Origin of the sequence: Streptomyces sp. NRRL S-646 (assembly GCF_000720765.1) — a bacterium.
In the GTDB taxonomy this organism is placed as follows: Bacteria; Actinomycetota; Actinomycetes; order Streptomycetales; family Streptomycetaceae; genus Streptomyces.
The window spans coordinates 227786-448993 of the sequence record NZ_JODC01000011.1; the positions used below are offsets into that span (position 1 = coordinate 227786).

Annotated in this window: 221 protein-coding genes, 1 tRNA gene, 1 pseudogene and 1 riboswitch (2 of these 224 only partly in view); of the genes and pseudogenes, 88 read left to right on the forward strand and 135 right to left on the reverse strand. The window is 70.0% G+C overall.

The window, feature by feature from the left end; translation table 11 throughout:
• A protein-coding gene (locus IH68_RS0129695) for a TIGR03084 family metal-binding protein (protein ID WP_030941047.1) crosses the window boundary here: on the reverse strand, positions 1-76 show its beginning. Its footprint begins 719 nt before the window's first position; only the first 76 of its 795 coding nucleotides appear in the window; its start codon is at positions 74-76; its stop codon lies off the left edge, out of view.
• 103 nt (positions 77-179) lie between these two features.
• On the opposite strand from IH68_RS0129695, the gene IH68_RS0129700 reads away from it, so the two are divergent.
• The 3 genes from IH68_RS0129700 to IH68_RS0129705 are packed head-to-tail and all read left to right on the forward strand — an operon-like array spanning position 180 to position 1733.
• A complete protein-coding gene (locus IH68_RS0129700) occupies positions 180-1040 on the forward strand; it encodes a helix-turn-helix domain-containing protein (RefSeq protein ID WP_234341668.1) in 861 nt (286 codons plus the stop codon).
• Positions 1000-1287 carry a DUF397 domain-containing protein gene (locus tag IH68_RS53665; RefSeq protein WP_078912684.1) on the forward strand — a complete coding sequence of 96 codons (288 nt, stop codon included), beginning with the start codon at positions 1000-1002 and terminating at the stop codon, positions 1285-1287. Before IH68_RS0129700 ends, IH68_RS53665 begins: the two co-directional genes overlap by 41 nt.
• Before the next feature lie 47 nt (positions 1288-1334).
• Positions 1335-1733 carry a DUF6234 family protein gene (locus tag IH68_RS0129705; RefSeq protein WP_030941053.1) on the forward strand — a complete coding sequence of 133 codons (399 nt, stop codon included), beginning with the start codon at positions 1335-1337 and terminating at the stop codon, positions 1731-1733.
• 256 nt (positions 1734-1989) lie between these two features.
• Here the strand turns inward: IH68_RS0129705 and IH68_RS0129710 are convergent, their stop codons facing one another.
• The 5 genes from IH68_RS0129710 to IH68_RS0129730 form a co-directional block, all read right to left on the reverse strand.
• Entirely contained in the window at positions 1990-2352 is a 363-nt protein-coding gene (locus tag IH68_RS0129710; protein WP_030941055.1) for a DUF6247 family protein, read from the reverse strand.
• Between the two features lie 87 nt (positions 2353-2439).
• Complete coding sequence (locus IH68_RS0129715) at positions 2440-3369, reverse strand: EamA family transporter (RefSeq protein WP_030941057.1); 930 nt, start codon at positions 3367-3369, stop codon at positions 2440-2442.
• 130 nt (positions 3370-3499) lie between these two features.
• Positions 3500-5542: an ABC transporter ATP-binding protein gene (locus tag IH68_RS0129720; RefSeq protein ID WP_037885437.1), complete on the reverse strand. Its 2043-nt coding sequence runs from the start codon at positions 5540-5542 to the stop codon at positions 3500-3502.
• 94 nt (positions 5543-5636) lie between these two features.
• Positions 5637-5771, reverse strand: a complete 135-nt coding sequence (locus IH68_RS59200; protein WP_267883743.1) for a hypothetical protein — start codon at positions 5769-5771, stop codon at positions 5637-5639.
• Between the two features lie 233 nt (positions 5772-6004).
• Entirely contained in the window at positions 6005-9046 is a 3042-nt protein-coding gene (locus tag IH68_RS0129730; protein ID WP_030941074.1) for an FAD-binding and (Fe-S)-binding domain-containing protein, read from the reverse strand.
• A 197-nt stretch (positions 9047-9243) separates the two neighbouring features.
• Between IH68_RS0129730 and serC the strand changes: the two genes are divergently transcribed.
• Positions 9244-10362, forward strand: coding sequence for a phosphoserine transaminase (serC, locus tag IH68_RS0129735; protein ID WP_030941077.1), 1119 nt, complete (start codon positions 9244-9246; stop codon positions 10360-10362).
• A 74-nt stretch (positions 10363-10436) separates the two neighbouring features.
• Here serC and IH68_RS0129740 read toward each other — a convergent pair whose 3' ends face one another.
• From IH68_RS0129740 to IH68_RS0129750, 3 genes are all read right to left on the reverse strand, one after another.
• Complete coding sequence (locus IH68_RS0129740; protein ID WP_030941079.1) at positions 10437-12035, reverse strand: alpha/beta hydrolase; 1599 nt, start codon at positions 12033-12035, stop codon at positions 10437-10439.
• A 167-nt stretch (positions 12036-12202) separates the two neighbouring features.
• Positions 12203-13717 (reverse strand): cellulase family glycosylhydrolase, encoded by a 1515-nt coding sequence (locus IH68_RS0129745; RefSeq protein ID WP_030941082.1) that lies wholly within the window; start codon positions 13715-13717, stop codon positions 12203-12205.
• A 112-nt stretch (positions 13718-13829) separates the two neighbouring features.
• On the reverse strand, positions 13830-14810 hold the full coding sequence (locus IH68_RS0129750) for a hypothetical protein (protein WP_030941085.1): 981 nt from the start codon (positions 14808-14810) through the stop codon (positions 13830-13832).
• A 129-nt stretch (positions 14811-14939) separates the two neighbouring features.
• Between IH68_RS0129750 and IH68_RS0129755 the strand changes: the two genes are divergently transcribed.
• From IH68_RS0129755 to IH68_RS0129765, 3 genes are all read left to right on the forward strand, one after another.
• The gene (locus IH68_RS0129755; RefSeq protein WP_030941089.1) at positions 14940-15614 is read left to right on the forward strand and encodes an SGNH/GDSL hydrolase family protein; all 675 of its coding nucleotides are present in this window, start codon (positions 14940-14942) and stop codon (positions 15612-15614) included.
• A gap of 116 nt (positions 15615-15730) precedes the next feature.
• A complete protein-coding gene (locus IH68_RS0129760) occupies positions 15731-16324 on the forward strand; it encodes a Uma2 family endonuclease (protein WP_030941091.1) in 594 nt (197 codons plus the stop codon).
• Positions 16325-16405: 81 nt separating this feature from the next.
• Positions 16406-17011, forward strand: coding sequence for a DinB family protein (locus tag IH68_RS0129765; RefSeq protein WP_030941093.1), 606 nt, complete (start codon positions 16406-16408; stop codon positions 17009-17011).
• A gap of 7 nt (positions 17012-17018) precedes the next feature.
• On the opposite strand, the gene IH68_RS0129770 is transcribed toward IH68_RS0129765, so the two are convergent.
• Positions 17019-17885 carry a DUF2637 domain-containing protein gene (locus tag IH68_RS0129770; protein WP_051833792.1) on the reverse strand — a complete coding sequence of 289 codons (867 nt, stop codon included), beginning with the start codon at positions 17883-17885 and terminating at the stop codon, positions 17019-17021.
• 530 nt (positions 17886-18415) lie between these two features.
• Between IH68_RS0129770 and IH68_RS0129780 the strand changes: the two genes are divergently transcribed.
• Positions 18416-19408, forward strand: a complete 993-nt coding sequence (locus IH68_RS0129780) for an aldo/keto reductase (protein WP_030941101.1) — start codon at positions 18416-18418, stop codon at positions 19406-19408.
• 221 nt (positions 19409-19629) lie between these two features.
• Here the strand turns inward: IH68_RS0129780 and thpR are convergent, their stop codons facing one another.
• Positions 19630-20202, reverse strand: a complete 573-nt coding sequence (thpR, locus tag IH68_RS0129790) for an RNA 2',3'-cyclic phosphodiesterase (RefSeq protein ID WP_030941103.1) — start codon at positions 20200-20202, stop codon at positions 19630-19632.
• Between the two features lie 110 nt (positions 20203-20312).
• Here thpR and IH68_RS0129795 point away from each other — a divergent pair, with 110 nt between their 5' ends.
• Entirely contained in the window at positions 20313-20900 is a 588-nt protein-coding gene (locus IH68_RS0129795) for a Uma2 family endonuclease (protein WP_030941106.1), read from the forward strand.
• A 15-nt stretch (positions 20901-20915) separates the two neighbouring features.
• Here the strand turns inward: IH68_RS0129795 and IH68_RS0129800 are convergent, their stop codons facing one another.
• Together IH68_RS0129800 and IH68_RS0129805 are read right to left on the reverse strand one after the other, a co-directional pair.
• A complete protein-coding gene (locus IH68_RS0129800) occupies positions 20916-22274 on the reverse strand; it encodes an MFS transporter (protein WP_107057545.1) in 1359 nt (452 codons plus the stop codon).
• A 24-nt stretch (positions 22275-22298) separates the two neighbouring features.
• Positions 22299-22736 (reverse strand): MarR family winged helix-turn-helix transcriptional regulator, encoded by a 438-nt coding sequence (locus IH68_RS0129805; RefSeq protein ID WP_030941110.1) that lies wholly within the window; start codon positions 22734-22736, stop codon positions 22299-22301.
• 207 nt (positions 22737-22943) lie between these two features.
• On the opposite strand from IH68_RS0129805, the gene IH68_RS0129810 reads away from it, so the two are divergent.
• On the forward strand, positions 22944-23132 hold the full coding sequence (locus IH68_RS0129810) for a hypothetical protein (protein ID WP_030941111.1): 189 nt from the start codon (positions 22944-22946) through the stop codon (positions 23130-23132).
• Between the two features lie 10 nt (positions 23133-23142).
• Here the strand turns inward: IH68_RS0129810 and IH68_RS0129815 are convergent, their stop codons facing one another.
• Positions 23143-24594: an NCS2 family permease gene (locus tag IH68_RS0129815; protein WP_030941113.1), complete on the reverse strand. Its 1452-nt coding sequence runs from the start codon at positions 24592-24594 to the stop codon at positions 23143-23145.
• A 112-nt stretch (positions 24595-24706) separates the two neighbouring features.
• Between IH68_RS0129815 and IH68_RS0129820 the strand changes: the two genes are divergently transcribed.
• Positions 24707-24991 carry a DUF2530 domain-containing protein gene (locus IH68_RS0129820; protein WP_030941115.1) on the forward strand — a complete coding sequence of 95 codons (285 nt, stop codon included), beginning with the start codon at positions 24707-24709 and terminating at the stop codon, positions 24989-24991.
• 202 nt (positions 24992-25193) lie between these two features.
• On the forward strand, positions 25194-27587 hold the full coding sequence (locus tag IH68_RS0129825; RefSeq protein WP_030941118.1) for an HAD-IC family P-type ATPase: 2394 nt from the start codon (positions 25194-25196) through the stop codon (positions 27585-27587).
• Positions 27588-27599: 12 nt separating this feature from the next.
• Here the strand turns inward: IH68_RS0129825 and IH68_RS0129830 are convergent, their stop codons facing one another.
• From IH68_RS0129830 to IH68_RS0129840, 3 genes are all read right to left on the reverse strand, one after another.
• Positions 27600-28484, reverse strand: coding sequence for a hypothetical protein (locus tag IH68_RS0129830; RefSeq protein WP_030941120.1), 885 nt, complete (start codon positions 28482-28484; stop codon positions 27600-27602).
• Between the two features lie 187 nt (positions 28485-28671).
• On the reverse strand, positions 28672-31800 hold the full coding sequence (locus IH68_RS0129835) for a sacsin N-terminal ATP-binding-like domain-containing protein (RefSeq protein WP_030941122.1): 3129 nt from the start codon (positions 31798-31800) through the stop codon (positions 28672-28674).
• A 233-nt stretch (positions 31801-32033) separates the two neighbouring features.
• Entirely contained in the window at positions 32034-32960 is a 927-nt protein-coding gene (locus IH68_RS0129840; protein WP_030941125.1) for a DUF3027 domain-containing protein, read from the reverse strand.
• Between the two features lie 367 nt (positions 32961-33327).
• On the opposite strand from IH68_RS0129840, the gene IH68_RS0129845 reads away from it, so the two are divergent.
• The 4 genes from IH68_RS0129845 to IH68_RS0129860 all read left to right on the forward strand — a co-directional run bounded on the left by IH68_RS0129845 (position 33328) and on the right by IH68_RS0129860 (position 36904).
• Positions 33328-34752 carry an MFS transporter gene (locus tag IH68_RS0129845; RefSeq protein WP_030941127.1) on the forward strand — a complete coding sequence of 475 codons (1425 nt, stop codon included), beginning with the start codon at positions 33328-33330 and terminating at the stop codon, positions 34750-34752.
• Positions 34753-34813: 61 nt separating this feature from the next.
• Positions 34814-35326 carry a hypothetical protein gene (locus tag IH68_RS0129850; RefSeq protein ID WP_051833793.1) on the forward strand — a complete coding sequence of 171 codons (513 nt, stop codon included), beginning with the start codon at positions 34814-34816 and terminating at the stop codon, positions 35324-35326.
• A gap of 29 nt (positions 35327-35355) precedes the next feature.
• A complete protein-coding gene (locus IH68_RS0129855; protein WP_030941132.1) occupies positions 35356-36042 on the forward strand; it encodes a futalosine hydrolase in 687 nt (228 codons plus the stop codon).
• A complete protein-coding gene (locus tag IH68_RS0129860) occupies positions 36032-36904 on the forward strand; it encodes a 1,4-dihydroxy-6-naphthoate synthase (protein ID WP_030941136.1) in 873 nt (290 codons plus the stop codon). The genes IH68_RS0129855 and IH68_RS0129860 overlap by 11 nt, the downstream gene beginning before the upstream one ends.
• Before the next feature lie 83 nt (positions 36905-36987).
• Here IH68_RS0129860 and IH68_RS59505 read toward each other — a convergent pair whose 3' ends face one another.
• Positions 36988-37371, reverse strand: a complete 384-nt coding sequence (locus IH68_RS59505) for a cold-shock protein (RefSeq protein ID WP_030941138.1) — start codon at positions 37369-37371, stop codon at positions 36988-36990.
• A 164-nt stretch (positions 37372-37535) separates the two neighbouring features.
• On the opposite strand from IH68_RS59505, the gene IH68_RS0129870 reads away from it, so the two are divergent.
• A complete protein-coding gene (locus IH68_RS0129870) occupies positions 37536-37784 on the forward strand; it encodes a hypothetical protein (RefSeq protein ID WP_030941140.1) in 249 nt (82 codons plus the stop codon).
• Here the strand turns inward: IH68_RS0129870 and IH68_RS0129875 are convergent.
• The 3 genes from IH68_RS0129875 to IH68_RS0129885 form a co-directional block, all read right to left on the reverse strand.
• Complete coding sequence (locus tag IH68_RS0129875; protein WP_030941142.1) at positions 37763-38404, reverse strand: HAD family hydrolase; 642 nt, start codon at positions 38402-38404, stop codon at positions 37763-37765. The two genes, IH68_RS0129870 and IH68_RS0129875, sit on opposite strands and share 22 nt — an antisense overlap.
• A 105-nt stretch (positions 38405-38509) precedes the next feature.
• Entirely contained in the window at positions 38510-39487 is a 978-nt protein-coding gene (locus IH68_RS0129880) for a hypothetical protein (RefSeq protein ID WP_030941143.1), read from the reverse strand.
• Between the two features lie 73 nt (positions 39488-39560).
• Entirely contained in the window at positions 39561-41165 is a 1605-nt protein-coding gene (locus IH68_RS0129885) for a PstS family phosphate ABC transporter substrate-binding protein (RefSeq protein ID WP_030941144.1), read from the reverse strand.
• A 265-nt stretch (positions 41166-41430) separates the two neighbouring features.
• Here IH68_RS0129885 and IH68_RS0129890 point away from each other — a divergent pair, with 265 nt between their 5' ends.
• Together IH68_RS0129890 and IH68_RS0129895 are read left to right on the forward strand one after the other, a co-directional pair.
• A complete protein-coding gene (locus IH68_RS0129890) occupies positions 41431-43962 on the forward strand; it encodes a helicase C-terminal domain-containing protein (protein WP_030941145.1) in 2532 nt (843 codons plus the stop codon).
• Between the two features lie 146 nt (positions 43963-44108).
• Positions 44109-45752: a DNA repair helicase XPB gene (locus tag IH68_RS0129895; RefSeq protein WP_030941146.1), complete on the forward strand. Its 1644-nt coding sequence runs from the start codon at positions 44109-44111 to the stop codon at positions 45750-45752.
• 10 nt (positions 45753-45762) lie between these two features.
• Here the strand turns inward: IH68_RS0129895 and IH68_RS0129900 are convergent, their stop codons facing one another.
• Entirely contained in the window at positions 45763-46143 is a 381-nt protein-coding gene (locus tag IH68_RS0129900) for a hypothetical protein (RefSeq protein WP_051833832.1), read from the reverse strand.
• A gap of 98 nt (positions 46144-46241) precedes the next feature.
• Entirely contained in the window at positions 46242-46427 is a 186-nt protein-coding gene (locus IH68_RS0129905; protein WP_030941152.1) for a hypothetical protein, read from the reverse strand.
• A 329-nt stretch (positions 46428-46756) separates the two neighbouring features.
• On the opposite strand from IH68_RS0129905, the gene IH68_RS0129910 reads away from it, so the two are divergent.
• On the forward strand, positions 46757-48820 hold the full coding sequence (locus IH68_RS0129910) for a HelD family protein (protein WP_030941154.1): 2064 nt from the start codon (positions 46757-46759) through the stop codon (positions 48818-48820).
• 309 nt (positions 48821-49129) lie between these two features.
• The gene (locus tag IH68_RS50285; RefSeq protein ID WP_037885443.1) at positions 49130-49762 is read left to right on the forward strand and encodes an LppU/SCO3897 family protein; all 633 of its coding nucleotides are present in this window, start codon (positions 49130-49132) and stop codon (positions 49760-49762) included.
• A 19-nt stretch (positions 49763-49781) separates the two neighbouring features.
• On the opposite strand, the gene IH68_RS0129920 is transcribed toward IH68_RS50285, so the two are convergent.
• Both IH68_RS0129920 and IH68_RS50290 read right to left on the reverse strand, forming a co-directional pair.
• Positions 49782-50483: a copper homeostasis protein CutC gene (locus IH68_RS0129920; protein ID WP_030941158.1), complete on the reverse strand. Its 702-nt coding sequence runs from the start codon at positions 50481-50483 to the stop codon at positions 49782-49784.
• A 118-nt stretch (positions 50484-50601) separates the two neighbouring features.
• Positions 50602-51332: pseudogene (locus tag IH68_RS50290) on the reverse strand (maleylpyruvate isomerase family mycothiol-dependent enzyme).
• Between IH68_RS50290 and IH68_RS0129930 the strand changes: the two are divergent.
• Together IH68_RS0129930 and IH68_RS0129935 are read left to right on the forward strand one after the other, a co-directional pair.
• Positions 51331-52008 carry a hypothetical protein gene (locus tag IH68_RS0129930; protein WP_030941160.1) on the forward strand — a complete coding sequence of 226 codons (678 nt, stop codon included), beginning with the start codon at positions 51331-51333 and terminating at the stop codon, positions 52006-52008. The pseudogene IH68_RS50290 and the gene IH68_RS0129930 sit on opposite strands and share 2 nt — an antisense overlap.
• A 10-nt stretch (positions 52009-52018) precedes the next feature.
• Complete coding sequence (locus tag IH68_RS0129935) at positions 52019-53086, forward strand: GNAT family N-acetyltransferase (RefSeq protein ID WP_030941162.1); 1068 nt, start codon at positions 52019-52021, stop codon at positions 53084-53086.
• A gap of 13 nt (positions 53087-53099) precedes the next feature.
• On the opposite strand, the gene IH68_RS0129940 is transcribed toward IH68_RS0129935, so the two are convergent.
• Together IH68_RS0129940 and IH68_RS0129945 are read right to left on the reverse strand one after the other, a co-directional pair.
• The gene (locus IH68_RS0129940; protein WP_030941164.1) at positions 53100-53375 is read right to left on the reverse strand and encodes a DUF4031 domain-containing protein; all 276 of its coding nucleotides are present in this window, start codon (positions 53373-53375) and stop codon (positions 53100-53102) included.
• Positions 53372-53755 (reverse strand): hypothetical protein, encoded by a 384-nt coding sequence (locus tag IH68_RS0129945; protein WP_030941166.1) that lies wholly within the window; start codon positions 53753-53755, stop codon positions 53372-53374. The genes IH68_RS0129940 and IH68_RS0129945 overlap by 4 nt, the downstream gene beginning before the upstream one ends.
• A gap of 55 nt (positions 53756-53810) precedes the next feature.
• Between IH68_RS0129945 and IH68_RS0129950 the strand changes: the two genes are divergently transcribed.
• Together IH68_RS0129950 and murQ are read left to right on the forward strand one after the other, a co-directional pair.
• Entirely contained in the window at positions 53811-54614 is an 804-nt protein-coding gene (locus IH68_RS0129950; RefSeq protein WP_030941169.1) for a MurR/RpiR family transcriptional regulator, read from the forward strand.
• Positions 54615-54750: 136 nt separating this feature from the next.
• On the forward strand, positions 54751-55683 hold the full coding sequence (gene murQ / locus IH68_RS0129955) for an N-acetylmuramic acid 6-phosphate etherase (RefSeq protein ID WP_030941171.1): 933 nt from the start codon (positions 54751-54753) through the stop codon (positions 55681-55683).
• A 24-nt stretch (positions 55684-55707) separates the two neighbouring features.
• Here the strand turns inward: murQ and IH68_RS0129960 are convergent, their stop codons facing one another.
• The 3 genes from IH68_RS0129960 to IH68_RS0129970 form a co-directional block, all read right to left on the reverse strand.
• Positions 55708-56631: a zinc-binding dehydrogenase gene (locus IH68_RS0129960; RefSeq protein WP_030941173.1), complete on the reverse strand. Its 924-nt coding sequence runs from the start codon at positions 56629-56631 to the stop codon at positions 55708-55710.
• A 164-nt stretch (positions 56632-56795) separates the two neighbouring features.
• Positions 56796-57029: an acyl-CoA carboxylase epsilon subunit gene (locus IH68_RS0129965; RefSeq protein WP_037885445.1), complete on the reverse strand. Its 234-nt coding sequence runs from the start codon at positions 57027-57029 to the stop codon at positions 56796-56798.
• On the reverse strand, positions 57026-58570 hold the full coding sequence (locus tag IH68_RS0129970; RefSeq protein ID WP_030941177.1) for an acyl-CoA carboxylase subunit beta: 1545 nt from the start codon (positions 58568-58570) through the stop codon (positions 57026-57028). Before IH68_RS0129970 ends, IH68_RS0129965 begins: the two co-directional genes overlap by 4 nt.
• A 251-nt stretch (positions 58571-58821) precedes the next feature.
• On the opposite strand from IH68_RS0129970, the gene IH68_RS0129975 reads away from it, so the two are divergent.
• Positions 58822-59475, forward strand: coding sequence for a response regulator transcription factor (locus IH68_RS0129975; protein ID WP_078912658.1), 654 nt, complete (start codon positions 58822-58824; stop codon positions 59473-59475).
• 74 nt (positions 59476-59549) lie between these two features.
• Here IH68_RS0129975 and fabG read toward each other — a convergent pair whose 3' ends face one another.
• Positions 59550-60314, reverse strand: coding sequence for a 3-oxoacyl-ACP reductase FabG (fabG, locus tag IH68_RS0129980; protein WP_030941183.1), 765 nt, complete (start codon positions 60312-60314; stop codon positions 59550-59552).
• Between the two features lie 208 nt (positions 60315-60522).
• Here fabG and dmpI point away from each other — a divergent pair, with 208 nt between their 5' ends.
• From dmpI to IH68_RS0130035, 11 genes are all read left to right on the forward strand, one after another.
• Complete coding sequence (gene dmpI / locus IH68_RS0129985) at positions 60523-60705, forward strand: 4-oxalocrotonate tautomerase DmpI (protein ID WP_030941186.1); 183 nt, start codon at positions 60523-60525, stop codon at positions 60703-60705.
• A 125-nt stretch (positions 60706-60830) separates the two neighbouring features.
• Entirely contained in the window at positions 60831-61883 is a 1053-nt protein-coding gene (locus IH68_RS0129990) for a phosphotransferase family protein (protein WP_051833795.1), read from the forward strand.
• Positions 61884-61928: 45 nt separating this feature from the next.
• A complete protein-coding gene (locus IH68_RS0129995; protein WP_030941190.1) occupies positions 61929-63143 on the forward strand; it encodes an acyl-CoA dehydrogenase family protein in 1215 nt (404 codons plus the stop codon).
• A gap of 155 nt (positions 63144-63298) precedes the next feature.
• Positions 63299-64582: a beta-ketoacyl-[acyl-carrier-protein] synthase family protein gene (locus tag IH68_RS0130000; protein WP_030941192.1), complete on the forward strand. Its 1284-nt coding sequence runs from the start codon at positions 63299-63301 to the stop codon at positions 64580-64582.
• The gene (locus IH68_RS58380; RefSeq protein ID WP_030941194.1) at positions 64579-66405 is read left to right on the forward strand and encodes a CoA-transferase; all 1827 of its coding nucleotides are present in this window, start codon (positions 64579-64581) and stop codon (positions 66403-66405) included. Before IH68_RS0130000 ends, IH68_RS58380 begins: the two co-directional genes overlap by 4 nt.
• Before the next feature lie 125 nt (positions 66406-66530).
• Positions 66531-67508 (forward strand): ketoacyl-ACP synthase III, encoded by a 978-nt coding sequence (locus tag IH68_RS0130010; protein ID WP_030941196.1) that lies wholly within the window; start codon positions 66531-66533, stop codon positions 67506-67508.
• Between the two features lie 49 nt (positions 67509-67557).
• On the forward strand, positions 67558-68235 hold the full coding sequence (locus IH68_RS0130015; protein ID WP_030941198.1) for an HAD-IA family hydrolase: 678 nt from the start codon (positions 67558-67560) through the stop codon (positions 68233-68235).
• Positions 68236-68276: 41 nt separating this feature from the next.
• The gene (locus IH68_RS0130020) at positions 68277-69299 is read left to right on the forward strand and encodes an AfsA-related hotdog domain-containing protein (RefSeq protein ID WP_051833796.1); all 1023 of its coding nucleotides are present in this window, start codon (positions 68277-68279) and stop codon (positions 69297-69299) included.
• Positions 69289-70320, forward strand: coding sequence for a ketoacyl-ACP synthase III family protein (locus IH68_RS0130025; protein ID WP_030941203.1), 1032 nt, complete (start codon positions 69289-69291; stop codon positions 70318-70320). The genes IH68_RS0130020 and IH68_RS0130025 overlap by 11 nt, the downstream gene beginning before the upstream one ends.
• Positions 70317-71165, forward strand: a complete 849-nt coding sequence (locus IH68_RS0130030; RefSeq protein WP_234341670.1) for an SDR family NAD(P)-dependent oxidoreductase — start codon at positions 70317-70319, stop codon at positions 71163-71165. The genes IH68_RS0130025 and IH68_RS0130030 overlap by 4 nt, the downstream gene beginning before the upstream one ends.
• A gap of 303 nt (positions 71166-71468) precedes the next feature.
• A complete protein-coding gene (locus IH68_RS0130035; protein WP_051833797.1) occupies positions 71469-72269 on the forward strand; it encodes an SDR family oxidoreductase in 801 nt (266 codons plus the stop codon).
• 72 nt (positions 72270-72341) lie between these two features.
• On the opposite strand, the gene IH68_RS0130040 is transcribed toward IH68_RS0130035, so the two are convergent.
• Both IH68_RS0130040 and IH68_RS0130045 read right to left on the reverse strand, forming a co-directional pair.
• Positions 72342-72803 (reverse strand): nuclear transport factor 2 family protein, encoded by a 462-nt coding sequence (locus tag IH68_RS0130040; RefSeq protein ID WP_030941207.1) that lies wholly within the window; start codon positions 72801-72803, stop codon positions 72342-72344.
• Between the two features lie 99 nt (positions 72804-72902).
• Positions 72903-74477 carry an MFS transporter gene (locus IH68_RS0130045; protein ID WP_030941209.1) on the reverse strand — a complete coding sequence of 525 codons (1575 nt, stop codon included), beginning with the start codon at positions 74475-74477 and terminating at the stop codon, positions 72903-72905.
• 275 nt (positions 74478-74752) lie between these two features.
• Between IH68_RS0130045 and IH68_RS0130050 the strand changes: the two genes are divergently transcribed.
• Entirely contained in the window at positions 74753-76324 is a 1572-nt protein-coding gene (locus IH68_RS0130050) for an FAD-dependent monooxygenase (RefSeq protein WP_051833799.1), read from the forward strand.
• 390 nt (positions 76325-76714) lie between these two features.
• On the opposite strand, the gene IH68_RS0130055 is transcribed toward IH68_RS0130050, so the two are convergent.
• The 5 genes from IH68_RS0130055 to IH68_RS0130075 all read right to left on the reverse strand — a co-directional run bounded on the left by IH68_RS0130055 (position 76715) and on the right by IH68_RS0130075 (position 80589).
• A complete protein-coding gene (locus IH68_RS0130055; RefSeq protein WP_030941213.1) occupies positions 76715-77386 on the reverse strand; it encodes a response regulator transcription factor in 672 nt (223 codons plus the stop codon).
• Positions 77379-77996, reverse strand: coding sequence for a sensor histidine kinase (locus IH68_RS0130060; protein WP_030941216.1), 618 nt, complete (start codon positions 77994-77996; stop codon positions 77379-77381). Before IH68_RS0130060 ends, IH68_RS0130055 begins: the two co-directional genes overlap by 8 nt.
• A gap of 199 nt (positions 77997-78195) precedes the next feature.
• Positions 78196-78789, reverse strand: a complete 594-nt coding sequence (locus tag IH68_RS0130065; RefSeq protein ID WP_051833800.1) for a TetR family transcriptional regulator — start codon at positions 78787-78789, stop codon at positions 78196-78198.
• Between the two features lie 235 nt (positions 78790-79024).
• On the reverse strand, positions 79025-79966 hold the full coding sequence (locus IH68_RS0130070) for an NAD-dependent epimerase/dehydratase family protein (RefSeq protein ID WP_030941221.1): 942 nt from the start codon (positions 79964-79966) through the stop codon (positions 79025-79027).
• Entirely contained in the window at positions 79963-80589 is a 627-nt protein-coding gene (locus tag IH68_RS0130075; RefSeq protein WP_030941224.1) for a ScbR family autoregulator-binding transcription factor, read from the reverse strand. The genes IH68_RS0130070 and IH68_RS0130075 overlap by 4 nt, the downstream gene beginning before the upstream one ends.
• Before the next feature lie 269 nt (positions 80590-80858).
• Between IH68_RS0130075 and IH68_RS0130080 the strand changes: the two genes are divergently transcribed.
• Positions 80859-81794 carry a ScbA/BarX family gamma-butyrolactone biosynthesis protein gene (locus IH68_RS0130080; RefSeq protein ID WP_234341671.1) on the forward strand — a complete coding sequence of 312 codons (936 nt, stop codon included), beginning with the start codon at positions 80859-80861 and terminating at the stop codon, positions 81792-81794.
• On the opposite strand, the gene IH68_RS0130085 is transcribed toward IH68_RS0130080, so the two are convergent.
• A complete protein-coding gene (locus IH68_RS0130085) occupies positions 81766-82494 on the reverse strand; it encodes a class I SAM-dependent methyltransferase (protein ID WP_063763556.1) in 729 nt (242 codons plus the stop codon). The two genes, IH68_RS0130080 and IH68_RS0130085, sit on opposite strands and share 29 nt — an antisense overlap.
• Before the next feature lie 86 nt (positions 82495-82580).
• On the opposite strand from IH68_RS0130085, the gene IH68_RS0130090 reads away from it, so the two are divergent.
• A complete protein-coding gene (locus IH68_RS0130090) occupies positions 82581-82997 on the forward strand; it encodes a DUF3592 domain-containing protein (RefSeq protein WP_078912660.1) in 417 nt (138 codons plus the stop codon).
• Positions 82998-83017: 20 nt separating this feature from the next.
• On the opposite strand, the gene IH68_RS0130095 is transcribed toward IH68_RS0130090, so the two are convergent.
• Complete coding sequence (locus IH68_RS0130095; RefSeq protein WP_030941233.1) at positions 83018-83407, reverse strand: hypothetical protein; 390 nt, start codon at positions 83405-83407, stop codon at positions 83018-83020.
• Positions 83408-83522: 115 nt separating this feature from the next.
• Here IH68_RS0130095 and IH68_RS0130100 point away from each other — a divergent pair, with 115 nt between their 5' ends.
• Together IH68_RS0130100 and IH68_RS0130105 are read left to right on the forward strand one after the other, a co-directional pair.
• Positions 83523-84362, forward strand: coding sequence for a helix-turn-helix domain-containing protein (locus IH68_RS0130100; RefSeq protein WP_030941235.1), 840 nt, complete (start codon positions 83523-83525; stop codon positions 84360-84362).
• Complete coding sequence (locus IH68_RS0130105; RefSeq protein ID WP_030941237.1) at positions 84346-84606, forward strand: DUF397 domain-containing protein; 261 nt, start codon at positions 84346-84348, stop codon at positions 84604-84606. Before IH68_RS0130100 ends, IH68_RS0130105 begins: the two co-directional genes overlap by 17 nt.
• Here IH68_RS0130105 and IH68_RS0130110 read toward each other — a convergent pair.
• Positions 84603-85106, reverse strand: coding sequence for a DUF1269 domain-containing protein (locus IH68_RS0130110; RefSeq protein WP_030941240.1), 504 nt, complete (start codon positions 85104-85106; stop codon positions 84603-84605). The genes IH68_RS0130105 and IH68_RS0130110 overlap by 4 nt on opposite strands.
• A gap of 209 nt (positions 85107-85315) precedes the next feature.
• Here IH68_RS0130110 and IH68_RS0130115 point away from each other — a divergent pair, with 209 nt between their 5' ends.
• The 4 genes from IH68_RS0130115 (at position 85316) to IH68_RS0130130 (ending at position 88703) form a co-directional block, all read left to right on the forward strand.
• Entirely contained in the window at positions 85316-86290 is a 975-nt protein-coding gene (locus IH68_RS0130115; protein ID WP_030941242.1) for an ankyrin repeat domain-containing protein, read from the forward strand.
• A 222-nt stretch (positions 86291-86512) separates the two neighbouring features.
• A complete protein-coding gene (locus IH68_RS0130120) occupies positions 86513-87397 on the forward strand; it encodes a hypothetical protein (protein WP_199931942.1) in 885 nt (294 codons plus the stop codon).
• Positions 87398-87456: 59 nt separating this feature from the next.
• On the forward strand, positions 87457-88128 hold the full coding sequence (locus tag IH68_RS0130125) for a Uma2 family endonuclease (RefSeq protein WP_234341672.1): 672 nt from the start codon (positions 87457-87459) through the stop codon (positions 88126-88128).
• Positions 88129-88133: 5 nt separating this feature from the next.
• Positions 88134-88703, forward strand: a complete 570-nt coding sequence (locus IH68_RS0130130) for a hypothetical protein (protein WP_030941248.1) — start codon at positions 88134-88136, stop codon at positions 88701-88703.
• Positions 88704-88716: 13 nt separating this feature from the next.
• Here IH68_RS0130130 and IH68_RS0130135 read toward each other — a convergent pair whose 3' ends face one another.
• The 8 genes from IH68_RS0130135 to thrC all read right to left on the reverse strand — a co-directional run bounded on the left by IH68_RS0130135 (position 88717) and on the right by thrC (position 97566).
• Positions 88717-90237, reverse strand: coding sequence for a carboxylesterase/lipase family protein (locus tag IH68_RS0130135; protein ID WP_051833801.1), 1521 nt, complete (start codon positions 90235-90237; stop codon positions 88717-88719).
• Between the two features lie 53 nt (positions 90238-90290).
• Positions 90291-91169: a metallophosphoesterase gene (locus tag IH68_RS0130140; RefSeq protein ID WP_030941253.1), complete on the reverse strand. Its 879-nt coding sequence runs from the start codon at positions 91167-91169 to the stop codon at positions 90291-90293.
• Between the two features lie 41 nt (positions 91170-91210).
• On the reverse strand, positions 91211-91807 hold the full coding sequence (locus tag IH68_RS0130145; protein ID WP_030941256.1) for a GNAT family N-acetyltransferase: 597 nt from the start codon (positions 91805-91807) through the stop codon (positions 91211-91213).
• A gap of 164 nt (positions 91808-91971) precedes the next feature.
• Positions 91972-93087, reverse strand: a complete 1116-nt coding sequence (locus IH68_RS0130150; RefSeq protein WP_030941258.1) for an NADH:flavin oxidoreductase — start codon at positions 93085-93087, stop codon at positions 91972-91974.
• Between the two features lie 167 nt (positions 93088-93254).
• Complete coding sequence (gene groL / locus IH68_RS0130155; protein ID WP_030941260.1) at positions 93255-94877, reverse strand: chaperonin GroEL; 1623 nt, start codon at positions 94875-94877, stop codon at positions 93255-93257.
• Positions 94878-95226: 349 nt separating this feature from the next.
• On the reverse strand, positions 95227-95433 hold the full coding sequence (locus IH68_RS0130160; RefSeq protein WP_016436693.1) for a cold-shock protein: 207 nt from the start codon (positions 95431-95433) through the stop codon (positions 95227-95229).
• A gap of 451 nt (positions 95434-95884) precedes the next feature.
• The gene (locus IH68_RS0130165; RefSeq protein WP_030941262.1) at positions 95885-96160 is read right to left on the reverse strand and encodes a MoaD/ThiS family protein; all 276 of its coding nucleotides are present in this window, start codon (positions 96158-96160) and stop codon (positions 95885-95887) included.
• Between the two features lie 116 nt (positions 96161-96276).
• Positions 96277-97566 carry a threonine synthase gene (gene thrC, locus IH68_RS0130170; RefSeq protein ID WP_030941265.1) on the reverse strand — a complete coding sequence of 430 codons (1290 nt, stop codon included), beginning with the start codon at positions 97564-97566 and terminating at the stop codon, positions 96277-96279.
• An 18-nt stretch (positions 97567-97584) separates the two neighbouring features.
• Positions 97585-97739, reverse strand: a riboswitch (SAM riboswitch).
• Positions 97740-97910: 171 nt separating this feature from the next.
• Between thrC and IH68_RS0130175 the strand changes: the two genes are divergently transcribed.
• Positions 97911-98855: a glucosyl-3-phosphoglycerate synthase gene (locus IH68_RS0130175; protein WP_030941268.1), complete on the forward strand. Its 945-nt coding sequence runs from the start codon at positions 97911-97913 to the stop codon at positions 98853-98855.
• A gap of 95 nt (positions 98856-98950) precedes the next feature.
• The gene (locus IH68_RS0130180) at positions 98951-100342 is read left to right on the forward strand and encodes an alpha,alpha-trehalose-phosphate synthase (UDP-forming) (protein ID WP_030941270.1); all 1392 of its coding nucleotides are present in this window, start codon (positions 98951-98953) and stop codon (positions 100340-100342) included.
• Between the two features lie 41 nt (positions 100343-100383).
• Here IH68_RS0130180 and otsB read toward each other — a convergent pair whose 3' ends face one another.
• The 3 genes from otsB to IH68_RS0130195 are packed head-to-tail and all read right to left on the reverse strand — an operon-like array spanning position 100384 to position 102872.
• Positions 100384-101301, reverse strand: a complete 918-nt coding sequence (otsB, locus tag IH68_RS0130185; RefSeq protein WP_051833802.1) for a trehalose-phosphatase — start codon at positions 101299-101301, stop codon at positions 100384-100386.
• A 58-nt stretch (positions 101302-101359) separates the two neighbouring features.
• On the reverse strand, positions 101360-101611 hold the full coding sequence (locus IH68_RS0130190) for a DUF3263 domain-containing protein (protein WP_030941276.1): 252 nt from the start codon (positions 101609-101611) through the stop codon (positions 101360-101362).
• Positions 101612-101651: 40 nt separating this feature from the next.
• A complete protein-coding gene (locus IH68_RS0130195; RefSeq protein WP_030941277.1) occupies positions 101652-102872 on the reverse strand; it encodes an extracellular solute-binding protein in 1221 nt (406 codons plus the stop codon).
• 161 nt (positions 102873-103033) lie between these two features.
• Here IH68_RS0130195 and IH68_RS0130200 point away from each other — a divergent pair, with 161 nt between their 5' ends.
• From IH68_RS0130200 to IH68_RS0130210, 3 genes are all read left to right on the forward strand, one after another.
• A complete protein-coding gene (locus tag IH68_RS0130200; RefSeq protein WP_030941279.1) occupies positions 103034-103975 on the forward strand; it encodes an ROK family protein in 942 nt (313 codons plus the stop codon).
• Between the two features lie 56 nt (positions 103976-104031).
• A complete protein-coding gene (gene nagA, locus IH68_RS0130205; protein WP_030941282.1) occupies positions 104032-105162 on the forward strand; it encodes an N-acetylglucosamine-6-phosphate deacetylase in 1131 nt (376 codons plus the stop codon).
• 102 nt (positions 105163-105264) lie between these two features.
• Positions 105265-106182, forward strand: a complete 918-nt coding sequence (locus tag IH68_RS0130210; RefSeq protein WP_030941284.1) for a 1-phosphofructokinase family hexose kinase — start codon at positions 105265-105267, stop codon at positions 106180-106182.
• A 15-nt stretch (positions 106183-106197) separates the two neighbouring features.
• On the opposite strand, the gene IH68_RS0130215 is transcribed toward IH68_RS0130210, so the two are convergent.
• Together IH68_RS0130215 and cdgB are read right to left on the reverse strand one after the other, a co-directional pair.
• Positions 106198-107136: a CBM35 domain-containing protein gene (locus IH68_RS0130215; RefSeq protein WP_030941287.1), complete on the reverse strand. Its 939-nt coding sequence runs from the start codon at positions 107134-107136 to the stop codon at positions 106198-106200.
• A 133-nt stretch (positions 107137-107269) separates the two neighbouring features.
• Positions 107270-108928, reverse strand: a complete 1659-nt coding sequence (cdgB, locus tag IH68_RS0130220; protein ID WP_030941289.1) for a diguanylate cyclase CdgB — start codon at positions 108926-108928, stop codon at positions 107270-107272.
• A gap of 304 nt (positions 108929-109232) precedes the next feature.
• On the opposite strand from cdgB, the gene IH68_RS0130225 reads away from it, so the two are divergent.
• Entirely contained in the window at positions 109233-109817 is a 585-nt protein-coding gene (locus tag IH68_RS0130225) for a flavin reductase family protein (RefSeq protein WP_078912662.1), read from the forward strand.
• Between the two features lie 50 nt (positions 109818-109867).
• Positions 109868-110338 (forward strand): GNAT family N-acetyltransferase, encoded by a 471-nt coding sequence (locus tag IH68_RS0130230; protein ID WP_030941294.1) that lies wholly within the window; start codon positions 109868-109870, stop codon positions 110336-110338.
• Here IH68_RS0130230 and IH68_RS0130235 read toward each other — a convergent pair.
• Positions 110335-111231, reverse strand: coding sequence for a sigma-70 family RNA polymerase sigma factor (locus IH68_RS0130235; protein WP_030941296.1), 897 nt, complete (start codon positions 111229-111231; stop codon positions 110335-110337). The genes IH68_RS0130230 and IH68_RS0130235 overlap by 4 nt on opposite strands.
• A gap of 144 nt (positions 111232-111375) precedes the next feature.
• Positions 111376-111813 carry an alternative ribosome rescue aminoacyl-tRNA hydrolase ArfB gene (gene arfB, locus IH68_RS0130240; protein ID WP_030941299.1) on the reverse strand — a complete coding sequence of 146 codons (438 nt, stop codon included), beginning with the start codon at positions 111811-111813 and terminating at the stop codon, positions 111376-111378.
• Between the two features lie 173 nt (positions 111814-111986).
• Between arfB and IH68_RS0130245 the strand changes: the two genes are divergently transcribed.
• Entirely contained in the window at positions 111987-112562 is a 576-nt protein-coding gene (locus tag IH68_RS0130245; protein WP_030941300.1) for a TerD family protein, read from the forward strand.
• On the opposite strand, the gene IH68_RS59880 is transcribed toward IH68_RS0130245, so the two are convergent.
• The 3 genes from IH68_RS59880 to IH68_RS0130255 all read right to left on the reverse strand — a co-directional run bounded on the left by IH68_RS59880 (position 112511) and on the right by IH68_RS0130255 (position 113809).
• Positions 112511-112903: a DUF397 domain-containing protein gene (locus IH68_RS59880; RefSeq protein ID WP_078912663.1), complete on the reverse strand. Its 393-nt coding sequence runs from the start codon at positions 112901-112903 to the stop codon at positions 112511-112513. The genes IH68_RS0130245 and IH68_RS59880 overlap by 52 nt on opposite strands.
• Positions 112904-113122: 219 nt before the next feature.
• Positions 113123-113275 carry a hypothetical protein gene (locus IH68_RS56550; RefSeq protein ID WP_159403739.1) on the reverse strand — a complete coding sequence of 51 codons (153 nt, stop codon included), beginning with the start codon at positions 113273-113275 and terminating at the stop codon, positions 113123-113125.
• Positions 113276-113344: 69 nt separating this feature from the next.
• The gene (locus IH68_RS0130255) at positions 113345-113809 is read right to left on the reverse strand and encodes a hypothetical protein (RefSeq protein WP_030941304.1); all 465 of its coding nucleotides are present in this window, start codon (positions 113807-113809) and stop codon (positions 113345-113347) included.
• 422 nt (positions 113810-114231) lie between these two features.
• Between IH68_RS0130255 and IH68_RS0130260 the strand changes: the two genes are divergently transcribed.
• The gene (locus IH68_RS0130260; protein WP_078912686.1) at positions 114232-115779 is read left to right on the forward strand and encodes a M4 family metallopeptidase; all 1548 of its coding nucleotides are present in this window, start codon (positions 114232-114234) and stop codon (positions 115777-115779) included.
• Between the two features lie 63 nt (positions 115780-115842).
• On the opposite strand, the gene IH68_RS0130265 is transcribed toward IH68_RS0130260, so the two are convergent.
• Positions 115843-117237, reverse strand: a complete 1395-nt coding sequence (locus IH68_RS0130265; protein ID WP_030941308.1) for a M1 family metallopeptidase — start codon at positions 117235-117237, stop codon at positions 115843-115845.
• An 82-nt stretch (positions 117238-117319) separates the two neighbouring features.
• Between IH68_RS0130265 and IH68_RS0130270 the strand changes: the two genes are divergently transcribed.
• Positions 117320-117820, forward strand: coding sequence for a hypothetical protein (locus IH68_RS0130270; protein WP_030941309.1), 501 nt, complete (start codon positions 117320-117322; stop codon positions 117818-117820).
• 157 nt (positions 117821-117977) lie between these two features.
• On the opposite strand, the gene IH68_RS0130275 is transcribed toward IH68_RS0130270, so the two are convergent.
• Positions 117978-118673, reverse strand: a complete 696-nt coding sequence (locus IH68_RS0130275; protein ID WP_078912664.1) for a pentapeptide repeat-containing protein — start codon at positions 118671-118673, stop codon at positions 117978-117980.
• A 128-nt stretch (positions 118674-118801) separates the two neighbouring features.
• Here IH68_RS0130275 and IH68_RS0130280 point away from each other — a divergent pair, with 128 nt between their 5' ends.
• The 3 genes from IH68_RS0130280 to IH68_RS0130290 all read left to right on the forward strand — a co-directional run bounded on the left by IH68_RS0130280 (position 118802) and on the right by IH68_RS0130290 (position 122591).
• Complete coding sequence (locus tag IH68_RS0130280) at positions 118802-119983, forward strand: NAD(P)-binding protein (RefSeq protein WP_030941311.1); 1182 nt, start codon at positions 118802-118804, stop codon at positions 119981-119983.
• Positions 119984-120051: 68 nt separating this feature from the next.
• Positions 120052-121032, forward strand: coding sequence for a zinc-binding dehydrogenase (locus IH68_RS0130285; RefSeq protein ID WP_030941313.1), 981 nt, complete (start codon positions 120052-120054; stop codon positions 121030-121032).
• Between the two features lie 56 nt (positions 121033-121088).
• Positions 121089-122591, forward strand: coding sequence for an MFS transporter (locus IH68_RS0130290; protein ID WP_030941314.1), 1503 nt, complete (start codon positions 121089-121091; stop codon positions 122589-122591).
• A gap of 185 nt (positions 122592-122776) precedes the next feature.
• On the opposite strand, the gene IH68_RS0130295 is transcribed toward IH68_RS0130290, so the two are convergent.
• The 3 genes from IH68_RS0130295 to IH68_RS0130305 form a co-directional block, all read right to left on the reverse strand.
• The gene (locus tag IH68_RS0130295; protein WP_030941317.1) at positions 122777-125413 is read right to left on the reverse strand and encodes a hypothetical protein; all 2637 of its coding nucleotides are present in this window, start codon (positions 125411-125413) and stop codon (positions 122777-122779) included.
• 112 nt (positions 125414-125525) lie between these two features.
• The gene (locus IH68_RS0130300; RefSeq protein WP_030941319.1) at positions 125526-126932 is read right to left on the reverse strand and encodes an NAD(P)/FAD-dependent oxidoreductase; all 1407 of its coding nucleotides are present in this window, start codon (positions 126930-126932) and stop codon (positions 125526-125528) included.
• 10 nt (positions 126933-126942) lie between these two features.
• Positions 126943-127614 (reverse strand): rhomboid-like protein, encoded by a 672-nt coding sequence (locus tag IH68_RS0130305; protein WP_030941321.1) that lies wholly within the window; start codon positions 127612-127614, stop codon positions 126943-126945.
• 22 nt (positions 127615-127636) lie between these two features.
• Between IH68_RS0130305 and IH68_RS0130310 the strand changes: the two genes are divergently transcribed.
• From IH68_RS0130310 to IH68_RS50295, 3 genes are all read left to right on the forward strand, one after another.
• Positions 127637-128524, forward strand: coding sequence for an aminoglycoside phosphotransferase family protein (locus IH68_RS0130310; protein ID WP_030941324.1), 888 nt, complete (start codon positions 127637-127639; stop codon positions 128522-128524).
• A gap of 96 nt (positions 128525-128620) precedes the next feature.
• Positions 128621-129103 carry a GNAT family N-acetyltransferase gene (locus IH68_RS0130315; RefSeq protein ID WP_030941326.1) on the forward strand — a complete coding sequence of 161 codons (483 nt, stop codon included), beginning with the start codon at positions 128621-128623 and terminating at the stop codon, positions 129101-129103.
• A 95-nt stretch (positions 129104-129198) separates the two neighbouring features.
• Complete coding sequence (locus IH68_RS50295; protein ID WP_234341674.1) at positions 129199-129798, forward strand: DUF4037 domain-containing protein; 600 nt, start codon at positions 129199-129201, stop codon at positions 129796-129798.
• A gap of 229 nt (positions 129799-130027) precedes the next feature.
• Here the strand turns inward: IH68_RS50295 and IH68_RS0130325 are convergent, their stop codons facing one another.
• Together IH68_RS0130325 and IH68_RS0130330 are read right to left on the reverse strand one after the other, a co-directional pair.
• On the reverse strand, positions 130028-130309 hold the full coding sequence (locus IH68_RS0130325; protein ID WP_030941328.1) for a hypothetical protein: 282 nt from the start codon (positions 130307-130309) through the stop codon (positions 130028-130030).
• 74 nt (positions 130310-130383) lie between these two features.
• Entirely contained in the window at positions 130384-131148 is a 765-nt protein-coding gene (locus IH68_RS0130330; protein WP_030941331.1) for a hypothetical protein, read from the reverse strand.
• A gap of 417 nt (positions 131149-131565) precedes the next feature.
• On the opposite strand from IH68_RS0130330, the gene IH68_RS0130335 reads away from it, so the two are divergent.
• From IH68_RS0130335 to IH68_RS0130345, 3 genes are all read left to right on the forward strand, one after another.
• The gene (locus tag IH68_RS0130335; protein WP_030941332.1) at positions 131566-132030 is read left to right on the forward strand and encodes a hypothetical protein; all 465 of its coding nucleotides are present in this window, start codon (positions 131566-131568) and stop codon (positions 132028-132030) included.
• Between the two features lie 169 nt (positions 132031-132199).
• Complete coding sequence (locus tag IH68_RS0130340) at positions 132200-132493, forward strand: hypothetical protein (RefSeq protein WP_030941334.1); 294 nt, start codon at positions 132200-132202, stop codon at positions 132491-132493.
• Between the two features lie 245 nt (positions 132494-132738).
• The gene (locus IH68_RS0130345) at positions 132739-133044 is read left to right on the forward strand and encodes a hypothetical protein (RefSeq protein ID WP_030941336.1); all 306 of its coding nucleotides are present in this window, start codon (positions 132739-132741) and stop codon (positions 133042-133044) included.
• A gap of 125 nt (positions 133045-133169) precedes the next feature.
• Here IH68_RS0130345 and IH68_RS0130350 read toward each other — a convergent pair whose 3' ends face one another.
• From IH68_RS0130350 to IH68_RS0130365, 4 genes are all read right to left on the reverse strand, one after another.
• Complete coding sequence (locus IH68_RS0130350; protein ID WP_063763558.1) at positions 133170-133577, reverse strand: hypothetical protein; 408 nt, start codon at positions 133575-133577, stop codon at positions 133170-133172.
• A gap of 123 nt (positions 133578-133700) precedes the next feature.
• Positions 133701-134123: a hypothetical protein gene (locus IH68_RS50300; protein ID WP_051833804.1), complete on the reverse strand. Its 423-nt coding sequence runs from the start codon at positions 134121-134123 to the stop codon at positions 133701-133703.
• A gap of 378 nt (positions 134124-134501) precedes the next feature.
• On the reverse strand, positions 134502-134855 hold the full coding sequence (locus tag IH68_RS0130360) for a hypothetical protein (RefSeq protein WP_030941343.1): 354 nt from the start codon (positions 134853-134855) through the stop codon (positions 134502-134504).
• Between the two features lie 216 nt (positions 134856-135071).
• Positions 135072-135335: a hypothetical protein gene (locus IH68_RS0130365; protein ID WP_030941344.1), complete on the reverse strand. Its 264-nt coding sequence runs from the start codon at positions 135333-135335 to the stop codon at positions 135072-135074.
• 421 nt (positions 135336-135756) lie between these two features.
• On the opposite strand from IH68_RS0130365, the gene IH68_RS0130370 reads away from it, so the two are divergent.
• A complete protein-coding gene (locus IH68_RS0130370) occupies positions 135757-137181 on the forward strand; it encodes a condensation domain-containing protein (RefSeq protein WP_051833805.1) in 1425 nt (474 codons plus the stop codon).
• Positions 137182-137631: 450 nt separating this feature from the next.
• On the opposite strand, the gene IH68_RS0130375 is transcribed toward IH68_RS0130370, so the two are convergent.
• From IH68_RS0130375 to IH68_RS56560, 25 genes are all read right to left on the reverse strand, one after another.
• On the reverse strand, positions 137632-138954 hold the full coding sequence (locus IH68_RS0130375; protein WP_030941348.1) for a sulfate adenylyltransferase subunit 1: 1323 nt from the start codon (positions 138952-138954) through the stop codon (positions 137632-137634).
• Entirely contained in the window at positions 138954-139886 is a 933-nt protein-coding gene (cysD, locus tag IH68_RS0130380; protein WP_030941350.1) for a sulfate adenylyltransferase subunit CysD, read from the reverse strand. Before cysD ends, IH68_RS0130375 begins: the two co-directional genes overlap by 1 nt.
• Positions 139883-140434, reverse strand: coding sequence for an adenylyl-sulfate kinase (gene cysC, locus IH68_RS0130385; protein ID WP_030941352.1), 552 nt, complete (start codon positions 140432-140434; stop codon positions 139883-139885). The genes cysD and cysC overlap by 4 nt, the downstream gene beginning before the upstream one ends.
• Before the next feature lie 125 nt (positions 140435-140559).
• The gene (locus IH68_RS0130390; RefSeq protein WP_030941354.1) at positions 140560-141858 is read right to left on the reverse strand and encodes a condensation domain-containing protein; all 1299 of its coding nucleotides are present in this window, start codon (positions 141856-141858) and stop codon (positions 140560-140562) included.
• Entirely contained in the window at positions 141858-143381 is a 1524-nt protein-coding gene (locus tag IH68_RS0130395; RefSeq protein WP_078912666.1) for an amino acid adenylation domain-containing protein, read from the reverse strand. The genes IH68_RS0130390 and IH68_RS0130395 overlap by 1 nt, the downstream gene beginning before the upstream one ends.
• Complete coding sequence (locus IH68_RS0130400; protein ID WP_030941357.1) at positions 143378-143650, reverse strand: phosphopantetheine-binding protein; 273 nt, start codon at positions 143648-143650, stop codon at positions 143378-143380. The genes IH68_RS0130395 and IH68_RS0130400 overlap by 4 nt, the downstream gene beginning before the upstream one ends.
• A gap of 56 nt (positions 143651-143706) precedes the next feature.
• On the reverse strand, positions 143707-144063 hold the full coding sequence (locus tag IH68_RS0130405) for a VOC family protein (RefSeq protein ID WP_030941359.1): 357 nt from the start codon (positions 144061-144063) through the stop codon (positions 143707-143709).
• A gap of 62 nt (positions 144064-144125) precedes the next feature.
• A complete protein-coding gene (locus tag IH68_RS0130410; protein WP_030941361.1) occupies positions 144126-145376 on the reverse strand; it encodes an MFS transporter in 1251 nt (416 codons plus the stop codon).
• A 132-nt stretch (positions 145377-145508) separates the two neighbouring features.
• Complete coding sequence (locus IH68_RS0130415; protein ID WP_030941363.1) at positions 145509-146237, reverse strand: sulfotransferase family protein; 729 nt, start codon at positions 146235-146237, stop codon at positions 145509-145511.
• The gene (locus tag IH68_RS0130420) at positions 146234-147322 is read right to left on the reverse strand and encodes a M20/M25/M40 family metallo-hydrolase (RefSeq protein WP_051833808.1); all 1089 of its coding nucleotides are present in this window, start codon (positions 147320-147322) and stop codon (positions 146234-146236) included. Before IH68_RS0130420 ends, IH68_RS0130415 begins: the two co-directional genes overlap by 4 nt.
• On the reverse strand, positions 147319-148143 hold the full coding sequence (locus tag IH68_RS0130425; protein WP_051833809.1) for a [LysW]-aminoadipate kinase: 825 nt from the start codon (positions 148141-148143) through the stop codon (positions 147319-147321). Before IH68_RS0130425 ends, IH68_RS0130420 begins: the two co-directional genes overlap by 4 nt.
• 2 nt (positions 148144-148145) lie before the next feature.
• The gene (gene argC, locus IH68_RS0130430; RefSeq protein ID WP_030941370.1) at positions 148146-149156 is read right to left on the reverse strand and encodes an N-acetyl-gamma-glutamyl-phosphate reductase; all 1011 of its coding nucleotides are present in this window, start codon (positions 149154-149156) and stop codon (positions 148146-148148) included.
• Positions 149153-150013 (reverse strand): ATP-grasp domain-containing protein, encoded by an 861-nt coding sequence (locus IH68_RS0130435; RefSeq protein WP_030941372.1) that lies wholly within the window; start codon positions 150011-150013, stop codon positions 149153-149155. Before IH68_RS0130435 ends, argC begins: the two co-directional genes overlap by 4 nt.
• 25 nt (positions 150014-150038) lie before the next feature.
• A complete protein-coding gene (locus IH68_RS0130440) occupies positions 150039-150206 on the reverse strand; it encodes a lysine biosynthesis protein LysW (RefSeq protein WP_030941376.1) in 168 nt (55 codons plus the stop codon).
• Positions 150207-150225: 19 nt separating this feature from the next.
• Positions 150226-151155, reverse strand: coding sequence for a transketolase family protein (locus IH68_RS0130445; RefSeq protein ID WP_030941377.1), 930 nt, complete (start codon positions 151153-151155; stop codon positions 150226-150228).
• Positions 151148-151984, reverse strand: a complete 837-nt coding sequence (locus IH68_RS0130450) for a transketolase (protein ID WP_051833834.1) — start codon at positions 151982-151984, stop codon at positions 151148-151150. The genes IH68_RS0130445 and IH68_RS0130450 overlap by 8 nt, the downstream gene beginning before the upstream one ends.
• Before the next feature lie 32 nt (positions 151985-152016).
• Positions 152017-153282 carry a DegT/DnrJ/EryC1/StrS family aminotransferase gene (locus IH68_RS0130455; RefSeq protein ID WP_030941381.1) on the reverse strand — a complete coding sequence of 422 codons (1266 nt, stop codon included), beginning with the start codon at positions 153280-153282 and terminating at the stop codon, positions 152017-152019.
• Positions 153279-154355 (reverse strand): BtrH N-terminal domain-containing protein, encoded by a 1077-nt coding sequence (locus IH68_RS0130460; protein ID WP_051833811.1) that lies wholly within the window; start codon positions 154353-154355, stop codon positions 153279-153281. The genes IH68_RS0130455 and IH68_RS0130460 overlap by 4 nt, the downstream gene beginning before the upstream one ends.
• Positions 154352-154948 carry a hypothetical protein gene (locus IH68_RS56555; protein WP_051833812.1) on the reverse strand — a complete coding sequence of 199 codons (597 nt, stop codon included), beginning with the start codon at positions 154946-154948 and terminating at the stop codon, positions 154352-154354. Before IH68_RS56555 ends, IH68_RS0130460 begins: the two co-directional genes overlap by 4 nt.
• Positions 154945-155523, reverse strand: a complete 579-nt coding sequence (locus IH68_RS50310) for a GNAT family N-acetyltransferase (protein WP_051833813.1) — start codon at positions 155521-155523, stop codon at positions 154945-154947. Before IH68_RS50310 ends, IH68_RS56555 begins: the two co-directional genes overlap by 4 nt.
• A 47-nt stretch (positions 155524-155570) precedes the next feature.
• The gene (locus tag IH68_RS51910) at positions 155571-156761 is read right to left on the reverse strand and encodes a cytochrome P450 (RefSeq protein ID WP_051833814.1); all 1191 of its coding nucleotides are present in this window, start codon (positions 156759-156761) and stop codon (positions 155571-155573) included.
• Positions 156762-156858: 97 nt separating this feature from the next.
• Positions 156859-159393, reverse strand: coding sequence for an acyl-CoA dehydrogenase family protein (locus tag IH68_RS51915; protein WP_159403740.1), 2535 nt, complete (start codon positions 159391-159393; stop codon positions 156859-156861).
• A 142-nt stretch (positions 159394-159535) separates the two neighbouring features.
• Entirely contained in the window at positions 159536-162763 is a 3228-nt protein-coding gene (locus tag IH68_RS0130485; RefSeq protein WP_030941396.1) for a non-ribosomal peptide synthetase, read from the reverse strand.
• 65 nt (positions 162764-162828) lie between these two features.
• Positions 162829-163182, reverse strand: a complete 354-nt coding sequence (locus IH68_RS58390) for a hypothetical protein (protein WP_030941399.1) — start codon at positions 163180-163182, stop codon at positions 162829-162831.
• Between the two features lie 9 nt (positions 163183-163191).
• Positions 163192-163338 carry a hypothetical protein gene (locus IH68_RS56560; RefSeq protein ID WP_159403742.1) on the reverse strand — a complete coding sequence of 49 codons (147 nt, stop codon included), beginning with the start codon at positions 163336-163338 and terminating at the stop codon, positions 163192-163194.
• Positions 163339-163728: 390 nt separating this feature from the next.
• On the opposite strand from IH68_RS56560, the gene IH68_RS0130500 reads away from it, so the two are divergent.
• Both IH68_RS0130500 and IH68_RS0130505 read left to right on the forward strand, forming a co-directional pair.
• On the forward strand, positions 163729-164700 hold the full coding sequence (locus IH68_RS0130500) for a helix-turn-helix domain-containing protein (protein WP_030941401.1): 972 nt from the start codon (positions 163729-163731) through the stop codon (positions 164698-164700).
• Between the two features lie 192 nt (positions 164701-164892).
• Positions 164893-165459, forward strand: a complete 567-nt coding sequence (locus IH68_RS0130505; protein ID WP_030941403.1) for a flavoprotein — start codon at positions 164893-164895, stop codon at positions 165457-165459.
• Positions 165460-165900: 441 nt separating this feature from the next.
• Here the strand turns inward: IH68_RS0130505 and IH68_RS0130510 are convergent.
• Positions 165901-165974, reverse strand: a tRNA-Thr gene (locus IH68_RS0130510).
• Between the two features lie 213 nt (positions 165975-166187).
• On the opposite strand from IH68_RS0130510, the gene IH68_RS0130515 reads away from it, so the two are divergent.
• The 3 genes from IH68_RS0130515 to IH68_RS0130525 all read left to right on the forward strand — a co-directional run bounded on the left by IH68_RS0130515 (position 166188) and on the right by IH68_RS0130525 (position 168866).
• Complete coding sequence (locus tag IH68_RS0130515; RefSeq protein WP_030941404.1) at positions 166188-167324, forward strand: ABC transporter ATP-binding protein; 1137 nt, start codon at positions 166188-166190, stop codon at positions 167322-167324.
• Positions 167325-167560: 236 nt separating this feature from the next.
• Complete coding sequence (locus tag IH68_RS0130520; protein ID WP_030941405.1) at positions 167561-168016, forward strand: hypothetical protein; 456 nt, start codon at positions 167561-167563, stop codon at positions 168014-168016.
• A 118-nt stretch (positions 168017-168134) separates the two neighbouring features.
• Positions 168135-168866 (forward strand): nucleotidyltransferase family protein, encoded by a 732-nt coding sequence (locus IH68_RS0130525; RefSeq protein WP_030941406.1) that lies wholly within the window; start codon positions 168135-168137, stop codon positions 168864-168866.
• Between the two features lie 191 nt (positions 168867-169057).
• Here the strand turns inward: IH68_RS0130525 and IH68_RS0130530 are convergent, their stop codons facing one another.
• The 6 genes from IH68_RS0130530 to IH68_RS0130555 form a co-directional block, all read right to left on the reverse strand.
• On the reverse strand, positions 169058-170728 hold the full coding sequence (locus IH68_RS0130530; RefSeq protein WP_030941408.1) for a DoxX family membrane protein: 1671 nt from the start codon (positions 170726-170728) through the stop codon (positions 169058-169060).
• Between the two features lie 237 nt (positions 170729-170965).
• Positions 170966-171907 (reverse strand): 23S rRNA (guanosine(2251)-2'-O)-methyltransferase RlmB, encoded by a 942-nt coding sequence (gene rlmB, locus IH68_RS0130535; protein ID WP_030941409.1) that lies wholly within the window; start codon positions 171905-171907, stop codon positions 170966-170968.
• 108 nt (positions 171908-172015) lie between these two features.
• A complete protein-coding gene (cysS, locus tag IH68_RS0130540; RefSeq protein WP_030941411.1) occupies positions 172016-173413 on the reverse strand; it encodes a cysteine--tRNA ligase in 1398 nt (465 codons plus the stop codon).
• Between the two features lie 70 nt (positions 173414-173483).
• Complete coding sequence (gene ispF / locus IH68_RS0130545) at positions 173484-173990, reverse strand: 2-C-methyl-D-erythritol 2,4-cyclodiphosphate synthase (protein WP_030941412.1); 507 nt, start codon at positions 173988-173990, stop codon at positions 173484-173486.
• The gene (ispD, locus tag IH68_RS0130550; protein WP_030941414.1) at positions 173980-174732 is read right to left on the reverse strand and encodes a 2-C-methyl-D-erythritol 4-phosphate cytidylyltransferase; all 753 of its coding nucleotides are present in this window, start codon (positions 174730-174732) and stop codon (positions 173980-173982) included. Before ispD ends, ispF begins: the two co-directional genes overlap by 11 nt.
• Positions 174733-175009: 277 nt before the next feature.
• Positions 175010-175492, reverse strand: a complete 483-nt coding sequence (locus IH68_RS0130555; RefSeq protein WP_003953493.1) for a CarD family transcriptional regulator — start codon at positions 175490-175492, stop codon at positions 175010-175012.
• A 614-nt stretch (positions 175493-176106) separates the two neighbouring features.
• On the opposite strand from IH68_RS0130555, the gene IH68_RS0130560 reads away from it, so the two are divergent.
• The gene (locus IH68_RS0130560; protein ID WP_030941416.1) at positions 176107-176772 is read left to right on the forward strand and encodes a hypothetical protein; all 666 of its coding nucleotides are present in this window, start codon (positions 176107-176109) and stop codon (positions 176770-176772) included.
• Positions 176773-176843: 71 nt separating this feature from the next.
• Here IH68_RS0130560 and IH68_RS0130565 read toward each other — a convergent pair whose 3' ends face one another.
• On the reverse strand, positions 176844-177524 hold the full coding sequence (locus tag IH68_RS0130565; protein WP_015659563.1) for a response regulator transcription factor: 681 nt from the start codon (positions 177522-177524) through the stop codon (positions 176844-176846).
• Complete coding sequence (locus IH68_RS0130570) at positions 177521-178789, reverse strand: sensor histidine kinase (protein ID WP_030941418.1); 1269 nt, start codon at positions 178787-178789, stop codon at positions 177521-177523. The genes IH68_RS0130565 and IH68_RS0130570 overlap by 4 nt, the downstream gene beginning before the upstream one ends.
• A gap of 247 nt (positions 178790-179036) precedes the next feature.
• On the opposite strand from IH68_RS0130570, the gene phoU reads away from it, so the two are divergent.
• The 3 genes from phoU (at position 179037) to IH68_RS0130585 (ending at position 180433) form a co-directional block, all read left to right on the forward strand.
• Complete coding sequence (phoU, locus tag IH68_RS0130575; protein WP_030941420.1) at positions 179037-179738, forward strand: phosphate signaling complex protein PhoU; 702 nt, start codon at positions 179037-179039, stop codon at positions 179736-179738.
• A 131-nt stretch (positions 179739-179869) separates the two neighbouring features.
• A complete protein-coding gene (locus tag IH68_RS57310; protein ID WP_185124092.1) occupies positions 179870-180022 on the forward strand; it encodes a hypothetical protein in 153 nt (50 codons plus the stop codon).
• 162 nt (positions 180023-180184) lie between these two features.
• Positions 180185-180433, forward strand: a complete 249-nt coding sequence (locus tag IH68_RS0130585; protein WP_030941423.1) for an SCO4226 family nickel-binding protein — start codon at positions 180185-180187, stop codon at positions 180431-180433.
• A gap of 95 nt (positions 180434-180528) precedes the next feature.
• Here IH68_RS0130585 and IH68_RS0130590 read toward each other — a convergent pair whose 3' ends face one another.
• Positions 180529-181659 (reverse strand): FAD-dependent oxidoreductase, encoded by a 1131-nt coding sequence (locus tag IH68_RS0130590; RefSeq protein ID WP_030941425.1) that lies wholly within the window; start codon positions 181657-181659, stop codon positions 180529-180531.
• 177 nt (positions 181660-181836) lie between these two features.
• Between IH68_RS0130590 and IH68_RS0130595 the strand changes: the two genes are divergently transcribed.
• Both IH68_RS0130595 and IH68_RS0130600 read left to right on the forward strand, forming a co-directional pair.
• Positions 181837-182070, forward strand: coding sequence for a hypothetical protein (locus tag IH68_RS0130595; RefSeq protein ID WP_030941427.1), 234 nt, complete (start codon positions 181837-181839; stop codon positions 182068-182070).
• Positions 182071-182114: 44 nt separating this feature from the next.
• On the forward strand, positions 182115-182333 hold the full coding sequence (locus IH68_RS0130600; RefSeq protein WP_030941429.1) for a hypothetical protein: 219 nt from the start codon (positions 182115-182117) through the stop codon (positions 182331-182333).
• A 426-nt stretch (positions 182334-182759) separates the two neighbouring features.
• On the opposite strand, the gene IH68_RS0130610 is transcribed toward IH68_RS0130600, so the two are convergent.
• On the reverse strand, positions 182760-183521 hold the full coding sequence (locus tag IH68_RS0130610) for a phosphoglyceromutase (protein WP_030941433.1): 762 nt from the start codon (positions 183519-183521) through the stop codon (positions 182760-182762).
• Between the two features lie 151 nt (positions 183522-183672).
• On the opposite strand from IH68_RS0130610, the gene IH68_RS0130615 reads away from it, so the two are divergent.
• Positions 183673-184926, forward strand: coding sequence for an MDR family MFS transporter (locus IH68_RS0130615; protein ID WP_030941435.1), 1254 nt, complete (start codon positions 183673-183675; stop codon positions 184924-184926).
• Positions 184927-184954: 28 nt separating this feature from the next.
• On the opposite strand, the gene IH68_RS0130620 is transcribed toward IH68_RS0130615, so the two are convergent.
• Together IH68_RS0130620 and IH68_RS0130625 are read right to left on the reverse strand one after the other, a co-directional pair.
• A complete protein-coding gene (locus IH68_RS0130620) occupies positions 184955-185233 on the reverse strand; it encodes a DUF397 domain-containing protein (protein WP_030941442.1) in 279 nt (92 codons plus the stop codon).
• Entirely contained in the window at positions 185230-186105 is an 876-nt protein-coding gene (locus IH68_RS0130625; RefSeq protein WP_030941444.1) for a helix-turn-helix domain-containing protein, read from the reverse strand. The genes IH68_RS0130620 and IH68_RS0130625 overlap by 4 nt, the downstream gene beginning before the upstream one ends.
• A gap of 154 nt (positions 186106-186259) precedes the next feature.
• Here IH68_RS0130625 and IH68_RS0130630 point away from each other — a divergent pair, with 154 nt between their 5' ends.
• The gene (locus IH68_RS0130630; RefSeq protein WP_037885535.1) at positions 186260-186739 is read left to right on the forward strand and encodes an ATP-binding protein; all 480 of its coding nucleotides are present in this window, start codon (positions 186260-186262) and stop codon (positions 186737-186739) included.
• Positions 186740-186774: 35 nt separating this feature from the next.
• On the opposite strand, the gene IH68_RS0130635 is transcribed toward IH68_RS0130630, so the two are convergent.
• The 5 genes from IH68_RS0130635 to IH68_RS0130655 form a co-directional block, all read right to left on the reverse strand.
• Positions 186775-188007 carry an RNA-guided endonuclease InsQ/TnpB family protein gene (locus IH68_RS0130635; RefSeq protein ID WP_030941448.1) on the reverse strand — a complete coding sequence of 411 codons (1233 nt, stop codon included), beginning with the start codon at positions 188005-188007 and terminating at the stop codon, positions 186775-186777.
• A gap of 613 nt (positions 188008-188620) precedes the next feature.
• A complete protein-coding gene (locus tag IH68_RS0130640; RefSeq protein WP_078912673.1) occupies positions 188621-189553 on the reverse strand; it encodes a ribosome-inactivating family protein in 933 nt (310 codons plus the stop codon).
• A 443-nt stretch (positions 189554-189996) separates the two neighbouring features.
• Entirely contained in the window at positions 189997-190233 is a 237-nt protein-coding gene (locus IH68_RS0130645) for a hypothetical protein (RefSeq protein WP_159403743.1), read from the reverse strand.
• 228 nt (positions 190234-190461) lie between these two features.
• Positions 190462-190686 (reverse strand): hypothetical protein, encoded by a 225-nt coding sequence (locus tag IH68_RS0130650; RefSeq protein WP_030941454.1) that lies wholly within the window; start codon positions 190684-190686, stop codon positions 190462-190464.
• Between the two features lie 309 nt (positions 190687-190995).
• Complete coding sequence (locus IH68_RS0130655) at positions 190996-191421, reverse strand: DUF2000 domain-containing protein (protein ID WP_030941456.1); 426 nt, start codon at positions 191419-191421, stop codon at positions 190996-190998.
• A 49-nt stretch (positions 191422-191470) separates the two neighbouring features.
• Between IH68_RS0130655 and IH68_RS0130660 the strand changes: the two genes are divergently transcribed.
• Both IH68_RS0130660 and IH68_RS0130665 read left to right on the forward strand, forming a co-directional pair.
• On the forward strand, positions 191471-192274 hold the full coding sequence (locus tag IH68_RS0130660) for a helix-turn-helix transcriptional regulator (RefSeq protein ID WP_030941457.1): 804 nt from the start codon (positions 191471-191473) through the stop codon (positions 192272-192274).
• Between the two features lie 42 nt (positions 192275-192316).
• The gene (locus IH68_RS0130665) at positions 192317-192964 is read left to right on the forward strand and encodes a class I SAM-dependent methyltransferase (RefSeq protein ID WP_030941459.1); all 648 of its coding nucleotides are present in this window, start codon (positions 192317-192319) and stop codon (positions 192962-192964) included.
• Between the two features lie 17 nt (positions 192965-192981).
• On the opposite strand, the gene IH68_RS0130670 is transcribed toward IH68_RS0130665, so the two are convergent.
• The 3 genes from IH68_RS0130670 to mshA form a co-directional block, all read right to left on the reverse strand.
• Positions 192982-194646 carry a glycosyl hydrolase family 28-related protein gene (locus IH68_RS0130670; protein ID WP_030941460.1) on the reverse strand — a complete coding sequence of 555 codons (1665 nt, stop codon included), beginning with the start codon at positions 194644-194646 and terminating at the stop codon, positions 192982-192984.
• 109 nt (positions 194647-194755) lie between these two features.
• Complete coding sequence (locus tag IH68_RS0130675; RefSeq protein WP_030941464.1) at positions 194756-195256, reverse strand: YbjN domain-containing protein; 501 nt, start codon at positions 195254-195256, stop codon at positions 194756-194758.
• The gene (gene mshA, locus IH68_RS0130680) at positions 195249-196586 is read right to left on the reverse strand and encodes a D-inositol-3-phosphate glycosyltransferase (protein WP_030941465.1); all 1338 of its coding nucleotides are present in this window, start codon (positions 196584-196586) and stop codon (positions 195249-195251) included. The genes IH68_RS0130675 and mshA overlap by 8 nt, the downstream gene beginning before the upstream one ends.
• A 437-nt stretch (positions 196587-197023) precedes the next feature.
• Between mshA and IH68_RS0130685 the strand changes: the two genes are divergently transcribed.
• The 3 genes from IH68_RS0130685 to IH68_RS0130695 all read left to right on the forward strand — a co-directional run bounded on the left by IH68_RS0130685 (position 197024) and on the right by IH68_RS0130695 (position 200718).
• Positions 197024-197830 carry a hypothetical protein gene (locus IH68_RS0130685; RefSeq protein WP_030941467.1) on the forward strand — a complete coding sequence of 269 codons (807 nt, stop codon included), beginning with the start codon at positions 197024-197026 and terminating at the stop codon, positions 197828-197830.
• Between the two features lie 189 nt (positions 197831-198019).
• Positions 198020-199117: a C40 family peptidase gene (locus IH68_RS0130690; RefSeq protein WP_030941468.1), complete on the forward strand. Its 1098-nt coding sequence runs from the start codon at positions 198020-198022 to the stop codon at positions 199115-199117.
• 296 nt (positions 199118-199413) lie between these two features.
• Complete coding sequence (locus tag IH68_RS0130695; RefSeq protein WP_030941469.1) at positions 199414-200718, forward strand: PP2C family protein-serine/threonine phosphatase; 1305 nt, start codon at positions 199414-199416, stop codon at positions 200716-200718.
• A 155-nt stretch (positions 200719-200873) separates the two neighbouring features.
• Here the strand turns inward: IH68_RS0130695 and IH68_RS0130700 are convergent, their stop codons facing one another.
• From IH68_RS0130700 to IH68_RS0130730, 7 genes are all read right to left on the reverse strand, one after another.
• Complete coding sequence (locus tag IH68_RS0130700; RefSeq protein WP_030941470.1) at positions 200874-201206, reverse strand: DUF2516 family protein; 333 nt, start codon at positions 201204-201206, stop codon at positions 200874-200876.
• Between the two features lie 131 nt (positions 201207-201337).
• Positions 201338-201982, reverse strand: a complete 645-nt coding sequence (locus tag IH68_RS0130705; RefSeq protein WP_030941472.1) for a hypothetical protein — start codon at positions 201980-201982, stop codon at positions 201338-201340.
• Between the two features lie 68 nt (positions 201983-202050).
• Complete coding sequence (locus tag IH68_RS0130710; RefSeq protein WP_030941474.1) at positions 202051-202677, reverse strand: helix-turn-helix domain-containing protein; 627 nt, start codon at positions 202675-202677, stop codon at positions 202051-202053.
• A gap of 129 nt (positions 202678-202806) precedes the next feature.
• Positions 202807-203673 carry an RNA polymerase sigma-70 factor gene (locus IH68_RS0130715; protein ID WP_030941476.1) on the reverse strand — a complete coding sequence of 289 codons (867 nt, stop codon included), beginning with the start codon at positions 203671-203673 and terminating at the stop codon, positions 202807-202809.
• A complete protein-coding gene (locus IH68_RS0130720; protein WP_030941478.1) occupies positions 203670-204221 on the reverse strand; it encodes a carboxymuconolactone decarboxylase family protein in 552 nt (183 codons plus the stop codon). Before IH68_RS0130720 ends, IH68_RS0130715 begins: the two co-directional genes overlap by 4 nt.
• A 91-nt stretch (positions 204222-204312) precedes the next feature.
• Positions 204313-204795: an HAD domain-containing protein gene (locus IH68_RS0130725; RefSeq protein WP_030941480.1), complete on the reverse strand. Its 483-nt coding sequence runs from the start codon at positions 204793-204795 to the stop codon at positions 204313-204315.
• On the reverse strand, positions 204795-205418 hold the full coding sequence (locus IH68_RS0130730; RefSeq protein WP_030941482.1) for an RraA family protein: 624 nt from the start codon (positions 205416-205418) through the stop codon (positions 204795-204797). Before IH68_RS0130730 ends, IH68_RS0130725 begins: the two co-directional genes overlap by 1 nt.
• Before the next feature lie 165 nt (positions 205419-205583).
• On the opposite strand from IH68_RS0130730, the gene IH68_RS0130735 reads away from it, so the two are divergent.
• A complete protein-coding gene (locus IH68_RS0130735) occupies positions 205584-206441 on the forward strand; it encodes a nitroreductase/quinone reductase family protein (protein WP_030941485.1) in 858 nt (285 codons plus the stop codon).
• A gap of 227 nt (positions 206442-206668) precedes the next feature.
• On the opposite strand, the gene IH68_RS0130740 is transcribed toward IH68_RS0130735, so the two are convergent.
• The 8 genes from IH68_RS0130740 to IH68_RS0130775 all read right to left on the reverse strand — a co-directional run bounded on the left by IH68_RS0130740 (position 206669) and on the right by IH68_RS0130775 (position 215400).
• Positions 206669-208699, reverse strand: coding sequence for a HelD family protein (locus IH68_RS0130740; RefSeq protein WP_030941487.1), 2031 nt, complete (start codon positions 208697-208699; stop codon positions 206669-206671).
• Between the two features lie 50 nt (positions 208700-208749).
• Positions 208750-209367: a TetR family transcriptional regulator gene (locus IH68_RS0130745; protein ID WP_030941489.1), complete on the reverse strand. Its 618-nt coding sequence runs from the start codon at positions 209365-209367 to the stop codon at positions 208750-208752.
• 9 nt (positions 209368-209376) lie between these two features.
• A complete protein-coding gene (locus IH68_RS0130750) occupies positions 209377-210402 on the reverse strand; it encodes an aminoglycoside phosphotransferase family protein (protein ID WP_037885464.1) in 1026 nt (341 codons plus the stop codon).
• A 38-nt stretch (positions 210403-210440) separates the two neighbouring features.
• Positions 210441-211364 (reverse strand): ATP/GTP-binding protein, encoded by a 924-nt coding sequence (locus tag IH68_RS0130755; protein ID WP_234341675.1) that lies wholly within the window; start codon positions 211362-211364, stop codon positions 210441-210443.
• Positions 211365-211523: 159 nt separating this feature from the next.
• Positions 211524-212543, reverse strand: coding sequence for an aminoglycoside phosphotransferase family protein (locus IH68_RS0130760; RefSeq protein ID WP_234341676.1), 1020 nt, complete (start codon positions 212541-212543; stop codon positions 211524-211526).
• Between the two features lie 272 nt (positions 212544-212815).
• A complete protein-coding gene (locus IH68_RS0130765; RefSeq protein ID WP_030941498.1) occupies positions 212816-213688 on the reverse strand; it encodes a GntR family transcriptional regulator in 873 nt (290 codons plus the stop codon).
• Between the two features lie 99 nt (positions 213689-213787).
• A complete protein-coding gene (locus IH68_RS0130770; RefSeq protein ID WP_030941500.1) occupies positions 213788-214489 on the reverse strand; it encodes an HAD family hydrolase in 702 nt (233 codons plus the stop codon).
• 29 nt (positions 214490-214518) lie between these two features.
• Complete coding sequence (locus IH68_RS0130775) at positions 214519-215400, reverse strand: GntR family transcriptional regulator (protein ID WP_078912675.1); 882 nt, start codon at positions 215398-215400, stop codon at positions 214519-214521.
• Between the two features lie 210 nt (positions 215401-215610).
• Here IH68_RS0130775 and IH68_RS0130780 point away from each other — a divergent pair, with 210 nt between their 5' ends.
• The gene (locus tag IH68_RS0130780) at positions 215611-215799 is read left to right on the forward strand and encodes a hypothetical protein (RefSeq protein ID WP_030941504.1); all 189 of its coding nucleotides are present in this window, start codon (positions 215611-215613) and stop codon (positions 215797-215799) included.
• Positions 215800-215853: 54 nt separating this feature from the next.
• Here IH68_RS0130780 and IH68_RS0130785 read toward each other — a convergent pair whose 3' ends face one another.
• Positions 215854-216777 (reverse strand): GntR family transcriptional regulator, encoded by a 924-nt coding sequence (locus IH68_RS0130785; RefSeq protein ID WP_078912676.1) that lies wholly within the window; start codon positions 216775-216777, stop codon positions 215854-215856.
• Positions 216778-216949: 172 nt separating this feature from the next.
• Here IH68_RS0130785 and IH68_RS0130790 point away from each other — a divergent pair, with 172 nt between their 5' ends.
• Positions 216950-217135: a hypothetical protein gene (locus IH68_RS0130790; RefSeq protein ID WP_030941508.1), complete on the forward strand. Its 186-nt coding sequence runs from the start codon at positions 216950-216952 to the stop codon at positions 217133-217135.
• A 238-nt stretch (positions 217136-217373) separates the two neighbouring features.
• On the opposite strand, the gene IH68_RS0130795 is transcribed toward IH68_RS0130790, so the two are convergent.
• Together IH68_RS0130795 and IH68_RS0130800 are read right to left on the reverse strand one after the other, a co-directional pair.
• On the reverse strand, positions 217374-218630 hold the full coding sequence (locus IH68_RS0130795) for a GNAT family N-acetyltransferase (RefSeq protein WP_030941511.1): 1257 nt from the start codon (positions 218628-218630) through the stop codon (positions 217374-217376).
• A 416-nt stretch (positions 218631-219046) separates the two neighbouring features.
• A complete protein-coding gene (locus IH68_RS0130800; RefSeq protein WP_030941513.1) occupies positions 219047-219694 on the reverse strand; it encodes a hypothetical protein in 648 nt (215 codons plus the stop codon).
• A gap of 167 nt (positions 219695-219861) precedes the next feature.
• On the opposite strand from IH68_RS0130800, the gene dtd reads away from it, so the two are divergent.
• Entirely contained in the window at positions 219862-220287 is a 426-nt protein-coding gene (dtd, locus tag IH68_RS0130805; RefSeq protein WP_030941515.1) for a D-aminoacyl-tRNA deacylase, read from the forward strand.
• 34 nt (positions 220288-220321) lie between these two features.
• Here the strand turns inward: dtd and IH68_RS0130810 are convergent, their stop codons facing one another.
• Positions 220322-221208, reverse strand: the 3' portion of a protein-coding gene (locus tag IH68_RS0130810) for a YgfZ/GcvT domain-containing protein (protein ID WP_030941516.1). It continues 79 nt past the right edge of the window; the window shows 887 of its 966 coding nt (coding positions 80-966); the start codon falls outside the window, past its right edge — the gene reads right to left on this strand; its stop codon occupies positions 220322-220324.

The window sequence follows — 221208 nt, forward strand, 5'->3', positions numbered from 1 at the left end:
TCAACCCGGCCACGAGCAGGTCGAGTTCCTCGCTCTCCGCGCAGAGATCGTCGATCACGGGCGTCGGGTCAGCCATGGGGCGAGCATGGCAGGGGGTACAGAAACAAGCAAGCGTGCTTGCATTAATTAGTTTTCCACAGGCCCGGACCTGTCCGCGTTCAAGTGGCTACCCTCGGTTATTGGAGGTGGTCGCCGTGCATATCCGCGAACTTGATCCCAGTGCGTCGCCGCTGGACTACTACGGCTTCGAGCTTCGGCGTGCTCGGGAGGCGGCGGGGCTGACTCAAGCGGCGCTCGGTTCGATCGTGTTCTGTACCGGGTCGCTGATCGGCCAGATCGAGACGACACTGAAGGTGCCGACCCGCGAGTTCTCCGAGCGGGTGGATGCGGCGCTGGGGACGGACGGGACGTTTTCGAGGTTGGTGGGGCTGGTTCTGCGGAATCAGTTGCCGAGTTGGTTTCAGCCGTATGCGGAGATGGAGGCGCGGGCGGCGTACATCTCCACGTATCAGTGCCAGTTGATCTACGGGCTGCTGCAGACGGAGGAGTATGCGCGGGCGGTCATCGGCGTGGAGCACACGGAACGGCTCGACGAGTTGGTCGCCGCGCGCCAGGACCGACAGCACATCCTGCAGCGGAAGGAGCCGCCTGTGCTGTGGGTCGTACTGGACGAGGCCGTGCTGTACAGGGAGATCGGCAGCCGAGAGGTCATGAGGAACCAACTGGTGTATCTCCTCAGCCTGTTCGGCCGTCCATGGCTGGAGATCCAGGTGCTGCCGTTCTCTGCGGGACAGCATGCAGCGATGATGGGCTCGTTCAACCTCCTGCGCTTCGAGAACGACCCGGATCTGCACTACTGCGAGAGCTACGACCAAGGGCACATGACGGCCAATCCAGCCGTGATCAAGGAGCGTTCGGTCGGTTACGCTCGCTTGCAGGCCGCCGCCCTCTCGCCGAGGGACTCGGCCGCACTGATCGCCCGCGTGATGGAGGAACGCTATGGGGAGCAACCTGGACGTGACGCGAGTGCAGTGGCGTAAGTCGTCTCACAGCGGCGACACCGGAGGCCAGTGCGTCGAATGCGCCCCACTTGGCACCGCGACGTGGCGTAAGTCCTCGTACAGCGGCAGCAGCGGCGGTGATTGTGTCGAGGTCGCCGACCTCACCCCCCACACAGCCGTCATAGCCATCCGCGACTCCAAGAACCCCCCGGCAGGGGTCCTCACGCTCACCCCGGCCGCCTTCTCCGCCTTCGTCCGAGGTGCCGTCGAGAACCCTCGCGGCTGAGTACGGGTGCTCATGCGTGTCAGCGCCCCGCGCGACACGCTGCACCCATGACCGACACCCTCATACGCCCGGGCCGCCGGCGCCCGTGGTCGCGCAGAACGCGGCTCGGCGTGGACCTCGCCCTCGCGATCCCCCTGTTCCTCCTGGAGGCCGGGTGGCTCGTGCTGGACTGGATATACGGCTACGGCCTGGAGGTGTGGGCAGCGCAGGGCGAGCAGGCGCGGATCGACGCGGCCGCCCTCGCGCACATGGAGCGGTTACGCGAACTGCTGATCGCCGTACTCGTCCTCGCGGTTGTCGCGGGAGTCTTCCGTGCCCGCTGGACCGTGGTCGCGCACCTGCTGGTGGCGCTCCTGGCCGGCGGAGCGCTGACGGCCGCGCAGCGGGAGTGGAACCACGACCACTCGCCACCGCCCGGTTGTGTCCGCTACAGCGCCAACTGCTGAACGCACACTGCTGAACGCGAACCGCTGAAGTTGAGGCGCGCCCTCCCTGGCGCCGTTGATCCCTTCAGCTGAGCGGATCAGGGGTTACTTGCCAGATGGTGATGAGTTCCGAGCGCGGAGTGATCATGTAGACGAAGAAAGAGGGCTTCGGCGGCGCGGACCAGTTCATCGGCTTTCTTCTCCACCTCGGCCAGGAACGCGGGCGGCGCCCCGGCCGCCACGGTTTCCTCGTCCGGGACATACTCCCAGCACCAGCTCACTCCGCGCGCACCGCTTCAGCTGCGGCTCGGTAGATACCGCTGGCGACGGTCAGGTGCTCGCGGGCCTCAGTAGGCTCTGCCGCGATGTGGCCGAGATACTCGGCGCGGTGGTACGCCTTCGCCGCCCCCGGATGGCGTTCGATCTCGATCAGGGCCGCCCAGTGGGCAAGGTAGGCGTGAACGGGCCCCAAGGAGCCGTGTGCGACGGCTTCCGCAAGTGCCTGATCCTTGGCCTGGTCGTACGCGGCCACCAGCTGAGGAGCAACGACGGCACAGGCAGCGCGCAACGCTGCCGGGGTGCGCTCGGGCCGAGGGATCAGCGGCGCGTCGCCCGACGCCTCGGTGTGCTGCAAACCCATGCGCCGTTCCCTTCTCGGCCCCTGTCTTGCTACCCGGCCACGAGCCCGACTCTAATGCCGCAGCACCCCGCCACGCCCCCGCAACCGTCAGGAATCCACCTCGGGCGGCTTCACCCGCCCCCGCCCCACCTGCGTCCGCACCGCCCCCATGCTCGCCCCGATGACCAGGGCGATCGCGGCGGCCTGCCAGGCGGAGAGGGACTGGCCGAGGATGAGGAAGCCGGCCGTTGCGGCGAGGGCCGGTTCCAGGCTCATCATGATCGCGAAGGTGGACGCGGGGAGGCGGCGCAGGGCCAGGAGTTCCAGGGTGTACGGAAGCACCGAGGACATGATGGCCACCGCCGAGCCCAGCGCGATCGTCGTCGGGTCGATGAGCTTCGCGCCCGATTCGGCGATCCCCAGCGGGAGCATGAGCAGCGCCCCGACCGCCATGGCCAGCGCCAGCCCGTCCGCCTGCGGGAACCGTCGGCCCGTACGCGCACTGAACACGATGTACGTCGCCCACATGGCGCCCGCCCCGAGCGCGAAGGCGACGCCGAGCGGGTCGAGGCCGTCGAAGCCCCCGCCGCCGAGCAGGAAGACGCCGGTGAGGGCGAGTCCGGCCCAGACGGCGTTGACCGCGCGGCGCGAGGCCAGGACCGACAGGGCGAGCGGGCCGAGGACCTCCAGGGTGACCGCCGGGCCCAGCGGGATACGGGCGACCGCCTGGTAGAAGAGGCCGTTCATCGCGCCGAGGGTGATGCCGAAGGCGATCACCGTGCCCCAGTCGGTGCGCGAGTGGCCGCGCAGTTTGGGGCGGCAGACCAGCAGCAGGACGACGGCCGCGGCGAGGAGGCGGAGGGTGACCACGCCTAGGGCGCCCGCCCGCGGCATCAGGTTCACCGCCAGCGCGGCGCCGAACTGCACCGACACACCGCCGGCCAGGACCAGCCCGACCGGGCCGAGGGAGCCCAGGCGGTGCGGGGCCGTAGCGGTGTGCACCGCTGAGGGTGAGGTGGTGGTGCTGGGGCTGGTCACGGGCGGTCCAGGTGCTCGGCTCGGGGTTCAGGTTTTGTTCATCGCGATGCACTGCCAGGTCCAGGGTAGTGGACTCGGTCAGGCGTGTGAACCTATTTTGCAGCTGTCCTGAATGGTGGACATCGCAGCCTCAGATGCCGGGCCAGGGCTCCTCGTCACGGAAGAGGGGGCGGCCGTCGGGGAGGGTGGTGGGGGCCGGCGCAGGTACGTACTGGTCGTAGGCGTACGACGGCGCCTGCCACGCCTCGTACGGTCCGTGACCCTCGTACCCCTCATGAGCCTCGTACCCCTCGTACCCCTGATACCCGTACGCGGGCTGCACCACGGCCGCCGGCGCCTCGGCGAACCCTTCCGTGAAGAGCGGCATCCGCAGCTCCCCCGTGTCCGTCACCGCGTTGTTCTGCGAGCGGTGCAGCCGCGCGTACGCCCCGCCCCGCGCGAGCAGTTCCTCGTGCCGGCCGGACTCCACGATGCGGCCGCGGTCGACGACCAGGATGCGGTCGGCGTCGGGGGCGAGGTTCAGGTCGTGGGTGATCATGATGGTCGTGCGGCCGGTCATCAGGCGGCGCAGCGGCTTCACGACCCGGCGGGCGGCCATGGCGTCGAGGCCGGTGGTCGGTTCGTCGAGGACCAGTACGGGGGCGTCGCGCAGGATGGCGCGGGCGATGGCGAGGCGCTGGAGCTGACCGCCGGACAGCCGGGCCGAGTTGGGGTCGACCTTGGTGTCGTAGCCGTCGGGGAGGCCGCGGATGAACTCGTGGGCGTCGGCGGCCTTCGCCGCGTCCTCGATCGCCTGGTCGCTGGCGCCGGGGCGGCCGCAGGCGATGTTGGCGCGGACGGTGTCGTGCAGGACGAGGGTCTCCTGCGGGAGCAGGGTGACGTATGCGCGCAGGCGGGCCAGCGGGAAGTCGCGCAGCGGGACGCCGTCGAGGAGGAGGTCGCCGGCGTCGGGGTCGTAGAAGCGCAGCAGCAGTTTGGAGACCGTCGACTTGCCGGCGCCGCTCGGGCCGGTGACGATCACCAGCTCGCCGGGGCTGACGGTGAAGGAGAGGTTCTGGAGGGCCAGGGAGTCGGCGCCGGGGTAGGCGAAGGAGACGCCCCGGACCTCGACCGCGCCGTCGGGGCGGCCGGTCTCGGTGCCCCGGCGCGGGTCGGTGACCGACGGCCTGACGTCCAGGATCTCGATCAGCCGTTCCGCGCCCGCCGTGGCGGCCGTGACGGTGAGACCCAGCTGGGCCAGGCCCCGCACCGGCGGATAGAGATAGCCGAGGAAGGCGGCAAAGGCGAGGAGCTGGCCGAGGGTCATCCGGCCGGTGGAGATCTCCCAGGCGCCGATGCCGATCACGGCGAGGACGCACACCGTCTCGATGACCTGGACGAGCTGCTCGTACGCCTCGTTGAGGCGGGTGGAGCGGACCGAGGCGCGGAACCAGGCGCTCGCCTCTTCGTTCAAGCGGCGGCGCTCGGCGTCCCGGCGGTCATAGGCCTGCGTGAGCACGATGTTGCCGAGCGACTCCTCGACGACGGAGGTGATGGCGCCGTCCGCGACCCGCCCCTGGCGCGACACGTCCTTGATGGAACCCGAGAAACGGCGGGCCGCCAGCCAGAACAGGGGAGCGAGGACGAAGGTGGCGGCCGCCAGGTCCCAGCGCAGCCAGAAGGCGGCGACCGCGTAGAACAGGGCGGAGAAGACGGCGGAGGCGGCGCCGACAAGCCCGGAGACGACCATGGTCTCGATCGCGTCGACGTCACTGGTCAGGCGGGACAACAGATCGCCCTGGCGGTGACGCTGGAAGAAGTGCGGCGGCAACTGCTGTACGTGGTCGAAGACATGCTCGCGCAGTCTCATCACGAAGCGTTCGGTGGTCCAGGCGGCGAGGGAGTTGCCGGCGTATGCGACGACCGCGCCGACGACTGCCACCCCCAGCCATTTCACGGCCGGAGCCCAGAACGCGGCCGGCGACCCCTTCTGCAGGGCATTGTCGGTGAGGTCGCTGAAGACCAGGATGGCCTCGGTCTCGGCGAGCGCGGCGAGCACCGTGCACACCCAGACGGCGATCAGCCATTTTCTGAGGCCCTTGGTCAGCGGCCAGAAGCGGCGGAAAGCGATGCGGGCGGGAATGGTGGGTGTGTCCTCGTAGTAGTCGAGTTCCTCATCCTCTTCCATATCCATGCCACACACCCTCCGAAATTCCTGAATTCAACGACCCTTGAATTCCGCGAAAAACGAGGACCGACGGCATGCCGTCGGTCCTCTCACAGCTCACTCAGTTGTCGTCGCCGGGGATCGGCTTCGGCACCGGCGGCTTGGGGTGCTTCTTCTTGGGCTTCGGCGGGGGCGGCGGCGGGAGCTGCTTGTTCTTGGACTTCGGGGGCAGTGGGGCGAGCTTCTTGAGGCTCATTCCGACTCCTGGTGTTTCGCAGTTCATTGGGTTCGGGAATTCCGCGTCCGGCTCCCGACATCGATGAACCTACACGCCCGGAAACTCAAGAAACGGTAAAGTCGGCGAGGTAACGGCAAACAGGGGCTGTGAATACCTGGGTGAATCCTGAGTGAGCCCCGCCGAACCTGAGAGTTCTCTTATGAAGCTGAGAGCGGGCTTATGAACCCTGTGAAACAGCCCAGAATTCGTGCTCACGGGCGACGCTCCTTCGGCCCCTCCTCCAGTCCCTCCGCCAACACCTCCGCCAGATGCCTCCCCCGCACCCCCGCCAGCTGCTCCAACTGCGTCCGGCAGGAGAAGCCGTCCGCCAGTACGACCGTCCCGTCCGCCGCGTCTCGAACCGCCGGCAGCAGCTGTTCCTCCGCGCAGGCCGCCGACACCTGGTAATGGCCCTTCTCGAAGCCGAAGTTGCCCGCGAGACCGCAGCACCCGCCCGCCAACTCACCGGTGAGCCCGGCCGCTTCGCGCAGACGACGGTCCGCGCCGTCACCGAGGACCGCGTGCTGGTGGCAGTGGGTCTGGCCGGTGACCGGGCGGTCGAGGGCGGGCGGCGCCCAGTCGGGGGCGTACCGCTCCAGCGCCTCAGCGAAGGTCACGACCGAGGCGGCGAGCCGGGCGGCGCGCGGGTCGTCGTGCAGCAGCTCCGGCAGGTCCGTGCGCAGGGCCGCGGCACAGCTCGGCTCAAGGACGACGAAGGCCGGCACGTGCTCGCCCAGTCTCGGGTCCAGGAACAGGTCCAGCAGGTCGAGGGTGCGACGCAGCACCTTGCGGGCGCGGTCGAGTTGGCCGGTCGAGATGTACGTCAGCCCGCAGCAGACGCGGGCACGGCGGCTCGTCAGGGGATTCACGCTGACCCCCCACTCCTCACCGTCGGGGGACTCCTCCGCCTTCCACCTCATCCACGGCGTCGGCATCACCGACATCCCGGCCGCCTCCAGCACCCGCAGGGCGGCCTTGCCGACGTCCGGTGCCAAGTACTCGGTGAAGGTGTCGGGCCAGAGGGCGACGATGGGCGGGAAGTCGTCGGTGTCGGTCTCTTCCTCCTCGTCTTCGTCCTCACCCTCGGACAGCATTCCCTCGTCCTCGTCGTCCTCGTCGTCCTCGACGCGGAACCACGGACGGCGGCCCAGCCGCCCCTGTTCCTTCAACTCGGCCAGCATCCGCCGGGACTGTTCCGCCGTCCTCCTGCGCCACCAGCGGCTGAACGTCTCCGGCGCCAGCCGCGGAAGCTCCCGCTCGGGTGCGATCCCGCCCAGCCGCTTGGCGAGCGCCGCCAACGGGCCTACGGAGGCAAGCGAGTTGACGAGCGCGGCGGTGCGTGTGCGGTCCACCAGCCGCAGCCACTCCGGCAGCCGGCCCATGCTGTGGTGCGCGGCCGGGCGGCGGCGCCCCGCGTAGTGGTGGTGCAGGAACTCCGCCTTGTACGTGGCCATGTCGACCCCGACCGGGCAGTCGGAGCGGCACCCCTTGCAGGACAGGCACAGGTCGAGCGCGTCCCGCACCTCCGTGGACCGCCAGCCGTCGGTGACCAGTTCACCGGCCAGCATCTCGTGCAGCAGCCGGGCACGACCGCGCGTCGAGTGCTCCTCCTCGCCGGTCGCCCTGAAGGACGGGCACATCACGGACGCGCCGGACACAGAGGTCGTACGGCACTTGGCGACGCCCACGCAGCGCCGCACCGCCGCCGAGAAGTCGCCGCCGTCCGACGGGTACCCGAAGGCCACGTCGACCGGCTCCCGGGGCAGGACCGAGAAGCGGAGGTTCGTGTCGAGCGGGGCCGGACGGACCAGCATGCCGGGGTTGAGGAGGTCGTCCGGGTCCCAGACGCCCTTCACCCTCTCGAAGAGGGCGACCATGTCCTCGCCGTACATCTTCGGAAGCAGTTCCGCCCGCGCCTGCCCGTCCCCGTGCTCCCCGGACAGTGATCCGCCGTGCGCCACGACCACGTCCGCGAGCTCCTCCGAGAAGCGCCGGAAACGGCCGACGCCGGCCTCGCTCAGCAGGTCGAAGTCGATACGGACGTGGATGCAGCCGTCCCCGAAGTGCCCGTACGGGGTGCCGCGCAGCCCGTGGGAGGTCAGCAGCTGCCTGAAGTCGCGCAGATAGGCGCCGAGCCGCGCGGGCGGCACCGCGCAGTCCTCCCAGCCCGGCCAGGCCTCGCTCCCGTCCGGCATCCGGGTCGCCGTACCACTGGCGTCCTCCCGGATCCGCCACAGCGCCCGCTGCCCGCCCGGATCGGTGACGACGAGCGAGTCGAGGACATCGGCGGCCCGCACGACGGCCTCCGCACGCGCGCGTGCGTCCGCCTCCGTGTCCCCGCCGGTCTCCACGAACAGCCAGGCCCCGCCCCGTGGCAGCCCGGCCGTGGGTGGCACCAGATCGGCCGCCATCCCCTCCACCGTCAGCGGCCCGTACGGCAGCAGCCCGGCCGCGGCCTCGGCGGCGGCGCTCTCGTCGGCGTACGCCAGCACGGCCAGGGCACGCGCGCGTGGCGCCTCGACGAGCCGTACGACGGCCTCCGTCAGCACCCCCAGCGTGCCCTCGCTCCCGCAGAAGGAACGGGCGACATCGACGCCCTTCTCCGGCAGCAGCGCGTCCACCGCATACCCGGAGATACGGCGGGGCAGCTCGGGAAACCCGGTCCGCAGCCGCGCCAACTCCCCCTCCACCAGCCCCCGCAACCCGTCCGGCGCCCCGGCCCACCCCCGCCCGAGCCGCAGCCGCTCACCGCGCGCGGTGACCACGTCCAGCTCCCGCACGCTGTCCGCGGTGGTCCCCCACGCCACCGAGTGCGAACCGCACGAGTTGTTGCCGATCATCCCGCCGAGCGTGCAGCGGCTGTGCGTGGACGGATCGGGCCCGAACCGGAGCCCGTGCGGCGCGGCGGTCTCCTGCAGCCGGTCCAGGACGAGCCCCGGCTGGACGACGGCGGTACGCGCGTCCGGGTCGATGGACACCAGCCGGTTCATGTGGCGGGTGAAGTCCAGGACGACGCCGGTACCGGTGGCCTGCCCGGCGATGGAGGTGCCGCCACCGCGCGGCACGACGGGCACACCGTGCGCTCGGCAGACCTCCAGCACGGCGGCCACGTCGTCGACGTCTCTCGGGGCCACCACCCCCAACGGGACACGCCGATAGTTGGACGCGTCCATGGTCGTCAATGCCCGAGGGGTGACACCGAACCCGACCTCACCCCGGACGACAGCACGCAGCGCAGCCTCGAGATCCGTCATCCGTCCAGCAAACCAGCCGAGGCTCAGCAGTCCAGCCCCCGTTCGGCATTCCAGCCCGTCCGGCGTTTGAGGACGAGGCCGTTCAGGCCGAAGGGGGGTCTGGTGGCGCAGCCCCCAGGTCCGACGCGCACGACACCGCCGTCTCATCCGACGGACGACGTTTCACCCAGGTTTCCGGAAACGGCTAACCTCACCCCGTGGCTGAGATCCAGATTCCCGCTGACATCAAGCCCGCCGACGGACGTTTCGGCGCGGGCCCCTCCAAGGTGCGGACGGAAGCGCTGGACGCGCTGGCCGCGACCGGTACCTCCCTCCTCGGCACCTCCCACCGCCAGGCCCCGGTCAAGAACCTGGTCGGCAAGGTGCGCGAGGGCATCAGTGAGCTGTTCTCCCTCCCCGAGGGCTACGAGGTCGTCCTCGGCAACGGCGGCTCCACCGCGTTCTGGGACATCGCGACGCACGGCCTGATCGAGAACAAGTCGCAGCACCTCAACTTCGGCGAGTTCTCCTCGAAGTTCGCCAAGGCGGCCAAGCTGGCCCCCTGGCTGGCCGAGCCGACCGTCATCGCGAGTGACCCCGGCACGCACCCGGAGCCGGAGGCCGAGGCGGGCGTCGACGTCTACGCGTTCACCCACAACGAGACCTCCACCGGTGTCGCCATGCCGATCAGGCGCGTGGCCGGCGCCGACGAGGGCGCGCTGGTCCTGGTCGACGCCACCTCCGGCGCCGGCGGCCTCCCGGTGGACGTGTCCGAGACGGACGTCTACTACTTCGCCCCGCAGAAGTCCTTCGCCTCCGACGGCGGCCTGTGGATCGGCGTCTTCTCCCCGGCTGCGATCGAGCGCGCCGAGCGCATCCACGCCTCCGGCCGTCACGTGCCCGAGTTCTTCTCGCTCCCCACGGCGATCGACAACTCGCGCAAGAACCAGACGTACAACACCCCGGCCCTCGCCACCCTCTTCCTGCTGAACCAGCAGCTGGAGTGGCTCAACGGCCAGGGCGGCCTGGACTGGTCGGTCCGCCGCACGGCGACCTCCGCCCGCACGCTCTACGGCTGGGCCGAGGACATCAAGTACGCCAACCCGTTCGTCACCGACCCGGCCAAGCGCTCGGCGGTCATCGGCACGATCGACTTCACCGACGAGGTGGACGCGGCTGCCGTCGCCAAGGTCCTGCGCGCCAACGGCATCGTCGACACCGAGCCCTACCGCAAGCTGGGCCGCAACCAGCTGCGCGTCGCGATGTTCCCGGCGGTCGACCCGGCGGACGTCGAGGCGCTGACGAAGTGCATCGACTACGTGATCGAGAAGCTGTAACGGCTTCCACCACGACCTGAAGGGGCGCCCGGTACCAGTACCGGGCGCCCTTTGCGTTTCCGCTCAACTCACCTTCAGCCGCGGAAGCCGATCAGGCCGTGCAGGGTGCCGGCGTTCGGCGCGGTGGCCGGCTGCTGCGAGGACAGCGCGGACTTCGCCGTGCTCACCGGCTTGGGGTCGGGGGTCTTCTGGCACACCGCGTCGGCCGTGCCGTGGCCGCGCGGCACCGTGCCGTCGGTCAGGTACTTCGTCAGGTACTTGTCCAGGCAGGCGTTGCCGCTCAGCGAGATGCCGTGGTTGCCGCCGCCCTGCTCGACCACCAGGCTGGAGTTCTTGAGCAGACGGTGGACGGTGACGCCGCCCTGGTACGGGGTGGCCGCGTCGTTCGTCGCCTGGAACAGCAGCACCGGCGGCAGCTGGGAGTTGGCGACGTTCACCGGCTTCAGCGACTTGGTGGGCCAGAACACGCACGGCGCGTTGTACCAGGCGTTGTTCCAGGCGTTGAAGGGCGCCTTGGCGTACACCGCCCAGTTGTCCTTCTCCCACTGCTTCCAGTCACGCGGCCAGGCCACGTCCCGGCACTGCACGGCGGCGTAGATGCTGTAGCCGTTGTCGCCGGAGGCGTCGATGGCGGCGAGGCTCTGGTACGTCTTCACCAGCGGGGCGGGGTTGTGGTCGTTGACGTAGGCGGCGAACGCCTGGGCGAGCTGGGGCCAGTAGCCGTTGTAGTAGCCGCCGGGCAGGAAGGTGTCCTCCACCTCCGCGGCGCCCACCTTGCCGCCCGCGGGCTTCTTGGCGAGCTCGGCCTGCATCGCGTACCACTTGGCCTCGATCTTGGCCGGGTCGGTGCCGAGCTTGTACGTGGAGTTGTACTTGGCGATCCACGCCATGAGCGCCTTGTGACGGGCGTCGAAGGCGTAGTCCTGGCCGATGTTGTCGTCGTACCAGACCCCGTCGGGGTTGACGATCGAGTCCAGGACCAGGCGGCGCACCCGGTGCGGGAAGAGCTTGGCGTAGACCTGGCCCAGGTAGGTGCCGTACGAGTAGCCGAAGTAGTTGATCTTCTTGGCGCCGAGGGACTTGCGGATCGAGTCCATGTCCTTCACGGCGCTGACCGTGTTGATGTACGGCAGGACGTCCGCGTACTTCCTGCCGCAGGCGGCGGCGAAGGACTTGGCGCGCTCCAGGTTGGCCTTCTCGATGGCCGGGGTGCTGGGGACGCTCTCCGGGCGGACGGGGTTGAAGTAGCCGGGTTTGCAGTCGAGCGCGGGCGTGCTCTTGCCCACGCCCCGCGGGTCGAAGCCGATGACGTCGTACTGGGCCGCGACCGCCTTGGGCAGCGCGGACGCGACGAATGGGGCGAGCGTGAGGCCGCTGCCTCCGGGACCGCCCGGGTTGACCAGCAGCGGGCCCTGGAACTTCCGCGCGGTGTGCGGGACCCGGGTCAGGGCCAGGGTTATCTTCCGCCCCTGCGGCCTGGCGTAGTCGAGCGGCACCTTCACCGTCCCGCACTGGAGGGTCGGGGAGGCGTCCGTGGCGCACTTCTTCCAGGTGACCTTCGCCGTCTGGACGGCGTTCGCCGAGGACGTAGTGCCGGCCTCGGCGGGAGCGGCCGTGAGCGTCCCGGCCAGGACGACGGCGGTGCCGCACAGCACAGCTGCGCTTGTCTTCATGAACTTCTCTCAGAAGGTGGGGGGTTGGGACAGGATCGGAAAGTTCATGATCCTGGCCGGATTTTTTCGGAGAAGGACGAAGACGAGAAACACATGAGGCGAAGATTTGAGATTCCTGTGACCTGGGGGGCGCCCGGCACACACCGGGCGCCCCCGGCTCACGGCCATCACGCAGCCGTACAGCTCACACTCGGCGCACCCCCGCCCCCAGGAGCTCCCCCGAAACCGAAACTCACCGAACCACCCACCGGCACACTTCCGTTGTGAGCGGCGTTCACAGCGGTGACCGTCGATCCCGTCTGCGTGTACGACGCGTTCCACATGTTCGTCACCTGCTGGGACCCGCCCCAGGTCCAGGTCACCTTCCAGGAACCGATGGCGCTCGTCCCGGTGTTGGTCACCTTCACCTCGGCGTTGAAGCCGCTGCCCCAGTCGCTGCTGACGCTGTAGGAGGCCGAGCACGCGGCCGTACTCCCGCCACCGCCACCGCCGCCCCCGCCACCTGTACCGGTGCCGGGAAAGAGCGGTGCCTTGACGCTCGCCAGATAGCCGTCCTTCACGCTGTCGACGCTCACCCAGTCGTCCTTCAGGATCCCGCCGGTGTCACCGGAGTTGGGGTTCCAGGACCAGAACGTCCAGTGGAAGGAGTCGGCCCCGTACGTCGACGTCGGCCGCAGATAACTCACCAGCGCCGCCAGCCACTTCTGGTCGACGGCCGAGGCCAGCGTCGTACCGAACTCCCCGACCCACACGGGCGCGATGTTCTGCTTGAAGACGTAGCCCCAGTACTTGTCCCAGACGCCCGGCATGTTGGCGGGGAATGACGGATCGCTGAACCAGGGCTGCTGGGCCACGCTGGTCGCGTAGTCGTGCGCGGAGTACACGACCCGGTTCGCCACGTCGAGCCGCACCGGGTACTGGGCGACGCCCATCAGGTTGCCGCCCCACCACCCCGACACACCGCCGTACGTCTGCACGCCCTCGACGAAGATCAGCAGGTCGGGGTTGGCGGAGAGCACCGCGTTACCGGCCCGCTCGGCGGCCAGCCGCCAGTCGGTCGCCGTGTCGCCGCAGCCCCAGCAGGCCGGGTCGTGGGGCTCGTTGTGCAGGTCGATGCCGATGACGGTGTCCTGGCCCTTGTAGCGGGCCGCCAGCGCCTTCAGGTCGGCGATCCACGTGGACTCCGGGACCGCCGAGGTGTACCAGAGCGCCGACTGCCCGCCCGAGTCCGGCCGGTGCCGGTCGAGGATGACCTTGAGGCCGTCCTGGCCGGCGTACGCCACGAGCTTGTCCATGACCTGCAGGGAGTTGAGTCCCTGCAGGTCGGCGTTCTTGCCGCTGCTGAAGTCGATGCTGTTGGGGACGGTCGAGGACTTGAAGATGTCGTCGCTGTAGGGCAGTCGGATGGTGTTGTAGCCCAGCGACTTCATCTGGTCGATCATGGACTTGTAGTCGCGGGACCAGAGACCGTGGACGACGTGGTTGCCGGTCTCGAAGCCGAACCAGTTGATCCCGGCGATCCGGACCGGCTGCCCGGCCGCGTCGAGGATCTGACGGCCGCCGGTGTGCCAGTAGCCGGTGCCGGGGACGGCGGCCGCGTGCGCGGTGTGCGCACCGGCCCCCAGCGGTATCAGGAGCGCCGCGGCAACAGCGCACAGCGCTCTTCGCAGGCTGCGGTACATGTCGCTGCTTCCTCTCGGGAGGCGCGGGCCCGGAACGAGTGGGAGCGCTCCCACAACCCGGCACCTCCATGGAAGCCACATCACATGAACACGTCAAGCGCTACGACGTCGGTCAGCGGCGCAGCAGCCGCCGGATTCCGAAGACGACCGCTGCCGCGACGGCGACGGCGAGCGCGCCGATCTTGAGGCTGCCGCCCGCGCTGCCGCCGCTCCCGCTCGACGCACCCGAACTCCCGCCCTCGGAGGGCGACTTGGTGCCTCCGCCGCCCGGAGCGTCCTGCGCCTGCACGGAGCTGTCGGCGCCCTCACTGCCGTACAGGAGCTTCGAGCCGTCGACGGAGTAGGTGACGGACTCGCCCTGCCCCTGCAGCGGCACGTTCAGCCGCCCCTTGCGTTTGATCTTCCCGCCGTTCCAGTCGTAGTAGATCCCGCCGAAGTAGCCGCGCACGGCGAGCTGCCTGTCGTCCGGGGAGATCGCGGCGTCGGTGGCCCAGAGGTCGACGGCGGCGACGCGCTTGAAGTAGTTCGTGCCGGAGGCGGAGAGCCTGGCCGGCCCCTCGTACAGGTGCCCGCCGTTCTCGTTCTTGTCGATGATGTAGGCGCGCCCGGTCTTCGGGTCGACGACGAGCGACTCGGCGTTGCGCGCCCCGTCCGTGTACTTGACCACGTACTGCGTGGCCCGCACGGTCTGGTCGACCAGTTTCTTCGGCTCGGGCAGCCGGTAGATCCACACGTACGGCCACTTGCCGCCGAGGTTGTCGCCGATGTCGCCGACGTAGATCTGGTTGTCGGGGCCGATGGAGATGGCCTCGACGTCGCGGGGTGAGCCGATGCCGCTGAGGGTGACGCGGGCGACCGTCCTGCCCGTGCTGCTGTCGACGGCGTAGATGTACGGGCCGTCGTCGCTGTCGTTGTGGGTCCAGTAGATGCCGGGGTGCAGGTGGGAGGCGGCGAGGCCGCTGGACTCGGTGATGCGCGAGTCCTTGATGGTGAACCCCTGGTCACCCTTGCCGTCGCCGTCGGCGGCGGATGCGGGCGCGGCGAAGGCACCCACGAGAAGGACCCCGGCGAGGAGAGCGAACGGTCGGCGCATGTCCCCAAGCCTGCCATCCCGGCCCCGTGTTCACGGACTGGTGACGGGGAGGCGCGCGTGGCAGGCCTCACACCTCACCCGTCCCATTGGTCCCTCCCTGATCCCTCCCCGATCGTCCATCATGAGCGGATGCTTAGGTTCATGCCGGTCGGCGACTCCATGACGATCGGAAGCACGGGCGAGCACACCTGGCGTTACCGGATGTGGGAGCACCTGCGCGAGACGTACGGCGGCCCGTTCGCCCTGGTCGGCCCGCGCGAGACGCTGTACGACAAGGCGACGGACGCGCCGGTGTCGTACGAGTACGCCGACCCCGACTTCCCGCGCGCCCATCTGGCGGGCTGGGGCGAGGGGTGGCTGCACATGGCGCCGCTGATCGGCGATGCGGTGCGCTCCTGCGACGCGGACGTCCTGCTCGTCTCCCTCGGCCTGATCGACCTGGGCTTCTATACGAACGCGGAGCAGACGGCGGAGAACGTGCACCGCTTCGTGGCGGCGGCCCGCTCGGCCAACCCGCGCATCCGCATGGTCGTCCTGCCGGTGATCCCGAACGTCCGCGCCACCTCGGACGCCCCCTTCGCCACGCAGGTGACCCGCTTCAACGAACTCCTGGCCAAGGCGGTCGCCGACCTGGACGAGCCCCGCTCCCCGCTCCTGCTGGCCTCGCCCCCGCCCTCGTACGACATCCATCTCGACACCTACGACGGCACGCACCCGAACGCGAGCGGCGAGCACAAGATCGCGGCGGCTTTCGCGGACGCGATCTATCAGGCGTGGGACGTCGGGGAGCCCTACGCGGGCTGACCCTCGACGGCGTCGGGATCGGGCATGTGTTTGTCTCCGCGTGTCCTGGTCACCGTGCGTATCGTTGGACTGCGCGGCTGTGCCTGTCCGTGGGGCAGCCGAGGAGGAGCGCCACGATGACCGTCCTTGAAGACAGGATCGAGATGGCCGACGCCGACGCCAACACCAAGCGTTTGGACGAGTGGTTCGAGCGGCTTGAGCGCCTGCCCGTCCCCGAGGGATTCAGGGTCGAGATCGTCGGGGGCAACGTCTTCATGACACCGCAGCGGGACACTCATTGGCTGCTCATCCGCAAGTTCCTTTGGGCTCTGGAGGACAGATTCGGGAGGAAGGCCAAGGTGTTCTCGGACGTCCGCATCGACTTCCCCGGCCGTGAGAACGGCTTCTGCCCGGACGTCGCCCTTCTGAAGGACTCGGCAAAGAAGGACGACACAGGCCACTGGCGTTACCAGGACGTCGAGTTCGTCGCCGAGGTCATCTCAGAGGGCACAGCCCAAAACGACTACGGCCCGAAGAGGCTCGCGTACGCGGAGGCCGAGGTCCCCCTGTACATCGTCGCCGATCCCTACCAGGGGCGCTGCTACGTCTACACCGATCCCAAGGACGGCGACTACGAGAACAGGACGCCGGTCGACTACGGCACCGATGTCGACCTGACCGGCACCGTGGTCGATCTCGTGCTCAAAACCGACGACTTCCCTCGCGACTGACCCCGGCGCACTCCCACGAGCGGCAGAAGGACGCTGGGAAAAGCCGGTGCCCAAAGATCGCGCCGGCGGCAGACTGCCCCCATGACCTCCCCCACCCCTGATGCCAAGGCCGACCTCCACTTCTACCTGCAGTCCGCCCGCGATGCCCTGCTGTGGAAACTCGAAGGGCTCTCGGAGTACGACATCCGCCGCCCGCGCACACCGACCGGCACCAACCTCCTGGGCCTGGTGAAGCACGCGACGGGCGTGGAGCTGGGCTATCTCGGCGACACCTTCGGGCGGCCGCTGTCCGGCGGGCCGCTTCCCTGGATGGCAGCGGGCGGTGAACCCAACGCCGACATGTGGGCCACCGCCGACGAGTCCCGGGAGTACATCGTGGACCTCTACCGCCGGGTGTGGGCACACGCGGACGCGACGATCGACGCGCTGCCGCTGGACACGGTCGGCAGGGTGCCGTGGTGGCCCGACGGCAGGGACGAGGTGACCTTGCATCACGTCGTCGTCCGTGTGATCGCCGACACGCACCGGCACGCCGGGCACGCCGACATCCTCCGCGAACTCACGGACGGCGCGGTGGGGATGAACCAGGGCAACGACAGCATGCCGTCGGGCGACGCGGCCTGGTGGGAGAACCACCGGGACCGGCTGGAGCGTGCGGCGCGGGAGGCCGACCGGAAGCCGGCCTGATCCCCGGTCAGCTTCGGGACGCCGAGCCGCCACCGGTGGGACGCGGCTTCGAGGTGGCCGAACCGCTCTTGGACGCAGGAGATTTGGCACTTGCGGGCGTCTGGCGATGACGGTGGCGGGAGATGTTTCTGCGCGGTGGCCGGGTCAGCGTGATCTGGCGGACCAGTTGCTGGAAGCACGCCAGGGACGCGAGCGTCGGCAGGGCTGCTGCGGCGACACCGGTGAAGCTTCTGTCGGCCTCGGCCACGCAGAGTGACATCGCAAGGAAGGAGAAGAGCAGAACGACGAACCAGGAGTGCACGGCCCTGCGTTGGTGAAGGGCGCTGCGCAGGATGGAGAGCGAGGCCACCATCCAGGGGCCGTAGACCAGAAGCGGCCACCAGGTCAGTATTCCGCCCTGCGTGGCCGATGCGACGTGCCGCAGAGGTGCATAGGCCACCATGCCGCCGAAGACGCTCACCATCGAAACGATCACGGCGGCGAGCGCGGCGATCAGAAAGCTGACGGTCTGCAGCCATGTGAAGCGGAAGCGCAGCCGGAACCGCACTTTCCGATGCCGGACGGTACGGCGCCGAATGGGGGGCAACTCGGCTGTGATTCTCGCCAGGTTGTCCATCGACTCGCCCGTGAAGTCGACGTCGGACGGCGGCGGCTCGCGACGGGGCGGCGACACCGTGCCCGCCTGCTCCGCCGTCACGGCGTTCTGCAGGAGGGACGTGAGTTCCTCGACCGGGTCCCAGCCCTCTACCAGAGGGCCGGTGGCGTACATGTCCTCTGCGGGACCCCGGTGGCGGCCGGTGGCCAGTCCGGTGGGGTAGTCACCGGGATACCGTTCGTGCGGGGTGAAGGACAGATCCAGGTATTCGTCGTTCATGGAGGTCCGCCCCCGTCATGTAACCGCGTGGCAGCCGGACCGTCCCTGATCGTTCCACCGCCGCCCGAGTTCCTCCTGAGCCGTGTCCAGGATTCCCAGGAACTCGCTGAACAGGGTCCCGGTGACCTGCAGTTCGATCCGCGCGCCGTCCCCGTGCAAGGTGCTGCAGGCATCGGCCGCCGAGTACGCCGCGGCGGGCGTGAAGGTGTAGCGCCCTACTGCAACCGCACGGGCGGGGGGATCCTCCGCTGTCGCTCCGGAACGGTACGGGTTAAGGAACCTTGCTTTCGCCATATTCCGCTAACGCCGCGTCCCCTCCTCCGGATGCGCGGCAAACGAGTGAGGCCAATTTGACGAAAACATCGACTAGATCGTTTGTCATGAGAGCCGACCAGTCCGTGCTCAATACGTTAAGAGTCCAGCATTTTGTCTTTTGAATTCTTCTCGCACAGCGAAGATCATTTCCGGGGAAAGATCACTTTCGGGGATCCCTTGCATAGAGCGCACTCCAGGCCGTTGGCTAGGTGGTCATGAAGTACACGCAGCTCGGACGCACGGGACTCAAGGTCAGCCGACTGGTCCTCGGCACGATGAACTTCGGACCGCAGACGGACGAGGCCGACAGCCACGCGATCATGGACGCGGCGCTGGACGCCGGCATCAACTTCTTCGACACCGCCAACGTGTACGGCTGGGGCGAGAACAAGGGCCGTACGGAAGAGATCATCGGCAACTGGTTCGCCAAGAGCGCGGCCCACCGCGACAAGGTCGTCCTCGCCACGAAGGTGTACGGCAACATGGCCGCGGACGGCGACGCCTGGCCCAACCACGACAAGCTCTCCGCGCTGAACATCCGGCGCGCGGTCGACGCCAGCCTGAAGCGGCTGCAGACGGACCACATCGACGTCTACCAGTTCCACCACGTCGACCGCCGGACCCCCTTCGAGGAGATCTGGCAGGCGATCGACGTCCTGGTCCAGCAGGGCAAGATCCTCTACGTCGGCTCCTCGAACTTCCCCGGCTACAAGATCGCCCAGGCCAACGAGATCGCAGCCCGCCGCGGCGGCACCATCGGTCTCGTCAGCGAACAGTGCCTCTACAACCTCGCCGAGCGCCGCGCCGAGATGGAGGTCATTCCGGCCGCGCAGGAGTACGGCCTCGGGGTCATCCCCTGGTCACCGCTGCACGGCGGCCTGCTCGGCGGTGTGATCAAGAAGGAGGTCGAGGGCGGGCGCCGGGCGAGCGGCCGGGCCGCGGACTCCCTCGCCAACACCACCATCCGCGCCCAGATCCAGGCGTACGAGGACCTGCTCGACAAGCACGGCGTGGAACCGGGCGAGGCCGCCCTGGCCTGGCTCCTGACCCGCCCCGGCGTGACGGGTCCGATCGTGGGCCCGCGTACGGCCGAGCAGCTGGAGTCGGCGATCAGGGCGGCGGAGCTGGAGCTGAGCGAGGAACTGCTCTCCGGCCTCGACGAGATCTTCCCGGGCCCAGGCCCGTCCCCGGAGGCCTTCGCCTGGTAGGGCCCCTTCAGGGGCGCGGGGCGGAGTCGACATGCGGCTCCGCCGCGCGGGCGCGACCCAGCCACGAACAACCCGCACCCGGCAACGAACGCGCAGTTCCCCGCCGCTTCCGCGTAAAGAGCTACCTACCGAGCGCAGCCGCGAGGGCAACAACGACGAACAACAGCACAAGCGCACCGGCCATGATCCGGTTCCGGGTCTTCGGGTCCACGTACCCGAGCCTAACCGGCACCCCCGAGCGCCCAACGGGCGACCGCCTCGTAACGCGGTTGCTCCCCCGGCACCCCGGACCTCGGCAGGTTGCTCCGCACCAGCACCAGCCCCTCCACGGTCCACGTGCGGCTCGCGAAGTCCCGCAGACTGTCGACGTAGGGCCGTACGTCCACCGCATCCCGGCTGCGGGCCACCGTCAGATGGGCCTTGTACCGCCGGTGCTCCCCCATCGACACACCCGCCTTCATCGCCGCCGCCTCCGCCCGCTCGGCCAGCAGCCGAAGGGTCCGGATGTCGCCGCACGCCCCCACCCACAGCGCCCGCCCGTGCCCGAACTGCCCACCGCCGCGCAGGGCCAGTTCAAAGGGACCGGTGCGCCCGGCAGCCCGCTCCAGGCGGGCCGACAGATCCGGTACGACGTCGTCGTCGACCTCGCCGTAGAAGGCGAGCGTGAAGTGCCAGCCGGGAGGGTTGGTCCAGCGCAGCTTCTTCGCGCCGGACAGCTTCTTCAACTCGGCTACTTCCCGGGCGAGTTCGCGGACGGCGCCCTCAGGCGGCAGCACGGCGGCGAAGAGTCTCATGAGGCCAGTGTGCACACCGCGCTGCCAACCGGGCGGGTCCCGGTCACCGTGCGTATCGTTGTACTGCGCGGCTGTCAGTGACCGAGCGACAGCCGGGGAGGAGCGCCACGATGACCGTCCTTGACGACAGGATCGAGATGGCCGAGGAGTGCGACGAGCTGACGCTGGACGTCCTGTTCGAGTGGCTCGAGAAGATGCCCATCCCCGAGGGAACGAAGGTCGAGATCGTCGGGGGGAACATCTTCATGTCACCGCAGCGGCAGAGCCACTGGGAGATCATCTTCAGCATTGCGAAACAGTTGGACGCCAAGTACTCGCAGAAGCGGTTGGCATCGGACGTGCGGATCGACTTCCCCGGGCATCTGAACGGCTTCGCCTGCGACCTGGCGGCCATGGCCGAACGGTCGGTGAAGGACGGCAAGGGCCGCTGGCGCTATCAGGACGTCGAATTCGTGGCCGAGGTCATCTCCAAGGACACGGCGGCCAACGACTACGGTCCGAAAAAGGACGCCTACGCCGCGGCCGAAGTGCCGGTGTACCTGGTCGTGGACCCGTACACCGGCGAGTGGCACCTGCACACCCTGCCGAAGGACGGCAAGTACCACAGCGACGTCAGCTTTCCCTTCGGAGAGGACGTCGACCTGACGCGAACCGCGGTCGGCCTGGTCCTCAGGACCGACGAGTTCCCCCGCGACTGACCCGCCCCCGGCCGCCTACGCCACCGCCGCCAGCTCCTCCTGCCGCTCCCGTGGCACGAACCGCACATGCGGGTGGCCGCGGTTCCAGCCGACCGACAGGCGCAGGTTGCCCACCCTGGCGAGGATCACCCCGATGGTGACGGCCGCCGCCGCGGCGATCACGCCGCCCACGGCCAGGCCCGCCCGGACGCCGTAGGAGTCCGTGATCCAGCCCGCGATGGGTGCGCCGATCGGGGATCCGCCGAGGAAGACCATCATGTAGAGGGCCATCACCCGGCCGCGCATGGCCGGATCGGTTGCCATCTGGATGCTGGTGTTGGCGGTGACGTTGACCGTCATGCCGAACATGCCGAGGGGGGCCATCAGCAGGGCGAACAGCCACAGCGAGGGGGCGGTCGCGGCGACGATCTCCATCGCGCCGAAGGCCACCGCCGCCGCGATCAGGACGCGCATCCGGGCGGTGCCGCGCCGCGCGGCGAGCAGGGCGCCCGCCAGTGAACCGACCGCCATCAGCGTGTTGAAGAGGCTGTAGGAGCCGGCGCCCGCGTGGAAGACGTCGTCCGCGAAGGCCGAGAGATAGACCGGGAAGTTGAAGCCGAAGGTGCCGATGAACCCGACGAGGACGATCGTCCAGATCAGGTCCGGGCGCCCGGCGACATAGTGGAGCCCCTCCCGCAGCTGGCCCTTCCCGCGCGGTGCCCGCTCGACGACGTACAGCTCGCGCGCCCGCATCAGCAGCAGGCCGGCCACCGGGGCGACGAAGGACAGACCGTTGAAGAGGAACGCCCAGCCGGTGCCCACGCCGGTGATCATCAGGCCGGCCACGGCGGGGCCGACCAGACGGGCGGACTGGAAGTTCGCGGAGTTGAGGCTCACCGCGTTCTGCAACTGGTCCGGGCCGACCATCTCGGAGACGAAGGACTGGCGGGCCGGGTTGTCGACGACCGTGGCGAGGCCGACGGCGAGGGCGGCGAGGTAGACGTGCCAGACCTGGACGTGGCCGGAGAGGGTGAGCGCGGCGAGCGCGATACCGCTGACGGCCATCGAGGTCTGGGTGACGAGCAGCGTACGGCGCTTGGGCAGGCGGTCGACGAGGACGCCGCCGTAGAGGCCGAGGAGCAGCATCGGCAGGAACTGCAGGGCCGTCGTGACGCCGACGGCCGTGGCGGAGCCGGTGAGGCTCAGGACCAGCCAGTCCTGGGCGATGCGCTGCATCCAGGTGCCTATGTTGGAGACGACCTGGCCCATGAAGAACAGGCGGTAGTTCCTGACCTTCAGCGAGCTGAACATCGAGGACTTGCGGGAAGGCGGGGGTGAAACGGGGGTAGTAGGTGTCGGTGCGGGGGCGGAATCTGCTCCGGGTCCCGTACTCAAAAGGGTTCGCCTCCTCGATGTGGCTTACAGATGCGCGAGTTTCTCCAGCACGGGGGCGGCGGCGCGCAGTTTGGCCCACTCGTCCTCGTCGAGGCCGTCGACCAGGTTGGCCAGGAAAGCGTTCCGCTTGGCGCGGCTCTCCGCGAGCATGGCCTCGGCCTGTTCGGTCTTGGTGACGACCTTCTGGCGCCGGTCCTCGGGGTGCGGCTCCAGCCGGACCAGGCCCTTGGCCTCGAGCAGCGCGACGATGCGGGTCATCGACGGCGGCTGCACGTGCTCCTTGCGGGCGAGCTCGCCCGGCGTGGCGCTACCGCAGTTGGAGAGGGTGCCCAGCACCGACATCTCGGTGGGGCTGAGCGACTCGTCGACCCGCTGGTGCTTGAGTCGACGGGACAGCCGCATGACAGCTGATCGCAGGGAGTTCACGGCGGCAGCGTCGTCGCCATGGCTGAGGTCCGACATGTCCTTAGAGTAACTCATTACCCTCGCTAAAGACCACGAGTGACGCGCCGAATGCCCGTGACTCGCGCCACTGAGCCCCGAGGGACTGAACCCGGAGGGACTGGGGCGTGGGGGCCTGGGGACCTCCGCCAGGAAACATCACATCACTCATATGAGTGAGTCGGCTCCGGAAAGTGACCCGTTGCCCACCGGGGTGCGGCGAACCTCGTGTTCATGGGGACACACGTGCTCAGCCTGCGGATAGACGGAGAGCTGCTCGACCGCCTCCGGGACCGTGCCGCCAAAAGGGGAATGAGCGTCCAGGACTATGTGGTCCGGACGCTCATTCGGGACGACTTCGACGAGCGGTTCCAGGCCGCCGTCGAGGAGACGGAGAGGTTCTACGGCGTCACCTGACGCCCTTCGGTCAGGTCAGACCCAGCGCGGGCATCAGGTAGTAGAAGCCGAACACCGCCGCGACGACGTACATCGCCACCGGGACCTCCCGGCCCCGGCCGGCCGCCAGACGCAGCACCACGAAGGTGATGAAGCCCATGCCGATGCCGTTGGTGATCGAGTAGGTGAACGGCATCATCACCATCGTCACAAAGGCGGGGATGGCGATCGTGTAGTCGGCCCAGTCGATCTCCTTGACGGAGCCGGCCAGGATCAGGAAGCCCACCGCGAGCAGGGCCGGGGTCGCCGCCTGGGACGGGACCATCGTGGCGACGGGGGTCAGGAACAGGGCGACGGCGAACAGACCGCCGGTGACGACGTTCGCGAAGCCCGTACGGGCGCCCTCGCCGACGCCCGCCGTGGACTCCACGAACGCGGTGGTGGCCGAGGAGGAGCTGGCGCCGCCGGTCGCGACCGCGAGGCCGTCGATGAACAGGACCTTGTTGATGCCCGGCATATAGCCCTGGGCGTCGGTCAGCTTGGCCTCGTCGCTGACGCCCATGATCGTGCCCATCGCGTCGAAGAAGCACGACAGCAGCACGGTGAAGACGAAGAGGATGCCGGTCAGCACGCCGACGTGGGAGAAGCCGCCGAACAGGCTGACTTTTCCGATCAGGCCGAAGTCCGGGGTGGCGACCGGGTTGCCGGGCCACTTGGGCGTCGTCAGACCCCAGGTCGGGATCTTCGCGACGGCGTTGATGATCAGCGCGAGGACCGTCATCGTGACGATCGAGATCAGGATCGCGCCGGAGACCTTGCGGACGATCAGCGCGAGGGTGAGCAGCGCGCCCAGGATGAAGACCAGGACGGGCCAGCCGTTGAGGTGTCCGGTGGCGCCGAGCTGGAGCGGGACGGTGGTCTGGGCGACGTCCGGGATACGGGAGACGAAGCCCGAGTCGACCAGGCCGATCAGCATGATGAACAGGCCGATACCGATGGAGATCGCCTTGCGCAGGCTGTAGGGCACGGCGTTCATGACGCGCTCGCGCAGTCCGGTGGCGACCAGCAGCATCACGATGAAGCCGGCCAGGACCACCATGCCCATGGCGTCCGGCCAGGACATCCGGGGAGCGAGCTGGAGCGCGACAACCGAGTTCACACCCAGACCGGCGGCGAGCGCGATCGGCACGTTGCCGACGACACCCATGAGGAGCGTGGTGAACGCCGCTGTCACGGCCGTCGCCGTGACCAGCTGGCCGTTGTCGAGCTGGTGCCCGTACATGTCCTTCGCGCTGCCCAGGATGATCGGGTTCAGCACGATGATGTAGGCCATCGCGAAGAAGGTGGCGAAACCGCCGCGGATCTCGCGCGGCAGGGTGCTGCCCCGCTCGGAGATCTTGAAGTAGCGGTCGAGGGCACCGAACGCGGGCTGGGCCCCGGGTCGGTCGGGAGCGGGGACCTTGGTGGGGGCCGAGCTGGACATTGGATGTTCCTACGAGCAGATATGGACACAGGGAAACCGTTTCAGTATGAACATATGAGAGTGCCGGCGCTATCTCCGCGCGTAGATGTGATCGCCTCGTAAGCTTGGGCGCATGGCGAAGTGGACCCCCCAGCACGAGGCGCCGGAGCCCCTTGAGGGCCCCGTGGTCGCCACCATCACCGGCGGCACGATCCTCTGGTTCGTCCTCTTCCTGGTGCAGCTTCCCTTCTACGGCTGGTTCGACGACCACGGGCACACATGGTGGCTGTGGACGTGCCTGGCCGGGGGCGTGCTCGGGCTGTACGGCGTGTGGTTCGTGAGGAAGCGGGACGCTGCCATCAAGAGGGCCGCTGACGCGGGGTCTGCGCCGGCGGAACAGGCGACGTCGGCGGATTAGGCACCCGGCGGTGTGCACGCCCTGCTGGGGGCTGCCGCCCCCCAGACCCCCGCTTTTCGGCCTGAACGGCCTCGTCCTCAAACGCCGGACGGGCCGAGTGACGCCCCCACGTACACCCACCGCACGAGTTCGCTCCTCCCCAGGTCGGATCTTCCGGGCCCTCGGCGGGTGAAGCCGTAAATCCACACGTACCGTCGAATGCATGACGCACATCGACGCGGGCGCGGAGCTCGACCCTGTGCACCCCGTACCCGTTCCGGTGACGGCGCGGGGGCTGACCGCGGCCGAGGTGGCCGAGCGGGTCGCGCGGGGGCAGGTCAACGACGTTCCGGTGCGCAGCAGCCGGTCGATGGGCGAGATCGTCCGGGCGAACGTCTTCACCCGGTTCAACGCGATCATCGGTGCGCTCTGGCTGATCATGCTGTTCGTCGCGCCGTTCCAGGACAGCCTGTTCGGGTACGTGATCATCGCCAACACCGGCATCGGCATCATCCAGGAGTGGCGGGCGAAGAAGACCCTGGACTCGCTGGCGGTGATCGGGGAGGCACGGCCCACGGTGCGGCGGGACGGGGTGGCCGCCGCGATCAGCACCTCGGAGATCGTGCTCGACGACCTGATCGAGTTCGGGCCGGGGGACAAGGCCGTGGTCGACGGGGTGTGCGTCGAGGCCGACGGGCTGGAGATCGACGAGTCGCTGCTCACAGGCGAGGCCGACCCGGTGGTCAAGAAGCCCGGGGACCAGGTCATGTCGGGCAGCTTCGTGGTGGCCGGCGGCGGCGCCTTCAAGGCCACCAAGGTGGGCCGCGAGGCCTACGCCGCCCAGCTCGCCGAGGAGGCCTCCCGCTTCACCCTGGTCCACTCCGAGCTGCGTACCGGTATCTCGACGATCCTCAAGTACGTGACGTGGATGATGATCCCGACCGCGATCGGCCTGGTCGTCAGCCAGCTGGTGGTCAAGCAGCACGGCTTCAAGGACTCGATCGCGCGCACGGTCGGCGGCATCGTCCCCATGGTCCCGGAGGGCCTGGTCCTGCTGACCTCGGTGGCCTTCGCGATAGGTGTCATCCGCCTTGGCCGAAAACAGTGCCTGGTCCAGGAACTCCCCGCCATCGAGGGCCTCGCCCGTATCGACACCGTCTGCCTCGACAAGACCGGCACCCTCACCGAGGGCGGCATGGACGTCACCGAGCTCAGGCCGCTGCAGGGCGCCGACGAGTCGTACGTACGCAAGGTCCTCGGCGCCCTCGGCGAGTCCGACCCGCGGCCGAACGCCTCACTCCAGGCGATCATCGACGCCTACCCGGACGTGGAGGACTGGCGCTGCACCGAATCACTCCCCTTCTCCTCCGCCCGCAAGTACAGCGGCGCCACGTTCAGCGAGGGCAACGGCGAGTCGAGTACGTGGCTGCTGGGGGCGCCCGACGTGCTGCTGGCCGCCGGCGACCCGGCCCTCAAGGAGACCGGGCGGCTCAACGAACAGGGTCTGCGGGTGCTGCTGCTCGCCCGGGCCGGCCGCGACCTGGACGATCCCGAGCCCGCGAACGGGGCCAGGCCCGCCGCCCTCGTCGTCCTCGAACAGCGCCTGCGCCCCGACGCGGCCGACACCCTGCGCTACTTCGCCGACCAGGACGTCCGCGCCAAGGTCATCTCCGGCGACAACGCGGTGTCGGTCGGCGCGGTGGCCGCCAAGCTGGGCCTGACCGGCACGACCGTGGACGCACGCCACCTCCCCCCGGAGCAGGAGGAAATGGCGAAGTCCCTCGACAAGGGCACGGTGTTCGGACGGGTCACCCCGCAGCAGAAGCGGGACATGGTCGGCGCCCTGCAGTCCCGTGGGCACACGGTCGCGATGACCGGCGACGGCGTGAACGACGTCCTCGCCCTCAAGGACGCCGACATCGGCGTGTCCATGGGCTCGGGTTCGGAGGCCACCCGGGCGGTCGCGCAGATCGTGCTGCTGAACAACAGCTTCGCGACGCTGCCCTCGGTGGTCGCGGAGGGCCGACGGGTCATCGGCAACATCACGCGCGTGGCGACCCTGTTCCTGGTGAAGACGGTCTACTCGGTGCTACTGGCGGTGCTGGTGGTGTGCTGGCAGGTGGAATATCCCTTCCTGCCGCGCCACTTGACGCTCCTGTCGACCTTGACGATCGGCATTCCGGCGTTCTTCCTCGCCCTGGCCCCCAACAAGGAACGGGCGAAACCCCACTTCGTACGGCGGGTGATGCGGTACTCGATCCCGGGCGGGGTGGTGGCCGCGGTGGCGACCTTCGTGACGTATCTGATGGCCCGTCACTACTACACGGGCCCGGGGCAGTTGGACGCGGAGACCAGTGCGGCAACCCTGACTCTGTTCCTGATCTCCATGTGGGTCCTGGCGATCATCGCCCGCCCGTACACCTGGTGGCGGATCGCCCTGGTGGCCTCGATGGGCGTGGCGTTCCTCTTCGTACTGATCGTGCCGTCGCTCCAGCACTTCTTCGCGCTGAAGCTGGTCGGCGAGACGATGCCGTGGGTCGCGGTCGGCATCGCGGCGGTGGCGGCGGTCGCCCTGGAGATGCTGTGGAAGTGGGTCGACCGCCGCTTTCCTGCCTAGGCCCGGGCCTGCTTACTGCACGTCGACGAAGTCACCCGTGGCGTTGACCGCCGGGGTGGTCGTGGTGCCTGCGAAGGAGTAGCGGTAGTAGCCGTCGACTGTGGCCGTGGTCGTCGTCTTCAGGTCACCCGTGGTGCTCGTCTTGATGGTCTTCAGCGTGGTGTAGGTGCTGGAGCCCTTCTTGCGGAACTGCAGCTTCACCGGCTGGGTGCTGTAGCCGTGGTACTTGTTGTCCTCCCAGTTGGCGCGGGAGAGCTTGCCGACGACGGTGATGGTCTTGCCCTTCTTCACCGGCTCCGGGGTGGCGTTGACCGTCAGCTTGGAGTTGCGCTGGACGAGGGTGGTGCCGAGGCCGCCCTGCAAGGAGTGGTCCCCGGTGCTGTACTGCAGCGCGAGCGCGCCGGCCGACCATGTGCCCGCGTCCGAGTTGAGCAGGTCACCGGCGGTGTCGTCTTCGTTCAGCGGGAAGATGTCGATGTTTCCCGTGCAGTTGGCAGTGGTGTCCGAGGTGGCCGTGCAGGTGGCCGGCAGCTCGCCGCCGAGCACGTTCTGGGCGCTGTCGATCGAGCTGCCCTTGTAGATGATCGGGCCGCTGTCGAAGTCGCTGGAGTTGATCTTGTAGTTCGCCCCGTGGGTCAGCGTGTAGGTGACCGTGGTGGCGACGTGGTTCGTGGTGCCGACCTTGACCGCCTTGGCGATCTTGAGGTTGGAGAAGGTGACGCCGAGGTCCGCGGCGGCGGCGTCACTGCTGAACGCGGTCTTGCCGGGCTGCGCGGCAAGAAGCTTCGCGGCCTCCGTCTTGTACGACGGGGCGTCGGCGGCGTGCGCGGCCGGCAGGGCGAAGGCGGAGATGGCCAGGGCGCCGGAGACGGCGGCCACGGTGGCACGTATGCGCATGTGTTCCCCAAGTGGAGAAAGTGATCGTGGAGCCTGTTGGCTCAGGGGGTCAGATCCGTGACGGTTGTGAAAAGTTGTACGAAGGAAGGGGATTTTTGACGGGAATTGCGATCCCCTTGCCAAGATCGGAAAAACGGCCGCCCCGGGATCCCCGGCCTGACAGGTCGTGCCCCTCAGTCCGTGCCCCTCAGTCGAACCACCGGTCCCGCGCCAGCTCCTCCGTCCGCGAAGGATCCTCCAGCAGTGCCGCCACCTCGAACCGCCGCGGCCACTGGCCGGACGCCCAGGCAAGGCCCGCCGCGACGCCCTCCAGGGTGGCCGCGTGCAGCATCCCGTCGGTCGTCAGGCGCCAGTCCAACTCCACGCCGTCGACGAAGAGTTCCTCGTGTTCGACGTACGTCGCAGGGGTACCGGCGCCCAGCAGCACCTGCACCGAGTCCGGTACGTCGTGTTCCGTGCCCTCGGAGTCCACCGACCCCGTGACGGACTCGCTCAGGCGCCGTACCTGGAACAGTTCCGCCAGCTCGGCCGCCCGGGCGGGGCGGACCGGAAGCAGGGGGACGCCCTCCGTGAAGGGCAGCAGATCCGGGGAGTCGACGACCACGGCGTCGGCGGCGTCCACCACCTCGACCCGGCCGTCGACGACGGCTCGGAGGTCGTCGGGGAGGGTGACCTGCTCGGGGTCCAGGTCGGCCAACGCGCCGTAGAGGGCGTGCAGTTGGGCGCCGGTGACCGGGCGGTCCGGGTCGGCGAGGCGGTCCAGGAGTTCTGCCGCGCCGCCGGGCTCGTCGAGGAGCGCCGCCACCGACGTGCGTACGCCGAGCGCCCGTAGGACCTGCTCGTCGTCGAAGCCCGTCGCGTCGGCCTCGTCGTAGAGGCCACGGAGGAGGGGGTCGCCGCCGGACGCCAGCAGGCCGGCCGGGCGGCGGCCGTCCAGGACCGGGTGGCCGCGCAGCCACCAGGCCGTGTAGGGGCGTACCACCTCGTGCGTGCCGTCGGGGAGGAGGATGCGGACCGGCTGGGTCAGCGCGTCGCGCAGGGGCGGCTGAGCCAGCATGGCCAGGGCCTGCGGCCATTTGTCGTCGTCCACCAGGTCCAGATCGCGGACGGCGACCAGCTCCGTGGCGACCGGCGGTACCGGCGTGTCCGGGAAGCGGTCGAGGACGTCCTCGCTCCACACGTCCACGGCGTCCAGCAGGCCGGCGTCGTCGGGTTCGGCGAAGTCGCCTTCCCTGGGTTCGAGTTCGTCCGGGTCGAGGACCACGTCGGTGGCCCGTACGAGGGCGAAGTTGGCGAGCACCCCGCAGGCTGCCAGTGGTTGTTCGCCCCACTTGTCGGCCAGCTCGGCGTCCACGGCTGCGAGTTCGTCCTCGCGGATGACCTGAGCGAAGGGACTGCCGGGGAGGACGAGTTCGCCGGCGGGGGCGAGTTCGCCGTCCTCGTCGGGGAGGGCAAGCGCGCCGAGCCACGGCTCGTCGCCCGGCTCCAGACCGGCGTCCCGTACGAGCGCGAGGACGGTGTCGGCCAGTTCCTCCGCGTCGGGCGCGTCCTGCTCCCAGTCCAGTCCGCCCTCGTCGTCCAGGGAGGCGGCCACGGCGGCCCGTACCTGGGGAGTGGTGAGGACGGCGCGGGGGGTTGCGGGCAGGGCGCCGAGCTTCTCCAGGAGGGGGTGGGCCGCGTCCGGGTGGGCGACCTTCAGGCCGAGCCGGGCGAGCACCTCCGGGTCGATACGAACGGCATCCGGGGCGGGGAGCAGGACCTGCCGGGGGCCGATGGTCGTACGTCCGTCGGCGAGCGGCACGGGAAGGCCGGACAGCCGGTCCGGGTCGACGCCGGCGAGGCTGTCGTAGAGGCGCCGCCACCAGCCGGGCTCCTTCTCCAGGCCGGCCAGCCGGTCCACGGCGTCGGTGAGGGGCACCCGCGCGACGCCCAACGTCCGTAGCTCCACGCGCCGTTCGAGTCCGGCGGGGAGGAGGGTCGGAAGCACCTCGGCGAGGACCCGCACGGTGTCGGCACCGGCGCCCTCGACGATCTCAGCGTCGCGCGGGCGGAGGGCCTCGGGCAGTTCGTCGTCGTCTGCGCGGGGCTCGGCGGCGGGCGGGAGGAACTCGGTCCGCGGGAGCCGGTCGAGGATGGCCGCGCGCAGGGCGCCGTCCAGCTCGCCCTTGCCCAGCGGGCCGGGGACGAGTCCGATGATGCCCTCGCTCACCGGCCGCCAGTCGGCGAGGAGTTCGGCGTACGTGTCCGCCGCGCGCTGGACGAGGAAGTCGGTGAGAGGGCCGGGGGACGCGTGCCGGCGGGTGGTGTCGAGGGGGAAGGAGGCGATGAGGAGTGCGGGGACGCCGAGGGGCTCGTCGCTGGGGGTGGGGGCGTGCACGACGGGGCTGGTGCGGGGGCGGGCGGGGGCGCTGTCCGTCGCGTTGACCGGTACGGCCCAGGTGAGGGACCAGTGCGGGCGGAGGCGTTCCTCCACGGGGCGGTCGGCGAGGAGGTCGGGGGTGAGGGGGCCGTGGGCGGAGGCGGTACGCCAGTGGGTGGTGCCGCCGAGGGAGTCGTCGACAACGGTGACGGAGCCGTTGGTGCTGCGGCTGAGGGTGCGGGGGCTGTCCCCGTTGATCTCGACGACGACCTCTTCGAGGCCCGGGAGGGCGAGGAGGAGTGCGTCGTCGACGGCGCCCAGGAGGCGTTCCGCGAGGTCGGTGGCGGCCGTGTCGCGCAGGGGGAGGATGACGGCCGTGTCGTACGGGTCGGGGGCGGTGCCCTCGGCGGCGAAGGGGAGCCGCAGGAGCGGGACATGGCCGTCCCGGCGCCGGATTTCGTCGCCCAGTCCCGGGCTGTGCCGTGCCGTGTCGGCGGCCAGTTCGCGGGCCTCGGCGAGGGACCAGCGGACGCCGCCGTGGCGGCCGACCAGGGCGGGTTCGTCGGTGACGGCGAGTACGGCGGCGAAGCCGACGCCGAAGCGGCCGACGGCGGTGTCGTGGGCGTCGCGTTTGGCGGAGGCGCGGAGGGTGGAGAGCGACTCGACGCCCGTTGCGTCCAGGGGGGCGCCGGTGTTGGCTGCGACGAGGACGCCGTCGCGGAGGGTGAGGCGGAGACGGCCGGGGACGCCTGCGCGGGCTGCGGCGTCGGCGGCGTTCTGGGCGAGCTCGACGACGAGCCGGTCACGGTAGCCGCCGAGGACGAGGTCCTCCTCGGCGTTGGCGTCCTCGCGGAAGCGGGCGGGGCTGGTGGCCCAGGCGTCGAGTACGCCTCGCCTGAGGCGGGCGGTCCCGAAGGGGTCCGCGCCCTCGGGTGCAGGCCGCACGAACATGCTCACGTTGGCTCTCCTCATCGGCCCTCATCGGCGTGAGCTCGAAGGTACCGCGAGTTGTTCTTCGCCCCCGCCGCCCCTACCCGTCCCGTCCCCAGGGGCGCTGCCCCTTCGACCCCGCCGGGGCTCGCCCCGGACCCCGATCGGCCTGAACGGTCTCGTCGTCAAACGCCGGACGGGCTGAAAGATCAGCCCGTCCGGGGCCTGGGGGCGGCAGCCCCCAGCAGACACCTCCGGGCTTACGAGTGGCCCAGCTCCGCCGCGTCCTCGTCGGAGACGACCGGTACGGAGCCCGAGTCCGGCGCCGGGCGCAGGGGGAACGGGTCCACCCGGGTCTCGTCGATCACCGGCGGAGCCGGCTGCGGTGGCTTCGGCATGACCGCGGCCTCGGAGTGGCCTCCGCAGCCGTAGGACAGAGAGACCACGCGGCCGTCGGCCGGGGAGAACTCGTTCGCGCAGACGCCGAAGGCCTGCCCCAGGGAACCGCCGATCGGCTGCAGGAAGCCGCAGCTCACGCAGGACGCCGGTGCCGCCTGCGCCATCGGCGTCTTGGCGCCGTACGACTCCTCCCAGCGGTCCGCGGCGACATGCAGGCCGTAGCGGGACAGGACCCGGGCGCGGCGCATGCCTAGTTCTTCGGCGACCGACGCGATGGAGCCGCGGGACGGGACGACGGGCAGGCTCGACGGGGCGCCCGCCGTGACCTCCGCGTCCTCCGCCTCCACCAGCTCCGCCATCTCCTCCGAGACGGCCGAGGTCGGTACGGGCTCCTCCTCGCCGGAGTAGCCGGGCTCCAGGCGGAGGTCCTCGGCGTCGGTCGGGAGCAGGTCGCCGGGGCCCATGTCGCCGGGGCGCAGGCGTTCGCTCCAGGGGACCCACTCGGGGGCGAGCAGCGCGTCCGGCCCGGGGAGGAGGACGACCTCGTCCAGCGTGACGAACTTGGCGCGGGAGGCGCGGGCGACCGTCACGGCCCAGCGCCAGCCGCGGTACCCGAGTTCCTTGCACTCGAAGAAGTGCGTGACAACGCGGTCGCCCTCGGACTCCAGCCCGACATGCTCGCCGACCACGCCTGGCGCGGCCGCCTCCTCGGCGGCGGCGCGGGCGAGGTCGACGGCCTCGGCGCACAGGCGGTCGGGGGTGCGGCTTCGCGTGGTCGCTGCGCTCACAGGTATCGCTTCTCTCCTACGCCGTCACTCGGGTGCGCCGGCCTGAAGGCGGTGGGAGCGGACGGAGCGGACCAGGGGACCGCGTCGACGTCCGCGCCCGATCGCACTCGGGCGCACCTCATGCATCCATTCTGCGGGATGTCCGAGAGGCGCGCGGCCGAGAACGTTCGCCACGACGCGCTACGCACGCTACCTTCTCCCGACCGCTCGGCCTACACCGACGGGAGGTTTCCCCCTGCCGACCCGGCAACTATCTGGCATGTACCTGGGAAGCAGACGGGCCCGTACCCGGGAAATGCTGAGGAACTACGCGCCCATACGCGCGGTAACCGCACTACACACAGGTTTCTCGGGGCACTATGACGGAGTGGCAGCCGCAAGGACGCCCCCAGGGGCCACCGGGGTCGGTGGGATCAAGGGCAGCAGTCGTGGTGGCGGTTCGGGCCGGTTCGGCGGGTCCGTCCGCGCGGTCGGCCGTGCGCTGCACTTCCCGGTGACCGGAACCGCCCGCGGGATCAGAAAGGCCACGCATGCGCACGGCGCCGGTGAGTCCGGCCTGGGCAAGCTGATCGAACTGCACGCCGTGAACGGTGCCGGTGACGTCATGGTCACCGTCGCCCTCGCCTCCACCGTCTTCTTCTCCGTGCCGACCGACGAGGCACGGGGGCGCGTCGCGCTCTACCTCGCCATCACCATGGCGCCCTTCACCGTCCTCGCCCCCGTCGTCGGCCCGCTCCTCGACCGGCTCCCGCACGGCCGCCGCGCCGCGATGGCGGGCTCGATGCTCGCCCGGGCGCTGCTGGCGCTGATCATCGCCGGGGCCGTCGCCAGCGGCAGCCTGGAGCTGTATCCGGCCGCGCTGGGCGTGCTGGTCGCGTCGAAGGCGTACGGGGTGGTCAGAAGCGCGGTCGTGCCCCGGCTGCTGCCACCCAAGTTCTCCCTGGTGAAGGCCAACTCCAGAGTCACGCTCGGCGGTCTCCTCGCCACCGGTGTCGCGGCACCGATCGGGGCGGGGCTGCATGCCATCGGTCCACGCTGGCCGCTGTACGGCGCCTTCGTGATCTACGTCTGGGGCATGTTCCTGTCCTTCACGCTGGCGCCGAAGGTCGACTCGGCCAAGGGCGAGGACACGGCGCTGCTCGCGGCGGACGAGCAGCATCTGCACGGACCGCACCTCAAGCCGGTCAAGCGGCCGGGCCTCAGAACCGTCGGCATCGCGGTCACCCATGCGCTCGGCGCCAACGCGGCCCTGCGCTGGCTGTCCGGGTTCCTGACCTTCTTCCTCGCCTTCCTGCTGCGCGAGCATCCGCTGACGGGCGAGAGCGCGGCGGTGTCGCTGGGCCTGGTGGCCGTCTCGGCGGGCGTGGGCAACGCGCTCGGTACGGCGGTCGGGGCGTGGCTGCGGCAGCGGGCGCCGGAGATCATCGTCGTGACGGTGCTGCCGATCGTGCTCGGCGTGGCGATCACGGCCGCGATCTTCTTCGGCGCGTTCCTGGTGGCGTGCCTCGCCGCGTTCGCCGGGTTCTCGCAGGCTCTGGCCAAGCTGGCGCTGGACGCGCTGATCCAGCGGGACGTGCCCGAGACGGTGCGCCCGTCGGCGTTCGCGCGCTCCGAGACCATGCTGCAGATGGCCTGGGTGCTGGGCGGCGCGATCGGCATCGTGATGCCGCTCAACGGCCCGGCGGGGCTGTCCCTGGCCGCCGCGGTGATCGCCTTCGGCTGGGCCACCACGGTCCGCGGGCTGCTCGGCTCGGCCCGGCAGGGAAGCGCGCAGAAGCCTCGCGTGGCGTAACACACGGGCACGCCGCCCCCCACGTAAAGAGAGCGTCGGACGGGCCCTATAACCTTCCGCCATGACCTCGATGCCTCGCGGCGGAGCCGCAAATGTCCGCGCCGCTGTGCGACGCCGCCGCGCCGTCGCCGCCGCCGGCGCCGTTTCTGCCGGACTGCTCGTCCTGTCGGCGTGCGACAAGCCGACGCCGCTGTCCACCATCACGGTCGGCCGCTCCTCCGTCAGCTCGGAGGCCACCTGCGGCGGCGAGGGCAAGTCCCTGCAGACCGCGGACCTGGCGAAGTGCCTGAAGGACAAGGACATCAAGTCCATCAAGGTCGACCCCGACGACACCGTCCGCTTCGGCGTCGACCCCAAGATCGCCGACAAGCGGTGGACGATCCTGATGAACGGTCAGCCCCTGACCGAGGACAGCAACAAGACCTACCGCACCATCCCGGGCAGCGTCTTCTTCAACGCCCAGTACGGCGCCCAGGGCAACTCCACCCTGGTCTCGATCAAGGCGGGCGACGGCAAGAAGAGCGGCAGCACGGTGACCGGTCTGTGGTCCTTCAAGCTCAAGAAGAACGACTGACCCCGCCTGCCGAGCCGGCCGAGTCCTTCGTGTCTTTGGTACGTGTCCTCGTGGCCACCGCGGTTCCCGCAGAACGGGACGCGGTGGCCCAGGCGTTCACGGGAGACGGCCCCCTCACGGCTGACGTGATCGCCGCCGGTGTGGGGCCCGCCCTCGCCGCGGCCTCCACCGCGACGGCCCTGACCACCGCCGCCCTGAGCGGCACTCCCTACCACCTCGTGGTCTCCGCCGGGATCGCCGGCGGTTTCCAGCCCGAGGCCCCCGTCGGCTCCCTCGTGATCGCCGACGAGATCACCGCGGCCGACCTGGGGGCTCAGACGCCCGACGGCTTCGTCCCGGTGACGGAGCTCGGCTTCGGGACCGTCACCCATCGTCCGCCGAAAGCACTCGTACGAGACCTCGCGGCCGCGACCGGGGCCCGTCCCGGCGCCGTACTCACCGTCTCCACCGTGACCGGCACCGCCGAGCGCGCCGCCGCCCTGCGCGCCCGCCACCCCCGCGCCCTCGCCGAGGCCATGGAGGGCTTCGGGGTGGCCGAGGCGGCCGCCGCGCACGGTGTGCCGGTGCTGGAGATACGCGCGGTCTCCAACCCCGTCGGCCCGCGCGACCGCGCCGCCTGGCGCATCGGCGACGCCCTCACGGCCCTGACGGAGGCCTTCGGGAAGCTTGCGCCCGTCCTGGAGAGTTGGAAACAGCATGAGCAGCATGACCAGTGAGCCCGGACAGCCCGTGCAGCCCGCACAGACCCTGCAGATCGCGTACTCCCCCTGCCCGAACGACACCTTCGTCTTCGACGCCGTCGCCCACGGCCGCGTCCCCGGTGCGCCCGCGCTCGACGTGACCTTCGCGGACATCGACATCACCAACGGCATGGCCGAGCGCGGCGAGTTCGACGTGCTGAAGGTGTCGTACGCCGTGCTGCCGTACGTCCTCGACGAGTACGCGCTGCTGCCGTGCGGGGGTGCGCTTGGGCGGGGCTGCGGGCCGCTGGTGCTCACCCGTGGGCCCGGAGATCTGACAGGCCGTACCGTCGCCGTCCCGAGCGAGAAGTCGACGGCGTATCTGCTGTTCCGGCTGTGGGCGGCCGACACGGTCCCCGGCGGCGTCGGCGAGATCGTGGTCATGCCGTTCCACGAGATCATGCCCGCCGTGCGGGACGGGAAGGTCGACGCGGGGCTCGTCATCCACGAGGCGCGCTTCACGTACCAGAACTACGGGCTGCACAAGCTCGCCGACATGGGCGAGCACTGGGAGGACACCACCGGGCTGCCGATCCCGCTGGGCGCGATCATCGCGAAGCGGTCGCTGGGGGCGGAGACGCTGACGGGGCTCGCCGAGTCGATCCGCTCGTCGGTGCGGGCCGCCTGGGACGAGCCCGAGGTCTCCCGCCCGTACGTCATGGAGCACGCCCAGGAGATGGACCCGGCCGTCGCCGACCAGCACATCGGCCTGTACGTCAACGAGTTCACCCACGACCTCGGCGTGGACGGCTACGCGGCCGTACGCGGGCTGCTCACCCGTGCGGCGGCCGAAGGTCTCGTACCTGCACTCGGGCCCGAAGCCCTGTCGTTTCCCTGAGCAGCGACGGGCCGAGGGGCTGTTGCCGCCCCTCGGCCCGGATGCGCTCGAATTCCCGTAGTGGACACGGGGGTTGTCGAGGGTTATACGTCCAGCTGGTCTGCGACCGCGCGCAGCAGGCCCGCGATCTTCGCGCCGGAGGCCTTGTCGGGGTAGCGGCCCTTCTCGAGCATCGGGGTGATGTTCTCCAGGAGGGTCGTCAGGTCCTGGACGATGGAGGCCAGTTCGTCCGGCTTCTTGCGGGTGGCGGCCGCGATCGAGGGGGTCGGGTCCAGGACGGTGACCGAAAGCGCCTGGTCGCCGCGCTGTCCGGCGACGACGCCGAACTCCACTCGCTGGCCCGGCTTGAGCGTCTCGACTCCGGCGGGGAGGACCGAGGAATGGACGAAGACGTCGCCGCCGTCGTCACGGGAGAGAAAGCCGAAGCCCTTCTCGCTGTTGAACCACTTGACCTTGCCGGTAGGCACGTCTGTCCTCGTCCTCGTACTCGTCGGAAAACTGCTTCGGAAACGGCTCTTGATAGCACTTGGGCGGGTCGTCACGGACCCGCCGGTACCAAGGCTAATGGTCTTCAGGCCGGTGACAAGACGTCGCCGGGTTGTTCCTTCGCGCAGGGAACTACCCTGGTCCGGTGCGTGACAAAACCCAAACGAATTCCGCCGAGCCCGGTGACCGACTGATCCGTGCCGGTGCCATCGTGTTCTTCCTCGGTGCGCTGGCCACACTCGTCACAGTGGCTCCGCTGTTCCTCCACGCGAAGCCATTTCCGACGTACATGTTCGGACTGAGCATGCTCATGGGCGTCGGCTTCCTGATCGCCGGCGCCGGAGTGCTGCGGTCGATTGCGGCGGGCCGCCGTCAGGCGCGCGCCGGGCGGTAGTCCGCCAGCCAGCCGGGGAACTCCGTGAGGTCCGCGAGGACGACGTCCGCCCCGGCCGTGCTCAGTTCCTCCGCACTGCACGGACCGGTCGCCACCGCCACCGACAGCGCTTCGGCCTTGCGTGCGCCGCGCACGTCGCCGATGTGGTCGCCGACGTAGACCCCGGCCCCGTGCTCGCGCAGCGCCTCCGCCTTCTGCTCCGCCCACAGGTCGCCCACGACCTCGTCGGGGTGGATGCCGAGGTGTTCCAGGTGCAGCTTGGCGTTCGGCTCGTACTTGGCCGTTACGACGATCGCGCGTCCGCCGGCCGCCTGTACGGCGGCGATGGCCTCGCGGGCGCCCGGCATCGCCGGCGTGGCGGCGATGGCGATCGTCGGGTACATCGAGCGGTACAGGTCTGCCATCTCGGCCAGTTGGTCTTCCGGGAACCAGTTGATCAGCTCCTCGGCGAGGGGTGGTCCCAGCCGGGTGATCGCGAGGTCGGCGTCGATGTACGTTCCCGTTCGCTCGGACAGTGCGACGTAGCAGGCATGGATGCCTGGGCGGGAGTCGATGAGGGTCATGTCCAGGTCGAAGCCGACGGTTGCTGGGAGCTGGGTTGTGTAGGCCATATGGGCCATTGTGCCTAGTGGCTCGGTCCTACCTGTTGCGTTGCGGCTGCGGGTTTGTGGGGGTTTCTCGCGCCCACGCGGCGGAGCCGCATATCGACACAGCCCCGCGCCCCTTCAGGGGCGCTTCTGTGAGCGCCAAGCGATGAATAGTGCCGAGGCCAGCGCCGCGCCCCTCACCACCCACGGCCACGTCTCCGCGAGCGCCTCGTTCATGTGGCCCTGGGCTATGGGGGTGCCCCAGCGGCCGTCGTTTCTGCCCCAGAGCCAGACGAGGCCGGCGGTGACGGCGAGGCCGGGCATGCCGATGACCGCCCACTTCGACTCGTTGCGGGTGAGCCGGCGGGAGGCGTAGGCGATGAGCCAGCCGAGCAGCAGGGCGAACCAGTTGCCGAGGATCGCGCCGACGACCAGCAGTCCGGCGGCGATCAGGAGGAGCGGGTTGCTCCAGCCGCCGGCGGGGAGCGCGAGGCGGCGACGCGGGGCGGGGGCCTCGGGTGCGGCCTCCTCCTCGGCTTCCGGGGCCTGCTCGACGGCCGGTGGCGGTTCCTTCTCGGGTTCCTTCGGGCGCGGCGGCCTGAGCAGGTCCGGGATCTCCACGCCGCCGGTGAATCCGGGGACGCTTTCGCCGAAGGGGGTGCTGTCGACCCGCCACCAGTCGGGCTGGGTCGCGCTGTTGCCGAGTTCCTCGGCGCTCGCCATGTGCGGTGGGGAGGGGGCGTCGAAGGGCTTCGCGGGCTGGGCCGGCTGGGCGGGGCGTGGGCGCGGTACGACCCGGCGCAGGCTCTTCGGCAGCCGCCTGCTGTCGTCCGGTTCGTCGTCCCGCTGCACCGGCACATGGGTGGGGGTCGACTGGGGTGCCGAGGCGTTGCTTCCCGCCGCGGCGACGACCTCGTCGGGGGTGCCGAGCCGGGAGAGGATGCGGCGGACGGCGGCGGGGCTGTCGACGGTGGCCTTCGCCCGGCGGCGGTCGATCTCGCCCCGCAGCTCCGACACCAGGCGCATACGTGCGGCCGACGGCAGTTGCCGCTGCTGCGCCACGTCGCCGACGCGGCTCAGATACTCGTAGACGACCTTGTCGCTCTCGATACCCACGAAGTCCCCTTTGGGGTGGGTGCGTTGGATTTCCCGTGGTGCTTCCCGTGACGACGGTAGCGCAGGCCGCGGGTCACGTCGGACGGCACACCAGCGGGTATCGCGTCTCCGAGCAGGGGCGGTTGCCGTACGCGCGCAGGACGTCCTTGCCGCCCTGGTCGGTGAGGTAGCGCAGGAAGGCGGCGGCGATGGAGTCGGCGGGCGGTTCGCCGTAGGTGTAGGCGTACTCGGTCTGCCAGTACGGGTAGGTGCCCTTCTCGACGCCGTCGAGGGTGGGCGGCATGTCGTCGATGCGGAGCTTGACGAGCCGGCCGGAGGGCACGCTGCTGACCTCGCTGTAGCCGAGGGCGCCCGGGATGGTGGCCGCGCGGTCCAGCAGGTTGTCGGTGCCGTCGGCCTCGCAGACGCCGGGCTTGTTCCGGTCCAGGGCGGTGCAGTCGTTCACGTCGGCCTCCGGGACGGACCGGCCCTTGAGGAGGCGCTGCTCGAGGGCGTTGCGGGTGCCGGAGTTGCGGTAGCGGTCGACGAGGTGGACGGGGAGGTCGGCGCCGCCCACCTCGGACCAGTTGGTGATCTTCTTGGCGTAGATGTTCCGGACCTGCTGCAGGGAGAGGTTGCGGACCTTGGCGTCCGCGTTGACGACGAGCGTGAACAGCGTGTACGCGACCGGGCGCGGCAGGATCTGGGGGTGGTTGCCCTCCGCCGGGCCGTCGGTGAAGGCGATGTGGTCGCGGAGCCCTTCTTGGCCCGAGATCCCGGCGTCCGCGCCGGTCTTCTCCAGGGCGGCGACGCCGTTCCCGCTGCCCTGGAAGGTGCCGGCGTCGACGGGGATCTGCACGCCCGTGGCCGCGCACAGCTTGGCGTACTGGTCGGCGGCGGCCTTCACCGCGGGTGCGAAGGCGGTGGAGCCGCCGAGGTGGAGGGTGCCGCCGACACAGTCCAGCGGGGCGGACTCGTCGCGTACGAACAGGGTCAGGCCCGCCTGGACCATGACGGCCAGGGCCAGCAGGATGATGCCGAACCAGGCCGGCCGGGACGCGAAGACATGGCTCTCGGTCCTGGCCACCTTGAACCGGAAGAACCGGAGCACCGGGTCGAACCAGCGGCGGCGGCCACCGACGGCACCGCGGAAGACGGGCTTGGGGAAGGGCTCCCTGCTCTGGTCGTCGGGCCAGCGCTCCAGCACAACCAGCACCTTGTACTCGGCCCGCACCGGGAGCTTCACCTTCGGCAGCCGGATGACGCCCTGCCGCTGGGGCAGGTGGTTGTCGTGACCGAAGCCGGGGACGGCCTGGTTGTCCCGGATGAAGGAGTCGTGCAGTTCGTCCTGGCTCAGTTCCGTGACGACCAGGGCCACGACCTGGCGCTCCCGGAACGTGACGCGTATGCCGCACGGGTCGCTGTCGGGGGTGAGGTAGTCGCCCTCCTCGATGGGGGCGGTGCCGGCGTTCTCGATCCGCAGCAGGACGAAGGAAGGATCCTTCAGGTTGTGGCCGTCCTGCTGCATGTCCCGCAGCACTCCGGCGTACGGCGACTGGGTCGCGTCCGCGGCGAGCGTGTCCATCTGCACGCGGTAGCCGAGCCGCTTTCGGCCGACGACGGCGAACTCCCACAGGAACGCGGCGAACGGGAAGCCGACGCTGACGAGAGCAACCCACTTGTCGAAGTCGAGGTTCACCCCGGGCCCCCAGTTCCCCCTGTGCCGCCACCCAATGGCCTGTAACCGCCGCGCAGTTGACAGGGAGCCCAGGGTGACCAGAGGGTGCCGGGTGGAGCCAGGGTTGCCGCAATCATCCGGCTGAAGTTCATCCGGAGGTCAACTGCGAAACGTCCCGTTAGCCAAACTCAGCCCGTCCGGCGTTTGAGGACGAGGCCTTTCGGGCCGACGGGGGTCTGGGGGCGGAGCCCCCAGGGACGCCAGGCGACCCGCTACCGTGGGTCGGATGAGCACCCCGGCCGCTCCGCGTTCACTCGCAGAGGCACTGCGCAACAGGGACGACGCCTCCCTGGCGGCACTGCTGCGCGCCCGTCCCGATCTCATCACGCCCGTCCCCACCGACCTCACCCAGCTGGCGACCCGGGCCGGCACGCGCGCATCGGTCGTGCGGGCGCTGGAGCGGCTGGACCGTTTCGCGCTGCAGACGGCCGAGGCGCTGGCGGTGGCCGCGGATCCGGCCGGGTACGACGAGCTGCTGGGGCTGATGAGCGGTGACGGCGGCGATCCGGCGGTCGCCGCGGCGCTCCCCCGGGCCCTGGGCACCCTGCGTGAGCAGGCCCTGGTGTGGGGTGGCGACGACCGGCTGCGGCTGGTGCGGACGGCCCGTGAGCTGCTCGCGCCGTCGCCGCAGCATCCGTCGCCGACGGGGCTCGGACCCACGGTGCAGGAGGCGACGGCGGGTATGTCGCCGGGCCGGATCCAGGAGCTCGTCACCGCGGTCGGGCTGCCCTCGACGCACGACTCCGTCTCCGCCGTGGCCTCGCTGACCGCCCTGTACGGCGATCGCGCACGGATGACGGCGCTGCTGGCCGAGGCGCCCCCGGAGTCCCGGGAGGTGCTGGACCGCCTGGTGTGGGGGCCGCCGTACGGGCAGGTCACGGCCGATCCGGCGCCCCGGCTGCGCTGGCTCCTGGACCGCGGGCTGCTGCTGCCGACGGCGCCCGGGACCGTCGTACTCCCCCGTGAAGTGGCCCTGCATCTGCGCGGCGGCCGTGCGCATCGTGCCGCCGAGCCGTTGCCACCCGCCCCGGAGGCGGCGGCCACCCACCGTCCACAGGTTGTGGACACGACGGCGGCCGGGCAGGCCTACACGGCGCTGGCGACCGTGGAGGAGCTGCTGAAGGACTGGGACGAGGGCGGGCCCACCGTGCTGCGGTCGGGCGGTCTCAGCGTGCGCGACCTCAAGCGCACCGCGGTCGCGCTCGACGTGTCCGAGCCCGTCGCCGCCTTCTGGGTCGAGCTTGCGTACGCGGCGGGGCTGCTGGCGTCCGACGGGGAGGCCGACGAGCGGTATGCGGCGACCCCGGCCTACGACGAGTGGCTGGAGCTGCCGGCCGCCGAGCGCTGGGCGCAGCTGGCGCAGGCGTGGCTGACGGCGACGCGGACCGCGGGCGTCGTCGGGGGGCGGGACGTGAAGGAACGCACCTTGTCGGCGCTCGGACCGGGCCTCGACCGCTCCGCGGCCCCGGAGGTACGGCACCGGGTGCTGAGCCTGCTGGCCGGACTGCCGGAGGGTGCCTCCCCGTCCGCCGAGTCCGTCCTCGCCCGGCTGCGCTGGGAACGGCCCTTGCGCGGCCCCCAGCAGAGCGACGACCTGCGTGGACGGCTCGCCACCTGGGCGCTGTCGGAGGCGGAGATGCTGGGCGTGACGGGGCGGGGCGCGCTGTCGGCGCACGGCAGGGCGCTGCTCGGGGCGCCCGCGCCCGCCCCTTCACCTGCGCCGAAGGACGCCGAACCCGCCCAGGAGGGCCCCGGCGACAAGCTCCCCGTCCATCACGTGCCGGTCGCCCTGGAACCCCTCTCCCCCACCGAACAGGCCACCGCCTCCGCCGCGGCCGTCCGTCTCCTCGCCCCTCTCCTCCCCGAACCGCTGGACCACGTCCTGCTCCAGGCGGACCTGACGGCGGTGGCCCCCGGCCCGTTGAAGCGCCCGCTGGCCGACACGCTGAACGTGCTGGCGGACGTGGAGTCGAAGGGCGGGGCCACGGTCTACCGCTTCACACCGGGTTCGGTGCGGCGCGCCCTGGACGCGGGCCGTACAGCCACCGACCTGCATGCGTTCCTGACCGCGCACTCCCGCACCCCCGTCCCGCAGCCGCTGACGTATCTGATCGACGACGTGGCCCGCAAACACGGGCATCTGCGGGTGGGCGCGGCCTCGGCGTACGTGCGCTGCGACGACGACACGCTGCTCAACGAGATCATGGCCGACAAGCGCGCCGCGGCCCTGCGCCTGCGCCGCCTCGCCCCCACCGTCCTCGCCACCCAGGCCGACCCCGCGACCCTCCTCGACGGTCTGCGCGCGATGGGCTTCGCACCGGCCGCCGAGTCGGCGGAGGGAGACGTCCTGATCAGCCGCGCCGACGCCTACCGCACCCCGCCCCGCACCGCCCCCGAGCCGGTCCCGGACGGTCCGCCGACCCCCGACACCACACTCCTGGCAGCGGCGATCCGCGCGATCCGGGCCGGCGACCTGGCCTCCACGACCCCCCGCAAGCAGACCGCGTCGGCCACTCCGAGCGGCGACCTCCCCCGCACCACCTCCGCCGAGACCCTCGCCACCATGCAGGCCGCCGTCCTCACCGGCGAGGCCCTGTGGATCGGCTACGTCAACGCCGAGGGCGCCGCCAGCCAGCGCGTCATCGCCCCGATCCGCGTCGAGGGCGGCTTCGTGACGGCGTACGACCACACGGCGGACGAGGTGCGGACGTATCCGCTGCACCGGGTCACCGGGGTCGCCGAGCTCGCGGAAGACTGACCACGGCCGGACTCGACCGTCCGTGACCGGCCGCGGCCGGGCATTGCTGATTCACGACCGCCCGTGATCATCCGTGGATGCGGCACACTGGACGTTTGGCCGAGACGTTTGGCCAAGACGTCCGGCCCACGGAAAGGGTGCCCCGCGTGAATGGTCCACTCATCGTCCAGTCCGACAAGACCCTGCTCCTCGAGGTCGACCACGAGCAGGCCGGCGAGTGCCGTCGGGCCATCGCGGTGTTCGCGGAGCTGGAGCGGGCACCCGAGCACATTCACACGTACCGGGTGACGCCGCTGGGGCTGTGGAACGCGCGGGCGGCCGGGCACGACGCCGAGCAGGTCGTGGACGCGCTGGTGACGTACAGCCGCTATCCCGTGCCGCATGCCCTGCTGGTCGACATCGCCGACACGATGGACCGGTACGGCAGGCTGACGCTCTCCAAGCACCCCACGCACGGGCTGGTGCTCACCACCACCGACCGGCCGGTGCTGGAGGAGATCCTGCGGTCGAAGCGGGTCGCTCCGCTGGTCGGGGCGCGGATCGACCCGGACACCGTCGCCGTGCATCCGTCCGAGCGCGGGCAGATCAAGCAGACGCTGCTGAAGCTGGGCTGGCCCGCCGAGGACCTCGCGGGATACGTCGACGGCGAGGCGCACCCGATCGAGCTGAACGAGGACGGCTGGGCGCTGCGGCCGTACCAGAAGCAGGCCGTGGAGAACTTCTGGCACGGCGGCTCCGGGGTCGTCGTCCTGCCCTGTGGGGCGGGCAAGACGCTCGTCGGCGCCGGGTCCATGGCGCAGGCGAAGTCGACGACCCTGATCCTCGTCACCAACACCGTCTCGGCGCGGCAGTGGAAGCACGAGCTCGTGAAGCGCACGAGTCTCACCGAGGACGAGATCGGTGAGTACAGCGGTACGCGCAAGGAGATCCGGCCGGTCACCATCGCCACGTACCAGGTGCTGACCACCAGGCGGAAGGGCATCTACCCGCACCTCGAACTCTTCGACTCCCGCGACTGGGGGCTGATCGTCTACGACGAGGTGCATCTGCTGCCCGCGCCGGTCTTCAAGTTCACTGCGGATCTGCAGGCCCGGCGGCGGCTGGGTCTGACCGCGACCCTCGTACGCGAGGACGGACGCGAGTCGGACGTGTTCTCGCTGATCGGCCCCAAGCGGTTCGACGCGCCGTGGAAGGAGATCGAGGCGCAGGGGTACATCGCGCCCGCCGACTGTGTGGAGGTCCGGGTCAACCTGACCGACTCCGAGCGGCTCGCCTACGCCACCGCCGAGCAGGAGGAGAAGTACCGCTACTGCGCGACGACGGAGACGAAGCGGAAGGTCACCGAGGCGCTCGTCCGCCGTTTCGCGGGCCAGCAGATCCTTGTCATCGGGCAGTACATCGACCAACTCGACGAGCTGGGCGAGCACTTGAACGCGCCCGTCATCAAGGGCGAGACCTCCAACGCCCAGCGCGAGAAGCTCTTCGACGCCTTCCGGGAGGGCGAGATCAGCGTCCTCGTCGTCTCCAAGGTCGCGAACTTCTCCATCGACCTGCCCGAGGCGACCGTCGCCATCCAGGTGTCGGGCACCTTCGGATCACGGCAGGAGGAGGCCCAGCGGCTCGGACGGGTACTGCGCCCCAAGGCCGACGGCCACCAGGCGCACTTCTACTCGGTCGTCGCCCGCGACACCCTCGACCAGGACTTCGCCGCCCACCGCCAGCGCTTCCTGGCGGAACAGGGCTACGCATACCGGATCGTGGACGCGGACGAGATCCTGGCGGAGGGCTGAGCCGGGCCGGTCAGGGCGCGGGCAGCGTGAACACCATCAGCAGGACGAACAGCGACGGCAGCAGCGAGGCGACCGCGGCGCCTGCGCGCCAGGGCAGCCAGCGCAGCCGCCAGGGGAGCAGCCACGCGGTGACGAGGGCAGCGAGCGTGGGCAGGGTGCCGTAGGAGAGCGTGCCGTGGATCACGGACAGCCGGGAGTTGAGCGCCGCAGAGCAGTGGTCGGGGCCGCAGGCGTCGGTCGCCATCGCGGAGAGCCCGCCGAAGAGCAGCGCGGCGGGGCCGAGGAACATCAGGAGCACGGTCGCGACGAGGGGTGCCACCCAGGCCCGGCGGTCCGGCTCTGCGCTGCCGGAGGGGCTCGTGGGCTGTGCCGCGGTGTGCTGTGTCGTCATACGGGCAGTGAAGCGGTCCGGCAGGGGCCGGGACACCGGTGCGGGTACTCATCCGGCGTTTGATCGCGTACTCAGGCCGGGGACCTGATCGGCGACGGCTACCTACGGCGTACGCCCGCTTCCTCGCCGTACTCACCGAGGACGACCACGTCGAAGACCGCGCCCGCGAACACCTTCATGGCGCGCAGGGCGTCGCCGAGGCGGTGGCGGTGGCTGCCGAGGACGGGGGTGGCGCCGGGCGGGCCCGGCCGGCCGGGGGCTGGGGTGAAGGTTGCTGCGCTCATGTATCCATGGTGGATCGGCAGGCATAAAGAGGGCATCGGCCTGCGGACCGAACCTCCTCCCTCACCGCGTACGACTCCGGTCGTGGCCCTCCCCCTCTGGTATTACGGGGAGATCCCCTAGGGGGTCCTGAGAGGGAGAGCAGGGGAGGACGGGCGGAGGACAGGGGACAGGGGACAGGGGACAGGGGAGGAAAAATCGTTGGCGTCCGTCTTCCCCGTTCACCTAGAATCTCCGCTCTTGCCCGCCTCCCTCCACGGAGCGCCGCCGCCCGGACGGAAACCGGTCGGCATCTCGCAGCCCAGCCCGCAGCACCTTCGGAGGCACCCCCTTGTCCACGCCCGTCGACGACCCCGCCCCTCTCGACGACCCCCTCTCCCGCGAGCGCACCCACCTCGCCGAATCCCGTGCCGCCCTGCGCGCCATGCGCAAGGACGTCGAGTCGCTCGACATCAGCGACGTCACCGCGAACTGGGTCAACGCCGCGGTCCTGGCCCGCCAGATCGACGAGCGCATCAAGGCACTGGCCGACCTCAGCGACACCCCGCTGTTCTTCGGCCGCCTCGACTACCTGCACTCGCCCGGCGCCGACCAGGCCGAGGGCGCGGACGGCGAGAGGTTCTACATCGGGCGCCGGCACGTGCACGACCACGACGGCGACCCCATGGTCATCGACTGGCGGGCACCGGTCTCCCAGCCGTTCTACCGGGCGTCGAAGAAGGACCCGCTGGACATCGCGCTGCGCCGCCGCTTCGGGTACACCCGCGGCGACATCACCGCATACGAGGACGAGCACCTCTCCGACCCGGCCGAGGCCGCCCGCACCAGCAAACTGCTCCAGCAGGAGATCGAGCGCCCACGTGTGGGCCCGATGCGGGACATCGTGGCGACCATCCAGCCCGAGCAGGACGAGATCGTACGGTCCGGGCTGGGCGGGACGGTGTGCGTGCAGGGAGGACCGGGGACGGGGAAGACCGCCGTCGGCCTCCACCGCGTCGCGTATCTGCTCTACGCCCACCGTGAGCGGCTCGCCCGCACCGGCACGCTCGTCATCGGGCCGAACAGATCGTTCCTGCACTACATCGAGCAAGTCCTGCCCGCGCTGGGCGAGTTGACGGTGCAGCAGGCCACCGTCGACGACCTCGTGGCGGGGGGCATCGAGGTCCGGGGCACCGACGACGCGCCGGCCGCGATCATCAAGGGCGACGCGAGGATGGCGGAGGTGCTGCGGCGGGCCGTCCACTCCCACGTCACCATGCCGACCGAACCCGTCGTCGTGGTGCGCGGCTCACGCCGCTGGCGGGTGCCCGCGTACGAACTAGAGGACATCGTCCGGGAGCTGCTCGACCGCGGCATCCGCTACGGCGCCGCCCGCGAGGCCCTCCCGCAGCGCATCGCGCACGCCGTGCTGGTGCAGATGGAGCGGTCGGGGGAGGCGCCGGACGACCGGGTGCAGGACGCGGTGGCCCGCAACGCTGCGGTGAAGGCGGCCGTCAAGGCGATCTGGCCGCCCGTCGACCCGGCCAAGCTCGTCCTGCGTCTGCTCACGGACGCGGACTTCCTCGCCGTACACGCGGACGGAGTCCTCGACGGGGACGAGCAGAAGACGATCCTCTGGGCCAAGCCGGCGCGATCGGTGAAGGCCGCCAAGTGGTCTGCCGCGGACGCGGTGTTGATCGACGAGACGACGGACCTGGTCCAGCGCACGCACTCCCTCGGGCATGTGGTCCTGGACGAGGCGCAGGACCTCTCCCCCATGCAGTACCGCGCGGTCGGCCGCCGCTGCACCACCGGTTCGGCGACCGTCCTCGGCGACCTGGCGCAGGGCACCACGCCGTGGGCGACGAGGAGTTGGGACGAGGCGCTCGCCCACCTCGGCAAGTCGGACGGCGTGATCGAGGAGCTGACGGCCGGTTTCCGCGTCCCGACGGACGTCATCACCTACGCCTCCCGTCTGCTGCCGCACATCGCACCCGGCCTGACCCCGGTCGCGTCGGTCCGTGAGAACCCCGGTTTCTTCGCCCTCCGCCCGGTCTCCGGGACGGCCGAAGTCGTCGCCGCCTGCGAGGAGTTGCTACGCAACGAGGGGTCGACTGGCCTGATCGCGGCCGACGTCCGCGTCCCGGCCCTGGCAGAGGCTCTGACGGCGGCCGGGATCACCTGCCTGGCCCCCGGTGAGGAGACGACCGCCGAGACCCGTCTCACCCTGGTCCCGGCCTCGCTGGCCAAGGGCCTGGAGTACGACTACGTGGTCCTGGACGAGCCGCAGGCGGTGGTGGACGGCGAGCCCGACGAGCGGACGGGCCTGCGCCGCCTGTACGTGGCACTGACCCGGGCGGTGTCCGGGCTGATCGTGACGCATGCGGCGCCGCTGCCGCCGCAGCTCGCCGGGTAGGGTGCTGCTCCGCTGTGTCATGTCCCCCCGGAAAGGCCCCCGTTGAGCACGCCGCCGCCCTCGCATCCCGCCTACCAGCCGGTTCCGGGGCCGTATCAGCACCCTTCCGGGCCGTATCAGCAGACGCCGGGCCCGGGTCCGTACCAGCAGACACCGGGCCCGGGTCCGTACCCGCAGACGCCGGGTCCAGGGCCGTACCCGCAGGCCCCCGGGGCGCACTCGCCCGCTCCCGCCTGGCCGCAGCAGTACGGCGATGGCGCCTGGGGACCGGTGGGCGGGCCGGGGGCGGCCTGCCGGCTGTGCGGGGCGATGCCTGCCGCTCCGGTGACGATCCGTGGCCACCAGGGCATGGTGGTGATGATGCGGTTCCTGCGGCGGGAGGGGATGTTCTGCCGTACCTGCGCGCTGGCGAGCTTCCGGGACATGCAGGCGGACACCATGGTGATGGGCTGGTGGGGACCGCTGTCGGTGCTCATCACGCCCTTCACGCTGCTGGGCAACCTCAGCGCCCTGTCCGGCATCCGGCGCATCCCGGAGCCGGTCACGCCGGGCTTCCGGCCGCCGCTGGATCCGGGCAAACCGGTGTTCCGGCGGCCGGCGGGCATCCTCGCGCTGATCCCGCTGTGCCTGGTCGGCCTCGTGATGGTCGCGATTCCGCTGCTTCTGATCATCGGCCTGGTGGTCGGGCCGAGTCACAGCAGCGACGGGGACAGCAGCGACAGCGGCGTCGACTACCCGACCCTGACGGTCGGCTCCTGCGCCCGTAACGCCGTGGACTGGCCCGCACAGGATCTCAGGCCCGAGCCCTGCGACTCTCCCGCCGCGGAGCTTCGCGTCTACGCCCCGGCGAAGGTCTCGTGCGCACCCGGGGACTACGGGGCCTACCTGGAGTACAGCAAGGACGGCGATACGTCTCTGTGCCTGCACCCCCTGAAGCGCTAGTGGGCCCGGGGAGTCTCGCTCAACTCCCGTCCAGGACCTGCCGCCACTCCCGTACCGACTCCGCCGACACCGGGTGTTCCCAGCCCCCCGGTCTGGCAGCCCCGCCGATGTGGAACGCGTCGATGCCGGCGGCCTTGAGCTGCGGCACATGCTCCAGCCGCAGACCCCCGCCCACCATGATCTGCGGCTCATAGCCGGGCTCCCCGCACCGCGCCGCCTCGGCGAGCAGTGTGGGGAGCCCGTCGTCCACCCCGGCGGCCGAACCGGCCGTGAGGTAGGTGTCGTGACCCGGCAGCCCGTCCAGCTGCTTGCGCAGTGCGTCCCGGTCCGCGGCCCGGTCGATCGCGCGGTGGAAGGTCCAGCGGCAGCCGTCCAGTTCCTCCACGAGCCGCTCCACGGCCTCCAGGTCGACCTGCCCGTCCGCGTCGAGGAACCCGAGCACGAACTCGTCGGCCCCGGCAGCCCGCATCTCCCGGGCGACCCGGACCAGCCGCGCGACACCCTCGGCGTCCCCCGCGGCGAAGCCGTCCGCCAGCCGCAGCATCACGCGCAGGTCGATGTCGACGGCGGCCCGGATCCCGGCGAAGGTCTCGACCGGCGGGGTCAGCCCGTCGGCCGCCATGTCGGCGACCAGCTCCAGCCGGTCCGCGCCTCCGGCCTGGGCGGCGACCGCGTCCTCGACACCGAGGGCGATCACCTCCAGGACTGCACGCATGCTCATAGGGCCCCTTCCGTCGGTGTTCCCCTGGAGCGACTACAGGTCTAGTCCAATCTCAGGGTACGACGGCGGGGTGCACGGCCGCGAGATCGCCCCCGGGCCGGAGGGGATCCGCGTTCCGTCAGCCGAACATGTTCAGCTCCGCCGGCTCCGCCCCCACCAGCTCGTACGCCGTGCCCTCCGGCACCGAACGGCCCGCGTAGAGCCGTACGAGGGTTGCTGCGTCGCCGATGAAGCGCGCCGGGTTCCGCTCCCCGCTCGTCTCTCCCAGCAGCAGCGGCTCGTCCTCCCCCACTGCCTTAAAGGCGTGGGAGGTGCCCCCATCGTCGAGATCGGCGTGCAGCGGCAACCGGCCCCTGTCGCGGGTGATCCGGGCGAGGAGGGCGAGGGCGTCCGGGAGTCCGGGGCCCCCGTACGCCTCCGGCTCACCCCACACGTCCCGTACGTCGCCCGCGTGCACCCTCCCCCACTGCCTTAAGGGCGTGGGGGGACCCCCACCCCCAGCGCGACCCGGTCCAGCACACCGCCCGCCTTGCCGATCACCGGTCCCGCCTCGGTCATCCCGCGCTCCAGCTCGTCCACGACCTGCTGGTTCGTCCAGTCGGCGCGCTCGGCGATGTCCCGGTCGTTGGAGGCGGGCGAGAAGACGCCCTCCTCGAAACGGCTCTCCACCACCCGGAGCAGCGCGGAGGAACAGTGCGCGAGCACGTCCCGGACCGTCCACCCCGGACACGCGGTGGTCGGCAGTGTGAAGTCCGCGTCCGGGCGGGCGCGGAGGACCGGGATCAGGGCGTCACGCTCGACGGCCAGGAGGCGTCCGGGGAGGCCGGAGAGGCGGGAGAATGAGGGCATGGCCGATCACGCCCGTCTCGATGTCGAAGCCCTGCGCACCCGCTGGACCCGCGCCCTGGAAGGGGCCCGGTCCCCCGCCGCCGGCCCCGACCCGGCCCCGTACGCGGACAACCTCCTCGCCCGCTGGCAGGAACCGCAGCGCCACTACCACACGCTTGCGCACCTCACGGCGGTCCTCGACCACGTCGACGTCCTGGAGAAGTACGCGGCCGACCCGGACGTCGTGCGCCTGGCCGCCTGGTTCCACGACGCGGTCTACTTCCCCGACCGCTCCGAGAACGAGGAACGCTCGGCCCGCCTCGCCGAGCGCGCCCTCCCCGAGGCGGGTGTCTCGGGGGCGAAGACCGCCGAGGTGGCGCGCCTGGTCCGCCTCACGGTCGGCCACGACCCGGCCGACGACGACCGCGACGGCCAGGTCCTGTGCGACGCGGACCTCGCGATCCTGGCCTCGCCCCCGTCCGCGTACGCCGCGTACACGGCCGCCGTACGCGAGGAGTACCACTTCGTCCCGAGCGACGCCTTCCGCACCGGCCGGGCCGCGATCCTGCGCCAACTCCTCGACCTGCCAAGGCTGTTCAGGACGCCGTACGGACAGGCGCAGTGGGAGGCGACGGCCCGCTACAACCTCACCTCCGAGCTGGAAATGCTGTCGCTTCCGCCGGGACCGGCCGCATAGTCTGCGCCCCATGCATGCATGGGGCGGGGACCAGGTGACAGAGGCCGTGGCGGGCTGCGTGGCGGCGCTGCGGCCGGCGGTGGACCGGAACTGGACGGAGGTGCGGGCGGCCGGGCTGGAGTGGAACTGCCACGAGACGGCGTTCCACATCGCCGAGGACCTCATCGCGTACGCCGCCAACCTGGCCGGAGGCGCGAAGGACGACTACGTCCCCTTCGAGATCACCCTCGACGACGGCACCGACAACACCGGCCTGCTGCATGTGATCGAGACGACCGGTGCCCTGCTCGCCGCGGCCGTCCGCACCGCGCCGCGCGAGGCCCGCGGCTTCCACCCGTATCCGTTCCGCAGCGCGAACCGCGAGGGCTTCGCCGCGATGGGCATCGCCGAGGTCCTCGCCCACACGTACGACATCGCGGGCGGCCTGGGTCTGGAGTACGAACCCCCGGCCGCACTGGCCGAGTCCGTCCTCACCCGCATCTTCCCGCACGTCCAGCCGGGCCCCGACCACTGGCGCACCTTCCTGTGGGCCACCGGCCGCGGTGAACTCCCCGGCCGTGCCCGCCTCACCGAGTGGCGCTGGAACAACAACCTGGCCCTTCCCACCGACCGCCTCACCCTGCAGGGCATCACGCCCGCGGCCGCGCGCGACCTGGCGGCGGGCGGCGACGGCGGCTTCGAGTGGCTCGACGGCGGCCCGTTCGAGGGCACCCGGGAGGCGTCGGGCTTCATGCTGAAGGCGTACGAAGAGGGCGTGCACCGCCCGGAGTTCGGCGTCTTCGCCCTCGTACGCCGCGAGGACGGCCGCGCGATCGGCGGCATCGGCTTCCACGGCGTCCCCGACGAGGAGGGCCGCACCGAGATCGGCTACGACCTCACCGAGGCGGCCCGCGGCAACGGCTACGCGACCGAGGCCCTGCGCGCACTGTCGGACTGGGCCCTGGCAAGGGACGACGTACACACCCTCTTCGCCACGGTCGAACGGGACAACCTCCCGTCCCAGGCAGTGGTCACCCGCGCCGGCTTCAGGAAGGCGGGCGAGGACGAGGAGGGACTCGCCTACGAACTGGGGCGCTGAGGTCGCCGCCCCCTCAACGCCCCGGCCAGGCCCGCCCCTTGGGTCTGCGGAGCCCGGAGCCGGTCAGTAGGCGGACCACCTCACGGCTGCTGACCTCCACGGCCCCCGCCGCCACCACATCCGCATACCGGTGCGACGGAATGTCGTAGTGATCCCTCTCGAAGGCACGTGAGGGCACGCCCAATTTCTCGGCGAACGCGTGTAGTTCGTCGTACGACACATCACTGATCAGGTGCGACCACATGCGCCCGTGTCCGGGCCAGGTCGGTGGGTCGATGTACACGGTCACGAGGACGACGACCCGCCCGTGGCCGACGCCAGCGTCCCGACCGCCGCGACCTTCACGCCCGCCTTGTGGCAGACCCAGTGCGGGTCGGGGCCGAGTTCAGGCTCGACGTCGAGGGCGTGCGGGTCACCGCCGCCGCAGACCGGGCACAGGGGCCAGCGGCCGTATGCCTCCAGCAGGGCGTCCTGGACGTCCTGCGCGACCAGCCCGGCGACGTACTCGACGCCCTCCGGCCACTGCTCCACCCACCATCGCCGCTGGACGACGGACTCCTCGACCATGGACACCACGTCCGCCGCGGCGACCTCGCCCGCGGCCAGATCGGCGAGTACGAGGGCGCGTGCCGCGTGCAGCGCCTGCTCCAGGGGACTGATGGGGTGCATGCCCCCATTGTGCGCACTCTTGACCGGGACACCGAGCCGAAAATATCTTTCATGTGTGACCCAGGACGTGAAGGAAATTTTCGCCGGCTCGGCGGGCCGGGCGAGTGCGCCTCCCGCTCCCGCCGCCCTCGCCGCGAAGGTGCGCACGCTCGCGCCCTCGATGACCCGCTCCATGCAGCGCGTCGCCGAGGCCGTCGCGGGTGATCCGGCGGGCTGCGCGGCCCTCACGGTCACCGGTCTCGCCGAGCTCACCGGCACCAGCGAGGCGACGGTCGTACGGACGGCCCGGCTGCTCGGGTATCCGGGATACCGGGACCTGCGGCTCGCCCTCGCCGGGCTGGCGGCGCAGCAGCAGTCGGGGGGGGGGGCCCCCCCCCCCGCCGCGGCGGCGGTCGCGCGACGCATCGACGTGTACGGGGTCGGGGCATCCGGCCTCGTCGCCCAGGACCTCACGCAGAAGCTGCTGCGGATAGGGCTGATAGCCCAGGCGCACAGTGATCCGCATCTGGCCGTGACGAACGCCGTGCAGTTGCGGTCGGGGGACGTCGCCATCGCGATCACGCACTCCGGGTCCACCGGGGACGTCATCGAGCCGTTGCGGGTCGCCTTCGAGCGTGGGGCCACGACGGTGGCGATCACGGGGCGGCCGGACGGGGCGGTCGCCCAGTACGCCGACCATGTGCTGACCACGTCCACCGCGCGGGAGAGCGAGTTGCGTCCGGCGGCGATGTCCTCCCGGACCAGCCAACTCCTCGTCGTGGACTGCCTGTTCGTGGGGGTGGCGCAGAAGACGTACGAGACGGCGGCGCCCGCGCTGGCCGCTTCGTACGAGGCATTGGCGCATCGGCACCGGCGGTAGACCTCAGGCCCAATGGTTGTGGGTCATCTGCGGGTCCGTTGTGGCTGGTCGCGCCCCGCGGCGGAGCCGCTGACGGATGCAGCCCCGCGCCCCTGAGAACCCTGCCCGAACCGCACACTTGAAAGAGCCGCCCCTCATGACCTCAACCTCCAACCCCCGTGATCTCCGCGCCGAGTTGGAATCGCTGACCACCGAGGCCTTCCGGCCCGAGCTCGCCGACATCGACCGGCTGCCCACTCTCGACATCGCCCGGCTCATGAACGGCGAGGACGCCACCGTCCCGGCGGCCGTGGCCCGGCAGCTTCCGTCCATCGCCGCCGCCATCGACGCCGTCGCCGAGCGGATGGCGCGGGGCGGTCGGCTGATCTACGCCGGTGCCGGGACCGCAGGCCGGCTCGGCGTGCTGGACGCCTCCGAGTGCCCGCCGACCTTCAACACCGACCCCGAGCAGGTCGTGGGCCTGATCGCGGGCGGCCCCGACGCCATGGTCACCTCCGTCGAGGGCGCCGAGGACTCCGCGGAGCTCGCCCGCAGCGACCTCGACGCCCTGCGCCTCCTCGCCGCCGACACCGTGGTCGGCATCTCCGCCTCCGGCCGCACCCCGTACGCGATCGCCGCCGTGCAGCACGCCCGCGCGCTGGGCGCGTTGACCATCGGCCTCGCCTGCAACGCGGACAGCGCGCTCGCAGCGGCCGCCGAGCACGGCATCGAGGTCGTCGTCGGTCCGGAGCTGCTGACCGGCTCCACCCGCCTCAAGGCGGGCACGGCGCAGAAGCTCGTCCTCAACATGCTCTCCACGATCACGATGATCCGGCTCGGCAAGACGTACGGGAACCTGATGGTCGACGTACGCGCCTCGAACGAGAAGCTGCGCGCCCGCTCGCGGCGGATCGTCGCCCTCGCCACGGGCGCCCCGGACGACGAGATCGAGCGCGCCCTCGCGGCCACCGACGGCGAGGTGAAGAACGCGATCCTCACCATCCTGGCCGGTGTGGACGGCCCCACGGCGGCGCGTCTCCTGGAGGACTCGGACGGGCATCTGCGAGCGGCGCTGGCTGCCGCTCGCTGACACTCCGCCAGGCAGGGTGCGTCGTTACGGCGCCACGGTGAGCACGGCGTTCGCCGTGATCCGCCGGTCACGCAGGTCGCCGAGGGCTGTCGCGGTGTGCCGCCAGTCCTCCAGACGGCCGATCTGGGGGTGCAGCCGGCCGCTGTCGACGAGCCGGACCAGCGCGGCCAGGTCGGTGCCGAACGGCTCGTCGAAGTGCTCGTAGTGGAAGTGGCGCACGGTGGCCGAGCGCGGGCCCTTGAAGAACGCGAAGAAGCTGAGCTCGGCGGGCTGCCGGGAGGCCTGCCCGAACCAGACCAACTGTCCGCGCTCACGCAGCAGGGCGAGAGCACGCGGCGTGGAGGTGTCACCGACGGACTCGAGAACGACGTCGAAGGGGCCGACGGCGTCGTCGAGGTCGTGCACGACGGTGGCGCCGAACTCGGCAAGCAGCTTGCCCCGTTCGGGGGTCGCGGTGACCGCGGTGACCTCGGCGCCCTCACCGACAGCGAGTTCGGTGACGTAGTGGCCGACCCCGCCGGACGCCCCGGTGAGCAGGATCCGCCGACCGGCGACGGAGCCCGCCACGCGCAGCAGTCGCAGGGCGGTGAGCCCGGCCAGCGGCAGCGCGGCCGCGGTCTCGAAGGAGACGCCCTCGGGGAGTACGGCCAGGGAGTGGGTGGGTACGGCGGCGTACTGGGCCCAGCCGTTCGCCGGCGGGTGGCCGACGACGCGGGTGCCGACGGCGGGCCCGGAGCCGTCCGCGGCCGCCTGAACGACGACTCCGGCGATGTCCTTGCCCGGCCGGCCACGCAGCCCCAGCGGCCCGTGGAGCTGGAAGACCTCGCCGCGGTTGATGGAGAACGCCCGTACCTCGACGAGGGCCTCGTCCGGTGCCGGCTGCGGCACCTCGGCCTCGCCGAGCTCGACCATCTCCTCGGGTCGTCCGGTGGGCAGCAGGGCCTTCATCGGGTGACCTCCTGCGGGCGGGGCTGCGGGCATGACTGACTCCTGTGTCCTGTGTCGGGTGGTGCTCAGCACGCTAGGGGCGGTCTTCTGCGCTGCTCAACGCATGTGCTCCGCAAGTGCGTTCGCCGTGTGCCGAAAGTGACACGCCCGGGTCGGGGCCGTGCTCATCCGCGTGGGCGCGGACCGGGTGCGCGCCAGGTGCCGGCTGGCGGCTGCCGGGTCGGTCTGCTCCAGGCCGCTCTGGCCGGGGCGGCGGGCGGGTGGCTCCGGGCGGCGGCACGGCGGGCGGCCACGGCCTGCAGCACCGCGAGGACCGCGGCGAGTTCGTCGGCGTCGGCGCTGCCGCGCACCAGCCGCACCGTGGGGGCGGGGGTGGGGTCGGGGTGTCCGGCGCTCATACCGGCTGGTTCCCGTGCTTGCGCTCGGGCAGCTGCGCATGTTTGGCGCGCAGCATCCGCAGCGACCTGATCAGCACCTCCCGGGTGCGCCGGGGGTCGATGACGTCGTCGACGAGGCCGCGCTCGGCCGCGTAGTACGGATGCATGAGTTCCTCCCTGTACTCGGCCACGCGCCGCGCCCGGGCGCGTTCCGGGTCGTCGGCCGCGGCGATCTCACGGCGGAAGACGACGTTGGCCGCGCCCTCCGCGCCCATCACGGCGATCTCGTTGGTGGGCCAGGCGAACGACAGGTCGCAGCCGATGGAGCGGGAGTCCATGACGATGTAGGCGCCGCCGTACGCCTTGCGCAGGATGACCTGGACCCGTGGCACGGTGGCGTTGCAGTAGGCGTAGAGCAGTTTGGCGCCGCGCCTGATGATGCCGTCGTGCTCCTGGTCGGTGCCGGGCAGGAAGCCGGGCACGTCGACCAGGGTCACCAGGGGGATGTTGAAGGAGTCGCAGAACTGCACGAACCGGGCGCCCTTCTCGGAGGCCGCGATGTCCAGGGCGCCGGCACCCGCCATGGGCTGGTTGGCGACGATGCCGACCACCTGGCCGCCGAGCCGGGCCAGGGCCACGACCAGGTTGGGCGCCCACAGCTCGTGCACTTCGAACAGGTCGCCGTCGTCGACGACTTCCTCGATGACCCGGCGTATGTCGTAGACCTGCTGCGGGTCGGCCGGCACCAGGTCGAGCAGGGCGTCCCCGCTTCGGTCCGCGGGGTCGTCGCTCACCGCGTCGGGCGGCAGCTCGCGGTTGTTGGCGGGCAGCATCGACAGCAGATGCCGTACGTCCTGGAGGCAGGACTCCTCGTCGTCGTACAGGAAGGCGGAGACGCCGGAGCGCACCGAGTGGACGTCGGCGCCGCCGAGTTCGTCGTGGCCGACCCGCTCGCCGGTGACGGCGTGCACCACGTCGGGGCCGGTGATGTACATCTGCGCGGTGCCGCGCACCATGAACACGAAGTCGGTGAGGGCAGGCGAGTACGCCGCGCCGCCGGCGCACGGTCCGAGGATCACGCTGATCTGCGGGATCACCCCGGAGCTGCGCACATTGCGGGTGAAGATGCCGCCGTACCCGGCGAGCGCGGTCACCCCTTCCTGGATACGGGCGCCCGCCCCGTCGCTGAGCGCGATCAGCGGTGCCCCGGCGGCCTCGGCCAGGTCCATGATCTTGTGGATCTTCTGGGCGTGGGCCTCGCCGAGCGCCCCGCCGAAGATCCTGAAGTCGTGTCCGTAGACGAACACCTGCCGTCCGTCGACGGTGCCCCAGCCGGTGACGACGCCGTCGCCGTGCGGTTTCCTCGCCTCCAGGCCGAAGCCGGTGGCGCGATGCCGCCGCAATCCCTCGACCTCGGTGAACGAGCCCTTGTCCAGGAGGAGCGCGAGGCGCTCGCGGACGGTGAGCTTGCCCCGGGCGTGCTGGCGCTCGGTGGCCGCCGGATCGGGACCTGTCAGCAACTCGCCTTGAAGAGCGGCAAGTTCACCCAGGCGTTCGCGCATGGAGAACTCCTTTTCTGCGCACCGGAAATCAGCTGTCCGCCCACGCTAGGCAGACACGTCCCCGGTCGGACAGAACGCGCTCCGAAAGGGCGGCGAGGGGATTCCTAGGTGACAAGGCGCCCGGGCACTCTGGTGGCATTGCCGGTTCAATCCCTCTCCTCTGCCGTTAGGTTCGGTTTCCCCCGGCCCGTTTCCCCCACCCGCCGGAAGGAGTCGCGCATTCACCGCCCCTCTCTACCTGGAGACAGAACATGAGCGAGGAGAAAACACTCTCGGCCCGTCATATCGCCGTGATCGCCGACCCGTTCCCGATATCCCGCGCCGCGGTGGCCTCACTGCTGCGCCGCTCCGGAGCGGTCGACGAGGCCGAGGAGGCGAAGACCCGGCAGGGTGCCCTGGATCTGGTACGACGGCTTCGGGCCGACATACTGGTCACCGAGGTCGATCTGGCGGGCCGGGGCGACGGGGTGCAGCTGTGCCGGCAGGTCAAGGGGCTCGCCCGGCCGCCGACCGTCCTGATGTTCACCGGCGCCGACGACCCCGCGGTGGTCGCCGCATGTCTGGCCGGCGGGGCCGACGGTTTCGTGCACCGCACGGCGTCGCCCGAGCGGCTTGTGCGGGCCGTGGAGGCCCTCGCGGCGGGACGGCACGTCTGGTATCTGCGCGAGCACGCCGGCCTTGCCCCGGAATCGGGAACGCAGCCGCGCGTGCCCGGAATGACCGCACGCGAACAGCAGATACTGGGACTGCTTCTGGGCCGGTACTCGAACGACGAGATCGCGGCCGAACTCCATCTGGCCCGGCAGACCGTCAAGAACCATGTCAGCAACGTGCTCGCCAAACTCGGCGTGGCGAACCGGCGCGAATTGCTGGCCCGTCGGGACCCTCTCGTGACCGCTTCCTGAAAGGCGCCTTGCACAAAGGGAATGAGCAGGACAGTGAACGTCCTGCTCATTCCCCTTTGCTCATGTTTATGAGTTCAGCACAGCGGCCCGCCTGCGACGTACAGCACCTGGCCGGAGACGAAGCCCGTCCGCTCGCCGACGAAGAACGAGACCGCCTCGGCCACGTCCTCGGGCACGCCCACCCGCCGCACCGGGATCCCGGCGGCGCAGTTCTCCTTGAACTGCTCGAAGGTGATGCCCATCCGCGCGGCCGTCGCGGCGGTCATGTCGGTGGCGACGAAGCCGGGGGCGACGGCGTTCGCGGTGATGCCGAACCTGCCGAGCTCCAGCGCCAGGGTCTTGGTGAAGCCCTGCAGACCGGCCTTGGCGGCCGCGTAGTTGGCCTGGCCGCGGTTGCCGAGCGCCGAGGAGGAGGACAGGTTGACGATCCGGCCGAAGCCCGCGTCGACCATGTGCTTCTGGCAGGCCTTCGCCATCAGGAAGGCGCCGCGCAGATGGACGTCCATGACGGTGTCCCAGTCGGAGACGCTCATCTTGAACAGCAGGTTGTCGCGCAGCACGCCCGCGTTGTTGACGAGGACGGTGGGCGGCCCGAGTTCCTCGGCCACCCGCGCGACGGCGGCCGTCACCTGTGCCTCGTCGCCGACGTCCGCCGCGACGGCAAGCGCCCGGCCGCCGTTGTGGGCGATGCGTTGTGCGGTCTCGGCGGCGGCCGCCGCGTCCAGGTCGAGCACGGCGACCGCGTGTCCGTCGGCGGCGAGGCGCTCGGCGGTGGCCGCTCCGATACCGCGGGCCGCTCCGGTCACCAGGGCGATGCGCTCAGGGGATGTCGATGTCATGTCCGGGAATTTATTCGGCCCGCCCCGAATTCCGAGGCGCGATGTCTCCTACGGAACACAGTGCGGTGCCCTAGGAGTCATTCTCCTTGAAAGCTCTCACGGGCCGCGCCTAGCGTTCCGGTCATGCCGAGGCCGTCGCCGAAAAGCACGGCGGGTCGGACCATAAATCCCCAAGAGAAACCCCAAGCAAAACCCCCAGGAGGTTGAAATGCCCATCGTGACCGTTCAGCAGGGTCCGCGTGACGTCGAGCTCAAGCGTGACCTGGTCGCCCGTATCACGGACGCCTTCGTCGACGCCTACAAGATCCCGGCGGAGACGGTTCAGGTGTGGATCCAGGAGGTTCCGGCGGACAGCTGGGGCGCCGCGGGCAAGCTCATCGCCGACAGCTGACACCTGCCTCTTTCTTCCCCTTCCCCCAGCACGGTCCCGGCCGCCCTCGTCGGCGGCCGGGACCGTGCCGTATCGCCGCAGACCCCCATCGCCGCAGTCCCGTACCGCCGGAAACGGAGAGCACCGTGACGACACCGACCACCACGACGGCGCCCGGTGCCCTCGACGGCATCGACACCGCGCGCCTCGCACACTGGCTGGAGAGCAGGCTGCCGGGCCACGGTCCGCTGGCCGGGGTGACCCCCCTGGCGGGCGGGCGGTCCAACCTGACGTACCGGCTCTCCTGGGGCGGCCGCACCCTCGTGCTGCGCCGGCCGCCGCTCGGGCATGTTCTGGCCACCGCCCACGACATGGCACGCGAGTACCGGGTGCTGAGCGCGCTCGGTCCGGCCGGCGTGCCCGTGCCGCGGACGTATGCGCTGTGCCGGGACGCGGACGTGCTGGGCGCCCCGTTCTACGTCATGGGGTTCGCCGAGGGCATCACCTACCGCAGCGACGCGGAACTCGCGCCGCTGGGAGAGCACTCGGCGCAGCGCACCACCCATGCGCTGGTCGACACCCTTGCCCTGCTGCACTCCGTGGACCCCCAGGCGGCGGGGCTGGCCGACTTCGGACGCCCCGAAGGCTTCATGGCCCGGCAGGTGCGGCGCTGGCGCCGCCAGTGGGACGCCTCGCGCACCCGGGAGGTGGACGGCGCCGACCAGCTCAACGACCGCCTGGCGGCGACCTGTCCTCCGTCCGGGGCGGTGGCGGTCGTGCACGGCGACTACAAGCTGGACAACGTGCTGCTCGACCGGGCGGACCCGGGCCGGGTCACCGCGGTGCTCGACTGGGAGATGTCCACGCTCGGCGACCCGCTGGCCGACCTCGGCATGCTCTGCATGTACTGGGACGGCTTCGCCGGCGTCGACCGCCCGCCGGTCGCCTCCCCCGGCACCCTGCCCGGCTGGCCCGGCCGCGAGGCGCTGGTGGAGCGGTACGCCGCGCACAGCACGGCCGGCCTCGAACGGCTCGGCTGGTACACCGCGTTCGCCTTCTACAAGCTCGCCGCGATCCTCGAGGGCATCCACTGCCGCACCGTGCAGGGCCTCACCGTCGGCGAGGAGTCCGCGAACCTCGCCGACGCCGTACCGCTGCTCGTGGCCCGCGGCCACGACGCCCTGCGCACGGCCGGCTGACCCCCTGCACCCAGAACCCTCCCTGTCTGCAACGGAGTTGCCCCTATGGACTTTTCCTACGACGCCCGTACCGAAGACCTGCGCACCAGGATGCTCGCCTTCCTGGACGAGCAGGTGCTGCCCGCCGAGCCCGTCTTCCACGCCCAGCACGCCGCAGGCCACCCATGGGGGCGCCCCCCGGTGCTGCAGGAACTCAAGAACGAGGCCCGCCGCCGGGGCCTGTGGAACCTGTTCCTGCCGGACGACCGGTTCGGCGCGGGGCTGACCAACCTGCAGTACGCCCCGCTCGCCGAGATCACCGGACGCAGCCCCTTCATCGCGCCGGAGGCGGTCAACTGCGCGGCCCCCGACACCGGCAACATGGAGGTCCTCGCCCTGTTCGGCACCCCCGGGCAGCAGGACCGCTGGCTCAAACCGCTGCTCGACGGGGCGATCCGCTCGGCCTTCTGCATGACCGAGCCGGACGTCGCCTCCTCGGACGCCGCGAACATCACCACCCGGATCGAACGGGACGGCGACAGCTATGTCGTGAACGGCCGCAAGTGGTGGTCGTCGGGGGCGCTGGCGCCGGAGTGCGAGCTGCTGATCGTGATGGGCAAGACCGACCCGGAGGGGCCGCGCCACCGGCAGCAGTCGATGATCCTGGTGCCGCGCGACACCCCGGGAGTGCGGGTCGAGCGCGGTGTGCACGTCTTCGGCTACACCGACGGTCCGCACGGCGGGCACGGCGAGGTCGTCTTCGACGACGTCCGGGTGCCGGCCGAGAACATCATCGCGGGCGAGGGCGAGGGCTTCGCCATCGCGCAGGCCCGCCTCGGCCCCGGCCGCATCCACCACTGCATGCGGCTGATCGGCATGGCCGAGCGGGCCTTCGACCTGATGTGCGAGCGTGCCGGCAGCCGGGTCGCCTTCGGCCGACCCCTCGCCGAGCAGGGTGTGGTCCGCGAGTGGATCGCCGAGGCGCGCGTGCGCATCGAACAGGCCCGCCTGCTGGTGCTGAAGACCGCCTATCTGATGGACACGATCGGCAACAAGGGCGCCCACACCGAGATCCAGGCCATCAAGATCGCGGTGCCGGCGATGGCCGAGTGGGTCATCGACAAGGCCATCCAGACGCACGGCGGCGGCGGGGTCTCCCAGGACTTCCCGCTGGCCGAACTGTGGGCCCACGCCCGCACGCTGCGCCTGGCCGACGGCCCCGACGAGGTGCACCGCGCCTCGCTCGCCCGCCGCGAACTGCGCCGCTACCAGAACACCTGACGACCGGTCGTTGCCGAGCCGCCCTTCCTTTCCGGAAGGGCGGCTTTCTCTTTTCCTCACGGAATTTCGAGGCGGTACCGCGAGTACTGATTTCTCCTTGAAAAGGTACCCGACGGCCCATGGCTGATTATCCGGCCGCGCCTACCGTTTTCTGTATGACGAACAGTGAATTCGAGATACCCGACGAACGCGTCGTCGTCACCGGAATCGGTGTCGTACTCCCGGGCACCCTCTCCGTCGACCGGTTCTGGGCGAACGTCTCGGGCGGCAGGTCCCAGGTGGGCCGGCTCACCCGGTTCGACGCGGAGCAGGCGGGCCTTCCGGTGTACGCGGCGGCCGAGATCGACGACTTCGACCATCACCCCTTCCTCCCGGAGCTGACGGACGCACACGCGGCCAAGTACTCCCGGGAGATCCTCATCGCCATGTCGGCCCTCGCCGAGGCCCGCCGGGACGCCGGGCTCGGTCCGGGCGCCCTGGACCCGCGCCGGCTGGGCATTGTCATGTCCTCCTCCCGCGGTCCGTTCAGCTGGTGGCGCGACGTGCTCACCGGCGCCGACCCGGACGCCTTCGGCGACAAGGGCGCGATGTTCCGCGGCCTGCCCGGCTGCCCGGCCTCCCTGTCCGCCGTCTACACCGGCGCCCAGGGCCTGGTCACCACCGTCAGCAACGCCTGCGTCGGCGGCCACCAGGCCATCCAGCTCGCGCTGCGGGAGCTGCGCTCCGGTGCCGCGGACGCCATGCTGGTCGGCGGCCACGAGTTCCCGATCGTGCCCGAGGTCGCCGCCTGCTACCGGGCGATGGGCCACGGGGTGCTCTCCTCCGAGCGCGAGGAGCCGAGCCGCGCGGTGCGCCCCTACAGCAACGACCGCGAGGGCTTCGCGCTCGGCGAGGGCTCCGTCGTGCTGTGCCTGGAGCGGGAGTCGGTCGCCCGGCGGCGCGGCGCCCGCGTCTACTCAGAGATCCTCTCGGCCGCCTCCCTGAACGAGGCCGCCCACCCCACCACCATGGACCTGACCGGCAAGGTCACCGCCTCGGTCATCGAGGACGCCCTGGCAGGCGCGGGCCGCAGCGCGGCCGACGTCGACTACTTCTGCGCGCACGGCACCGCCACCCGGTACAACGACATCGCCGAGTCGCGTGCGCTGCGCGCCCTCTACCCCGAGCGCACGACCGCCGCCCTCCCGCCGCTGAGCTCCAACAAGCCCATCTACGGGCACACGTTCGGCCTGGCGGGCATCATCAACGTCGCCGCGACCAGCCTGATGATCCACCACCAGACGCTCGCGCCCACCATCAACTTCACCACGCCCGACCCCGAGTGCGACCACGACCACGTCTTCGAGGGACCGCGTCCGGCCGAGCTCGGCCTCGCGGTGTCCATGTCGTTCGCCTTCGGCAGCCAGACGGCGGTCGTCGCGCTGGGAGCCCCGGCATGAGCCGGCCCCTGATCGCCGCCGACGTGGACGAACTGGTCCGCGCCCTGGTCAGGCCCGGCGACCACGTCCATCTGGCCGGCACCCCGTCCCGCCCCAACGCCCTCACCTACGCCCTGTGCCGGGTCTTCGGCGCCGACGGCCGTCTGACGGTCTCCACGACCGCCGTGCACTCCTCGGCCCACGCGCTCGCGCTGTCCGGTGTCGCCGACAAGGTCATCGCCGGTTTCGCCGGGGACACCTATCCCTCGCCCCGCCCCAACCCCCTCTACGCGGACCTGGAGAAGGGCGAACCGTTCACCTTCGAGGCCTGGTCGCTGCTCAGTTACGTCCAGCGGCTCATCGCCGGCGCGCAGGGAGCCCCGTACGCGGTCACCGGTTCGCTGGCCGGCACGGATCTCGCCGCGGACAAGCCGGACGTGCTGCACCGGGTGCCCGACCCCGCCCGCCCGGGCGAGGAGATCACCCTGCTCGCCCCGCTCCGCCCCGACGTGACGCTCGTCCACGGCGTGGCCGCCGACGAGGACGGCAACATCGCCCTGGTGCCGCCGCTCGGCGAGGGCGCCTGGGCCGCATACGCAGCCGAACGCGGCGTCATCGCCTCGGTCGAGAAGATCGTCACCCGCGAAGAACTGCGCGCCGTCAACGACCGCGTGGTCATCCCCGGCCAACGCGTCCTGGGCCTGACCGAGGCCCGCCTGGGCGCCCACCCCCAGGCCCTGCGCACCGACCAACTGCTCGGCGTGGACGGCTACCTGGACGACTACGCCTTCCTGGAGGAGATCGTCGCCTCCTGCCACGGCGAGGAACGCGGCCAGGACTGGTACCGCACGTGGGTCACCGCCCCAGGCTCGCACAAGGAGTACGTCCACCGCCTGGGCCCCCGACGCCGCAGCGCCCTGCGCATCCCGGATCCCACCCGGGCGGACGACGACTACGACGCCGAGACGGAGACCTGGGCGGAGATCTTCCGCTGCGAGAAGGAGGCCGTCGCCAGGGCCGGTTCCACGTCGGCCCTCGCACCGCCCACCGCACCACCCTCCGCACCCAGTACGCCCACCGAGCAGCTCCCCCCGGCTCCCCCGACCCGCCAGGAACGCCTGATCGTGCTCGGCGCCCGGGCCGTTGCCGAGCAGGTCCGCGCGCACGGTTACGACACCCTGCTCGCCGGGATCGGCACCTCGCACATGGCGGCCTGGCTCGCGGCCGAGCTGCTGCGGGCCGGCGGACAGGACGTCAAGGTCGTCGCCGAGCTGGGCATGTACGGCTTCCGGCCCGAGGGCGGGGACACCTTCCTGTTCAGCCTGCTGCACGCGAGGGGCAGCGAGATGCTGGCCGGCATCCCGGAGATCCTCGGCGGCATGGTCGCGGCCAACCCTCGGGCGCTGGGAGTCCTGGCGGCCGCCGAGATCGACGAGAGCGGCACGATCAACACCAGCCGCGGCGCGGACGGCCGCTGGCTGACCGGCTCGGGCGGAGCCAACGACATCGCGTCCAGCACGGACTGCGTGGTGATCGCCCCGTCCTCCCGCCGCCGCTACGTCACCGAGGTCGCCTACCGCACCAGCCCCGGCCACCGGGTCCGCGAGGTGGTCAGCGACTTCGGCCGCTTCACCCGAGCCGAGCCCGGCTTCCGCCTGGCGACCTACCTCCCCGCGGACGACGCCCCCGACGGCCCCCAGGAACTGGCCCGGCAGGCCGCGGAGGCCGTAGCGACCCGTACATCGTGGACCGCCGACACCACCCACGTAACCGCCGAAAAGCCCATAACAGCCGAGGAGTTGACAGCGCTACGCACCCTCGACCCCCAGAGCCGCTTCACCTGACGGCGACTCCAGCGCCCCTTAAGGGGCGCGGGGAACTGCGCGACCAGCCACAACGAACCCGCACCAACCCCACAACATCCCGTGGCACCCCCTAAAACCACCCACCCACACAAGGAGCCAGAAAAATGCACACCCGCACCGAATCCCGAACCTGGACCAACTCCGGCCTCAAGTTCACCGGCCTCGGCCATTACTACCCCCGAACCCACCGCACCCACGACGGCGAAGTCACCCTCGACGGCCGCACCTACCCGCCCGAGACCGCACAAGAACTCGGCGTCCGCGCCCTCCACGTCGCCGACGAGGACGAGACCCTGGAGTTCATGGCCGTCCAGGCCGCCACCTCCGCCCTGGCGAACGCCGGTCGCGAGGCCGACGACCTCGACCTGGTGGTCCTCGCCAACTGGACCGACCGCCAGTGGATACCGGAGATAGCCCCAGGAGTCGCCGCCGCGCTCGGCGCACACGGCGCCCTCGCCTTCGACGTCTGCGGCGCCTGCACCGGCTTCGTGCACGGCGTGCAGACCGCCGCCTCGATGCTCACCGCCCACCCCGGCTGGAAGCGCGCCGTCGTAGTGGCGGCAGACCGCTTCACCCGCCGCGCCCGCCCCGGCACCCGCGGCCAGCTGGTCTTCGGGGACGCGGCCGGCGCGGTGGTCCTGGAGAAGGGCGACCCGGACGACCCGAGCGGTCTGATCGACTCGGTCCTGGACTGCGACGCCGCCGAGGCCGACACCGTCGCCGCCCGGCCCCCCGAGGGCTTCCTGCGCCCGAAGCCGGAGCTCATCGACCTGGCGGTGCGCTCCAGCCTGAAGGTCGCCGGCAACCTCCTCACCCGCAGCGACCTCAAGACCTCCGACATCGACTGGCTCGTCCCGCACCCCGGCAACAACGCCATCCACGCCGGCGTACGCGACGGCCTCGACCTGGAGCCGGCCAGGTTCCTCACCAACTTCGCCGAGCGCGGCAACACGGGCTGCGCCTCGATCCCGATCGCCCTGTCCGAGTACGCCGAGAAGGGCGTCGTCAGGAGCGGCGATCTGGTGCTGTCCACGGCGGTCGGCTCCGGCTGGTACTACGGCGGGCTCCTGTACCGCCTGTGACCCGGACCCGCCCTCTGCCCGCCCGAACCACTCACCTCAAGGACCCGTCATGAGCCTCACCGGCCCCACCCCCGCTCCCTCCTCCTCCCTGGCCGTATGGACCGACTTCGGCGGTGTGCTCACCCCGCCGGTCGGCGTCACCTTCAACGAGTTCGCGGACCGCGTCGGCGTCCCGCTGTGGGCGCTGAAGGAGTCGATGCGCCTGGTCGGGGAGAAGTACGGCACCGACTCGATGGGTGCCATAGACATCCCGCTGATCGACGAGGCCACCTGGTCCGACGAACTGGAGGACGTCCTGGGCGGCACTTTCGGGGTCGTCGCCGACCTGCAGCACTTCGGCGACCGCTGGTTCGCCGGGCGCCCCGCCAACCAGGCCTGGACGGCGCATCTGGAGGCGTTCCGGGCCCGGGGCGCATTCGTCGGACTGCTCTCCAACCTGCCGCCGTCGTGGGACCGCCACCGCCGGTTCATGATCGACGACTCGCACTTCGACGACATCGTCCTCTCCCACGCCGTGGGCAGCCGCAAGCCCGAGCCCATGATCTTCGAACTCGCCGCGAAGCGGGCCGGGCTCGAACCGCATCAGTGCGTGCTCGTGGACGACCTGGAGAAGAACGTGGTGGGTGCGATCGCCGCCGGCTGGCAGGCCGTGCACTTCCACGACGCCGACCAGGCCGCCCGTCAGGTCTCCCGCCTCCTCGACACGGCCGCCCCGGCCGCCGTCTGAGCCCCGCCACCCGCCCCCGACGAACGGCAAAGGAGCCCGTCATGTCCGTACTGAGCCAGGTCGAGCCGGTCCACGCCACCGAAGCGGCCCAGATCCTGTCCACCCAGCGCACGCTGTCCCGCCGGCTGGTGCACCGTTCGGCGATCTCCGAGGTGTTCCTCACCGACTTCCAGTCCGTCGACGAGAACACCTTCCGGGCGGCGGCCCAACTGCCGCCGCGCCACTTCTACTACGGCGACCACACCGCCCGACCGGCGATGCACGACCCGCTCGCGGTGTTCGAGAGCGTGCGCCAGATGCTGCTGTGCGCGATGCACCTGCAGCACGACGCGGGCCACGACACCAAGTCCATCACCGCGACCGCCTCCCTGGAGATCACCGACCCCGGCCCGCTCAGGGCCCGCGGCGCACTGGACCTGCTCCTGCTCGGCAGCGTGCAGCTCGCCAAGAACTACCGGGACGCCATCGCCCGCGTGGTGCACCAGGTCCGGGTCATGGCCGGCGGGCGGCAGGTGGGCGTCGTCACCGTCGACACCGCGCAGCGCCCCGACACCGTGTACGAGAAGCTGCGCATGAGCCACCGCGCCACACCACCGCCGATGTCCGACGCCGTGCCCGTACGCACCGACGGCGTCGCCCCGCCTCCCCGGCTGGTGGGCCGCGAGCAGGCGGAGAACGTGGTCCTGGAGAACGCCGACGTGACGGACGGCGCCGTACACGCGCGACTGCGGGTGCCGACCGCGCATCCCAGCATGTTCGAGCACGCCCAGGACCATGTGCCGGGACCGGTGATGATGGAGGCCGCCCGGCAGGCCGCGCTGCTGCTCGCCGCCGACGGACAGGGCCCGTCCCCGGCCGGGTTCCACCCCCAGTACATGGACGCCGAGTATCTGCGCTTCGCGGAGCTGGACAGCGACATCACCGTCGTCACCCGGCGCGTGCCCGACCCGGTGGACGGCGGCCTGCGGACCGAGACCGCCTTCGTCCAGCAGGACGAGACCGTCGCCCGGATGCGGGTCCGGCTGGCAGCGGCCCACACCACCGGAGCCGGCGATGCGGTTTGACACGCCCGTCCACCTCAGCGCCCCCGTCCTCGTGCTCGGCGAGCACGCCCAGCCGGTGGCGGACGCGGTCGCCGGCCTGCTGATCGACGAGGAGAACGCCGAGCGGTACGCCTATACGGCACTGCGTACCAGCGCCCTCGCGCCGGTCCGGCTCGCCGCGCTCGCCGCCGTCAAGTCCCTTGAGTCGTCCGGTGTTTCACCTGAGCGGATCGGCCAACTGCTGCATGCGTGGACGTACCACCAGGGCCACGAGTTCTGGTCCCCGGCCCACTACCTCGCCCAGCAGACCGGGGCGGTGGCCGCGGAGCCCGTCGGCATCCAGCAGATGTGCAACGGCGGGGCGGCCGCGATCGTGCAGGCCGGCTGCCGGCTCCTCGCCTCCCCGGCGGCCGGCCCCGCCCTGGTGACCACCGCCGACTGTTTCCCGCAGCCCGGCTTCGACCGCTGGGGTGGCGACTACGGGGTCTGCTACGGCGACGGCGCCACCTCGGTCCTGGTCGACCGGGCCCCGCACGGCCGCTCCGTGCGCCTGCTGTCGGCGGCGACCGTGGCGGCCCCGGTGCTGGAGGGCATGCACCGCGGCGACGCTCCCTTCAGCCCGGCTCCCACCAGCGGCTTCAAGCCGCTGCTGCCGAAGCTCGCCAAGAAGGAGTTCCTCACGGCCAACCCGACCCTGCCGTTCGGCCCGATCGCGCACGACGCGGTCACCACCGTGGTGGCGCGGGCTCTGCGCGACGCCGGGGTTGCCGCCGACGACGAGCGGCTGCGCGCTGCGGCGCTGCCCCGGCTCGCCCGGCATGTCATGGCCGAGGCGTACGAACCCGCGTTCCGCGAGGTGTGCGCCGCGCCGATCGTCCAACTGGGCGCGGACACCGGGCACTTGGGTGCCGGTGACGCCGTCGCCAACCTGTCCGATCTGCTCGCCCGGGACGACGTACGGCCCGGAGATCTGCTCGTCCTGCTCAGTGCCGGCGCCGGGTTCACCTGGTCCGCCGTGATCGTGGAGGTGAACCGCCCGTGACGAACCCGACCGCACACGTCGAAGACCCGACGGCACACGTCGAGGACCCGACCGCACGCATCGAAGATGCGACCGCCCCGGCCGAGGATCCGACCGCGCTGTTCCGGCTGGACGGCCGGGTGGCCGTGGTCACCGGCGCCTCCAGCGGCATCGGCGCGCATGTGGCCCGGCTGCTCACCGCTGCGGGCGCCAGGGTGGCCCTGGCCGCGCGCCGCGAGGGCCCGCTGAAGGAGCTCGCGGCCGAGCTGCCCGGCTCGCTCGCCGTGCCGTGCGACGTGACCTCGGCCGAGGACCGTGAGCGCCTGGTGCGCACGGTCACCGGGGAACTCGGCCCGATCGACATCCTGGTCAACAACGCGGGGCTGTCCGAGACCGTGCCCGCGGAGACGCAGACCGTGGAGAGTTTCAGTTCCATCGTGGCGCTGAATCTGACGGCGGTGTTCGCGCTGAGCCAGGCGGTCGGCGTGGGCATGCTGGAGCGGGGCCGGGGTTCCGTCGTCAACATCGCCTCCATCTACGGGCTGGTGGCCAGCGGCAGCCTTCCGCAGGCCGCGTACACCGCCTCCAAGGGCGGGGTGGTGAACCTGACCCGGGAGCTGGCCGCCGAGTGGAGCGCGCGGGGTGTCCGCGTCAACGCGGTGTGCCCGGGCTGGTTCTGGTCGGAGATGACCGAGTCGATGCTCGGCAGCGACAAGGGCCGGGCCTGGGTGGAGCGCCGCACCCCGATGCGCCGGGCCGGCCGGCTCAGCGAACTGAACGGGGTGCTGCTGCTGCTCGCCTCGGACGCGGGCTCCTATGTCACCGGAGCGGCCGTGCCCGTGGACGGGGGCTATCTGGCCCTGTGACCTCACCGCCACGACAGACCGGCCGCACCCCGTGTCGCTTCAGAGGCACGGGGGCACTCCTCGAAGAGGGAATGGCCTGGTCAGCGCGTGCTTCATAGCATCGACAGAGCGCGGGGAGGGGATCCATCAGGACCCGGCTACCCGGTTCTGCTTCCGGAAACGCGACCGCCCGTCCATCCCCCGCCCGGGCGCCCGCGACCGGCGGACTCCCTCCCCGCGCCTCAGAGCCTGTGCATACGACGACGACCGCCGGCCCCTGCCGTGCGGTCGTCGCCTGTCTGCTCGCAATCCATGTCATCACCCATGTCGCAGTCCCTGGAGGGCACCATCGTGAGCACAGCTGTTTCCCCCGCTCGTTTCCGAGGCCGGGTCGCCCTGGTCACCGGGGCGAGCCGGGGCATCGGGTACGCCGTCGCCGAGCGCCTGGTCGCCGAGGGCGCCAGGGTCTGCGTCACCGCCCGCTCGGCCGGCCCGCTGGCGGAGGCGGTCGAGCGCCTCGGCGGTCCCCGCCACGCCGTGGGCGTGGCCGGCAAGGCGGACGACGACGCCCACCGGGCCGAGGCCGTCGAGCGGACGGTGGCGGCCTTCGGGCGGCTGGACGTCCTGGTCAACAACACGGGAATCAACCCGGTGTTCGGCCCGGTCCTCGATCTGACGGAGTCCGCCTGGCGCAAGGTGTTCGACGTCAATGTGCTGGCGGCGCTGGGCTGGCTGCGCCGCGCCCGCGAGGCGTGGATGGGCGAGCACGGCGGCAGCGTGGTGAACATGACGGCCGTGGCCGGGCTGAAGCCCGCGTCCGGGATCGGCGTCTACGGTGCCAGCAAGGCCGCGCTGATCCACCTCACCGAGCAGCTGGGCCAGGAGCTCGGCCCGCACATCCGCGTCAACTCGGTGGCCCCCGCCGTCGTGAAGACCCGCTTCGCGTCGAAGCTCTACGAGGACCGCGAGCAGCAGCTCACCGCGGACTACGCGCTGCGGCGCCTCGGCACCCCCGAGGACATCGCGGCGGCGGTCGCGTACCTGGCCTCGGACGACGCCTCCTGGGTGACCGGCCAGACCCTGGTCGTCGACGGCGGGCTGACCACGGTGGGCGGCGGCATCTGAACCGGTCCTGCGTGCATACGACTTCGGGCCCTTCCCCAGTGGGGAAGGGCCCGAGTCGTGTCCGGGCGGGGGTCAGACCCCGCGGCGCGAGCCGTCCTGGTTGATCGGGGACCACCACAGGGCCGAGGTCGAGCCGCCGTCACCGAGGATGACCCCGCGGCCCTCCACGATGCGGCCGTCCCGCCAGCGCAGGAAGTGCAGCGCCGTCACGTCGAGCAGGTCGTACGGCGAGGTGCTGTCCTCCGGCGCGCCCGCCCGCAGCGCCCGGTTGGTGTTGACGTCGACCGAGTACCCGTCCTCGGCGTTGACCATGATGGTCACGTTCTCGGCGGTGTAGGTGCCTCCGGACAGCTCGCCCACGGTCTTGAGGAACCCGAGGAAGCTGTCCAGCCCCTCGTGCCGGCCGGCGTGCGCGTGGTTGCCGGGTATCTCGAAGGTGACGTCCTCGTCCCAGTACTCCAGCATGGCCTGGCGGTCTCCCGACGCCAGGGCGCCGAAGGCCTCACGGACTCGTTCGACGGTCAGCTCGCTCATGATGTTCTCCCTCGTTCGTTGTTCTGCAGGTGGGTGGGAACAGGCGGCTGCCGGGGCGGCCGGCTGTCCCGGCAGCCGCCCCGGCAACCTGTCGGTGCGTCAGGCCGCGACCTTGTCCGGCTCGGCCTGCGGTGCGGCCTCGGCCGCGGGTGCCGTCTGACGGGACTTGGCGCCGACGGCCGCGACGAGCACCGTCGCGGCGGCGCAGAAGCCGGCCATGATCCACAGGGCGGTGTGCAGACCGCCGGTGTAGGCCGACGTGGCGACCTGGTGGAAGGCGGTGCGCGCGCTCGCCGGCACGGTGGACTCCGGCCCGGACAGCTGCCCCTGGTTCAGCGCGTTGGCCAGCGCGTCCGGCTTCCCGCCGTACGGGCCGCCGAAGGCGTCGAGCTTGCTGCCGATCTCCACCCGGGTGAAGTTGACGAGCAGTGAGCCGACCACCGCGATGCCGGTGGCCTCGCCCGCCAGCCGCATGGTGTTGAACATGCCCGCGGCCATCCCGGCCCGCTCCGGCTCGACGCTGGAGACCGCCGCGCCGTCCATCACGCCGAAGGAGACGCCGATCCCGATGCCGATCACCGCGTACGGGCCCAGCGCGGCCCAGTTGCCGATGCCGGGGTGCACCACCGTCAGCCAGGCCGTGCCGATCGCGGTCAGGCCCACCGAGGCGGTGACCATGTGCCGCACCGGGATCCAGCGCAGCAGATACCCGGTGATCAGCGGGAAGAAGATGGTCGGCACGGTGAGCATCAGCATGTCGACGCCGGCGTGCATGGTGGTCTGGCCGTTGACGGCGGTGAGGTAGCTGGGCAGGTAGACCAGCAGCGGGGTGAAGGCCAGGACCAGGGCGACCACGCCGACGCACAGCGACACGAACTGCGGCTGCCGGAACAGGCCCAGGTCGAACATCGGCCGCTCCTGCCGCTTCTCCACCACGACGAACAGGGCGAAGAGCACGGCGCAGGCGACGTACATGACCACGTTGAAGGCGGAGGTCCAGCCGAGCGCTGAGCCCTCGATCAGGGCGGCGATCAGCGCGGTCAGTGCGCCGCTGAAGGTGATGGTCCCGGCCCAGTCGACACGGCCCGCCTGCGGGTCGCGGGACTCGGGCAGCCGGGTGGCGAGGACGAGCACCAGCGCGCCCGCGATCGCGGGGACCAGGAAGACGGACCGCCAGCCGAAGTTGGTGGACAGGGCACCGGCGATGAACGGTCCGAAGGCCATGCCCACGCCCACGGTGGTGCCGAAGACGCCGAACGCCTTTGCCCGGGCGGGCCCGTCGAAGACCTGGGCGAGCGTGGCGCTGCCGGACGTCAGCACGGCGGCCGCGCCGACACCGGCGACGACCCGCGAGGCGTCCAGCAGCGCGATGTTGCCGGCCAGCGCGGAGACCAGCGAGCACAGCGTGAAGACGGCGGTGCCCAGGACGAAGACCTTGCGGCGCCCGAACCGGTCGGCGAAGGCGCCGGAGGCGAGCATGAAGCCGGCGAAGGTCAGGTCGTAGCCGTTCACGATCCACTCGTCGGCGGCCAGGCTGCTGTGGAAGTCGGCGGCGACACCGGGTATGGCCACGGACGCGCCGGTCAGCGAGATCGGCAGCAGCAGCGATGCGAGCACCACGGTGACGAGACTTACGACGGGACTGCGGGACGTATTCGGGGACGGATCCCTCATGATTCTCTTCCTCCAGAAAAACTGCCGGTGTCCATGGCAATTCCACGCTAGGGACCGGGAATGGGGTCCGTACATTCCCCTTGTGGTCCGGCGAGTGTTTCCTTAGAGGCACGCTCCAGCATCCGCCCAGGTCAGAGTGTCACTTTCGTTTCCCGGTAGCGGCACGTTCGGACAATATCCGCACTTTATCCGGAGCTGCGGAACTAGCGTCCGTAATTGCCCGCGCCCCGCGCCCATCGGCCGGTGCGAGTATCCGAAATGCTGGGAGAGCGCACATGTCCAAGGTCAACCCCGTCCTGGTGGTCGGCGCCGGGCCGATCGGCCTGGTGATCGCCTGTGAACTGCTCGGTCAGGGCGTCCCCGTCCGGATCGTCGACGCCGAACGCGACCACTCGGCCCACTCCAGGGCCACCACCATCTGGCCACGCCCGCTCGAACTCCTGCGCAGGATCGGCGTTGCGGACCGCCTGGTCGACAGCGGGCACCGTATCCAGGGCGTGGCGTACTACTCGGACCGCCGTCATCTCGCGACGGCCTGGCTGAACCGCCTGGAGGACACCCCGTACCCCTTCGCCGTCGGCCTGCCCCAGGACCGCACCGAGGAACTGCTGGAGCAGCGTCTGTCGGAGCTCGGCGGCAAGGTCGAGCGCGGGGTGCGGCTTGAGACGCTGGACGCGACCGGGACGCGCGCCCGTGCGGTGCTCGCCCTGCCCGACGGCCTCACCGAGGAGATCGAGGCGGACTGGGTCGTCGGCGCCGACGGCGCGCACAGCACGGTGCGCAAGGAGCTGGGCCTCGGCTTCGAGGGCTCCAAACTGCCCATCAACTTCGCCATCACCGACGCCGAGTTGTCCGGAGAGATACCGGCGGACCTGGTGAGCTACTGCTACACGGCACAGGGCGGCCTGGGGCTCGCCCCGGTCTCCCCCGGCGTCCACCGCATCGCCGTCGCGGTGCCGCCCGAGATGGCCCAGGCCACGCCCACCCGCGCGTTCTTCCAGCAGGTGGTGTCCGACCGCGCGCCCGGTGGCGTCGAGGTGGGCGAGCTGCGCTTCAGCACGGTCTTCCAGGTCCACGTCCGCAGCGCGCCGAGCTTCCGCAGCGGCCGGGCCTTCCTCGCGGGCGACGCCGCCCACCTCATGAGTCCGGCGGGCGGGCAGGGCATGAACACCGGCCTGCTGGACGCAGCGAACCTGGGCTGGAAGCTGGCGGGCGTCCTGCGCGGCACCCTCGACGAGGCCATTCTCGACAGCTACGACGCCGAGCGGCGCCCCGCGGTGCACACGGTGACCCGTTCCACCTCCCTGCAGACCCGCTGGGGAGCCCTGACCAGGCCCGCCCAACTCGCGCTGCGCGACACGGCGGTACGGGCCGCGGGCCGCACCGGCGTCCTGCAGCGGACCCTGGCGCCGGCCATCGGCCAGCTCACGTCGGGCTACCGCGGCCCCACCGCACGGAGGACCTCCCCCGCGGGGGCGAAGGCCGTCCCCGGGGACCGGCTGCCCGTCCTGCTCGGCGAGGAACCGGTCCGCACCGGGGCGCCCTGGACCCGGATCACCGGCCGCTCGTACGCCGTACTGCTGCACCCCGGCCGCACCAGGCCGGCCGACTGGCGCAGGACCTGCGCGGCGATCCGCGCGGCCGTCGGCGACGAGGCCGAGGTGGTCGAGGCCCCCAGCCGCCCTCGGGGCCCGCTCGCCACCGCGCTCGGCCGCCACCCCGTCGCGGCGATCGTCCGCCCCGACGGCCACCTCCACACCACCCTGACCGACCTGAGCCCCACCACAATCCTGACCACCCTCACCCGAGCCCGCCGGGAGGCCCTCCCCAACACCGGACCCGCCTGACCCCCACCACCTCGCCGACGACCAGACCGAGGCAGTCGAGGCCCCGCCGCCCGCGGGGCCCCCTCGCCACTCGGCCGCCACCCCGCCGCGGCGGCCACCAACCCCTGCCCGACACCGGGCCCGCCTGACGGGCGCCGGCCCCGAGGGGCCGTCAGCCCCTCACGCCGCACAAGCGGACAGCGGCACGCAAACGGCCCTTGCCGACAACGGGCAGGGGACGCAAGGCACTTCACCCCCATCGCCCCACTGCCGGACGCCGACAGCACCGCCCCACCCCGCCCCCCAACCAGCAGGCGCCAAGGCGGACAACTCATCACCGGCTCCCCACACACGCCAACGGCCCCCGCCTCACAACCGGCAGGGGGCCGCAGCACGCAGTACGTCGACGAGTCACCCGGCCATCGGCAGGGAGTGCTTGCTCTGCGGGCGGATGAGCTGGAGTGCCGCCGCCTTGTTCACCGCGTCGAGGCGGGAGACCGCGTCGAGCTTGTCGAAGATCTTCCTCAGATGGCGCTTGACGGTGCCCTCGGTGATGCCGAGGCGGGCGCCGATCTGCCGGTTGCTCAGAGCCTCGGCCACCAGGGTGAGCACCTCCGTCTCGCGCTCGGAGATGACGGCGGCCCGCCGGCCGGCTCCCTCGGCGGCGGCGAGCGACGGCATCGACACCGTGACCACGGTGCGCCCACTGCCGGGCCGCTCCCGGATGGCCGCGAGCAGGGACTGGCGGCTGGCACTCTTGTGGAGATAACCGCGCACTCCGAGCGCGAGCAGCCCGCGCACGAGCGCCGGGTGGTCGTCCATGCTCAGGACGATGATCCGCAGCCCCGGCCGGCGCTCCAGAAGCCGGCGCACGGTGGCTCCCGGGTCCTCGTTGTACGGCATCTGCACATCGATCAGCGCGACGTCGGGCCGCAGCTCCGCGGCGGCCCGCACGGCCGCACGGGCGTCGCCGACCTCCGCGACCACCTCGATGTCGGGCTCGCTCTGCAGGAGTTCGACCATCGCCTCGCGCAGCAGGGTGTGGTCGTCGGCGACGAGTATGCGGGTCGGGGTGTCAGACATGGCGGGTGTTCCTCTCCTTGACCGGAACCCAGAGCGTGATCCGGGTGCCGCGCCTGAGTGCGCTGGTGACCGTGGTGACGCCGCCGGCTGCCTGGATCCGCTCCTGCATGCCGAGCAGCCCGTTGGTCGAACCGCGTTCGCCGACCCCGGCGGGGTCGAAGCCGTCCCCGTCGTCGGCCACCGAGGCGTGCAGTTCGTCGGCATCCCAGGCGATGTGGACGGCGACGTGCCGGGCGTGCGCGTGGGCCACGGCGTTGCGCATCGCCTCGCGGACCGCGAGGAACACGGCGTCCGCCACCGTGGCCGGCAGCAGACCGTCCACGCCGTCGACCCGCAGGTCCACCCTCGGCTCACTGATCTCCATGGCCTGTACGAAGCCGCGCAGTGCGTCCTCGATCGAGAAGGCAGCGACCGTCGGCGGCGAGTCCCGCAGCACCGAGGTCACCTGCCGGGTCGCGCACAGCACGTCCACCACGGCGGCCCGTACCTGCTGCAGACGGGCTGCGGCCTCCGGGTCGGACCCCACCGCCGTGGTCTCCAGCATGTCCAGACGGCGCAGTGCCAGCGCCAGTCCGCTGCCGATCCGGTCGTGCACCTCCCGTGCGAGCATCTTGCAGACATCCGTCTGCGCCGACTGTGCTGTCCCTGCTGTCTCTGTATCCCTCACCGGGTCCTCGCTCTCCCCCGTACGGTCTCCTGGCCGAGTAGGCCCTACCCCAAGAAGAATATAGAGAGCTCTCTTTTTTTCTAGTCAGATCGAGCCCGATCGAGTACATAGATGGCAAAGAAAACAGAGCACTCTCTTTGCTTTAGGCGGCGGCCGCGGCGATGCCGTGACAGACGAAGGGCCACAGGCGCGACATGGCGCCCGCCGCACCCCTGAACCGCTCCTGCCCCGGCGCGGTGCGCGGGTGCACCTCGACAGCGGTGAGCAGGTACGTCACCAGTCCCGCCACCGCGGGCGGCCGGACTCCGTGCCGCAGCTCCCCCGCAGCCTCCGCCTCCTCGAGCAACTGCGACAGCGTCGGCATCCAGGAGGAGTGCCAGGCCGGGACGATGTCCGGCCGCTCCCGCGCGAGCAGCGAGGCGGCACGCACGACGACGTCCTCGTCCAGGAGCCGGGCGAGCGCCTGCAGCAGCACCCCTACGGCCCGCAGCGGGGACGCCTGCCCGGCGGCGGCGGACACGGTCTGCTTGCCGGCAACGCTCGCGGCGCGTTCGACCACGGCTTCGGCAAGTTCGCTCTTGCTGGCGAAATGAAAGGTCAGCGCCCCCATGGAGACCTGCGCGGACCTGCTGATCGCGACCAGGGTGGCCCCGTTGTAGCCCTTGTCGTCCACGACATCGGCCGCGGCCCTGATGAGAGCTTCGCGCGTGCGCTCCGCCCTGGCCTGCACTGCCATGCATCCTCCAAAGTTCCGAGGCCGACCGGCCGCCCCGCGGTCGGCACCGGCCGGAGCGTGGACGTAAATAAAAGAGATCTCTCTATATTATTCCGACAGTAGCGACCGCTTCGCAACAGGCGGAATGAGCCACTCCACCACCGGTCGCACGACGGGGACCAGGAGCGAGAACAGGCCCCCCTGCCTCACCGAGACAGAGGGGCCTGAGGGAGTCGCCCTGGCGCCAGGACCGGCCCTAGGAGGTACCCAGTCGCTCGAGCGGGCCCGGGCCCGGGTCGGTGGCGAGCAGTTCCCAGATCAGGTCACTGCGGTAGTAGTGGTCCCGGCCCAGCAGCTCCAACTGCCGTTGCCCCCAACGACCTTGCGTATGCGCCAGCAGCGCGGTGCACTGCGCCCAGTCGGCGTCGCCGCGCGCGGGCTCGGCGAGACCGTGTCCGGCCAGGACCCGTCTGAGGCGACCGCTCGCCACCGGGACGGGATGAGCCGCGTGATGCACCCCCCGCACCGGCATGTCCACGGTGACGGCGGCCGCGGCCAGCCGCGCCAGGTCGTCCACGTCCACGAGGGACAGCAGCCCCGTGCCACCGTCCCACTCGGGCGGAACGCGCCGGGTCAGTTCGGCGAAGGCCGGCCCCACCCAGCGGTCCCCCTCGCCGAGCACCAGACCCGGCCGCAGCACGAGCGCACCGGCCGCCAGGGCCGGCCCTTCGGCGGCGAGGCGGCTGCGGCTGGCCTCGGACACGGGCTCCGCGTCGACCTCGTCGACGTCGATCCCGCGGTGCGGGCCGGCGCCGTAGACGGCGGCCGTGGAGAAGTGGACTATCCGGTCGACCCCGGCCTCCCGGGCGGCCGCCATGACGGCAGCGGTCCCGTCGAGGTTCACCGACCAGGCCTGCCGGGCATCGGAACCGACGTAGGAGACGGCGTGCACGACGGCGTCGGCGCCCTTGAAAGCAGCGTGCAGTGACGCCGCGTCAGTGACATCGGCCCGAACCCGCTCCACCGTGCCCTCGCCCGGCGCTTCGGCACCCGCGCCGCGGGCCAGTGCACGCACCCGCAGCGGCCCTCCGCCGGGAGCCGTGCAGACGGCCAGCCGGCGCACCACCGCGGAGCCGATGAAGCCCGTGGAGCCCGTCACCGCGACGGTCCAGGGCCTCGCCTCGCCGTCCGGGCTCACTGCGCCGCCTCCGGTCCCCGCATCCCGAAGTCGAGCTTGCCGATCACGTCGGGCGTGGCGACGGCGGGCAGGAAGTACCGCCACAGTTCGACGATCCTCTCCCGGAGGTCCTCGTGGCCGGTGCTGATCCGGGACAGCAGCTGGGTTCCGCTGTAGGCGGCCACCAGCACGCGGGCGAACCCGGCGGGGTCCACGCCCTCGCGCAGCTCGCCGAGCGCGTCGGCGACGATGAGCTCCTCCTTGAACCGGGTGATCCACAGCTGGTAGGCGGTGTCGTCCTGGATGCCGAAGGCGCCCTGCTCGACGGCCAGCCGCACACCGGCCCGCAGCAGGACGTTGCTCCGCAGCTCCTGGGCCAGTTCGAGGGTGAGGTCGACCAGGCGCTGGAGTCCGCTGCGCCCGACCAGCTCCGGCAGGTCGGCGGCCTGTTCGGCCATGACCGCCCTGGCCACGCCCTCCTTGGAGCCGAAGTGGAAGTACAGGGCCCCCATGGTGGACCCGGCCCGCTTGATGATCTTCGTGGTGCTCGTGCCGGCGTACCCCGCGAGGTCGAACTCCTCGGCGGCCGCCTTGATGAGAGCCGCCCTTGTCCGCACGGCACGCTCCTGCTGAGGCTGCGCCACTGGACCTCCTTGCCAAATAAACAGAGCACTCTCTTGGTTAGAACAGGCACCAGGTTACGCACGGGCCTTCAGGGGTGTCCAGTGCACCGGTCAGCCCCTCCGTTCGCCCACGAAACGACCTCGATCCGGAAGCCGTTGCCCCACATGGCTTGATCGGTCCATGAGTGACCCTTTACCGGGCCTTGAGCCAAACAAACAGAGCACTCTTTATGTTTATGGGGCTGCGGCTGCCAGCCGCAGCGCTCACATACGTCTCAGGGGGATTCCGTATGTCCAGCACCATCCAGCACGTCCACGCCACCGCCCCGACCTGGGTGCCGGTGACCCAGGAGCAGGTGCACAAGCTCACCGCCTCGGAAGTACTGCTGACTCAGTGGTGCCAGAACGGGAACGACGTCTTCACCGTCCACGCCGACTGGCCGCAGGACCACGCCTTCTACGGACCGCAGCACGGCCTGCACGACCCCATGCTGCTCGCCGAGTCGATCCGCCAGTGCATACCGCTGCTCAGCCACGCCGCCTACGACGCCCCGGCGGGGCACCGCCAGGCATGGAGCCACTTCAGCTTCGCTCTGACTCCCGCCGCACTGGCCACCACCGCCGGTACGACCGCGGTCGAACTCCGCGTCAGCTGCCACGAAGTCGTCCGGCGCATGGGCCGTCTGGCCTCCATGCTGATGAAGGTCGACGTGATCCGGGACGGTGTCCAGGTGGGCACCGCCCAGACCCGGTTCGCCAACACCGCCCCCGCGCTCTACCAACGCCTGCGGGGCACCTACGCCGACCTCGACGCCTCGATCGCCCGCGCGCTGCCCCTGCCCCCACCGGCCGCACCCGCCCAGGTCGCCCGCGAGGACTTCGCCGACGTCGTCCTCTCGCCGACCGACTCGCCGCGCCGCCACCAGCTGCGCGTCGACCTCAACCACCCCGTGCTCTTCGACCACCCCGTCGACCACGCCCCCGGCATGCTGCTCCTCGAAGCGGCACGCCAGGCCAGCCACACGGCGGTGCAGCCGCCGGCCGCGATGCTCTCCATGGATGTGGTCTTCGCCCGTTACGCCGAGCTCGACGCCCCCTGCTGGATCCACACCGACCCGTTCCCGACGGACCAGCCCGGTCAGCACCGGGTCCTGATCACCGCCGTACAGAACGACGTCTGCGTCTTCTCCAGCATCATCACGCTCCTGAGCGTCCCGCAGGACTGATCCTTCCCGGCCCGGCGCACGCCCCGCGGACCCCATCGGCCCGCGGGGCACGCGCAACCAGCGTGTACCGCCAGAAGAGACGGCGGCGCAGGCGGGCGCCGGGCAGGACCCGTCGGGCTTCGCGCACGATTTCGGCGTACGTGACGTCCGCGGGCCGCGTCACGGCGGTCATGGAGGGGGGCCGGGCCGCGGTACGGCCGCGGTTCTTCAGCCACCCGGTGGCGGCGTTGAGCGGAATCGACGCGTAGCTCAGCAGGCGGTCGCCGAAGGTCTCCTCCCGGGCAAGCCCGACGACCAACAGCGTGCCGCCGGGCGCGAGTTGCTGCCGGAAGCGCGTGAGCGCCTCGGCGAGCGGCAGGTGATGAAGAACGGCGACGCAGGTGATGACGTCGTACGGCCCCGGAGGCAGCCCACCTGGCGCGTCGGCGACGGAGTAGGTGACGTGGCCGTACCGATCGCCGCTCAACTCCCTCGCCCTGCCCACGATCCCCGGATCCGAGTCGACCCCGTGCACTTCCCTCGCCCGCCCCGCCAGCAGCCGCACCAGGTCACCGGTCCCGCAGCCCACGTCGAGAGCACGGCCGAAGCTGCCGGGCAACTGCCGTATCAGCCACGGGTGGTAGTGGGCGTTGTGGTCCCAGGGGTGCGCGGAGTTGAAGCGTTCGAGGGCATGGAGTGCGCGGGGTGTGAGGATCTTCATGCGGCCAGTTCACCAAAGTGCGGCCCCGTTGAGCGCTGAAGTAGCGTGCGGCGACAGGTCCGGGCGACGAGGAGTCACAGGTTTTCATGGGTGGGTTGATCGGGGCGGGTGTTCCGCTGCTGCTCGGGACGGTGTTCATGACCGTCGGTGTCGTCGTGGGGCGTCGGGCACGCAGGCTGCGGCAGGAAGGGGCGCAGACCAGCGCGACGGTCGTCGGGTTCAAGACCCACCGCAACTTCGATTCGAACCGCACGATGTACCAGCCGGTGGTTCGGTGGGTGACCGGGGACGGTCAGACGGTGGAGACCGTGTCGTCGGTCGCGAGCAACTCGGTCGGCGACCTCCGCCCGGGCGCGGCCGTGACCGTCTTCTACGACCCGGACAACCCGAAGCGGATGCTCATCGACGGCCACGACGGCGGCGCCCTGGCTGTCGTCTTCTGCATCCTGGGTGCCGTGGGCCTGGCGGCCGCCCTGCTCGTCGCCTGGTTCACCCTCACCTGACGGGTCGCGGCGCCGGGCCCTCACGAAAGGCGAGCCTCCCGGTTACGGCTGCGCACCCGAGCCCGCAGCACCTCCTCCGGCGGCGCGGCCCCCACCGCCTCCGGTGGGCACTCCCACTCCCGCCCGCCGCCGACCGGCCGCAACTGCACCCGCCCACCGACATGCCCCATGACCTCACCGACCCGCCCGTCCCGCACATCGGTTGCGTACGCACCGACCGCCGGCCGCTCCCCCCGCAGCACGGACGCCAGCTTCTCCGCGGTACGGACATTGCAGCGGCCGAGGTCGACGAGCGCGAACGGCTCCTCGCTCGCGCCGGTCACGGGATCGACGCAGAGGGACGGCAGGGCCACCCCGACGCCCGTGAGGGCCTCCCGCAGGTTCTCGACGACTTCTTCGGTCGACCGCACGTCGCTCATACCTCCACGCTGAGTTTGCTGTTCGCAACACAGCGTGTCCGCAACGCCCCTAACCTGGCCATACGACACGTTCCAACAACGCCCGATGTCCGACAGGGAGTTGCACATGCCGGGACCCAAGGACCTCGATCCGTCGTCTTCGCCGCGGGCGTTGCTGGGCGCGGAGTTGCGTCACGCGCGCGAGAAGGTCGGACTGAGCCAGGACGAACTGGGGCTACGGCTGTTCGTGAGCGGCTCGTTCATCGGGCAGCTGGAGGCGGGGACTCGGCGGATGCAGCCGGAGTATGCGCGGTTGCTGGATGAGGAGTTGGGAACGGGGGGCTTCTTTCTGCGGAACTGCGGGGCGGCGGCCAAGTCGAAGTATGAGGAGCATTTCGCCGAGGCGGCGGAGGCCGAGGCGCAAGCCACGGCGATCAGGCAGTACGTGCCGCTCCTGATCCCCGGGCTGCTGCAGACACCCGCCTACGCACGGGCCGTGAACCGGGCGTACGACCCGACGACACCGGAGGAGACCGTCGAGGAGTGGACGGAAGGCCGGATGGAGCGGACTCGTCTACTGGACCACCCAACAAAGCCGTTGTTGTGGGTGGTACTTGACGAGGCGGCGCTGCGTCGGGAGACCGGCGACCGCGGGGTCATGGCAGAGGCCCTGCGTCACGTCGCAGGTCTGGGCCGCCGGAACCGGGTCATCATTCAGGTACTGCCGTTCAGCGCAGGTGCGCACGCGGCGATGCAGGGTGCCCTGAAGCTGATGGAGTTCAAGGACGCCCCACCGCTGGTCTACTACGAGGGCGTGGCCATCGGACGTCTGGAGGACGACCCCGCCACGGTCACCCAACAGAGGTTCAGGTTTGACCTCCTCGTGGCCTCCGCACTCTCGCAGGAGAAGTCCCTGGCCCTGATCGAGGCGTTGGCACAGGATTACGCCTATGAGGAACACCCCTGACTACGACCTGAGCACGGCCACCTGGCACAAGTCGAGCTACAGCCAAGGCGGTAGTGACTGCCTGGAAGTCGCCCGCTGGCGCAAGTCGACGTACAGCGGCGGCAGCGGTGGCAACTGCCTGGAAGTCACCGACGCCCACCCCGGCGTCGTCCCCGTCCGCGACTCCAAGAACCCCCTCGGCCCGAAGCTCGTGTTCCGAGCCGAGGCATGGGCCGCGTTCGTCGAGGGCGTGCGGGCCCGCTAACCAACCGTTGCCGCCTGATGGGCGTGCAGAGCGGAGCGGATCTCGTCCTCGTCCGCCTGGCTGAGTGAGGTGTGCAGGACCTCGCCGCCGAAGCGGGCGATACGCGGCAGCGCCTTGTCCGCGGTGGCGTCGTAGATCACCGCGATCACTGCGGCGTGCCCGGGTGCCAGGCGCTGGCCGAGGCTCTTGATGAACTGGGTCCGTTCGTCGTCCTCGGCCGTCGCGCCGACCGCTCCGCCGGCAGCGGCGCCGATGGCGGCGCCCAGCAGGGGCTGCAGGAGCAGCAGCCCGATCAGACCTCCCCACAGCGCACCGCCCATGGCACCGGAGGCGGCGGGATGGGGCTTGCCGGGGATCTTCACCTCACCGTTGTGGTCACGGGTGAGCAGCACCGCGTCGGCGACGTGCACCGTGTGTTCGGTGTGCAGGGCGCGCAGTTCGATGAGCGCCTGCTCGGCAACGGTCTCACTGGGGTACGCGACGGCGATCATGTCGGTCATCGGAGTTCCTCCTGGTCGGTGCGGAGTGGGGCGAGACGCGAACCGACGGCCTTGCGAGCGTTCCCGGCCTTCGATCCACAGCGCCTTGCGATGGCTTCATCATGGAGTTTGTCAACTGCTCAAGTCAAGCGACAAAGTCGAGTTACTGAATGTCAGTGGTGTCTGCGAAGGTGTGGGTACGGAGATCGACGAGCCGGAGGGGGCACGGGATGACGCGCACAGACGGCGGCGGCTGGGCCGGCATGGACTACCGGGGCTGGCAGGACCACGAGGACGTGCGGCGGCGCCTCGACGCGGGCGCCGATCCCGAGCGGTGGGGCGTCGGCGGCTCGCGCCCCCTGCACCGGGCTGCGCTGTTCGGCTCGCCCGAGGTCGTCGCGGAACTGGCCCGGCGCGTGGCGGACGCGGACGCGCTGGAGGGCGGGACGACGGCACTGTGGGAGGCGGTGGTGGCAGGCCGGTCGGACAACGCGCGAGCGCTGGTCGCCACCGGAGCCGACCCCGGGTGGGCCGGGCCCGGCGGCTGGACACCGGCCCGCCTGAGCCTCGCCGGGCCGGATCCCGACCTGTTCGCCGCCCTGCCCGAGGCTCAGCCCGGTCTGACGAAGGCCGAGCGCGCGGTGGCGGAGGAGGGCCGACGGCTCATCGCGGCCCTCGGCGACTTCTACGACGACGGCCTGGGGCTGGCGTGCGTGGCCGGGATCGACGCCGCGGAGGCGATACGCCGCCTGGAGGCCACCCCGGCCGACCCCGAGCTGATGGCCGAGCTGGAGGAGGAACCCTACGCCTACGACCTGGACGAGACGCTGAGGCTCGTGGGCGTGACGACCGTGCCCGGCGGATGCGTCGTCACCCAGCCGTGGGGATACGGCCCTTCGATGCCCGGCGTACACGCCCTCCTCTCCGCGGGCACCGCCTCCTACGGCCTGTACGCGAATCCCAAGAGCGGCAACCAGGGCAGCATCTACCGCGACGGCGTCTGCGAGGGCTGGGACCTGCACCCGGGCGGCGGCCCGGACGTCGGCGAGAGCTCTGAGGAGGTCCTGTTCTCGTACGTGTACTGCAACCAGGCGGTGGCCTACTCGCTCGCGTACGCCGGTCTGCGCCCGACCGGCGCCCGAGGGGTCGTCGGCCCGCCGGACCACTGGGTGGAATTGCCGGACCGCGACTACTGGGCGACCTGACGAACCCTCCCGAAGCTCAAGCCGCCAGCCCCGAGCCCCCTTTTCAAGGAATGACTGGAGGGCCTCAACCCGCCCTCCCACCCTGCGAGTTGACGTGACGCGTTCGGTTTGCCACGCAGAGTCACGATCGTCTAGCGTGCCCGCATAACGAACAGCCCCCGCCAGGTGCTACCAACACCTGCGGGGGCTTGACCTACAAGATCGAAGGACAAGTTCGATCCCATGGCTGATGCCCAGCTTAGTGCCGCCTCCCTGCCCGCGCACGCCTCCCCACACCCCGTGGCCAATCCGGGTTACGGAAAGCGCAGCGCCCCCGATCAACACCGCCGCACGGCCCACGACTTCGCCCACCTCCCACCCCGCGAAGCCGCCATCGCCGCGTACATCGACCGCCTCGCCGACGGTGCTGACATCTCCGTAAAGACGCTGGCCAAGCAGTTGCCGTACGGCCAGTGCGCCCTGCGAACCGCGCTCAACCGCCTTCAACAGGCGGGGCACTTGCAGCGCGGACGCGAGCGACTGCCCGGCACCGAGAACGTCCGCTGGATCACCCGATCGTGGTTCTCCCGCACCGCACGGGGCGATGACTGGTGGGCGGCCTTCACCCGGGGCGACGTACCGGAAGAACCGCCGGACCGGCCCCGCCGCACCCGTTCCCGCGCCCACATCCTCCTGGCCGCCCTCGGCCGTACGGCCCCCGCGCTCTCCCTCTCGCAGGCCGATTGCGCCGCCCTCGCCCCGCTGGTGGCGGAGTGGTTCACCCGCGGGGCCACCGAGGAGGTCGTACTCCACGCCCTGACCAGCGGCCTGCCCACCCCGGTCCACCATCCCGCGGCCCTGGTCCGCCGCCGCCTGACCGACAAGCTCCCGCCGGAGCGCCCTGCTCCGCGACCACCCCGCCGCTTCCTGGAGTGCGCCGAGTGCGGGGTCCCGGGCCGACCGGAGGCGCTCCCCGGGGGCGTGTGCAGCGGCTGTCGGAGCGAACGCGCCCCCGCACACCCCTCCGCACTACCGCCCGCCCCAGTGATCCACGCACGCGCAGCCGAGATCCGCGCTGCCATGTCACTGAAGCGACAAGAGAAACCACAAGAGAGAACACCCGTATGACCGCTCCTACGGTCCGACGACACCACCCCGGGGCACGATGGAGGGGAGGAGGCGACGCCATGACCCCCAGCACCGCTCAGCGCCCACAGATGTCCGTCGAGGACTTCGAGGAACTTGCCCGCAGGGCCCCGCGAAACGTGCGGCTCGAATTCATCAACGGGCGGGTCCGCACGAAGGCCCCACTCAGCGTCGAGGACTTCGAGGAGCTGGAGCATCGGTCGCCGGAGACCGTCCGGCTGGAGTACATCAACGGAAAACTAGAGGTCAAGGCGATGCCGGATGGCAAGCACCGTTCGATTTACATGTGGCTGGTGCGCCAGTTCCTGCTCCACCGCCCTGACCTTGATCTCGTACCCGAGTCCGGGGTCAAGGCTGAGGCATACCGGAAGGGTCGTGCCCGCACGGACGCGGCACTCGCCCCTGTGGATCACTTCGTTGAGCATGGCGAGTGGTCCGAGACCGACGGCATCCTGATGGCCCTGGAGATCACCTCCCACGACCGCGACACCGACCAACGCGACCGCATCGACAAGCCCATCGGCTACGCCGAAGCCGACATCCCCATCTACCTCCTCATCGACCGCGAGAACAACACCATCACCGTTTTCAGCGAGCCCAAAGACGGCCGGTACCAGCAGTCTCCCAGCTACGCGTGGGGCGCCACCGTCGAGATCCCTTCCCCCGTGAACATCACCCTGGATACCGAGAAACTCAAGGACTACGCAGACTGATACCCATGAACCACGCCCAACTGACCGCCCTGGGCCGAGCCCTCCGCCTCCTCGGCGAACACGGCGAGGCCCTCACCGGCGACACCCCCGACGGCAAGCTCCACGAGGTCAAGGCCGACCTCCGCCGCGCCCTGGACCTCCTCGACGAGAGCGTCACCGGCGCCGCGCCCGCCACCCGCTGCCCCGAGCACCCGAACGGCCCGGTCGACGAGAACGCCCACGACCTCTGCCTGCTCTGCGAGACCCGGCGCCGGGCGGCCCGCCGCGCCGAGTTCAACGGCGGCCCCGTGCCCCCGCACACCACCGAGACCGCCCCCTCCCGCTACGGCGTCAGCGCCGACCGCCCGCAGCCCCAGCAGCGCTGGCTGCCGGAGGCGTGGAACGGCCAGACCTGGCACCTGTGCGGGACGCCGAGGCGGGACCGGCGCGAGGCCGAGCTGTATCTGGCCGCTCAGCGCCGCGGGCCCCGCCCCGCGATGGCGTACCGGCTGGTGCACGAGTTCACCGACTACGAGGTGCTGCGCGTCTGGGGCACACCGGTGAAGGTCGACATCGAGCCGTTGGGAAACCTGTAGCCCGGCCCTCGTCCTACTTGAGGAGCGGGAGCGGCGCGAACTCGTACCCCTCCCACAGCCGCCGCGAAGTCTCCTCCTGATACGGCCCGACCTGCGCCTTCGGCTCCGCATCCAGCACCTGGACCAGGCGCTCCTCCGTCTCGAACGCCGGCCAGCCCGGATTCCCCGTCCGCGCGAACGCCGTCCACGACTCGCGGAACCGGGACGACAGCGCCTCCCCCTCCGCGGTGGCCCCCGTACCCGCGAAGAGCAGCTGCCCCAGGTCCGCTTCGAACGTGCCGAACAGCAGCGGGATGTCCAGGCCGTGGCACGCGCCGAGGCCGCCCCCGCCACCGGGGGCCGGCCAGGTCAGCTCGTAGAGGTGAGCGCGACCGCCGCCCGCGACCTGCGCCTCCGCCAGGTGCAGTGAGGGCATGTTGAACAGCCAGTCCGTCTGGACGCGTTCGAACAGCTCGCCCGGGGTCGCCTCCGGGAAGGCCGCGCGATACGCCCGCTCCCCGTCCGGCCCCGGCCCGAACGTCCGCAGCGCCCAGCCCGCCTGCTCCTCCCCGATCTTGCCGAGCATCCCGCCGAGCGCGAGGAACAGCCGGAACTCGTCCCGGTTGTGCCCGACGAGCAGGTCGATGTCCTTCCCCGCGCCCGCCTTCAGCGCCTGCCAGGGCATGCACGGCAGCACCTCGCCGTCGACCACCGGGGAGAAGGGCGTGGCCGTAGGAGCCACCTGCCCCCACCGGTCCGCGTACGACATCATCTTCGCGCTCAACGCCTCGCCCACCGAGGTCAGTTGACGGGGTTCGACGGTCGCGAGATCGGCCGCCGTCGGCCGCAGCCCCGCCTCCTCCGCGATGGCGGACGCGATGTCACGGGCCAGTTCGCCGGAGAAGTAGGTCCCCGGCACGCTCTGTGCGACCGCCCGCCGGAAGAGCCCCCGCGCGCTCGGCATGGCCAGCAGCGAGGCCACCGACCCAGCCCCCGCCGACTCGCCGAAGACGGTCACCTGCCCAGGATCCCCGCCGAACTCGGCGATGTTCTCCCGCACCCACTCCAGCGCAGCCACCTGATCGAGCAGCCCCCGATTGGCAGGCGCCCCCTCGATGAGCGAAAACCCCTCGATCCCCACCCGGTAGTTGAGCGTCACGACGACCAAGTCACCGTCACGCGCAATGCGTTGGGCGTCGTAGCCGGGACTGCCGGAATGCCCAAGCTTGTAGGCCCCGCCGTAGACCCACACCATCACCGGCCGCCGAGTGGCCGAATCCGCTTCCGGTGTCCAGACGTTGACAGTCAGCCAGTCGTCGCCCTCGGGCGCGTCCTGCACACCCGCACGGCCCCGGAAGCCCGACTCCTGCGGGGGCGGCGGACCGAAGGCGTACGCCTCCCTCGTCCCCTCCCAGGCGCGTACGGGACGCGGCGCCTGGAACCGGGCCTCGCCTACGGGCGGCTCGGCGAACGGTATGCCGCGGAACACCGTCAGCCCGTTCTCCTGGCGCCCACGCACCGCACCGGCGGCGGTGCGCACGACTGTCATCATCATCGACTCCTTGTTGGAAGGCTGGGAGGTGGGAAGGCTCGGAGGCTTCCGGCGTGCTAGCCGTGCCGCTCGATAAAGGCCCGCGTCTGCTGCTCGTCGATCTCGTACACCGTCTCGTGGGCCCGCGGGTCACGCGCATGGAAGGTGTGGAACATCGGGCCCGCCGAGCCGTCGCCCAGCTCCACCAACGACGCCGACGCCCCGCGCACCGCACGCTCGGTGCCCGGAGGTGTCGTCAGGTCGATGCGGTTGACCACGCCCGGCGTGACCCAGACCGGGACCGCCTCGAGCAGCCCGAAGAGCTGAAGGTGGAAGTGGCCGGTCAGGACGGCGCGGACATCGGTGCCACGGATCGCCTCGGCCAGGGCCGACGGATTACGGAGGCCGAAGGCACGCTGAGTCCCGACGTCGAGCGCGATGGGCGGGTGATGGAGCGAGAGGACCGTGCCCTTCCCCGCGGGGGTCGCCAACACGCGCCGCAGCCAGGCCAGTTGCTCCGCGCCGAGCCACCCGTGCACCTTGCCCGGCACGAGCGAGTCCAGCGTGACGAGACGCCACCCGTCCACCGTGCTGACCGCGGCCCGCTCGCCCGCCGCGGACTCCAGAACCGTCTCGGCCCGCTCGGCCCCGTCCGCCGCCAGATGCCCGCTCCCCAGCACCTTGCCGAAGGCCTCGCGCTCGTCGTGGTTGCCGGTCGTGCAGATCACGGGCGCGTTCAGCGGCAGCGCGAACTCGGTCAGCAGCTCTCGTACGGTCGTGTACGCCTCCACCGCCCCGTCGTTGGCGATGTCACCGGTGACGACGATCGCGTCCACGCCCCGCTGGTGGCGCAGCTCGGCGAGCATGAGGCGGAGGGATTCGGTGGCGTTGACGCCGTGCCTGTTGGGGGCGTCGGTGCGCTCGATGTGGGTGTCGGAGAGGTGCAGGATCCTCATGCCCGGAACGCTAGCCGTAGTTGACCTCGGCAACCAGAGTGTCAGGCCGCCGGCCGCCACATGGTCGTCACGACCTGGCCGGTGGCGGTGACGATCTCGTCGCGTGCGCTGAAGCCGACGTTCTCGTACCGCTTGAGGTTGGCGGGGTTGGTCGACTCCAGGTAGGCGGGGGCGCCGACGGCGTCGACACGGGCGAGGCTCTCGGCGAGCAGGGCCATGCCGAGGCCCTTGCCGCGGTGGTCGGTGTGGGTGCCGAGGATGGTGAGGTAGAAGAACGGCTCGCTGGGATGGGCCGCCTCGAACTGCTCCCCGATCCTCATGATCGCCCGGGCAGTGTCAGGGCTCGTGGCGCGAGCAAGACGGCCCTCCAGCCCCTCCGTCTCCTCGGACGTGAGCTCGACCCCGTCCGGCGGAATCCAGACCGCGGCGGCCTCGGCACCCGGCGTCACCAGCGTCCAGGGGTAACGCAGGGCGGAGGTCACGTAGACCCGCCACATCACGGCTGCTTGCGCGGCGCGCCGCTCTTCGTCGGGGAAGACGGGCCCCCACACCGGGTCGTGGAAGAAGGCGGTGGTGAAGGCGGAGACGATGTCGTCGAGGTCGGCGGGGGTGGCGGTACGGGCAAGAACGTTTGGCATGCGCCCATTGTCGGCCTGCCCAGAAAATTCCAGCCCGTCCGGCACCCCCCAGCCCGTCCGGCACCCCCCAGCCCGTCCGGCGTTTGAGGACGAGGCCGAAGGCCGATGGGGGTCTGGGGGCGCAGCCCCCAGGGACAGCAACCCCCACCACCCCGCACGGAATGTCAGCTCAGCGAGCGCAGCGCAGCCGCGTCATACGGCTTCAGCTCCGAGACCCGTCCCGCCAGCACCTTCGCCGCCCACTCCGGATCCTGCAGCAGCGCCCGCCCGACCGCGACAAGGTCGTACTCGTCGCGCTCCAGCCGGTCCAGCAGGTCGTCGATGCCCCGCACCGGCGACCCCTCCCCCGCGAACCCCCGGATGAAGTCCCCGTCGAGCCCGACCGACCCGACAGTGATCGTGGTCTTGCCCGTGAGCTTCTTCGTCCACCCGGCGAGGTTGAGGTCGGAGCCGTCGAACTCCGGCAGCCAGTACCGCCGCGTAGAGGCGTGGAACGCATCGACACCGGCCGCGGCCAGCGGCGCGAGGATGGCCTCCAGCTCCTCCGGCGTCTCGGCGAGACGCGCGTCGTACGCCTCCTGCTTCCACTGCGAGTACCGGAACAGCACCGGGAACTCGGGCGAGACGGCCTCCCGCACGGCCGCCACTATCTCCGCCGCGAACTTCGTACGGGCCACGGGGTCGCCGCCGTACGCGTCCGTACGACGGTTGGTGCCGGACCACAGGAACTGGTCGAGGAGGTAGCCGTGCGCGCCGTGCAGTTCGACTCCGTCGAAGCCGATGCGCTCGGCCGCGACCGCTGCCTCGACGAACGCACCTATGACGGCGTCGATGTCGGCCTGGGTCATGGGGGTCGCGTCCTCGACGCCGGTGACGCGCAGACCGGAGGGGCCGTGCGAGGGGGCGTCCGGGTAGGGGGCGTCGCCCTGGTTGCGGACCGTGCCGATGTGCCACAGCTGCGGAACGATCGTGCCGCCCGCCGCATGCACCGCCTCGGCGACCTTCTGCCAGCCGGCGAGCTGGTCCTCGCCGTGGAACCGGGGGACGCGGCCGCTGTTGCCGGCCGAATCGTGGCCGACGTAGGTGCCCTCGGTGACGATCAGTCCTACGCCGGCGGCGGCCCGGCGGGCGTAGTACGACACCACGTCCTCGCCGGGGATGCCGCCCGGGGAGAACATGCGCGTCATGGGCGCCATCACGATGCGGTTGGGGACGGTCAGGCCGTTGATCGCGGTGGGCCGGGAGAGGATCTCGGCTGCGCGGGAGGGGGCGGTGGTCACGTGGGTGGGCTCCTCGTGCAGGGGCTGCGTTAACCGAAGGGTATGTGCACACGCATTATTGCACCCGCTTAAGCAATTCCCCTGTGACCTCGAACACGCCCGAGGGCGACACCCCCTGTTTCCAGGGAGTGCCGCCCTCGGTGGAACCCGGATCAGCCAGAGGCCGATCAGAAGTCCATGTCACCGCCCGGCATACCGCCACCGGCAGGCGCGGCGGCCTTCTCCGGCTTGTCGGCGATGACGGCCTCGGTGGTGAGGAAGAGCGCGGCGATGGAGGCGGCGTTCTGCAGGGCAGAGCGCGTGACCTTCGCCGGGTCGATGATGCCTTCCTTGATCATGTCGACGTACTCACCGGTCGCGGCGTTGAGGCCGTGGCCGACGGGCAGGTTGCGCACCTTCTCGACGATGACGCCACCCTCGAGACCACCGTTGACGGCGATCTGCTTGAGCGGGGCCTCCAGCGCGAGCTTCACGGCGTTGGCGCCGGTCAGCTCGTCACCCTCCAGGTCCAGCTTCTCGAAGACCGAGGAGGCCTGGATGAGGGCCACGCCACCACCGGCGACGATGCCCTCCTCGACGGCCGCCTTGGCGTTGCGCACGGCGTCCTCGATGCGGTGCTTGCGCTCCTTGAGCTCCACCTCGGTGGCGGCACCGGCCTTGATGACCGCGACACCGCCGGCGAGCTTCGCCAGGCGCTCCTGCAGCTTCTCGCGGTCGTAGTCCGAGTCGCTGTTCTCGATCTCGGCGCGGATCTGGTTGACCCGGCCCTGCACCTGCTCCGTGGAGCCGGCGCCGTCGACGATGGTGGTCTCGTCCTTGGTGATGACCACCTTGCGGGCGCGGCCCAGCAGGTCGAGGGAGGTGTTCTCGAGCTTGAGACCGACCTCCTCGGAGATGACCTCGCCACCGGTGAGGATGGCGATGTCGTTCAGCATCGCCTTGCGGCGGTCGCCGAAGCCCGGGGCCTTCACCGCGACGGACTTGAAGGTGCCGCGGATCTTGTTGACGACCAGGGTCGACAGGGCCTCGCCCTCGACGTCCTCGGCGATGATCAGCAGCGGCTTGCCCGACTGCATGACCTTCTCCAGGAGCGGGAGCAGGTCCTTGACGGAACCGATCTTGGAGTTGGCGATCAGGATGTACGGGTCGTCGAGCGACGCCTCCATCCGCTCCATGTCGGTGGCGAAGTACGCCGAGATGTAGCCCTTGTCGAAGCGCATACCCTCGGTGAGCTCCAGCTCCAGACCGAAGGTCTGGGACTCCTCGACGGTGATGACGCCTTCCTTGCCGACCTTGTCCATGGCCTCGGCGATGAGCTCGCCGATCTGGGTGTCGGCGGCGGAGATGGAGGCCGTCGAAGCGATCTGCTCCTTGGTCTCGACATCCTTGGCCTGCTCGAGCAGGGCACCGGAGACGGCCTCGACGGCCTTCTCGATACCGCGCTTGAGGGCCATCGGGTTGGCGCCGGCGGCTACGTTGCGCAGGCCTTCCTTGACGAGGGCCTGGGCGAGAACGGTCGCGGTGGTCGTACCGTCACCGGCGACGTCGTCCGTCTTCTTGGCGACTTCCTTGACCAGCTCGGCGCCGATCTTCTCGAACGGGTCCTCGAGCTCGATCTCCTTGGCGATGGAGACACCATCGTTGGTGATCGTGGGGGCGCCCCACTTCTTCTCGAGGACGACGTTGCGGCCCTTGGGGCCGAGCGTCACCTTCACGGCGTCCGCGAGCTGGTTCATGCCGCGCTCGAGGCCGCGCCGCGCCTCCTCGTCGAACGCGATGATCTTGGCCATGTGAAGTGGTCCCTCCAGGACTGGGGGTGATTCCTTCGGACCGCGCCCGCGCCCGCGACGGACGGCTCGCACACCTCGTGGTTCCTTGCCCCACCTGGCCTGCGGGCCTCACCGACCCGGTCCATCTTTGTCACTCTCACCTTCAGAGTGCTAACGCCAATGATTAGCACTCGCCCCCTGCGAGTGCAAGCGGCTCTCGGGTACTGGCCTGGTCCCCCAGAGGCACTCCGGGGGACCGGCCAGGCCGCGGACCCAGCCCCTCCGGACATGCCGAAGGGCCCGTACCCTGAGGTACGGACCCTTCGATCAAGAAAAGAAGAACGTCGCTGCAGTTAACCCGGCGCGTGCTTCAGCCGGCCGCCAGTCGGACCATGTCCGCCTGCGGCCCCTTCTGGCCCTGCGAGATCTCGAAATCGACCCGCTGACCCTCTTCCAGGGTGCGGTAGCCGTCCATCTGAATCGCACTGTAGTGGACGAAAACATCCGCACCACCGTCGACCGCGATGAAGCCGTACCCCTTCTCCGCGTTGAACCACTTGACGGTGCCCTGAGCCATGCCTAACTCCCCTATTACTGGCCCTTGCACAGATCCACACTTCGCGGATCCGGGTCAGACCTCACCCCCCACGGTTGGGGGCGTGCGCCGGAACGCGTCGACCGCGGCTGAATGTATCTGTCCAACTGCCGTCTGCAACAGGTCAATCGGACGAGAATTCCGGGCACGACCGGTCGGGACTTTAAGGAGAATTCGCCTGAATTCAGGGCAAGTCGGGCCCCATAAATGGAGCATAAGACGCAAAAAACCTGCACACTTTGGCTACTTCTCGCTGCCCGAGAAGCGAGAACTCATATGCATCCGGCAAGCGGAGTCGAGCAGGTTCCCCAACTGTACCGTGCTCAACCATGCAGAATTGCCCCCTCCGCTTCTCTCACGGAGGGGGCAATTCGATGAACTCTTGGTAACCGACGTTACCGACGGTAATAATCGGCCGTCCGACCTGTTTCCGTCAGCCTCCGGCGACGGCCGGGATGATCGAGACGCCCGCCCCGTCCGGAGTCGCCGTCTCCAGCCCCTGCTCGAACCGCACGTCGTCGTCGTTCACGTACACGTTGACGAACCGCCGCAGCTTGCCCTGGTCGTCCAGAACACGGGCGGCGATACCGGTGTGGTTCTTCTCCAGATCGGCAATGACCTCGCCGAGGGTCCCACCTTCGGCGGTGACCTCGGCCTGCCCGCCGGTGTAGGTACGCAGGATGGTGGGGATGCGGACGTTGACACTCATTGCTTATGACCTCCGGTCAGGTGGAGCGCCCCAAAGGGGCGCGGGGCTGTGTCTATTTGCGGCTCCGCCGCGGGGCGCGACCAGCCCCCACAGGCCCGCAGACGAACAACGACCTCTTAGGCGAGCCCAGCTTCCCGGAAGGACTCGAGGCTCGGGCGAATAGTCGCCGTGAGCCCCGTGCCGGCCACGGCGTCCAGCGTCTTGAGACCGTCCCCGGTGTTGAGCACGACCGTAGTCAGGGTCGGGTCGAGGACACCGGTCTCGATCAGCTTGCGCGTCACACCAACGGTCACCCCACCGGCGGTCTCCGCAAAGATCCCCTCAGTGCGCGCGAGCAGCCGAATCGCATCGACGATCTGCTCGTCGTTGACATCCTCCACCGCCCCGCCGGTACGGCGAGCAATGTCGAGGACATAGGGCCCGTCCGCCGGGTTCCCGATCGCCAGCGACTTGGCGATCGTGTTCGGCTTCTGCGGCCGCACCACGTCGTGCCCGGCCTTGTAGGCCACCGACACCGGCGAACACCCCTCCGCCTGGGCCCCGAAGATCTTGTACGGCTTGTCCTCGACGAGCCCGAGCTTGATCAGCTCCTGCAGACCCTTGTCGATCTTCGTGAGCTGCGAGCCGGAGGCGATCGGCACGACCAGCTGGTCCGGCAGCTGCCAGCCGAGCTGCTCGCAGATCTCGTACGCCAGGGTCTTGGAGCCCTCCGCGTAGTACGGCCGCAGGTTGACGTTGACGAAGCCCCAGCCCTCGCCGGCCGGGTCGCCGATCAGCTCGGAGCAGAAGCGGTTCACGTCGTCGTAGTTGCCGTCGATGCCGACGAGCTCGCCGCCGTAGACCGCGGCCATGACGACCTTGCCCTGCTCCAGGTCGTGCGGGATGAACACGCAGGAACGGAAGCCGGCGCGGGCGGCCGCGGCACCCACCGCACCGGCCAGGTTGCCGGTGGACGAGCAGGACAGGGTGGTGAAGTCGAAGGCGCGGGCGGCCTCGATGGCCTGGGCGACGACCCGGTCCTTGAAGGAGTGCGTCGGGTTGCCGGAGTCGTCCTTCACGAAGAGCTTGCCGGACTCGACGCCCAGCTCGCGGGCGAGGTTGTCGGCCTTGACGAGCTTGGTCCAGCCGGGGTTGATGTTCGGCTTGTCCGCCACGTCCGCCGGGACGGGCAGCAGGGGCGCGTAACGCCAGATGTTCGCGGGACCCGCCTCGATCTGCTTGCGGAGCTCCTCGGTGTCGTAGGCCGAGAAGTCGTACGCGATCTCGAGCGGGCCGAAACACTCCTCGCAGGCGAAGACCGGACCGAGGGGTACCCGGTGACCGCACTCGCGGCAGCTCAACGCCGCGGCGGGACCGAGGTCGACGGTCGTGGAGTCGGTGGTGCTTGCAACAGTCTGCGCAGCCATGTGAGGCGAGGCCCTTTCTCCTCATCTTCCTCACGACGCATCTCGCCGTGAGACGGATTTGGCACCTTCCCTAGCCGGGAGCCTCGCGTAATGATCAACATTGATCTACGAGACCGGCTGGAGGGTTGCCGGGGCTTCATCGGGCCGTATCCCTCTGCCCCTCTGGATGAGCGGTATTCGGTTGTTTGACTCGTTCAACGCGGGACGACCCCCGACATGCGATGGTCACCAGCGTTGTTCAAGACTGTAACCGAAGGCCAGGACAGTTGAGATAGCCGTCCGAACCGCGAGATGGATCACATGATGATCCGGTATCGCCGAGAGAACGCAGAGGAGCCGCCTACGTGCTGGAAGAAGTCGAGCGCTGGCTGAGCACCCGCTCCTGGTCGCTGACCGATCGCCCGCTGCACAAGATCCTGGCCGCAAAGCAGCGCACAGGCCAGTCGGTCAGTGTCGTGCTGCCCGCGCTCAACGAGGAGGAGACGGTCGGCGACATCGTCGCGATCATCCGTCACGACCTCATGCAACAGGTCCCGCTCGTCGACGAGATCGTCGTCGTCGACTCCGGGTCCACCGACCGCACGTCCGAGGTCGCCGCGGCGGCCGGGGCCAGGGTCGTCCACCGTGACGACATCCTGCCGCGCATCCCGACCGTCCCCGGCAAGGGCGAGGTGCTGTGGCGCTCGCTCCTCGTCACCGGCGGGGACATCGTCTGCTTCATCGATGCCGACCTGAAGGAGTTCTCCTCCGACTTCGTCTCCGGGATCGTCGGACCGCTGCTCACCGACCCGGGGATCGACCTCGTCAAGGGCATGTACGACCGTCCGCTGGGCGGCGCCCAGGGCCAGGGCGGCCGGGTCACCGAGCTGATGGCGCGCCCGCTGCTCAACATGCACTGGCCGCAGCTGGCCGGCTTCGTGCAGCCGCTCGGCGGCGAGTACGCGGCCCGGCGCACCCTGCTGGAACAGCTGCCGTTCCCCGTCGGGTACGGCGTCGAGCTGGGCATGCTGGTCGACGCCCTGCACCTGGTGGGCCTCGACGCGCTCGCCCAGGTGGACGTCGGGGTGCGCAAGCACCGGCACCAGGACGGGCAGGCGCTGGGCCGGATGTCCGCCGCGATCTACCGCACGGCGCAGCTTCGGCTGGCCCGCGGCCACCTCATCCGTCCCTCCCTCACCCAGTTCGAACGGAGCGAGGACGGCTTCGAGCCGCGCACCTACTCCGTGGACACGGAGGAGCGGCCGCCGATGGTGGAGATCGCCGAGTACGCGTCCCGCAAGGTCGCCTGAGGCGGCGCGTTACGCGGTGCAGGCGGTGTATACGGTCCACCCGCAGAGCCCATACGTACGTTTGAGCGTTTCCGGGCCGGGCTAGGTTGAGGCGTATGGCTTCCAGGCACGGCGTTGGTCATCAGGTGCTGGTCGCGTCCAACCGCGGCCCGGTCTCGTACGAGGTGGAGGAGGACGGCTCGCTGGCCGCCAGGCGCGGCGGCGGCGGGCTGGTCTCCGGTCTGTCCGCGATCGGGCCCGACGCGGACGCCCTGTGGGTGTGCTCGGCGCTGTCCGACGGCGACCGCGAGGCGGTGCGGCGCGGGGTCGGCGAGGACGGTGTGCGGATGCTGGACATCCCGGCCGACGTGCATTCCGACGCGTACAACGGCATCGCGAACTCGGTGCTGTGGTTCGTCCACCACATGCTGTACCAGACGCCGCTGGAGCCGGTCTTCGACGCGGAGTTCCGGCGGCAGTGGGCCTCGTACGAGACCTACAACCGGGCCTTCGCCGAGGCGCTCGCCCAGGAGGCGGCCGAGGGCGCGGCGGTGCTCGTGCAGGACTACCACCTGTGTCTGGTGCCGGGCATGCTCCGCGAGCTCCGTCCCGACCTGCGCATCGGGCACTTCTCGCACACCCCGTGGGCGCCGGTGGACTACTTCCGGATGCTGCCGGACGACATCGCCGAGCAGCTCCTGCACGGCATGCTGGGCGCCGACCGGCTGGGCTTCCTGACCCGGCGCTGGGCGGACGCTTTCACGGCGTGCTGTACGGCGGTGGTGGGCGGCCTCGGGGGCACGGAGATCGGCGTGCACGGCCTCGGCGCGGACGCGGACTTCCTGCGGAAGCGTTCGCAGGAGGCGGACGTCGACGAGCGGATGGCTGCCCTGCGGGCACAGATCGGCGAGGGCCGGAAGACGATCGTGCGCGTCGACCGCACCGAGCTGTCCAAGAACATCGTGCGCGGGCTGCTGGCGTACAAGCAGCTGCTCGACGACCGCCCCGAGTGGCGGGAGCGGGTCGTGCACGTCGCCTTCGCCTATCCGTCGCGGCAGGACCTGGCCGTGTACCGGGACTACATGGCCGAGGTGCAGAGGGTCGCGGAGGACATCAACTCCCGGTACGGAACGCCGGATTGGACCCCGGTCGTGCTCCACCTGAAGGACGACTTCGCCCGCTCGCTGGCCGCGTACCGACTGGGGGACGTGGCCCTGGTGAACCCCATCCGGGACGGTATGAACCTCGTCGCGAAGGAGGTGCCGGTGATCTCCGAAGCGGGGTGCGCGCTGGTGCTCTCGCGGGAGGCGGGTGCCCACGCGGAGCTGGGCGAGGACGCGATCACCGTGAACCCGTACGACGTGATGGAGACGTCGCGGGCACTGCACGAGGCGCTGTGCCTGCCGGCGGCTGAGCGGGCCGAGCGGTCGAAGCGGCTTGCTGCGGCGGCTACGGCGTTGCCGCCGGCGCAGTGGTTTCTTGAGCAGCTGGAGGCTCTGCGGGGGTGAGGTCTGGGGGCTGCCGCCCCCAGACCCCCGCCTTTTGGCCCTTAAGGGGCCTCGTCCTCAAACGCCGGACGGGCTGAGATGTCCTCGCCCGGGCTGAAATGCGCAGCCAGCGCTCGCAGCAGGCGTACGACCCCCTCAGGGCCGTCCACCACCAGGTCCGCCCGCTCGCGCAGTTCCGTCACCTCGTCGCTGCCGCTGCAGACCAGGAGGCCGGGGGTGCCGTCGGAGCGGAGTTTGTCCACGGCGGCGAAGGCGGGGAGGTCGCCCAGGTCGTCGCCCGCGTAGAGGACCGCCGACGCGTTGATCTCGCGGACGTACTCCAGGAGGGCCACTCCCTTGTCCATACCCGGGGGGCGCAGTTCGAGGACCAGGCGGCCGGGTTCGACGATCAGGCCGTGTCGGGTGGCCAGGTCGGTGAGGGGGGCGCGCAGGGCTTCGAAGGCGGCCTGGGGGTCCAAGGCGCGGCGGGTGTGGACCGCGACGGCGCGGCCCTTCTCCTCGATCCAGGTGCCCTGCCAGGCGCCGATGCGGTCGAGGAAGCCGGGGAGTTCGGCGCGGACGGCGGCGACGCCGGGGTGGGGGGCGGGCGCGCTGACGTTGCCGCTGACCGCGTCCCAGCGTTCGGCGCCGTAGTGGCCGAGGACGACCAGGTGCTCCAGGCCGGGGACCCCGGCGAAGCCGCCGTGCCGTACGGCGACGCCGGCCGGGCGGCCGGTGACGACCGCGACGGAGGCGATCCTCGGGGCGAGGGCGGCGAGCACGGGCACCGCGTCCGGATGGGCGCGGGCCTGCTCGGGGTCCGGCACGATCGGGGCGAGGGTGCCGTCGAAGTCGAGGCCGACCACCGATTTCCCGGGGTTCGCGAGGATCGCGGCGAGTCCGTCCCGGCCTGCCTGCGTGGCGGGTGTCGGCAGGGGGTCCATGGAGTGCGTCGAGTCCGTGTCCGTATGGGTGCCCATACGGTGACGATAACCGCGGAGGGCAGGGCGCACCCATGGCTCAGGGGAGCGCCGGCCGTCAGCGTTCCGCTCGCCGTGTCTCCCGCACCCTGCGCAACCTGTTCACCGTCACCGGGTCGTGGGCCAGGGCCCGCTCGTCGTCCAGCAGGGCGTTGAGCAGCTGGTAGTAGCGGACGGGGGCCAGGCCGAGCTCCTCGCGTATGGCGCGCTCCTTGGCGCCGGGGCCCGGAAAGCCCCGGCGTTCGAGGGCGAGGACGGCCTGCTCGCGGTCGCCCAGCGGCTCGCGGTCGCCCCACTGCTCCTGGTCCATGTCCTGCACGGTAACCCCCGCCACTGACAACGCCCCGCGGCTACTGCGCGTTCTCCGCCATGGACGCCGTCGACTCCAGCTGCGCGAGGGTGGCCGCGGGGTTGCCGCCGGGGGCCACCGCGCTGCCTATGCGCTTCTTGACGGCCACGGCGACCGAGGCCCAGGAGGTCTTGTCGACGGGGTAGAGCTCAGACAGCGGCAGCTGCTTCAGGAACGGCTCCAGGGCGGCGTCCTGCTTGTCCGTGCTCATGACGTCGGAGGCGGAGGTGGTGACCGGCAGCAGGTCGTACTCGCGGGAGAAGGCGAGCACGTTCTTCTCGTCGTAGACGAAGTCGAGGAACTTGCCGACCTGCTCGGCGTGGCCGTTCTTCTTGAAGGCCATCATCCAGTCGGCGACTCCCATGGCGGTCTTGCTCTCGCCGGCCACGCCGGGCATCGGCACCATGCCGTACTTCACGCCCTTCTTCGCGGCGATCTTCATCAGCGAGGGGTGCCCGTTGAGCATGCCGACCTCGCCCTTGGCGAAGGCGGCGAAAGCGGCGGCGCGGTTGAGGCTGCCGGGCGCGACGGGACCGGTGAGGCCCTTGCCGACCAGGTCGTTCTTGAGCCAGGTGAAGGTGTCGACGTTCTGCGCGGAGTCGAGGCCGTAGGTGCCGACGGTGTCGGTGTAACCGCCGCCGCCGCTCAGCAGCCACTGCATCGTCTCGGCCTGGGCCTCCTCCGGGCCGAGCGGCAGCGCGTACGGGTACTTCACGCCGTGCGCCTTGAGCGCCTTGGCGTCGGAGGCGAGCTCGTTCCAGGTCTTCGGCGGGGTGAGCCCGGCGTCCTTGAAGAGGGTCTTGTTGTAGAAGAGCAGCCGCGTGGAGGCGGCGAACGGCAGTCCGTACTGCACGCCCTTCACCTGCCCGGCGGTGGCCAGCTGCGAGGCGAAGTCGGCCTGGGTGCTGATGGAGAGCATGTCGTCGGCCGAGTAGAGCAGCCCCTTGTTCGCGTAGTCGGCGTACGCGCCTATCTGCGCCATGTCGGGTGCCTGGCCGGCGTCGACGAGCTCCTTCACCTTCCGGTCGACGTCGTTCCAGGAATAGACGGTGACGTCGATCTTCACGCCGGAGTGCTTGCTCTCGTACTCCTTGACCAGCCCGTCCCAGTACTTCTGGGAGCTGTTGTCGGCGGAGTCGCCGTAGTCCGCGGCGATCAGTTTCAGGGTGACGTCCCCCGAGCCGCCGCCGGTCAGGCCGCAGCCGCCGAGGACCGCCGTCATGCCCAGTGCGGACACCGCCGCGATCGTTCCTGTCCTACCCCGCCGCTGCACTGCTTTTGACCCCAACCCTACTGTCTCGCTGTTCAACATGTGGACAAGATAGGTCTACACCACGTAAGTGGACTAGACCTCTTGCGGGTCCTGGGGCCACACTGTCCCCCGTGAGACATGTCATCGCCCTGGATGTGGGCGGCACCGGGATGAAGGCCGCGCTGGTCGCGCAGGACGGCGCCCTCCTCCATCAGGCCCGCCGGGCGACCGGCCGCGAACGCGGGCCGGACGCGGTCGTCGAGGGCATCCTCGACTTCGCCGCCGAGCTCAGCGCCCACGGCGCCGAACACCTCGGCGGGCCCGCGTCCGCCGCCGGCGTCGCCGTCCCCGGCATCGTCGACGCCGACCGGGGCATCGCCTCCTACGCGGCCAACCTCGGCTGGCGCGACGTCCCCCTGCGCGATCTGCTCACAGAGCGGCTGGGCATCCCGGTCGCCCTCGGCCATGACGTACGCACCGGCGGGCTGGCGGAGGGCCGCATCGGCGCCGGACAGGGTGCCGACCGCTTCCTCTTCGTCCCCCTCGGCACCGGTATCGCGGGCGCGATCGGCATCGCGGGCCGGGTGGAGGCGGGCGCCCACGGCTTCGCGGGCGAGATCGGCCACATCGTCGTACGGCCCGGGGGCAGCCCCTGTCCCTGCGGCCAACGGGGCTGTCTGGAGCGCTACGCCTCCGCGGCGGCGGTCAGCGAGGCCTGGGCGGCGGCCACCGGCGACCCCGACGCGGACGCCGCCGACTGCGCCAAGTCCGTCGCGTCCGGCGACCCGAACGCCGTACGAGTCTGGCAGCACGCGGTCGACGCCCTGGCCGACGGCCTGGTCACCGCCCTCACCCTGCTGGACCCCCGCACCCTGATCATCGGTGGCGGCCTCGCGGAGGCGGGGGAAACCCTGTTCACACCGCTGAGGGAGGCCGTCGAGCGGCGGGTCACCTTCCAGAAGCTGCCATCGATCGTCCCTGCGGCGCTGGGGGACAGCGCCGGATGCCTCGGTGCCGGGCTACTGGCCTGGGATCTCCTAGCCACTACTGACAGCACGGAGGAGCCGACGTGACGCCAACCCCCCTAGGGGCGCGGGGAACTGCGCGACCAGCCACGACGCACCCGCAGGTGCTGACCGGCGCAAGCTTGGTACTTCCTACGGGCACAGTGCACGACAGCCGCCTGGCAATCGACGGCACCCAAATCACCGCAGAAGAGACCCCGCACGCAAACGTCGTAGACGTCCGCGGGCACTGGCTGGTGCCCGGCTTCGTCGACCTCCACAACCACGGCGGCGGCGGAGCCTCCTTCACCTCGGGCACGGTCGAGGACGTCCTCACAGGCATCCACACTCACCGCCTGCACGGCACGACCACCCTCGTCGCCTCGACGGTCACCGACGACATGGACCTCCTCGCCCAGCGAGCCGGCCTGCTGAGCGAGCTCGCCGAACAGGGCGACATCGCCGGCATCCACTTCGAGGGCCCGTTCATCTCCCCGTGCCGCAAGGGCGCGCACTCCGAGAAGCTGCTGCGCGACCCGGAGCCGGCGGAGGTGCGCAAGCTGATCGACGCGGCACGCGGCACGGCCAAGATGGTCACCCTCGCCACCGAACTCCCCGGCGGCCTCGACTCCGTACGCCTGCTCGCCGAACACGGCGTCATCGCGGCGATCGGGCACACCGACGCGACGTACGAGCAGACGGTGGCGGCGATCGACGCGGGCGCCACGGTCGCGACCCACCTGTTCAACGCGATGCCGCAGATCGGCCACCGGGCCCCCGGCCCGATCACAGCCCTCCTCGAAGACGACCGCATCACCGTCGAGCTGATCAACGACGGCACACATCTGCACCCGGCCGCCCTGCAGCTGGCGTTCCATCACGCCGGCGCGGCCCGGGTCGCCCTCATCACGGACGCGATGGACGCGGCCGGTTTCGGCGACGGGCGCTATCTGCTGGGCCCCTTGGAGGTCGAGGTCACCGAGGGTGTGGCGCGGCTGGTGGAGGGTGGCTCGATCGCAGGGTCGACGCTCACGCTGGACCGGGCGTTCCAGCGGGCGGTGACGGTGGACGGGCTGCCGGTGGAGAACGTGGTGGCGGCGATCTCGGCCAACCCGGCCCGACTGCTCGGGATGTACGACAGGATCGGCTCCCTGGAGCCCGGAAAGGACGCCGACCTGGTGGTTCTTGACCATCAATTCGCCCTCAAAGGCGTGATGCGCCGCGGTGAATGGGTGATCGATCCCCAACTTGGCTGATCTGTCCTGCTGTTGAGGGCGGCGGTTGTCCTGCGAGACTGGGACGACCGCCGTCCGTTTCGGCGTGTGTTCCGCATTCGTCTTCGGGGGAGGTCGGCCCAGGTGATCCTCACGGTCACACTGAACACCGCTCTCGACCTCACGTACCGCGTACCGGCGCTCAAGCCGCACGCCTCGCACCGGATCACCGAGGTGACCGAACGGCCCGGCGGCAAGGGCGTGAACGTGGCGCGCGTGCTCGCAGCCCTCGGCCACGAGGTGACGGTCACCGGCTTCACGGGCGGCGCCACGGGCCGCACCGTCCAGGACCAACTGACCACCACTCCCGGCCTGGTGGACGCTCTCGTCCCGGTCACGGGCTCGACCAGGCGCACGATCGCCGTGGTGGACGATCAAACAGGCGACACAACACAGCTCAACGAGCCCGGCCCCACCATCACGCCCGCCGAGTGGTCCGCCTTCCAGGAGACCTACGAGGACCTGCTCGCCCCGGCGTCCGCGGTGGCCCTGTGCGGCAGCCTGCCGCCGGGGGTCCCGGTGGGCGCGTACGCGGGCCTGATACGTCTCGCGAAGGCCGCCGGGGTGCCCGTACTCCTGGACACCAGCGGCGAACCGCTACGCCGGGGAATCGCCGCCCGCCCGGACATCATCAAGCCGAATCTCGACGAACTCTCCGAACTCACCGGCTCCCACGAGCCCCTGCGCGGCGCCCAGGACGCCCGCCGCCGGGGCGCCCAGTCGGTGGTCGCCTCCCTCGGCACGGAAGGCCTCCTGGCGGTCACCCCGGAGGGCCGCTGGCGCGCCACCCCACCGGCCCGCATCCACGGCAACCCGACGGGCGCGGGCGACTCGGCAGTCGCGGGCCTGCTGTCGGGGTTGGCGGAACAACTCCCGTGGCCGGAACGGCTGGCACGGGCGGCGGCACTGTCGGCGGCGACCGTGCTGGCGCCGGTGGCGGGGGAGTTCGACCGGGGGGCCTACGAGAAGCTCCTGGCACCGGTGGCAGTGACCGCGGCGTGAGAGCTTTCAGCTGCCTTAGCTCGGCTGCACCCACAGCTGGTCGATGAGGGCGTTGCACTGGTTCCCCTGACCGCAGGAGACCGTCAACGTGTTGGAGCCCTTGGTGAGGGTCACCGGGGCCCAGGTGTTCTGCCAGTTCTTCGCGAGGTCAGTGTTCGACGACTTGATGAAGTTCTTCATGCCCAGCGGCTGCTGGTTGGGCTTGCCGTTGACCGTCAGCGTCGCGTTGGCGTCCACAGCGGGAATGCTGTACTGCACGTACAAGCGGTAGGAGCCGGCCTTCTGGATGTCGACGGTCCAGGTGATCGAGGCGCCGACGTTGTTGAACCCCGTCACATAGGCCCCGCCGTCCGCTTTGGCCCCCTTGACGTCCGACGCCGTGGTCGCGCCGCCACCCAGCTGTAGATCCTTCGCATCGGTCTTCGGCAGTTCCGCCGAAGCGCTACTGCTCGCCGACTGGCTCGGCTTGGAGCTCTGCGAGGTGGACGGCGTGCCGGAGGAGCCGCCGCCCGCCTTGTCGTCCTTGGAGTTGCCGTTCATCATCGCCACACCGATGCCGATCACGACCGCGGCGACCACCGCGACGGCGCCGATCAGCAGGCCCTTGGTGTTGGGGCCGCGGCGGCCACCACCACCGCCGCCGTACGCCGGCTGCTGCGGGGCCGTGGGGACGCCGCCGCCGGGCTGCGTCTCCGGCGCCGCGTAGTGGGCGTTCGGCTGGCCGTACCCGCCCTGCTGCTGCGGGACCTGACCGTAGGCGGCGGTCTGCTGGGGCTGGGCCGGCTGGCCGTACTGCCGCTGGCCGACGGCGCGCACGCGGTTGACGGAGCCCGGGTAGCCGTAGCCGCCGCCACCGGACGGCGGCTGCGCTCCGTTGGCCTGCCCGTCGGCGTAGAGGTAGCCGAACGGGTCGTCGTCCTCGGGCGTGCTGGCGCCGTTGTTGCCGGACGTCATCTCCGTGGTACTCCTCAGCGGTGCGGGTCGAACGCGATACGTGGGGTCAGAATGGCGAGCCTACCCGCTCCAGCTGCCCCAAACGGGTGACTCGGATCGCATCCGCCCGCAGACCCGGCCCCTGACCTGGAGATCAGCCCGCGCGTCTGTGCTGTTTGGGACGAGATCGTTTCTCTACGTACATCCGTTCGTCGGCAGACTTCAACACTTCGTCCGCAGTCATGCCGCAGTGCGCCCACCCGATGCCGAAGCTGGCGCCCACGCGCACGGCCCGCCCCTCGGCCCGGATCGGCTGGATGATCTCGTTGCGCAGGCGTACGGCCAGGTCCTGGGCGTCGGCCCGACCCAGTCCGTCCGCGAGGATCACGAACTCGTCGCCGCCGAGCCGCGCGACCGTGTCGCCGTCGCGCACGGCCCGCGACAGCCGCCGGGCGACCTCGATGAGAACCGCGTCACCCGCGTTGTGCCCGAACCGGTCGTTGATCGACTTGAAGCCGTCGAGGTCGCAGAAGAGGACCGCGAGCCCCTTGGTGCCGTCGTCGTGATCGGTCGCGGGGGCGGCGGTGTGCACATGGTGGTCGTAGCCGTCGAAGACCTCGACGGCACCGCCCGGCCGGAAGTCGAAGCCGTGGCCGCCGGCGTCGTAGACGGGATGGCCGTAGGCCGCGTCCAGGGATTCCAGCGCACCGGGGTGGCCGGCGCGCTGACAGAGCCGGGAGGAGAGGCGGGAGCGCAGCTCGGCGGAGTTCGGCAGGCCGGTGAGCGAGTCGTGGGAGGCGCGGTGGGCGAGCTGCAGCTCGCGGCGCTTGCGATCCTCTATGTCCTCGACGTGGGTGAGCAGGAAGCGGGGCCCGTCGGCGGCGTCCGCGACGACCGAGTTGCGCAGGCTGACCCAGACGTACGTGCCGTCGCGGCGGCCGAGGCGGAGCTCCGCGCGCCCGCCCTCGGCAGACGTCCTGAGCAGGGTGCCGATGTCCTCGGGGTGGACGAGGTCGGAGAAGGCGTAGCGGCGCATCGCGGAGGCGGGGCGGCCGAGCAGGCGGCACAGCGCGTCGTTGGTCCTGAGGATCCGGCCGTGCTGGTCGCCGCCCATCTCGGCTATCGCCATGCCGGAGGGGGCGTACTCGAAGGCCTGCCTGAAGCTTTCCTCACTTGCCCGCAGGGCCTGCTGCTCCCTTTCGAGTCTGACCAGTGCCCGCTGCATATTCGCACGTAGACGCGCGTTGCTGATCGCGATGGCGGCCTGGAACGCATACATCTGGAGCGCTTCGCGACCCCATGCGCCCGGCATCCGGCCGTTGCGCGGACGGTCCACGGACAGGACGCCGATCAGCTCGCCGCAGCTGCCGCCGGGCGCGGCAGGCGTGTACATGGGCGCGAACAACCGGTCCGACGGATGCCACTCGTCCTCGAAGCGGGGCGCGGGGCCGTCGGTGTACCACTGCGGGACGTCGTCGTCGTCGAGGATCCAGCCCTCGGTGTGCGGTATGAAGACCAGGTCGCCCCAGTGCTCGCCCATGCTCAGGCGGCGCTCCCAGGACTCGCGGGAGCCGACACGGCCCGTGATGAGCGCCTCGGCCGCCGGGTTTCCGGCGAAGGCGGCGACGACGAGGTCGCCGTCGGGGCGGACGAGGTTGACGCACGCCAGCTCGTACCCGAGGCCGTTGACCACTCCGTCCGCGACGGTCTGCAGTGTGTCCGCCAGGCTTCGGGCCGTGTTCATGTCAGCCATGACCTGGTGAAGTTGTCGCAGGGTCGCAAGACGGACGTAAGGCTCCGACTCGGTCTCCATGCTCGCCCTCCCCCCGAGACCTCGCAGCGAATCAAGGGTTCTCATCGGCGTATCGTCATTGGCAGCTTCCCAGCCACTGAATCACAGCGCGCTGCCCACTCGGTACACAGGGTCAACAATTAATGGCTCTTGTGACTCAAGTCACTACCAAAGATGAACAATTGAGTGGTCTTTCTGTGTTTTCGCTGTGCATTTAGTCGACCGTTCGTCAGAGAACTCCGTCGGTGGTCCTAGGTCGTCCTGGGTCCGGTATCGGCCTGGGGCCCGATGCGCCCCGCGCAGGCCGGACACTAGCGTCTCGGGCGTGCCGAACACTCCCGCTGCCACGTTCCCGATCACTGCCCCGCCCGCCTCCGGGCATGCTGAGGGGGTGAGCAACGAGGAGTTCCGTGCCGCCATGTCCCGGCTGGCCGCCGGTGTGGTCCTGGTGACCGCGCAGGAGCCGCCGCTCGACCCGGACGACCCGACGGCACCGGGCGGCGAGGACGTCGGCATGACGGCGACCGCCTTCATGTCCGTCTCCCTCGACCCGCCCCTGGTCCTGGTCAGCCTGCGCGAGGGCTCCCGCATGGACGACCTGCTCGACGAGCAGCCCATGTGGGCGGTCTCCGTCCTCTCCGAGAGCCAGCGCCACATCGCCGGCCGCTTCGCCATGAAGGGCCGCATCAGCGACCGCCTGCTCTTCGAGGACATCCCCTACGTCCGCGGCGAGGCCACCGGCGCCCCCCTGGTCGGCGGCGCCCTGGCCACCCTGGAGTGCCGCACGGAACAACGGGTCCGGGCCGGGGACCACACGCTGGTGATCGGCCGGGTGCTGACGGCGGGGGTGCCGAGCGCGGACGGGGGCCCGCTGGCGTATTTCCGGGGGCGGTATCGGCAGTTGGGGTGAGCAGGTAATTCCCGTGGCACGCGCGCGTGGGTGGCTTCTAGGGTGCGCGCATGACGATCACCGGGCCCCACCTCGAAGAGATCACCTCGCGCAATCTCGACGCCGCCCTAGGCATCCGTGTCCGCCCCGACCAGGAGCACGCGGTCGAGCCGGTGGCGCATTCGCTGGCCGAGGCGTACGTCCGCCCCGCCGGGGTCGCCTGGCCGCGCCTGATCGTCGACGGTGACCGCCCCGTCGGCTTCCTGATGGCCTTCATCGACATCGACTGGCACCAGGACGGCACCGACTTCCGCTCCGGCCTGTGGCGCCTGAACATCGCCGCTGAGGAGCAGGGCCACGGATACGGCCGGTTCGCGGTCGAGTCCGTGGCCGCGGAGATCCGCCGCCGGGGCGGCAAGGAGTTGTACGTCACCTGGCACCCCGGCCCGGACGGCCCCGAGGGCTTCTACCTGGGGCTCGGCTTCCGTACGACCGGGGAGACGAGCGGCGGTCAGACGGTCGGGGTGCTGGATCTGTCCTAGGGCCTGCCCTCGTCCACGAGGGTGACGCGCTGCTCCGCCACCCGCGCAGCGTCCAGCACGATGTCGATCACAGCAATCCGCTCCCGCACAAAGGTGAAGGCCAGCGTCCGGTCCAGCCGCCCGTCGATGAACACCGCGAGCCCCGTGGCACCGTCGACCAGCGCAGGCCGCGACACGGCCGCGATGTGCCGGAAGCTCGACGCCCCCTTGGCGACGGCCTCCGCGCCCGTGGTCACACCGACCTCCGTGCGCGCAACCACATCCGGATCCAGCAGCTCGACCAGCGCCTCGAAGTCCCCCTCCCGAGCGGCCGCCAGAAACGCGTCCACGACCTCCCGCTGCTGCACCAGATCGGCATCGTGAGCCTCAGCACCCTGCACCCGCCGCCGCGCCCGACTGGCCAACTGCCGCGCCGCCACCGGGCTCCGCCCCACGATCTCCGCGACCTCCTCGTACGACACCGCGAACAGATCGTGCAGCACGAACGCCAGCCGCTCAGCAGGCGTCAACGTCTCGAGTACGACGAGCAGCGCGACGCCCACGGAGTCGGCGAGCAGCGCGTCCTGCTCGGGGTCGGCAGCGAAGGCATCCGCCACGCGCGCGGTGGCCGTACCGCTCTCCAACGGCTCCTCCGCGCGGGATTTGCGAGAGCGCAGCATGTCCAGACAGACCCGCCCGACCACGGTCGTGAGCCAGCCCCCGAGGTTGTCCACCCGCCGGGTGTCGCTGCGGCTCAGCCGGAACCACGCCTCCTGCACCGCGTCATCGGCCTCGGCGCTCGAACCGAGCATTCGGTAGGCGACGGCCCGCAGATGACTTCGGTGTGATTCGAATCGCCGGGCGAGAAATTCGTTGTCCGCCGAAGGGTCGTTCGGAACTTCGCTTTCGCTCATCACCACAGCTCCCCGCTCACAGGTCCGTTGTCGGCTCTCACTGACATGACGGACCGGGTGGCGGGGATGTGACAGCGGGAAAGGGGATATGACAAAGGACGTTCTACGAATGCTTTCCGCGCCCGTCCTTACGAGCACTCGTCCTCAGGACCACTCCCGCCCGGACCGCCCCCGCTTCGTCTCGGAGCGCTGCTTCTTCTCCCGCAGCCGCCGCTCGTTGATCCCCCGGGGAATCCGGGTCGCCCGGCGCGGCTTGGGCGGCGGCGCGGTGGCCTCGGCGAGCAGGGCGGCGAGCCGTACGGCGGCGGTCTCGCGATTACGCCACTGGGACCGGTGCTCGGAGGCACGGACGACGACGACCCCGTCGACGAGCCGGCCGGCCAGCCGCTCCAGCGCCCGCTGCTTCCACACCTCGGGCAGGGCTTCGGTCTTCGCCAGGTCGAAGCGCAGCTCCACCTGTGAGTCACTGGTGTTGACGTGCTGTCCGCCCGGCCCCGAGGACCGCGAGAAACGCCAGTTGAGCTCGGCCTCGGGGAGCGAGACGGAGCCGCGGATGAGGTAGGGACCGGACATGCCCACCATGGTCTCGCGGCTGACCGGCACACGTCACGCGAATATCGTTCACCCGAAGTTCGGTAAAGAAAGTAAAGACACGTGGAACCTTCGGTGCCCCTCTTGGCGTTGGTAGGGGTAGCTGTAGCTTCAAGCCCGTACGTCGTACCGCCGTACGCAAACGAGGGAAAGGACTCCCAACCATGGCTGTAAGCCTGTCCAAGGGTGGCAACGTCTCGCTCACCAAGGAGGCTCCGGGCCTGACCGCCGTCACCGTGGGCCTCGGCTGGGACGTCCGCACCACCACCGGCACGGACTTCGACCTCGACGCCTCCGCGATCGCGGTCAACACTCAGGGCAAGGTCTTCTCGGACGCCCACTTCGTCTTCTTCAACAACAAGCAGACCCCGGACAACACCATCGTCCACACCGGTGACAACCGCACCGGCGAGGGCGAGGGCGACGACGAGGCGATCAACGTCAACCTGGCAGGCCTCCCGGCCGACATCGACAAGATCGTCTTCCCGGTCTCCATCTACGACGCGGAGAACCGCTCGCAGAACTTCGGCCAGGTCCGCAACGCCTACATCCGCATCATCAACCAGGCCGGCGGCGCCGAGATCGCCCGCTACGACCTCTCGGAGGACGCGGCCACGGAGACGGCCATGGTCTTCGGCGAGCTCTACCGCAACGGCGCGGAGTGGAAGTTCCGCGCGGTCGGCCAGGGCTACGCCTCGGGCCTGGTGGGCATCGCGCAGGACTTCGGCGTGAACGTCTGACACGCGCTGCACTGAGCGGGAGCCCCTGGCTGCGGATTGCTGCGGCCGGGGGCTCCGGCGTTCGGCCAGTTCGCAGAGGCGTACGGCACGAAGGCCGTCCAAGCGGAGGGGCCGAAGGCCGGGCAAGGGCCGTCGATGTTCTTGGAGTCGCGGACGCGGAAGAGGAGACCGCAGTTCCGTGAAGGATCTTGGGGCGGCCTGGCCTGACAGCGGTGGCGAGTAAAAGACTCGGCCCTGGTTCTCCGCGTGACTACTGTGCAGCTGATAGATCGTTCACCGACGAGGGGGCCGAGCCGTGCTGACCACTTCGCACCCGCCGTAGGTACCTCTGGAGAGCCCAGAGGGCCCTACGGAGGCTCTCGATGTCCAGGACTGTTCGCACAATTCCCTGGCGACTCCGCGTCCGAGACGGCGCATCGGAGTCCATGTCCCTGTACGACCTGCGCTACACACGCGCCGAATTGGCCCAGGCTGCCCGCGAAGGCCGTCGCCCCGTTCCAACGAAGACGCTGCGCCGGATCACCTCCTGGCAGCCGATGGTGCTCTACTGCAGGACAGGCTCATTCTCCGCCGAGATCGCTACGGCTGAAGGTCGGGCCCGGCTCCAGGGTCGGCTCGAAGCCCAACGGATCCGCGGACTGCACCACGCCGGCCACGACCTTGACGACGTAGACATCCCTCCGGTCCGCCACCGTCACGGTGAGCTCTGGCATGCCTGGTAGAGACAAAGCACCCAGGCCCGACGGGCACGTGCGAGCGCAGGAGGTGCATACGGCGGGGCGCTACCAGCCCATCGGCCGGTAGTAACCCAGCACCGCCGCCAACTGCGCAAACCACTCCCCCAGCTGTGCCCTCGGCTTCGCCTGGACCACGCACTCGTAGAACTGGCCGCTCGGCAGCACCACCGCCACCATCAGCGCCTTGCCGTTCGGGCTCGCCTTGTAGTGGATGCTGCCGATCTCCTGCCAGGAGAACTCGATGGCCGCACCATGATCCTCGAAGGCGACGCCCGCGATGTCGACCACGATCGAGTTGTGGACGTCGACCGCCATGAACTCGGGCCCCTCGGCGGGCGGTTGGGCCGCGGTCGGGGCATACGCGCCTGCGCCCGGACCCGGGGCGGCGTACTGCGGCGGCGGCGGGCCGAAGCCGGCCGGAGCCGTGGCAGGTGGGTGCGGTGGCGGGGGCGGTGGCTGCTGACCGTACTGGGGCTGACTGCCGTACGGCGGCTGCGGTGGTGTCGTCATCGTCTTCCGTCCCCCGGATCGTGGTGTGGCTGCCGGGAAATCTTCGCAGAACGCGCCGCACCGTCCGAGGTTCGTGCACTCGTCCACCTCGGGTGTGACGGATCAACCGCCAACTGCGCTTACGTAGCAAGGAGTTGACCCGACCCCGCCCGTCCGGATAGCGGATCCCCAGCAACGGCTTTCGGATACAAACACGTAAAGTCTTGACGGCGGCCTGTCAAACAGGCCGTTTCGGGTGTCACCCTCTCCTCGCTCGCCGCAACTCTGTGCCCCACCTGTGCCACGTCTATGTCACGTCTGTGCCTCCACCATGAGGCCGGCCCGAAGGAGACCGAGTGAGACAGCAGACCCGCGCCACCCGCACCTCCCGCACCTCCCGCAAGAGCGCACTCCGCACCGCCGCCCTGATCGGCTCAGCAGCGATGGTCGTACTCGCCCTGCAGAACGGCGCCGCCACCGCGGCCCCCGCCCACGACAGCGGCGCCAACGCCCTTCCCCTCAGCGCCTCGGCTCGCGCCGCCGCCATCAAGTCCGCCCAGGAGGCGACCGGTTCCACGGCCCGGAAGCTCGGGCTCGGCGCCCAGGAAAAGCTCGTCGTGCAGGACGTCGTGAAGGACGCCGACGGCACCGTCCACACCCGCTACCAGCGCACCTACGCCGGTCTGCCCGTCCTCGGCGGCGACCTGGTCACCCATGTGACGAAGAGCGGCGCCCTCAAGGGCGTCAGCCGGGCGGCCAAGGCTCGAATATCCGTGGCTTCCACGGACGCCGCCGTCTCCGCAGCCGCCGCGAGGAAGACGGCTCTCGCGGGCACGCACTCCTCGACGGCCACCGCCCGCAAGGTCGTCTGGGCGGCCGGAGCCAAGCCCGTCCTCGCCTACGAGTCCGTCGTCAAGGGGCTGCAGGACGACGGTACGCCGAGCGAGCTGCACGTCATCACGGACGCCACCACCGGCAAGAAGATCTACGAGTACCAGGCCGTCGACACCGGCACGGGCACCAGCGAGTACAGCGGCACGGTCGCCCTCGGCACCACGGCCTCCGGCTCCGGCGGCTACGACCTGATCGACGGCGGCCGCGGCGGCCACAAGACGTACGACCTGAACGGCGGTACGTCCGGCACCGGCACCCTCTTCCACGACGCCGACGACACCTGGGGCGACGGCACCCCGGCCAACCGCCAGACCGCCGGCGTCGACGCGGCCTACGGCGCCGCCGTGACCTGGGACTTCTACAAATCCGCGTTCAACCGCAACGGCATCGCGGGCGACGGCAAGGCCGCCTACTCCCGGGTCCACTACGGCAACGCATACGTCAACGCCTTCTGGGACGACAGCTGCTTCTGCATGACGTACGGCGACGGGCAGGGCAACGTCAAGCCGCTGACCTCGCTCGACGTCGCCGGACACGAGATGAGCCACGGGCTGACCGCCGCCACAGCGGGCCTGAAGTACAGCCGGGAGTCCGGCGGGCTCAACGAAGCCACCTCCGACATCTTCGGCACCTCGGTGGAGTTCTTCGCGAACAACTCCTCCGACCCCGGTGACTACCTCATCGGCGAGAAGATCGACATCAACGGCAACGGCACCCCGCTGCGCTACATGGACAAGCCCAGCAAGGACGGCAGCTCGGCGGACTACTGGTCGCGCAACGTCGGCCGCCTCGACGTCCACAACTCCTCGGGCGTCGCGAACCACTTCTTCTACCTGCTGAGCGAGGGCAGCGGCGCGAAGACCATCAACGGGGTCTCCTACAACTCCCCGACGTACGACGGCTCGACGGTCACCGGCATCGGCCGCGCCAAGGCCGACCAGATCTGGTACAAGGCCCTGAGCACGTACTTCACCTCCTCGACCAACTACGCGGGCGCCCGCACCGCCACCCTCCAGGCGGCGAGCGACCTGTACGGCGCGGGCAGCGCGGAGTACAACGCGGTGGCGGCAGCCTGGAAGGCCGTCAACGTCAACTGACGTCCCGTTACGGGGACTCGACCGGCCGGATCATCCCTCTCGTGGCCTTCTCTCATGGCCTCCTCAGGGGTGGTCCGGCTTCCCTTCCCCGTAAAGCCAGTCCTTCCAGATCTCCTTGAAGTCCTTGTCCGGTGCCTTCTTCTCGACGTACGCCGTGAAGTCGTCGGTGTCCGCATTTCCGTGGCGGTGGGTGGCTGCCCAGCCCTGGATGATGTCGTAGAAGGTGTCGTCGCCGACGGCCTGCCGGATCTTGTGCAGGACCATCGCGCCGCGCTCGTAGACGGGGCTGTCGGAGATGTGCGCGGCGCTGCTCGGCTCGGCCGGCGGGTACGCCCAGATCTCCTTGTCGCCGTCCTTGTAGCGGGATTCGAAGGTCTGCTGGCAGGTGTCTCCGCCGTGGTCCTCGTCCCACAGCCACTCCGCGTACGTGGCGAAGCCCTCGTTGAGCCACATGTCCCGCCAGCTCTTCGGCGTGACGGAGTCGCCGTACCACTGGTGGGCGAGTTCGTGGACGAGGGTCCCGGTGTCGGGGGCGCCGGGGAAGACGGGCCGGTTCTGGGTCTCCAGGGCGTATCCGGCGTCGTCCGGGCGGTCGACGATCGCTCCGGTGGAGGAGAAGGGGTACGGCCCGAAGTTGTACTCCTCCCACTCGATGATCTCGGGGAGCTTCGCGAGCACCTTCCGGCTCGCCTTCGCCTGGGTCGGGTCGACGGCGACGTACACGGGCAGGTGCCTGCTGCCGATGGTGTAGCGGCTGATGTCGTAGTGGCCGATGGCGAGGGTGGCGAGGTAGGTGGCCATCGGTTCGGCGGTGTGCCAGGTGAAGGTCGTACGGCCTCTGCTGCTGGTCTCGCCCGTCAGCTCCCCGTTGGAGACGGCCTGCAGGCCCTTCGGCACCGTGATGTCGATGTTGTACGACGCCTTGTCGGAGGGGTGGTCGTTGCCGGGGAACCACGCCATGGAGCCGATGGGTTCGCCGAGCGCGAGCGCGCCGTCGGCGGTGCGCAGCCAGCCCTCCTCGGACTCGTCGGGGTCGGTGATGGTCACCGGGCTGCCGGAGTAGCGGACGGTGACGCGGAAGGTCTCCTCGTCGCGGAGGTCGTCGTGCGGGCGGACGGTGAGCTCCTGCCCGGTGCGGTTCCAGCGGGCGCGTCTGCCCTCCACGGTGACCTCGTCGACGTGCAGCCCCTTGAGGTCGAGGTCGAAGGCGGAGAGGTCCTGGGTGGCGCGGGCGGTGATGGTCGCGGTGCCGGTGAGGCGGTGCCCGCCGGCGGGGTCGTAGGCCAGCTTCAGGTCGTAGTGGCTGACGTCGTATCCGCCGTTGCCCGCCTTCGGGAAGTACGGGTCACGGAGGCCGGAGCCGCCCGGCGTGCCGTGGACACCGCCGCCGCACGCGCTCAGAGCCGGCGCCAGGAGAACGGCGAGGGCGCAGAGAACTGCGGGGGCCCGGCGGACCATGGGGGCGCGGCGGGCTGCGGGGGCGACGGGTACGGGTCTGGGCACGCCGGTGATCCTATGGCGGCGTGACACCATCTCGTACGTGCTCGACATCGGCTACGCCCTCTCCAACCGTTTCCCGGACCCCCCGCAGACGGACTACCGCCGCGCGGACGTCCATGCGCTGCGGCACGACCTGTTCTGCGGCGATGTCTACCTCGCCGACACCAAGGCGGACCGGGAACTGTCCACAGCCTGGGGATGGGTGCCGGTGCTCGACTTCGCGTGGGCGCTGTGCGACATCGTGGAACGCATCGACCGCGACCCGGCGGGGTCCCGCGCGTCCCGGCCCCAGCACGCCGAACTCGACTTCACCGAGTCGACCGACCGCATGCTCTTCGAGCGGCGCTTCGGATGGGTGGATGTGGAGGCCGACTGGATGCCGGCGGAGGAACCGCCGCTCAGCTTCTCCCACAGTGAGCTGCGGCGTGAGGCGCGGGACTTTCTGCACGATCTGATTGCCGACCTGGTCGACCTTCATGAGGACCTTGCGGAGAACCCGGCGATCTGGACATTGCAGGCCCGTTTTCCCAGGCTCCCGTGAGTTGGCGCGACCCTCCTGGGGGCTGCCGCCCCCAGACCCCCGCTTCGGCCTGAACGGCCTCGTCCTCAAACTCCCCCACTCTCGGCTTCGCTCGAGCGGGGGGACCCCCACGACAGGCTGAAAAGACCAATCTCCGCCCGGCACCGAGAAGTCCCCCTCAGCCCTCCACCCGAATCCCCATCTCCGCCGCCAACACCGGCGCCAGATCCATCAGCTGACTCGGACTGATCACAGCCCCCGCCAGCCGGTCCACCCCCCGCGCGATGCCGAGCTCGGCCGCCGCTCTCAGGTCGACGTCCTTCAGGGCCACCGCGGTGAGGTCCGCCTCCTTCAGGACGCAGTCCACGAACTCCACGCGCTCGAGCCGGGCGCCCCCGAAGTCCGGCTCCACCAGCACGCAGCTCTCGAAGACGACGTCCTTGAGTCTGGCCGCGCGCAGGTTGAGGTAGTCGATCTTGCCGCCGCGGACCACCACCCGCTCCAGGACCGCCCCGTGCAACTGCACCCCGCCGAGGCGGGCGTCGACCACCTCGACGTCCCGCAAGGTCGCCTCGGCGAGGTTCGTGCCGACCCCGCGCAGCCCCGTCAGGACCGAGTCCAGGATCCGGGCGTGCTGCAGGCTCGTCTCGTCCACCGCGCACCCCGTCAGTGCGCAGTCCATGAAGCGGGCGCCCCCGCCGTCCTGCCCCGCGAGATCCGCCTCCCGGAACTCCAGCCCGTCGTAGTCCCCGTCCGGCTCCAACTCCCCGCCGCCGAACGGCTCCAGTGCAGGCAGCCGCACCTCCGGCCGCCGTGCCCCCTTCACCGCCGTACCGCTGGAACCGCCCATCCCGCCCGCCTCTCTCCTCGCCATGCCCCCATGGTGCACTCCGCCACTGACAACCACTCTGACCAGGCAGAACGCAGCTCATGTCACATTCCGGGGGCCCAATGCGTCGTATGCACAGAAAGGCGGACCCGACACGAGGGAGAGCCCGACCCATGCACCGCATCACCGTCATCGGCGGCGGACTCGCCGGACTGACCGCGGCCGTCACCGCTGCCGAGGCCGGCGCCAAGGTGACCGTTTTCGAAGCCCACCACACCCTCGGCGGGCGAGCCCGGACCGCCGAGGGCCCGTACCGGACGAACGACGGACCGCACGCCCTCTACAACGGCGGCCCGCACTGGACCTGGCTGAAGCAGCGGAACCTGATCGGACCGCTCGCCCCGATCCCGCCCCTGGAGGCGGCCCGGCTACGGCTCCGCCACCAGGGCGGCCTGCGCCGCACACCGCCCTTCGCGATGCTCAAGCTGCTGCGCCCCGGCCTCCAACAGGCGCCGGTCGACGTCGACTTCATGACCTGGGCCACCGGCATCGCGGGCGAGGAGGCCGCCCGCGCCGCCGCCTCCTACTCCGCCGTAGCCGTCTTCCATCACGACCCCGGCGCTCTGTCCGCCGCGTTCGTGCAGGAGCGGCTGCGCCGTGCCACCAAACTCCCGCCGGAGGCGCACTATCCGCGCGGCGGCTGGGCGAACGTCATCGACCGGATGGCCGCCCGGGCGTGGAACCTGGGCGTGCGGATGGAGACCCTGTCCCGCGTCGACACCCTCGACGCCCTTCCGGCGACCGGCGGCCCCGTCGTCGTCGCCACCTCCCTCGACGCCGCCCGCAGGCTGCTGGGGGACGACTCCCTGACGTGGACGAGCGGCCGTACGACACTCGTCGATCTCGCGGTGCGGACCCGGCGCGGGGACGCCTTCGCCGTGTGCGACCTCGACTCCCCGGGGTGGCTGGAGAGGTTCACGGCGCAGGACCGCTCGCTCGCCCCGGCCGGCGAGCAGCTCATCCAGTGCCAGCTCCCCATCGCGCCGCACGAGACGAAGGCCGACGGTGTCGCCCGTGCCGAGGAACTCCTCGACCTGGCTTTCGAGGGCTGGCGCGGACGCGTCACCTGGCGGCGCGAGGCTGTCGCGAACGGCCGTACGGGCGCCGTCGACCTGCCGGGCACCAGCTGGCGCGACCGCCCCGCCATCGACCGCGGCGACGGCGTGTATCTGGCCGGCGACCAGGTCGCGGCCCCCGGCGTCCTCTCGGAGGTCTCCTTCAACAGCGCCCTGGCCGCGGTGTCGCTGGCGCTCGGCCGTCGGGCCACCGGCCCCCTTGACCTCAAGCATGCTTGAGGTTGAAGGCTGGGGTTCCTGACAAGCAATCGATGTCGAAGCAATCGATACCAATGGGGGATTTCACCATGCACGCCATCCGGCTCCATGCCTTCGGTCCGGCCGAGAACCTCGTCCACGAGGAGGTGGCGGACCCGCTGCCGGGCCCGGGCCAGGTCCGTGTCGCCGTAGCGGCGGCCGGAGTACACCTGCTCGACACCGCCCTCCGGGAGGGCGAGCAGGGTCCGCTGCCCGAGCCGCCCGCCCTGCCGACCATCCCCGGCCGCGAGGTCGCCGGGGTCGTCGAGTCTCTGGGCGAGGGCGTCGCCACGCTCTGGCTCGGCAGGCGCGTGGTCGCCCACCTCGGATTCGCCCCCGGAGGCTACGCCGAGCTGGCCGTCACCGACGTCGACGGCGTGCACGAGATCCCCGCGAACCTGGACTTCGCCGCGGCCGTCGCCATGATCGGGACGGGTCGTACGGCAATGGGAATCCTGCAGTTCGCCGAGCTCGGTCCGGGCGCCGTGGCCGTGATCCCGGCCGCGGCGGGCGGCATCGGCACCCTCCTCGTGCAGTATGCGAAGAACGCCGGCGCCACCGTCGTCGGCCTGGCGGGCGGCCCGGAGAAGACGGCACGCGTGGCGGCCAACGGCGCCGACCTCGCCGTCGACTACAAGGAACCGGGATGGCCGGACAAGGTCCGCGCCCATCTGGCCGGACGTCCCGCCACCGTCGTCTTCGACGGCGTGGGCGGCGAGGTCGCACGCCACAGCACACAGCTCCTCGGACCCGGCGGCAGACACCTCGTCTTCGGCTGGTCGGCCGCGGGCATCCGCGGCGGCGAGCCCTATCTCGTGGACGGCGTCTCCGAACGGGTCCTGGGCCCCGTGATGATGCGGAAGGCCGGCGGCCCCAACCCCGTACGGACCCTGGAACTGCGCGCCCTCGCCGAAGCGGCCGCAGGCAGGCTCACCCCCGCCGTGCAGCGCTTCCCGCTCGCCGAGGCGGCGGCCGCGCACCGGGCTCTCGAGACGCGCAGGACAACCGGAAAGGTGGTACTGGAGCCATGACCAGGCACAAGGCATCCGCAGATGCGATACGTACCGATTCATGGTCTTCTGGCCGAGTGAGCGTCACCCGTACAGGCGAGCCCACTCCGCCCGTGGACGCCGACCCCCGCCGCTGGTGGGGCCTGGTGATCATCGCGCTCGCGCAGCTCATGGTCGTCCTCGACGCGACCATCGTGAACATCGCGCTCCCGTCCGCACAGCGCGACCTGGGCATGTCCGACGGCAACCGCCAGTGGGTGATCACCGCCTACACGCTGGCCTTCGGCGGACTGCTCCTGCTCGGCGGCCGTATCGCGGACCTGGTGGGGCGCAAGCGGACGTTCATCTTCGGGCTGATCGGCTTCGCCGCCGCCTCCGCGCTCGGCGGCGCCGCCACCGGCTCCGGCATGCTCTTCGGCGCCCGCGCGCTGCAGGGAGTCTTCGCCGCCGTCCTCGCGCCCTCCGCGCTGTCCCTCCTCACCACGACCTTCACCGACCCGAAGGAGCGCGGAAAGGCCTTCGGCATCTACGGCGCCCTGGCCGGCAGCGGATCGGCGATCGGGTTCATCGTCGGCGGCCTGCTCACCGAGTACCTGAACTGGCGCTGGTGCCTGTACGTCAACGTGCCCATCGCGATCATCGCCGTCTTCGGCGCTTTCGCGCTGCTCCACGACCGCCCGGGCCACAAGGGCGCCCGCCTCGACGTTCCGGGTGCGGTGCTGGGCTGCGGCGGACTGGTGGCGATCGTCTACGGCTTCAGCGAGGCCGAGCCGCGGGGCTGGACCGACCCCCTGGTGCTGGCGCTGTTCGCGGGCGGTGTCGTACTCCTCGTCGCCTTCGTCTGGTGGCAGAACCGGGCCCCGATGCCCCTGCTCCCGCTCCACATCGTCAAGGACCGCAACCGTGCGGGCTGCTTCCTGACCATGATGCTCGCCGTCATCGGCATGTTCGGGCTCTTCCTGTTCATGACGTACTACCTGCAGGTGGTGCTCGACTACTCGCCGGTGAAGACCGGCCTGGCCTATCTGCCGCTGACCGCCGCGATCATCACCGGCTCCACGCAGATCTCCGCCCGGCTGCTGCAGCACGTGGCGCCGCGCATGCTGATGGTCCCGGGCATGGTCCTCGCATCCGGCGGCATGATGCTCCTGACCCGGATGACCACCCACTCGTCGTACGCGACCGAGGTCATGCCCGGGCTGATCCTGATGGGCCTCGGCATGGGTCTGACCTTCATGCCGGTCTTCGCCACCGCGACCGCGGGCGTCGCCCCGCACGACTCCGGTGTGACCTCGGCGACCGTCAACACCTCGCAGCAGGTGGGCGGTTCCATCGGTACGGCCCTGCTGAACACGATCGCCACCACCAGCAGCACGGCCTACATCGCCGCCCACCTCCACAACCCCGCCCAGAAGGCCCTGATCGCCAAGCAGGGCGTCGTCCACGGCTACACGGTCGCCATCTGGTGGGCCGCCGGGATCATGCTGCTGGCCGGCCTGGTCGCGGGCTTGATGGTGACGGCGAAGGCCCCGAAGCACGGGGCGACCGCCCAGGAAGTCGTACCGGAGCCGGTGGCGTAGGACCGCCCACAAAAGCGGGGAGGGGCCGCACGGACCGCGGGCCCCTCCCCTTTCAACCGCTGGTTCAGCTTTCAGCCGCCGGTGCAGCAGCGCCCCGTCAGGGGCGCGGGGAACTGCGCGACAAGCCACGACGCAGCCGCAGACCGACGAGTAATCGCACCCCCGCGGCGGAGCCGCATATCTCGCTAACGCAACCGACGCACGTCGATAGCCCAGATCCCCCGCCCATGCGTGGCCGCATACAACCGCCCGTCCGGTCCAACCCGCAGCTGCAGCACAGCCGTGGTCGGCAAATTACCCCCGGCAACCTTCCAGCTCGCCGAGCCAGGCAACCGCACGAGCACCCCGAGATCCGTGCCCAGCGCGATCGTGCCGCCCTTCAGCAGGGCCACCGAGTTGGCCGGTACGTCGGGCAGGTTCCCGGAGGCGTCCTTCCAGGTGACCCCGCCGTCCCGGGTCTCGAAGAGGTGCCCGACACCCGCGCCCGGACCCTCCGTCCACTTCCGCGAGAAGCCGTTGACGGCGAGCAGGACATGGTCGGAGTCGGCCGGGTCGATCGTCAGGCCGGAGAGGTAGCGGTTCGGGACGGTCCCGTCGACCGGCAGGCTCAGCTGGTGCCAGCCCGTGCCGTCGGCGTTGCCGACCGCGATGCCGCGCGTGAAGCCCTGGTTGTTGCAGGGCCCGCACCAGGCCGCGTAGACCTTGCCGCCGGAGGAGGCCACCGCCGTGGCCGTGTGCCCCGCACCCAGGTCGTATGCACCGACCCACTCGCTCCCGCTGCGGATCGCGTACCCCTTGGTGTTGATCCACACATGCCGGCCGCCCGCGACCCAGACCTTCGGGTCCTTGATGTCGGCGTTCAGCGGGGCGATGAAGCGTGCCTCACCGGTCGCGTTGTCGGGCGGAGCGACGGAGTACGTCGTCGCCTTCGACGGGTCGGTGACCCAGCTTCCGTCGTTCACCGCGCAGTTGTTGGTGACGGACACAGCGAGGTAGACGTACTCCTGGGCGATGTTGCACCCGTTCGCCGGGTCGGTGATCGTGTCGCCACCGTCACCGCCGAAGTTGGAGCCCATCGCACGGTCGCCGGGCCGCAGTTGGGACTGGCCGTTGTCCTGCAGCCCACCGGTGATGGCGAGCCCCCGCTTGGACGGGTCGACGCCGACACCCACCGAGTAGTACTGCAGGACGTCCATCGTGCCGTCGTTCAGGGAGGTCCAGTCGGTCGCGTGGCCGGAGGCGTCCGCGCTGCCGTTCAGCGGCCGGCGGAAGGTGCCGCCGTCGTCGCCGACGATCACGTACGGCGCTCCCCCGTTGCTGCCGATCGCCACGGAGTGCTGGTCGGCGTGGACGGTCTGGTGGCAGTCACCGGTCTGCTTGCTCGGGTCGATGGACCAGCAGGGGAAACCGAAGTTCCAGTACGGCCCCGGCACGGACCACGACTTGCCGCCGTCCTTGGTCTCGAAGACCTCCTCCAGACCGGCGTACACATGGTCCGGGTTCTTCGGATCGACCGTGAGGAACTGGTCGTACCAGGACTGGATGCCGGGCTGGTATCCGGCACCGGTGAGCGCGGAGCCGGAGTCCCGCAGCTGCTTGTAGTCGGCGATCTTCGTCCAGGGGCCGGTCGGCGAACCGGACTTGGAGACGAAGATGCCCTCAAGACCGCTGTCCGGGTTCTCCGCGGTCTGCTCGGGCGACTGATCGATGGCGTAGTACCGCGATCCGTCCGCGCTGCGTGCGAAGGTCACATTGCCGACGTCCTCGGCGTTGCCCGGCAGGTCACCGAGACCGGTCAGCCGCTGCCAGCTGCCGCCGGACCTGGCGTAGAAGCCGTTGTAGGTGTCCCCGCCGCGCCAGCCGACGGCCAGCACGACCTTGCCCGGGTCCTTCGGGTCGATCGCGATGTCGCTGGTGATGTTCTTGTACGCGGCAGACGGGTCGCTCGCCTTCGAACCACCCGGCAGATAGTCCGGGTTGGGCGCGAACTCCAGCTTCCAGTGGCCCTTCAGCGTCTTCGTGGAGTGGCTCCACACACCTTCGGTGGTCGCGGCCCACACCTTGTCGCCGGCGAAGCGCAGGGCGTTGATGGACGTCGACTCCAGTTCGTCGCCGCCGACCCGGTCGCTCGGGCTGAAGCTGCCCTTGCGCGGATCGGCGAGGACGTACACGCCCGTCCCCAGGAAGGAGGTCGCGCTGGTGTTGGCCTCACCCGTGGCGTACCAGAGCCGCCCCCGGCCGTCGAGCTGCAGATCGCCCGTCGACAGCGCGGGCAGCCCGTCGGAGATGTTCGTCCAGTGACCGCCACCGGTACGCGACCGGAAGACCCCGCCGTTGGCGGAACCGGCGTACACATACCCGTGCCGGTCGGCCGCGAGCCCGGTCACCCGGCCGGTCACCTTCCCGGCCCCGCCGCTGGAGTTGGAGTTGATGTCCCGGTACCGCGGGTCGTCGGAGTCGTAGGGCAGCCGCGTCAGATCGCTCCAGCTCCCCTTGGTGTGCGGCAGATCCACCAGATCGTCGTACGCCGCCCCGTACGCGCCCGGCGCCACGATCCCCGGCGAGGTGCGCGCCTCGGCGTACTGGTCCGCCTGCTCGGCCTCCTCCTGTGCCTCTCCCCCGTCATCGTCGTCCCCGGCCTGCGCAAAAGCCGACAGGCCCGTCTGCTGCTGATGCAGAAGGGCCTGTCTGTGAAGTTCCCGCACACCGAAGGGGTCTTTGCCACCGTTCGCCGCCTGAGCCTGAGTGACTGTCAGGCCCAGCGCGGCAGTGGTGGCAAGCACCGCCCACATCCGTCTTCTTCGCCAGCCGTTGGCCGCCATGAAGTGCCCTCCCCTGGGAGCAGTGGCGTACATGACACGAGCTGGCCAACAGCATTGGCGGGAATGCTGCGATGAGAGATTCCTGTGAACGCAATCAAAGGGTAAAAAATCCTCAGTGCCGCCCCGCCACCCGATCGGCGAACTGCGCCAGCTTCGACGACTCCGCGCTGTATGTGGCGCGTTCCCGCCGGTCCGCGGCCCGGTAGGTGGCGTACATCCCCTGCACCCCGAGCCACCGCAACGGCTCCGGCTCCCACTTGCGCACCTTGTGCCCCACCCACGGCAGATCGGTCAGCTCGGTCCGGCCGCCCTGCCCCGAGTCGAACTGCACCAGATCCCTGAGCGTGCGCGCCGCGAGATTCGTGGTGGCCACCCCCGACCCCACATAGCCGCCGGCCCAGCCGAGCCCCGTCGACCGGTCCAGGGTCACCGTCGCGCACCAGTCCCGGGGCACCCCGAGCACCCCCGACCAGGCATGTTCGATCCCCACCCCCGCCAGTGAGGGGAAGAACCGCACCAGGATCTCCCGCAGCGCCTCGACCGTCTCCGCCTGCGTCCGCCCGTCGTTGTCGGTCTTCGACCCGAAGCGGTACGGCACTCCGCGCCCGCCGAGCGCGATCCGCCCGTCGGCGGTCCGCTGCGCGTACATGTACGCGTGCGCCATGTCCCCGAGCGTCTCCAGCCCGTCCCACCCCACCGACTCCCACTGCGCGTCGGTGAGCGGCTCGGTCGCGATCATCGAGGAGTTCATGGGCAGCCAGGTGCGCCGCTGCCCCTTCAGACTCGCGGTGAACCCCTCCGTGCAGCGCAGGACGTAGGGCGCCCGGACCGTCCCGTACGGCGTCACGGCATGCTTCGGCCGGATCTCCGCCACGGGCGTCAGCTCGTGAATCGTCACCCCGAGCGCCTCGACGGCGGCCGCCAGCCCCTTCACCAGCTTCACCGGGTGCAGCCGCGCCCCGTGCGGGGTCCACGTCGACCCGACCGCGTCCGCGACCCGGATCCGCTCGGCGGTCTCCCCGGCCCCGTACAGCTCACGGTCCTTCTCCCCGTACGACAGCTCGAGCTCGTGAAAGGCCTTGAGCCGCGCCAACTGGGCGGATGTGGTGGCGACTTCGAGCACCCCGCCCTTGTGGACATCGGCCTCGACGGCTTCCTCTTGCGCCACCCGGACGACCTCGTCCACGGTCTCGTTCATGGCCTTCTGCAGCCGTACGGCGGCCTCGCGCCCGTGCAGCTTCGCGTACCGGTCGCGCCCGGCGATCCCGTTGTACAGCCAGCCGCCGTTGCGCCCCGAGGCCCCGTACCCGCAGAACTTCTGCTCCAGGACGGTGATACGGAGGAAGGGCGCCGCCTTCTTCAGGTAGTACGCGGTCCACAGCCCCGTGTACCCGCCCCCGACGATCACGACGTCGGCGGACGCGTCACCGCCGAGCGGCTCCCGCACCGCAGGGAAACCGTCGTCCGCGTACCAGTAGGAGATACCGCCGTTCACGACACTGCTCACCGAGCTGCTCATGGCCGGAAAGCTAACCCCTCAGGGCGGAAACTGTCTCCCTCGGATTCCAGGCCTTCCCCCGCCCCCTGACCAGCGGATAACACGCGAGCCCGATCAGCACCGACACAAAATGCCCGAAGTCGGTGAAGGTCGGCGAGTCCGCGAGCGGAGCCCCGTACACGAAGAACACGCCCGCCAGATACAGATACCGCCAGGGCGCCGCGATCCGGTACGTCAGCACCCCCACCACCCCGGCCAACGCGTAACTCACCCCGAAATCCAGGGAGTAGACGACCGAGTGCGACACCATCCCGTCCCGCACCGCCTTCAGCAACGCGCCCTCGCTGATCAGCGTCGCGAGCACATGCGCGGCCACGCACACCATCAGCCACCGCAGTGTCCCCAGCCACCGCTCGGCCTGCGCATGGAAGACGGTGTACTGGAAGGCGGTGTAGAGGAACTCATACGGAAACCAGTCACCCCCGTCGATCCACATCGCACTCTGCAGGAGCACTCGCCCCGGGTCGTTCGACAGCTCATGGATGTTCGTGGACCGCTGCCGCAGGAACTCCTGCTCGAAGTGCGGCGACATGTGGTGCAGCGCGACGGTGGTGACGAACAGGATCGCCAGCCAGAGATACGTGCCCGGTGCGCTGCAGACGTAGGCCCACACCCGCTGCCCGAGCCCCCGGTCAATTCGCATGAGGCGATTCACGCACGTAAGTATGGTCGCAAGGGTGATCGACATTCCGGGCGAGCTGGCGGCGGCACAGGAGAAGTTCAACGGCGAGGCGGGACGGGCCTTCATCGCAGGCCTGCCCCACCTGGCGCAGGAGTTCCTCGATCGCTGGGAGCTACGGCTCGACGGCCGCCCCATGCACGGAGTCACCGCCCTCGTCCTCCCGGTGCTGCGCTCCGACGGCACCCCGGCCGTGCTGAAGCTGCAACTGCTGGACGAGGAGAGCGAGGGCGAGCCCGTGGCCCTGCGCCTGTGGGACGGCGACGGCGCGGTCCGCCTCCTCGCCCACGACGAGACGACCCACACCATGCTCCTGGAACGCCTCGACCACACCCGTATGCTCTCCCGGCTCCCCGACACCCGCGAGGCCGTCCTGGTCATCGCCCGCCTGCTCGCCCACCTGACCGCCGCCCCGGCCCCGGAAGGCATGCGCCGCCTCGGCGACATCGCCCAGGCCATGCTGGACCGGACCCCTTGGGCGTTGAAGCGCATCCCGGACCCCGAAACCCGCAGCCAGATCGCGGACTGCGCGGCCGCCGTACGAGAGGTTGTGAACGAACCGGGCGACCGCCTCCTCCACTGGGACCTGCACGACGAGAACGTCCTCGCCTCCGCCCGCGCCCCCTGGCTGGCCATCGACCCCAAACCCCTGTCGGGCGACCCGGCCTTCGACCTCTGGCCGGCTCTCGCCAACCGCTTCGACCCCACAGAAATCCACTGGCGCTTCGACGCGATGACGGACGTACTCGGCCTGGACCGCGCACGCGCCCGCGCCTGGACCCTGGGCAGACTCCTCCAGAACACCCTCTGGGACGTGGAGGACGGCCGCGCCCCAGAACTCCGCGACCTGGAAATCGCCAGGCGTCTGCGCTGAGCGGGGGGCGCGAGGAACTGCGCGACCAGCCACGACGCAGCCGCAGACAAAAACCAACCCCACTCGGCGCCCCCAGCGGAGCGTAACCTCACGGGAGTGATCCGCACAGCAACCCCCGCCGACATCCCCGTCATCCACACCCTGATCCAGGAACTGGCCGCCTACGAAAAGGCCCCGCACGAGGCAAGGGCCACCGAGCCCCAACTCCACGAGGCCCTCTTCGGCGACCGCCCCGCCGCCTACGCCCACATCGCGACCGACGACACCACCGGGACCCCCGTCGGCTTCGCCCTCTGGTTCCTGAACTTCTCCACCTGGCGCGGCGTCCACGGCATCTACCTGGAGGACCTCTACGTCCGCCCCACCGCCCGAGGCGCCGGCCACGGCAAGGCGCTCCTCACCGAACTGGCCCGCATCTGCACGGAGCGCGGCTACGAGCGCCTCGAATGGTCCGTCCTGAACTGGAACACCCCGGCCATCGGCTTCTACGAGTCCCTCGGCGCCCGCCCGCAGGACGAGTGGACGGTGTACCGACTGACGGACGGCCCGCTCAAGGACCTGGCTGGACAGGCCAACTGACTGTGTGAAGGCGAAAACGTCACGAAGCGGATGACGTCGTGAAGGTGTGAAGGCACCCCGCATGACCCCTCACCGAATGGGCACGGCTTCCTGGCATGAGCACTACGAATATGCCACCGTTCGTCCCCGGCATCCCCCACTCGGCCGCCCGGCTGGGCAGCGGCTCCGAAGTACTCGGCTTCGACACCCCGCGCCCGGCCGGCCACGCCCGGGGCCCGCGCCTCCAGCTCTTCCTCCACCGCCGGGACGTCTCCCGCCATGCGGGCCGCGTCAGACACATCCTCGCCGCGCACCTGCCGAAGACCTTCCACGGCCACCCCGTCCGCCACGGTCGAAGTCACCCACATCGCGGCCTGGTTCACCACCGAGCTCGGCTTCACGCCCGCCCCGGACCTCACCCCCGCCGACTGGCTCGCCACCCCACCCAGCTCCTCGCCGAGGTCACCGCGGGCGCCGTCTTCCATGACGGCCTGCGCGAACTCACCCCGATACGGCACGCGCTGCGCTGGTACCCCCACGACATCTGGCTCCACGTCCTGGCCTGCCAGTGGCGGCGTATCTCCCGGGAGCTGCCCCTCGTCGCGCGCTGCGGCGGGGTCGGCGACGAACTGGGCTCCGCGGTCGCCGCCGCCCGCCTCGTCCGCTTGCGCAGGCTTACGAGAGCGTCGCGGACCTGCACAACCAGCTCGAACTGACGGACCGGGTCGCCCCGTCCGGCCCGCCTGCACGGTTCACCGAGGCGCTGATCGCCCGTATCTCCGACCCGGCGGTCAGGGAACTGCCGACAGCCGGCTCCGTGGATCAGTTCGTCGACGGCACGGAGGTCCTGACCCGCCCCGAGCTCGCCCGGGCCGTTCACCAGGAAGTGCGAAAGCCCAGGCCGGATTGCTCCTGACCTGGGCGGGAAACGTGTGGCGCGGCTGCTCAGAAGGCCTTGCTGTTGCAGCCCATGTCCGCACCGAGGTGGCTCTCCTGGGCACCCGGGTTGCCTTCGCCGTTCAGCGCGCCGCCCAGCAGGCCGTTGATCGCACCGACGTCGCCGAGAACATCGATGTTCATGTCGTGCGAGCGGCACTCGATGCCCTGGGTGATGTCGAAGCCGTCGTGCCCCGGCTCGCCGTGTGCGAAGGCCGGTCCGACCCCGAAGGAGCCGATGCTGCCGAGGACAGCGGCGCCCACGATGGCGACCTTCTGAAGCTTGCGCATTTCTTCTCCATTGATCGAGCGGAAGTGATCTGCAGCAGATCGAGTTGGGACGATGGACAACTACCGGGAGGCCATCAGCCGAGTCGGGGCAGACCCAGGTTCCCGACGGGAGGCGCCGCGACCTGTCCGAGACCGAGCCCGGGCACCTGCGGTGCTGCGCCGGCGGGCGAGACCAGCGGGTCGATGAGCGGGTTCACCTGGGGGTTGAACTGCGGGTTCACCTGGGGGGCGACATGCGGAGCCGGCTCCGGGTTGAAGACCTGGGGCATGGCGACCTGCGGGGCGACCTTCGGCATGACCTCGGGCGAGGACTGCGGGGCGACCTGCGGCTGGACCAGCGGCTGCTGCTGAGGAGCGGACTGCGGGGCGGACGCCGGTGCACCGGCCTGCGCTCCACCCACCGACGAGGCGACAGCGGTGGCCTGGCTCGGCTGCGGAGCGGCCTGCGGGGCGGCCTGCGGGGCGGGCGCCGGGGGCGCGTACTGCGGCGCCGGCTGGGAGTACGACTGCGGGCCACCGGACTGCGCGGTGCTGTCCGCGGTGGACGCGGCAACGGCCCGCATCGGTGCGCTCTGCGGGGGTGCCGGGTAGTACTGGGGAGCCGGGGCCGGGGGCGCGTAGTACTGCGGGGGCGGTGCCGGGGCCGGGTAGTACGCGGGCGCCGGGGCCGCGTACTGGGGCGCCGGGTAGTACTGGGGCGCCGGGGCCGGGTAGTAGGGAGCAGCCGGAGCGCCACCGATGTACCCGGGGTACGAGTCGGCATGGCTGACGCCGGCGCCGATGGCGGACAGACCGCCGGCCGCTGCTACGACGAGCGCGGCCTTGTGAATCTTTCGCATGGAACCCTCGGCCCTTCAATACCTGTGCAGGGAAATCCGTTGTATTCAGTGCTGTGTTGCGTGCGCTCAGTCTGATGTTCACGCCGGAGCCGACAGCGGATCCCCTTGCCCCTCTCACCGGTTCATGGTCGCTGCCCTCTCCCTGCTGGCAACGACATTTACTTCTGTGCGGTCACGGGATCCAGAATTCCGTCACCCATTTGGCATTGATCTGATTACCGGCCCGCCGGGGGCGAATGGGTGACTGCTTCCCGACTGCCGTGACTGGCCCCGAACTTGCTTCGTTCCCCACGGGGACAGAGCGATGATCCATCACCCACCGCAGCCGCCCAGGTCAGCAAGAGCAGCCACAACTCCACTGGCTCATCTGCTATTTCAGTACGTTCCATGCCAGGTCAATGAAGGGCCGAAGGTTCCATGCGCAAGTTCCAGCACGTCGCGCTCGTCGTAGCAGCGGCCGGCGGTCTGTCCGCCATCGGCGTCGGCCCCAGCGTCGCCGACGCCCCTGTCGCCTACGGCAACAGCGCTCCGCCCCCGGGTCCCGCCATGGCCGGCGCCTTCACCGCCACCCAGGCCACCGCCCACACCTCCGGCGGGCCCGTCCAGCGGCAGGCGGCCCCGGCGCAGCCCGCCGAGGTCAATCCGCAGGTCAATCCGCAGTTCAACCCGCAGCTCAACCCGCACATCGGCTCGCCGTCGGCCCCGGCGCAGTCCGGCGGCAACGCCGACCAGTTCAACCTCTTCCGCCCGGCCCAGGAGTGCAGCCCGCAGTCCGTGCTCAACGCCAACCTCCCGGTCGCCGTGCTCGCCGCCGCCGAGACCAAGGGCGTCGCCTGCACCCAGGCCAACAGCCAGGCGAACGCCCTCGCCAAGGCCCACTAGGAGCCACAGAGGCCCACGGGGATCGCCGGACGACTTCAGGGAGCTGCCGCAACACGATCACAGGACACGGCGCGTCGCTAGGTGATTGTCGGTTATTTCCTATTATTCTCCGTAACTGTAAGAAGTCGATCTGTTACAGATCGCACCCACTCACTCCACCGGAGATGACATGCACCAGCTTCGCAAGGCTGCCGTCCTGGTCGCCGCCCTCAGCACCGTCGGACTCCTCGGTGCCGGCACCGCTCAGGCTCACGACGACGGGGGCAAGGGCGGCAAGGGTGGCGACAAGTTCAACGTGCTGCAGAGCTCCAACTGCAAGTCGCACGACCTGAACGTCGACGTCCTCGGCCAGGTCGGCATCCTCAACGGCCTGCTCGGCAACGCGCTCAACGGCGAGGGCAACGCCGGCGGCCAGGACACCCACATCGGCTCGAGCATGGGCTGCAACAACAGCGCCTTCTAGTCGAATGACGGCCGCATAGACGGCCGAGAGCGGGAAGCAGGTCCCGGCACCGAGCTCCAGACTCGGTGCCGGGGCCGCCTTTTTTGTCACGGCAGCAGCATTTCCAGGGCATCGACCAGGACAGTGAGGATTCCCCCGAATTCGGCGCGCCGCACAGTCTTTTACGGGTATTTCTTATTAACCTCCGTAACTGCACGAAGTCGATCTGTCACGGATCGCATCCACTTCACTCCACCGGAGATGTCATGCACAAGCTTCGCAAGGCTGCCGTCCTGGTCGCTGCCCTCAGCAGCGTCGGACTCCTGAGCGCCGGCGCCGCCCACGCCGATCAGGGCGGCTTCGGCTCGGGCGAAGGCGGCCATCGCGGCGGTGGCTTCAACATCATGCAGAGCACCACCTGCCGTTCGCACGACGCCAACGTCGACGTCCTCGGCCAGGTCGGCATCCTCAACGGCGCTGCAGGCAACCTGCTGAACGGCGAGGGCAACCCGGGCGCTCAGGAAACCCACCTGGGCTCGGACATGGGCTGCAACAACAGCGTCGGCAAGTAAGTCGGCAAGTCAGAACCGTCCTTGGTGCCCCGGCCGCTCGGCCGGGGCACCAAGGCGTTCACAGCGCCGGAATGCGGAAATGCCGGATCGGGAACAACCCCGATCCGGCACTCGCCGATTGCACCTCAGAAATCGAAGTGCGGCGTCGTGACATGGAGCGCCTTGACGTGCGGCGCACTGATGTGGGGCGCCCTGATGTGGGGCCGCTTGAACCCCCTGGGCGTCGGCGCCTTGTTGGTGCAGTCCAGCACCGGCCCGACGTGCGTCGACCCGTTGTTGAGCATGCCGTCCTCGGGCAGCACCAGGCGCGGCCGCGTGGTCGTCGAGCAGCTCTGCGTCTGCTTGACGACGAACGTGCCGTGCTTGCCCCTGTGGACGCTTTCGCTCTTGTGCACGCAGACGGTTTCCCCTGCGGCGTTGGTCTTGCAGCCACGCGGGTTCTCGTCAGCCTGCGCGTGCACGGCTCCGACGCAGATCACGGCGAGACTTCCGAGGATCCCCGTGACGGTTGCGATTTTCTGCCGACTGAACATGCGCTGTGTTCCTTTGATCGATATATCGGCACAGCCCGGACGCGCACCCTGATGGGTTTGCTGCGCGTCCGGGCTGCCTTTGCCGTTGAGGGTTTTGTTCAGGTCGTTGCGCCGGGGGCTTCTTTACCTGGAGCCGTACGGGGCGGCGTACTGCGGCGCGTACTGCGGGGCGTACTGCGGCGCGGCCTGAGGTGCGGCGTACTGCGGCGCGTACTGCGGCGCGACGATGTACTGGGGCACGAGGTACTGGGGCGCGGGCTGAGGTGCAGCCATCGGGGCGGCCTGCGGCGCGGACGGCGGCGCGAAGTTGACGTTCATCGGCGCGAAGTACGGAGCCGCCTGCGGGGCGCCATACGGGGCCGCCTGCGGGGCGTCGTGCGGGCCCCATCCCCCGCCGCCCCCGTAGGCCACGGCGTTGGCCTGCGAGGAGGCCACCGCGGTGGCCCCGCCTCCCCAGCCGTCGGTGGCGCTGCTGACGCCGGCCCCGAGGGCGGAGAGCCCCGCGACCGCTGCAATTACTGCCGCGGCCCGCTGAAACTTGCGCATGATTAGACCCTTTCCTAGCTGGGCGGGAAGCCCTGGCTCGACTACTTAATGTGAGCATATACACACGAAACGTAGTCATTTGGGATCTTGGGCCCTTCTGTGCACCGTGTCGGCTTATGCCAAAGCAGCCTTCCGCCCGCTCGGCCGCGGACTGGGAGAGGGAAAAGGGAAAGGGATGTTGCGGGACGGGCAGTTGGTGATGGGGGGCGGTCGCGCACTCGGCGCTCTCCTGTAAAACGACGATTCCCCCGGCTCAAGTCACGGGCAGCATGCGGCAGTCACCCATCTGCCGCGGACAGAGAAAAAACCGGCATACAAAAGCGGACGGCCGGACCGGGTCGCCCCGGTCCGGCCGTCCGCCGTTTGGAAGTGCGGGCCTCAGCCCAGCAGGCCACCGGGCAATTCCGAGGGGGTGTCCTTGTCGTCGACCCCCGGGTCGTTGGGGGAACAGGTCACCGCGGGCCCGATCTTGGTGCTGCCGCTGTTCAGCAGGGGGATGACGGGCAACTCCATGGGCTTCTGCGGTGTGCAGGTGTTGGCCCGGCGGACGATGAAGTCCTCACCGTCGGACGTCTTGCCCGCGAACCGCTGGACGCAGGTGACATCGCCCGACGCGCTCACCGTGCAGGCACCCGGGCCCGCTGCCGCAGACGCCTGAGTGACTCCGGTACAGGTCACGGCGAGGCCGCACAGAAGCCCCGAGACGGCCGCGATCTTCTTCCTACTGAGCATGTGATCCGTTTCCTTTGTGAGGGGCACCCGGGCGCCGCGCGCCACGGGCCGGCCCGTTTCGCCTACGAAGTGAAGGGCTGATCTGCTGAAGGAACTTCCAGAGCCATCACGAACGCATGCGGGCCACTGGAGCGGCCTCGCGCTCCGGGCGGCCACACGTGAACGGGCCCCTGCGGGGGGTGACCCCGAGGGGCTCGCGGAAAGCGTCGTCCACGATCACCCAGTGAAGGCGTTGTTGAACTGACCGCAGGTGGTGTCAAACGTCTCGGAGAGACCGAGAACGCCGATCGGGAGGTCGCCGTCAGCCACCGTCTGCGGGCTGCACTCCTGGTACGGGCGGTACTGCTCGGTCACCTTCGGCTTGGCGCCGTGGCCGTGGCCGTGGCCGTGGGCGTAGGCGGTGCCGGCGCCGGCACCGATGACGGAGAGACCGCCAGCCGCCACTGCTGCTGCGATCATGGCCTGTTGAAGCTTGCGCATGAAACCCTCGGTCCTTCATTGCCTGGATGTCGAGGCAGATTGCCTACTGTGACTGGACGAACACTAGCAGTAACGACTAGGCATTCCACACTGCCGGATATCCCGTGTCCACTCGACGCGCGGCAACTCCGGCTTCCGCAAAGTCCGTTCGAAGGAGGGCGTATTCTCCCCGTACGAGAATGGGGGCTGCTCGCCCCCGGCCGGGGTGAACTCCGGTTTCTTGAGCGCGACTTGTTCGTATGTTGAAATGCCCGGCACAGTGAATAGGGGTGTTCCGCACCCCGATTGGCGCACATCCGCCGATCACTCAATCCACTCAAAAGTGGGAACACCTCATGTTCCGGGTATCTCATTTCGCGGTCGCGGCATTCCCTTGATCGGGTCCGCCCGATTCGGGCTCCAACTGCGACAGGAGACGCCCGTGCGAATCACCGACATCCAGCGCTGCGAAGTCCGGCCCGGACAGCTCGTCGAGTGGGCGCTCAGTCCGGCGACCGTCACAGTGGCGGCGGGCCTTCCGGAGGACCCCCGCCCGCCGGCGTACGTCCAGGAGTCGCACATCAGGACCGCCCGATCGGTGCACGAGGACGGCCTGTTCGTGCCCACGTGGGTCGGTACGGCATTCGACATCCCGGGCAGGGTCGACCTCGACGCGCTGCAGGACGCCCTGCGCAGCTGGACGCTCCGGCACGAGACGCTGCGCAGCGGATTCCGCTGGGACGGCGACGAGATGCGCCGTTTCACGCTCGACACCGAGGACGTGTTCCTCCACCGGGAGGACATCGGCGACTTCCCCGACGCTGCGCAGCTCGTCCAGCACCTCCAGGACCGCTTCGACGCCTCCGCGAGCGCGCTGAGCTGGCCCAACTTCCTCTACGCGGCGGTCGTCAGGGACGACAGCGCGAGCCTGTACATCGCGTTCGACCACAGCAATGTCGACTCCTACTCCATCCAGCGCATGCCCGCCGAGATCAACGAGCTCTACACGGCGGCCGCCGAGGGACGCCCGGTCGAGGAGTCGCCGGTCGGCAGCTACGTCGACTTCTGCGAGATCGAGCGGGCGGACGCGGACCGGATCGACGGCACCCACGAAATCGTCGGCCGCTGGCGGGACTTCATCCGGCGGTGCAACGGGAAGCTGCCCAACTTCCCCGTCGACCTGGGGCTTGAGCCCGGCGGCGAGCTGCCCAGGCAGAAGCTGATGCGCGAGATGCTGGTCGACGCCGACACCGCCGCGGCGTTCGAGTCGTACTGCCGGCCCTTCGGCGGCAGCCTCGTCGGCGTCCTGGCCGCCACCAGCCTCATCGTCCACGAGATCGGCGGACAGCCCGTCTACCGCGCCGTCGTGCCGTTCCACACGCGGGTGAAGTCCAAGTGGTCCGACTCCGTGGGCTGGTACGTCGGCGGGGCCCCGATCGAGGTCGCCATCGACGAGGCGCCGGACTTCCCCGCCGCCCTGACCGCCGTGCGCGCCGAACTGCAGGCCAACAGGTCGCTGGCGCGCATGCCCCTCGCCCGCGTACTGCGACTGCTCGGCGAGGACTTCCGGCCGACCTCGCCCGACCTGTACTCGATCGTCTCGTTCGTCGACGCACGAGGCATCCCCGGGGCCGAGCGCTGGGACGAGCTGGCGGCCTACGGACTGGTGCGGGTGTCCTACGGCGACCAGGTGTGCATCTGGCTGAACCGGCTCCACGAGGGCCTGTGGTTCACCTGCCGCTACCCCGACACCGACATCGCGTACAAGAACATGCGGCTGTACGTCGAGCGGCTGCGGGACGTCATCCTCACCGTGGCCGGCGAGCAGCGCGTCAGCGAACTCGCGCCGCACGATCTCGCCGGGTGAACGGCATGAACAGGGGCGGCCGGAACCGGGCTGCCCCTGTTCGGAGTCACACGACGCACGCACTCACCGCGGGGAGCCTGTCGGCCGGCGCCGCGTCGACGAGGTCTGCCACGACGAGCTCCGCCTCCCGGGCACCACTCCGCGATCAGTTGGACGGTGGCGTCGCTGTTCGCCTCGAAGAGCCGCTCGACCGCGTCGAGGTGTCGGGGCCGCCGTAGCGCAGGGTCTCGGGGCAGTAGCTGTGCATGTCGCGGCAGAGTGAGATGGTGCCCCTGCGACCGCCGGGTGCCAGGCCGGATCACACTGCCCGTCACCCATGGCAATGTGATCCGGTCCAGATGGCATGCTCAAGTCGGCGCCGCACGGACGACTCACGGTCGGGGTGCTCCGCATCCTCGCGCTGCAACCGGCCGGAGTGAGTGACTGCGACCGGTGCCCGACAGGATCGCTCTAGAAGTCCCACCCGTCATCGGCGACACCCGACTTGACGGTCTTGGCTGCGAACGGCTCGCCCGCCATGCACGCCGTGAGAGTGGTGCCGTCGACCGGGTCGATCAGGAGAAACGAGCCGGTGTGCCGCGAGTCGACATAGGAGTCGAGGGCGAGCGGCTCTGCGGTGCGCACCTTGACGTGACCGATGTCGTTGGCGACGAGCTGCCCCGGGTCGGGGTGCTGGGAGAGGTCGTCGAGCGTGAGCCGCGACGGGATCTCCTCGACGATCACCTTGACGGTACGGGTGGTGTGCTTGAGCAGCAACCGCTGGCCGACGGTGAGCGGTGTGTCCGCGACATGGCATGCGGTCGCCTCGACCACCTTGGCAGGGCGGGGCGACTGCGGGCCGGTGGTGATCATGTCGCCACGCCCGACGTCGATCTCGTCGGCGAGCCGGACGCTGAGGGACGAACCCGCGGACACGACGTCGGCCGGTCGTCCGAGGACGTCGAGTGCGGTGATGGTGGTGACGCGGCCGGAGGGCTGCACGGTCACCGTGTCACCGACCCGGAGGCGGCCGGTGAGCAACTGCCCCGCGTAATGGCGCTCTCCGTCGTGCCGGATGACCATCTGTACGGGAAGGCGAGAGGGCCTGCTCGTCGCATCGTCCGCCAGCGGTACCGATTCCAGGTGCTCCAGGATGGTGGGGCCGCCGTACCAGTCCATGTGGGCGGAGGCCGCCACGACATTGTCGCCTACGAGTGCGGAGATCGGGATCGCTGTGATCTCCGGTACGCCCAGCTCCGTCGCGAAGTTCGTGAACTCCTCAGTGACTGCGGCGAAGACGGGCTCCTGGTAGTCGACCAGGTCCATCTTGTTCACGGCGAGGACGACGTGCGGGACACGCAGGAGCGCGGCGATGGCGGCGTGGCGGCGGGTCTGCTCGACTACGCCCTTGCGGGCGTCGACCAGGATGATCGTCAGCTCGGCCGTGGAGGCGCCGGTGACCATGTTGCGGGTGTACTGCACATGGCCCGGCGTGTCGGCGAGGATGAACCGGCGCAGGGGGGTGGCGAAGTAGCGGTAGGCCACGTCGATGGTGATGCCCTGCTCGCGCTCGGCCCGGAGGCCGTCGGTGAGCAGCGCGAGGTCCGGGCCCTCGGCGCCGCGGCCGCGGGACGCCTGCTCCACGGCTTCCATCTGGTCGGCGAGCACCGACTTGGAGTCGTGCAGCAGCCGTCCGACGAGCGTGGACTTGCCGTCGTCGACGGAGCCGGCGGTTGCGAAACGCAGCAGGGTGGTGGCCGAGACGTCGGCGAACTGCTCGGTGGACGTGCTCATTAGAAGTACCCTTCGCGCTTGCGGTCTTCCATCGCCGCTTCGGAGAGCTTGTCGTCGGCCCGGGTGGCACCGCGCTCGGTCAGCCGGGAGGCGGCGATCTCGGAGATGACTTTCTCGATGGTGGTCGCGTCGGAGTCGACGGCGCCGGTGCAGGACATGTCACCGACCGTGCGGTACCGCACCAGTCGGTGCTCGACCGGCTCGTCCGTGGTGGGGCCGCCCCATGCGCCGGCCGTGAGCCACATGCTGCTGCGCCGGAATACCGGGCGCCGGTGGGCGTAGTAGATCGACGGGAGATCGATCCCCTCGCGGGCGATGTACTGCCACACGTCCAGCTCGGTCCAGTTGGACAGCGGAAAGACACGGACGTGTTCGCCGGGGGCGTGGCGGCCGTTGTACAGGCGCCACAGTTCCGGTCGCTGGCGGCGGGGATTCCACTGGGAGAACTCGTCGCGAAGGCTGAAGATCCGCTCCTTGGCGCGGGCCTTCTCCTCGTCACGGCGCCCGCCGCCGAAGACGGCGTCGAACTTCTCCTGCCGGATCGTCTCCGTCAGCGGCACGGTCTGGAGCGGGTTCCGGGTGCCGTCCAGGCGTTCCTTGAGCAGGCCGCGGTCGATGTAGTCCTGCACGGAGGCCACGTGCAGCCGCAGTCCGTGCTCGGCGACCACGCGGTCGCGGTACTCGATGACCTCGGGGAAGTTGTGCCCGGTGTCGACGTGCAGCAGCGCGAAGGGGACAGGAGTCGGGGCGAACGCCTTCAGCGCCAGGTGCAGCATGACGATGGAGTCCTTGCCCCCGGAGAAGAGGATCACCGGCCGCGCGAACTCGCCCGCCACCTCCCGGATGATGTGCACGGCCTCGGACTCGAGCACGTCCAGGTGGCTGAGGGCGGAGCGGTGGTCCGCGACGGTGTCGAGGGAGCGGGAACTCATATCAGACGCCTTTCCTCAAGGAGGCTCAGCAGGGACGCGGCGGACTCGGCGACGGTCTGCGCGTGTGCGGGTATGCGCAGGTCTGGGAGGTCGGGGGCCTCGTACGGGTCGTCGACGCCGGTCAGTCCTGAGATCTCACCGGCTGCCTGCATCGCGTAGAGCCCCTTCACGTCGCGCTCGGAGCAGGTGCTCGACGGCGTTGCGACGTGGACCTCCAGGTAGGGGGTGTGGGAGGCCTGGTGCCGTTCCCGCACCGCCCGCCGACTGTCGGCATAGGGGGCGATGGAGGGCACCAGTGCCAGCACGCCGTTGCGGGCCAGCACTTCCGCGACCAGGCCGATGCGCTGAACGTTCGTGTGCCGGTCCTCGCGGCTGAAGCCGAGCCCCGCCGACAGGGTTTCGCGGAACTCGTCGCCGTCGAGCACCTCTACCCGGTGCCCCTGGCCGCGGAGGTGATCGGCCACGGCCTTGGCTATCGTCGTCTTCCCTGAACTGGGCAGGCCCGTCAGCCATACCGTCGCACCGCACGCGCAGTCGCGCGTCGCCAGACTGGATCGCGGTTCCGTTTTCACCGGCGTGTCACTCTCTTTCTTGACGTCCGCTCACATCGGGGAGGGGCGTCGCCGACGGGCGACGCACACAGGGCCGGGACATGGCCGGTCCGCCCACTGCATCATTTGGTCCGGGCCAGCCGGTCGAACACGGTGCGCACCGGCACCCGGGGGTCTTCCGCGACCGCGGCGAGCACAGTCAGCCATTGCCGCAGCACCATCGCCGCCTCGTCGGCGGTGAAGCATGAGGTGGCGTAGTCGGCACGTACGTCCCAGCCGTCGCCATCGGCGACCACGTACTGGAGCCAGTCGGACTTCGCCGCGGCAGCTCCGACGTGCACCCGCCGGCAGCGCAGGCCGGGGAGGGACAGATCGCCGGGGGACTCGTCGAGCACGAGGGCGACGCGGTTGAGGCGCGCGCCGGACATCATGCCTCGCGCGCGGTTGACGCCGCCGATCATGCCGTACGGCACGTGCCGGTGGCGCAGTACGTCGAGCAAGACGCGCTTCGCAGCTGCGCACACCTCGGCGAAGGTGGCGTCGGCGGGGACCCGGTAGCGCACCGGAAGCAGATCGGTGAGGCAGCCGAAGACGCCGTCGAGCTCCGGCGCACCGCGCCGGGAGACGGGGCTGCAGATGATGACGTCCTCGCCGTTCACCGCCGCGACGGTGAGCGCCATGCAGGTGCTCATCAGCACGTTCGGGGTAATGCGCAGCGACCGGGCCGTCGCGCGGACGGCCTGTCCGAGCTCGGCGGGGATGGTGGCGCGGACGCAGTCGCACGCGGTCTCCCGGCGTTCCGGCAGCGGGCGGGCCCGGGGCGGCAGCTGGGTGAGGGGCGGCACCCCGTCAAGGAAGCCGTCCCAGAACGCGAGGTCCTCCGGGGCGATCCCGGCCTCCCGCGTCCGGAGGGCGTAGGCGCCGAGCGTCGTTTCCGGCGGGGGGAGCTCCGCCGGCTCGCCGCCGGTCTCCTCGGTGTACAGGGCGGACAGTTCGTGGTCGAGCAGCGCCAGGGATGCGTCGTCGATGGCGACGTGGTGGATCTGCAGCAGCAGCGCGTACTCGTCCGGCGCGTAGTCGTACAGCGTCATCCGGGCGGGCGACTCGGTGAGGTCGAGCGGGCGCTGCCCGGCCCGGCGCAGGGTCTCGTACAGGTCTCCGCCGGGCCACGGGAGCCGTTCGAAGGGGACGGCGCCGGCCGGGTGGACGTGCTGGACGGCGCCGGTCTCGTCATGGGTGAAGGTGGTGCGAAGCACTTCGTGCCGCCGCACCAGTGCACTCAGGGCGCGCTCCAGGGCGGGGACGTCGAGGGGGCCCGTGATGTGTTGGGCCCAGGTCTCGAGGAACGGCGAGGGGGCTCCCATGAACTGGTCGGCGAGCCAGAGCGCTTCCTGTTCGAAGGTCTGAGGGAATGCGCGCATCAAACCGGGCGCCTCTCCAGAGCTGTGAGGTCGACCTTGCCGTTGTCGCGTCGCGGCAGCTCGTCCATCGGCTCGAACCTGGCGGGCACGGCGTACGCCGGGAGCAGGGTGGCGAGGTGCTTGCGCACCTCCCGCGGGGTCGGCGCATGGCCCTCGACGAGGGTGTAGACCAGCGCGATGTGGTCGACCGTGCCGCCTTCGTCCGTCCGCGCGACGGCGGCGCAGGTGCGGATTCCGGGGGTGGCTGCGGCGGCGGCCTCGATGTCGCCCAGCTCGATCCGGTTGCCGCTGAGCTTGACCTGCCGGTCGCCGCGGCCGTGGTAGTGCAGGATGCCGCGGTCGTCGAAGAGTCCAAGGTCGCCGGTGCGGTAGGCGCGGCGCTTCTCGCCCGCCACCTCCAGCTCCGGGAACCGTTCGCCGGTCAGCTGCTCGTTGTTGAGGTAGCCCAGGGCCACTCCGGGGCCGAAGGTGACGATCTCGCCGCGCTCGCCGCGTGCCGCGGGGGAGCCGTCCTCCCGAAGGAGGACCACTGTCGTGCCGGGGACGGGCACGCCGACGGGGATGCCGGAGGGTACGTCGGCGTCGGCCGGCACCATCCGGTGCACCGACGTCAGCATGCAGTTCTCGGCCGGTCCGAAGCCGTTCCAGAGCGGCAGATCGGGGAAGCGTTCCAGGAACATCCGGACATGCCGGGAGGACTGCTTCTCGCCGCCGACGTAGAGGGTCTTCAGTCCTTCGAAGGCGTCGAGGTCCTCGTCGACGATCAGGTTGAACAGGGAGGTCGTCAGCCACATCGTGTCGACGTGCTCGTCGGCGACGAGGGTGCGCAGTCGGCCGGGCATCAGGTGGTTGTCGTCGACGACGACGACGGCGCCGCCGGCGGTCAGCTGGCCCCAGAGCTCGAAGGCGTACATGTCCCAGGCCGCGGGCGCGACCTGCGCGGCGGTGCGACCCGGGCCGAAGCCGTCCAGTCCGCCCGGGCCGAACAGGCGGGTGACGGCTCGGTGGGGGGTGAGTACCCCCTTCGGGACGCCCGTGCTGCCCGAGGTGAAGAACACCATCGCCGGGTCGTCCAGCTCGACGGGCAGGGGCTCGAACCGGTCCGCGGCCCCAGTCCGCGCCAGGTCGGCCAAGGGCGCCGGGGCGATCGTCCGGGTGGCGCCGAGGGGCTCACTGCCCGGCAGGCCGAGGACGACCGGGTCGTCGAGCTGGGACAGGATCGCCTCGATGCGGCTCGCCGGCCAGCGCGGGTCGAGGGTGGCGTATGCGGCTCCGCTCATCAGCACGGCGAGCTGGACGGCGACGAGGTGGGCGCCGCGCGGCACCAGCAGGGGGACGATGTCGCCGGGCTGCACGCCCCATCCGACGAGGCGGCCGGCCAGGGCCGCCGACGCCTCTGTGAGCGTCCGGTAGTCGACGCGCTCGTCGCCGTGGACCACGGCGGGGGCGTGGGGGGTCGCTTCGGCGTGCTGGAGCACCGCTGCGTGCACACCGCGCAGTGGCGGCGGGGCTTTCTCGGTCATTCCGCACCCAGCCGGATCTGCTCGGCGAAGTCGGCCAGCTCGTCGTGGTCGAGAAGCCACATGGGATTGACGCGGAGTCCGAGCCTCCGCTCGATGCGGGTGCAGATGCGGATGGCGGACAGCGAGGTGCCGCCGAGGTCGTAGAAGCTGTCGCCCCGGCCGACCCGGTCGACGGACAGGACCTCTGCCATGACGGCGGCGATCTCCTCCTCCAGTTCGTCCGTCGGCTGCTCGTACTCGGCCTCGCGCACACCGTGATTCTCGGTCACGGGATCTCCTGTTCTCAGCTGTTGGTCTTCACTTGGCTCATGGGGCCGCGGGCCCCCTATTTCTGGGACAGGATGCAGAACTCGTTGCCCTCCGGATCGGCCATGACCACCCAGCCGTGCGAGCCCCGGAAGTCGGTGACGACGCTCGCTCCCAGGGCGATCGCGCGGTCCACCTCCTCGTCCTGCGAGCGGCCCTCGGGGCGCATGCAGAAGTGGACGCGGTTCTTCACGGTCTTCTCGTCGGGCACGAGGATGAAGAGCACCCTGTGTCCGTGCTCGCTGATCACGTAGCACTCGTCCGATCCCGGACGCACGCCCTCGTGCGGGGTGAACTCCGCCATTTCGCACCACCAGCGCGCCATCGCGTAGGGGTCGCGTGCGTCGACCGTGGTGTGCGACAGGGTCAGGCTCATCAGGACGTTCTCTTTCTGGAAGGGATACGGTCCTGTTCAAGGGACCGGTTCGGGCGTCCGGTTCAGGCGACCGGTTCGGGGGCCTCGGTCCGGGCGGTCTCCTCCGCCTCGCGCAGGGCGCGGGTCGTGACCCGGGAGGCGAAGACGATCGCCGCCGCCGCCAGTCCGACGCCGCAGACGACGAAGGTGGTCGCCGGGCCAAGCCAGCGCCCCAGTCCGCCGCCGAGGAGCCCCCCGACCGGCACCGCGCCGAGCACGATCAGGCGGTAACCGGCGGTGACCCGGCCGAGGAGCCCGTCGGGGACGACGGCCTGCCGGAGCGTGCTGACCACGATCTGGTTCAGGGCCGTGGCGACCGCGGCGAGGAACATGGCGACCTCGGAGAGGACGAAGCTGCCGCTGAGACCGAGGACTACGTAGCTGGCGGCGGGCACGAGCGCGGCCAGCCAGGTGACCGGTCCGCCGCCGATTGCCGGGACCACCCGCGCGGCGATCAGCGAGCCGAGGACGGCGCCCACGGCCGGGACGGCGATGAAGAGGCCGTACCACGACGCGGACACGCCCAGCGGGCCGGTTACCAGGAGGACGAGCAGACCGCCGGTGGCGGACGAGAACAGGTTGATCGAACCGGAGATGAACGCCACCCGCCGCAGCAGGCGGTGGTTCCAGAAGTACGACCAGCCTTCCCTGATGCTGCGCACGACCTCGCCGGGCGTGTGCTTGTCGCCGCTCGTGTCGCTCGCTATCGGCATCATCCGCGGCAGCAGGAGGGCGGCCAGCGCGCCGAGTGTGAAGAGTCCCGCCGTGGAGGAGAAGACCATGACCGCCGACATGGCGAACAGAGCGGCGCCCGCGGTGGGTCCGATGAAGTTGTTGATGGCCGACTGGGTGGCGAAGAGCCGTCCGTTCGCCCGCTCCAGGTCACTGCGCTGCACCAGGCGCGGCGGCACCGTGAGTGCCGCGTTGTCCACGAGGGTCTCGGCCGTGCCGGCGAGGAAGACCGCGAGGTAGAGGACCGCGATGCTGCGTACGTCGGCCATGAGCGTCAGAACGAGAAGGCCGAAGCCCACCGCGCGGACCAAATTTCCCGCCACCATGATGAGGCGCCGGTCGATGCGGTCGGCGAGGGCTCCCGCCGGCAGGGTGAAGACGACCCACGGCAGGAACTGCGCCACGGTCATCCCCGCGACCAACATCGGGTCGCGGGTCATCGTGACGGCGAGGAGGGGTGCGGCGGCCAGCACCAGACCGTCACCGAGATTCGACAGGCCCTGTGACCACCAGAGCTTGGTGAAATTTCGACCCAACGTCATATCCGATCCCCTGTCATCCTCAACTCGCATTCTCATGCGTTATTCGCATCGTCACGCCATAGCCTTCGGCGCTCGCCGGTCTTGACGCCGGTCAATTTCGGTGCCGGTGCACGGGATCAGCGGCTCGGGACGCTAAGCGCCGACTCCGCCGAGCGTTTCCCTGATGCGTTCGTAGTACGGCAGCTGATCCCGCTCGAAAGCGAGGGCGATGTCCTCCAGCTCGCCCGACAGCTGCTTCTTCCCGGCGTGGGACGCCCCCAGTGCGTTCGACTCGCTCGCGCCGACGTGCCAGCGCTCGGTCGCTTTCCAGCTCGCCGGGGGCTCCCGCCGGAACGCGAGGGACTCGGCCATGAACGCGATCCCGACGGCCTCGCAGTACTGCCGCATCTCCGCCTCCGGGCCGTCGGCCAGTCGGTCGCCGTCGACCAGGTGCATCGGCAGACCCGCGTCTGTCACCGCCGAGACGATGTCCCACAGGTTCCCGAACCCCATGGCCTCGGACGGGGCGTCGGCCTGCATCACAAGATGCGAGCGCACGGTGTCGCCGGGGTTGCGGACCATGGCCGCGTGCCGGCAACGCTTCAGGAAGTCGGGGTTCGCGCCCAGGGCGTCGATGCGGAAGTCGGTCGTGTCCTTGAAGAAGACCGGCCGGTCAGCCGCCAGCTCGACGAGCGCGGCCATCACCTGCTCCTGGCTCGTGCACGTACGGCCCTCGACGTCGACCTCGCCGAAGTCGGACACGCGCGAGAACGGCTCGTGTATCACCAGGAAGTCGCCGCGTTCGTACATCGCACGCTCGAATGCCGTGGACCGCGATCGCGGCACGGACCACAGAGCCAGAAGCATCGGCTTTTCCGTCATGATGCCACCCCCCTCAGAGTGGTTTCGATTTCACGCAGGGCTGTTTGCAGAATGCGAATACCGGCGAGATATTCCTGCACAAGAATGTGCTCGCTGTCGGTGTGGTCCTCGCGGGAATCCCCGGGCCCGTAGGTTGCCATGGGGACCCGCCAGGTCCTGCTCAAGGTGTTCATGTCGCTCGTGCCGGTCTTGAGCTTGTGGGCGGGCTGGAATCCTTCGAGCCGGATCGCGCGGGACAGGGCTCGGACGCACAGGGAACTCCGGGAGGCCACGACAGGCGGCACTTCGTACAACATCGCCACCTCGACCTCCTCGCCGAGGATCTCTGAGACGTTCCGGAGCAGTTCGCCGGAGACCGTTCCCTCAGGGGTGCGGAAGGTGAGCGAGCACGAACTCGTGAACGGCTCGAACCGGCCGTCCTTGATGATCATGCCGACGTCCTTGAAGTGCGCGTTTCCGTCGGCCGCGTAGGTGTCGAGGAGACCGTCGAGAGCCCGGATCAGGATCTCGCTGGACTTCGGCCCGGGGGTCGCGGTGTGCGTGCGCGGAACGTCGCACGTCACCTTGAGCTCGACCATGCCCTTATAGCCCAGGGTCACCGCCGACGCCCCGCTGGGTTCCCCGACGATCACGGCGTCGGGCACGGGGACGGTCTCGCGGATGTGTTCGGCCCCCTGCGACCACAGCGTCTCCTCCTCGACGACACCCACCCAGTGGATGCGGATGCCGAGGTCGCGGCTGTTCAGCGCGGCGACGAGCATCGCTGTCAGGGGTCCCTTGGCGTCGACGGCGCCGCGGCCCCGGATCAACCGGTCCGTCTGCTCGAAGGGCACCGCGCCGGGCACGGTGTCCAGGTGGCTGAGCAGCATGACCGTGTGCGCGCCGTGCCCGACGACGGCGTGCACGTTCCCCACATCGTCGAGGTGGCTTTCGGCCCCGAAGCCGAGGGCGATGTTCCGCAGCCGCTCGGCAAGCTCCCGTTCACCGCCGGAGACGGAGGGGGTGGCCACGACCTCGGCGAGCAGCGCGACGGCTTCGGCGTCGGTCAACTCCTGGTTCGGAGCACTGAGATGTCGGATCGTCACGGCGAGCCAAGGCCCTTTCCTATGAGGGTGCCGGCCCCGCGCAGAGCTGCTGCGAGGGGCGAGTCCACGCGGCCGTCGCAGACCTGGACCGTCTGCGCTCCGTTGTCGAGCGCCTCGACGGCGGCGGCGATCTTCATCCGCATGCCACCGCTGAGGCGGGGCACCAGTTCCTCGGCCTCGTCCCGGCTCAGCGAGCGGATGGTCGAGGAGGGGTCGTCCCGATCGGCGAGCAGACCGGGGGTGTCCGTGCACAGCAGCAGCCGGTCGGCGCGCCAGGCCGCCGCGATCGCGCAGGCCATGCGGTCGGCGTCGACGTTGGTTGCCTGGCCGTCGGCCGTCATGCCCGGAGGGCAGACGACCGGCACCATGCCGCGGTCGTGGACGGCGTCCATGAGGCTCGTGTCCACCTCGACGACGCGGCCGGCGAAGTTGTCGCGCACCACGCGGACGCTGTCGCCGAAGACCGCGCGCACCGCCGCCTTGCGCTTGGTGCGGACCAGTCCCCCGTCCATGCCCGACAGCCCGACCGCCACGACGCCACGTGCGCCCAGCTCCGAGACGATCCGCGCCTGGGTCCGTCCGCGCATCGCCATCATGAGGGCGGTCAGGGTCTTCGCGTCCGTGTACCGGGTCACCATCCCGTCCGGGGACTGGAGGGTGCGTCGCGGCAGGCCCAGTTCACGGATGGTGTCGTCGATATCCCGGGACCCGCCGTGCACCACGGTGACCTGGTGGTCCCGGCACAGGGCGGCGATATCGTCCGCGATCGCCTTGCTGTTGTCCTGGAGGCTGCCGCCCCACTTCACCACGATTCTCATCATGCTCACACCGGATGCAGGCCGGGAAACGTGAGTCCACACGTCTCCGGGAGACCGAGCATGAGGTTCATGCACTGCACCGCGCCGCCCGCCGCTCCCTTCACCAGGTTGTCGAGGCTGCCCATCGCGAGCGCCTTGCCGCGGTTGTCCGCGACGATCCCGACATCGCAGAAGTTCGAGCCGAGCAGCACCTTCGGGTCCGGATAGCGGTACGTCCCGCGCGAGCCGTTCACCAGGCGGACGAACGGTTCCGCTCCGTAGTCCTCGCGGTACATGGCCAGGAGCTCGCGCTCGCTCACCGCCCCGACGCCGACCTTCGTCACGGTCTGGACGCCCCGCACCTGCGGCGTCGCGGTGACGGTCATGGACACATCCACGCCGAGCGCCTCGATCACCTCGGCCTCGTGCCGGTGGTCGAACGGCGCGAAGACGCGCATCACCCCACTGCGCAGGGCATGCGAATTGGCCGAGCCGCTGGACGCCCCGGAGCCGCTGCTGCCGGTCCGCGCGTCGACCTGGACCTCGCGGAGCAGCCCTCGGGAGGCCAGCGGAGCGAGACTGAGGATCGCGCTCGTGGCCATGCACCCGGGGACGGCGACCCGGTCCGCGTCGGCGATCTCCTTACGGTGGAGTTCGGGCAGACCGCGGACGAACGCCTCGGCCCGCTCCCCCTCCCGCCGCCAGCCGTAATAGCGCTCCATGAGTTCCGGATCCTGGATCCGGAAGTCGGCGGTCAGATCGACGAGCTTCGGCGCGAGCGTGCTGATCTCGTCGAGGATCTCCGCCGTGGAGCCATGGACACCGGCGAGGAAGACGAGGTCGGCCGGCTCCAGGTCCGCCCGCCGGCGGTACCGCAGGCCGCTCCCCCGCAGCGGGGGGTGCGCGCTCTCCACCGCACGGCCGGCCTGGGTGTCGGAGGTGACGCCCGTGACCTGCACCTCGGGGTGGTGGACGAGCAGGCGAAGCAACTCACCGCCCACGAAACCCCTGCCGCCCACCACGACGACGCGCTTCATATCGTTTCCTTCACGTCGATCACTTGTGATACGCACGCCTCGACGATCCTCGCGGCCACATCGACCCCCGTCGCACCTTCGAATCCCTGGAACTCCACACGGGAGTTCACCTCGAGCACCATGAAGCCTCCGTTCACGCCCTGGACCAGATCCACTCCGGCGATCCGCGCACCCACGGCGGCTGCCGCCCGGACGCACAGCCCGTAGATCTCCTCGTTCGGCGCGATGCACTCCACCGTCGCTCCCCTGGCCACGTTGTTGCGCCAGTCGCCGCCCGACCGGGAGATGACGCCCACGCAGACGCCATCGACCACGATCCCCCGCAGGTCCGGGGCACCCGGACGGATCGCCTCCTGGACGATCACGGTCCTCGCGACCGCCGACGGCATCGCCGCGCAGTGCTCCAGGACGGCGTCCGCCGCGTGCCGATCGGTGATCAGGCCGACGCGGTTGCCCCAGGAGGCGCTCAGCGGCTTGACCACGGCGGGGTAGCCCAGCGATTCGATCGCCTTCATCCCCGCTTCTGCGGACGGCGCCAGCAGGGTGGTCGGCGTGGGGATGCCGCACTGCTTCAGTCGCAGGTACGTGGACCACTTGTTGCCGCACACCCGGGTCGACGACGCGTCGTTCACCGGACGGGCGCCGAAGGCTTCCAGCGACTCGGCCGCGAGCGCCGCCCGCTGGCTGGAGATCTCACGGTTGAGCACCGTCATGCCCCGGAACCGCTCCGTGTCCTTCGGGCCGAAGGAGAGGTTCCGGGGGTCCAGCCGGACCGCGTGGAGACCACGTTGGTCCAGCTCGGACAGGAGCCGGCGCTCCTCGTAGCGAACGGTGGAGAGAAGAAGTCCGAAACTCATCGGCCGTCCTCCCAACTCGCCCCGGTCACTCACCCCAGTCCTCTTCGGGCTCCGGGGCGATCACGAGCTTCAGCGGGTTCGTCGAGTAGATCTCGAGCTCCGTCGCACAGCCGGGGCAGTCCACGATCTCGCCCTCGTAGGTGTCCTTGGCTATCTGCAGCGTGTCGGAGCAGCTGACGCACTGTGTGTCCATGTCCTCTTTCCTTTCTCGATCACTGCGATTCGGTGACGAACTTCAGCACTCGGCCGAGTACGGCCTCCGTGGTGAGTCCGCTTTCTTCCAGCAGGGACGCGTGCGTCCCCGGCGGAAGGAAACCGTTGACGCCGATGGGCAGCCACGGGATGCCCCGGCGCCCGATCGCCGCGGAGACCTGCGCGCCCATGCCGCCCGAGGTCCACGCCTCCTCGAGCGTGACCACCCACCGGGCCTCCTTGGCGAGCGTCCGGCCGACGGCGTCGGCGGATTCCGGGTCGACGGTGTGCACGTTGACGACCTGGGCGCTGTACCCCTCGTCGGCGAGCCGATCGGCGACCTCCAGGGCCATGGCCAGGATTTCGGGGCCCGTGGCGATCAGGGCGATGTCCTGTCCCGGGCGTACTTCCTGCGGGATTCCGAGCTCCGGTTCGGGGAGTCCCGCGAAGACCGGCGAATCCTTGCGTCCGAGCCTCAGGTAGGTCGGGCCGTCGTACTGGAGGCACTGCTCCAACAGCGACACGGCCTGGTGCGCGTCGGCCGGGACGACCACCCGCATGTGCGGCAGCGCGTTCATCAGCGCGAGGTCCTCGGTGGCGTGGTGCGTCGGCCCCAGCCAGCCGCCGCTCGCGCCCCCGTGGGTGCCGACGACACAGACCCGGCGCCGCGGGTAGGAGATGTCGAGCTTGATGAACTCGTACGCCCGGCTCACCGAGAAGGCCGCGAACGTGCAGACCAGGGCACGCCGTCCCCAGCGTTCGGCACCGGCGGCGAGCCCGATGGCGGCGTTCTCCGCGATGCCGACGTTGAGGTAGTCCATCCCGGCCGTCGGCTTGATGCTGCCCGTGTCGGTGTCGACGACGAGCACGTCGTGCCGTACAACGAGTTCCGGCAGGGCTTCGGTGAAGGCGGCGCGGGTGCTCACCCGCTCCGGTGCGAGCTCAGGCACGGCCGGCCTCCTCCGTCATCGCAGTGAGTGGGGCGGGGCGGCGCATGCCGGCCCTGATCCGCCTGAGCTTCGCCTCGTCGAGACGGACGAAGTGGGAGACGGCCCGGCCGGCGAGGGCGCCCACGCCCTTCGCCTTCTGCGTCTGGCAGACCACGGCTGTCGGCCCCTTCGTCCGTGTCGCCTCGTCGAAGGCCGAGCAGAGTGCCGCCAGGTCGTGCCCGTCCACCTCGACGGTGTGCCAGCCGAAGCCGGCCCACCGGTCGGCGATCGGCGCGCCGTCGCTCACATCACGGACGGCGCCGGTCTGCTGGAACTCGTTGGCGTCGATCACCACCACGAGGTTGTCGGCGTTCAGAGCCCGACCCACCTGGGCGGCCTCCCAGACCGAGCCCTCCTGGAGCTCGCCGTCACCGACGAGGACGAAGGTGCGCGCGGGCCGGTCGCCGGCCTGGCGCTGTGCCCAGGCCGTGCCGTTGGCCAGGGCGAGTCCGTGGCCGAGGGAGCCGGTGGCGAACTCGACCCCCGGGACGGCCGCGTTGACGTGCGTGGCCAGTCTGCTACCGGGCCGGCAGAACGTGCCGACCTCCTCCGGTTCGATGAAGTTCCGTTCCGCGAGTGTGGCGTAGAGGGCCATCGCCGCGTGTCCCTTGCTGAGCACGAAGGCGTCCCTCTCCTTCCACTCCGGATCGGCGGGGTCGAGGTTCATGGTGTGGAAGAACAGCGCCACCAGGATCTCGACGGCGGACAGCGAGCCCCCCAGGTGGCCGCCCTCGGGCCCCGAGCACATCTCGACGACATGCTCGCGGACGCGGTGGGCATGGACTTCCATCTCTTCGAGCGCCGGCTTGTCCACAGTCCTGGTCAGCGGTCCGCACCTTCCGCGAGTTCCGCCAGGGCCTTCCGGTGCGACCAGACCTTCTCGATGACGTCGGCGAAGCCCTGGAGCAGGGGTCCGGCGTCCGGCGACAGGTGGCGCTGCTGGATGGTGAAGCTCCGGTCGACCACGTCCTGGGTGACCGGCCAGGAACCACGCTCCTGCCGGCATATCGACCGCAGGGCGGGCTGCTCGGGAAGCGGCATCATCTGGTACCGGGTCGCCGGCAGGCCCTCCGCGCGCAGGGCCCTGATCAGCAGGTTCCTCGCGGTCGCGGTGTCCGTGCCGGGGAAGAAACGGTCGAGGTCCGGGACGAAGCGCAGGATGTGCCATGCGTGCTCGTAGCCGTCCGGTTCCGAGGGGCACATCAGGCCGTCCAGGTCCCGCAGCCGGTCCAGGAAGGCCGCGACGTTGGCCCGCCGGGCCTCGTGGTACTCGGTGAAACGCTCCAGCTGGCTGGAGGTGTAGGCCGCCTGGACGTTGTTGAGCTTTGCGTTGAAGCCCAGTCGGTGGCTCACGTAGCGGCGCGGTCGGTCGGGGCGGATCGTCTCGCCGAACTGGCGCAGCTGGACGATGCGGTCGGCCACGCCGTCGTCGTCGGTCACGACGAGGCCGCCCTCCCCGCACGTGGGGAGGTTCTTGGTCATCTGCAGGCTGAACGTCGCCGTGTTGCCGGACGCGCCGACCGGGGTGTCCCGGTAGCGGGCGCCCTGGGCCTGCGCGGCGTCCTCGATCACCACGAGGCCGTACCGATGCGCGATTGCGTTCATCACGTCCGTGTCGGCGCTGAGGCCGTGCAGGTGGACCGGGACGACGGCCTTCGTGCGCTCCGTGATCAGCGCGGTCAGGCTGTCCGCGGACATGTTGAAGGTCACCGGGTCGATGTCGGCGTACACCGGCGTCGCCCCGACGTGCACGACGGCCATCGCCGTCGCGACGAAGGTCAGGGCGGGGACCACGACCTCGTCGCCGGGACCCACCCCGTGCGCGAGGAGGGCCAGTTCGATGGCGGTGGTGCCGTTGCTCACGCCGACGCAGCGCCGAACTCCCAGGTACTCGGCCCAGGACCGCTCCAACCGCTCGACCGCGGTCGCCTCGTTCGGCCGGTCGGAGACGAAGACGTTCGACTCCAGGACCGAGAGCACCGCCGCCCGGTCGGCGTCGGTCGTCATCGGCCAGCCGACCGGGGCCAGTTCACCGAGGACGGGCTCGCCTCCGGTGAGCGCGAGCTCCCCCACAGACCCGTCGTTCATCGGACGTCCGTCCATTCTCTCGACGAGGCGAGTCGCCAGTCGACAGCCAGCTGCTCGTAGGCGTGCAGCAGCTCCTCGCCGCGACGCAGGATCAATTCGGCTATCTCGGGAACGTTCGCCGCGTGCGCGCACAGCAGCCGGACGTTGGACCAGGCCGACACCACGCGGTCCGCCGATGCCGCGACCGCGGCCAGCAGGGCGTCGTTCGTCCGGAACGCGTGCTCCCGGACGAACCGCCCGTGCAGGAACGCCTGGGCCTGCATGGACCAGCCGAAGGTGTAGGCGGGCCGCAGCGACGGCGGGGCGACGGCCTGCTCGGACAGGCGGTCGACGAACCGGCGCAGACCGCTCCTGCCTGCCCAGAGGCGGTCCGTGGGCCCGGCCACGCCGTCGTTCCAGCGGTCGAGGTTGCCCCGGAGCGCCCTGACCACCTGCTCGGTGGTGGGCTCCTCCGGTCGCTGCCGCACCTTCGTCGTCAGTACCCGGCCGCCGATCTCCCGGCTGGAGAAGAAGACGTCCTGGGTGTCGGAGGGATTGCCGGAGGTCCAGCCGGCCACCAGGTGCTCGGCGGACAACCAGCCCTGAAAGGCCGGGGGTTGTGCGTCGGAGACGTAGAACTCCACGCCCCCGTCCGGGGTCCGCCGCCAGGCCGGCACCACGACGAGATGGGCCGCGTGCACGTCCTGGTAGGCGGGGCGGAACGGCAGGTAGTAGTTGTCCACTGCCACGATGACGCCGGAGTGCTCCTCGATGAGGGCGATCAGGTCGTCCGTGGTCGATCCCGTAGTCCAGGCGGACTCCACATCGTGGTACGGGCACAGGTCGGCCGCCACGCCCCGGCTGCTCTGAATGGGGCGGTAGAACTCCTCGCACATGACGTCGTCGGGGGCGAATACGAACTCGCAGGACTGGCCGAGGACGTCGACGGGCCGCAGCCCGTGCTCCAGGAGGACGCTTCCCAGGGTGGTCTGCAGGCAGCTCAGGGGGTCCTCGTACCACTGCGGATACGTGCCGGCGGCGCCGTTCCAGCGCGGCGGGCGCACTGTCGTGCCGACGGTGCTGGCGATGGTCACTGCTGATCCCCCTCTGTGGGCCAGAGCTCTTCGGAGCCGGCGCTTGCGGACTGCCCGACGAGCGTCATCGCGAAGAGATGGACGGCCGGGTTCATTGGCAGCGACATGGCGCTGAGCGGCTGCCGCGAGGTGATCGGTACGCGCTGGCACCAGAGCGTGATCCCGATGCGTTCCTGTACGTGGTACGGGTAATGGATGACATCCGTGCGCAGGGCGAGTTCCTCGCCCTGGTCCGACCGGCCCTCCCACAGGTCGGAGAGCGTGAGGTGGTCGCGGTCCACGGAACCGTCGGAGAAGTGCCAGGTGATGACGTCCCTCACCCGCCGCTCGCCGCAGCCGATGACGTAGAGCCAGTCCCACCGCCGCTCCGGGACCTCGATCCGCTGGCCCGCGCACAGCACGTTGTCCGGCCCGTTTCCGTCGAGCCGGGCGCTGCGCAGCGGGACGCCGTCGACCACGCGCTCCAGTGGTCCGGGCTGGGCCGGAATCGAGTTGCGCCAGACGTTCAGCCGCCCGTCGGCGAGGTTGTCCGGGGTGGTGGCCGCTTGATTGTTGAGGAACGGTTCAAGCGCAAGCGTCGTGTGAACAGTCAACGGAGATCCTTACGTACCAGCGCTCTGCGCTGCAGCCTGGGTTCGACCACGGTGAATCCGCAGGATTCGAAGGTGCTGACCCGGCCGTGGAAGCTTGAGCGGTCGATCTCGACCGCGGGGTCGCGGTCGTCCTCGGGATATGCCTCGATCACGTCTGCCTTCTCGTCCCGGGCCCACCGGACCGCCCTGTCGACGAGTGCCTGGGCCAGTCCCCGGCCCCGGTGCTCGCGTGCCACGTAGAGGCACACGACCGACCAGATGCGCTCCAGGTCGTCGCCCTCGACCGGCTTCGCCGCGCGGGACCCGCGCAGCCGCGGGAAACCCTGTCGGGGGCCGACGCCGATCCAGCCGGCCGGAGCGCCGTCGGCCCAGCCGAGGACGCCGACCCGCTCGCCGGCCTCGACCAGATCGCGGAGTCTGTCCCTGCGTCCCGCCGGGTCGCAGGAGGCCCGGTCCTTCGCTGTCATGCGGAAGTACGTGCACCAGCAGTTCTCCACCGGGCCTTTCGGCTCGAAGAGTTCGCTGATCGCGGGCCAGTCGTCCGGTCCGACAACGCTGACGACGAATTCACTCATCGGTTCCGCCTTCCGGGCTTTTCCACCGTCGGTCTGGGAGCAACTCTCTACTTCCAGGTCACGGCCAGAGGCAGACTCACCACACCGTTCAGGAAGTTGGAGATGAGGTGCTTGGGGTCGCCGTCCAGCCGCACGGATCGCACATTCTGGCGCCAGAGGTCGAGGAACTGCTTGATGCCGGCGGAGGCGACGTGCTGACCGATGCACCGGTGCACACCGAGTCCGAAGGCGAGGTGCTGGTTCGGGGAGCGGTCGGGAACGAACCGGTACGGATCCTTGAACACCTCCTCGTCACGGTTGGCCGAGGCGATCCAGGCGGAGACCAGGGACCCGGCCGGCACGTCGGTGCCACCGATCGTGGTGTCCTCCGTGGCGCGGCGCAGCACGTGGTTGACCGGGCTCGCCCAGCGGAGCGCCTCGTCGATAAACCGCTGGTCGGTCTCCTCCTGGCGCTGGAACCACGACCACAGGTCGTCGTCGCCGGCCAGCAGCAGCAGCGTCTGGTTGATGGTCTGGGGAACGGTCGGATTGGCGCCCATGAGGAACGCATACGCGTTCAGCAGGGGAACGTTCCTCTCACCGTCCGCCACGGCGTGGGCGGTGGCCGGGCAGCGGCCGCTCACCGAGTCGGCAGGCGGGTCGGACTCCAGGACCTCTCCGAGCACCGACATGATCGTGGTGTGGGCCTCGAAGAGCTGGAAGCGACGCTCGTACTCCGAGACGTCCGGGTCGACGCCCCCCATCGCCCGGACCGTCGCCCTGCCCGTGACGGTCCACTCCTCCTGGGGAATGCCCATGAGCTCGCCGGTGATCGTCATCGGCAGCGTGAGCATGGCGTCGCAGAAGTCGAAAGTCTCCCGCCCGCGGACGGCGTCGAACAGCTCGGACATGCGGACGCGGATCCCTTCCTGAAGGCGGAGGGTCGCCTGTCGCGTCATCAGGGGGGTGAAGTTGCGCTTGATGTCGGAGTGCAGCGGCGGGTCGGTGAGGTGGATCGCCGCCCCTGCCGCAACGTCCCCGTCCCCGCGTACGGTCAGCATGGTGCTGTACGCCGAGGAGAACGTCTTGTGGTCGTTCAGAACCTCGCGGACGTCCGCGTACCGCATCGCCGAGAAGAAGTCCTCGCCGTCGGGGGTCTGCTGACGGTGGAGTACGTCATGCCCGCGCAGCTCCTGCCACACGGGATGCATGTCCCGGGCCCCGTACTGCGACTCCTCGTAGATGTCCGAGGAGATCATATCGGTGAATTCGGAACCTTCAGGGGAAAGTCGCATGGAAAAAACCTTTGTATGGGAGTGACAGCATTCGAAGAGCGCTCGTGCGATCCGGCCCGGGTCAGCCGTCGTCCTCCATGCCCTCGTGGTCGAGAGATCCGATGCTCTCCGCGCACCGCATGTAGAAGCGCGAGGCGACCGACCACTCCGTGATGCCCTGGGCCCCCAGCACCTGCATTGCGCTGCGGACCACGCGCACCAGCGCGTCCTGCTCGACGAGTTCGAAGCGCCGGACGACTCCCTCGTCCCCGCCCGCTTCCGCGAGCTCGTGGAGTCGCGCGCCGAGCGCGCTCAGTTCGGCGTAGGAACGGATCAGGGGGAACATCAGCGCGTCGGCGTCGACGAGCTTCTTCCCGAACTGCTCCCGGGTGGAGGCGTACTCCCAGGCGGTCCGGAACATCCCGATTCCGAGTCCCAGCACGTAGGCCGCGTGCCGCAGCCTGCACTCGTGCGAGGAGCACCGGTCGTGGCAGGCTCCGTCGTCACTGATCCCGGCCCGGCACGGCCGGTAGGCGTTCTCGTACCCGAGGTACCCCATGGCCAGGCTGATGGCACAGCCGACCGTGAGACCGAGTCCGAGACCCCCCTCCTGCTCGGGGCGCTCGACCTGGTCGAAGCCAAGTTCGGCCAGGGTCTTCTCCAGGGCCTCCCGCCGCGTCGGCGAGTGGGCGAACAGGGGCTCGGCCTTGATGCCCGCGCCGGTGGCTTCGAGGACCTCGATAACGGTGTCGACGAGCTCTCCGCCGAAGCGGTGCAGGATCTCCAGGCAGCGCCGGGAGGACTCCTCCCTGAGGTCCGTCCCGATGGTGGACAGCATCATCTCCGACGTGCCGGCGGACAAGGTCAGTCCAGGCGACTCGGTCAGCCCCGAGAACAGCTCCTCGTAGGCGAGCTCGTCGAGCCCGGACGCCTTTCCGAGCGTGCTCCAGCGGCGGAGCACCTCGTGGCCCACCTGCTGACAGGTCTCGCTCGTGTAGAGCTTGGCCACAGCGGTATCGGTCGCCTTGACGTCGGTACGCAGGAACACCTCGGCAGCCGCGCGGGCCAGCGTCGTGGCGCACTCGACCTGTCCCTCGAGCCGCTGGAGGCTCGTGGGCCGACCAGACGTCCCGCGCAGTGCCCTCAGCCAGCGTGCCGCCCTGACGACGTGGTCGATGCCGGTACGTTCGATGGCCAGGGCCCCGTCGAGCAGGGCCCAACCGCGGCCCTCCTCGCCCACCCGGCGCCAGCTCTCGACCTCGACGTCGCGCAGGCGGACCCGGCACATCCGTTCACGCTGGAGCGTGTCGACGAGCTCGACGCTCACACCCTCGGCAGCCAGGTCGATCACGAAAAGCGTGATGCCGTCGTATTTGTGCCCCTCCTGCCCGGTGCGCGCGGCCACCAGCGCCGAACCGGCGATGTCGCTGTAGATGCTGAACACCTTGACGCCGTTGAGCACATAGCGGTCGCCACGCCGCTCCGCCCTGGTGCGGAGCGCGGCGAGGTCGCTGCCGGCGCGGGGTTCGCTGTAGAGGACGGTGGCGAACTCCTCGCCCCGGCTGATACGCGGAAGCAGATCGCACTTCAGCCGGTCCGAACCGGACTTCAGGACGAAGTTGCCCACGATCTGCACCGTGAGCGCGTACACGAGGTCCGGCAGGCCGCTCGCTGCGAAGCCTTCGAAGAGCTCGATGGCGAGGCGCGTCGGCGTTCCCGCGCCGCCGAACTCGCTCGGCCAGTCCGGTGTGAGCAAGCCGCGGGTGCCGAGCTCCCGGTACGCCTCGGCGATGGCGTCCGGGTCCATCCGCCGGGACCTGATCACCAGGTCGCGCCAGTGGGGCGTGTCCATGAGCTTCGCCAGAGAGGCCTGGAGAGCAGCCGCGTCGGCCTCGCCGGGCTTCTCGTGCGGGACCGGGACGGGCGGCGCCGCCGGGTGGTCGTCCCTGATGGCCCGTTCGATCTCGGCGACGTTCCCGTTGGCTCCGAGCAGGCCGTAATGGTCGCCGGGGAGGTCCTGCACGTGCACGTTGCCCGAGGTCACTGTCGACCAATCCGACTTGAGGGACTCCACCGCGCGTACGGACACGACGTCGAGCTCGCCCGGAGTCGGCTTCCACTTGGCGATGAGCCGCCTGTTGCGCTCAAAGATCTCGAAGCGCTCGCTGAAGGCATCCAGGTCCATGCCGAGCACCGCGGCGGCCTCGGCCTCCGTCTTCACCTCGGCCTCACCGTCACGTCCGCTCAGCCGCAGCGCGTCGTGCACGAAGCTCCGCAGCGCCTGCGCGGGCGTCGCGTCCGGGTGGTGCCCCTCCGGCCACGTCGAGTCGATGAGGACCACCTTCGGCCGCACTCCCCGTTCCGCGAGCAGGCACGCGATCTCCCATGCGAGAGCGCCACCGAACGACCAGCCGCAGACCACGTCGATCTGGGGGCCGTCGTCGGCGAAGCCCGCGACGTACTGCCACGCGAGCTCCTGGACCGACTCGACGGGCCCGTCAACGGCGAGCGTCTTCGGCGAAGCCTCCAGTCCGAGGCACCGGTGGTCGGTGAGCCGCCGGACGAGCGGCTGGTAGGCCAGCAGACTGCCGCCCACCGGATGAGCGAACAGGAGCACCCGTCCGGACGGTGCCGACTGGCTCAGTTCGATGAGATTCGATGTGTCCGTCCTCGCCGATCTCGCACGGAGATAGGCGTTCAGACGGTGCCCTTCAGGTTGCATCACGCGTTCCCTGTCGTCCCGATCCATATCCAGCTGTTCACTCGGCCAGGAGTCGGACGACGTCCTCTTCGGTCATCTGCTCGATGGCCTTTTCCAGTTCATCGGGGGACAGGCCGGCGAGCCTGGAGCGTTCGACCTCCAGAGCCATGCTCTGCACGCTCGAGTCCGCGAAGAACGCGGCCAGCGAGACTTCGGTCGAGAAGATCTTCCTGATCTTGGAGACCAACTGGGCGGCCTGCAGGCTCGTCCCGCCCAGGTCGAAGAAGCTGACGTTCTTCGCGAAGTCGCTGCGCCCGAGGATCGGCTCGAAGGCCTTGGTCATCATCTGACGCTCGAGATCGGTGAGGGTTTCCGCCGGCTCCGCCTCGACCGTGGAATCGACGCTGGGCAGGGCCCGCTCGTCAATCTTTCCGCTCGCGTTGATCGGCAGTTCGTCGAGCATCACGAAGGTGCTCGGCACCATCGTGGACACGAGGTACCTGCGGCAGTGGTCCCGGAGGGCAGCCTCGGACACGTCGGGGGCTCCACCGGTCGCGCAGTACGCGACGACCCTCTTCTGGTCCTGGTCCTGCTGGACCCGCACGTACACATTGCGGATGCCGCGGGCGCTGCGGATGACGCTCTCGATCTCGCCGATCTCGATCCGTACACCGTTGATCTTGACCTGCTTGTCGGCCCGTCCGACGTACACCAGGCGGCCGTCGCCGGTGTGTCGCGCCAGGTCACCGGTCAAGTAGAGGCGCGCCTCGGGGTCGTCCGCGAACGGGTCCGGGATGAAGCGCCGCTGGTTGTCCTCGTCCCGGTTCCAGTAGCCGGACGTCAGCCCGACTCCGCCGATGGCCAGCTGCCCGATGACACCCTGCGGCACCGGTACGTGCTGATCGTCCAGTACGTACGCGACGTGGTTGTCCATCGGGCCGCCGATGGGCAGGGCCGCCGCCGCCAGCGGCTCCTTCAGCTCTTCGACGATGCTGGTGACGGTGCACTCGGTGACGCCGTATCCGTTGAAGATGCGCCGGCCCTTGCCCCAGGCCCGTACGAGCTCGTGGGAGAAGGCCTCGCCGCCCACGAAGACAATACGCAGGTCGTTCAGCGGAGCCGGATCGAGCAGCTTCATGACCGACGGCGGCAGATCGGTCACCGTGATGCGGTGCTCCTCCAGGAACCGCTGGACGCCCGACATGTCGAGACGCATCGCGGACGGTACGAGATGGAGCGAAGCACCGGTCAGCAGCGCGCCGAACATCTCGAAGACCGAGACGTCGAACCCACAGGACGCATAACCGAGAAAGCGTTCCTGTGACGTGAGATCGAACAGCGTCCGGACGTTCTGGACGAACCCCAGAACACTGTCGTGGCTGATGAGCACGCCCTTCGGCGTACCCGTGCTGCCCGAGGTGTACATCAGGTACGCGGTCGCGCTCCCGCCGGGAACCGCCTCGAACGCGTCGGCCGCGTCCGGAAGGTCCGTCGGCAGCCGGAACTCCAGCCCGGGCGCGATTCCCGCCGTCGTGGCGTCGCAGACCACCCACTGGACGGCGGCGTTCTGGATGATCGTCTCGATGCGGCCCGGCGGGTTCATGGCGTCGACCGGCACGTACACGGCGCCCAGCGCCATCAGTGCCAGCACGGTGGCGGGGAAGTCGGACGAGGGCGCGAGCGAGACGCCCACCCGATCGCCTGCACCGACCCCGTTCGCCGCCAGGTGGACGCGGATCGCCTCCACACGCCGCCGCAGCTCGTCGTAGGTCAACACCGCGTCGGGGGCGTTGACGGCCACGTTCTGCCCGTGCTCGTCCGCGACCCGCGAGAAGTGCGTGAACACGTTGCCCGTGGGCGTCGGAGCTTCGCTGCCCTTGCCCCAGCGCGCCTGCGCGGCGCGGGACTCCTCGTCCTGGGCCCACGACTGCCGGATGCTGGCGTCCGGCATGGAGATCGCCCTGCGCAGGATCCCCACGAACACCCGCTGCATGGTCGCGATGGTCGCAGCGTCGAAGATGTCGGTGTTGTACGCGGTGTGGATCTCCAGGTCCATGCCCTTCTGGGTGACCGTCCAGGACTGGAAGAACTTCGCCTGGGTGGTCTCCCACTCCCGCTCCACCGCGGATATTCCGTCGAGTCGGAGCGGCTCGGCCCACTCGTTCATCGTCAGCGTGTACTGGAACAGCGTGGAGCGCGAGGACTCACGCTTCACTCCGGCGCTGGCGACGATCTCCTCGAGGGGCAGCTGCCCGTGTGACTGCCCCTCGCGGAACCGTCGCTGAACCCCCGCGAGACATTCCCGGAACGTCGCGTCGGGATTGACCTCGCAGCGGAGCGGCAACATGTTGATGAAGAAGCCGAGGGTTCGTTCACATTCGATTTCGCCGCGGTTGGCGGTGGGCATTCCGAAGATGACTTCCTCGGAACCCGAGTACCGGCGGAAGAGAGAGGCCATCGCCGTGGCGTAGACCGTGATCGGCGTGGTCGAGAGGGACGACGCGAGCTCGTTGACCTGTATCGCGAGCCCCGGCCAGGTGCTCACCTCCGCGGCCCCCGCGTATGTCACCTCGGGCGAGAGGGGACGGTCGCCGGGAATATCCATGACATCGACGTCGCTGAGGATTTCGGACCAGTAGTCGACACTCTCCTGCCACGCGCCTGTGCTCATCCGCTTGCGCTGCCACTCACTGAAGTCGGCGAACTGGACAGCGGGGGCCTCGACCTTGGGCGTGGTTCCCGAACGCCGCGCGTTGTACTCCTCTTCGAGTTCCTCGAAGAAGATCGACGTCGACACTCCGTCGAAAATGATGTGGTGGACGACGAAACCGAAGTAATGGAGATCGTCGCGAACCGTGACGAGAGAGGCGCGCCACAATGGGAACTCTGTCAGCGTGAACCCGCTTCCGGCGAATTCCGTCATCATCCGATCGGCTTCGCCTTCGGATTCCACGGTCGCCTTCTCGATCGTGACCCGCGGGTCCTCGACGATTCCCTGGAAGTACTCGTCGTTCTCCACTAGAACATGGGTCCGCAGCGCCTCGTGACGCCTGACGATGCTCGTGAAGGCATCGGTCAGGGCCTCGACGTCGAGATCGCCTTCGAGACGGAACAGGAAGGGGACGTTGTAGGTCGAGGTGCCGGCCTGCAGCCGGTCGACGAACCACAGCGTGTTCTGCGAGTGGGAGAGCGCGACGTTGTTCCGGTTCTGGCGAGGACGGGGCCCTTCGGTGACCTTGGCACGGGCGCGCGCCAGCATGCCTGCCAGCGACTGCTTCTTGTCCATAGCTGTTCGATCGTGCGCTGAACTCACACAAATCCCCCCTTGGTGTCGATGGGCGATACGAAGAATTAGTTCTGCGGCGTCTGCGTGGCGCAGCAGCAGAATCCCGTGACGCCAAGCACGTCCTTCGGCGCGTCGGGAGGCAGATAGCGGCGCTGCATCAGCGCGGAAGCCTCGTGGCAGCGGCGCAGCAGGGAACTGGCGCGGTACACCGCGCTGCAGAATCCGAGAGCGCCGCAATCGTTGGTGAGCAGGTACATCAGAAAGTCGACACGGTCCCACTCGGAACGGCCGGACACATGCTCCAGACCATCCTCGAGCGTCGCATGAGCCCACAGGGTGCTCAGCGCCTCTACCAGCTCGCTCGCCGGCTCGTCAGGGGCTCTGGTGCGACGGCGCAGGCTGGTGTAGACGATGTCCATATGGAGGGATCAGCCACCCCAGGTGCCGGTCTGCGGGAACAGGGGCTCGGCCGCCGAGTCCACCACGACCACGTGCGCGGGGGAGGGGAAGAGCGTGGCGGTGCCCATCACAAGGGTGACGACCGCGGCGGCCTGGGCTATGCGGATGCGAATCATGGCGATCACTCCTTCGGAATCACGAAGCGGGCGCCCTGCTCCGGTCTCGCGTCACGGCCAGACGCTTCGTACGTCGGCCATTCGGGCTATTACCGGCGGGCGATGAATAGCTTCGCCGCGGATTCACGCCTCCGGAAGGCTTTCCGGGGGTCCTGAACAGGACCTATCCGGTTCAGGACATGGAGCCGGTCCTATCTTGCCGAAATGGTCGACTTTACCCGAGTTTTAAGCAGTGGGGGCGCGTCTGTACATCAATCGACTGGTCGCATGCAGGACCCGCACCTGGGGAAACGCCGAGGCAAACACTTGCTCGGACGGGCGACTGACTGAAACCATGATCCCCAGTCTGGGACTCGGAGGAGAACGTTCCAGAGGGGGGATCGTAGGACGATGCTGCAAGCACTCGGATTGACCACCGAAGCTGCTGACGTCTATCAGGCCATGCTCGACCACCCTGGCCACGGCGTCGACCAGCTCGCGAAGATATGCGGCCTAACTCCGTCGCGCGTCCATGAGTGCCTTGACGAGCTCGGAGAGCTGATGCTCGTGCGTGCCTCCAACCAACACCCGGGGCAGATGCGTGCCGTCGATCCCGATGTCGGCCTGGCCGAGATCGTGGCCCGCCAGGAAGCCGACCTCGCCGACCGTTTGGCGGAGCTGGCCGCCTCGCGCGCGGCGGTCACCCGCATGCTCGCCGACCGCGTCCAGCACCGCTCCTCCCAAGGCGAGCGTCTGCTCGGCATGGACGCCATCCACAACTGCCTCGAACGCCTGTGCCGCACCGCCCACACCGAGATCATCGGCGTCCAGCCCGGCATTCAGAGCGCCGACGACCTCGCCGCCGGCCGTGAGCACGACCTCGCCGCCCTCGACCGCGGCGTGTCCATGCGCAGCCTCTTCCAGAAGCTCGCCCGCCGCCACGCCCATATCGCCGACTACGCCCGCGTGCTGCTCAGCCACGGCGGGGAGGTACGCACCGCGCCGACCGTCCCCCAGCGGATGGTCATCGTCGACCGCACCCACGCCCTGGTACCGATCGACCCGGCGGACAACCGCAAAGGCGCGCTTCACGTCACCGAACCCGGCATCGTCTCCGCCCTGCTCGAACTCTTCGAGCATGCCTGGAACACCGCGGTCCCGCTGGGAACCACCCGCCCTGGCGACCCACAGGACGGCCTCACCGACCACGAGCGCGAACTGCTGCGCCTGCTCGGCACCGGTCTCACCGACGAAGCGGCCGGCCAGCGCCTCGGCCTCACGGATCGCACCATCCGGCGGCAGGTCGCCTCGATCATGGAGCGCCTCGGCGCCTCCAGCCGTTTCGAGGCCGGCACCAAAGCCGCACAACGCGGCTGGCTCTGACCTCCACCCACGGGAGGGTGCAGTCGGGCCGGCCTTCAGCATGACCGTGGTAGCGGCACCCGCGCCCGACGCCACCGATGTACACCGTGAGCAGTTCCTTATCGAACGAGTGATCCGGCTCCAGGAGGAGACGGGCCGCCTCAGTACGCTCCCCGCACGGCACCACTTCAGCCGTCAAATGAGAGCCCCCGCGTGAGCGCCCAGCCCGACCAGCTCGCCCAGCACGCCAAGAAGCCGTTCCTGTACGTCGTCGTGTGCGCGGCCGGGGTCGCCGACAGCATCGGCAAGCTGATCACGGCGGCTCAGGAGGCGAACTGGAACGTCGGCGTGGTGGCCACTCCGCAGTGCCTCGGCATCATCGACACGGAGGCTGTCGAGGCCCAGACCGGCTACCCGATCCGCTCGGCCTGGCGCTCCCCCGGCGATCCTCGCCCGCTGCCGCCCGCCGACGCCATCGCGGTGGCGCCGGCCACCTTCAACACGGTCAACCAGTGGGCGGCAGGGATCTCCGACACCCTCGCCCGGGGCATCCTGTGCGAGGCATACGGCATGGGCATCCCCACGGCCGTCCTGCCGCATGTGAACTCGGCCCGGGCCGCCCATCCCGCATACCGGCAGCGCCTGGAGAGGTTGCGCGAGATGGGCGTCCTGACCGGCTCGTACGATCCGCACCGGCCGAAGGCCGGCGGCGGGGCCGACAGCTCCCGCCGGCAGGAGGCGCTGGAACTGCTCACTCCCACGGTGTCCACGCGGCCGTGATCAGCGCCGCCGTACTGGTGGCGGCTGCATCGCCAGAGTGACGGACGACCGACCCGGCAAAAGATGTGACGGCATCCGTGATTCCGTCACGCTGGTCGGACGGGAGCGGCCGGGCGTGGTGTGGCGCTGCTGGTCCTGGCTGCCTCGGCTTGCGGGTGGCCTTCTCGGCTTTGAGGGCACTGAGGACCTTTGTGACGGCCCGCTGGCGGCCTTGCGCTCGCGCCTTTTGCGCTCCACTCACACGGCGCTTCCCGGAGCTGTACGAAGAGATCGCCCCCCGCCGATCCGGCTCCACGGCACAGCGACACCGGCCCCGCGGCCGGTGCCGACCTGAAGGGCCGGGCGACGCATCCGCGCACGCAAACGGCCCCGGACGAGGAGTCCGAGACCGCGTAGGGCGCGCCATTGGGGAGAGATCCCAGGTCAGCGCGGCAAAGACAGAGCCCCCTGTCGGATTCGAACCGACGACCTTCGCTTTACAAGAGCGGCGCTCTGACCAGCTGAGCTAAGGAGGCCTGCACGCAAGCTTCGCGTGCGTGCCCGTGCAGTGTACCCAGGTCCGGTGCGGCCCCTGTCGAAAATTTCCGCGAAGTTCACAGCCTCGGGGGTACTGACAGATCAGGCGAACGCCGGGTAGCGTCCTGAGCCAGTTCACTGTCGTGGACTACACCACCTTCCTACAACGGATCGTCCGGCACGTTCCTGCCGGTAGAAGGGGGCCCATCACCATGGCCACTGTTACGTTCGACAAGGCGACCCGGATCTACCCGGGCACCGAGAAGCCCGCCGTCGACGGTCTGGAGATCGAAGTCGGGGACGGCGAGTTCCTCGTCCTCGTCGGTCCGTCCGGCTGCGGCAAGTCCACCTCGCTCCGCATGCTCGCGGGGCTCGAGGACGTGAACGCCGGCGCCATCCGCATCGGTGACCGCGACGTCACGCACCTGCCGCCGAAGGACCGGGACATCGCCATGGTGTTCCAGAACTACGCGCTGTACCCGCACATGACCGTCGCCGACAACATGGGCTTCGCGCTCAAGATCGCCGGCGTCAACAAGGCGGAGATCCGCAAGAAGGTCGAAGAGGCCGCGAAGATCCTCGACCTCAGCGAGTACCTGGACCGCAAGCCGAAGGCCCTCTCCGGTGGTCAGCGCCAGCGTGTCGCCATGGGCCGCGCCATCGTCCGTGAGCCGCAGGTCTTCCTCATGGACGAGCCGCTGTCGAACCTCGACGCCAAGCTCCGTGTCTCCACCCGTACGCAGATCGCGTCGCTGCAGCGCCGTCTCGGCATCACCACCGTCTACGTCACCCACGACCAGGTCGAGGCCATGACGATGGGCGACCGTGTGGCCGTGCTCAAGGACGGTCTGCTCCAGCAGGTCGACTCGCCGCGCAACATGTACGACAAGCCCGCCAACCTCTTCGTCGCCGGCTTCATCGGCTCCCCGGCCATGAACCTGGTCGAGGTGCCGATCACCGACGGCGGCGTGAAGTTCGGCAACAGTGTCGTCCCGGTCAACCGTGACGCCCTGAAGGCCGCCTCCGACAAGGGCGACCGCACGGTCACCGTCGGCGTCCGCCCCGAGCACTTCGACATCGTCGAGGAGAACGGCGCCGCCGCCAACGCCCTCTCGAAGGACACCGAGGACAAGCCGGCCGGTCTCGCGGTCTCCGTGAACGTCGTCGAGGAGCTCGGCGCCGACGGCTACGTCTACGGCACCGCCGAGGTCGGCGGCGAGACCAAGGACCTGGTCGTCCGCGTCGAGGGCCGCCGAGTGCCGGAGAAGGGCTCGACCCTGCACGTGGTGCCCCGCCCGGGCGAGACCCACGTGTTCTCGACCTCCACCGGCGAGCGTCTCACCGACTGAGGCCACTCGGCCGAGCGGCAACTCCTGAAACACCCATCCCGGGTAATTCACCCAGGTTGACGAAGATGGGCCCCGCAGACCCCTGCGGGGCCCTTCTTGTTGTCGACATTTACCCCGGCAGACCGGTCATTTCGAGCAGCGTGCGTCAACTTCGCGCCCCATTCGAAGCGGCTTTTCGTCCCCCGAATTGATTACTAAATGTCGCCAAATCATCACCTGGCGCTACTCTCACTCGCGTGAAGCACTCCACTAACCAACAGACGCGACGCGGCCGGGGCCCCGCCCGCCGGATCGGCCGCACGCTCGCCCTCGTCCTGCCCGTCGTCCTGGTGCTTTCCGGGACCCTCGCGGTCACCCGAGTCAACTGGACGGGAAACCCCTCGGACTCCGTCCTCACCGCCTCGGACGCGTCCGCCATCACCTCGGACGCCAAGGCCGCCCACCGCGCCCCGCAGGACGTGCTGCGCGACAAGCTTCTGGGCGAGCTCCAGGAGGAGGACCCGGGCACGGTCCTGACGCACCTCCAGCAGGCCGTGAACGAGCGCCCGTCGCTCGCCAAGCACTGCGTGTCCATCGCCCGGTCCCTGGGCCGCGCCGCGGTCCGCATGTACGGCCCCACGCGCGCCCAGTCCTACGCCCGCCCGGTCTGCGACACGTCCTTCGCCTCGGGCGTCGCGGCCGCGCTCGGCTGAGACCGAACCCGTCCCTCCTCCGCCGTGGACTCCACGGACCGTTCGGAGGAGGGTAACGGCTGATTAAGGAACGGTTGCAGGCTCCGGACGCGGGCGGGACGCACCGTACAGTTCGGTCATGACCCATCCGAGCGCCGCGTCCCGCCCCGTTCAAGCCGTCGTCCTGGCCGGTGGCCAGGGCTCCCGGCTGCGTCCCTACACCGACGACCGGCCCAAGCCGATGGTCGAGATTCCCGGTACGGGGACTCCGATCATCGGCCATCAGCTTGCCTGGCTGGCCGAGGAGGGCGTGACGGACGTGGTGGTCAGCTGCGGCCATCTCGCCGAGGTGCTGCAGGACTGGCTGAAGGCGGCCGACCTGCCGCTGAAGGTGACGACGGTCGTCGAGACGGAACCGCTCGGACGCGGCGGCGGACTGAAGTACGCCGCCGCCCACCTCCCGCATCCTGACCGGCCCTGGTACGCCACCAACGGCGACATCTGGACCCGCTTCTCGCTGCGGGACATGGCGGACTTCCACACGGAGCGGGACGCTGTCGCGACGCTGGCCCTGGCCCGTCCGCGCATCCCCTGGGGCGCGGTGAAGACGGACGGCTTCGGGCACATCACGGACTTCATCGAGTCGCCGCCGTCGACTTTCGAGATCAACGCGGGTGTGTACGTCTTCTCTCCCGAGTTCGCCGGGCTGCTCCCCGAGCGTGGGGATCATGAGCGTACGACGTTTCCGCATCTGGCCCGTGAGCGTCGGCTCGCCGGTTTCTCGCTCCCTCAGGGGGCGTACTGGCGCGCCATCGACACGGCGAAGGATCTGACCGAGGCGGCGAAGGAGCTGGCCGCTCTGGGGCGGTGAGGGCTCGGTCGACCAGGTTGTTGTGCGTCTGCGGGTGAATGGGGGCTTGTCGCGCCCACGCGGCGGAGCCGCAGATCGACACAGCCCCGCGCCCCCAAAAGCAGGGCGGTGCAACTCCCGTACGCAAAGGGGCCCCGCACGTTCTCCGTGCGGAGCCCCTTTTGTATGGACCCGGTGCTCGCCGGCTCTGTTCAGCCCAACAGGCCGCCCACCAGGCCCGGGTCACCGGAGGAGGAGCCGCCGGAGCCTGTGCCGCCGTCTCCGCCGCCGGAGGTGGGGCCGGAGCTGGTGCTGGGGGCGCCGCCGGACGGCGAGGAGTGCTGGGGCGGGGTGCGGCCCGCGGTGCCCTGGGTCTGGCTGGGCGTGCCGCCCGTCGCGGTGGCGCCCGGCGTGGTCGCCGCGCCGGAAGGCGTGGAACCGGCGGTGGCGCCGTGGGTCGGCGTGTTCGAGGCCGAGGGCGACTGGCTGTGCCGCTTGTGCGGCGCCTGCGGGAGCGGGGATCCCGGCAGTTCGTTGCGTGGGGCCTCGCCGGGACCGGGGACGATCACGCGGTCGGCGTCACGGACCGCACCGCCGAGCAGCGAGCCGACGAGCAGGGTGAGGCCGGTCACGATCGCCGTGATGAGGGCGCCGCGGCGCAGGACGTACGCGCGCAGGTCCCAGATGTCGGAGCAGGGTCCCAGGCGCCGCCAGGCGCTGCCGGCGAGGCGGCCGTCGACGGAGTAGACGGGGGCGCCGGCGATGATCAGCGGGGACCAGGCGGCGAGGTAGATGATGTCGGGGGCGTCGTAGGCGGGAACGGTCTTCCAGCTGACGGTGACGATCAGCGCGGCCGACAGCAGCGCGCCGAAGACGGCGGCGACCCGCTGCCAGCAGCCCAGGACCGTGAGCACGCCCACGACGACCTGTGCGAAGGCGATGACGAGTCCGGAGCCGACCGGGTGCTGCAGGGCGAACTGCCGCAGCGGCTCGGCGACTTCCCAGGGGTGCAGGGTGTTGAGCCACTTGACCATGGAGCCGCGCTTGCCGCCGTCGAAGTAGACGGGGTCGCACAGCTTGCCCATGCCTGCGTAGATGGAGATGAAGCCGAGGAAGATGCGCAGGGGCAGGAGGACGACGCCGAGGTTCATACGGCGGCCCGGGTAGTAGGCGTGCCGTGCCGGGTCGACGCCCTGGCGCCTGGCGGGCCGGTCGGCGTCCTCCTCGTCGAATTCGCCGAACTCGTCGGAGTCGTCGAACCCCTCGGGGTCGTCGAACTCGCCCGTCTCGTCGAAGTCCTCGAACTCCTGGGCGCCGTAGGCGTGTTCCTCGTCGTATCCGCTGCCGGCGGTGCGCATGCCGGGGAGGAGGCGGGTGCCGACGATGTCGTCGACGGGGCGGCCGCGCTGGGCTCCGACGATCGGGGTCTCTACGGTCTGTTCCAGCTCGTCGTAGGCCTCGTCGTAGCCGCCGACCTCCACGCGCGGGATGACCTGGGTGGCTCCTGCGTCGACGGACGGGTCGTCGCCGTGCCGGATGCTGCCTCCGCGCACGGCTTGGAGCAGGCGGTGCGCGCCGGTGTCGTCGGGGGCCGACCTGCCGCTCCAGACGACCGGCCGGCGGCGGGCGCCCGCGCCCGCTCTGCCCGCGGCGGTACCGGCGACGGGCGTGCGGGCGGCGTCCTGGGAGGCGGTCAAATGCCGTGCGATCCGCGGCGATCGGGTACGGGCCGAGGCGCCGAGCTGCACGCGGAAGCTCGCATGATTGACGATGACCTGCGCCGGGTCGCTCGGCACCTTCACCATGCTCAGCGCGGGAGCGTCATCGAATCCCGACGGGCCGTCCCCCGGGGGCGTGCGGGGTGTTCTGGTGTCCACACTCATCTAACCGAGTGACGTGTGGTTAGGACACTGCTTTGACCCGCCGGATGTGTCCGGATCGCGTCAACGTTGTCCGGGACGCCCAGATTGACCCGTACGAGTGATGGTGCGGACGCGTGTTCAGTCGCGCCGCCTGGCCGCCTCGGCCCCTCTCGTCTGCCGCCCTCGCACGCTACGCGGCTTCGAGACGGCTGCGCCGGCCTCCGACCGGCGGGCTCCGCCTGCCTACGCCGACTCCCGTCAGACCCGCCGCCGAGCCGCCTCGTACAGCACGATCCCGGCCGCCACACCGGCGTTCAGCGATTCGGCGCCGCCCGGCATCGGAATCCGCACCCGGAAGTCGCACGTTTCGCCGACGAGCCGGGACAGGCCCTTGCCCTCGCTGCCGACCACGATCACGACGGGGCCCTGCAGGGCCTCCAGTTCGCCGATCTCGTGCTCCCCGTCGGCGGCCAGACCGACAACCACGATGCCCTGCTTCTTGTACGCCTCCAGGGCGCGGGTCAGGTTGGTGGCGCGGGCGACGGGCGTACGGGCCGCCGTACCGGCCGACGTCTTCCAGGCGCCGGCGGTCATGCCGGCCGCGCGCCGCTCGGGCACGACGACCCCGTGGCCGCCGAAGGCGGAGACGGAGCGGACGACGGCGCCGAGGTTGCGCGGGTCGGTCACGCCGTCGAGCGCGACGATCAGCGGGTCCTCACCGTCGTCGTAGGCGGCGCTCGCCAGGTCCTCGGGGTGGGCGTACTCGTACGGCGGGACCTGGAGGACGAGCCCCTGGTGGTTGAGGCCGTTGGTCATGCGGTCGAGCTCGGGGCGGGGGGCCTCCATGAGGTTGATCCCGCCGCGCTCGGCAGCGAGCTGGAGGGCCTCGCGGACGCGCTCGTCGTTGTCGATGAACTGCTGGACGTAGAGAGTCGAGGCCGGTACGCCCTCGCGCAGCGCCTCGACCACCGGGTTGCGGCCCACGACCAGTTCGGACGACGACTTGCCGCCGCGGCCGCGCGGCACAGGACGGCGCTGCGTCTGCTTGGCCTTGACGGTCGCGATGCGGTTCTTCTTGTGCCCCTTGCGCATCTCGGCGGGCGGGGTCGGGCCCTTGCCTTCCAGGCCCTTGCGCCGCTGGCCGCCACTGCCGACCTGCGCGCCCTTCTTGCCGGACATGCGGCGGTTGTTGGCTGCCATGACCTACCTGTCTGCTCTCGAAAGGGTGAAGCGTGCGTTCGTACGTCTATGAAGTGTGCCGCCCGGACGGCCGGGCGGCACAATCGATCTTCAGATCAGCTGCAGGGCTCAGCGCGGGCCGAGGCTCCAGCGCGGACCCTGCGGGCCGTCCTCGATGGCCAGACCCGACTGGTTGAGCTGGTCGCGGATGGCGTCCGCGGTGGCCCAGTCCTTGCGACCGCGGGCCGCCTCGCGCTGGTCGAGGACCAGGCGCACGAGGCTGTCGACCACGCCGTGCAGGTCATCGCCGCGGTCGGTCTCGCCTGCCCAGTGCTCGTCGAGCGGGTCGAGTCCCAGGACGCCGAGCATGGCGCGCACCTCTGAGAGGCGGGCCACGGCGGCTTCCTTGTCGTCGGCGGCCAGGGCGGAGTTGCCCTGCCGGACCGTCGTGTGCACGATCGCGAGAGCCTGGGGCACGCCCAGGTCGTCGTCCATCGCCTCGGCGAAGGCGGGCGGCAACTCGGCGGACGGCTCGACGGGGCCGGCCTTCTCCACCACCCGCTGCACGAAGCCCTCGATGCGCGCGAACGCCGACTCGGCCTCGCGCAGCGACTCCTCGCTGTACTCGATCATCGAGCGGTAGTGCGGGGTGCCGAGGTAGTAGCGCAGCACGATCGGCCGCCAGGTCTTGACCATCTCGGAGACGAGGACGCTGTTGCCCAGCGACTTCGACATCTTGTCGCCCGCCATGGTCACCCAGGCGTTGTGCACCCAGTACCGCGCGAACTCGTCACCGAAGGCCTTGGCCTGGGCGATCTCGTTCTCGTGGTGCGGGAAGATCAGGTCGAGGCCACCGCCGTGGATGTCGAAGGCGCTGCCCAGGTACTTGTGCGCCATCGCCGAGCACTCCAGGTGCCAGCCGGGACGACCGCGGCCCCACGGCGTCGCCCAGGTCGGCTCGCCCGGCTTGGCCGTCTTCCACATCGCGAAGTCACGCGGGTCGCGCTTGCCGGTCTCACCCACGCCCGAGGGCTGCTGGAGGTTGTCGAGTTCCTGCCGGGACAGCTCCAGGTAGCCCGGGAAGGAGCGCACGTCGAAGTAGACGTTGCCGTCGGCCTCGTACGCGTGTCCGCGCTCGATGAGGCCCTGCATCATCTCGACCATCTCGGTGACATGGCCGGTCGCCCGCGGTTCGTACGTCGGCGGGAGGCAGCCCAGCGCGGTGTAACCGTCGTTGAACGCGCGCTCGTTCTCGTAACCGATCGACCACCACGGACGGTTCTGCTCGGCAGCCTTCGCGATGATCTTGTCGTCGATGTCCGTGACGTTCCTGATGAACGTCACGTCGTAGCCGCGGTACTCGAACCAGCGGCGCATGATGTCGAAGTTGAGGCCCGAGCGGATGTGCCCGATGTGCGGGGCCGCCTGCACGGTGGCACCACAGAGGTAGATCGAGACACAGCCCGCTGTGAGCGGGACGAAGTCACGGATCTGCCGGGCGTTGGTGTCGTACAGGCGAATGGTCACCACTCCAGGGTAGTGGTCGCAAGGGAGTGCCTTGCGACCCTTCCGCGCAAGGGGGACGGATTCGTGACGTTCACCCCCGGTCGGCCCGCACCACCAGCGCCGTCGCCACCGCCATCAGGCCCTCTTCCCGGCCCGGGAACCCGAGACCGTCCGTCGTGGCGCCCGACACCGACACCGGTGCTCCCGCCGCCTCCGACAGCAGCTTCTGCGCCTCGTCGCGGCGCTTGCCGATCTTCGGGCGGGGGCCCACCACCTGTACGGCGATGTTGCCGATGCGGAAGCCCGCCTCGCGGACGATGCGGGCGGCCTCCGTGAGGAGGGTGACGCCGGAGGCGCCCGACCATTCGGGGCGGCCCGTACCGAAGTGCTGTCCGAGGTCGCCGAGGCCGGCGGCGGAGAAGAGCGCGTTGCAGGCGGCGTGTGCGACGACGTCCGCGTCGGAGTGGCCGGCCAGCCCGGGGCCCTCGCCCTCCCACTTCAGGCCCGCGCACCACAGCTCGCGGCCCTCCTCGAAGGCGTGGATGTCGGTGCCGATGCCGACCTGGGGCAGCGGCCCGTCGAAGGGGTCAGAAGCCATCGTTCAGCCTCCTGCGGGCCAGGACCGCCTCTGCCAGGACCAGGTCCAGCGGGCGCGTGACCTTGAAGGCCTCCTCGTGGCCGGGTACGACCACGACCTGGAGGCCCAGCTGCTCGATCATGCCGGCGTCGTCGGTGACGTCGTCGGTGACGGTCTCGTGCGCGTGGATGAGCGTGGCCCGTTCGAAGCCCTGGGGGGTCTGCACGGCGCGGAGGCGGGAGCGCTCCGGGGTGGCCACCACCGGCTCCGGGTCGCCGGGTGTCGCCGCCGGCTCGACCTCCTTGACGGTGTCGGCGAGGGGCAGTGCGGGCACGACGGCCGGCGCACCTTCCCGTACCGCCTCGATCACGGCGTCCACCGTGTCCACCGGAACCAGTGGCCGTGCCGCGTCGTGCACCAGCACGATGTCGTAGTCGGGCGGCAGGGCGTCGAGGCCGAGTTTCACGGACTCCTGGCGCGAGTCGCCGCCCGGGACGACGAGGAAGTCGGTCCGCTCGGGCAGCGCATGGGCGTCGAGAAGCGACTTGACCTCGGGCGCGCCGTCGGGCGGGGCCACGACGACGACCAGGGAGACCGCGCGGGACGCGGCCATCGCACGCACCGCATGAATGAGCATGGGGGTGCCGCCCAGCGCGCGGAGCGCCTTGGGGGCGCCCGGACCGAGGCGTACGCCCCGTCCGGCGGCCGGAATCACCGCAGCCGTGCGGGTTCCGGCGAGCGAAGGGCGCGAATCGTCAGACATCGGTTCCTGTCAGGTTTGTGTGCTGGCCTTGCGTGGGTATGGCCTGGGAAGTGCCGGGCGCGACGCCTTGACCGGACCCTTCCGTGACACTGGTCGAGCCAGCTGCCCGGGCCCGGCACGCCAAGTATCACGGGGGAACCTCCCCGTCAGTGACGACGTATGCAAGGCGCACCTGGGTATGAACATGCCGCAGCGCCCGGCGACAGAAAATAGTCATCGGGCACCGCGGCATTTCAATGTACTGAGTGCTGAAGCGGGCTTGCGCCTGCTGTCAGGTTCAGGACGCGAGAACCTCGTCGAGCAGGGCCTCGGCCTTGTCCTCGTTCGTGTTCTCCGCGAGGGCGAGCTCGCTCACCAGGATCTGGCGGGCCTTGGCGAGCATCCGCTTCTCACCCGCGGACAGTCCGCGCTCACGCTCACGACGCCACAGGTCACGCACTACTTCCGCGACCTTGATGACATCGCCGGAGGCGAGCTTCTCCAGGTTTGCCTTGTAACGACGGGACCAGTTCGTGGGCTCCTCGGCATACGGCGCGCGCAGCACCTCGAAGACCCGGTCCAGCCCGTCCTGACCGACCACATCACGCACGCCGACGAACTCCGCATTGTCCGCTGGCACACGTACCGTCAGGTCACCCTGGGCGACCTTCAGCACCAAGTAGGTCTTGTCCACGCCTTTGATCTGGCGAGTTTCGATGGCCTCGATCAGCGCGGCCCCGTGATGGGGATAGACCACGGTGTCGCCAACCTTGAACGTCATGTGACAGGTACCCCTTCCGTGGCTATCCAGAGTAACACGGAAACCGCGGGTTCTGAATGGCGTTTTCGCAGGTCAGGGCATATCTCGGGGCTTGACAACAGCAACAGGAACGTGCTGCGCGGCCCGAGCGGAAGAAGGTATTCGCAGGTCGGAGCGGCTGTCCGGGGGAGGTGAAACGCGTACGTTACTCACATCCGGAGGCCCCTCCAAGCGGAGGAACATCCACATATGTCCGGTTCCAAGTGTGCGACTTCCGCTACTCCGTTCGGTGCCAGGAGCAGCTTCCGCGTCGATTCCGGAATTGATCACAGGCACCCGACTACGTGGCCTGTTGTTCTGTGGCTTGTTCCGCGTCGTGATCAATTCCGGGGGCGGTCGCGCATTCCTTCACGGAAATTTTGCGCCCCGCCGGACGGGGTATGCCGGAGGGACTTATGTGAATGCCGGACGGGCCTGGGCTACCCCCTGTGGACTACTCCCTGGTGAGCCATGCCGGGGCCAGAGGGAGGGTCGGGTGCGGCGACCCGGGAACGGCTCGGTAACCTAAGGCCGCTGACAGACACTTAGGGCGGCTTTATGAGTCGCCACGCTCGAGTCAAGGAGTTGCCGCCGCCGTGAGCAGCAGCCTTCGACGCGGCGCACTCGCCGCCGCCGCCATCGCGTTCTCGATCGCCTCGCTCGCCGCGTGCGGCGCGGGCGGCGATGCCCAGACGTTGGAGGTCAAGCCGGACAACGCGGCGGCCAAGGTCGGGAACCTCAAGGTCCAGAACGTCACCATCATCACGCAGCCCGATGTCCGGGCGGCCGGTCCGGCGGTGATCGCGGCCACCCTCTTCAACAACGGTGCCACCGCGCAGACCGTGGACTCGATCACCCTCCCCAACGTCAACCAGACCGCCGAACTCAAGCCGGCCAAGGGCAACGGCAAGATCGTCGTCCCGGCGCACGGATCCGTGGTGCTCGGCGGCAAGGGCAACGCCAGCGCCGTACTGCCCAACGGGCGCCAGGCCGTCCAGGACGCCAGCGTCCGCAAGGTCACCTTCACCTTCAGCGAGACCGGTGCGGTGAGCCTGCGCGCCTTCGTGGTCCCGGCCGAGAGCTACTTCAAGAAGTGGGGTCCGAGCGAGGTCCCGACGGGCGTCCCCAGCCCCACGCCGAGCAAGAGCACGACGGCGTCCCCGAACCCGTCCACCTCGGCGTCGAAGCCGTCCACCTCGGCAACCCCGACCGACGCGGCCTCCGCGAGCGTGTCGGCGTCGCAGCCGGCCGCCGGGCACTGAGTCACTCGTACGACGAAGGGCGGGACCTCTCCAGGAGGTGCCGCCCTTCGTCGTAAGGCCCGGTGGTCGGCCTACGGCTCGAACTTGTAACCGAGGCCGCGGACCGTCACCAGGTACCGGGGCGCGCCCGGGTCCGGCTCGATCTTGGCGCGCAGGCGCTTGACGTGGACGTCCAGGGTCTTGGTGTCGCCGACGTAGTCGGCGCCCCAGACCCGGTCGATGAGCTGCATGCGGGTCAGTACGCGGCCTGCGTTGCGCAGGAGCATCTCCAGGAGGTCGAACTCCTTGAGGGGGAGGTCGACCTTGGAGCCGGAGACCGTGACCACATGGCGGTCCACGTCCATGCGGACCGGGCCGGCCTCCAGGGCGGCCGGGGTGACCTCCTCGGGCTCGCCGCGGCGGCGCAGGACGGCCCGGATGCGGGCGACCAGCTCGCGCGAGGAGAACGGCTTGGTGACATAGTCATCGGCTCCTATTTCCAGGCCGACCACCTTGTCGATCTCGCTGTCCTTGGCGGTCACCATGATGACGGGGACGTTGGAGCGGCCGCGCAGCTGACGGCAGACTTCGGTGCCGGGCAGGCCCGGCAGCATCAGGTCGAGGAGGACGAGGTCGGCGCCGTTGCGCTCGAACTCGTCGAGTCCGTCGGGGCCCGTGGTCGCCACTGCGACCTCGAAGCCCTCTTTGCGGAGCATGTACGACAGGGCGTCGGAGAAGGACTCCTCGTCCTCGACGACGAGCACACGGGTCACGGAAGGACCTCCGGGGCGGGAAGCGGTTCGTACGGGGATGACTGGGGGGTGCTTTGGTCGGCCTCGTCGTCGAGATCGTCCAGGTCGGGGTGTTGGTTCGCGCGGTCGCGGGCAACCCCCGCCTCCGGCAGCCTCAGGGTGAACGTGGAGCCCTGACCCTCGGAGCTCCACACCGTGACCTCCCCGCCGTGCGAGGCGGCCACGTGCTTGACGATCGCGAGTCCCAGGCCCGTGCCGCCGGTGGCACGGGAGCGGGCGGGGTCGACGCGGTAGAAGCGCTCGAAGATGCGCTCCTTGTCCTTGTCGGAGATGCCGATGCCCTGATCGGTCACGGCGACCTCGATGTGGTCGCCGCCGGGTGCGGTCACCCGGCGGGCGGCTATGCCCACGCGGGTGCGGGCGGGCGAGTAGTTGACGGCGTTCTCGACAAGGTTGCCCAGGGCGGCGGCCAGCTGACCCCTGTTGCCCCAGACGTGCAGGTCGGCGGTGCCGCCGGCGGCCATGGTGATCTGCTTGGTGCCGGCCTGGTGGCGGCAGCGGTCGATGGCCTCGGCGACCAGTTCGTCCACGCGGACGGGTTCGGCGTCCTCGAGGGGGTCGTCGTTCTGCACCCGGGACAGGTCGATGAGTTCCTGCACCAGGCTGGTGAGCCGGGTGGCCTCGATCTGCATACGGCCGGCGAAACGCTCCACCGCCTCCGGGTCGTCCGAGGCGTCCATGACGGCCTCGGAGAGGAGGGAGAGAGCGCCGACGGGCGTCTTCAGCTCGTGGCTCACGTTGGCGACGAAGTCGCGTCGTACCGCCTCGATGCGGCGGGCCTCGGTGAGGTCCTCGACCAGCAGGAGCACCAGCCGGGAGCCGAGCGGGGCCACACGCGCGGAGACGGCGAGCGCCTCGCCGCCCCGCCCTGTGCCCCGCCGCGGCAGGTCCAGCTCCACCTGTCGTATCTCCCCGTCCCGCCGGGTGTCCCGGGCCATCTGGAGCATCGGTTCCACTGAGAGCCTGCCGCCGCGGACCAGGCCCAGGGCGTATGCCGCGGAGCTGGCCTTGACGACCGCGTCGGCCTCGTCGAGAACGACGGCCGAGGAGCGGAGCACGGAGAGGACGGTGTCCACACCCGGTGGAAGCACCGGGTCCGTGTGCAGGGAGGTGCGGGTGGGGCGCTTCTGCTCCCGCTCGCTCCAGCGGAACGCCAGCATGGCGATCACGCCGGTGAGCACCCCGGCGATCGCTGCCGCTGCGGCGACCGCCGCGTTCACGTCCATGCAAACAGGTTAGGCATGGGGTACGACATCCCCACAGCCGTCGACGTGCGAGCTCGAACACTCGTCGCCCAGAGTTCACCTTGGAGCCAGTGATGGTTCATTTGGGGTGACGGAAACGGACGCGTACGGGCCGGAACGTGGGAGCGTGGGGTGCGAAGCGCCGTTTCTGGACGACCGGTTTCGGCCGTCCAGACGTACGGGCCCCTGCCCCGGCAGCCCCGAAGGACACGTAAGAGAGGGATCCCTGATGCGGGACGCGTACCACGAGGAACTGGATTCGATCGGCGACGGTCTGGTGGAGATGGCCCGGCTGGTCGGGTCGGCGATCGGGCGCGCCACGACCGCCATCCTCGACTCCGACCTCAAGCTCGCCGAGAGCGTCATCGAGGGCGACCAGAAGGTCGACGGTCTCCAGCACGACCTGGAGGCCCGGGCCATAGCCCTGCTGGCCCGCCAGCAGCCGGTGGCCACGGATCTCCGTATCGTCGTCACCTCGCTCCGTATGTCGGCCGACCTGGAGCGTTCGGGCGACCTGGCGCAGCATGTCGCGAAGCTCGCCCGCCTCCGCTTCCCGGAGCGCGCGATCCCGCACGACCTGCACGCGACCATCCTGGAGATGGGCCAGCTCGCGCAGCGCCTGATGGCGAAGGCGGCCGAGGTGATCATCACCAAGGACGTCGACCTGGCGATGCAGATGGAGTCCGACGACGACGAGATGGACCTGCTGCACCGCACCCTCTTCCAGCACCTGCTGGACGACCGCTGGCAGCACGGCATCGAGACGGCGGTGGACGTCACCCTGCTCGGCCGCTACTACGAGCGGTACGCCGACCACGCGGTGGCCGTCGCCAAGCGCGTGGTGTTCCTGGTGACGGGTGAGCACGCGGACGAGCTGCAGGCCGACATCCAGCCGGAGATCCAGCCGGTGGCCGGGGGCGACGGGGCGTAAGGCCAGGGGATCCCGGGGGGCGTGAACCCCGACGGCAGGGCGTGTGGACGCCACAGTGCGCCGTTGATGCGCCCAGCACGGCGGGCATGCAATGGGCACAGGCACCAGCCTCTAGGCCTCCAGGAGGACCCATGGCCGAAGCGCCGACCACGCCCGACCCGACGCAGGAGCGCGAGACGGACCAGCCCGCCGAGATCAAGAGCCTCCCGCTCTTCGGCGCGTGCGGCTGCGGCTCGGGCTGCGGCTGCGGGTGCCAGTCGGGTAATCCCTGTCAGTGCGGCTGACCGCTCCGGTTGATTCCGTACGACTCGTACGACAGTGAAGGGCCCCGGTGACAGCGCCGGGGCCCTTCGCCATAGGTCGCCCCGGACTGCGTACGAGCGCAGCATGGAAGCAAGGGAAGCGAAGAAGTCGGCGTCGGGAAGATCGGAAGGAGGTGCGATGCCATGGCGCAGTTCATGGACGTACACCACGGGATGAAGGGCATCACGGCCGACCAGCTGCTGCAGGCCCACCAGGCCGACCTCGCCATAGAGAAGGACGAGGGCGTCCACTTCGAAAGGGCCTGGGCGGACCCCGAGTCCGGCACGGTCTACTGCCTCTCGGAGGCCCCCTCGGCGGAGGCGGTCCAGCGCATCCACGAGCGGACGGGTCACAAGGCGGACGAGGTGCATGCGGTGCCGCTGTCGGTCTGACCCCGGCACATCAGCTGCGAACGGCCCCCTGCCTGCGGAAGTACGCGGGCAGGGGGCAGGGGGCAGTAGGGGGCGCACCCGGAAGTGGGCGCGATTCAGTCGCCCTTCTGGGTGAACATGTCGATCAGACCGCGGGCGGTGTCGGCCTCGGAGTCGATCCCGGGCATCTCCCCGCCCTCGAAAGTGGCGGCCTCGGCGCTGCGGGGGAACATGGCCTGCTCGTACTCGGCGACTGCGGCCTCGGTGTCGTCGGGGTGCGAGGCTATGGCCTTGGCGAGTTCGGCGCCGTCGAGCATGGCGAGGTTGGCGCCTTCGCCGTTGGGGGCCTGGAGGTGGGCGGCGTCGCCGAGCAGGGTCACGCCCGGCATCCGGTCCCAGCGGTGCCCGGTCGGCAGGGCATGGATGGAACGTGGAACCGGCGCGGTGTCGCTTTCGGTGATCAGCCCGGTGAGTTCCGGCGCCCAGCCCTCGAACTCCGCCGCGATCCGCGCGGTCGCCGCGGCGGCATCGGTGAAGTCGATGGCGGCGAACCAGTCCAGCGGCTTGGACAGCCCCACGTACATGTGCAGGGTGTCGCCGCTCTCCCGGTGAGCGAAGATGTCCTTGCCCGGCGAGGGCGCGATCATCATCCCGCCGCCGACCGTCTTCGCGGCGGCGGGATGCCGGGTGTCCGCCTCGTACAGGTAGGTCTCGACGAACGACGTGCCGGTGTACGCGGGTGTGGCGTCGGAGAGCAAGGGCCGGACCCGTGACCATGCGCCGTCCGCGCCGACCAGCAGGCTCGTGACCACGGTGGTGCCGTCGGCGAAGGTGACCTCATGTCGGCTGTCGCCGAGGGCTCGTGTGCTGCTGACCTTGTGCCCCCACCGGACGGTGCCGGGCGGGAGCGAATCGATCAGCATCTGCCGCAGCTCGCCGCGCATCGCCTCGGGGCGTCCGCCGTTGCCGTCGTCGTCCTTGTCGAGCAGGACGGTCCCGTCCGGGTCGAGGACCCGCAGCGCCTCGCGGCCCTCCAGGACGATGGCGCGGAACTCGTCCATCAGACCGGCGGCCTGGAGGGCGAGCTGCCCGTTGTAGTCGTGGATGTCGAGCATCCCGCCCTGTGCGCGCGCCGACGGGGAGGCCTCCGCCTCGTAGACGGTGGCCGGGATGCCGTGGACGTGCAGAACGCGGGCCAGCGTGAGACCGCCGAGTCCGGCGCCGATGATCGTGACAGGTGTGTGCATGGTGGCTCCTCAGGGATCGGGCCGCCCGGCGAGCTCCGGCCGGCCCCGTCCCTGGAAGGTGTCAGCCCCCGCCGACGCGCCACCTACATCTGCCCGACAGCCGCCGACGGGTCGCCTACATCCACCCGACAGCGATCGGAGTGGCCCAGAAAATCGAACACATGCTTGAATTCGGTCATGCGACCGTTCCCCGACGACCTCGCCCAGGCGCAGCAGGACTGGAGCGCCACCTACCGCCGGCTCGCCGAGCAACCCGGCCGCACCGAGCTGCGCCGGCGTCTGCACCGGCTGTCGGCCCAGCTGTACTTCCACCCCTACTGGCAGCACCGGCGCCCGAGCCCCGCAGCCTGGCGGGACCTCCGTGACCTGGGCCGATCACACGGGAACGCCAGTGAACGGCTCCCTCGATGACGGGCTGGAATGCAGGCCCGCACATACCGGATGATCCTGAAGACATGTCCGGACCGATTCGCGTGATCGTCCATCCGCCGTCACCCACGGGCGGCCGACGCGTACGCGTGGACGGCGAGATCCTCGGCCTGGCGCACAACGTGGCCGACGTCGCGGAGTTCCTCCGCCGGGCCGGACTGGAGATCGATCCGGCGGACGTGGCGGAGTCGCCGTGGATCGACTGGCGGGGGGTGGGGCCGGAGCACTGGGGCCCGGAGACGTGACGGAAGCTGCGATCACCTGCGGGTCGTCACGGTGCCGGAAGACCTGCGCGACCTAGCCCTTCGCCGACGCCGGTGCCAGCGGTCCGACAGCTCCCCGGTCGCAATGGAAGCAGCCGCCATAGCGGCGCACGACAGCCAGCTCTTGAACTCGTCGATGACCAAGCCGACCAAGCGGATCACGACTGTCGTCAGGGCCCACGAGACAACAGCCCAGGCCACCGCCTTGATCCATCTGCTTCTGCCGCTCATGGGCAACCAGGTGACTGGCCTTCGAACGAGGATCGGGATGCGTCTGCAGGGCGGGATTATCCGCATACAGCCGCTGCGCTCGTCAGCCTCGCGGTGGCCGGCCTCGCGTACTGGATCGGGTTGAACAAGCCCCCTGCCGGCGCAGAGTCCGCAGGCAGGGGGCTTGATCAGTACTGCTTACTTCTTCTTGCCCTGGTTCTTGACCGCCTCGATGGCCGCCGCGGCCGCCTCCGGGTCGAGGTACTTGCCGCCAGGGGTGACCGGCTTGAAGTCGGCGTCGAGCTCGTAGGAGAGCGGGATGCCGGTCGGGATGTTCAGGCCCGCGATGTCCGCGTCCGAGATGCCGTCCAGGTGCTTGACCAGGGCGCGGAGGCTGTTGCCGTGGGCGGCGACGAGGACCGTGCGGCCGGCCAGGAGGTCCGGGACGATGCCGTCGTACCAGTACGGGAGCATGCGAACGACAACGTCCTTCAGGCACTCCGTACGGGGGCGCAGCTCCGGCGGGATCGACGCGTAGCGCGGGTCGTCCGACTGCGAGAACTCCGTGCCGTCCTCAAGCGGGGGCGGCGGGGTGTCGTACGAGCGGCGCCACAGCATGAACTGCTCCTCGCCGAACTCCGCGAGGGTCTGCGCCTTGTCCTTGCCCTGGAGGGCGCCGTAGTGGCGCTCGTTCAGGCGCCAGCTGCGGTGGACCGGGATCCAGTGGCGGTCCGCGGACTCCAGCGCGAGCTGCGCCGTGCGGATCGCGCGCTTCTGGAGGGACGTGTGGACCACGTCGGGGAGAAGGTCGGCGTCCTTCAGGAGCTCGCCACCGCGGACTGCCTCCTTCTCGCCCTTCTCGTTGAGGTTCACGTCCACCCAGCCGGTGAACAGGTTCTTCGCGTTCCACTCGCTCTCGCCGTGGCGGAGGAGGATCAGCTTGTACGGTGCGTCGGCCATGTCCCAGAGCGTAATCCACGCATTCGGGCCACAGGAGGCCCGCCCAGCAGACGGACAGTTGACGGCATCTGTTAATTGAGTGGCCGCACCCCTCCGCTCGTGCGTAAGTTGTGCCTGCTGTCTGCGCCACTTACATGCATGGGGGATCTCGATGTCAGTCGCCAGTCTGAGACGTGCCGCCCGGGAGACCGTCTCCGGACTGCCCCGCGAGTTCTGGTGGCTGTGGACCAGCACCCTCGTCAACCGGCTCGGGGCGTTCGTCGCCACCTTCATGGCTCTGTACCTGACGATCGACCGCGGGTACTCCGCCTCCTACGCCGGTCTCGTCGCGTCCCTGCACGGGCTCGGCGGGGTCGTCTCCTCGCTCGGCGGCGGAGTCATGACCGACCGGCTCGGGCGGCGGCCCACCCTGCTGATCGCCCAGTCCTCGACCGCCGTCTCCGTCGCCCTTCTCGGGTTCGTGCACGATCCCGTCGCCATCGCCGCCGTCGCGTTCCTGGTCGGCATGGCGTCCAACGCCTCCCGGCCCGCCGTCCAGGCGATGATGGCCGACATCGTGCGGCCCGAGGACCGGGTGCGGGCCTTCTCCCTCAACTACTGGGCCATCAACCTCGGCTTCGCCGTCTCATCCATGGCCGCGGGCTTCATCGCCGAGTTCAGCTATCTCGCCGGGTTCCTGATCGAGGCCGGGATGACGGGCCTCTGTGCCGTCGTCGTCTTTCTGAAGCTGCCCGAGTCACGGCCGGTCGCCGGCGTCTCCACGGGGGCGAAGGAGGACGTCGGCCTCGGTGCCGTCGTCCGCGACAAGCGGTACATGGGGGTCGTCGGGCTGTCGTTCCTGGTCGCGCTCGTCTTTCAGCAGGGGGCCGTCGGGTTGCCCGTCGCGATGGGCGAAGCCGGGTTCACTCCCGCCGACTACGGCATGGCCATCGCCGTCAACGGCGTGCTGATCGTCGCGCTGCAGATCCCCGTCACCCGGTTCATCGAGCGCCGGGATCCCCGGCGGCTGCTCGTCGTCTCGTCCCTGCTGGCCGGGTACGGCTTCGGGCTCACCGCCTTCGCCGGGTCGGTCGGCCTCTTCGCGCTGACTGTGTGCGTGTGGACTCTGGGCGAGATGGTCAACGCGCCGACGCAGACCGGGTTGGTCGTTCGGCTGTCGCCTGTGCACGGGCGCGGGCGCTACCAGGGTGTGTACACGTTGTCCTGGTCTCTTGCGGCGCTTGTCGCTCCGCTGATGTCCGGGGTGGTGATCGACCGGTTCGGGGCCGAGTGGTTGTGGGGGATGTGCGCGGTCGTCGGCTCGGCGGCGGCTGTTGGGTACGGCGCCCTGATGCGGCGCATTCCGGCGGCGGAGCCGGCGGCTACGGTTCCGGCTGCCGCCGGGGCGGAAGTCGCGGCGGGGTGAAGGTACGGTGCCTGCCGCCCGGGCCGGGTCAGACTTCGGAGGCGTACGTCACGAAGTCGGCCCAGGCCTGGGGGGCCAGGGCGAGCTGGGGGCCTGCGCCTGTGGTGTGCTTGGAGTCGCGGACGTGGATGGTGCGGGGCGCTACCGCGATCTCGACGCAGGAGTCGCCTTCGCTGCTGCTGCTGTAGCTGCTCTTGGACCAGTCCAGCGCGACTTCGACGCAGGAGTCGGCTTCACTGCTGCTGCTGTAGCTGCTCTTGAACCACGCCAGCTCGGAGGCGTTCCCAGCCGAGGCGTTGCGGATCATGTTTCCCCCAGCAGTTGCTCGATAAAGGCCGTCGACTCACGTGGTGCGAGCGCCTGAGCCCGGATGATGCCATACCGCAGTTCAAGGATACGGAGCTGCTTGGGTTCGGAGACCGGGCGGCCATTGGCCAGGGCAGGCGAACGCCCGACGGCCGCGCCGTCGTCGAACTTCAGCACCTCGATCCCGCCTGCTACTCCGGCATGCTCTTCGAGGTCCATCGGCATCACCTGGATCTCGACGTTCCGCAACTGCCCCACCTCAAGCAGATGTTCGAGCTGCCGACGCATCACCATCTTCCCTCCGAGCGGACGCCGAAGTGTCCACTCTTCATGGATGAAGCTGAGCTCAGGCGAGGGCTCCCGCTCGAAGACGGCCTTTCGGGCCACGCGAGCAGCCACACCCCGCTCCACCACGTCCTGGGTGTAAGCGGGCCGCCGCATCAGGAGCAGCGCCCGCGCATACTCCGGGGTCTGCAACAGGCCGTGGATGCCCAAGGGATCGTAGAGCTGCATCTCGACCGCCCTGGCCTCCAACTGCGCCAAGTCCCGCACCTTCTTCGGGTACCGGACCTTCTTCACGTCCTCCCACGTGGCGGAAATGAGCCCGCCCGCCCCCAGCACCTCGTCGGCCTTGTCCAAATACTCCTGGCGTGGAATCCGCTTCCCCGCCTCGATCTTGTAGACAAGGTCATCGCCGTATCCGATGGCCGTCCCGAAGTCGGGCACGCGCATCCCCACCGCCTCCCGCCGCAGCCTCAACTGCCGCCCCACGGTGGCGATGACGGCCACGCCCCACTCGTCGTCCGGGTCCACCTCCCAACCCGGTTCGTCCGCCTCGGTCCTGAGCCGTACCGACTCGCCGTCCACCGACATCCCGCACCCCTCCGTCGTACGACCGTGCCGCGACGCCCCTACCCGCACGCGCCGTCCCGACAGCTTGGACACACCTGGACAAGCGTTGGACAGTCGCTCTACGCAACCGCGTCGTCACTGTTCACGGTAAACAGATGTGGCCACGCTGAGTGATGTGAATCAAGAAACCGCCGCCTCCGTCCGCAACTTCAGCGTCCTGCTGTCACCGACGCCCCGCGGAGCCCGCCTCGCCCGTCTCCTCGCCACCGAGCAACTCCGCTCCTGGGGGCTGCCGTTGGACCCGGCGGCGCACATCGTGGCCGAGCTGGCGGCGAACGCGGCGACCCACGGCCGCGTACCGGGACGCGACTTCCGCCTCACGCTCTACGTCGTCGGCGGCACCCTCCGTATCGAGGTCACCGACACGCGCGGTGACCGGCCGCCCTGTGCCCAACTCCCCTCCGCCGACTGCGAGTCCGGCCGGGGGCTCGTCCTCGTCGACGCGCTGGCGGACCGCTGGGGCGCCGCACCGGGACCGTACCCGCGTAAGACCGTCTGGGCCGAAGTCGCCCTCCCGGAACCAGTACCGGCACCGGAACCCGACCGCCCGTGCTGCGGTGCGACGGGCGCTCTTTTCCAAGGAACTCCACGTTGAATGCTCCCCTTCCCTGAAGGGAGGGGATTCCTGGCTCAGGCCGCCGGGCGGAACTGCGTTCCGTCCGGTCTTATGCCCTCGGCACCAGCAGGGCTCAAACCCGCCCTGACGAGCATGACACGTGCGGAGTTCTTGTCTCTGGGCGAGACAAGTCCGCAGGCGGTGCAGGTGTAGGTGCGTTCACCCAGCGGGAGTCGGTGCTTGGTTCTCGCACCGCACTGTCCGCAGTCCATCGTGGTGTACGCGGGATGGACCAGCTGCACGATCCTGCCGTGCTTGCGGGCCATGTGGAGCAGGGCCTGCTTCGTGGCGCCGATGGCGGCGTCCGCGGCCTTCTTCGCCATGGTGGACTTGGCCAGGAACTGAGGCTTGAAGTCCTCCACTGCCAAGGCGTCGTGGTCGGCCACGACCTTCTTGGCCCACTTGCGGCCGGTGTCCTGACGCCGGCGGGCGACCTTCTTGTGCGCCTTGGCCCGCAGGTGCTTCGCCACCTGGTAGCCCTTGGAGGCGGCCTGTCCCTTCTTCGGTTTGCGGCGGGCCATCATCCGGTCATAGCGGGACAGCTTCGCCCGGGCCTTCTTGCCGTGCTCGGGGTGCGGCAGATCGTGGGCGTCAGACGTGGTGGTGGCGATTTCTTTCACGCCCCAGTCCACACCGATCACCGCACCGGTCTCCGGCAGCGGCCCGGCCACGGCGGGGACAACGAAGCTCGCGTACCAGTGGCCGAGGCTGTCTTGGTAGACGCGGACACTGGACGGGGCGGCGGGCAGCGGACGCGACCAGACCACGGTGAGTGTCAGGCCGCCCGCCAGGTGCAGCCGTCCGTCGTCTTTCAGCTGGAAGCCGCGCCGGGTGTAGTTCAGCGTCGGGCGCGTCTCGTGCCTCTTCTTGAAGCCGGGCATCCCGGCCCGCTGCCGCACCGGCAGCCGCTCCATGACGTCTTTCAGTGCCTTGGTGCGGGACTTGCCGAAGTCGCGGATGATCTGCTGCTGCGGCACCGAGGAACCCTCCCGCAGCCAGGGCTCGGTCGCGCGGGCCTGGGTGAGCATCTTGTCCAGCTGGGCCGGGCCACACGTCTGCCTGTCCTGCGGATGGGCTGCATTGTGTTGGTGGAGGGCCTTCGACTTGGCCACACACTCGTTCCAGATCCACCGGCACCGGCCCCACTCCGCGCCCAACACCGCCTGGGCACTGGCCGACACCCGCAGCCGGTACGTGAAGCGGGCATACTCCGCCCTCTCACCGCGCGTTGCCGCCCTGGCCGTCATGCCCTCGCCCCCGCCCGCGCCAGTTTTCCGGTACTCCGTGCTCTACTGCAGAGCGACCATACGTACGAGGCCCGCACACCCGCACCCACCTCCCGCCACGATCACCCCCGACAGTGACCACCAGTACACGCGTTCGCCTTCACCCGGCTCCGCCGGCCTCGCGAGCGGCGCTCCGCGTCACCGCCACACGATGCAATTCCTCCCCGGTGCGAACGCCCGGGCATCCTCGCAAGACGTCAGGTGAAAAACCCAACCAAGCCCCACCCCTCCCGCCCGCAGCGCGCACTCACCCTCGCGAGTGAACATCGCCAACTCAGCTGGATTTCGGGCCCGTTGCTTGCCCTAGTCTCGGCGCAACACAACCGCAGACATGCGACGGCCCCCGCCGGGACTGGCATCCCAATGCGAGGGCCTGACCACCGAGGAAGTAGGAGCCCCCCAGGACGCTGCCATGACTGCAGCACTCCCTGAAGGACACCCTGAGCACTCAGGCTGAGCAGCGCACGGAAGCGCCCTCGGGCGGCCACCGGTGTTCTCCGGTGGCCGTCCGAGGGCCGACGCTTCAGCCGTCCAGTGCGCGGATCACGAACGCTGATGCTGAGCACAGAGGCTGTCAGGTGGTTGCTTTGTACAACAGCATGAGGAAGTAGATGGCCGCGGTGTTGGCGATTGTCTGGAAGTTGTACCGGCCGATCGGGGCGGGCGGCTGCACATTCTGATTGTTGAGTCGCTGCTGGAAGTTGTCGCCGATCGCCTGCCAGTTGGTTGTCAGGCCGTCGTCTGCCCAGTCGAAGCTGTATCCCCAGTCGTCGTTCCACCCGTTGATGATCCGGTCGGAGATGGCGTTGAACCGGGCGCCCTCGGCGACAGCTTCAACGAACCACAGGAGCGCTCCGGCCCTGTTGCTGTCTGCTTGGTTCGTGTCGGCGAGCACGTTCGCGTTGTCGCGGGCATAGCGGGTGGCGAATATCGGGCTCGTCTTGGAGTTGCCGGAGAAGTTGGTCAGGCCCTGCGCCGTTGTGCCGTCCGGCAACCTGGTCGTGCCGGCATAGTTGCCCGAGAACGGGAGCTGGACTGCAATCCGCGGGTTCGCCGACGTGGACGGGAGCCAGTTCGCGTCCCGGAGGTCCGCGGTCGCGGTGTAGTGGTAGGTGCTGTCGTTGGGATTGTAGTAGCCCTGCACATACAGGTTGTGGGCGTTCAGGACGAGCCGGGTCAGCAGGTTGGGCCCGTCGAACACGTTGACGAGGAAGTAGTCCTGGGCGTTGGTGTCGGTGGTATACACCGTCCCCGACGAGCCGCTTCCGTAGATCGCCTGCTGCTCGACTCGGCCGCGGACATCTTTGATCATCTGCGCGTAGCCGGACCGGCCTTGGCTGATGTCCCAGGTGACGTCACGCGCGTCATCGATCGCGAAGGCTTTCGCGGCACCGAGGGGGCTGAGCAGGGCCAGGCACAGTGCGAGCAGTACCGCGCCGACGGTAGCTATGGTCATTCTCCTGCGTCGGCCGCGCAGAGGGCTGCCGACTGCGATCTCAGTACTCATGTGCTTCTCCTGATGTGGGATGGCGCACCGTGCCCGCGTTGTCCTGCGCTTGCCCGGACGTGCGGCAGCACGACGTGGCGTGCAGCGCGGACATGGGCGCCATGTGGGGGGCCCGGATCCTCCCTGTGGCGGGTGGGACCCAGGTGATGCACGGCGGTTGCCTCAGCGTGGGGTGCGAGGCGGACCGGCGTCTTGAGCAGTTCCGCTCAAGGTGGACATCTGCTCCCTTCTGTTCGGTTGGGAACGCAACCGACTTTCCGGGGGGCGGGGGTTGTTCAGCGAGCCGAATCGGGGGGCCAATCAAAATTCCGAGCGGCTAATCAACGCGTTTATCACCTGTGTGGAGTTGATTGATCACACTCGGTGGCGGAAATGCCTGGAAAATCCTCCGCCCCACACCGAACGTCACGGTGCGGGGCGGGGAAGAAATCACGGCCCGGCAGTCAGCGCCCGGAAGCCCAGTCGAAAGTCCCCCCGAGCTCGCGAGACTCGGCTGCGCCCGGGTTGAGATTGGCATTGGTGTGGGAGGCAGGACCAAAAACTTCGTCGCTGTCGCCCGCGACCCTGCCCACGTCGTTGGTCGACACGTCGTCAGGGCCGTCGGCGAGGGCCTGGGCCGCGCCTCCGAGCAGGACTGTCCCGGCGAGCGCGATGGCCGCCAGCACGGCAGGTGCACGCATAAGCGTCTCCTTCGGTAGGTGTGTGCTTGCCGGAGGTATGCCGCCAAGCCCCGGTGCCAGAAGCACCGATGTGCACACAAGCACCCGAATGCGGCGCACATGGCGCCACCCGCAGGGACGTAGAAGAAGACATGACAGAGCCCCCCACCTGCGGTTCTCCGCCGGTGGAGGGCTTTGTCGCCGTGGCTGTCGACCGGTGCCGGCGCTGTCAGGTCGCCGGCCGGGCGGTCAGATGCTGGCGTTCACGCCGACCTGGTGCGGGAGGGCACCGAGGGTGCCGCCGAGGGTACCCAGGGCCGTCGCCTTGAGCGAGTCGACCTCGGCGAGGACGTCCGCGGTGCCGAGCGTCGTGGAGCCGACGGTGAGGGAGACCTGCGGGGCCAGGCCGCCGGAGACGGCGTCGAGGTCGGCGTCGGAGATCTCGGCGGTCTGAACCTGGGGAGCGGAGTTCATGGGGAAACTGCCCTTCGCATGGATGTGCCAGAGGGGGAGCGGCCCCGCGGGGGACAGAAGGCGGGGCTCGGTGCAGAGGATCAAACCACGGAGCGTGCCCGGCATCCAGTGCGAAGGCGCCCGGAGCTGGGCTGTTGAAACGGTCTGCCACCGAAGCGTGTGGGCATGCACACGGATTGGGGGCAGCTTCTCTACACCGGGCGCCGCACAGGAAGGCGACAGCTATTGCCCCGGCCGCCGCGAACAGGACAACTCCGCATCAACAGAACCCACTCGCGCCGCGGTTGCGCATTCACTGTGCAGATTCGGTCACGGATGCATCCGCGCCCCTTTCAGCACCTTGTCCACAGCGTTCTTCGGCCCGTGGACCGCCATCCCCACCAGGTCCAGCTCACCCGTCCCCACGGCCCGTACCGCCGCCCGGTTGTCGCGGTCGTTGCCGGTCGTGAAGAGGTCGCTCGTGAAGATCGCCCGAGGGAGCGCCCGGGACAGCGCACGCCCGTGCGCCGCCGTCAGCGTCTCCTTCGTCCCCTCGAAGACCAGTACCGGCTGGCGGAACATCGGCAGGTACCCGACGCCGTCCGCGTCCTCGTACGGCTCGCCGATCACCTCGGGAACCGCCGTCCCCAGGCCGCTGACCAGGAAAGCGGTCACGTTCAGCCGCTGCCAGGGCTCCAGGTCCTCCCGCAGCAGGACGGCGATCTTGGTGTCGAAGCGCATCGGTTCAGTGCTCATGCACCGAGACTGCCGACCGCCGTACGACCCCGTCTTGTACGTTCTTTGCATGGCCGCTCAGCGCCCCCGGCAGGAGGTCTCCGCCTGGCGCCCCCGGATACCCGGTGTCGTGGAGGTCTTCCACGCGCACTTCACCGAGTACGCCTACCCGATGCACGTCCACGAGGCGTGGACACTGCTCATCGTGGACGACGGCGCCGTACGGTACGACCTCGACCGGCACGAGCACGGCACCCCGCACGACACGGTCACCCTCCTCCCGCCGCACGTCCCGCACAACGGCTCCCCCGCCACCCCGCACGGCTTCCGCAAGCGCGTCCTCTATCTCGACGCCACCCACCTGCGCGAGGACCTCATCGGGGCCGCCGTCGACCAGCCGGACCTGCGCGATCCCGTGCTGCGGCGGCGCGTCGGCCAGTTGCACACCGCCCTCGCGCACGCCGGGGACGAGCTGGAGGCCGAGAGCAGGCTGACGTTCATCGGGGAGCGGCTGCGGTCCCAGCTGCGGCCGAACGCCGGCGCCGAGATCCCCCGGCCCGATCCCGCCCTCGCCCGCCGCCTGCGCGAACTCCTCGACGAGCGTGTCGTCGACGGCCTCACCCTCGACGAGGCCGCGCGGCTCGTCCACGCCCATCCCGCCCACCTGGTACGGGCGTTCAGCACCGCGTACGGCATCGCACCGCACCAGTACCTGAACTCCCGCCGCGTCGACCGCGCCCGGCGGCTTCTCCTCGACGGCCGGTCGCCGGGGGAGGTCGCGTCCGCCACCGGGTTCTTCGACCAGTCCCATCTCACCCGGCATTTCCGGAAGTTGGTGGGGGTGACCCCGGGGCGTTATGCGAAGAAGGTGTGACAAGGACACCCTTGCGAGGCCCGCGGCCATATCGTCCGGCTCATGGACTGGCATGAGTGGCACGACGCGTACGACTCCCCCCACTCCTATTTCGCCCGACGCCTGGCCCTCGTCCGGGAACGCATCCGGCTCGCCCTCGACGAGGCCCCGCCCGGCCCGCTCACCGCGGTCAGCCTCTGTGCCGGCCAGGGCCGCGACCTGATCGGTGTGCTCCACGACCACCCCCGACGGGCCGACGTCCGCGCCCGGCTGGTCGAGCTGGACGAGCGGAACGTCACGGTGGCGCGGGCCGCGGCACGGGCCGCGGGGCTGCCGGACGTCGAAGTCCTCGCCGGGGACGCCTCGTTGACCGACCACTACGCCCCTCTCGTACCCGCCGACCTCGTCCTCGTCTGCGGGGTGCTGGGCAACCTGGTCGACGCCGATGTCGAGCGGACGATCGACCACCTCCCGCAACTCTGCCGACCCGGCGGCACTGTCGTATGGACCCGCACCCGGCATTTCGAGCCCGACCTGGTGCCCCAGATCTGCGCCTGGCTGGAGGAACGGGACTTCAAGCAGCTGTGGGTGTCCGACCCCAGCCTGGGCTACGGCGTCGGCTCCCACCGATTCACCGGTGAGCCCCGTCCGCTGAAGCCCGGGCAGCGCATGTTCGACTTCATCGGCTACGACACCCTCCGCCCGAGCTGACCGGCAGCCGGGGCCGGCTACAGCTCGCGCTGCGCCTCGTACAGGTTGCGCGGCCGGACCTCGTCCGTCGTGGGATACAGCTCCAGCCGCGCATGCAGGTCCCCGGTGAAGTCCGGGACGTCGGTCTGGTCGAACTCCGTGACCTCGTTGACGCCGACGGTCGCGGAGTACGGCGCGAGTCCGTCGATCTTCACCAGGCCCGCCCTGCCGTTGGTCACGCGGACGTTCCAGTGTGTGAAGCGGGCGCCGTAGAGGGGACCCGCGTTCGCGTCGCCGCCGTGGCGGCCGTTGTTGTCGACGGTGATGTCGGTGCGGACGTTGGCGAAGGGCAGGCCCCGGTGGGAGTCGAAGGTGCCCATCTGCATGTCGCCGCGCGACCAGACGTTGTAGGAGGACAGGCCCTCGACGTTGATGCCGTGCAACTGCGTCCCCTCCGGGGCCGGGACCGTGCGCTGTTCGATCGTGAAGTCCTCGATCAGGTTGTCGTGCGAGCCCTCGCGGCAGAAGTAGGGGTGGTGTTCGCCGCGGCCGCCGACCTTTGTGCGGCGCAGGGTGCAGGAGGACGCGGCGACCAGGCCGAACCCGTTGTCGACGTTGCGGACGGTCACGTCGTCCACCCAGCAGTCGTACGCGCACTGCAGCGCGACCCCGTTGTAGCCCTTGTCGAGAAGGTGCGGCGACTGCGGGGTGTCCATGACGTCGAGGGTGAGGCCTTCGACGCCGGCTCCGGTCAACTCACGTACGTGCGTGGTGAATTGGGGGTTCCACTCGGGACGCAGGTCGAGCGGGAGCGGGCGCTCCAGCGTGACTCTGCGGCCGCGGACGCGGGCCACCCGGACCGGCCACTCGTAGGGGACGTAAGACAGCAGCTTGGTCTTGTCCTGCCAGTAGTACGCCGCCGGGCCGGGGCCGCCGCCCGACATGTGCTGGAGGAGGGTGTGGCCGGCGTCGTCGGCGATGCGCAGGAGGACCAGGCGGCCTGGGCGCAGGCGCGACGGGTCGGCGACCGTCACCGTCCAGTCCCCTTGTCGCGCGGGCTGCACGGCCGTCAAGGGCTCCCACTCGTCCCGCCTGTTGCCGGTCCAGCCCTCGAAGGGCCAGGCCTGGGCCTTGATGGCGGCGACGAGTGAGTCCCAACGGGCCGTGGGCGCCAGCCAGATGAGGCCTCCCGCCCAGGACCAGGCCGACTTGGTGCCGCCGTACCGGGAGCCGTAGACACCGATCAGCTCGGTGAGGCTTTTCGTCGCGTACAGCGTCGTACGGCCGCTTCCGGCGCCACGCAGCACGACGTTGTCGTATCCGATGTGGATGAGGCCGTCGATGCGGAAGGTCCCCGGCGGGATGGTGACCGTGCCCCCGCCGGCCCTCCCGGCGGCGGCGACGGCGCGGTTGATCGCAGGAGCGCAGTCGGTCGAACCGTCCGGCTCGGCGCCGTAGTCGCATACGTCGGCCACGGCGGGGCGGCGGGGGAAGCGCGCCGCGCCGCCGTGGCAGCCGACGCGGCCGACGTACGGGATCTGGGGGTGGGTGAAGGGCGTGCGGGCGAACTCCCGCCAGATCCCGGGGACCTGACTGCCGGTCGGGGCGGCGGAGGCGGGTGTTCCGGTCGCTGTGGCGGCGGCCACCGCGGTGGCGCCGGCGAGAAGGCTCCGTCTGGTCATGCCCTGGTGCGCCGTGCTCATTCCGTACGTCCTTTCCATGCGAATTTCCATGGATGTGAACGACGTTCAGATCTGCGTCGGCCGTGAGCATGCCACGAGGGCCGGTGGTCGGAAAGGGGGTGTGCGGGAGTTATTCAGCAGAGCGCTGGGTCAGATGCGTGAACGCGTCCAGGTTCCGCGTCGACTCCCCCCGGGCCACCCGCCATGCGTACTCCTTGCGGATCGCGGACGCGAAGCCGAGTTCCAGGAGTGTGTTGAAGCTGCCGTCCGCCGCCTCCAGGACCTGGCCGAGGAGGCGGTCGATCTCGTCCGGGGTGACGGCGGAGAGGGGCAGCTTGCCCGCGACGTAGATGTCGCCCAGCTGGTCGACGGCGTAACTCACGCCGTACAGCTTGAGGTTGCGCTCCAGGAGCCAGCGGTGGACGCCGGTTTCGTTCTCGTCGGGGTGGCGGATGACGAAGGCGTTGACGGAGAGGGAGTGGCGGCCGACGAGGAGGGAGACTGTCGTCTTGAGCTTCCGGGTGCCGGGGAGCTGTACGACGTAGTTGCCGGGGGCGGGGCTCTCCCATTCGAGCTCGGCGTCCTTGAGGACACCCTCGATCACCTGGGCCGCTTTCTCTGCATCAGCCATGGTGGGAGCGTACGCGACGCCGGTACGACTGCATCGCGGCCGTGTAGACGTCCGCCGTCGTGGCGGCCGCGGTGTCCCAGCCGAAGGACTGCGCGTGCCGGGCGGCGGCCGCGCCCATGCGGGACGCGAGCGTCGGGTCGTCGGCGAAGTCGGACAGCACGCGCGCGTAGTCGGCCGGATCGTGGCCACGTACGAGGAAACCGGTCTCCCTGTCGCTCACGGCCACCGGGAGTCCGCCGACCGAGGCCGCGAGCACCGGGGTGCCGGCTGCCTGCGCCTCGATGGCGACCAGGCCGAAGGACTCGCTGTAGGACGGCATGACGAGGACGGACGCGGCCCGGAACCAGTCCGCGAGCTGGTCCTGGCCGACCGGCGGGTGGAAGCGCACCACGTCCGCGATGCCCAGGCGGGACGCCAGTTTCTGCAGGCCCTCGGGCTTGGCGAGGCCGCTGCCGCTGGGGCCGCCGACGATCGGGACGAGGATGCGGGAGCGGAGGTCCGGGCGCTCTTCGAGGAGCACGGCCACAGCGCGCAGCAGGATGTCCGGCGCCTTCAGGGGCTGGATGCGGCCCGCGAAGAGGGGGATCAGGGCGTCCTGCGGGAGGTCGAGGCGGGCGCGGGCGGCGGCGCGGCCGTCGGCCGGGCGGAAGCGGTCCAGGTTGACGCCCGGGTGGACCACGGCGACCTTGCCGGGGTCGGCCGAGTAGTGCCGTACGAGCTCGTCGGCCTCCTCGGCGGTGTTCGCGATGAGGCGGTCGGCGGCCTCGACGATCTGGGTCTCGCCGATGACGCGGGCCACGGGCTCGGGGGTGTCGCCGTCGGCCAGGTTGGCGTTCTTGACCTTGGCCATGGTGTGCATGGCGTGGACCAGGGGGGCGCCCCAGCGCTGGGCGGCGAGCCAGCCGACGTGGCCGGAGAGCCAGTAGTGGGAGTGCACGAGGTCGTAGTAGCCGGGGCGGTGGCCCGCCCAGGCCTGCATCACGCCGTGCGTGAAGGCACACAGCTGGGCCGGGAGCTCCTCCTTGGCCAGGCCCTCGTACGGGCCCGCGTCGACGTGGCGGACGAGGACGCCCGGGGCCAGCTCGACGGTCGGGGGGAGGGCCGCGGTGGTTGACCGCGTGAAGATCTCGACCTCGATATTGATCGCGGCGAGGCGCTGCGCCAGCTCCACGATGTAGACGTTCATGCCGCCGGCGTCGCCCGTGCCGGGCTGGTGGAGCGGTGAGGTGTGCACGGAGAGCATGGCTACGCGGCGGGGGCGGCGGTGCAGCCTCAGCCGCGGGGGCGTTGCCTGGGAGCGTCGCCCGAGCCTGCTGACGTACTGGCTCACGTGGCGGTCCTCCTTGTGCGGGCATGCCGGGGGGAGGGTGTGGGGCGCCCTCCAAGGGGGTGCAACATCGGGGGGAGGGCTCCCATTCCGGGGGCGGGGATTTTTGCCTGGACATTACCGTGGGTCGCTCAACTGTTCGGGGCTTGGGTGCGTTGAGGGCTTGGGTGCGTTGAGGGCTTGGGTGCGTTGAGGGCTTGGGTGCGTTGAGGGCTTGGGTGCGGATGCCTGCGGCGGCCTGTGCGGGTGAGTGGGGGTGTGCGTTGCGCACTACTCGGTCGTCGTGGGTCGGGGCCGCGCCGGGGGTGTCCGTCCTCGGTCGGGCGGTTGCCGGTTCGCGGTGACGTGCCGGCGGCGGACGCCCGCCGCTGCGGGCGGACACCCCCGGCACGTCCCCTGCTCGCCGTTGCGCCAGTGCGGGGCCCTTTACCCTCGTACGCATGACATCCCGCGCCCGTCCGGTGGGAACCGTGACACGCGGGACCACCAATCCCAATCGGCTGCGCCGCATGGATCGCTGGATCGCGGCCGTGCACGGCGGCGAGCTGCGCCGTGCCGTGGATCCCGTCGCCGTCGACCTCGGCTACGGCGCCGCGCCCTGGACGGCCGTCGAGCTCCTGGCCCGGCTGCGCACGGCGGCGCCCCGCACGCGCGTGGTCGGCGTCGAGATCGAACCGGCCCGGGTGACGGCGGCCAAGCCGTACGAGCGGGAGGGGCTCGTCTTCCGGCATGGCGGGTTCGAGATCCCGATTCCCCAGCGGCCTCATCTCGTACGCGCAGCCAATGTCCTGCGGCAGTACGACGAGGCCGAGGTTGCCGCGGTGTGGCGGCGGCTGTGCGCCCGGCTGGCCCCACCCACGGATTCCTCCCGCGGCGGGCTCCTGGTCGAGGGGACCTGTGACGAGATCGGGCGTCGGCATGTGTGGGTCGCGCTCGGGCCCGAGGGGCCGCGGACGGTCACCTTCGCCACTCGGCTCGGCTCGCTGGGCTGGCCGTCGGACCTCGCCGAGCGGCTGCCCAAGGCGCTCATCCACCGCAACGTTCCCGGCGAACCGGTGCATGCCTTTCTGCGCGACTTCGACCGGGCCTGGTCCGCCGCCGCGCCCTACGCCTCCTACGGCGCCCGCCAGCGCTGGATGCGTGCGGTGCGGGATCTGACGGCCGACTGGCCGGTGGCGGACGGGGCCGGGCGGTGGCGGCAGGGCGAAGTGACGGTGGCCTGGGAGGCGTTGGCGCCCCGCGGCTGACCGGTCCTCACCCCTGACCTGCGGGGAACGATCTCCGTGAGTCGTTCGTCACAAAGGCGGGGAGATCGCGTACGGCGAGGAGGGGGGAAATCCGACTTGCGTGCGGCTCTGTCGCTTTGCGCGTCGGCGTGGCACGATCCCCCAGGCGTCGTAAGTTACTGACGGTAAATCAGATTTGGGGGTAGCGGTATGGGTACGGGCAAGCGCGGCCTCATCGCGATGGCCGTGACCGTGGTCTGCGCGGTCACCGTGCTGGCAGCGCCGGGGACGGCGTTCGCGAATGCCGGCCGGACGCCCTCCCCCAGCACGTCTCCCTCTCCGGACGCGTCCGCCTCCGCGACTTCCGCGGCCGGCAAGGACCTTGAGGCGATCCGCCAGAAGCTCGACCAGCTCTACCACGACGCCGGCGTCGCCACGGACTCGTACAACGCGGCCGAGGAGAAGGCCAAGCAGCAGTCCGCCGCGATCGTCGACCTGGCGCAGAAGATCGTCAAGGGGCAGCAGAAGCTGGACGAGTTGAAGCAGCGGGCGGGCGCCGCGGCCGCCGCCCAGTACCGCACCGGCGGACTGCCCGACGAGGCCCAGCTGCTGCTCAGCAAAAACCCGCAGCAGTTCCTCGACGGGACGGGCCGGGTGCTGCAGGGTGAGCGCGCGACCAAGGGCCTGATCACGGAAATGACCCGCACCCAGCAGGACTTGAAGCAGTACGCCGCGGACGCCGCCGACCAGTGGAAGAGGCTGGAGGCCAACCGCAAGGCGAAGGACGCCGCCCGAAAGAAGATCAAGAAGCAGATCGCGGCCGCCGAGAAGCTCGAGAGCCGGCTGGAGAAGAAGGAGAAGGAGCGCCTCGCCAAGCTGGAGCAGGAGGCCGCCCTCGAGGCACAGACCGCCTGGCTCGACTCCGGGATCCTCGAGGAGATCAACGGCAAGGCGTCCGAGTTGGGCAAGAAGGCGGTCGCATACGCCACGGCCCAGATCGGAAAACCGTACGAATGGGGCGCCGAGGGCCCGAAGACGTACGACTGCTCCGGGCTGACCTCACAGGCCTGGGCGGCTGCGGGGCATGCCATTCCGCGCACCTCGCAGGAGCAGTGGAAGCAGCTGCAGCACGTCGACATCAAGGACATGCGGCCCGGCGACCTCATCATCTACTTCGACGACGCCAGCCATGTCGGGATGTACATCGGCGACGGCGCGATCGTGCACGCCCCACGGCCCGGGCGGACGGTGACGATCACGGGCGCGGGGTCGATGCCGATCCTCGGGGTGGTCCGGCCGGACGCGTGAGGACGGGCGGTTCAGGGACATATGAGGGCGGGTGGGGCGGACCGTGAACCCCGTCACGTGACCCACTGCACCCCGAACACCCCGGCAAACCCACGGCGGACGTGACGTTCGTCATTCCTGCCCCGTGCCCCTCCTGTCCAACTGCAGTACGGATCGCGGCATATGACAGTGGCGCCTGGCCAAGCAGCGTGTCTCACGCCATTCCTTTACGGCGTCGGCACCCGCTATGGTCCCCGTCGGTGGATCGAGATCTCTCGCTCCGCGTGCCCTCGGGGGGAGGGAAGGAACTCAACAAGATGCCCGTACCCATACCGCGGCAGAGAGCGATCCCGGCTGCGGAGAGTGGTCAGGCGCAGGCCGCGCAAGCAGGCGGCACCTCCATCCAGACCCCGCGCAAGGAAGCCACGGTCGACAAGAACGCCGCCACCACCACAAACCTGACGCTGCTGCTGATCGAGGACGATCCCGGCGGCTCCACCGTCATACCCGAACTGCAGGACTCGGCCGGACGTCCGATCCGCGTCCGCACCGCCCGCAACCTCACCGAGGCCGCGCGGCTGCTGACCGACGACGTCCACTGCATCCTGCTGGACCTCGCGCTGCCGGCCCCCGGCCGCAGCGATGACGACGACGAGCTCGCCGTGCTCAAGCACGTACTGGAGCTCGCGCCCCGGCACGCCGTCCTCGCGCTCACCGCGTCCGGCGACGCCGAGCGCGGTGCGGAGGCGGTGCGGGTCGGCGCCCAGGACTACCTCTTCCGGGACGAACTGGACGGCCGGCTGCTGAGCCGGGCGATCCGCTACGCCGTGGAGCGGAAACGTTCCGACACGGCCGAGCGACGGCTCGCCGAGGGCCGGGTGCGGGCGCAGGAGAACCGGCGCCTGGAGCGGGGGCTGCTGCCCACGCCGCTGCTGGAGGGCTCGTCGCTGCGGTTCGCCGCACGGTACCGGCCGGGGCGGTCGCGGGCGCTGCTCGGGGGTGACTTCTACGACGTCGTACGGACGCCGGACGGCACCGTGCACGCCATGATCGGCGACGTCTGCGGGCACGGCCCGGACGAGGCGGCGCTCGGCGTGGAGCTGCGGATCGCCTGGCGTGCGCTCACCCTGGCGGGGCTGTGCGGTGACGAGCTGCTCGGGACACTGCAGCAGGTGCTGGAGCACGAACGGTCCGACGACGAGATCTTCGCGACGCTGTGCACGGTGGACATTTCACCGGACGGGCGGCGGGCCGGCCTGTGTCTGGCCGGGCATCCGTCGCCGCTGGTCGCCCGGCCGGGGCGGACGGCCGAACTGCTGCCGTACGACAACAACGGGCCCGCCCTCGGGCTGCTGCCGGGTGCGCGGTGGCCTCGGATGCAGGTGGAGTTGGGGCGGGAGTGGAGTCTGATGCTCTACACCGACGGGCTGATCGAGGGCCGGATCGGGGAGGGGCTGGAACGTCTGGGCCAGGACGGGATGGTCGAGATGGTGAGGCGGCAGCTGGCCGAGGGGTTGCGGGGCGAAGCCTTGCTTCGGGCTGCCGTGAACGAGGTTCGTGAGCTCAATGGGGGCGAGCTGACGGATGATGTTGCGGTGCTGCTGCTGGACCGGGGGGTCTGAGCGGGAACCCGCCGTTGTGGGGTCTGTCGGATGCCGACTGCCCGTCCGTTGGGGCTGGTCGCTCCCCCACTCTCGACTTCGCTCGAGCGGGGGGACCCCCATCGCCGGCGGAGCCGCACATCGATACAGCCCCGCGCCCCTAATGGGGCGCGCTGCTAGCGGCCGCCGTTGTACGGGCCGTAAGGGCCGTCGCTGCTCGAGCCCCTGCGGTTACGGCCACCGCCTGCCAGGCCTCGTAGGGCCGGGCGGACGTCGACCATGTAGACGATGCTGGCCACCAGGCCTATGGCGGGCAGGAACGACAGGATCGGGAAGATGATGTTCACCACGAAGGCGATGGCGAGGATGATCAGCCAGAACGGCTTGGTCTGCTTGCCGACTGCGCGGTAGGCGTCCTCTCGGCGGACGGCCGCGTCGATCAGCGCGAAGCCGCTGAAAAGGATCAGGGCCATGCTCAGCAGCCACATCAACCCTGCAAAACCCTGCATCAGCACTACGTCCACCACCAGACTCGGCTTGTTCCTACGCGGTCACCGTACCCGTTCCCGAACACCGGCTACCCGCACAACGGGCCGGGCGCTCCAGGAGTGCCCGACCCGTTACCGATCACCCGTCCGTGTTACTTCGCGGGCGGCGTCGTCTTCTTGGCGGTGGTGGTCTTGCGGGCCGGCGCCTTCTTGGCGGCGGTCTTCTTCGCCGGAGCGGAGGCGGCCGTGGCCTCGGCCGGCTTGGCGGCGCCTTCCTCGGCCGGCTCGGCCTTCGGCTCGACGGCGACGGCCAGCTCCTCGATCTCCTCGGCCGCCTCGCCGCGCCAGGTCTTCACGGCCTGCTCGCCGTGCTCGGCGACCTTCTCGTAGGTCTCGCGGGCCTTCACGGCGTACTCGGCGGCGACGCCGACACCGCGCAGCGCGAAGTCCTGGGCCGACTCGCCGATCTTCTTGAGGTCGGCGTCGATGGTGGAGCCGAGCTTCTTGATGTCGCCGTCGAGGGTCGCCAGGAACTCGGTGACCTTGGACTGGAGGTTCTCCTGGGTCTCCTTGACCTTGGCGCCTGCCTCCTTGGCACGGGCCTGGGCCTTCTCCTGGACGGCCTTCGGGTCGGTGGTGCGGACGGCCTCGAAACGGGCCGGGGCCTCGGCGCGCAGCTGCTCCACGATGCCGGGCACCTTCTTGGCCTGCTGAAGGGCCAGGTCGGCGGTGCCCGCGGCGAAGTAGAGCGGCGTCGGGTCGCTGAGGGTCTTGCGGAGGTCGTCGGTGATGGCCATGGTGATGGTCCTCCCGGGTCGCTTGCAGCTGAGGGTTTTGGGTGCCGCGGGCAGCGTGGCCGGTCTGCTCAACCGGTGGGCTGCTGCGGGTCGTGCGGTTCGGCATCGTTGCCGTCGGACGTGCGGGTGCGGCGCGTGGCGGACCTGCGTCCGCCGGCCGTGCGGGTCTTGCGGGTGCGGCGCTCACCGGTCTGCTCGCCGTCGTCCTCGCGGGGACGGCGTATCGCGGTGTCGGTGTCCTGAGCGTCCCGTGTGTCCGTGGCACCCCGGCCGGGCTCGGCACTCAGGACCACCGCGCCGGCCTCCGGGGCCGCCTCGGTCATCTCGTCCGCCGCGCCGGCGATCCCGAACCCGTTCTCCTTGCGGAAGGACTCGTAGATCTGGAGCAGCACCTGCTTCTGCCGCTCGTTCAGCGTGGGATCGGCGAGGATGACGGCGCGCGTCTCCACCTCGTCCCGGTCCCGCTCGGCGTCGAGGATGCCGGCGCGGACGTACAGCGTCTCGGCGGAGATCCGCAGCGCCTTGGCGACCTGCTGCAACACCTCCGCGCTCGGCTTGCGCAGCCCGCGCTCGATCTGGCTCAGATACGGATTGGACACCCCGGCGGCATCGGCGAGCTGCCTGAGCGAGAGCTGCGCAGTGCGCCGCTGCTCACGCAGGTACTCACCGAGATTGCCGACGTTGAGCGATGCCATGCCTCCACCTTGCACCATCCCCGCTAACTATTGCAAGCAGCCGCTTGCAATAGTGCGCCACGCCACTCGGGCGGGTGCATCGGGGCGCGCGGGCGCCCGCAGCGGGACGGTGGCGGCCCGGTGGCGGGCCTACCTGGCGAGTTCGGCCGGGGTGTCCAGCCGGGTCAGCTTGCGCGGGTTTCTCACCACGTAGATCCGGGTGACCCGGCCGTTCTCCACCGCGAGGCTCACCGTGGACGGTTCACCGTCGAAGTCGATGCGGCCGGCGGGTGCGCCATTGAGCCATACGGTCGTCGTCCTGAGTGCCGCCACCTTCCGGTTCGCGCCCGCGAGCAGCTTCGCCACCACCTCGGCCCCGTGGAGCGGAGCCAGAGCCGCCGCCACGACCCCGCCGCCATCGGCGATCATCACGACGTCCGGCGCAAGGACCTCCAGGAGCTCCTGCAGCTGGCCGGTCCGCAAGGCGGCCAGGAACCGTTCCACCACGGCCTGCTGCTCCGACCTGCTGACCTGCACCCGCGGGCGCCGGGCCGCCACGTGCTCGCGGGCCCGGCGGGCGATCTGCCGTACCGCGGCCGCGGACTTGCCCGTCGCCTCGGCGATCTCGCCGTACGGCAGCTCGAAGACCTCGCGCAGCACGAACACCGCCCGCTCCGTCGGCCCGAGTGTTTCGAGAACGGTCAGCATCGCGATCGAGACGCTCTCCGCGAGTTCGACGTCCTCGGCGACGTCCGGGCTGGTCAGCAGCGGCTCGGGGAGCCACTCGCCGACGTACTCCTCGCGGCTGCGCGACAGCGTCCGCAGGCGGTTGAGTGCCTGCCGGGTCACGGTGCGGACGAGGTACGCCCGCGGATCGCGCACCTGCGCACGGTCGACGCCGGCCCACCGCAGCCAGGACTCCTGCAGCACGTCCTCCGCGTCGGCCGCCGAGCCGAGCATCTCGTAGGCGACCGTGAACAGCAGGCGACGGTGGGTGACGAACGGGTCCTCGGTCATGAACGTGCGGCCAGCGGGATCTCGCAGGCGGCGGAGAAGCCCTGTGACTCGATCCCGAGCGCCGTGTTGCTCCTGGTCGCGAGGTTGGCGTAGGCGATGCACCCGGTGATCTCGACCAGCGCCGCCGGGCCGAGCCGGTCCAGCAGACGCCCGGACAACTCGTCGGTGACGGTCGGCGGGGTGTTCGTCATGGCCTCGGCGTACTCCATGACGTCCCGCTCCAGCGGTGTGAACACCTCCGACTCGCGCCAGCGCGGCACCTGGCTCGCCTTGGCCAGGTCCAGGTCCAGGTTCTGCGCCTGGAAGTAGTTGATGTCGAGGCACCAGCTGCAGCCGACCTGTGCCGCGACGGCCATGTGGGCGAACGACTTGAGGCTCTCGTCGGCCGCATCCCAGGCGGCCACCCTGGCTCCCATTTCCGAGGCCGCCTCGGCGACCGGTGGGTTGTGCCAGGTCGCCTCGAGCGGTTCGGGCACGACACCGAACCGCTCGATCATGCTGTCGACGACCTCGCTGCTGATCTCGGCCTTCGGAACGCGTAGCGCCATGGTGATCTCCCTTTCCGGGTGCGGGCGTTGCCTGTTCGGCATGAAGACACCGCGCGGCCCGCGAATGTGACAGCCTCGGGCGCAGCGGGCCTCAGCGCCCGAGCCACTCCTCCACTACGGCGAAGTCCGCGTCGGTGAGCCCGTACCGGTGGTCGACCCGGTGCAGCAGGGCGGGCGCCGGATGGTGTGCGGCGACCCAGGTGACGTCGGCGGCGGTGATCTCGTCGTCGACCCAGACGAAGGGGCGGCCGTCCGCCCAGGCCACGAGCGGCCGGGTCTTCCAGTGCAGTGGTGTCGGCGGCTCGTCCTCGTCCGGCCAGTCCACCGACGGCAGCGGGGGCAGGCCGAGCCAGGGCGCGACGCACACGTTCGCGTCGTCCAGCCAGGTCGTCGCCCACACCAGCTCGCAGTCCAGCGCCACCAGCCGCGCGCCGAGCCCGGGGTCGATGCGGTTCAGCAGCGGTTGGCCCGCGACCGCCGCCTGCGGCAACGGAAATTGCGGCTCGTACGAGGGGTACGGGTGCGCCGAGCCGAAGGGGATCAGCGTGCCGTCGATGTCGAGGAAGAGCAGCATCAGCCCTCGAATCCCTGCTCCGCCAGGATCTTGTCGATGCGTGCCCGGTGCGCCGCCTCCCATGCGTCCAGCGACTCGTCGGCCTCCTTGGCGAGCTTGGCCCGGGCCGCCGTGAGCACCTCGTCGCGGCGGGCGGCGGGCACGGCGACGACGCCCTCCTCGTCGGCCACGACGATGTCGCCCGCCTCGATCCGTACGCCACCGCAGGTCACCGGCTCGCCCAGCGGCCGTACGACCGACTTGGCGCCCGGGATGGGGATGACGCCCCGGGCGAACACCGGGAACCGTGCCTCGCGCACCTCGGCGAGATCGCGGATCAGTCCGTCCAGCACGAAGGCCGCGACGCCGCGACGCTGGGCGACGGCGCAGACGTTGCCGCCCGCGAGCGCCCAGTCCAGGTCTCCGGACTCCGCGACGACGACCGATCCGGGCTCGGCGCGGTGGATGGCGGCGTGCAGCATCAGGTTGTCGCCGGGCGGGCAGCTGACGGTGAAGGCCGGTCCGGCCACCCGCCCGTGCGGTCCCCACAGGGGGCGGATCCCGATGTCCATGACCTGTCCGCGGCCCAGGAGGTCGGCGAGAGTGGTGGTGGGGATGGTCCGGAACTCGGTGGCATCAGTCATACGTCGGACGTTATCGTCCGGTGCATGACTGCCGGGTCGGCCTTGTGCCGTGAGCGAGTTGGGTGCCCGGCCTCTGAGTGAGGCCAGGGCGGGCGCGAAGCCCGCCTCTTTCTCTGCGCCGCCTTCGAACCCTTCGAAAGACACCAGCTGCAGAGAAAGAAGAGAATGCCCAACGGCGACAACAAGAAGTTCATCGACTTCAACCAGCAGGTCATCGACGAGTTCCGCGCCCACCAGGGCCGCGTCGGCGGCCCCTTCGAGGGTGGCCGGCTGCTCCTGCTGACCACCACCGGCGCCCGCACCGGTACCTCGCACACCACTCCCGTCGGCTACCTCCCCGACGGCGGGGAACGCGTCCTGGTCATCGCCTCCGCGGGCGGCTCCCCCAAGCACCCGGACTGGTACCACAACCTCCTGGCCAACCCCCAAGTCACCGTCGAGAGCGGTGTGTTCACGTACGAGGCGCGGGCCGTCGTACTCGCCGGCGAGGAGCGGGAGGAGGCCTGGGCGCGGGCGGTGGAGGCGGACCCCGGCTGGGCGGAGTACCAGAAGAAGACCGAACGGATCATCCCGGTGGTCGCCCTGCACGCGATCACGAACGGCGGCCCGGGGAAGATCAACGCCTCCTCGCCGGGCGAGGCGATCAAGGTGGTGCACGACGCCTTCCGCCGTGAACTCGCCCTGATCCGCAAGGAGATGGTGGCGGGCAACGGCACCCTCGGCGCCCAGCTGCGCGTCAACTGCCTGACCTTCTGCCAGGGCCTGCACAACCACCACACCGGCGAGGACACGATGATGTTCCCGTTCCTCGCCGACCGTCACCCCGAGGCGAACCCGGTGCTCAGGCGCCTGGGCGAGGAGCACGAGCAGATCGCCGCCCTGGTGGCGGAGTTGCGCCGCGCGATGACCGACGAGAACCCGACCGCGGCCGCCGCCGAGGTCGAGCGCCTCACCCTCGCCCTCGAAGCCCATCTGACGTACGAGGAGGATGAGCTGATCCCCCTCCTCGACGCCTCCGCCTGACCGGCGGGCGGCCGCTGCCGCTTTCCGATTCCCGGTTTCGGTGCCCCGGCGCCCGAGGTCCGGGCCCCGGCTCCGGGGCGCGAGCCGACGCCGACCGGGTGCCTCCTTTCTTGGGGGCGAAAGCCGCCCCGAAGACACGACTGCCCGCAGTTACGGCGGCGTCGGCGCCTGGTTCGGGCTTCGGCCTCGGGCTCCGGCTTCGGCTCCGGCTTCGGCTCCGGCTCCGGCTAGAACGGCAGCGGCCGCCCGTGCACCACCTCCAGCCGCGAGACGGCCCGGGTCAGCACGACGTACAGCCGGTGCAGGCCGCGTGCCTCCGCCTCCGCGATCGCCGCGGGCTCGACGGCGACGACATGGTCGTACTCGAGTCCCTTGACGAGCGCCGCCGGTACGACGGTCACGCGGGCGCCCAGCTCGTCCGGTCCCGCGGTCCTGATCCCGGCCGCGCGGAGCGCCCGTGTCACCCGGTCCATGTCGGCGTCAGCAGCCACGACTCCGACCGATCCCTCATGACCGAGCGCATCGCGTACGGCGTCCACGACCGCACCCGGCAGATCGGCTCCCGCCTCCCGCACCCTCAACTCGCCGTCCCGGCGCAGGGACCGCCCCGCCGGGACGTCGACGTCCAGCCGCTCCAGCAGCCGGTTGGCGAGTGCGACGACGGCCCCGGGCACCCGGAACCCGGTCGTCAGCGGCACCACGGCCGCGTCCGGTTTCCCCAGGTGCCGCAGGACCGTGTCCCAGGACCGCGCCGCCCAGGGCGTGGTCCCCTGCGCCAGGTCGCCGAGCACGGTGAGCGACCCGAAGGGTGCGCGCCGCGCGATGGCCCGGCATTCCATCGGGGAGAGGTCCTGCGCCTCGTCGACGACGACATGGCCGTACCCCTCGGGGTGCTCGACGAGCCCGGAGACCTCGTCGAGGAGCACCAGGTCGGCGGCCGACCAGCGAGCCGACTTCCACGACCGCGGGGGCTTGGCCCACAGCAGTGCCCGCTGCTCGTCGGCGTCCAGCAGCCCGTCGGCGGCGAATGCCAACATCCGTGCGTCTACGAGCAGTTGGGCAACGACCTCCTCGGGCCGCACCCGCGGCCACACGGCGTCGACATACGCCCCGACCGCCCGCGCCCGCGAGATCCTCTGCACCCAGGCGTTCGACTGCGGCCCGGCCCGCCGCTCGGCCTGCAGCTGGATACTCCGTACGACCCGCATCCGCACCCGTTCCCGCCCGATCCCGTACGGCGGCTCCTCGGCCAGCACACCCTCGACGATCCGTACGAGCTCGCCGGCCCCGACCCGCCACCGGTACGAGCCGTCGTCCACGGAAAGGGGTTCGACCCCGTCGCCGGAGACATTCGCGTACAGCGCCCGGCGCAGCACCTCCGCCATCCGGGCGTCGTGCTTGACGACGGCGGCCCGCTCGCTGTCGGTCCCCCTGACCGGGTGCGCGGCGATCTCCTCCTGGAGCGTCGACTGCCGTACGCCGGTCTCGCCGAGGGCGGGCAGAACCTGGGAGATGTAGGAGAGGAAGGTCCGGTTGGGGCCGAGGATGAGCAGTCCGCCGCGCTTGATGCGCTGCGGGTGGGTGTAGAGGAGGTAGGCGGCCCGGTGCAGCCCGACCGCGGTCTTGCCGGTGCCGGGAGCGCCCTGCACGCACACGGAAACGCCCAGGTCTCCTCGTACGAGATCGTCCTGCTCGGGCTGGATGGTCGCTGCGATGTCACGCATGGGGCCGACGCGGGGCCGTTCGATCTCCCGGGCGACGATGTCGCTCGCCCGGGACTCGCCCCGGTCGAGGTGCTCGTCCTCCAGACCGGTGAGGTCGGCGGAGTCGCCGCGGCTGCCGGGGGCCCAGCCGAACCGGCGCCGGACCGCGACGCCCTGCGGGTCGCCGGCGCTCGCCTGGTAGAAGGCGCGGGAGACGGGCGCCCGCCAGTCGACGACCAGCGGCGGGGCGGCGACGTCCTCACTGATCCGCAGCCGGCCGATGTGCAGTGACTGCTCGGCGGTGTCCAGCCGCCCGAAGAACAACGGCCCTTCGGGCAGCTCCCGCATCTCCTTCGCCCGGCTTCGCAGCCGGTACCCGAGCACTTCGGCGTCGGCCCCGGAGGCCGAGACGTCCTCGCCGGTGACGACCTGCTCCTGAGCGCCGTCGACCATGGCGGCGAGGGCGGTGCGGCAGCGGTCGTGGTGGGCGCGTTCGCGGTGGAGGGACTCTTTGAGGGCCGGCGGGGCGGGCGGGGCGGGCTCGGCTGACGTCATGGGACCGAGGGTACCCAATTGCACAACCGAGTTAAATATTTTACCGCGTCTCACCCATTGGGCTGTGCGAGATGCGGCAGCCCGGCCGCCAGCACATCGAACGCCCGCTCCGCCGCGGCCACGGCATCCGCCCGTACGTCCTCCACGCGCTCCCCCTCGGCGATCCGCCGCCAGTTCTCCATCGCGAGAATCCGCTGCACGGCAACGATCTGCCCGGCGGCGAGCCGCGCCTCGAGCCCACCGCCGAGTGCCTCGGCGAGCGCGGCCTCGGACCGCTGCTGGTAGGCGTACACGCGGGCGACCAGGGCGGGAGTCCCGTAGAGGAGGGAGTGAAAGGCGAGAACCTGCGGATGGTCGTTCAGCCCGGTGACCGGATCACCCCGCTCCAGCCCGTCGAGAAAATGCCGCCGCAGCGCGGCGAGCGGCGCGAGCCCCCCGGCCGCGACCCGGGCGGCCTCCCCCTCGTGATCCGCGATCCGGTGCAGGACGAGATCCTCCTTCGCCGGGAAGTACCGGAAGAGGGTCGGCTTGGAGATCTCGGCAGCGGCGGCGATCTCGGCGACGGACACGGCGTCGAAGCCGCGCTCCAGGAACAGCCGGATGGCGATCTCGGAGACCTCTTGGTACATCCGCTGCTTCTTGCGTTCACGCAGGCCGGGCTCGGTCATGCTGTGAGCCTACGCACCACGGTGCCGGCGCATCAGGGCCGCCATGATCTCCGAGTGGCTCGGCACCTCAGCGAGATCGAGCGGATGGGCCGCGGCAGTCAGGACTCTTTGGAGTTTCCGGGCGGCCCAAGGCAGAGCCGCCCATTTGAACCCCGTTCCATCGCTAAGCGACAACGACACCCGGATGACGTCGGTGAAGACCGACTGCGCTCTCTTGAAGTCGAGGAGCACGTCCAGGTCGTCCGCCAGGCCGTACGACCCGCCCGGGTTGGCCTTCTCGACGACCCGGCTCCATTCCGCGGCCATACGGCGTTGCTGATCCTCGGGGTATCGCATCAGATACAGATGGGTGGCGAGGTCGTAGAGGGGATCGCCCAGCATCGCCAACTCCCAGTCGATGGTCCAGAGTTGGCCCCGGGAGTCGACGACGAAGTTCTTACGGTGCAGATCCGCGTGCAGCAGGCCGAAAGGGCGCCGCCGCAGCCCGGACATCTTCTTCTTCAGGCGGACGAACGATTCACCGCCCACACCGAGTCGGTCGAAGAGGTCCCCGAACTCCGCCAGGTTCTTCTCGTAGACCTGATCCTCCATGAAGACGATCAGACGCTCCAGGAAACCGTCCGTGTCACCGTCGTCGACACGGTCCTTCTGCAGGCAACGCCGCGGCACACTCTCGAGCAGGTCGGGGCTGATCTGCGCCATCTGCCGGAAGAGCTCGACGATCTGGTCGAAGACGGCGTCGGAGACGCTCCGACCCACCCCCCGCCGTGTGGGGAGGGTGCGCCCCTCGATGAACCCCTGGAACCCCATGCCCGCGACATCGAGGACATCGGGAAGCCGGTCGACCTTCCCCTTCAGGGTGCGCAGCAGCTTCTCCTCCGACTCGAAGCACCGCCGGTCGAACCAGAGGATCTCAGCACGCGGCTCACGGACCTTGACGAACTGCGTCCCACCGTCCAGTCGAAGCACATAGGTTTCGTGGTGGTACCCCCTGAGCGGGCCCTTGATCACCCCACTGTCCGACTCCGGATTCATCACACCCCGTTCACGAAGGGTCCGGTCGTGCTGGGAGGCTACGTCGGCGTCAGTTCGTGCGCCACGTTCCAGAGCGTCTCGAAGAGCTCCCTGCGGCGACGGATGATCTCCCGGGCGTGGTCTCCGCCGTCCAGGGACCAGCGGGTCAGCAGGGAGTCGTAGCCGATGAGGTCCAGGAGATTCCCGTCACCGACCGCGGGGGTGGTGTTCGACGGGTCGGGACGCAGGTCGAGCCTGTCGTAGATCCCCTCGTACACCACGTCGTTGTTGATGAAGTAGAGCTTGAGCGAGGGCGACATGTGCAGGATGCGGAATTCGACCTTCAGCGTCCCCCGTCTGGCGACGGCCATCCGCCCTATCTGAGACCTCAGACTGCTCGCGTGCTCAGCGATCTGACGCCTCAGGTGTTCGCGGAAGTCCGGAGCATCGGAGATCTTGCCGCCCGAGCCAACCTGTCCGGGGACCTCGATCTCCTTGGTGAAGTCCGGTACCAGAACACGGAGGCTCACGGTGCGCAGCGGATCCGCGCCCAGGCTCTGCAGAATGTTCTTCAGGGGCACGGCGAACGTCTCTCCGGTGAATCCCATCGCTGTGAGTCGGACCTCTCCCCCGGCCTCGAGCGCCTCCTTGAATTCCCGCTCCAGCTCGCTCGGCGTGACCCCCGCTCCGCCTGTTGGGCGCAGCACCGTGTTCAGGCGCTGTACCTCGTCGTCGAGCCGCCGCACCACCTGGTCCAGGGCTTCCTCGTTCTCCCGCTGCGTCGCGTGCGCCGCGTTGAGGCGCTGCACCTCGGAGTAGAGCACGTAGCCCACCACGGTGAGCAGGGCGCCGCCCAGGTAGACCTTGCCCTCCAGCGCGTCACCTATGGGCTTCACGAACTGTGCCAAAAGTCCGAGTGCGAAGACGGCGGCCAGAAAGAGCTTCGTGACCGTGGACTCCGCGCGTCCCCATCCGGCAGCCACTCTGGCGCTCCAGGACGGCCTTGTGTCCGACACTGATTCCCCCTGCCAGCCCCCGACTTGAACCGAGCCTGCTCATGGTGCCCGGATGGACAGGCCGTCAGGAAGGGGCCGACGAAATCACCATGGAATCACCGCCGTTGGCCTGGCCCTGGCGTACCGTCAGGGCTTGGCGATCGGCGCCGGCGTCGCGTGCATGCTGTGCCACTTCCGCAGAGCTTCCACGATCTGCTCCGAGTCCGGTACTTGATCGAGTTCCAGAGGCTTCCGGGCTCGCTGCATGGCCCGGCTCACTCGATCCCCCGCCCCACGGAAGTGCAGTTCCCCGGCATCGGCCGGGAGAGCGAGCGCTGCCCGCATGATGTCCGGGAACACCGACTGCGCGTACTCGAAGTCCAAGTAGGTGCTGAGGTCGTCGTGCAGGCCCGCGGTCAGGGAGCCGAGGCCGGCCTCCTCCATGGCCTCGGCCCACAGGGCGATCATCCGCTGCTTTTCGTCTTCGCTGTAGCCCATGCGCACGACGTGCGTCGCCAGGTCGTGCAGGGGGTCTCCGTATATCGCCAGCTCCCAGTCGATCACCGCGATCCCCTTGCGGTGGAGGACGACATTGGCGCGATGGACGTCGGTGTGCAGGAGGACAAAGGGGCGGCGGGCCAGCTCACGGTGGTTCTTCTTGAACGTCGTCATCGCGTCCAGGGGGATCCCCACGGCATCGAAGAGGTCACCGAATCGGTCGCGGTTGGGCAGGTGTACGCGGTTCTCGGTGAAGTCGACGAGCCAGTGCAGGAATTTCTCGCTCTCGCCGTCGGCCGGCCAGTCCACGGGGCACGCTGGGAGCTCCTTGGCCGGTACCTGAGCAGTCCGGACGAAGAACGCCGCGAACTCACGCATCAGCTCGTCGTCGATACGGCCGTCGGGATTCCGCTCACTGAGCGCCTTGCCCCTGAGATATCGGTGCAGGGACCGGTCGCCGGGTACAGCTAGCCCGCGCGGCACTTCACTCAGATGGCGGCAGACGACCTCAAGCACATCGACCTCACTGGGCCAGATACGCGGAACGACCTCCACCGTCTTCAACGGCACCCGATACTTGAACCGCACGAAGGGCGCGATGCCGAGCAGCAGGGCCAGCAACAGGCCCACACGCAGTACGTAGTTGGTGTTGTGATGGCCTGTGAGCACAGCAGCCGTGCCTCGGCGCCGGCGGGCCTCCAAGAGGCGATGCGCCAGGCGATGCGCAATCGATTGGCGCTTTTCGTGAGGCTGCGGGGACATGATGGGGCGAGGTTAGCGGCTCCATCTGCGAGGCATGCTAAAGAGCTCATAACTTTGCATGTGCTGTGGCACGTTGCACAAACCTATTCGTGCAGGTCCGGTAAGCGATCGCCGGTTTGCCCCAACCTGTTCGGCGGCGCACAACGACTCGTACGAGACAACCCGTTCGGAGCCGTATGCTAATGGCCGAACAGCTCCCATACTGACGCGAACCAGGCCTGCTGCTTCTCCACGAACTCCGTGCCCTGGGAAGAGGGGTCGTCGTCCTTGACGTAGTGCGTGAGACCGGCGCCCAGACCGATCACGTCGGGGACCTCGATCTCCAGGCCGTCGTCCAGTTCGAAGGTGCGCATGTAGACCTCGTACGGGCCCTCCAGAGCCTGCACCTTGTTGACGAGGTAGAGCTTGGAGTACGGAACCAGTCCAATGTGACGAATCTCGAACTCCACCGAGGGGACCAGTTTCATGGCCCGCAGATCGCTCACGAGGGTCCGCAGTGTGGCCGTGTGCCGGCGCCTGAGGTCCAGATAGCGTTCCTTGAGGACCTCGTCGTGAGTGGTGTCGCCGGTGCGCCAGTACGGCATCTCGACCGACTCGGAGGGCAGTAGCACGCGCAGGGCTATCCCCTGCGGGGAAATGCGCCCCGCCTGGATCCGCTCCGCCTGCGTGCGGAGGTGTGCACCCAGGGACTCCGACGTCAGTGTGAAGACGTCCAGGGTCACTTCGGACTGCTCGAACGCTTCGGCGATGAGCTCCCCCAATGTGACCTGGTGGCCAGGCTCCTTCTCGCTTCTCGGCAAGTGGATACGCTGCTTCCAGATCACCCGGGATCCGCTGCCCTGACGCGACTCGATCCAGTGCTCGCTCTTGAGGTCCCTGAGCACCCGCTGCACGGTGTCGCGGGAGACGTCGAACTCGTCGGCCAGTTCACGCTGCGACGGCAGGCGTCCGTTCAGCGGATATTCGCCGCTGGTGATACGAGCCCGCAGCGCTGCGGCGACGCGGTCGTACTCCTTGCCGCCCCGCTCGCCGGTTGAGGTGCCGCCAGTCACGCCGCGACCGTACCTCAGCTTGACTGCCGCTAGGAATCAGTCAAACAGCCTAACCAGGCCGAGAGTTGACCACTCGACAGGAAGGGGCGATCGACGGAGTCACCTCCTCACCGCCTCCAACAACGGCTCCAACGACCCCACGATGTCGGTCGCCCCGGCGACCTGGAGCAGCTTCTCCTTGTGCTCGTTACGCGCGTAGCCGAGGAAGGGAACTCCGGCCTGGCGGGCCGCCTCGCAGTCGGTGGGGGTGTCGCCGATGAACAGGGCGCCGGTGGGGGCCACACCCATGGCTGTCAGGGCGCGGTTGAGGTAGTGGGGGTGGGGCTTGAGGTACTGCAGGTCGTGGGTGCGGCCGTAGATGTGGGGCAGGAAGCAGTCGAGCAGGCCGCGGCCGGCCAGGTAGGCGTGGACGACCTTCGGGGAGTTGTTCGTGGCTATCGCCAAGCGTGCGCCGACCGCCTTCCAGGTGCGGATCAGCGGGTCGGCGTACGGGGTCGGCTGGGCCTTGGGGACCGCCCGCAGTTCTTCCTGGGTGAGACGTTCCTCCACTTCCACCACCAGGTCGCTGGCGGGGTGCCGGCGGTCCACCGCGCGCAGCACCGCATGAGGGTCCTCGGTGTCCCGCTCGTCCTCCGTGAGGAGATCGTGCAGCCCCCGGCCTTCGAGCCAGCCCACCAGGTCGGTCGCCACCCCTTCCGCCGAGTGCCCGGCGAACAGCCGGCAGATCGGTCCGTCGAAGTCCCAGAGCACGACGCGGGCGTGCCCGATCAGCTCCTGCAGTCTCTCGGTCTGTGCCGCCATCGGATCAGTCTGCGTCGTATCACTAGTCACTAGGAGAGTGTCAGGTCCGTCGTGATGGTTTCCCAGAGGGCGTCGAACCACTTCTGGGATTCCTCCACGAACGCGGCGTCCCGGTAGCCGGCCCGCTTCAGGAAGGAGAAGAGGAGCGACTGGGAGCCGAGGGCGTCGTACATCTCCAGGGTCTGGCTCTGCCACTCCTCCTCCCGCTTGGTGGGGATGTAGTACCCGATCAGCGCTTCCTCTCCGTTGAACAGGTACAGCTTGACCGGCGGTGTGAAGGGCAGAGCACGGAAGGTGACTTGTACGTCGATGCCGTGCGTGGACCGGATGGCCTGCAGGTTGTGCTGGAGCACCCGCGCCTGCGCGTCGCGCATCTGCAACCACCGTTTATGGACCGTGTCGTCGTCGCCGCTGCCCTCGACCAGCACCGGGAACGCGAGGTTGATGTCGCGGCTCGGCAGCAGGACGCGGAAGGCTATCGAGTCGGGACGGATGCTGCCGTCGTGGATCCGGCGCAGCGGCTCGCCAAGGGCGAGCATCAGGGTCTCGGACGTGTGGCACACGACGTCGACGCGCACGCGCGGCGTCGCGAACGCCTCCGTCAGCCGCGGTGCCAGCCCCACTGTCGTCGGCTGCGGCTCGTCCCTGCCGAGGGCCGGCGGCTCCGCGATCCGTGGGGGGCTTCCCTTGCTGACGTTGGTGAGCAACCCGTCTTGCTGGAGGGCGCGCAGGGCCTGGCGGACGGCGCCGCGTTCCACGCCGAACTCGTCTGCCAGCTCGGCCTGAGTGGGCAGGCGGTCTCCGGCCTTGAGGTCGCCGCTGTTGATCCGTTCCCGCAGGACGTCGGCGATCTCCTGGGGCGAGAGCCTTCTGCTGCCGTTCACTGCCACGTTCTCCTGAGTCACGACCAAACGCTACAACTCGGATCCATCTACGGGGAGTTGTTTCTGACTTGTTTATGAGTGGCTGCCAAGTGGGGATAACTTAGTTGGAGTTGGTTGCCAACTTAGCTCAGTTGGCGGAAGTTTTGCTTCCTTGGACTTCCTTGGACTTGGACTTCCTCGGATCCGCCTCACCCCCCACGCACCGTCCCGCCCGCGAAGCCCGAAGGGGGAACCACCATGCCCGTCCTCGCCCTCCTCTCCGCCGTCTTCGTCGTCGGCATCGAGCAGACCGTTCAGTGGAAGTACGGCGTCACCGGCATCATCGGTCTGCTGCTGCTCACCATAGGCATCAAGGCGAAAAACCCGGCCGTCAGCTCCATCGGGGCCGTCGTGCTCGCCCTGCTGGTCGCGGGGCCCGCTCTATGAGCGGAAGGCGACCCGCGGCCCGGTCGGCCGCCGGCTCAGTCGCTGTGGGAGACATCAGCTCGTGAGCACAAGCTCCGAACTGATCGTCTCCCACAGTGCGTTGAACCACAGGTGCGACTGCTCGACAAAGGTGGTGTCGCGCAGGCCGGGGCCCTGTTCGAAGGCGAACAGCATCGACTGGGTGCCCTCGGCGTCGTACATCTCCAGGTACTCGTGGTCGATCTCCTCCTCGCGCCGCGTGAGCGTGTAGTACGCGAAGAGCGCCTCCATGCCGTTGAGCAGGTACAGCTTCACGGGCGGCGTGAAGGGCAGGGCGCGGAAGGTGACGTTCACGTCGATGCCGTGGGTGGCGCGCAGGGCCAGCAGGTTGTGCTGGAGCACCTGGCCCTGGGCATTGCGATTGGCCAGCCAGCGGCGCTGCAGCCGGCCGTCGGCGGACGGGTCCACCGGGATCGGGAAGGCCAGGTCGATGTCGCGGCTCGGCAGCAGTACGCGGACGTCCAGCTTGGCCGGTTTCAGCTGTCCGGCGTGGATCCGGCGCAGCGGTTCGCCGATCGCGAGGGTCAGCGAGACAGCGGTCAGACAGAGAGCGTCTATCTCCACGTGATGCGCTGCGAAGGCGTCCGCTATGCGCGGGGCCAGGGCCACCGTGGTCGGCAGCGGCGGCGCTCCGGGGCCGGTCAGGGCCTTGCTCAGGCCCAGGTCGGGGGCGACGGTCGCGGGGGCGCCCTTCGACACGTTGGTCAGCAGGTGCTCCGACTGCAGGATGCGCAGGGCCTGGCGTACCGCGCCGCGTTCGACGCCGAACTCGTCGGCCAGTTTCGCCTGCGTGGGCATGCGTTGACCCGGTTTGAGCTCGCCCGACCTGATGCGGGCGCGCAGCTCGTCTGCCACGTCTCGGTGCGACGTCTGTGACGTCTGTGGCCGCTGCGACCTCTTCCGCCCATTGACGGAGGCGTGTTTCGGGTCCACGACCAAACACTACAACTTCCCGCCATCTTTGGGCAGTTCCAGGGAAGGTGGTTATAAGCCGCTTCCAAGCGGAGATAAGTACAGAGAAGTTGGTCACCAACTTCAACAACATGGTCAAACTTCACGAGGGTTGGCCGCAACCAGGGGCCCGCCTCCCCGTCCCGAAGGAGGGACCGTCATGCCGCTCATCGCCCTCGCCGTCGCCGCCCTCGCCATCGGATTCGAGAACCTCGTCCAGTGGAAGTACGGGCCGATGGGCATCATCGCCTTCGCCGCCCTGTCCATCGGACTCAAGGCCAGGAACACCACGATCAGCGGCATCGGAGCGGTCATCCTCGTGATGCTGCTCGCCCAGTCCGGCTGACTCCGGCCCGGCGAGCCCGACGGGTTCGCCGACCCAGGATCCGGCTGGCCGAGCTCCCCTCCGGAGGGGAGCCGGGAGCTCGGTCAGTCTGCACCAAACGCACAGCCACAACTGAACACCGACAACTGAACAGCTCCATCAGTACAGCCACAACTGAACAGCTCCATCAGCACGGTCACAACTGAAGAGCACAGCTACGGATGAGTCATCAGTCAGTCGTTGTCGGAAGGAAGGAGGCTCAGAACATGTCCGGGCACCAAGGCCGCCTGGACGTACGCAGCAGGGCGTCGGCCACTCGGGCGGCGCCCGCTCGTTCTTCCTGCACCCGGCCCAGCGCCGCCAGCCGCACGACCGACTCGTCACCCAGCCACAGTCGCCCCAACTCGGCGATGTCCAGGGTGAGTTCGGCGCTGTCCGTGGTCGGCGTGCAGGACGCGCCCTGCGCCGACGCCTCCAGCCGGTAGCGGCCGCCCGCCAGACCGGCGCGGTCGGCGACCTCCAGCACCAGGGAGCCCGAACCCTCGTACGTCCGCGACTCCAGCGCCCGTACGACATCCAGGATCCGCACCCACAGCCAGTCCGCGGCGCTGGTGATGCGGGCGGCCCTCGGGTCGGGGAGGAGGAGGGGGAGCAGGTCGTCGGGGGCCCGATGGCCGCTCTTGACCTGGGTGACCCAGTCGATGGAGCACAGGTAGCTCCACAGGGCGCGCTCGGCGGCCGGGGTCGCCGCGATCAGGCTCCGTACGGTCGCCGTGTCCAGCGGCTGCTTGGCGTCGCCCCACTTGTCGTCGACCTCGTAGGCGACCAGGCCCTCGACCTCGCCGTCCGCTGCGCGGTAGACCGCGAAGAAAGGCTCGGTCCACTTCGGGTCGACCCGCACCTCGCCCGTGTGCTGCTGCCACCAGCGGTCGCCTCGGGTGACGGCGCCGGGGGTGGTGCGGCGGACGCGGTCGTGGAGTTCGGGGCCGAGTTTGCGTACGTCCTCGGGGTCCACGAGGTCGATACGGCCGCCGTCGGCCGGGCCGGACCAGCGGGGGTCGAGGCCTGAGCGCGGGACGTCCACGGTCCACTCGGCGGCGGTGGTGGCGGGGCCGAAGCCGTAGCGGCCGTAGATCGGGTACTCGGCGGCGATGAGCGTGGCCACGATGTCGCCGCGCTCCTTGGCGGTGGTGAGGTCCTGGCTCATCATGCGGGTGAGCAGGCCGCGGCGGCGGTGGGTGGCGGTGACGGTGACGGCGGAGATGGCGTCGGCGGGGACGGGGGTGCCGCCTACTGCGGTGACCTGCTGCTCGAAGGAGCGGAAGGTTGCTACGCAGCGGGTGCCGTCGAAGGCGCCGATGTACCGGTTCGGCTCGAACTGGGGGCGGCGGGCTTCGAGTTCGGGTTCCCAGACGTGGGGCTGCTGTACGAATCCCACTTTCACGGCGCGGAGCCACTCGGGGAACTCGGGCTCGGTGATCGGGCGGACGTCGATGTCGGGGTGCGCCTGGGTCATGGGATCACGGTAGGTCGGGCGTGGGGTGGTGTCGCGCGGATTTTCCTCGCCCCCGCCGCCCCTACCCGTCCCGTCCCCAGGGGCTGCCGCCCCTTCGACCCCACCAGGGGCTCCGCGCCCGCACCCCGTTTCGGGGCTCCGCCCCGGACCCCGATCGGCCTGAACGGCCACGTCCTCAAACGCCGGACGGGCTGAAGGGCACGCACCGGCGCTACGACGGCTACGCCCCGCGGGTGGGTGGGGGATCGGGACGGCAACCCCGACACCGGACGCCGGACGAGCTGAAGGGCACGCACCGGCGCTACGGCTGACACGCCTCACGGCGGCCCCTGCCGAAACGCCGCACCGGTCGGAGTGCACAAAGGGGTGCTACGGCGGGGGCCTGGGACGGCAATCCCGGCCCCGCCCTCCGGGGCTCAGGTCAGCAGGTCGTCGACCTGCGCCTCCCCCTCGCGGTAGCGGCGGGTGATTTCGCCGCTGCAGTTGTCCGTTGTCCGTTGGAGGCGTTGGCGCCTGAGGGACACCTGTTGCTCGTAGCGGACCAGTCGGCCCATTGCCGTGTTCAGTTCCAGGTCCGTGCGCGCGGCCAGGTCGGAGAGTTCGACCTCGGCGAGCATGTCCGCGGCCAGCTGCCCGTACTCCTCGTTGTACGGCGTGCCCAGCGTCACATGGCGGGCGGAGGAGCGATGGCGGGCCGGGGCGTCCGTGAGGATCTCCGAGAGCCGTTCGACCACGGAGCCCGCACCTGCCGGGGAGCGGCGGGCCAGTTCCGCCCGCAGGATGTCGATACGGCCCTGCAGCAGCCGCCGTACATAACTGAGGTCTGCCTCCTCGCGCTGGGCGTCCCGGCGCAGGGTGCGCAGTTCGGGCAGGCTCAGCACGGCCAGGTCGTGCTCGGGCGGCCCCGCGGGCAGCTGCGGGCGGTCCGGGCCCTCACCGCTGTCCCCGCCGGTCGCGCTGTCCGGGCTGTCCGTGCGCTGAGTGGGCGGACGCGGAGGCGTCCGCTCTCGTGTACGAATCAGTGAGACTGCCCCAGGAGGCTGCCCCATACTCGGTGTGCTCATGTGCCTCAACCGTCCCCTCGACCGGCGTGTGGAAGCATCGTGCCACCCCAAGTGGCCGCTATGTGACCGAGTGCCCCCGATCGGCCCCAGATGGGGGGTTAAGGATCAAAAAGAAGCCCTCCAAGGCCCCCTCGGACCTGATTCCGAGCAGACGGCATGATGGGTTCATGCGTGCAGTGGTGCAGAGAGTGGACGGCGCGAGTGTCGTCGTCGACGGTGAGACGGTCGGGGAGATCATCGGCGAGGGGCTTTGCGTCCTTGTCGGGGTGACGCATGAGGACACCAAGGAGAAGGCCGCCCAACTCGCGCGCAAACTCTGGTCGATCCGCATGCTGCAGGACGAGAAGTCCTGCAGTGATGTGGATGCGCCGCTGCTGGTGATCAGTCAGTTCACCCTGTACGGGGATGCCCGCAAGGGGCGGCGGCCCACCTGGAACGCCGCCGCCCCAGGCGATGTCGCCGAACCCCTCGTCGACGAGGTCGTCGCCCAGCTTCGGGCCCTCGGCGCGACGGTGGCGACAGGCCGTTTCGGCGCGCAGATGCGGGTGTCGTTGACCAACGACGGGCCCTTCACCGTGCTCGTGGAGATCTAGGGTCCGGACAGCCCGGACGGCCCGGACACAGCGCCTACGGTTCTACGACCGTCTCCTGCGCCGCCGCCGTGTCCCCCGCCACCAGCCGCGCGTCCACCGGCACGTTCCGCTTCACCAGGGCCAGCGCGACCGGGCCCAGCTCGTGGTGGCGTACGGAGGTCGTGATGAAGCCGATCTTGCGGCCGTCGGGGTCCTCGTCGGCGAGGCGGATCTCCGTGCCGGGGGTGGGGAGGTGGACCTCGCTGCCGTCGAGGTGGAGGAAGACCAGGCGGCGGGGGGGCTTGCCGAGGTTCTGCACCCGCGCCACCGTCTCCTGGCCGCGGTAGCAGCCCTTCTGCAGGTGCACCGCCGTGCCGATCCAGCCCAGCTCGTGCGGGATGGTGCGGTGGTCGGTCTCGAAGCCCAGGCGCGGGCGGTGGTGTTCGACGCGGAGCGCCTCGTAGGCCAGGATCCCGGCCGGAGGGCCGGCCTTCTCCGCGTACGACTCAAGGTCCGCGCGCGGGAGGAACAGGTCGCGGCCGTACGGCGTCTCGCGTACGGCGACGCCATCCGGCACCTCCGCGATCGAACCGGCCGGCAGGTGCACGACCGCGAACTCGGCCGTCCGGTCGGCGACTTCGACCTTGTAGAAGAACTTCATCGACTCCAGGTAGGCGATGAGTGCGTCCTGGGTGCCCGGCTCGACGTGCGCCCAGACCGTCTCGCCGTCGTCGACCAGATACAGCGCATGCTCGATGTGGCCGTGCGCGGAGAGGATCAGCGCCTCGGTGGACTGGCCGGCCGGGAGGTCGCTGACGTGCTGGGTGAGGAGCAGGTGCAGCCAGCTCAGGCGGTCCTCGCCGGTCACGGTGACCACCCCGCGGTGCGAGAGGTCGACGAAGCCGGTGCCGTCGGCGAGGGCGCGCTGCTCGCGGAACAGTT

Excerpts from the sequence above, each read along its gene's own strand:
- IH68_RS0129805 (WP_030941110.1), bottom strand. The coding sequence starts at position 22,736 with ATGTCGGACCTCAGCCATGGCGACGACGCTGCCGCCGTGAACTCCCTG.
- IH68_RS0130730 (WP_030941482.1), bottom strand. The coding sequence starts at position 205,418 with ATGACTGATGCCACCGAGTTCCGGACCATCCCCACCACCACTCTCGCC.
- IH68_RS0130700 (WP_030941470.1), bottom strand. The coding sequence starts at position 201,206 with ATGCAGGGTTTTGCAGGGTTGATGTGGCTGCTGAGCATGGCCCTGATC.
- IH68_RS0130435 (WP_030941372.1), bottom strand. The coding sequence starts at position 150,013 with ATGAGTTTCGGACTTCTTCTCTCCACCGTTCGCTACGAGGAGCGCCGG.
- IH68_RS0130635 (WP_030941448.1), bottom strand. The coding sequence starts at position 188,007 with ATGACGGCCAGGGCGGCAACGCGCGGTGAGAGGGCGGAGTATGCCCGC.
- IH68_RS0130415 (WP_030941363.1), bottom strand. The coding sequence starts at position 146,237 with ATGACGGAAAAGCCGATGCTTCTGGCTCTGTGGTCCGTGCCGCGATCG.
- IH68_RS0130260 (WP_078912686.1), top strand. The coding sequence starts at position 114,232 with ATGGTCGTACTCGCCCTGCAGAACGGCGCCGCCACCGCGGCCCCCGCC.
- IH68_RS0130235 (WP_030941296.1), bottom strand. The coding sequence starts at position 111,231 with ATGAGCGAAAGCGAAGTTCCGAACGACCCTTCGGCGGACAACGAATTT.
- IH68_RS0130145 (WP_030941256.1), bottom strand. The coding sequence starts at position 91,807 with ATGCCAAACGTTCTTGCCCGTACCGCCACCCCCGCCGACCTCGACGAC.
- IH68_RS0129770 (WP_051833792.1), bottom strand. The coding sequence starts at position 17,885 with ATGAACGACGAATACCTGGATCTGTCCTTCACCCCGCACGAACGGTAT.
- argC (WP_030941370.1), bottom strand. The coding sequence starts at position 149,156 with ATGAAGCGCGTCGTCGTGGTGGGCGGCAGGGGTTTCGTGGGCGGTGAG.
- rlmB (WP_030941409.1), bottom strand. The coding sequence starts at position 171,907 with ATGGCAGCCAACAACCGCCGCATGTCCGGCAAGAAGGGCGCGCAGGTC.
- IH68_RS0129755 (WP_030941089.1), top strand. The coding sequence starts at position 14,940 with ATGCTTAGGTTCATGCCGGTCGGCGACTCCATGACGATCGGAAGCACG.
- IH68_RS0130330 (WP_030941331.1), bottom strand. The coding sequence starts at position 131,148 with ATGCGAAAGATTCACAAGGCCGCGCTCGTCGTAGCAGCGGCCGGCGGT.
- IH68_RS0130130 (WP_030941248.1), top strand. The coding sequence starts at position 88,134 with ATGAACCACGCCCAACTGACCGCCCTGGGCCGAGCCCTCCGCCTCCTC.
- IH68_RS0130140 (WP_030941253.1), bottom strand. The coding sequence starts at position 91,169 with ATGAGGATCCTGCACCTCTCCGACACCCACATCGAGCGCACCGACGCC.
- IH68_RS0129705 (WP_030941053.1), top strand. The coding sequence starts at position 1,335 with ATGACCGACACCCTCATACGCCCGGGCCGCCGGCGCCCGTGGTCGCGC.
- thpR (WP_030941103.1), bottom strand. The coding sequence starts at position 20,202 with ATGAGACTCTTCGCCGCCGTGCTGCCGCCTGAGGGCGCCGTCCGCGAA.
- IH68_RS0130390 (WP_030941354.1), bottom strand. The coding sequence starts at position 141,858 with ATGCGCGCATTCCCTCAGACCTTCGAACAGGAAGCGCTCTGGCTCGCC.
- IH68_RS0130350 (WP_063763558.1), bottom strand. The coding sequence starts at position 133,577 with ATGTTCAGTCGGCAGAAAATCGCAACCGTCACGGGGATCCTCGGAAGT.
- cysD (WP_030941350.1), bottom strand. The coding sequence starts at position 139,886 with ATGAGTTCCCGCTCCCTCGACACCGTCGCGGACCACCGCTCCGCCCTC.
- IH68_RS56560 (WP_159403742.1), bottom strand. The coding sequence starts at position 163,338 with ATGATTCGCATCCGCATAGCCCAGGCCGCCGCGGTCGTCACCCTTGTG.
- IH68_RS0130015 (WP_030941198.1), top strand. The coding sequence starts at position 67,558 with ATGAGCCTCACCGGCCCCACCCCCGCTCCCTCCTCCTCCCTGGCCGTA.
- IH68_RS0130375 (WP_030941348.1), bottom strand. The coding sequence starts at position 138,954 with ATGAGCACGTCCACCGAGCAGTTCGCCGACGTCTCGGCCACCACCCTG.
- IH68_RS0130230 (WP_030941294.1), top strand. The coding sequence starts at position 109,868 with ATGACGATCACCGGGCCCCACCTCGAAGAGATCACCTCGCGCAATCTC.
- IH68_RS0130800 (WP_030941513.1), bottom strand. The coding sequence starts at position 219,694 with ATGAGCACACCGAGTATGGGGCAGCCTCCTGGGGCAGTCTCACTGATT.
- IH68_RS0130780 (WP_030941504.1), top strand. The coding sequence starts at position 215,611 with ATGCCCGTCCTCGCCCTCCTCTCCGCCGTCTTCGTCGTCGGCATCGAG.
- IH68_RS58390 (WP_030941399.1), bottom strand. The coding sequence starts at position 163,182 with ATGGACATCGTCTACACCAGCCTGCGCCGTCGCACCAGAGCCCCTGAC.
- IH68_RS0130600 (WP_030941429.1), top strand. The coding sequence starts at position 182,115 with ATGTCCGGACCGATTCGCGTGATCGTCCATCCGCCGTCACCCACGGGC.
- IH68_RS0129945 (WP_030941166.1), bottom strand. The coding sequence starts at position 53,755 with ATGCACCCCATCAGTCCCCTGGAGCAGGCGCTGCACGCGGCACGCGCC.
- IH68_RS0130065 (WP_051833800.1), bottom strand. The coding sequence starts at position 78,789 with ATGGCAGTGCAGGCCAGGGCGGAGCGCACGCGCGAAGCTCTCATCAGG.
- IH68_RS53665 (WP_078912684.1), top strand. The coding sequence starts at position 1,000 with ATGGGGAGCAACCTGGACGTGACGCGAGTGCAGTGGCGTAAGTCGTCT.
- IH68_RS0130715 (WP_030941476.1), bottom strand. The coding sequence starts at position 203,673 with ATGACCGAGGACCCGTTCGTCACCCACCGTCGCCTGCTGTTCACGGTC.
- IH68_RS50285 (WP_037885443.1), top strand. The coding sequence starts at position 49,130 with ATGCCTGCCGCTCCGGTGACGATCCGTGGCCACCAGGGCATGGTGGTG.
- IH68_RS0129745 (WP_030941082.1), bottom strand. The coding sequence starts at position 13,717 with ATGTACCGCAGCCTGCGAAGAGCGCTGTGCGCTGTTGCCGCGGCGCTC.
- IH68_RS0130245 (WP_030941300.1), top strand. The coding sequence starts at position 111,987 with ATGGCTGTAAGCCTGTCCAAGGGTGGCAACGTCTCGCTCACCAAGGAG.
- IH68_RS0130275 (WP_078912664.1), bottom strand. The coding sequence starts at position 118,673 with ATGGCGAGGAGAGAGGCGGGCGGGATGGGCGGTTCCAGCGGTACGGCG.
- IH68_RS0130190 (WP_030941276.1), bottom strand. The coding sequence starts at position 101,611 with ATGGACCAGGAGCAGTGGGGCGACCGCGAGCCGCTGGGCGACCGCGAG.
- IH68_RS0130660 (WP_030941457.1), top strand. The coding sequence starts at position 191,471 with ATGGCCGCTCAGCGCCCCCGGCAGGAGGTCTCCGCCTGGCGCCCCCGG.
- IH68_RS0130670 (WP_030941460.1), bottom strand. The coding sequence starts at position 194,646 with ATGAGCACGGCGCACCAGGGCATGACCAGACGGAGCCTTCTCGCCGGC.
- IH68_RS0130285 (WP_030941313.1), top strand. The coding sequence starts at position 120,052 with ATGCACGCCATCCGGCTCCATGCCTTCGGTCCGGCCGAGAACCTCGTC.
- IH68_RS0130745 (WP_030941489.1), bottom strand. The coding sequence starts at position 209,367 with ATGACCGAGCCCGGCCTGCGTGAACGCAAGAAGCAGCGGATGTACCAA.
- IH68_RS50300 (WP_051833804.1), bottom strand. The coding sequence starts at position 134,123 with ATGCGCAAGTTTCAGCGGGCCGCGGCAGTAATTGCAGCGGTCGCGGGG.
- IH68_RS0130485 (WP_030941396.1), bottom strand. The coding sequence starts at position 162,763 with ATGGACAAGAAGCAGTCGCTGGCAGGCATGCTGGCGCGCGCCCGTGCC.
- IH68_RS0130040 (WP_030941207.1), bottom strand. The coding sequence starts at position 72,803 with ATGAGCGAGCTGACCGTCGAACGAGTCCGTGAGGCCTTCGGCGCCCTG.
- IH68_RS0130045 (WP_030941209.1), bottom strand. The coding sequence starts at position 74,477 with ATGAGGGATCCGTCCCCGAATACGTCCCGCAGTCCCGTCGTAAGTCTC.
- otsB (WP_051833802.1), bottom strand. The coding sequence starts at position 101,301 with ATGGGCACCCATACGGACACGGACTCGACGCACTCCATGGACCCCCTG.
- IH68_RS0129730 (WP_030941074.1), bottom strand. The coding sequence starts at position 9,046 with ATGACGGATCTCGAGGCTGCGCTGCGTGCTGTCGTCCGGGGTGAGGTC.
- IH68_RS0130720 (WP_030941478.1), bottom strand. The coding sequence starts at position 204,221 with ATGGCGCTACGCGTTCCGAAGGCCGAGATCAGCAGCGAGGTCGTCGAC.
- groL (WP_030941260.1), bottom strand. The coding sequence starts at position 94,877 with ATGGCCAAGATCATCGCGTTCGACGAGGAGGCGCGGCGCGGCCTCGAG.
- IH68_RS0130345 (WP_030941336.1), top strand. The coding sequence starts at position 132,739 with ATGCACAAGCTTCGCAAGGCTGCCGTCCTGGTCGCTGCCCTCAGCAGC.
- IH68_RS0130455 (WP_030941381.1), bottom strand. The coding sequence starts at position 153,282 with ATGAACGACGGGTCTGTGGGGGAGCTCGCGCTCACCGGAGGCGAGCCC.
- IH68_RS0129750 (WP_030941085.1), bottom strand. The coding sequence starts at position 14,810 with ATGCGCCGACCGTTCGCTCTCCTCGCCGGGGTCCTTCTCGTGGGTGCC.
- IH68_RS0130025 (WP_030941203.1), top strand. The coding sequence starts at position 69,289 with ATGCGGTTTGACACGCCCGTCCACCTCAGCGCCCCCGTCCTCGTGCTC.
- IH68_RS0130425 (WP_051833809.1), bottom strand. The coding sequence starts at position 148,143 with ATGATGAGAATCGTGGTGAAGTGGGGCGGCAGCCTCCAGGACAACAGC.
- IH68_RS0130525 (WP_030941406.1), top strand. The coding sequence starts at position 168,135 with ATGACCCATCCGAGCGCCGCGTCCCGCCCCGTTCAAGCCGTCGTCCTG.
- IH68_RS0130165 (WP_030941262.1), bottom strand. The coding sequence starts at position 96,160 with ATGAGTGTCAACGTCCGCATCCCCACCATCCTGCGTACCTACACCGGC.
- IH68_RS0129710 (WP_030941055.1), bottom strand. The coding sequence starts at position 2,352 with ATGGGTTTGCAGCACACCGAGGCGTCGGGCGACGCGCCGCTGATCCCT.
- IH68_RS57310 (WP_185124092.1), top strand. The coding sequence starts at position 179,870 with ATGGCCGAAGCGCCGACCACGCCCGACCCGACGCAGGAGCGCGAGACG.
- IH68_RS0130255 (WP_030941304.1), bottom strand. The coding sequence starts at position 113,809 with ATGACGACACCACCGCAGCCGCCGTACGGCAGTCAGCCCCAGTACGGT.
- IH68_RS0129995 (WP_030941190.1), top strand. The coding sequence starts at position 61,929 with ATGGACTTTTCCTACGACGCCCGTACCGAAGACCTGCGCACCAGGATG.
- IH68_RS0129740 (WP_030941079.1), bottom strand. The coding sequence starts at position 12,035 with ATGAAGACAAGCGCAGCTGTGCTGTGCGGCACCGCCGTCGTCCTGGCC.
- IH68_RS0130105 (WP_030941237.1), top strand. The coding sequence starts at position 84,346 with ATGAGGAACACCCCTGACTACGACCTGAGCACGGCCACCTGGCACAAG.
- IH68_RS0130265 (WP_030941308.1), bottom strand. The coding sequence starts at position 117,237 with ATGGTCCGCCGGGCCCCCGCAGTTCTCTGCGCCCTCGCCGTTCTCCTG.
- IH68_RS56550 (WP_159403739.1), bottom strand. The coding sequence starts at position 113,275 with ATGCCAGAGCTCACCGTGACGGTGGCGGACCGGAGGGATGTCTACGTC.
- IH68_RS0130000 (WP_030941192.1), top strand. The coding sequence starts at position 63,299 with ATGACGAACAGTGAATTCGAGATACCCGACGAACGCGTCGTCGTCACC.
- IH68_RS0129965 (WP_037885445.1), bottom strand. The coding sequence starts at position 57,029 with ATGAGCGCCGGACACCCCGACCCCACCCCCGCCCCCACGGTGCGGCTG.
- IH68_RS0130110 (WP_030941240.1), bottom strand. The coding sequence starts at position 85,106 with ATGACCGACATGATCGCCGTCGCGTACCCCAGTGAGACCGTTGCCGAG.
- IH68_RS0130215 (WP_030941287.1), bottom strand. The coding sequence starts at position 107,136 with ATGACGTCCGGCAACAACGGCGCCAGCACGCCCGAGGACGACGACCCG.
- phoU (WP_030941420.1), top strand. The coding sequence starts at position 179,037 with ATGCGGGACGCGTACCACGAGGAACTGGATTCGATCGGCGACGGTCTG.
- IH68_RS0130620 (WP_030941442.1), bottom strand. The coding sequence starts at position 185,233 with ATGATCCGCAACGCCTCGGCTGGGAACGCCTCCGAGCTGGCGTGGTTC.
- IH68_RS0130610 (WP_030941433.1), bottom strand. The coding sequence starts at position 183,521 with ATGGCCGACGCACCGTACAAGCTGATCCTCCTCCGCCACGGCGAGAGC.
- IH68_RS0130305 (WP_030941321.1), bottom strand. The coding sequence starts at position 127,614 with ATGCGAATTGACCGGGGGCTCGGGCAGCGGGTGTGGGCCTACGTCTGC.
- IH68_RS0130640 (WP_078912673.1), bottom strand. The coding sequence starts at position 189,553 with ATGAGTACTGAGATCGCAGTCGGCAGCCCTCTGCGCGGCCGACGCAGG.
- IH68_RS0130300 (WP_030941319.1), bottom strand. The coding sequence starts at position 126,932 with ATGAGCAGCTCGGTGAGCAGTGTCGTGAACGGCGGTATCTCCTACTGG.
- IH68_RS0129960 (WP_030941173.1), bottom strand. The coding sequence starts at position 56,631 with ATGAAGGCCCTGCTGCCCACCGGACGACCCGAGGAGATGGTCGAGCTC.
- ispF (WP_030941412.1), bottom strand. The coding sequence starts at position 173,990 with ATGGCTTCTGACCCCTTCGACGGGCCGCTGCCCCAGGTCGGCATCGGC.
- IH68_RS0130515 (WP_030941404.1), top strand. The coding sequence starts at position 166,188 with ATGGCCACTGTTACGTTCGACAAGGCGACCCGGATCTACCCGGGCACC.
- IH68_RS0129830 (WP_030941120.1), bottom strand. The coding sequence starts at position 28,484 with ATGCGCATACGTGCCACCGTGGCCGCCGTCTCCGGCGCCCTGGCCATC.
- IH68_RS0130360 (WP_030941343.1), bottom strand. The coding sequence starts at position 134,855 with ATGCTCAGTAGGAAGAAGATCGCGGCCGTCTCGGGGCTTCTGTGCGGC.
- IH68_RS0129875 (WP_030941142.1), bottom strand. The coding sequence starts at position 38,404 with ATGGCCCATATGGCCTACACAACCCAGCTCCCAGCAACCGTCGGCTTC.
- IH68_RS0130795 (WP_030941511.1), bottom strand. The coding sequence starts at position 218,630 with ATGACCCAGGCGCACCCCGACATCGACGTCCGCCCGATCACCGAGCCC.
- IH68_RS0130440 (WP_030941376.1), bottom strand. The coding sequence starts at position 150,206 with ATGGACACACAGTGCGTCAGCTGCTCCGACACGCTGCAGATAGCCAAG.
- ispD (WP_030941414.1), bottom strand. The coding sequence starts at position 174,732 with ATGTCTGACGATTCGCGCCCTTCGCTCGCCGGAACCCGCACGGCTGCG.
- IH68_RS0129720 (WP_037885437.1), bottom strand. The coding sequence starts at position 5,542 with ATGGATATGGAAGAGGATGAGGAACTCGACTACTACGAGGACACACCC.
- IH68_RS0129860 (WP_030941136.1), top strand. The coding sequence starts at position 36,032 with ATGACCAGTGAGCCCGGACAGCCCGTGCAGCCCGCACAGACCCTGCAG.
- cdgB (WP_030941289.1), bottom strand. The coding sequence starts at position 108,928 with ATGGAGACCGAGTCGGAGCCTTACGTCCGTCTTGCGACCCTGCGACAA.
- IH68_RS0130705 (WP_030941472.1), bottom strand. The coding sequence starts at position 201,982 with ATGGCCATCACCGACGACCTCCGCAAGACCCTCAGCGACCCGACGCCG.
- IH68_RS0130645 (WP_159403743.1), bottom strand. The coding sequence starts at position 190,233 with ATGCGTGCACCTGCCGTGCTGGCGGCCATCGCGCTCGCCGGGACAGTC.
- IH68_RS0130180 (WP_030941270.1), top strand. The coding sequence starts at position 98,951 with ATGGCTTCCAGGCACGGCGTTGGTCATCAGGTGCTGGTCGCGTCCAAC.
- IH68_RS0130120 (WP_199931942.1), top strand. The coding sequence starts at position 86,513 with ATGGCTGATGCCCAGCTTAGTGCCGCCTCCCTGCCCGCGCACGCCTCC.
- IH68_RS0130710 (WP_030941474.1), bottom strand. The coding sequence starts at position 202,677 with ATGGCATCGCTCAACGTCGGCAATCTCGGTGAGTACCTGCGTGAGCAG.
- IH68_RS0130335 (WP_030941332.1), top strand. The coding sequence starts at position 131,566 with ATGCGCAAGTTCCAGCACGTCGCGCTCGTCGTAGCAGCGGCCGGCGGT.
- IH68_RS0130295 (WP_030941317.1), bottom strand. The coding sequence starts at position 125,413 with ATGGCGGCCAACGGCTGGCGAAGAAGACGGATGTGGGCGGTGCTTGCC.
- IH68_RS0129765 (WP_030941093.1), top strand. The coding sequence starts at position 16,406 with ATGACCTCCCCCACCCCTGATGCCAAGGCCGACCTCCACTTCTACCTG.
- IH68_RS0129905 (WP_030941152.1), bottom strand. The coding sequence starts at position 46,427 with ATGAGCGCAGCAACCTTCACCCCAGCCCCCGGCCGGCCGGGCCCGCCC.
- IH68_RS0130530 (WP_030941408.1), bottom strand. The coding sequence starts at position 170,728 with ATGAGTGTGGACACCAGAACACCCCGCACGCCCCCGGGGGACGGCCCG.
- IH68_RS0130690 (WP_030941468.1), top strand. The coding sequence starts at position 198,020 with ATGGGTACGGGCAAGCGCGGCCTCATCGCGATGGCCGTGACCGTGGTC.
- IH68_RS0129890 (WP_030941145.1), top strand. The coding sequence starts at position 41,431 with ATGAGCACCCCGGCCGCTCCGCGTTCACTCGCAGAGGCACTGCGCAAC.
- IH68_RS0130555 (WP_003953493.1), bottom strand. The coding sequence starts at position 175,492 with ATGACGTTCAAGGTTGGCGACACCGTGGTCTATCCCCATCACGGGGCC.
- IH68_RS0130405 (WP_030941359.1), bottom strand. The coding sequence starts at position 144,063 with ATGAGCCTGACCCTGTCGCACACCACGGTCGACGCACGCGACCCCTAC.
- IH68_RS0130735 (WP_030941485.1), top strand. The coding sequence starts at position 205,584 with ATGCCCAACGGCGACAACAAGAAGTTCATCGACTTCAACCAGCAGGTC.
- IH68_RS50295 (WP_234341674.1), top strand. The coding sequence starts at position 129,199 with ATGAGCACTACGAATATGCCACCGTTCGTCCCCGGCATCCCCCACTCG.
- IH68_RS0130595 (WP_030941427.1), top strand. The coding sequence starts at position 181,837 with ATGCGACCGTTCCCCGACGACCTCGCCCAGGCGCAGCAGGACTGGAGC.
- IH68_RS0130650 (WP_030941454.1), bottom strand. The coding sequence starts at position 190,686 with ATGAACTCCGCTCCCCAGGTTCAGACCGCCGAGATCTCCGACGCCGAC.
- IH68_RS0130655 (WP_030941456.1), bottom strand. The coding sequence starts at position 191,421 with ATGAGCACTGAACCGATGCGCTTCGACACCAAGATCGCCGTCCTGCTG.
- IH68_RS0130115 (WP_030941242.1), top strand. The coding sequence starts at position 85,316 with ATGACGCGCACAGACGGCGGCGGCTGGGCCGGCATGGACTACCGGGGC.
- IH68_RS0129815 (WP_030941113.1), bottom strand. The coding sequence starts at position 24,594 with ATGTCCAGCTCGGCCCCCACCAAGGTCCCCGCTCCCGACCGACCCGGG.
- IH68_RS0130740 (WP_030941487.1), bottom strand. The coding sequence starts at position 208,699 with ATGACGTCAGCCGAGCCCGCCCCGCCCGCCCCGCCGGCCCTCAAAGAG.
- IH68_RS58380 (WP_030941194.1), top strand. The coding sequence starts at position 64,579 with ATGAGCCGGCCCCTGATCGCCGCCGACGTGGACGAACTGGTCCGCGCC.
- IH68_RS0130160 (WP_016436693.1), bottom strand. The coding sequence starts at position 95,433 with ATGGCTCAGGGCACCGTCAAGTGGTTCAACGCGGAGAAGGGGTACGGC.
- IH68_RS0129795 (WP_030941106.1), top strand. The coding sequence starts at position 20,313 with ATGACCGTCCTTGACGACAGGATCGAGATGGCCGAGGAGTGCGACGAG.
- IH68_RS0130125 (WP_234341672.1), top strand. The coding sequence starts at position 87,457 with ATGACCCCCAGCACCGCTCAGCGCCCACAGATGTCCGTCGAGGACTTC.
- IH68_RS0129930 (WP_030941160.1), top strand. The coding sequence starts at position 51,331 with ATGGCCGATCACGCCCGTCTCGATGTCGAAGCCCTGCGCACCCGCTGG.
- IH68_RS0130410 (WP_030941361.1), bottom strand. The coding sequence starts at position 145,376 with ATGACGTTGGGTCGAAATTTCACCAAGCTCTGGTGGTCACAGGGCCTG.
- IH68_RS0130310 (WP_030941324.1), top strand. The coding sequence starts at position 127,637 with ATGGTCGCAAGGGTGATCGACATTCCGGGCGAGCTGGCGGCGGCACAG.
- IH68_RS0129935 (WP_030941162.1), top strand. The coding sequence starts at position 52,019 with ATGCATGCATGGGGCGGGGACCAGGTGACAGAGGCCGTGGCGGGCTGC.
- dtd (WP_030941515.1), top strand. The coding sequence starts at position 219,862 with ATGCGTGCAGTGGTGCAGAGAGTGGACGGCGCGAGTGTCGTCGTCGAC.
- IH68_RS0130685 (WP_030941467.1), top strand. The coding sequence starts at position 197,024 with ATGACATCCCGCGCCCGTCCGGTGGGAACCGTGACACGCGGGACCACC.
- IH68_RS0129760 (WP_030941091.1), top strand. The coding sequence starts at position 15,731 with ATGACCGTCCTTGAAGACAGGATCGAGATGGCCGACGCCGACGCCAAC.
- IH68_RS0130050 (WP_051833799.1), top strand. The coding sequence starts at position 74,753 with ATGTCCAAGGTCAACCCCGTCCTGGTGGTCGGCGCCGGGCCGATCGGC.
- IH68_RS0129975 (WP_078912658.1), top strand. The coding sequence starts at position 58,822 with ATGAGCGAGGAGAAAACACTCTCGGCCCGTCATATCGCCGTGATCGCC.
- IH68_RS0130770 (WP_030941500.1), bottom strand. The coding sequence starts at position 214,489 with ATGGCGGCACAGACCGAGAGACTGCAGGAGCTGATCGGGCACGCCCGC.
- IH68_RS0130340 (WP_030941334.1), top strand. The coding sequence starts at position 132,200 with ATGCACCAGCTTCGCAAGGCTGCCGTCCTGGTCGCCGCCCTCAGCACC.
- IH68_RS0130010 (WP_030941196.1), top strand. The coding sequence starts at position 66,531 with ATGCACACCCGCACCGAATCCCGAACCTGGACCAACTCCGGCCTCAAG.
- IH68_RS0130675 (WP_030941464.1), bottom strand. The coding sequence starts at position 195,256 with ATGGCTGATGCAGAGAAAGCGGCCCAGGTGATCGAGGGTGTCCTCAAG.
- IH68_RS51910 (WP_051833814.1), bottom strand. The coding sequence starts at position 156,761 with ATGATCTCCTCGGACATCTACGAGGAGTCGCAGTACGGGGCCCGGGAC.
- IH68_RS0130280 (WP_030941311.1), top strand. The coding sequence starts at position 118,802 with ATGCACCGCATCACCGTCATCGGCGGCGGACTCGCCGGACTGACCGCG.
- IH68_RS0130695 (WP_030941469.1), top strand. The coding sequence starts at position 199,414 with ATGCCCGTACCCATACCGCGGCAGAGAGCGATCCCGGCTGCGGAGAGT.
- IH68_RS0130500 (WP_030941401.1), top strand. The coding sequence starts at position 163,729 with ATGCTGCAAGCACTCGGATTGACCACCGAAGCTGCTGACGTCTATCAG.
- IH68_RS0130325 (WP_030941328.1), bottom strand. The coding sequence starts at position 130,309 with ATGCGCAAGCTTCAGAAGGTCGCCATCGTGGGCGCCGCTGTCCTCGGC.
- IH68_RS0130395 (WP_078912666.1), bottom strand. The coding sequence starts at position 143,381 with ATGACCGAGAAAGCCCCGCCGCCACTGCGCGGTGTGCACGCAGCGGTG.
- IH68_RS0130790 (WP_030941508.1), top strand. The coding sequence starts at position 216,950 with ATGCCGCTCATCGCCCTCGCCGTCGCCGCCCTCGCCATCGGATTCGAG.
- IH68_RS0130570 (WP_030941418.1), bottom strand. The coding sequence starts at position 178,789 with ATGGACGTGAACGCGGCGGTCGCCGCAGCGGCAGCGATCGCCGGGGTG.
- IH68_RS0130035 (WP_051833797.1), top strand. The coding sequence starts at position 71,469 with ATGTCGCAGTCCCTGGAGGGCACCATCGTGAGCACAGCTGTTTCCCCC.
- IH68_RS0130020 (WP_051833796.1), top strand. The coding sequence starts at position 68,277 with ATGTCCGTACTGAGCCAGGTCGAGCCGGTCCACGCCACCGAAGCGGCC.
- IH68_RS0130135 (WP_051833801.1), bottom strand. The coding sequence starts at position 90,237 with ATGATGATGACAGTCGTGCGCACCGCCGCCGGTGCGGTGCGTGGGCGC.
- dmpI (WP_030941186.1), top strand. The coding sequence starts at position 60,523 with ATGCCCATCGTGACCGTTCAGCAGGGTCCGCGTGACGTCGAGCTCAAG.
- murQ (WP_030941171.1), top strand. The coding sequence starts at position 54,751 with ATGACCTCAACCTCCAACCCCCGTGATCTCCGCGCCGAGTTGGAATCG.
- IH68_RS0130365 (WP_030941344.1), bottom strand. The coding sequence starts at position 135,335 with ATGCGCAAGCTTCAACAGGCCATGATCGCAGCAGCAGTGGCGGCTGGC.
- IH68_RS0130725 (WP_030941480.1), bottom strand. The coding sequence starts at position 204,795 with ATGCTGCTCTTCCTCGACATCGACGGCACGCTGATCCCCTTCGGCTCG.
- IH68_RS0129825 (WP_030941118.1), top strand. The coding sequence starts at position 25,194 with ATGACGCACATCGACGCGGGCGCGGAGCTCGACCCTGTGCACCCCGTA.
- thrC (WP_030941265.1), bottom strand. The coding sequence starts at position 97,566 with ATGGCTGCGCAGACTGTTGCAAGCACCACCGACTCCACGACCGTCGAC.
- IH68_RS0129970 (WP_030941177.1), bottom strand. The coding sequence starts at position 58,570 with ATGCGCGAACGCCTGGGTGAACTTGCCGCTCTTCAAGGCGAGTTGCTG.
- IH68_RS0130195 (WP_030941277.1), bottom strand. The coding sequence starts at position 102,872 with ATGACGGCGGTCCTCGGCGGCTGCGGCCTGACCGGCGGCGGCTCGGGG.
- IH68_RS0130615 (WP_030941435.1), top strand. The coding sequence starts at position 183,673 with ATGTCAGTCGCCAGTCTGAGACGTGCCGCCCGGGAGACCGTCTCCGGA.
- IH68_RS0130100 (WP_030941235.1), top strand. The coding sequence starts at position 83,523 with ATGCCGGGACCCAAGGACCTCGATCCGTCGTCTTCGCCGCGGGCGTTG.
- IH68_RS59200 (WP_267883743.1), bottom strand. The coding sequence starts at position 5,771 with ATGAGCCTCAAGAAGCTCGCCCCACTGCCCCCGAAGTCCAAGAACAAG.
- IH68_RS0130090 (WP_078912660.1), top strand. The coding sequence starts at position 82,581 with ATGGGTGGGTTGATCGGGGCGGGTGTTCCGCTGCTGCTCGGGACGGTG.
- IH68_RS0129900 (WP_051833832.1), bottom strand. The coding sequence starts at position 46,143 with ATGACGACACAGCACACCGCGGCACAGCCCACGAGCCCCTCCGGCAGC.
- IH68_RS0130590 (WP_030941425.1), bottom strand. The coding sequence starts at position 181,659 with ATGCACACACCTGTCACGATCATCGGCGCCGGACTCGGCGGTCTCACG.
- IH68_RS0129780 (WP_030941101.1), top strand. The coding sequence starts at position 18,416 with ATGAAGTACACGCAGCTCGGACGCACGGGACTCAAGGTCAGCCGACTG.
- IH68_RS0129850 (WP_051833793.1), top strand. The coding sequence starts at position 34,814 with ATGACCTCGATGCCTCGCGGCGGAGCCGCAAATGTCCGCGCCGCTGTG.
- fabG (WP_030941183.1), bottom strand. The coding sequence starts at position 60,314 with ATGACATCGACATCCCCTGAGCGCATCGCCCTGGTGACCGGAGCGGCC.
- IH68_RS0130085 (WP_063763556.1), bottom strand. The coding sequence starts at position 82,494 with ATGAAGATCCTCACACCCCGCGCACTCCATGCCCTCGAACGCTTCAAC.
- IH68_RS0129820 (WP_030941115.1), top strand. The coding sequence starts at position 24,707 with ATGGCGAAGTGGACCCCCCAGCACGAGGCGCCGGAGCCCCTTGAGGGC.
- IH68_RS0130665 (WP_030941459.1), top strand. The coding sequence starts at position 192,317 with ATGGACTGGCATGAGTGGCACGACGCGTACGACTCCCCCCACTCCTAT.
- IH68_RS0129920 (WP_030941158.1), bottom strand. The coding sequence starts at position 50,483 with ATGAGCATGCGTGCAGTCCTGGAGGTGATCGCCCTCGGTGTCGAGGAC.
- IH68_RS0130060 (WP_030941216.1), bottom strand. The coding sequence starts at position 77,996 with ATGCTCGCACGGGAGGTGCACGACCGGATCGGCAGCGGACTGGCGCTG.
- IH68_RS50310 (WP_051833813.1), bottom strand. The coding sequence starts at position 155,523 with ATGAGTGAATTCGTCGTCAGCGTTGTCGGACCGGACGACTGGCCCGCG.
- IH68_RS0130055 (WP_030941213.1), bottom strand. The coding sequence starts at position 77,386 with ATGTCTGACACCCCGACCCGCATACTCGTCGCCGACGACCACACCCTG.
- IH68_RS0130450 (WP_051833834.1), bottom strand. The coding sequence starts at position 151,984 with ATGGAAGTCCATGCCCACCGCGTCCGCGAGCATGTCGTCGAGATGTGC.
- IH68_RS0130625 (WP_030941444.1), bottom strand. The coding sequence starts at position 186,105 with ATGTCGGTGGACGGCGAGTCGGTACGGCTCAGGACCGAGGCGGACGAA.
- arfB (WP_030941299.1), bottom strand. The coding sequence starts at position 111,813 with ATGGTGGGCATGTCCGGTCCCTACCTCATCCGCGGCTCCGTCTCGCTC.
- IH68_RS0130750 (WP_037885464.1), bottom strand. The coding sequence starts at position 210,402 with ATGAATCCGGAGTCGGACAGTGGGGTGATCAAGGGCCCGCTCAGGGGG.
- IH68_RS0130585 (WP_030941423.1), top strand. The coding sequence starts at position 180,185 with ATGGCGCAGTTCATGGACGTACACCACGGGATGAAGGGCATCACGGCC.
- IH68_RS0130080 (WP_234341671.1), top strand. The coding sequence starts at position 80,859 with ATGTCCAGCACCATCCAGCACGTCCACGCCACCGCCCCGACCTGGGTG.